The 171081-nt window shown below is 69.2% G+C and carries 162 protein-coding genes and 2 tRNA genes; 88 read left to right on the forward strand and 76 right to left on the reverse strand.

All coding sequences use genetic code 11. The features are described 5' to 3' along the window. Positions 1-60 precede the first annotated feature (60 nt). The 3 genes from G1H10_RS17255 (at position 61) to G1H10_RS17265 (ending at position 2682) form a co-directional block, all read left to right on the forward strand. Positions 61-447, forward strand: coding sequence for a DUF3054 domain-containing protein (locus tag G1H10_RS17255; RefSeq protein WP_163740040.1), 387 nt, complete (start codon positions 61-63; stop codon positions 445-447). 111 nt (positions 448-558) lie between these two features. Beyond that, positions 559-1245: a GAF and ANTAR domain-containing protein gene (locus tag G1H10_RS17260; protein WP_163740041.1), complete on the forward strand. Its 687-nt coding sequence runs from the start codon at positions 559-561 to the stop codon at positions 1243-1245. 93 nt (positions 1246-1338) lie between these two features. Continuing rightward, positions 1339-2682, forward strand: a complete 1344-nt coding sequence (locus G1H10_RS17265) for a cryptochrome/photolyase family protein (RefSeq protein ID WP_163740043.1) — start codon at positions 1339-1341, stop codon at positions 2680-2682. A 1-nt stretch (position 2683) separates the two neighbouring features. Here G1H10_RS17265 and G1H10_RS17270 read toward each other — a convergent pair whose 3' ends face one another. The 8 genes from G1H10_RS17270 to G1H10_RS17305 all read right to left on the reverse strand — a co-directional run bounded on the left by G1H10_RS17270 (position 2684) and on the right by G1H10_RS17305 (position 9758). Beyond that, complete coding sequence (locus G1H10_RS17270) at positions 2684-3184, reverse strand: hypothetical protein (protein ID WP_216853373.1); 501 nt, start codon at positions 3182-3184, stop codon at positions 2684-2686. A gap of 9 nt (positions 3185-3193) precedes the next feature. Continuing rightward, positions 3194-3652, reverse strand: coding sequence for an SRPBCC family protein (locus G1H10_RS17275; RefSeq protein WP_163740047.1), 459 nt, complete (start codon positions 3650-3652; stop codon positions 3194-3196). 69 nt (positions 3653-3721) lie between these two features. Then, positions 3722-4375, reverse strand: coding sequence for a response regulator (locus tag G1H10_RS17280; RefSeq protein WP_174264460.1), 654 nt, complete (start codon positions 4373-4375; stop codon positions 3722-3724). Further along, entirely contained in the window at positions 4375-5634 is a 1260-nt protein-coding gene (locus G1H10_RS17285) for a sensor histidine kinase (protein WP_163740050.1), read from the reverse strand. Before G1H10_RS17285 ends, G1H10_RS17280 begins: the two co-directional genes overlap by 1 nt. Positions 5635-5696: 62 nt before the next feature. After that, positions 5697-6494, reverse strand: coding sequence for an ABC transporter ATP-binding protein (locus G1H10_RS17290; RefSeq protein WP_163740052.1), 798 nt, complete (start codon positions 6492-6494; stop codon positions 5697-5699). A gap of 35 nt (positions 6495-6529) precedes the next feature. Then, complete coding sequence (locus tag G1H10_RS17295; RefSeq protein WP_163740054.1) at positions 6530-7633, reverse strand: FecCD family ABC transporter permease; 1104 nt, start codon at positions 7631-7633, stop codon at positions 6530-6532. Beyond that, positions 7630-8751, reverse strand: coding sequence for a FecCD family ABC transporter permease (locus G1H10_RS17300; protein ID WP_163740056.1), 1122 nt, complete (start codon positions 8749-8751; stop codon positions 7630-7632). Before G1H10_RS17300 ends, G1H10_RS17295 begins: the two co-directional genes overlap by 4 nt. Beyond that, positions 8748-9758 carry an ABC transporter substrate-binding protein gene (locus G1H10_RS17305; protein ID WP_163740058.1) on the reverse strand — a complete coding sequence of 337 codons (1011 nt, stop codon included), beginning with the start codon at positions 9756-9758 and terminating at the stop codon, positions 8748-8750. The genes G1H10_RS17300 and G1H10_RS17305 overlap by 4 nt, the downstream gene beginning before the upstream one ends. Before the next feature lie 128 nt (positions 9759-9886). On the opposite strand from G1H10_RS17305, the gene G1H10_RS17310 reads away from it, so the two are divergent. Together G1H10_RS17310 and G1H10_RS17315 are read left to right on the forward strand one after the other, a co-directional pair. After that, on the forward strand, positions 9887-11665 hold the full coding sequence (locus G1H10_RS17310) for an ABC transporter ATP-binding protein/permease (RefSeq protein ID WP_163740060.1): 1779 nt from the start codon (positions 9887-9889) through the stop codon (positions 11663-11665). Continuing rightward, positions 11662-13584, forward strand: coding sequence for an ABC transporter ATP-binding protein (locus G1H10_RS17315; RefSeq protein WP_163740061.1), 1923 nt, complete (start codon positions 11662-11664; stop codon positions 13582-13584). The genes G1H10_RS17310 and G1H10_RS17315 overlap by 4 nt, the downstream gene beginning before the upstream one ends. Here G1H10_RS17315 and G1H10_RS17320 read toward each other — a convergent pair. After that, positions 13562-14491: a UbiA family prenyltransferase gene (locus G1H10_RS17320; protein ID WP_163740063.1), complete on the reverse strand. Its 930-nt coding sequence runs from the start codon at positions 14489-14491 to the stop codon at positions 13562-13564. The genes G1H10_RS17315 and G1H10_RS17320 overlap by 23 nt on opposite strands. A gap of 175 nt (positions 14492-14666) precedes the next feature. On the opposite strand from G1H10_RS17320, the gene G1H10_RS17325 reads away from it, so the two are divergent. Next, the gene (locus tag G1H10_RS17325; RefSeq protein WP_216853374.1) at positions 14667-15008 is read left to right on the forward strand and encodes an iron chaperone; all 342 of its coding nucleotides are present in this window, start codon (positions 14667-14669) and stop codon (positions 15006-15008) included. Between the two features lie 434 nt (positions 15009-15442). On the opposite strand, the gene G1H10_RS17330 is transcribed toward G1H10_RS17325, so the two are convergent. Beyond that, on the reverse strand, positions 15443-15949 hold the full coding sequence (locus G1H10_RS17330) for a GNAT family N-acetyltransferase (protein WP_163740066.1): 507 nt from the start codon (positions 15947-15949) through the stop codon (positions 15443-15445). A 92-nt stretch (positions 15950-16041) separates the two neighbouring features. Between G1H10_RS17330 and G1H10_RS17335 the strand changes: the two genes are divergently transcribed. Beyond that, positions 16042-16539, forward strand: coding sequence for a nucleoside deaminase (locus G1H10_RS17335; protein WP_163740069.1), 498 nt, complete (start codon positions 16042-16044; stop codon positions 16537-16539). Continuing rightward, a complete protein-coding gene (locus G1H10_RS17340) occupies positions 16536-17444 on the forward strand; it encodes a TIGR03619 family F420-dependent LLM class oxidoreductase (RefSeq protein WP_174264451.1) in 909 nt (302 codons plus the stop codon). The genes G1H10_RS17335 and G1H10_RS17340 overlap by 4 nt, the downstream gene beginning before the upstream one ends. 19 nt (positions 17445-17463) lie before the next feature. On the opposite strand, the gene G1H10_RS17345 is transcribed toward G1H10_RS17340, so the two are convergent. Continuing rightward, positions 17464-18210 (reverse strand): hypothetical protein, encoded by a 747-nt coding sequence (locus G1H10_RS17345; protein WP_163740070.1) that lies wholly within the window; start codon positions 18208-18210, stop codon positions 17464-17466. 25 nt (positions 18211-18235) lie between these two features. Beyond that, the gene (locus tag G1H10_RS17350) at positions 18236-18739 is read right to left on the reverse strand and encodes a SigE family RNA polymerase sigma factor (protein WP_216853375.1); all 504 of its coding nucleotides are present in this window, start codon (positions 18737-18739) and stop codon (positions 18236-18238) included. 249 nt (positions 18740-18988) lie between these two features. Between G1H10_RS17350 and G1H10_RS17355 the strand changes: the two genes are divergently transcribed. Next, positions 18989-20161 (forward strand): phosphotransferase enzyme family protein, encoded by a 1173-nt coding sequence (locus tag G1H10_RS17355; RefSeq protein ID WP_163740074.1) that lies wholly within the window; start codon positions 18989-18991, stop codon positions 20159-20161. 44 nt (positions 20162-20205) lie between these two features. Here the strand turns inward: G1H10_RS17355 and G1H10_RS17360 are convergent, their stop codons facing one another. After that, positions 20206-20628 (reverse strand): DUF4440 domain-containing protein, encoded by a 423-nt coding sequence (locus G1H10_RS17360; protein ID WP_163740076.1) that lies wholly within the window; start codon positions 20626-20628, stop codon positions 20206-20208. Further along, positions 20625-21554 (reverse strand): SDR family oxidoreductase, encoded by a 930-nt coding sequence (locus G1H10_RS17365; RefSeq protein WP_216853376.1) that lies wholly within the window; start codon positions 21552-21554, stop codon positions 20625-20627. The genes G1H10_RS17360 and G1H10_RS17365 overlap by 4 nt, the downstream gene beginning before the upstream one ends. Before the next feature lie 126 nt (positions 21555-21680). Between G1H10_RS17365 and G1H10_RS17370 the strand changes: the two genes are divergently transcribed. Continuing rightward, positions 21681-22658, forward strand: a complete 978-nt coding sequence (locus G1H10_RS17370; RefSeq protein ID WP_216853377.1) for an AraC family transcriptional regulator — start codon at positions 21681-21683, stop codon at positions 22656-22658. 44 nt (positions 22659-22702) lie between these two features. Here the strand turns inward: G1H10_RS17370 and G1H10_RS34025 are convergent, their stop codons facing one another. Beyond that, positions 22703-24679, reverse strand: coding sequence for a phosphatase PAP2 family protein (locus tag G1H10_RS34025; protein WP_281354290.1), 1977 nt, complete (start codon positions 24677-24679; stop codon positions 22703-22705). Between the two features lie 272 nt (positions 24680-24951). Between G1H10_RS34025 and G1H10_RS17380 the strand changes: the two genes are divergently transcribed. Next, a complete protein-coding gene (locus G1H10_RS17380) occupies positions 24952-25992 on the forward strand; it encodes a hypothetical protein (RefSeq protein WP_163740080.1) in 1041 nt (346 codons plus the stop codon). Between the two features lie 51 nt (positions 25993-26043). Here G1H10_RS17380 and G1H10_RS17385 read toward each other — a convergent pair whose 3' ends face one another. Continuing rightward, a complete protein-coding gene (locus tag G1H10_RS17385; RefSeq protein ID WP_163740082.1) occupies positions 26044-28563 on the reverse strand; it encodes an alkaline phosphatase D family protein in 2520 nt (839 codons plus the stop codon). A gap of 222 nt (positions 28564-28785) precedes the next feature. Continuing rightward, positions 28786-29436 (reverse strand): SDR family NAD(P)-dependent oxidoreductase, encoded by a 651-nt coding sequence (locus G1H10_RS17390; RefSeq protein WP_163740084.1) that lies wholly within the window; start codon positions 29434-29436, stop codon positions 28786-28788. 92 nt (positions 29437-29528) lie between these two features. Between G1H10_RS17390 and G1H10_RS17395 the strand changes: the two genes are divergently transcribed. From G1H10_RS17395 to G1H10_RS17405, 3 genes are read left to right on the forward strand one after another with little or no spacing between them, the layout of a single operon-like run. Next, entirely contained in the window at positions 29529-29897 is a 369-nt protein-coding gene (locus G1H10_RS17395) for a MerR family transcriptional regulator (RefSeq protein ID WP_163740087.1), read from the forward strand. A 12-nt stretch (positions 29898-29909) separates the two neighbouring features. After that, positions 29910-30065, forward strand: coding sequence for a hypothetical protein (locus G1H10_RS17400; protein ID WP_163740088.1), 156 nt, complete (start codon positions 29910-29912; stop codon positions 30063-30065). 46 nt (positions 30066-30111) lie between these two features. Further along, positions 30112-30501 (forward strand): hypothetical protein, encoded by a 390-nt coding sequence (locus G1H10_RS17405; RefSeq protein WP_163740090.1) that lies wholly within the window; start codon positions 30112-30114, stop codon positions 30499-30501. Positions 30502-30504: 3 nt separating this feature from the next. Here the strand turns inward: G1H10_RS17405 and G1H10_RS17410 are convergent, their stop codons facing one another. The 4 genes from G1H10_RS17410 to G1H10_RS17425 all read right to left on the reverse strand — a co-directional run bounded on the left by G1H10_RS17410 (position 30505) and on the right by G1H10_RS17425 (position 35962). Further along, the gene (locus tag G1H10_RS17410; RefSeq protein WP_163740092.1) at positions 30505-32823 is read right to left on the reverse strand and encodes a [protein-PII] uridylyltransferase; all 2319 of its coding nucleotides are present in this window, start codon (positions 32821-32823) and stop codon (positions 30505-30507) included. Between the two features lie 4 nt (positions 32824-32827). Further along, positions 32828-33166, reverse strand: a complete 339-nt coding sequence (locus G1H10_RS17415) for a P-II family nitrogen regulator (protein ID WP_163740094.1) — start codon at positions 33164-33166, stop codon at positions 32828-32830. Further along, entirely contained in the window at positions 33163-34470 is a 1308-nt protein-coding gene (locus tag G1H10_RS17420) for an ammonium transporter (RefSeq protein WP_163740095.1), read from the reverse strand. Before G1H10_RS17420 ends, G1H10_RS17415 begins: the two co-directional genes overlap by 4 nt. A 196-nt stretch (positions 34471-34666) precedes the next feature. Continuing rightward, positions 34667-35962, reverse strand: coding sequence for an ABC transporter ATP-binding protein (locus G1H10_RS17425; protein WP_163740097.1), 1296 nt, complete (start codon positions 35960-35962; stop codon positions 34667-34669). Positions 35963-36324: 362 nt separating this feature from the next. On the opposite strand from G1H10_RS17425, the gene G1H10_RS17430 reads away from it, so the two are divergent. After that, positions 36325-37485 carry an epoxide hydrolase family protein gene (locus G1H10_RS17430; RefSeq protein WP_216853378.1) on the forward strand — a complete coding sequence of 387 codons (1161 nt, stop codon included), beginning with the start codon at positions 36325-36327 and terminating at the stop codon, positions 37483-37485. Between the two features lie 91 nt (positions 37486-37576). On the opposite strand, the gene G1H10_RS17435 is transcribed toward G1H10_RS17430, so the two are convergent. Then, positions 37577-38458 (reverse strand): cation diffusion facilitator family transporter, encoded by an 882-nt coding sequence (locus G1H10_RS17435; RefSeq protein ID WP_216853379.1) that lies wholly within the window; start codon positions 38456-38458, stop codon positions 37577-37579. 236 nt (positions 38459-38694) lie between these two features. Here G1H10_RS17435 and G1H10_RS17440 point away from each other — a divergent pair, with 236 nt between their 5' ends. Beyond that, positions 38695-39060, forward strand: a complete 366-nt coding sequence (locus tag G1H10_RS17440) for an ArsR/SmtB family transcription factor (protein WP_163740101.1) — start codon at positions 38695-38697, stop codon at positions 39058-39060. 30 nt (positions 39061-39090) lie between these two features. Here the strand turns inward: G1H10_RS17440 and G1H10_RS17445 are convergent, their stop codons facing one another. After that, a complete protein-coding gene (locus G1H10_RS17445; RefSeq protein WP_216853380.1) occupies positions 39091-40119 on the reverse strand; it encodes a LacI family DNA-binding transcriptional regulator in 1029 nt (342 codons plus the stop codon). A gap of 292 nt (positions 40120-40411) precedes the next feature. Here G1H10_RS17445 and G1H10_RS17450 point away from each other — a divergent pair, with 292 nt between their 5' ends. Then, positions 40412-41221, forward strand: coding sequence for a ThuA domain-containing protein (locus tag G1H10_RS17450; RefSeq protein WP_163740103.1), 810 nt, complete (start codon positions 40412-40414; stop codon positions 41219-41221). A 238-nt stretch (positions 41222-41459) separates the two neighbouring features. Continuing rightward, positions 41460-42623, forward strand: coding sequence for a Gfo/Idh/MocA family protein (locus G1H10_RS17455; protein WP_163740104.1), 1164 nt, complete (start codon positions 41460-41462; stop codon positions 42621-42623). On the opposite strand, the gene G1H10_RS17460 is transcribed toward G1H10_RS17455, so the two are convergent. The 3 genes from G1H10_RS17460 to G1H10_RS17470 form a co-directional block, all read right to left on the reverse strand. Further along, positions 42620-42844, reverse strand: a complete 225-nt coding sequence (locus G1H10_RS17460; RefSeq protein ID WP_163740106.1) for a hypothetical protein — start codon at positions 42842-42844, stop codon at positions 42620-42622. The two genes, G1H10_RS17455 and G1H10_RS17460, sit on opposite strands and share 4 nt — an antisense overlap. Before the next feature lie 45 nt (positions 42845-42889). Next, positions 42890-45913, reverse strand: coding sequence for a glycine--tRNA ligase (locus G1H10_RS17465; RefSeq protein WP_163740337.1), 3024 nt, complete (start codon positions 45911-45913; stop codon positions 42890-42892). A gap of 244 nt (positions 45914-46157) precedes the next feature. Further along, the gene (locus G1H10_RS17470; RefSeq protein WP_163740108.1) at positions 46158-46517 is read right to left on the reverse strand and encodes a cupin domain-containing protein; all 360 of its coding nucleotides are present in this window, start codon (positions 46515-46517) and stop codon (positions 46158-46160) included. Positions 46518-46604: 87 nt separating this feature from the next. On the opposite strand from G1H10_RS17470, the gene yaaA reads away from it, so the two are divergent. Continuing rightward, positions 46605-47402 carry a peroxide stress protein YaaA gene (gene yaaA / locus G1H10_RS17475; protein ID WP_163740110.1) on the forward strand — a complete coding sequence of 266 codons (798 nt, stop codon included), beginning with the start codon at positions 46605-46607 and terminating at the stop codon, positions 47400-47402. 55 nt (positions 47403-47457) lie between these two features. On the opposite strand, the gene G1H10_RS17480 is transcribed toward yaaA, so the two are convergent. The 5 genes from G1H10_RS17480 to G1H10_RS17500 form a co-directional block, all read right to left on the reverse strand. Further along, positions 47458-48885: an MFS transporter gene (locus tag G1H10_RS17480; protein WP_163740112.1), complete on the reverse strand. Its 1428-nt coding sequence runs from the start codon at positions 48883-48885 to the stop codon at positions 47458-47460. A gap of 269 nt (positions 48886-49154) precedes the next feature. Beyond that, on the reverse strand, positions 49155-49373 hold the full coding sequence (locus G1H10_RS17485; protein ID WP_163740114.1) for a YHS domain-containing protein: 219 nt from the start codon (positions 49371-49373) through the stop codon (positions 49155-49157). 67 nt (positions 49374-49440) lie between these two features. Beyond that, positions 49441-51768, reverse strand: coding sequence for a heavy metal translocating P-type ATPase (locus G1H10_RS17490; protein WP_216853394.1), 2328 nt, complete (start codon positions 51766-51768; stop codon positions 49441-49443). Positions 51769-51807: 39 nt separating this feature from the next. After that, positions 51808-52848, reverse strand: coding sequence for a DUF8832 domain-containing protein (locus tag G1H10_RS17495; RefSeq protein ID WP_163740117.1), 1041 nt, complete (start codon positions 52846-52848; stop codon positions 51808-51810). Between the two features lie 243 nt (positions 52849-53091). Further along, a complete protein-coding gene (locus G1H10_RS17500) occupies positions 53092-53580 on the reverse strand; it encodes an Lrp/AsnC family transcriptional regulator (protein ID WP_163740119.1) in 489 nt (162 codons plus the stop codon). Between the two features lie 70 nt (positions 53581-53650). Between G1H10_RS17500 and G1H10_RS17505 the strand changes: the two genes are divergently transcribed. Beyond that, positions 53651-54622, forward strand: a complete 972-nt coding sequence (locus G1H10_RS17505; protein WP_163740121.1) for a threonine ammonia-lyase — start codon at positions 53651-53653, stop codon at positions 54620-54622. A gap of 391 nt (positions 54623-55013) precedes the next feature. After that, entirely contained in the window at positions 55014-55538 is a 525-nt protein-coding gene (locus G1H10_RS17510; protein WP_163740122.1) for a hypothetical protein, read from the forward strand. 13 nt (positions 55539-55551) lie between these two features. Here the strand turns inward: G1H10_RS17510 and ligD are convergent, their stop codons facing one another. Next, positions 55552-56520, reverse strand: coding sequence for a non-homologous end-joining DNA ligase (gene ligD, locus G1H10_RS17515; protein WP_216853382.1), 969 nt, complete (start codon positions 56518-56520; stop codon positions 55552-55554). Between the two features lie 76 nt (positions 56521-56596). After that, positions 56597-57388 (reverse strand): ArsR/SmtB family transcription factor, encoded by a 792-nt coding sequence (locus G1H10_RS17520; protein WP_163740124.1) that lies wholly within the window; start codon positions 57386-57388, stop codon positions 56597-56599. 300 nt (positions 57389-57688) lie between these two features. Here G1H10_RS17520 and G1H10_RS17525 point away from each other — a divergent pair, with 300 nt between their 5' ends. Beyond that, positions 57689-58399: a 4a-hydroxytetrahydrobiopterin dehydratase gene (locus tag G1H10_RS17525; protein ID WP_163740126.1), complete on the forward strand. Its 711-nt coding sequence runs from the start codon at positions 57689-57691 to the stop codon at positions 58397-58399. A 96-nt stretch (positions 58400-58495) separates the two neighbouring features. Here the strand turns inward: G1H10_RS17525 and G1H10_RS17530 are convergent, their stop codons facing one another. Then, positions 58496-58798, reverse strand: a complete 303-nt coding sequence (locus G1H10_RS17530) for a hypothetical protein (protein WP_163740127.1) — start codon at positions 58796-58798, stop codon at positions 58496-58498. A 126-nt stretch (positions 58799-58924) separates the two neighbouring features. Between G1H10_RS17530 and G1H10_RS17535 the strand changes: the two genes are divergently transcribed. Then, the gene (locus G1H10_RS17535) at positions 58925-59701 is read left to right on the forward strand and encodes a hypothetical protein (RefSeq protein WP_163740129.1); all 777 of its coding nucleotides are present in this window, start codon (positions 58925-58927) and stop codon (positions 59699-59701) included. Positions 59702-59838: 137 nt separating this feature from the next. Here G1H10_RS17535 and G1H10_RS17540 read toward each other — a convergent pair whose 3' ends face one another. The 4 genes from G1H10_RS17540 to G1H10_RS17555 all read right to left on the reverse strand — a co-directional run bounded on the left by G1H10_RS17540 (position 59839) and on the right by G1H10_RS17555 (position 63832). After that, positions 59839-60627 (reverse strand): class I SAM-dependent methyltransferase, encoded by a 789-nt coding sequence (locus tag G1H10_RS17540; protein WP_163740131.1) that lies wholly within the window; start codon positions 60625-60627, stop codon positions 59839-59841. 229 nt (positions 60628-60856) lie between these two features. Then, positions 60857-61033 carry a hypothetical protein gene (locus G1H10_RS17545; RefSeq protein WP_163740133.1) on the reverse strand — a complete coding sequence of 59 codons (177 nt, stop codon included), beginning with the start codon at positions 61031-61033 and terminating at the stop codon, positions 60857-60859. A gap of 101 nt (positions 61034-61134) precedes the next feature. Then, on the reverse strand, positions 61135-63282 hold the full coding sequence (locus G1H10_RS17550) for an alpha-amylase family protein (protein ID WP_163740134.1): 2148 nt from the start codon (positions 63280-63282) through the stop codon (positions 61135-61137). Between the two features lie 64 nt (positions 63283-63346). Next, a complete protein-coding gene (locus G1H10_RS17555) occupies positions 63347-63832 on the reverse strand; it encodes a GNAT family N-acetyltransferase (protein ID WP_163740136.1) in 486 nt (161 codons plus the stop codon). A 139-nt stretch (positions 63833-63971) separates the two neighbouring features. Between G1H10_RS17555 and G1H10_RS17560 the strand changes: the two genes are divergently transcribed. Beyond that, complete coding sequence (locus G1H10_RS17560) at positions 63972-65042, forward strand: ABC transporter ATP-binding protein (RefSeq protein ID WP_163740138.1); 1071 nt, start codon at positions 63972-63974, stop codon at positions 65040-65042. Positions 65043-65100: 58 nt separating this feature from the next. On the opposite strand, the gene G1H10_RS17565 is transcribed toward G1H10_RS17560, so the two are convergent. Then, complete coding sequence (locus G1H10_RS17565) at positions 65101-65337, reverse strand: hypothetical protein (RefSeq protein WP_163740140.1); 237 nt, start codon at positions 65335-65337, stop codon at positions 65101-65103. A gap of 124 nt (positions 65338-65461) precedes the next feature. After that, positions 65462-66979: a glycoside hydrolase family 76 protein gene (locus tag G1H10_RS17570; RefSeq protein ID WP_163740142.1), complete on the reverse strand. Its 1518-nt coding sequence runs from the start codon at positions 66977-66979 to the stop codon at positions 65462-65464. A 285-nt stretch (positions 66980-67264) separates the two neighbouring features. On the opposite strand from G1H10_RS17570, the gene G1H10_RS17575 reads away from it, so the two are divergent. From G1H10_RS17575 to G1H10_RS17595, 5 genes are all read left to right on the forward strand, one after another. Continuing rightward, positions 67265-68575, forward strand: a complete 1311-nt coding sequence (locus G1H10_RS17575; protein ID WP_163740144.1) for a glycoside hydrolase family 125 protein — start codon at positions 67265-67267, stop codon at positions 68573-68575. Further along, positions 68572-69546: a carbohydrate ABC transporter permease gene (locus tag G1H10_RS17580; protein WP_163740146.1), complete on the forward strand. Its 975-nt coding sequence runs from the start codon at positions 68572-68574 to the stop codon at positions 69544-69546. The genes G1H10_RS17575 and G1H10_RS17580 overlap by 4 nt, the downstream gene beginning before the upstream one ends. After that, positions 69543-70481 carry a carbohydrate ABC transporter permease gene (locus G1H10_RS17585; protein ID WP_163740148.1) on the forward strand — a complete coding sequence of 313 codons (939 nt, stop codon included), beginning with the start codon at positions 69543-69545 and terminating at the stop codon, positions 70479-70481. The genes G1H10_RS17580 and G1H10_RS17585 overlap by 4 nt, the downstream gene beginning before the upstream one ends. Before the next feature lie 46 nt (positions 70482-70527). Then, positions 70528-71775 carry an ABC transporter substrate-binding protein gene (locus G1H10_RS17590; RefSeq protein ID WP_163740150.1) on the forward strand — a complete coding sequence of 416 codons (1248 nt, stop codon included), beginning with the start codon at positions 70528-70530 and terminating at the stop codon, positions 71773-71775. Between the two features lie 84 nt (positions 71776-71859). Beyond that, positions 71860-72894 (forward strand): glycoside hydrolase family 76 protein, encoded by a 1035-nt coding sequence (locus G1H10_RS17595; RefSeq protein ID WP_163740152.1) that lies wholly within the window; start codon positions 71860-71862, stop codon positions 72892-72894. Here G1H10_RS17595 and G1H10_RS17600 read toward each other — a convergent pair. The 11 genes from G1H10_RS17600 to G1H10_RS17650 all read right to left on the reverse strand — a co-directional run bounded on the left by G1H10_RS17600 (position 72891) and on the right by G1H10_RS17650 (position 86123). Beyond that, a complete protein-coding gene (locus G1H10_RS17600) occupies positions 72891-74003 on the reverse strand; it encodes a GntR family transcriptional regulator (RefSeq protein WP_163740154.1) in 1113 nt (370 codons plus the stop codon). The genes G1H10_RS17595 and G1H10_RS17600 overlap by 4 nt on opposite strands. Before the next feature lie 70 nt (positions 74004-74073). Next, positions 74074-78348, reverse strand: coding sequence for a cation-translocating P-type ATPase (locus tag G1H10_RS17605; RefSeq protein WP_163740156.1), 4275 nt, complete (start codon positions 78346-78348; stop codon positions 74074-74076). Positions 78349-78512: 164 nt separating this feature from the next. Continuing rightward, a complete protein-coding gene (locus G1H10_RS17610) occupies positions 78513-79784 on the reverse strand; it encodes a bifunctional RNase H/acid phosphatase (RefSeq protein ID WP_163740341.1) in 1272 nt (423 codons plus the stop codon). Between the two features lie 5 nt (positions 79785-79789). Then, positions 79790-80494 (reverse strand): zinc ribbon domain-containing protein, encoded by a 705-nt coding sequence (locus tag G1H10_RS17615; RefSeq protein WP_216853384.1) that lies wholly within the window; start codon positions 80492-80494, stop codon positions 79790-79792. Between the two features lie 28 nt (positions 80495-80522). Beyond that, positions 80523-81704, reverse strand: coding sequence for a Nif3-like dinuclear metal center hexameric protein (locus G1H10_RS17620; protein ID WP_163740158.1), 1182 nt, complete (start codon positions 81702-81704; stop codon positions 80523-80525). After that, complete coding sequence (locus tag G1H10_RS17625) at positions 81680-82465, reverse strand: class I SAM-dependent methyltransferase (protein ID WP_163740160.1); 786 nt, start codon at positions 82463-82465, stop codon at positions 81680-81682. The genes G1H10_RS17620 and G1H10_RS17625 overlap by 25 nt, the downstream gene beginning before the upstream one ends. 190 nt (positions 82466-82655) lie before the next feature. After that, the gene (locus tag G1H10_RS17630) at positions 82656-83363 is read right to left on the reverse strand and encodes a putative N-acetylmannosamine-6-phosphate 2-epimerase (protein ID WP_163740162.1); all 708 of its coding nucleotides are present in this window, start codon (positions 83361-83363) and stop codon (positions 82656-82658) included. Next, positions 83360-84265, reverse strand: coding sequence for an ROK family protein (locus G1H10_RS17635; RefSeq protein ID WP_163740164.1), 906 nt, complete (start codon positions 84263-84265; stop codon positions 83360-83362). The genes G1H10_RS17630 and G1H10_RS17635 overlap by 4 nt, the downstream gene beginning before the upstream one ends. 54 nt (positions 84266-84319) lie before the next feature. Continuing rightward, a complete protein-coding gene (locus tag G1H10_RS17640; RefSeq protein WP_163740165.1) occupies positions 84320-84499 on the reverse strand; it encodes a hypothetical protein in 180 nt (59 codons plus the stop codon). Between the two features lie 2 nt (positions 84500-84501). Further along, positions 84502-85158: a DsbA family oxidoreductase gene (locus tag G1H10_RS17645; protein WP_163740167.1), complete on the reverse strand. Its 657-nt coding sequence runs from the start codon at positions 85156-85158 to the stop codon at positions 84502-84504. A gap of 71 nt (positions 85159-85229) precedes the next feature. Further along, complete coding sequence (locus G1H10_RS17650) at positions 85230-86123, reverse strand: TIGR03564 family F420-dependent LLM class oxidoreductase (RefSeq protein ID WP_163740169.1); 894 nt, start codon at positions 86121-86123, stop codon at positions 85230-85232. 115 nt (positions 86124-86238) lie between these two features. On the opposite strand from G1H10_RS17650, the gene G1H10_RS17655 reads away from it, so the two are divergent. Beyond that, complete coding sequence (locus G1H10_RS17655) at positions 86239-87192, forward strand: LysR family transcriptional regulator (RefSeq protein WP_163740171.1); 954 nt, start codon at positions 86239-86241, stop codon at positions 87190-87192. Between the two features lie 103 nt (positions 87193-87295). Here the strand turns inward: G1H10_RS17655 and G1H10_RS17660 are convergent, their stop codons facing one another. The 3 genes from G1H10_RS17660 to G1H10_RS17670 form a co-directional block, all read right to left on the reverse strand. Continuing rightward, positions 87296-87874, reverse strand: a complete 579-nt coding sequence (locus tag G1H10_RS17660; protein WP_163740173.1) for a putative endonuclease domain-containing protein — start codon at positions 87872-87874, stop codon at positions 87296-87298. A gap of 299 nt (positions 87875-88173) precedes the next feature. After that, complete coding sequence (locus tag G1H10_RS17665) at positions 88174-88506, reverse strand: hypothetical protein (protein WP_163740175.1); 333 nt, start codon at positions 88504-88506, stop codon at positions 88174-88176. Beyond that, positions 88503-89192 carry a hypothetical protein gene (locus G1H10_RS17670; protein WP_216853385.1) on the reverse strand — a complete coding sequence of 230 codons (690 nt, stop codon included), beginning with the start codon at positions 89190-89192 and terminating at the stop codon, positions 88503-88505. The genes G1H10_RS17665 and G1H10_RS17670 overlap by 4 nt, the downstream gene beginning before the upstream one ends. A gap of 176 nt (positions 89193-89368) precedes the next feature. Here G1H10_RS17670 and mbhE point away from each other — a divergent pair, with 176 nt between their 5' ends. The 7 genes from mbhE to mnhG are packed head-to-tail and all read left to right on the forward strand — an operon-like array spanning position 89369 to position 95362. Next, positions 89369-91744, forward strand: a complete 2376-nt coding sequence (gene mbhE / locus G1H10_RS17675; protein ID WP_163740176.1) for a hydrogen gas-evolving membrane-bound hydrogenase subunit E — start codon at positions 89369-89371, stop codon at positions 91742-91744. Continuing rightward, positions 91741-92301, forward strand: a complete 561-nt coding sequence (locus tag G1H10_RS17680) for an MnhB domain-containing protein (protein WP_163740178.1) — start codon at positions 91741-91743, stop codon at positions 92299-92301. The genes mbhE and G1H10_RS17680 overlap by 4 nt, the downstream gene beginning before the upstream one ends. Further along, positions 92298-92663 (forward strand): NADH-quinone oxidoreductase subunit K, encoded by a 366-nt coding sequence (locus tag G1H10_RS17685; RefSeq protein ID WP_163740181.1) that lies wholly within the window; start codon positions 92298-92300, stop codon positions 92661-92663. The genes G1H10_RS17680 and G1H10_RS17685 overlap by 4 nt, the downstream gene beginning before the upstream one ends. Beyond that, entirely contained in the window at positions 92660-94195 is a 1536-nt protein-coding gene (locus G1H10_RS17690; RefSeq protein WP_163740183.1) for a proton-conducting transporter transmembrane domain-containing protein, read from the forward strand. Before G1H10_RS17685 ends, G1H10_RS17690 begins: the two co-directional genes overlap by 4 nt. Further along, entirely contained in the window at positions 94195-94728 is a 534-nt protein-coding gene (locus G1H10_RS17695; RefSeq protein ID WP_163740185.1) for a Na+/H+ antiporter subunit E, read from the forward strand. The genes G1H10_RS17690 and G1H10_RS17695 overlap by 1 nt, the downstream gene beginning before the upstream one ends. A 2-nt stretch (positions 94729-94730) precedes the next feature. Then, positions 94731-94994, forward strand: a complete 264-nt coding sequence (locus G1H10_RS17700; protein ID WP_163740186.1) for an MrpF/PhaF family protein — start codon at positions 94731-94733, stop codon at positions 94992-94994. Beyond that, positions 94991-95362 (forward strand): monovalent cation/H(+) antiporter subunit G, encoded by a 372-nt coding sequence (gene mnhG / locus G1H10_RS17705; protein WP_163740189.1) that lies wholly within the window; start codon positions 94991-94993, stop codon positions 95360-95362. The genes G1H10_RS17700 and mnhG overlap by 4 nt, the downstream gene beginning before the upstream one ends. A gap of 65 nt (positions 95363-95427) precedes the next feature. Here the strand turns inward: mnhG and G1H10_RS17710 are convergent, their stop codons facing one another. Genes G1H10_RS17710 through ccsA form a run of 6 tightly spaced genes read right to left on the reverse strand, consistent with a single transcriptional unit; the run spans position 95428 to position 100510 of the window. Further along, a complete protein-coding gene (locus tag G1H10_RS17710) occupies positions 95428-95844 on the reverse strand; it encodes a cupredoxin domain-containing protein (protein WP_163740190.1) in 417 nt (138 codons plus the stop codon). Then, positions 95841-96743, reverse strand: a complete 903-nt coding sequence (locus G1H10_RS17715) for a cytochrome c-type biogenesis protein CcmH (RefSeq protein ID WP_163740192.1) — start codon at positions 96741-96743, stop codon at positions 95841-95843. Before G1H10_RS17715 ends, G1H10_RS17710 begins: the two co-directional genes overlap by 4 nt. Then, complete coding sequence (locus G1H10_RS17720; protein ID WP_163740194.1) at positions 96743-97270, reverse strand: TlpA family protein disulfide reductase; 528 nt, start codon at positions 97268-97270, stop codon at positions 96743-96745. Before G1H10_RS17720 ends, G1H10_RS17715 begins: the two co-directional genes overlap by 1 nt. Beyond that, positions 97267-99279: a heme lyase CcmF/NrfE family subunit gene (locus G1H10_RS17725; protein WP_163740196.1), complete on the reverse strand. Its 2013-nt coding sequence runs from the start codon at positions 99277-99279 to the stop codon at positions 97267-97269. Before G1H10_RS17725 ends, G1H10_RS17720 begins: the two co-directional genes overlap by 4 nt. Continuing rightward, positions 99276-99671 (reverse strand): cytochrome c maturation protein CcmE, encoded by a 396-nt coding sequence (locus G1H10_RS17730; protein WP_163740198.1) that lies wholly within the window; start codon positions 99669-99671, stop codon positions 99276-99278. The genes G1H10_RS17725 and G1H10_RS17730 overlap by 4 nt, the downstream gene beginning before the upstream one ends. Beyond that, complete coding sequence (gene ccsA / locus G1H10_RS17735) at positions 99668-100510, reverse strand: cytochrome c biogenesis protein CcsA (RefSeq protein ID WP_281354291.1); 843 nt, start codon at positions 100508-100510, stop codon at positions 99668-99670. Before ccsA ends, G1H10_RS17730 begins: the two co-directional genes overlap by 4 nt. A 246-nt stretch (positions 100511-100756) precedes the next feature. On the opposite strand from ccsA, the gene coxB reads away from it, so the two are divergent. Genes coxB through G1H10_RS17790 form a run of 11 tightly spaced genes read left to right on the forward strand, consistent with a single transcriptional unit; the run spans position 100757 to position 110778 of the window. Then, positions 100757-101812 carry a cytochrome c oxidase subunit II gene (gene coxB, locus G1H10_RS17740; protein WP_216853386.1) on the forward strand — a complete coding sequence of 352 codons (1056 nt, stop codon included), beginning with the start codon at positions 100757-100759 and terminating at the stop codon, positions 101810-101812. Beyond that, positions 101809-103773, forward strand: coding sequence for a cytochrome c oxidase subunit I (gene ctaD, locus G1H10_RS17745; protein WP_163740202.1), 1965 nt, complete (start codon positions 101809-101811; stop codon positions 103771-103773). The genes coxB and ctaD overlap by 4 nt, the downstream gene beginning before the upstream one ends. After that, positions 103770-104399: a cytochrome c oxidase subunit 3 gene (locus G1H10_RS17750; RefSeq protein WP_163740204.1), complete on the forward strand. Its 630-nt coding sequence runs from the start codon at positions 103770-103772 to the stop codon at positions 104397-104399. The genes ctaD and G1H10_RS17750 overlap by 4 nt, the downstream gene beginning before the upstream one ends. Before the next feature lie 11 nt (positions 104400-104410). Beyond that, the gene (locus G1H10_RS17755; RefSeq protein ID WP_163740205.1) at positions 104411-104854 is read left to right on the forward strand and encodes a hypothetical protein; all 444 of its coding nucleotides are present in this window, start codon (positions 104411-104413) and stop codon (positions 104852-104854) included. After that, entirely contained in the window at positions 104845-105852 is a 1008-nt protein-coding gene (locus G1H10_RS17760; RefSeq protein ID WP_163740207.1) for a cytochrome c oxidase assembly protein, read from the forward strand. Before G1H10_RS17755 ends, G1H10_RS17760 begins: the two co-directional genes overlap by 10 nt. Further along, complete coding sequence (locus G1H10_RS17765; RefSeq protein WP_163740209.1) at positions 105839-106399, forward strand: c-type cytochrome; 561 nt, start codon at positions 105839-105841, stop codon at positions 106397-106399. The genes G1H10_RS17760 and G1H10_RS17765 overlap by 14 nt, the downstream gene beginning before the upstream one ends. 5 nt (positions 106400-106404) lie before the next feature. Further along, positions 106405-107262, forward strand: a complete 858-nt coding sequence (qcrC, locus tag G1H10_RS17770) for a cytochrome bc1 complex diheme cytochrome c subunit (protein ID WP_163740211.1) — start codon at positions 106405-106407, stop codon at positions 107260-107262. Next, positions 107259-108113, forward strand: coding sequence for a QcrA and Rieske domain-containing protein (locus tag G1H10_RS17775; protein ID WP_163740213.1), 855 nt, complete (start codon positions 107259-107261; stop codon positions 108111-108113). The genes qcrC and G1H10_RS17775 overlap by 4 nt, the downstream gene beginning before the upstream one ends. Then, a complete protein-coding gene (qcrB, locus tag G1H10_RS17780; RefSeq protein ID WP_163740215.1) occupies positions 108110-109504 on the forward strand; it encodes a cytochrome bc1 complex cytochrome b subunit in 1395 nt (464 codons plus the stop codon). Before G1H10_RS17775 ends, qcrB begins: the two co-directional genes overlap by 4 nt. After that, the gene (locus G1H10_RS17785; protein WP_163740217.1) at positions 109501-109893 is read left to right on the forward strand and encodes a hypothetical protein; all 393 of its coding nucleotides are present in this window, start codon (positions 109501-109503) and stop codon (positions 109891-109893) included. The genes qcrB and G1H10_RS17785 overlap by 4 nt, the downstream gene beginning before the upstream one ends. 9 nt (positions 109894-109902) lie before the next feature. Further along, complete coding sequence (locus tag G1H10_RS17790; RefSeq protein ID WP_216853387.1) at positions 109903-110778, forward strand: polysaccharide pyruvyl transferase family protein; 876 nt, start codon at positions 109903-109905, stop codon at positions 110776-110778. Positions 110779-110885: 107 nt separating this feature from the next. Here G1H10_RS17790 and G1H10_RS17795 read toward each other — a convergent pair whose 3' ends face one another. Further along, positions 110886-113900 (reverse strand): HNH endonuclease signature motif containing protein, encoded by a 3015-nt coding sequence (locus tag G1H10_RS17795; protein ID WP_163740221.1) that lies wholly within the window; start codon positions 113898-113900, stop codon positions 110886-110888. A 451-nt stretch (positions 113901-114351) separates the two neighbouring features. Between G1H10_RS17795 and G1H10_RS17800 the strand changes: the two genes are divergently transcribed. Further along, positions 114352-114588 (forward strand): DUF6158 family protein, encoded by a 237-nt coding sequence (locus G1H10_RS17800; RefSeq protein WP_163740222.1) that lies wholly within the window; start codon positions 114352-114354, stop codon positions 114586-114588. A 20-nt stretch (positions 114589-114608) separates the two neighbouring features. Next, positions 114609-115022, forward strand: coding sequence for a PPC domain-containing DNA-binding protein (locus tag G1H10_RS17805; protein ID WP_216853388.1), 414 nt, complete (start codon positions 114609-114611; stop codon positions 115020-115022). On the opposite strand, the gene G1H10_RS17810 is transcribed toward G1H10_RS17805, so the two are convergent. Continuing rightward, entirely contained in the window at positions 115006-115167 is a 162-nt protein-coding gene (locus G1H10_RS17810) for a hypothetical protein (protein WP_163740227.1), read from the reverse strand. The genes G1H10_RS17805 and G1H10_RS17810 overlap by 17 nt on opposite strands. Between G1H10_RS17810 and G1H10_RS17815 the strand changes: the two genes are divergently transcribed. The 16 genes from G1H10_RS17815 (at position 115166) to G1H10_RS17895 (ending at position 135064) form a co-directional block, all read left to right on the forward strand. Continuing rightward, on the forward strand, positions 115166-116953 hold the full coding sequence (locus tag G1H10_RS17815; protein ID WP_163740228.1) for a thiamine pyrophosphate-requiring protein: 1788 nt from the start codon (positions 115166-115168) through the stop codon (positions 116951-116953). The genes G1H10_RS17810 and G1H10_RS17815 overlap by 2 nt on opposite strands. 1 nt (position 116954) lies before the next feature. After that, complete coding sequence (locus tag G1H10_RS17820) at positions 116955-118058, forward strand: enolase C-terminal domain-like protein (RefSeq protein ID WP_163740230.1); 1104 nt, start codon at positions 116955-116957, stop codon at positions 118056-118058. Between the two features lie 208 nt (positions 118059-118266). Beyond that, positions 118267-119343 (forward strand): SDR family oxidoreductase, encoded by a 1077-nt coding sequence (locus G1H10_RS17825; RefSeq protein ID WP_163740232.1) that lies wholly within the window; start codon positions 118267-118269, stop codon positions 119341-119343. Positions 119344-119452: 109 nt separating this feature from the next. Then, entirely contained in the window at positions 119453-119782 is a 330-nt protein-coding gene (locus G1H10_RS17830) for an NADH-quinone oxidoreductase subunit A (protein ID WP_376778633.1), read from the forward strand. Further along, positions 119773-121146, forward strand: coding sequence for a hypothetical protein (locus G1H10_RS17835; protein ID WP_163740235.1), 1374 nt, complete (start codon positions 119773-119775; stop codon positions 121144-121146). Before G1H10_RS17830 ends, G1H10_RS17835 begins: the two co-directional genes overlap by 10 nt. Before the next feature lie 5 nt (positions 121147-121151). Continuing rightward, positions 121152-122054, forward strand: coding sequence for an NADH-quinone oxidoreductase subunit H (locus G1H10_RS17840; protein WP_163740236.1), 903 nt, complete (start codon positions 121152-121154; stop codon positions 122052-122054). A 16-nt stretch (positions 122055-122070) separates the two neighbouring features. Further along, entirely contained in the window at positions 122071-122634 is a 564-nt protein-coding gene (locus G1H10_RS17845) for an NADH-quinone oxidoreductase subunit J (protein WP_163740238.1), read from the forward strand. Next, complete coding sequence (locus tag G1H10_RS17850) at positions 122631-122936, forward strand: NADH-quinone oxidoreductase subunit NuoK (protein ID WP_163740240.1); 306 nt, start codon at positions 122631-122633, stop codon at positions 122934-122936. The genes G1H10_RS17845 and G1H10_RS17850 overlap by 4 nt, the downstream gene beginning before the upstream one ends. Positions 122937-122945: 9 nt before the next feature. After that, positions 122946-124880 (forward strand): proton-conducting transporter transmembrane domain-containing protein, encoded by a 1935-nt coding sequence (locus G1H10_RS17855; protein WP_163740242.1) that lies wholly within the window; start codon positions 122946-122948, stop codon positions 124878-124880. Between the two features lie 33 nt (positions 124881-124913). Then, complete coding sequence (locus tag G1H10_RS17860) at positions 124914-126506, forward strand: complex I subunit 4 family protein (RefSeq protein ID WP_163740243.1); 1593 nt, start codon at positions 124914-124916, stop codon at positions 126504-126506. Next, complete coding sequence (locus tag G1H10_RS17865; RefSeq protein WP_216853389.1) at positions 126503-127957, forward strand: NADH-quinone oxidoreductase subunit N; 1455 nt, start codon at positions 126503-126505, stop codon at positions 127955-127957. The genes G1H10_RS17860 and G1H10_RS17865 overlap by 4 nt, the downstream gene beginning before the upstream one ends. A 378-nt stretch (positions 127958-128335) precedes the next feature. Continuing rightward, the gene (gene fdh / locus G1H10_RS17875; RefSeq protein WP_312856601.1) at positions 128336-131647 is read left to right on the forward strand and encodes a formate dehydrogenase; all 3312 of its coding nucleotides are present in this window, start codon (positions 128336-128338) and stop codon (positions 131645-131647) included. Then, positions 131644-132576 carry a 4Fe-4S dicluster domain-containing protein gene (locus G1H10_RS17880; RefSeq protein ID WP_163740247.1) on the forward strand — a complete coding sequence of 311 codons (933 nt, stop codon included), beginning with the start codon at positions 131644-131646 and terminating at the stop codon, positions 132574-132576. Before fdh ends, G1H10_RS17880 begins: the two co-directional genes overlap by 4 nt. 36 nt (positions 132577-132612) lie before the next feature. Beyond that, the gene (nrfD, locus tag G1H10_RS17885) at positions 132613-133545 is read left to right on the forward strand and encodes an NrfD/PsrC family molybdoenzyme membrane anchor subunit (protein ID WP_216853391.1); all 933 of its coding nucleotides are present in this window, start codon (positions 132613-132615) and stop codon (positions 133543-133545) included. Positions 133546-133649: 104 nt separating this feature from the next. After that, a complete protein-coding gene (locus G1H10_RS17890; protein ID WP_281354293.1) occupies positions 133650-134138 on the forward strand; it encodes a permease in 489 nt (162 codons plus the stop codon). 197 nt (positions 134139-134335) lie between these two features. Continuing rightward, positions 134336-135064 (forward strand): acetate uptake transporter, encoded by a 729-nt coding sequence (locus tag G1H10_RS17895; RefSeq protein ID WP_163740250.1) that lies wholly within the window; start codon positions 134336-134338, stop codon positions 135062-135064. A gap of 100 nt (positions 135065-135164) precedes the next feature. Here G1H10_RS17895 and selB read toward each other — a convergent pair whose 3' ends face one another. From selB to G1H10_RS17910, 3 genes are all read right to left on the reverse strand, one after another. Further along, positions 135165-136958 (reverse strand): selenocysteine-specific translation elongation factor, encoded by a 1794-nt coding sequence (selB, locus tag G1H10_RS17900; protein ID WP_163740252.1) that lies wholly within the window; start codon positions 136956-136958, stop codon positions 135165-135167. Continuing rightward, positions 136958-138280, reverse strand: a complete 1323-nt coding sequence (gene selA, locus G1H10_RS17905) for an L-seryl-tRNA(Sec) selenium transferase (protein WP_163740254.1) — start codon at positions 138278-138280, stop codon at positions 136958-136960. The genes selB and selA overlap by 1 nt, the downstream gene beginning before the upstream one ends. 40 nt (positions 138281-138320) lie before the next feature. After that, positions 138321-138416: transfer RNA gene (locus tag G1H10_RS17910), tRNA-Sec, on the reverse strand. Between the two features lie 63 nt (positions 138417-138479). On the opposite strand from G1H10_RS17910, the gene selD reads away from it, so the two are divergent. The 4 genes from selD to G1H10_RS17930 all read left to right on the forward strand — a co-directional run bounded on the left by selD (position 138480) and on the right by G1H10_RS17930 (position 141790). Next, the gene (selD, locus tag G1H10_RS17915) at positions 138480-139505 is read left to right on the forward strand and encodes a selenide, water dikinase SelD (RefSeq protein ID WP_163740255.1); all 1026 of its coding nucleotides are present in this window, start codon (positions 138480-138482) and stop codon (positions 139503-139505) included. Positions 139506-139650: 145 nt separating this feature from the next. Then, positions 139651-140376 (forward strand): ABC transporter ATP-binding protein, encoded by a 726-nt coding sequence (locus tag G1H10_RS17920; RefSeq protein ID WP_163740257.1) that lies wholly within the window; start codon positions 139651-139653, stop codon positions 140374-140376. Then, positions 140376-141113: an ABC transporter permease gene (locus G1H10_RS17925; RefSeq protein ID WP_163740259.1), complete on the forward strand. Its 738-nt coding sequence runs from the start codon at positions 140376-140378 to the stop codon at positions 141111-141113. Before G1H10_RS17920 ends, G1H10_RS17925 begins: the two co-directional genes overlap by 1 nt. 167 nt (positions 141114-141280) lie before the next feature. Beyond that, the gene (locus tag G1H10_RS17930; protein ID WP_163740261.1) at positions 141281-141790 is read left to right on the forward strand and encodes a helix-turn-helix domain-containing protein; all 510 of its coding nucleotides are present in this window, start codon (positions 141281-141283) and stop codon (positions 141788-141790) included. An 89-nt stretch (positions 141791-141879) separates the two neighbouring features. Here G1H10_RS17930 and G1H10_RS17935 read toward each other — a convergent pair whose 3' ends face one another. Further along, positions 141880-142500: a ClpP family protease gene (locus tag G1H10_RS17935; protein WP_163740263.1), complete on the reverse strand. Its 621-nt coding sequence runs from the start codon at positions 142498-142500 to the stop codon at positions 141880-141882. 5 nt (positions 142501-142505) lie between these two features. After that, the gene (locus G1H10_RS17940) at positions 142506-143126 is read right to left on the reverse strand and encodes a ClpP family protease (RefSeq protein WP_163740264.1); all 621 of its coding nucleotides are present in this window, start codon (positions 143124-143126) and stop codon (positions 142506-142508) included. Positions 143127-143508: 382 nt separating this feature from the next. Here G1H10_RS17940 and G1H10_RS17945 point away from each other — a divergent pair, with 382 nt between their 5' ends. The 3 genes from G1H10_RS17945 (at position 143509) to G1H10_RS17955 (ending at position 148244) form a co-directional block, all read left to right on the forward strand. After that, a complete protein-coding gene (locus G1H10_RS17945) occupies positions 143509-144405 on the forward strand; it encodes a phosphatidylinositol-specific phospholipase C/glycerophosphodiester phosphodiesterase family protein (RefSeq protein ID WP_174264455.1) in 897 nt (298 codons plus the stop codon). 208 nt (positions 144406-144613) lie between these two features. After that, positions 144614-145690, forward strand: coding sequence for a potassium channel family protein (locus G1H10_RS17950; protein ID WP_163740268.1), 1077 nt, complete (start codon positions 144614-144616; stop codon positions 145688-145690). 775 nt (positions 145691-146465) lie between these two features. Beyond that, on the forward strand, positions 146466-148244 hold the full coding sequence (locus G1H10_RS17955; RefSeq protein ID WP_163740271.1) for a DUF262 domain-containing protein: 1779 nt from the start codon (positions 146466-146468) through the stop codon (positions 148242-148244). 94 nt (positions 148245-148338) lie between these two features. Here the strand turns inward: G1H10_RS17955 and G1H10_RS17960 are convergent, their stop codons facing one another. From G1H10_RS17960 to G1H10_RS17970, 3 genes are all read right to left on the reverse strand, one after another. Then, the gene (locus G1H10_RS17960) at positions 148339-148899 is read right to left on the reverse strand and encodes a flavoprotein (RefSeq protein ID WP_163740272.1); all 561 of its coding nucleotides are present in this window, start codon (positions 148897-148899) and stop codon (positions 148339-148341) included. Beyond that, on the reverse strand, positions 148896-150110 hold the full coding sequence (locus G1H10_RS17965) for a helix-turn-helix domain-containing protein (RefSeq protein WP_163740274.1): 1215 nt from the start codon (positions 150108-150110) through the stop codon (positions 148896-148898). Before G1H10_RS17965 ends, G1H10_RS17960 begins: the two co-directional genes overlap by 4 nt. 134 nt (positions 150111-150244) lie before the next feature. After that, positions 150245-150598 (reverse strand): GntR family transcriptional regulator, encoded by a 354-nt coding sequence (locus G1H10_RS17970; protein WP_163740276.1) that lies wholly within the window; start codon positions 150596-150598, stop codon positions 150245-150247. A 132-nt stretch (positions 150599-150730) separates the two neighbouring features. On the opposite strand from G1H10_RS17970, the gene G1H10_RS17975 reads away from it, so the two are divergent. From G1H10_RS17975 to G1H10_RS18005, 7 genes are all read left to right on the forward strand, one after another. Further along, complete coding sequence (locus G1H10_RS17975) at positions 150731-151165, forward strand: plasmid replication, integration and excision activator (RefSeq protein ID WP_163740278.1); 435 nt, start codon at positions 150731-150733, stop codon at positions 151163-151165. An 82-nt stretch (positions 151166-151247) separates the two neighbouring features. Then, positions 151248-151481 (forward strand): hypothetical protein, encoded by a 234-nt coding sequence (locus G1H10_RS17980; protein WP_163740280.1) that lies wholly within the window; start codon positions 151248-151250, stop codon positions 151479-151481. Next, on the forward strand, positions 151481-152914 hold the full coding sequence (locus G1H10_RS17985; protein WP_163740282.1) for an FtsK/SpoIIIE domain-containing protein: 1434 nt from the start codon (positions 151481-151483) through the stop codon (positions 152912-152914). Before G1H10_RS17980 ends, G1H10_RS17985 begins: the two co-directional genes overlap by 1 nt. Further along, positions 152911-153204: a hypothetical protein gene (locus G1H10_RS17990; protein WP_163740284.1), complete on the forward strand. Its 294-nt coding sequence runs from the start codon at positions 152911-152913 to the stop codon at positions 153202-153204. Before G1H10_RS17985 ends, G1H10_RS17990 begins: the two co-directional genes overlap by 4 nt. Further along, complete coding sequence (locus G1H10_RS17995) at positions 153201-154604, forward strand: replication initiator (RefSeq protein WP_163740286.1); 1404 nt, start codon at positions 153201-153203, stop codon at positions 154602-154604. The genes G1H10_RS17990 and G1H10_RS17995 overlap by 4 nt, the downstream gene beginning before the upstream one ends. Before the next feature lie 45 nt (positions 154605-154649). After that, the gene (locus tag G1H10_RS18000; RefSeq protein ID WP_163740287.1) at positions 154650-154841 is read left to right on the forward strand and encodes a helix-turn-helix transcriptional regulator; all 192 of its coding nucleotides are present in this window, start codon (positions 154650-154652) and stop codon (positions 154839-154841) included. Then, complete coding sequence (locus G1H10_RS18005; RefSeq protein ID WP_163740289.1) at positions 154838-155965, forward strand: tyrosine-type recombinase/integrase; 1128 nt, start codon at positions 154838-154840, stop codon at positions 155963-155965. The genes G1H10_RS18000 and G1H10_RS18005 overlap by 4 nt, the downstream gene beginning before the upstream one ends. Positions 155966-155982: 17 nt before the next feature. Here the strand turns inward: G1H10_RS18005 and G1H10_RS18010 are convergent. From G1H10_RS18010 to G1H10_RS18025, 4 genes are all read right to left on the reverse strand, one after another. Next, positions 155983-156054, reverse strand: a tRNA-Val gene (locus G1H10_RS18010). A gap of 123 nt (positions 156055-156177) precedes the next feature. Further along, the gene (locus tag G1H10_RS18015) at positions 156178-156669 is read right to left on the reverse strand and encodes a hypothetical protein (RefSeq protein WP_163740290.1); all 492 of its coding nucleotides are present in this window, start codon (positions 156667-156669) and stop codon (positions 156178-156180) included. 90 nt (positions 156670-156759) lie between these two features. Then, positions 156760-157221, reverse strand: coding sequence for a peroxiredoxin (locus G1H10_RS18020; protein ID WP_163740292.1), 462 nt, complete (start codon positions 157219-157221; stop codon positions 156760-156762). A gap of 10 nt (positions 157222-157231) precedes the next feature. Further along, the gene (locus G1H10_RS18025; protein ID WP_312856602.1) at positions 157232-157654 is read right to left on the reverse strand and encodes a DUF3052 domain-containing protein; all 423 of its coding nucleotides are present in this window, start codon (positions 157652-157654) and stop codon (positions 157232-157234) included. Positions 157655-157972: 318 nt separating this feature from the next. On the opposite strand from G1H10_RS18025, the gene aceE reads away from it, so the two are divergent. Beyond that, on the forward strand, positions 157973-160720 hold the full coding sequence (gene aceE / locus G1H10_RS18030) for a pyruvate dehydrogenase (acetyl-transferring), homodimeric type (RefSeq protein WP_163740294.1): 2748 nt from the start codon (positions 157973-157975) through the stop codon (positions 160718-160720). An 885-nt stretch (positions 160721-161605) separates the two neighbouring features. Here the strand turns inward: aceE and G1H10_RS18035 are convergent. After that, positions 161606-162358, reverse strand: a complete 753-nt coding sequence (locus G1H10_RS18035; protein ID WP_216853392.1) for a pirin family protein — start codon at positions 162356-162358, stop codon at positions 161606-161608. 105 nt (positions 162359-162463) lie between these two features. Between G1H10_RS18035 and G1H10_RS18040 the strand changes: the two genes are divergently transcribed. The 7 genes from G1H10_RS18040 to G1H10_RS18070 all read left to right on the forward strand — a co-directional run bounded on the left by G1H10_RS18040 (position 162464) and on the right by G1H10_RS18070 (position 169942). Continuing rightward, complete coding sequence (locus tag G1H10_RS18040; protein WP_163740297.1) at positions 162464-163639, forward strand: PucR family transcriptional regulator; 1176 nt, start codon at positions 162464-162466, stop codon at positions 163637-163639. Positions 163640-163752: 113 nt separating this feature from the next. Next, a complete protein-coding gene (locus G1H10_RS18045) occupies positions 163753-164541 on the forward strand; it encodes an IclR family transcriptional regulator (RefSeq protein ID WP_163740299.1) in 789 nt (262 codons plus the stop codon). A 143-nt stretch (positions 164542-164684) separates the two neighbouring features. Further along, positions 164685-165866: an acyltransferase domain-containing protein gene (locus tag G1H10_RS18050; RefSeq protein ID WP_163740301.1), complete on the forward strand. Its 1182-nt coding sequence runs from the start codon at positions 164685-164687 to the stop codon at positions 165864-165866. After that, complete coding sequence (locus G1H10_RS18055; protein WP_163740302.1) at positions 165866-166882, forward strand: beta-ketoacyl-ACP synthase III; 1017 nt, start codon at positions 165866-165868, stop codon at positions 166880-166882. The genes G1H10_RS18050 and G1H10_RS18055 overlap by 1 nt, the downstream gene beginning before the upstream one ends. Positions 166883-166979: 97 nt before the next feature. Beyond that, on the forward strand, positions 166980-167225 hold the full coding sequence (locus G1H10_RS18060) for an acyl carrier protein (RefSeq protein WP_163740304.1): 246 nt from the start codon (positions 166980-166982) through the stop codon (positions 167223-167225). Between the two features lie 5 nt (positions 167226-167230). Continuing rightward, the gene (locus G1H10_RS18065; RefSeq protein ID WP_163740306.1) at positions 167231-168496 is read left to right on the forward strand and encodes a beta-ketoacyl-[acyl-carrier-protein] synthase family protein; all 1266 of its coding nucleotides are present in this window, start codon (positions 167231-167233) and stop codon (positions 168494-168496) included. Beyond that, on the forward strand, positions 168497-169942 hold the full coding sequence (locus tag G1H10_RS18070; RefSeq protein ID WP_163740308.1) for an acyl-CoA carboxylase subunit beta: 1446 nt from the start codon (positions 168497-168499) through the stop codon (positions 169940-169942). Positions 169943-170052: 110 nt separating this feature from the next. Here the strand turns inward: G1H10_RS18070 and G1H10_RS18075 are convergent, their stop codons facing one another. Next, the gene (locus tag G1H10_RS18075; RefSeq protein WP_163740310.1) at positions 170053-170346 is read right to left on the reverse strand and encodes a GYD domain-containing protein; all 294 of its coding nucleotides are present in this window, start codon (positions 170344-170346) and stop codon (positions 170053-170055) included. Between the last annotated feature and the right edge of the window lie 735 nt (positions 170347-171081).

The raw sequence follows: 171081 nt of genomic DNA on the forward strand, positions 1-171081 counted from the left end.
TGATCCACGGCGGAGCCGGATGCGACAACTGGCCGCGGAAGGTGCGTTAGCGTTGGCGTGATGACACCCTCCGGCGACCTCTCTCGTTCCGTGTGGGGCGCCGGCGTGGTCGACCTCGTGCTCATCGGCGTGTTCGCCGTTGCCGGCCGAAGCAGCCACGATCGCGCCGTCCTCGCACTCGGTTACTTCACGACGCTGTGGACTTTCGCGGTCGGCGCCGCGGTGGGCTGGCTGCTGACACGCGCCTGGCGGCGTCCACTCGCCCCGGTACCGACCGGCGTCGGGGTCTGGCTGTCGACCGTGACCGTCGGCGTCGCGTTGCGGGCCGTCTCCGGGCAGGGCACGGCGATTCCCTTCGTCATCGTCGCCACCGCCACACTGGCGCTGTGCCTGGTCGGCTGGCGGTTGGTCGCCACCTGTGCGGTTCGCGTTCGCGCCGCGCGCTAACGCCCGCCGCGGCCACGTACCGCATTCTTCCCCTGGCCGGTGGGTATCCCTGTTGAATGACATCGATATGTGGCGGCCCTGAACCGCAACCGAACGGTCCGGAGGTCGACCATGCCCGACCCTGCTGATTCCAACGAGTTCGCCGGCTTCGCCGTGGAGTTGCACAGCGAGCCGGACACCGAGCACACGTTGCAACGCGTCGTCGAATACGCACAGGAAGCGACCGGTTGCGACGACGTCGGCGTACTGCTCCGCCGGGAACGTGGCCGGCTGGAGAGCGCACTGACGACCAGTCCCCGGGTCAACGAGTCCGATCGGCTGCAGAGTGAACTCGGCGAGGGACCCTGCATCGAGGCGATCTGGAACGACGACTCGTTCCTCGTGCCGGACACCACCACGGATGAGCGCTGGCCCAAATGGGGCAAGAGAGTGGCCGAGTTGGGCATCCGCAGCGCCATCGGCCTGCGCCTGTCCACTCTGAGGCGGACCATCGGGGCGCTCAATCTGTACGCGAACGAGCCGGAGTATTTCACCGACGACGACCTCGAGGTCGCGGACCTCTTCGCGCAGCACGCGGCGCTGGCGCTGGCCGCCGCAAACGAAGAAGATGGATTGAAACGAGCCATCGGCACGCGGCAGCTGATCGGCCAAGCTCAGGGCATCCTGATGGAGCGCTACAGCCTCGACGCGGATCGCGCGTTCGCACTGATGAGGCGACACTCGCAGCAGCACAACATCAAGCTCAACCGCGTGGCGGAGCAGATCATCGAGACTCGGCGACTCCCCGGGAAAGAATAGGCTCGGCCGCAGGACACATCGTCACGTCCGCGACGACGCGCCTGACCACAACGGCGCCGAGCGTCGCCGGAACGGGTAAAGTCCGTCAAGACGATGACCACCACCACTGTCGCCGTGTTCACCCGCGATCTGCGCGTACACGACAATCCCATGCTCGCGGCGGCCGCCCGCGCCGACCACGTCGTGCCGCTGTTCGTCCGTGATCGCCGCGTCGAGAACGGCACGTTCGCCGCTGGACGTGCACGGTTCCTGGACCAATGCCTCACGGATCTCGACGCTGGTCTGCGCGAGCTCGGTGGGCGGCTCGTCGTGCGCAGCGGAGACCCGGTCGAAGAGATCTGCCGCCTCGCCGCCGAGGTCGACGCCGAGCGGGTTCACCTCTCTCGGGACGTGTCGGCCTACGCAGGCTCCCGAGAGCGCAGCCTGGTCGCAGCGCTCGGCCGTCGTGTGCTCCACGTGCACGACGACGTGCACACGGTGGTGCCGCCGGGCCGGATCCTGCCCCAGGGCAACGATCACTTCGCCGTCTTCACCCCGTATCACCGACGGTGGATCGCGACCCGGTGGCGCGATCCCGTCCCGGCACCGAGACACCTCTCGTTGCCGCCCGGAGCCGGGCGAACCGACACCAACCCGGACGGACCAACGGCCGACGTGGAGCGGCGGGGCGAGACCGCCGGCGTCGCCCGGACTCGTTCCTGGCTGGATACCGGGATCGACGCGTACGAGCAGCGACACGACGATCTCGCCGCCGACGGCACGTCGCGCCTGTCGCCGTACCTGCACCTGGGGTGCGTGTCACCACTGCTGCTGGCGCGGCGCGCCGCCGCGGCCGGGACGGACGGCGCCGCGGCGTTCGCTCGACAGCTCGCCTGGCGCGACTTCCACCATCAGGTGCTCGCGGCCCGGCCGGACACCGCGCACGCCGATTACCGGCCACGCGCAGATCGCTGGAACGATGACGCCGACGGGCTGGACGCCTGGCGAGAGGGGCAGACCGGGATCCCGATCGTCGACGCCGGGATGCGTCAACTCCGCGCCGAGGGCTGGATGCACAATCGTGCCCGGCTGATCACCGGCAGCTTCCTGACGAAGACGCTATACATCGACTGGCGGGCAGGCGCACGGCATTTCTTCACCTGGTTGCTCGACGGCGACATCGCCAACAACTGCCTCAATTGGCAATGGGTCGCCGGAACGGGCACGGATACCCGCCCGAACCGGGTGCTCAACCCGATCCGCCAGGCCCAGCGCTACGACCCCGACGGAGCGTACGTGCGCCGCTACGTGCCCGAACTGGCGCACCTGAGCACTGCGGACGTCCACCAGCCGTGGCGGCTACCCGAGCGTGAACGCCGTGGCTACCCGGCGCCGATCGTGGATCTGGCCGAGGCACGCACCCGCTTCCTCGCCGCCCGCCACGGCGGAGCCGGATAGGTCACGCCGCGAAGGTCTCGGCGGCCACCCGCCGCCGTAGCTCCTCTACCCGTCTGGCCTGATCTTCGGCCCGCTGCGTCAGGTGATCGATCTGTTCGACCGAGAGCCGGCCGTCCCGCTCGGCGACGCTGCGCAGGCTGCGCCAGCCGGACGCCTTGCCCTCGATGCCGAGCTTGAGCAGCTCCAGCTCTTCAAGTGTGCTCAGCGGCGAACGCTGCAGCACGCGACCGTTGGGTTTCAGCCGTCCGGCCAGTTCGGCCGCGACGGCGACTCCGGTCTTATAGCGACGCAACGGAATGCCCAGCGTGCGCATGATGGACATCAACTCGGCCCGGTCGTCGGCGATGTCCGCCGCAAGCCCGGACACGCTCGAGCCCAGTGACGCATCGATGTCGGCTTCGGCCAGGTAACGGGCGCGCCTGGCGCCGAGCGTCGCACCGGCCAGGTGATCGTTGAGGTAGATCGCCAGCAGCCGGTCGCCACGCGGCGACGTGCGCGGCACGCCCACCTCTCAGCCCTCGCGCGGGACTTCGCCGCGCCAGGCCCCGGTCTCGGTACCGCGCGACTCGATGAACTCCTTGAAGTTCTTCATGTCCCGCTCGACGACGCGGGACACCATGCCGGTCTTCTCACCGACCGTTTCCACGGCGCCGGACGGCTCCATCTCCATCTGCAGCGTCACCCGGGTGGTGGTGTCGTCGATCTTGTGGAAGGTCACCACGCCGGACTGATCCGTGCCGCCGGTAGAACGCCAGGCGATCCGCTCCTCCGGATGCTGCTCGGTGATCTCGGCATCGAACACCCGCTCCATGCCGCCGACCTCCACCACCCAGTGCAGATGCCGGTCGTCGACCTGCGTGACGGACTCCACGTCGGCCATGAACTCGGGGAAGTCCTCGAACTGGGTCCACTGGTTGTACGCCGTACTGATCGGGACGTTCACGTCCACGGACTTCTCGGCTGTCGTCATCGTTCCTCCATCCGGCTCGGACGCTCTCGTCATGCGGATACCCTGCAGCCGGGAGCGGTAACGTCCGGATCAGCGCGCCGGGACGATGAACCCTGATTCGTAGGCCGCGATCACCGCCTGCGTACGGTCCCGCGCTCCGAGCTTGGCCAGCACGTTGCCGACATGAGTCTTCACCGTCTCCTGCCCGAGGACCAGCTTCTCCGCGATCTCGGCGTTGGACAGACCGGTCGCCATCAGGCGCAGCACCTCCTCCTCACGTTCGGTGAGGCCGGCGTCCGCCAAGGCGCGCCGGTCCGGGCGGCCGCCGCCGTGCGTCTGGACCAGCCGCTGAAGTGCCGCCGGGAAGAGGATGGAGTCGCCCCGCGCCACCACGCGTACGGCCTCCGCGACCTCGGCCGGGCGGGCGCGCTTGAGCAGGAAGCCGCCGGCCCCGGCCCGCAGCGCCTCGTAGACGTAGTCGTCGTTCTCGAACGTGGTCACGACCAGCACCGCCGGCGGCGCGTCCATGGTGGAGCGCAGGTGCCGGGTGGCCTGGATACCGTCGACGGCGGGCATGCGCACGTCCATCAGTACGACGTCGGGCCGCAGCCGCCGCACCAGCGGTACCGCCTCCGCACCGTCGGCGGCCTCACCGACGACCTCCAGGTCCGGCTGCGCGTCGATGATGGCCCGCAGGCCGGTGCGCACCAGCTCCTCGTCGTCGACGATCGCGACAGTGATCATCACGCGCCGCTCCGCCCGCGCCTGCCACCCAGGGGCAACCGCACCGAGACCTTCCACATGCCGTCATTCTGCCCGGCGCTCATCCGCCCGCCCAACAGCGCCACCCGCTCGCGCATGCCCGCCAGCCCGCGCCCGCCTTGCCGAGGCGTCCCGGGCCCGGCCGAGGCGTCACCGCGGACCGGGTTCACGACGTCGATGGCAAGCGTCGTGCTGCCGACCTCCACGTGCACCGACACCGGCGCGCCGCCCGCATGCCGCGTCGCGTTGGTCAGCCCTTCCTGCACGATGCGGAACCCCTCCCGGGACACCACCGCCGGCATCTGAGCGACGGGACCCGTCACGTCCGCGGCGACGTCCGTCCCACCGGCCCGGACGTCGTCGATCAGCCGGTCGAGATCCGTCAGCTTCCGCGCCTGCGCGGTGTCCGCCCGTCCGTCCTCGCGGAGCAGGCCGAGCACATGGTCGAGGTCGGCCATCGCGGCGCGGCCGGTCTCCTCCACCGCGCTCAGCGCTCGCCGGACGAACTCCGGGTCGGAGTCGAGCAGTTCGCGCGCGGCGGCCGCCTGCAGCGTCGTCACGGTGAGCGCATGGCCGACGGAGTCGTGCAGCTCACGCGCGAGGCGGTTGCGCTCCGCCAGCTGGTCCGCCTCGGCTTCGAGCGCCGCGATCCGCTCGTCCGGCGACGGCCCCATCAGCACCGGCGCCATCATGGCGGCCAGCGCTCCGAGTCCGGCCACCACGTAGCCGAGCGCGACCAGCATGGCCAGCCCCAGCAGGGACAGCCACACCGTGTCATCGCCGTCCAACGGCCCCACCTGGAAGCCGTCCAGTGTCTCCTCACCGATACCGAGCTGCGCGAGGATGAAGACGAAGGCGAGCGGCATCGCGATGAGCAGCGCCAGCATGACGCCACCGCCGGCCACCAGGTGGACGGCGAACCAGAGCGCTCCGCGCAGCCGGGTCTCCGGAGCGATCCGCTCCCCCGGTACATCGGGCACATCGACGCCGAGCAGCAGGCGCGCGGCGGCGATCTCCAGCGTGCGGGTCGCGCGCAGGAATGCGGGGGCACCCGCGATCACCGCCGCCACCGCCAGCAGGAGCGCGATGACCACGAGCGACGACCCGTTCCGGTACATCTGCACGAACGCGAGGGCCAGCAGCACGTACGGCAACGCCACCACTCCGCCGAGCAGCAGATGCACCCCGCGCCGATAGGTGGATCCGCTCGTCAGCGGCGCGAGCAGAGTACGCATGGCCATGACGACGATTGTCTCAACCACACGGAACGCGCGGGACGGATCGGAATGACCGCGGCTCGACGTCACCGCACGGCGGCGTACGGCAAGCAGACGACCGACCCGGTCACCGGGTCCGCCGTCACGGTCGCCCGCACCCCGAACCGTTCGGCCAGGAAGTCTTCGGTCACCACGTCCGCCGGCGCGCCGTCGGCGACCACCCGGCCGTCGGACAGGGCGATGATCCGGTCGCAGTAGTGCGCCGCCTGGTTGAGATCGTGCAGCACCAGCACCACGGTGAGCCGCCGGTCCCGCCGCAACCGCGCGACCAGGTCGAGAACCTCGAGCTGATGCCCCATGTCGAGGAACGTGGTCGGCTCGTCGAGCAGCAGCACCGGCGTCTCCTGCGCGATCGTCAGCGCGATCCACGCGCGTTGCCGTTCGCCACCGGAGAGCCGGTCGACGTAACGCTCGGCATACGCGCTCAGGCCGGTCAGCTCCAGCGCCTCGTCCACGGCGCGGCGGTCGTCGGCGGTGACCCGCGCCAGCGCGCTTCGATGCGGGAACCGGCCATGTTCCACCAGCTCGCGCACCGTGACACCACCCGGAGGGACCGGCCCCTGTGGCAGCACGGCCAACCGCCTCGCCACCTCGACCGTCGGCAGGCGGGCGATGTCCGCGCCGTCCAGCAGCACCGTGCCCGCGTCGGCGTCCAGCAACCTGGCCAGGGCGCGCAGCAGCGTCGATTTCCCGGAACCGTTCGGCCCCACCAGCGCGAGCATCTCGCCCCGCCCCACGTCGGCCGCCAGACCGTCGAGCACGGTCCGGGGCCCGTACCGCACGCGCAGGTCACGCGCGGCGAGGACGTCATGGTCGATGGTCATCTCTTCTCTCCCTGGCCTGAAGTACACATGCCCGCTCACGTTCGTCGCCGGGCCAGCAACGCCACCAGCACCGGCCCGCCGAGCATCGCGGTCACCGCTCCGGCAGGCAGCGACGGCCGGTTCTGCACCCCGTCCTCCGGCCAGAGCGCCGTGAGCAGCTCGGCCAACAGGTCGGCGCTGACCAGAAGACCGGCCCCGACGACGCACGCCAGCGGCAACACCCGGCGTGGATGCGAGCCGACCAGCAGCCGGGCGATGTGCGACGACAACAACCCGACGAACCCGACCGCGCCGACGGCGGCGACGGCTCCGGCGGTCAGCACGGTGGCGGTGGCCAGGACGGCCAGCCGCGCTCGTCCGACCCGCAGCCCGGTGGCGGCGGCGACGTCGTCGCCCAGCCACAGCGCGGCAGCCTGCCGGCTCATCAGTAGCCCGGCCGGCACCGCTACCAGCGCCCACGGCCACAGCACCGCCCAGTCCTGCCAGACCCGCCCGTTGAGCGTGCCCACCACCCAGCGCAGCACCGCCGAGAACAGCGAGCCGTCCAGCAGCAGGAGCACCGACACCAGGCTGGACAACACCGCCGAGACGAGTACGCCGTCCAGCACGAGCCGGACCGCTCCGACCCGCCGCGACCAGCTGAGCACATACGCCAGCCCGCCCGCCGCGAACGCGCCGGCGAGCGCGATCGCTCCGCTCCACAGACCGGGCAGCGTGTCCCACCCGGTCATGGTCAGCACCGCGACGATGGCCAGCACCGCACCCCCGGAGACGCCGAGCAGCGACGGCTCCGCCAGGTCGTTGCGGGTGGCTGCCTGCAGCAGTGCGCCGGCCAGCCCGAGCATGCATCCCGCGACGGCGGCGATGAGCACCCGCGGCAGCCGCAGCCCGAGCACGATGTGGTCGTGATACTCGACGGCGGGTTCACCGCGCAGCGCGGCCAGCACGTCGGCCGGAGAGATGGCCACGTGCCCGACGCCGAGCGAGACCACCATCAGCGCGCCGACGAGGATCCCGCCGGCCAGCAGCACCGTGCCATACCGCCGGGCGCCCCACGGCAGGTCGGAGGCGTGGCGCTCGTTCGGCAGGTCCGCGCGCATCGACGCGGGTTCCGGTGGGCGGGGACGGGTCGCCCTCACGGTTCGCCTCGCCGTGTCCGCGACCGCAGAAGCACGAACAGTACCGGTGCGCCGAACAGCACGGTCCAGACCCCGGCCGCCACCTCGCGCGGATGCGTGAAGGTCCGGCCCAGCTGATCGGCGACGAGGAGCAGCACACCGCCGACGGCGGCCGAGGCGATCGTCACCACCCAGGCATTGGTGGTGCGGGTGGCGCGGCGCACGATGTGAGGCGCGATCAACGCGACGAAGCCGATGGGCCCGCTGACCGCCACCACCGCCGCGGTGAGGCCGCACGCGGCGACCAGGACCAGCCGCCGCGTGGCCAGCACGTCGACACCCAGCGACGCGGCGACGTCGTCGCCCAGGCGGAGAACGTTCAGGCGACGGCTGAGCGCGATGCCCAGCGGAAGGCAGACCGCGGCCCACGGGAGGATGGTGCGCACCTCGTCCCACGACCGGTTGGCCAGGCTACCGAGCAGATACTGATAGAACAGGCCGACGTCGCTGGGCGCCCCGAGGGTGAGCACCGCCACCACGCAGCCGGTCAGGAACGTGGAACAGGCCAGACCGGTGAGCACCAGCACCGCCGGGTCGGAACGGCGTCGCCCGACCAGGATCACACCGAGCCCGATCCCCAGCCCGCCGAGTGTGGCCGCCACCGGCAGGATGCCCCTGCCGATCGGCAGCCCGAGCACGGCCACCGAGGCGACCACCAGCGCGCATCCGCCGCTGACGCCCAGCAGCTCCGGCGCGGCCAGCGGATTGCGCAGCGAGTCCTGCAGCAGCGCGCCGGCGACCCCGAGACTCGCCCCGGCGAGGAGAGCGAGCACGATGCGCGGCGTGCGTAGGTCGACCACGACGACGTGCACGGGATCGTCCGCCGGTGCCCGCCAGGCCTCCACCACGCCGGTGAGGTCAAGACGTGGGTTTCCGACCAGCAGCCCCAAGGCGGCTCCGCTGACCAGCAGCAGGAGGCACGCCGCGGCCAACCACCCCACCCGGCGGCTCACCCGGCCGGGGCGCGCGCCGGACTGCCGGCCGGCGACCGTGCCGACTGTATTCGGCGTGCCGGCCGTATGCGGCGTGCCGGCCGTATTCGGCGTGCTAGGCGCGTTCGGTGTCCTGGGAGTACTCAAGGCGCGGCGATACCGAGCGGCTCCGGGAACTCGTCCGGGTAGACGGTGGGCATGACTACGTCGAGGTAGAGCTGCTCACCGCGGGTTCCCGACGTCGTTCCCCACCAGGCGTTGTCGACCACGTGCACGGTGCCGTTCCGCACCGCCTGCAGCGTGCCCCAGATCGGCTCGTCCTCCAGCTGCTCCACCAGCGCGGGCGCGTCCGGGTCGAAGGCGAAATCGAGGACGAAGATGTGCTCCGGGTCGACGGCGACGATGTCTTCCAGGCCGATCTCCAGAAATCCGCTCTCGCCTTCCTGCGCGGCCGGCCACGGGTAATCGGTGTATCGCGCCAGCAGCCGACCGATGCCGGAGTCGAGCGCGTCGATGCCGATGTCGTTGGTGGCGCCCCCGTACATCGACAGCACCGAGGTCGCCCGCGCGCCGGGCTGGTAGTCGGCCAGCGTGCTCCGGTAGCGCTCGACAGCGGTCTCGGCTTCGTCTTGCCGGTCGGTGAGGACGGCCAAGCGCTGCAGGTTGTCCTCGGCGTCGCCGTCATCGCTCAGCTCCACGCCGAAGAACGGGATGTCTCCCAGGGCATCCTGCAGCTCGCCGTGTACGGCGGCGGAACCGACCACCAGGTCCGGCTCGGCAGCGACGATGCCCTCGATGCTGGGTTCGAAGAACGTCCCGTCGAGCGCCTGAGTGGCGGCGTCCGGACCGAAGAAGTAGGGATGCTGCACCTGGTCGATCTGCAACGACGCGACCGGCTCGACCCCGAGCTCGGCAAGCGCGTCGATGCAGGTGCCGTCGAGGCACACCACCCGCTCGGCGGGCTGCTCCAGGGTGACAGTCTTTCCGGTCCAATCCTCGGCTTCGACCGCACCCGTACCGCCGTCGCTCGCATCCGGAGCATCGGAACCGGCGACTTCCGCCTCATTGTCGGCGTCCTGCCCGCAGGCGGCGAGAGCGAGCGTGAACACGGTGGCAGCCGCCACCGGGATGGCTGTGCGAGATCGGCCGGGCACTGACTCTCCTCTGTCGAGTTCGGGCACACCGGGTGGCCCCGGCATGTTGCCGCCACAGCATACCGTACGATGATAGTCGTTCTCATTAGTACTGCTATGCTGCAGGTCCGCGACTGAGAAAGAGACTCATGCTGATCAACCGCACCGTGCTCCGATTCGTCACCTCGGCTCGCGGTCACCTGGCCCTCACCGTGCTCCTCGGGCTCGCGGCATCGGCCGCGGCGGTCGGGACCGCCTTCGCGCTCGCCGAGGTGGTGGCCAGGGTCCTGTCGGCGTCGGCGGCCGGCTCCGATGCCGGACGGGAGCTCGGCGACGCGCTGGCACCCCTGGCCGTCGCCGCCGCGCTGACGCTCACCCGCGCCGGGCTGCTGTGGTGGCGGGACCAGTGTGCGGTCCGGGCGGCGATCGACGTCAAGCACCGGGTGCGTGCGCGGCTGGTCCGGCACCTGTTCGCGCTCGGTCCCGCGCACGCGCGCCGAACGCGCAGCGGCGGCGTCCAGGCCACCTTGGTAGACGGCGTCGAACACCTGCAGGCCTACGTCGGCTTCTACCTGCCCCAGGTGGTGGTGTCGCTGGTAGTGCCGGCCACGCTCGTCGGGATCCTGGCCACCCGCGACGTCGCCGTCGCCGTGCTGGTGGCCGTCGGCGTGCTGAGCGTGCCGATCGCCCAGCGGCTGTGGAAGCGACTGCTCGGCGAGCGTGCCGACGTCCATTGGAAGGCCTTCGAGTCCTACGCCGCCCGCATCGCCGACACGCTCGCCGGGATCGTCACGCTGATCTCGCTCGGCGCCACCAGGCGGGCCGGGCAGCGCCTGGCCGAGCAGGCCGAACAGCTGCGCGCGGCGACCTCGGCCAACCTGCGCGCGTCGCTCGGCGTGTACATCGTGACCGCCACCGCGATGAGCGCGGGCACCGCGGGCGCCACCGTGCTGGCCGCGGTGCACGCCGCGCAGGGCAGCCTGCGGCCGTCCGACGTCCTGCTGGTATTGTTCCTGGCGGCGGAGTGCTTCCGACCGTTGCAGGACCTGCAGACCTACTGGCATGAAGGGTTCTACGGACTCTCGGCCGCGCGCGGCATCGCGCAGCTCCTGGACACCCCGCCGGTCGTCGCCGAGCGGCCGGACGCCGCCCCGGCGAGCCTGCGCACTCCCCCGGCCCTGAGCGTCGACGACGTGACCTACCGCTATCCGGGCGCCACGCAGCCCGCACTGCGAGAGGTCAGCCTCCAGATCCCCGCCGGAAGCACCGTCGCCGTCGTGGGACCGTCCGGAGCCGGCAAGTCCACGCTCGTCCAGCTGCTCCTGCGCGATCTGGACCCCGACTCCGGAACCGTCGCCATCGACGGGCACGACCTCCGCGATCTGCCGCTGAACCAACTGCGCCGGACCACCGCCCTGGTGGCGCAGGACGTGGTCCTGCTCGACGGCAGCGTCTGGGACAACATCCGGCTCGCCGCGCCGGACGCCGACGACGCGCAGATCATGGCGGCCGTCCGGGCCGCCCGGGTGGACGAGCTCGCGGACTCGCTGCCGAACGGCCTCGACACGCCCGTCGGCGAACGCGGCGGCACACTCTCCGGCGGGCAACGTCAACGCGTCGCGCTGGCCCGCGCGCTGGTCGCGCGCGCACCGGTGCTCGTACTCGACGAGGCGACGTCGGCGCTCGACGCGGAGAACGAGGCGCTGGTCACCGAAGCCCTGCACGGACCTGGCGCGGACGCCCGCACCACCATCGTCGTCGCGCACCGCCTGTCCACCGTCGCCCGTTCCGACCTGATCGTGGTGCTCGACGCGGGCCGCGTCGTCGAGGCGGGCCCGCCCGCCGAGCTGGCCCGCATGGGCGGCGCATGGGCCCGGATGCTGCAGATTCAACGGGCGTCACTGCAGACCGCGGGAGCCGTGCGATGAGCCACCCACCCGCGACCGGCGTATCCCACCCACCCGCCACCGGCGTATCGAACCCATCCGCCACCGGAGCGTCGAACCCGCCTGCGACCGGCACGCCCCTGCTCAGCTTCGACGGGTTGCGCGTCGCCCTCGGCCCGTCGCAACCGTTGTTCGCCGTCTGCGTTCTGCTCAATCTGGTCAGCGCCGTCGCGGGTGCCGCCGCCGCGGCGCTGGGCGCCTGGGCGGTCTCCCGGGCCATCCTGGGCGCACCGGCCGACGACCTCTGGCTGCCCGCTGTGCTGGTGGCCGGATGCGTCGTCGTGCGTACCATCGCCGTCTGGCTGGAGGCCTGGCTCAGCCATGCGGTGAGCTTCCAGATGATGGCCCGGGTACGCGGCTGGATCTTCGCCTCGCTCGCGCGTATCGCCCCCGCCGGGCTGGCCCGCAGGCGTGCCGGCGACGTCGCCACCACAACCCTCACCGACTCCGAGGCGCTGGAGATCTTCTACGCGCACACCTCGATCTACATCGCGTCCTCCGTCGTCACGACGCCGGTGCTGCTCGCCGGGCTGGCCGTCATCGACCCGGCCGTAGCCGTCGCCGTCGCGCCCGTGCTGGTGCTCGCCTGCGTCGCGCCGCTGCTGCTGCGGCGCGCCGCGATCCGGCACGGCCAAGCCATCCGGGAGACGCTGGCCGAGCTCGGCGCCGAGGTCACCGAGAACGTCGGCGCGGTACGCGAGATCGTCGGCTACGGGCTCACCGCGCGGCGTGAGGAGCGGATTCGTCACCTGGACGAGAAGCTCGGCCGGCTGCAGGTGGCCAACACCCGGCGGGCCGGGCTGGAGACCGGCGTGGCCGGCGTCGTCGCCACCCTCGGCGTGGTCGTCGCCGGAGCCGTCGGCGGGTGGAAGGTGGGCGACGGATCGCTCGCCCCGGAGCTGCTGGCGCCGGCGATGACGCTGGCCGGCTACGCCCCGTCAGCGCTGCTTCAGCTCATCGGCGTCAGCCGGCACTCCGGCACCACCCGGCAGGCCGCCGAGCGCATCGCGGCGCTGCTGTACGCGCCGACCCCGGTGGACCGCAGCGGTACCGGCACGGTGCCGGACGGCGACACCGTCGGGCTGGCCGCGGAGCGGGTCAGCTTCACCTGGCCGCGCGCCGCGAATGCGATGCGGGACGATGCGCAGGATGCGGCTCAGGCGGACACCCACGCCGGTCCGGGGCCTGACGCCCCCACTCTGCAGGAGATCGACCTCCGTATCGATGCGGGCGAGAACGTCGCCATCGCCGGCCGCTCCGGCGCCGGCAAGTCGACGTTCGCCGCCCTGCTGGCCCGGCTGGCCGATCCCGACGACGGAGCGGTGCTCGCCGCCGACGTCGACCTGCGCGAGCTGAGCGCCGAGTCGATGGCGGCGGCCGTCGGCCTCGTCCCGCAGGACGTGTTCCTCTTCCATGACACGATCCGGTCGAATCTGCTGCTCGCGCTGACGGACGAGACCCCGCCGGAGGACGAGACGCTCTGGCGCGCGCTGGAGACCGCGCAGATCGACTCGCTCGTGCGTTCGTTGCCGGCCGGACTCGACACGGTGGTCGGGGAACGCGGAGCCACCCTCTCCGGCGGGGAACGCCAGCGGCTGGCGCTGGCCCGGGCGATCCTGAGCGGGACCCGCGCCCTGGTGCTGGACGAAACGGTCAGCCAGCTGGACGTCGCCAACGAGCGCGGCGTCCGGGACGCGCTCGCCGCCGACACGTCCGAACGCACCACCGTCGTGATCGCGCACCGGCTGTCGACGCTGCTCGGCGCGGAGCGGATCGTCGTTCTGGACCGGGGGCGCGTCGTCGGCGATGGCACGCACGACCAGCTGCTCGACTCCTGCGCCACCTACCGCGATCTGGTCGAACCGCAGCTGGCCGCGCTCAGATCGAGTCCACGTATGTGATGACGAACGCGGCGCACGGCACCAGGTAAGCACCGGCCACCACGGTGATCGCGGCGAACGACGGCCGACCGGTCAGCAGGCGCCGATACAGCACCAGCAGGATCGGCATGATCACCAGGTGCAGCGGCACGAGCGACGGGCTGACGACCACGTCGGCCACCGCGCACGCCAAGGCGAGGACGGCGCTGGCCAGCCATAGAGCGAATCCGAGTTCTAACGTGACCCGACTGCCCAGAACGACCGCGGTGGTGCGGATGCCCACGGCGGCGTCCGCGTCCCGGTCGGCGATCGTCGTCGGGAGGTAGAGGGCGGCCGCGGCCAACAGCCCGATCACGGCGATCGGCCACGGAAACCCGTCCGTGGACCCGCGCATCGCGACCCAGCCACCCAGCGGTCCGACGACACCCACGGCCGCCGCGTTCACCAGGACGTCAGCACCGGCTCGCGCCTTCAGCCGCAGCGGCGGCGCGCTGTAGGCCCATGCCAGTAGCAGGGTCGCGGCGACCCCGGAGGCGAACAACGCCCCGAGGGGCACGGCGACCAGGACCGCCAGCAGGCTTGCCGCTAGCCCGATCCGCGTTGCCTGACGGGGCATGAGCCGCCCCTGCACCAGCGGGGAGCGTGCCTTGCGCGGATTGAGCCGGTCGCTGTCCAGGTCGTGCGCGTCGTTGAAGGCCAGCACGGCCAACCAGAGCAGCGGCCCGGCGACCAGCGCCACGTGGGCCATCGTGAGGAACTCGTCCCCGCGGGGCAGGACCCGGCGCGTCGCGAGGACGAAACCCACATGCACCGCCACCGCCGAGGCTAGCCAGAACCGTGGCCGGGACATGACCAGGATGTCCCGAGCGCGGATCCGATCGATGTGGCCGCGGATGTCGTGGGCCGACGGGCTCGTGGCGACGGTCATGGCTGCTCCGTTCAGTGGGCCGGCTTGCGATGGCCGGCGAACTCAGCATCCGCCTTCGCCACCGCCCGGCGGATCACGACGGCGGGTGAACCCGCTCCCCCGCGAGAGTGAGTCCGGCGCGCACGATGAATCAGTCCGCCGCGTACGGTCTACACGAGTGAGGAGAGGAGAGATGATGAGCAGCTCGACCATCGACGAGTACATCGGCTCGTTTCCGGACGACGTTCAGGACGTCCTCCGCGAGGTCCGATCGACCATCCGCACAGCGTTGCCCGACGCCGCCGAGAAGATCAGCTATCAGATTCCGACCTTCACGCTGAACGGCAGGAATGTGGTGCACTTCGCGGCGTGGACACACCACATCAGCGTCTACCCGCTCCCGGCCGGTGACGAGGCGTTCCAGCGAGAGCTCGCACCCTACGTGGCGGGGAAGGGAACGGCGAAGTTTCCCCTCGACAAGCCGATCCCGTACGACCTCATCGGCCGGCTTGCGGCCCACCTGGCCACGCGAAAGTAGGTTGAGCGCGTCGGCGCACGCAGACGGGCATCAACCAAGCCATTGAACGGGCAGAACATGGATCTCTCGTGGCTCATCGATCACGAGATACACGACCTCATGAGCTCACTATGGTGCGCTCATACTCACCATAGTGAGCTTGACGGCTTCAACCCAAGCTGCCGACGACCAAGGAGCGGCGTGGGTCACACTCATGGAGCTCCCGCCCGGTGCTCGGCAGCGGCATCCCACGCAAGTGCGGTCATTGAGCGGCGACTCCGAGCTCTGGTGCGGAGAGCCGGAATCGGCCCGCTGCTGCTCCCGGACCAGACACGTCCCTGTACTGGCACGTCACCACCGATGAATCCCGTGACCGCGCCCACGTCTCTCGACATTGACGAGGCCATGGCCTAGCCGATGTCGACAGATTCGCCACTCGATCTGTTGCGAGCCGGTCAGGGCAGCTCGCGGAACATGGCGACGCGCGGCCACATGTCCAGGCCCCTGACAGCCTCGTCTTTGCGGATGGTGCGCAACCCCTCGGCCAGCTCGTCGTCGGCCAGGATCCGGAAGCCGAGGCGCTGGTAGTACGGCGCGTTCCACGGGACGTCGGCATAGGTGGTCAGCGTCAGCCCACGCAGGCCACGTCCCCGCGCCCAGTCGTCGACCGCGTCGATCAGCTCGCGGCCACGTCCCTGCCGCGCGTGGTCCGGGCGGACCGAGACCTGTTCGATGTGCGCGCACCCGTCGACGACGTCGGCCAGCAGGTACGCGACCGGCCGGTCACGGTCGTCGACGTGCACCCAGGCACGGCCGGCACGCTGGAATTCGGCCAGTTCGGAGATCGACGGCGGATCGTCGTCGGCGATCAGGTCCATACCGACCTCGCGGAAGGGTGCACCCGCAGCCCGCTCCACCTCTTGCAGGATCTCCAGCTCGTCACCCCGCGCACGGCGAATCATGCAAGGACGGTACCGCAGGGTTGTCGGCGACGCTGCTCCATTCCGCGGCACGATTGAACTTGACACCAATGTCAAGGTCTACCGTTCATGACATGGACCGCGCAGATACCCACCCGAACGATGCGACGCTGCTGGCCCGCGCCGTGCAGCTGGCGAACGACAACGGTGACGCCGGTCAGCTGCCCTTCGGCGCGCTTGTCGTGCGTGCCGGCGCTGTCCTCGCCACCGGCGTCAACACCGCGCTGAAAGATCACGACCCGACCGCCCATGCAGAGGTCGCCGCGGTGCGGCACGCATGCCGCGCGCTCGGCGTCCTCCATCTCACCGGGGCGATCATCGTCTCGAGCTGCGAACCCTGCGCCGTCTGCCATGCCGTCGCCGCGTCGGCCGGCATCGAGCGGATCGTCTATGCCGCGGGGAAGGAGATCATCCCGGATCTGCACTACCCGGCCCCGGGCGACAACGCCGAGCTGATGAGCGGCATGCAGGCCGCACTCCGCACCCTCGCACCGGAGCAGATCGCCTACGTCCCCACGCCGGGAGCCGACGAACCGTTCCGTCGTTATCTCGCCGCACGGAGCCTCACATGATCAAGTTAGGCCTGAACATCCGCAACTACGGACCTACCGCCACCCCCGACAACCTGCGTGCGTGGACGCGGTTCGCCGAAGACTCCGGTTTCACGCTCGGTGTCGTCTCGGACCACGTCGCGCCGACGCCGGAGGTGAACGAGCTCTATCCGTCGCCGTTCTACGACCCGCTGACGGCCCTGTCCTGGTTCGCGGGGATCACCGAACGGCTCGAGCTCGGCACGTCGGTGCTGATCGCCCCGTACCGGCATCCGCTACTGACCGCGCGGCTTGCCGCCAGCATCGACCGGCTCAGCGACGGGCGCCTCATCCTCGGCGTCGGAGCCGGCTGGTCCGAGCAGGAGTTCGCCGCGCTCGGCCTGCCGTTCCGGCGACGCGGCCGGATGACCGACGAGTACCTGGCGGCCATCAGCGCCGCGTGGAGCCAGGATCGCGTGTCTCTGGACGGCGAGTTCGTGCACTACGACGACGTGCACACCGGCCCTGGACTGGTCGGCTCCCGACGCCCGCCGATATGGGTCGGCGGCACCAGCCCGGGCGCGCTCCGTCGCGCCGCGCGGTTCGGCGACGCCTGGCATCCGAACAACGCCGAGCTGGACTGGATCCGCGACGTGGGGCTGCCGTCGCTACGGGAAGCCGCCGAGTCGTTCGGCCGTCCCGTGCCGGCGTTGAGTCCACGCATGCGTGCGCACGTGAGCGAACGGCCCATCCCCGACGACGAGCGCCGGCCCGGCTCGGGCTCGCCCGACCAGATCGTCGCCGACGTCGAGACCCTGGTGGAACTGGGCGCCGACTACGTCGTGCTGGACACCAACCCGGACCACCCCCGGGACGAGCGTCCGCTCAGCGACGACTGGCGCGACCTGGAGGCGATCGCGACCCGCGTGTTCAAGCGGCTCCTGTGAGCGTCGCTCCGCCGCGCATTCACGGCTGCCGCCATCGATCGCTCGTGACGATGGCCGTCAACTGGTCGAGCGTGAGCGGCGGCTCGGGGCGCGAAATGTCCGAACCCTTCTCCGTCGGCGCGTTCATCTCGCCCAGATTGATCCGCAGGCCGTCCGGCCTGGACACGTGCACGCTCCAGAGCAGTCGCTCCGGCTCCCGGTCCGCTTGCGGATAGTACGGCCCGGCCATCCGCATCAGCTTGGTCCCGTCCGCAAGAACGTCCATCTCGCACTCGCCGCCGTTGACGATGACCGGACAACTGAACGCCTCCGATTCCCCGGCACTCACGCTGCCTTGGATCACGCTTGCACCCGCTCCGTCGTCGTAGACGAACTCGAACCACACCTGCCCTTCCGAGCCCACACCGCTGCGCACCTCCGACACGTCTCCGGCGGGAAGCAAGTCGAGCACCACCTCGACAATCACTGCCTCGTCCAACGAATCATCACCCGTGTCCTCGCCGGATGATTCATCTCTGAGATCGACGGAGACGTCGTCGGCGCCCGGAGCGACCTCGGGGCGGCCCATGACTTCCGGCACGGCGACGAGCGCGACGGCTGTCGCCAACGCCGTCACCAGTCCGCCGCCGGCCACGGCCCATACACGCCGGCGACGCATCCGCTCACCGCGAGCGATACCGCCGGAGACCAGATCGTCCACCGGCGGTGTCTCCGGCACGGCCACCCGCCGCATCGCGTGCACGAGCCGTTCGTCGATGTCCTGCATGCCTTGTCCTCTCTCCCCGTGCACATCAATCGAGAACCGACAGGTCTTCCACGCCGTCGCCGAGCACGACACGCAGACGCTTCAGCGCATGGAAGCTGCGTGACTTGACGGCTCCGGTCGACATACCGAGCTCGGTGGCGGTCTCTTCGAGACTGCGATCTTCCCAGTAGCGCAACACCAGAACCGCCCGATCCTTCGCACTCAGGCGGGCCAACGCCTCGAGGAGCGCCAGCCGCAGTGCAGCATCGTCATCGTGGACCGATCGATCCGGGAGCTCGCCCGTCGGCACCTCCGACGAGCTGCGCCGTCGCCGATGCGACACGTACGTCCGCACCAACACGGTCCGGGCGTAGCCGGCGGGATTGTCTATCCCGTCCGGGCCTCGCCACCGCCGGTACACCTTGCCCAAAGTCTCCTGCACCAGGTCCTCGGCCAGATGCCAATCGCCGGTCAACCACCACGCGGTGCGGAACAATGAACCACCGCGGGCGGCAGCGAAGTCCCTGAAGCCCTCCACATTGCGCGCCAACTCGCCTCCCCTGCTGTCCTCAACCGCATTGACGCTCCGAGTGCACCACGAGGTTTCACATCGATGGCGAGAAATCAGATTTCCTTGACAGGCACCGGCGACCATCGGCTAGCGTGCTCTTCAGCGCTTGGGGAACGCGCCGAGACTCGCCGGAAGGCTTGAAGCCATCCCCTCGGTTACGGTAGTCGAGCGACGGATACCACGCTCTGTTGCGCCCGTGCGAGTCCGGGCGACGAGCGAGGTGCTCCGATGAAGACGCTCCCCGACAACCCGAACCTCGACCATCTGCGGCGCCAAGCCAAGGACCTCCTGGCCGGTCTCAGAGATTCGCACCCCGACGTATCGCTTGCCGATGCGCAGGCGTCGCTCGCCAGGCAGTACGGCTTCCGCACATGGACGGATCTGAAGGCCGAGGTCGACCGCCTTCGAGGCCAGGCCGACATCGCGGACAGCGCATTGACGAGGTCGGTCGCCGAAGGGTTCGGCCTAGGAGAGCCTATGTGGCCGATGCGGTCGATGGGCTGGGACAACGTCGGCCGGTTGTGGTCACTCGAGACCCGGCGCGGCCGCTGGGTGGCGCGGACGATGGACACCTGGATTCCGATCGTCGACGCCGAGACCGACGTCGCACTGCAGCTGGCCGCCGCCGACCACGGTATCCGGCTTCCGATCCCGGTGCGGAGCGCATCCGGCGCCATCGTCGAGTCGATCGAGGGGCACAGCTGGCGGGTCTACCGGTGGCTGCACTCGGAACCGCCGCTGACCGCGCCAGTCGGCGCCGAAACGGCCCGCGCTGCGGGCCGGATCCTGGGTACCATCCACCGGCTGGCGCTGCCGGTCGACCGGATCAGCCCGTGGCATGCCGCCCGCCTGACCGGCGTGCGGTGGCCCGACGTGGCGGCCACGACACAGGCCACCGCCGCACCATGGGCGCCCGCGCTGGTCGAGGCCGTCCCCACCCTCACCGATCTAGAGACGGTCGCCCACGACGTGGCGCCGCCCGACCCTGTGCTGTGCCACAACAACTTCACTCCGGGCAACGCGCGGTTGGCCGGCGACGGCACTCTCATCGTCGTCGGCTGGGAGCAGGCCGGCGGCCAACCGCCGAGTTGGGAACTCGGCGACGCGCTGTGGCACTGGGCGGTCGACCCGGACGGCGGCGTCAACAGCTCCGCCGTCCGGGCTCTGACCGACGGCTACCGCTCGACGGCGGGATCGCTCCCGGCGCTGGACATGGGGATGTTCCGGGGCACCGTGATCGGGCTCGGCAACTACGTGTACGAGCAGATCGAGTGGGCCCTGACCTCCCGCGAGGACGAGGACCGGCGGCACGCCGACCGCAGTGTCAGTCATCTGCTGTCGCATCTGCCGACCCGGGCCACGTTCGAGCGCATCCTCGGCGAAGTCCGTGGCCGGCCATGATCATCGAGGAAATGCGGGACCATCACGCCTTCGATCCTCGATGATCATGGAACGGTAGCCCAGGTCTCGTGCAAGTGCCTCCAGCGCAACCCGTGTGGGGTGTCGCCGTCACGCGTGAACACGGCGGTGGCGAGGCGCTCGATATGCTCGGCAGCCGTGCCACGGTGCTCCTCGCGGTACGTGGCCACCACCACATCCGCGTCGGCGGCGACGACAGTCACATCGTGGATCCGGATCTCGATCGCCGGCTCGACGCCGTGCGCCGCACGAACCATCTCCAGCACGTCTTCGCGGTGCAGCGTCCGTCCCTCAGGCATGACGAGCGTGAACCCGGCACCCTGGGCGGCACAGAACGCGTCGAAATCCGGATCGTCCGGCGTGGCGCGCCCGGAGAGCCACCGTTGGATGATCCGGTGCAGCCGGACGACCTCGTCCTGGACGGCCTGCTCGTCCGTCATGACCGTCATACCGTCACCTCCGCCCACCCGTGCCACGGCCGGGCGCGAACCCAGTCGTGCAGCGGCGTCAGCGTGATGCCGGCGTGTTTCCCGACCAGGGCTGAGCACGCGTCGCCTCGCCAATCGCCGCACGAGCGGGCACCATCGTCGGTGGCGAGCCAGCGGTACGTCGACGCGACACCCGCAGCGGCGTCGGCACCGACCGCGTAGGCGAGGCCGCGCTCGAACTCGTCGACGTCCTGTTCGACGTACGTCACGTCACGCCCCAGCACGGCGCCGATCTCGTCCGCCAGCTCGGCGCCGGTCACCACATCCGGGCCGCCCACGCGCACCGTGCCGCCCTCGACGCCGTCCGAGGTGAGCGCGGCGACGGTCGCCGCTGCCAGATCGTCGTGGCTGAGCCACGCCACCGGCAGGCCGGCCGGCAGTGGGTAACGCAGCACGCCCTCGCGCACGACAGGCCCGGCCACCCACGGCGCGGCGAGGTTCTCCAGGTAGACCAGCGGAGCGAGGACGACGGTGGCGACGCCCGAGGCCTGCAGCGCTGCGGCAGCGGCGCGTCGCGTCTCGAACGCGGGCACGTCGGTCGCCGTGTCCGGCACGCCGGTTCCGGTATTGAACACCATGCGCTGTACGCCCGCCGCGGCCGCCGCCTCGGCGATGTTGTCGACATACGATGCGACGACGTCGGCGTCGAAGACCATCGGAAGCGTCACCGACACGTGGGTCACGCCCTCGAAGGCGACCATGAGCTGATCCGCATCGGCCAGGTCTCCCACGGCCGGCTGCACGCCGTCCGGTAGCGCGGCGGTGCCCCGTTCGGATCTCCCGCGGGTCAGGCCGCGGACGCGGTGCCCGGCGCGGAGCAAACCGCGGGCGACCGCACCGCCCTGCGCGCCGGACGCGCCGATGATAAGAAAGAGTTGCTGGTCCATGGATGGCATTTCAGAGGGCTCCGTTCATCGGGCGGTGTCTCGATCGGAACCCAGTCTGGTCGCCGCTGGTGTTCCTATCGATAAAGTGGAGTCCTCGATTCTTCATCGATCGTCCAGAGGTGTGGGATGATCGGGACGCGACGGGCGAGGTTCATGGCATCCGGAGACAGCGACCTGCTCAGCGAGCTACTCGCGCCGCTGCGCCTGCACGGCGTCTTCCACAGCCGCTGGTCGATGCGCGCGCCATGGGGCATCGCCGGCGAAGGCGAGGATTGCGCCCTCATCCACTACGTGCACGAGGGCAGATGCATCGTCGAGATGCCCGGCGCCGCCGAGCCGATCGAACTCGAGCCGGGCGATCTTGCGGTCTTCCCGCACGGCACGGCGCACCGGCTGGGTGACCGCCCCGGCCGGAGCACCGTACCCCTGGTCAGCCTTCTTCCGGACCGGCCACCAGGAGACGCCCGTAGTGTCCAGCTCGACGGGCCGGGTCCGGTCACCACCATGCTCTGCGGCGGACTGCACTATGACGTCGCGGCGGTGGCCCCGCTCTATCGGGCGCTGCCGACCGTGTTCGTGCTCGACGCGGATGCGCTGAAGGGGCAACCGCTGCTCGGCGACACCATGGCCCGGCTCGCCGACAATTGGACCGACGACGAGCCGGGCGCCCAGCTCGTCGCGCTGCGGGCCTTCGAGCTGGCGTTCGTGCTGGCGTTACGGACGGCCCTGAGCACACTCGCCGACGACGAGCCGGTGTGGCGTGCGCTCAACCATCCGGCCGTCAGCCCGGCACTGCTCGCCGTCCAAACCCGGTTCAACGAGCCGTGGACACTGGAGAAGCTGGCCGCCGAAGCCGGACTGTCGCGCTCGAGCTTCGCCGCGACCTTCCGGCGGCTCGTCGGGCAGACCCCGATGGAACACCTGGCCGCCCGCCGGCTCCAGGAGGCCGCGCGGCTGCTCATCGAGACGACGCAGCCGCATGAGCGGATCGCCGAGCGGGTCGGCTACCGCTCCGGCGTCGGCTTCCACCTGGCCTTCCGGAACCGCTACGGCCAGACCCCCGGCGAGTACCGTCGCACCCGACGCCCCACCTCTCCCTCATGATCATCGAGGATCGGCGGTGTGATGGTCCCGCAGATCCTCGATGATCATGGGGTGGGCTCCAGGCGGACCGAGACGCCGTTCGCCGAGTACTCGGCAACGGCCTCATAGCCCTCCACCTCGACATCGAGGTTGACGGTCTGGAACTTCCCACGCACCCGGCGCCCGCGGATCACCGGCACGGCCACGCCCGCGGCCGGTGGATGCGCCAGGTCCAGGTGGACATCCAGAACACTGCCCTCCTCCAACGTCACCGGCCGCAGCACGTCCAGCACCGGCTCACCGGCGTCGCTCAGGGTCACCTCGAGCACGGTCCCCGACGCCTGCGTGTACGCACCGCGCACCTCCGCCCGGCCGGCGTCCGGGGCGATGCGCAGGGTGCCGCCCGCGACGTGGACGCCGCCCCTGCCCAACGCGGTGGGCGACCCGGCCACCAGCGTGCCGTCATGCACCTCCGTGCCACCAGTGAAGCCGTTGTCGCCGGTCAGGGTCAGCGTCCCGGTTCCTCGTTTGACCAGACCACCAGGGCCGTCGATGTCGTTGCGCCACGTGTCCGCGGCGCTGAACCCGCCGTCGGCGGCGTTCATCTCGACGGTCACATCGTCGCGGAGGGCGCCGTACCCGTCGGCGGCGGCGAAGAGGTTCAGCCTGCCCCACCCCTCCGGGCCGTCCAGGATCGGATAACCCGCCGGGAGCGCCGTGGTCTGCAGCACCGCCCGTCGTTGCTCGGCGTCGAGGTACGGCAACCGCGTCTCCAGCAGCACCTCCGCACCCTTGGGCACCGCCAGCTCGGTATCGCGGCCCTGCCGCTGCAGGACGTACGTGAGACGTTCGGTGAACGTCGCCCGGTTGGCCTCGTAGTCGGCGTGGCGATCGGTGTCGATCCCGGCCGAGTGCGCGTGCGCGTGCAGCGTGTCCGCCGTCGCTCCGGTCTGTGCCTGGAAATACTCCGCGGCCTGACGTCGGGCGGCCGCCTTCAGCTCGGCGTACTGCGGGTCGTACAGCACGGCCGCCGCCAGCGCGGTCGCAAGGACGCGACCGCCGATCACGTCGACCGGCGAGTGCATACCGCTCTCGATCCTACTGTGGCCGACGTCCGACGCCCGCGTCAGCAGCTCCTGGAACCGCTCCGGGATGGCGTAAGCCAGGGCCAGTGCGGCGAGGTAGGCGGCGTTCGTGTGCCCGCTGGGGTAGCCGCCGTCCCGTTCTGGCGTGTCGCTGCGCTGCCGCAGCAGCTGCGGCGCCACCGCCACGTCGCAGTCGTAGACCGGGAAACCCATGACGGGGATGCCATCGGTCTCGACAACCTCGCTGTCCAGGGTCATCCGCCATGGACGCGGATACTGGAAGGTGTACTTGCTCGGGTTGCTCGACGCGTGCGGTCCACGGATGGTGTTCACCAGCTCGACGACGAGGCCCAGCTCGGAGTCTGGCGAACCCGCACCCGTGGCCGAGCCCTCGGGCGCGTCGTCCGGCACGCCGTCACTGACCTTCTCTGGCGGGGTGCCGTCCGGCGCGGCCGTGATGCTGGTGACGGCCTTGGCGCCCGTCCGGTACACATCCGTCAGCGGCCCCAGCCCTCCGGTGGCGCTGTAGCTCTGGTGCTGCCGGTCATCGATGAAGGACTGTTTGGCCTCGGCGTCGGTGCGCTCGGCCGTCGTGTCGATGACGAAACGGATGTTCTCGCGCAGCTGATCCCGGTCGAGGACCACGCCGTCGTCCCAGGAGCCGCCGGTCTTCCACAGCTCCTCCATCCCGGACAGGATCCGGACGGCCGCGTTCGTCTCCTTGCTGAGGTTGTCCGTGGAGTTGGTGAGGTAGTCGTCGACGAACGCCTTCCCCGCTACAGCCGACGTGAGCGGTTGGCCGAAGGCGCCGGTCGCGGCCGGCACGGCTGGGGCCGCCGCCGACTGCGAACCTGCCACGAAGGTCACCGCCGACGAACCGGCGACCAGCCCGGCGGAGACACCCGCCGAACCTCGCAGGAAACTCCGCCGGTCCATCGTCCTTCGCCTGGTCTTCATCCTCTTCCTCCAGTCGCGAGACCCGGTGATCATCAACGGTGAGACCCGGCATGATGCGGGAGCCGGTCGATGATCACGGGGGTTGGTAAGCGCTTTCTGAACCATGCCATAGCAGTAGATGTCTGTAAATACTTTTGTCCTTACATGCTGACCTTGTCGGAGCCCGCCCGCGTCGTCGCGCCAAGCGTCGGAGAGTTCTTGTCGCTCTGGCAGTAAAACTCTTCCGACGCTCGGCACGCACGTCACGCGCGCATCGGCGCCACGATGGCGACATGGCCATGATGCGCAGTGCGCCCGCCGAGCGCGGCACCACCACCGTCACCGGCGGAACCGGCTGGCGTGGTGGTCGAGTGGCCCTGAGCGCTCTGATCTGGACTACCAGCTACAGTGCGCTGCGGGTGTATTGGCAGGTCACCGGAGAACCCGGCGAGATGTCGCCGATCGGAGACGACCTCGTCGCCTTCACCGGCTGGGGCGCGGTCATCCTCTGCGGGCTGGCTGCCATCACCGCCGGCGGCCTGGCCTGGGCGGGTAGGGCCTGCTCGGGCATCACCGGCCCGGTACGACGCATGCTGCTCGCCGCGGGATGGACCACCAGCCTGGGCCTCGTCGCCTCCGGGGCGATGCTGCTGCTGGACATCGTGGGCGGCGTGTTGCCCGGCCTCGGCGTCGAGTTCTATCCCCGGGGCGCGCTGAGCCGGGTGACGTGCGTCGGCGGCGGAGCGATGCTGGCCGTGGCTACCTGGTCTCTGCAGGGTCGCACCGGCGCCCGATGCCGGGACTGCGGACGGAGCTGGGCGGCCATGCGTGCGCTCCCGCGGACACCTCGGTGGGCATTCGGCATGGCCTATGTCGCCGTACTGGGTTTCCTCGTCCGACTCGTCGCGCAACTCGTCGTCGGACTGAACGAGTCGCCACTGACGACCGGCATGTCCCTGCTGCTCTTCGAGTTCGGGTTCGTGCTTGCCGGCACGCTGCTGCCGCTCGCGCTTGTTCATCGGTGGGGCCGGATCTGGCCGCGGTGGGCCGTCGGGTTGGCCGGCCGGCGGGTACCTCGGTGGCTGGTTCTGGGCCCGGCAGCCGGCATCGCGGGTGGACTCGTCATCTATTTCGGTCTGCTGCTCGGCCAGATGACCGTGGCACGGCTCAACGGGCGGAACCCGTTTCCACCGTCGGGCGGCCTCGACCTGCCCGAGGCGTTCTTCTGGTTCGCCGTCCCCGCGTACCTGGTATGGGGGATCGGGGTGGCCGCCGCCGCGCTGGCGTACTTCCGCCGCACCCGACGGCCATGCCCGACCTGCACATCCCCATGATCATCAACCGCTGGTCGCACCATGACCGGTCCCACCGTTGATGATCATCGGTCAGAGGGCGGCGAGGACCGCCCACGGGTCGGCGGCACCGCCGTTGTCGACGGCCGCCATCCGGCGCCGCAGTGTCCACGACTCCCCCGCTCCCAGCGTCACCTGGTACTGACTCTGGATCCAGTTGCCGGTGCCGTACGCGGTGAAGCCGGCCTCGTCGTAGAGCAGCGCGTAGGTCTGCCCGTCCGTGCCGGTCATGCCGATCCAGGCGTCGTCCGGCGGGAACTCACCCGGGCTCCCGTACGGCGTGGTGATGGTCCCGTGGCCTGGCACGCCGCTGCGTTGGCCCGGCCCGTCGTGGTCGATGACGTCGCCGGCCGACACGGTCACCGGCGCCGAACCGGTGTTGGTGAACGTCGACTCCGCGACGATCCACGGCTGCCCGGGCTCGACGGCGAACGTCGTCACCACCGTGACGTCCGGGACGGACAGAGCACTGCCGGACACCCGGACGACGGCGCGCTCCGGGGTGGCCGTCTCCACCTCGACCGACGTCGAGTTCACCAAACCCTGCTGCCAGCCCTCCGTGCCGGACGGCGCACTCGTCGCCACGTAGGGCAGGTTGAACCAGTCGATCTGGTCCAGATGCCCGGCCGCCGCCATGTCGATCGGCTTCCCCGGCGTCGCGTTCGGCAGCTGCCCGTCGTTGGTCACCTTCGATACCGTCATCGCCAACAGCTCGTTGCCGAGCACGACGTCGCCCGGGGCACCCTCCGTGTTCGGGCCTGGAACCCGCCGGCCGGTTCCCGCGTAAGCTCCGGCGACGCGAGCCAGCGCGAAATCGCCGCGCGGCGGCGTCCCCTCCTCCACCACGACGTTCTGCGTCTGCGACTCGTATCCGACGGCGTGCGCCTCCAGCTGATATGCCCCTGGCGGCAGGAAGGACAGGTACTCGCCGTTCGCGTCGGTCCACACGCGCAGGGCCACCGATCCGTCCTGGCGCCGAACCATGACCTCGGCGTTGCGCAGCGGCTCGTCGTCGGAGGCGCGCACCACGGTGCCGGTGAATCCGTCGCCTTCGTCGAGCCGTCGCGCGCCCGGTTCGCCATCGCGCACCTCGTACGCGGCGATCGTGTATGCCGGCGACGACGCGCTGCGCGGGTCGGTGACGATCCGCAGCGTCGACTGCCAGCGCTCCGGCGTCACCTCGCAGTGGATGTACCCGCGGTAGCTGCCGTTGTAGAACTTCACGTGCGGGTTGGCCGGCAGCCCCTGTCGCACCGCGTTGTCCCAGCCGATGCCGGACGAGATCGACGTACCCACGAACTCCGACGCCAGCACCGGCGACGACGGGTCGCTGAAGTTGGCCAGGATGTCGTTGACCCAGTGCGAGTGCCAGTCACCGGAGATCACGATCGGGTTCGACGGCTCGTGCTCGATGATCGCGTCCAGCAGCCGTTGCCGGGCCGCCGGGTAGCCGTCCCATTGGTCGAGGTTGTACGCGAGCCCGGGCCCGACGTCGTAGTCGAAAGAGGCGAGGATGGTCTGCTGCGCCAGCACGTTCCACCGTGCCCCGGACTTGCGCAGCCGCTCGATGAGCCACTGTTCCTGTTCCGGCCCGGTCATGGTGCGGTCCTCGTCGTACACGTCGTCGCACGGCGGCTTGTTCATGCCGTCGCCGCAGGCCTGCTCGTCGCGATACTGCCGGGTGTCCAGTACGGAGAACTCGGCCAGCTTGCCCCACCGGAAGCCGCGATAGATCGCATAGTCCGGCCCGTCCGGCATCGCGCGCATCGGCAGGTGCTCGTAGTACGCCTGGAAGCCGTTGGCGCGTCGGTCGATGAACGGCCGGCCGTCGGGTGACCGCTCGTCCTCGCGGTGCCAGTTGTTCAGCACCTCATGGTCGTCCCAGGTGGTGACGAAGGGGAAGCGGGCGTGCGCCTCGCGCAGGTCCGGCGAGGTCTTGTAGAGCGCGTGCAGCCGGCGGAACTCGTCCAGGCTGCCGTCCTGCGTCTCGTAGATGTAATCGCCCAGATGGATCACCAGGTCGAGGTCGTGCTCGGCCATGTCCCGGTAGGCCGGATACGGACCGCCCGCCCAGTTCTGGCAGGACGCGAAGGCGAAGCGCAGGCGGTCCGGACTGACGCCGGGCGCGGGCAGGGTGCGGGTACGTCCCACGCGGCTGTACTCGCCGTCGACCGCGAACCGGTACCAGTACCAGCGGCCCGGTGCGAGCCGGTCGGCGATCGCGTGCACCGAGTGCGCCAGCTCCGGCCGAGCGGTAGCCTCGCCGCGGCGCATCACGTGCCGGAAATTCTCGTCCAGCGCGATCTCCCAGCGGACCTGGACGGGCCGGTCCGGCATCCCGCCACCGTTCGCCGGATCGGGCGCGAGCCGGGTCCAGAGCACCACGCTGGAATGGTCCGGGTCGCCGGATGCGACGCCGAGGGTGAACGGCGCGGGGTCGAGTTCGTCGGCGGTCGCGGACTGCTGCCAGAGCGCGTTCACCCCCAGCGCCGACGCGGCTACGCCGCCGGTGAGCACGAGGAACCGTCGGCGGTCGAGCAGGTTCTCAGACATCGTCGCCCTCCCTGATCGCGACCGCACGGCCGCGCTGGTTGGAAGGGCCGGCCACGGGGAGGGACCGGCCCTCGGTCGGTGAAGGACATGGACAACTCGGCCATATGGAGAACTCGGCCATATGGACAACTCGGTCATTGAGCCAATCCGACACGCGTGGCATCCAAGCGACGGGAACTTGAACGTCGTCGGAAGCTACGGCTACGCGCACCCGGGCCTGCGCTATGGCGCGAGCGTGACCTCGTGCTGCCACGCGTGCGCGGGTTGAGTGTGCAGCCGCCAGTACTGCTCGGCGATGGTGTCCGGGTCGAGCGTCGTGCCTCGCGCGACGGGACCGTCCACGGTCACCGTCGCGACATGCACGCCGGCCGTCCCATACGCGGCATCAAGCATGGCCAGCAACGTCCGGAGTCCGGCCTTGCCCAGCGAGAGGCTCACGTACTCCGGTTTCGGCGCCGGCATTCCGCCGGTCACGATGAAGGTCCCCGATCCGCGCTCCGCCATCGACGGCACGACGTGCGCCGCCGTGGTGATCGCGCCGACGACGTTCACCGCCCACGCGTCGAGGTGACCGCGCGCGGTGAGATCGCCGAGGGCGTCGGGCTGGATCAGAGCAGCGTTATAGACGACGACGTCCGGGTCGCCGTGATTCTGTCGCGCCGCGTCCAATGCGGAACGCAGCGCCGTCTCGTCCGTGGCGTCCGCGGTCAACGGGATCGCAGGTACGCCGATCTCGTGCACGGCGCCCGCGACGTCGCCCGCCGTACGATCGGTGCGGGCGACGACGGCGACCGGCAGGCCTTCCCGCGCGAACCGGACGGCGACGGATCGCCCTATGCCCGGCCCCGCGCCGACGATGATCGCTCCAGCCATCTGATGCTCCTTCGTTCACGATGCAATGGCATGGCGACGCTAGACGTTCACATCAATGGCAAGGTCAAACCCTGGAGCCAGACGGAGGCGGTATGCGGATCGGGGCGTTGGCCCGCAAGACGGGCGTCAACCAGCGACTGTTGCGGTACTACGAGGAGCAGGGACTTCTCCACCCGGCGCGCGACGCCAACGGCTACCGGATGTATACCGACGCCGACGTCGTCTCGGTTCGGCACATCCGCCATCTATTGGCGGCCGGGCTGCCGACGGCCGTCATCGGCGAGCTCCTCGAGTGCGTGCACGACGACGGCGAGCGACCCACGCCCTCGCTCTGCCCGGCCATGCTGAAGCAGCTCACACGGCAGTACGCTCGCGCCTCGGAAGAGATCGAGCGGCTACAGCAGTCCAAGGAGATCATCGCGTCCCTGTTGAACGCCCAGCCGACGAACGCGGACCGTTGACTGACCGATCGCATGACGAAAGCGCAGCTGCCGGGGCACGGTTCCCGCAACGGCCCGGTCGAGACCGGCACGCCGGTGCAGCTCAAACCTGGCGGTGATGCCGGCACCGACGTGTTCCACTCGCCGGTCGACAAGCTGTATGGATCCGCGCTCACTCCTGCCTGTTGACCCCGCTCGCTGTGCGTCGCCACCGTGATCGTCTACTGTGCCCACCATGGCTCTGGTCGACATACGACGCCTGGCGGCGGTCGACATGCATGGCTCGGCAGGTACCCGCCTGCGTCGTTCGATCATTCTGGCCGAGTTCGTGCTCGGCGCCGTCGCGGGCAGTGCCCTCGGGTGGTGGGTGTTCCGCAGCACCGACAGCACCGGCTGGCAACTGTTCGGGCTGTACATCCTGGGAGTCTGCCTCAATTATGTGCCGCTGGCGCTGCATGCCGTCTCGCTGTTCGACGCCGACAAGCTCCGCGGCGAACTGCGCGGCGCCGACATCCCGGCCGCACTCCGCCACTACACGGCCGCCCAGCTCTGGGTCTTCGTGCCGCTGCTCTTCCTGATCCTGGCGCCGTGGCAGGCCGTCACGTCCCGCCGCCGTGACCGATGAACCCTATCTCGCCAGCGCCGACCGCACCCCGGAGAGCACCCGCGTGATCTCCGTCCGGGACAGCGCCGCGCCCGCCTGGTTGACGAGGTAGAACACGTCGATCGCTTCCGAACCCAGCGTCTCCGCCACGGCTGATCGGATCACCACGCCGCATCCGGTGACCACCGTGGCCAGCCGGTGCAGCAGGCCCGGCTCGTCATGAGCCCGCACCTCCAGGACGGTCGCATCGGAGGACGCGTCGGCGAGCACACCCGCCTGCGGTTCGGCATGCGGGATCACCCGGGTCCGTCGCTCGGCCGTCCGCGCCGCCAGGCGCGTGCCCACGTCGTTCGACTCACCCGCCGCGCGGACCAGCTCCTCGCGCAGGCGCGCCACGTTCGGCGCATCTCGATGCCGTGCGACGACGTCCCACACCATGACGACGGACTCGCCGACGGTGTGCGTGTCGGCCGCGCGCACGTCGAGCCGGTTCAGCGCCAGCACTCCGGCGACCGTCGCCAGCGCCGTCCGGCTCGGCGGAACGGCGACGGTGACCCGGTAGGCACCGTCCCACCGGCCATCGTCCACCCGCACCGCCGGCAGTGTCCCGTTCGTCAGTGCTTCCTGCGCCGGCTCCAGTTGCCGCGGATGCGGCGCCGGCGCGCCGTCCAAGGCGCCGCGCGCACGAGCGACGAGATCGCCGACCAGCCTCGCCCGCATCGGTGACCAGGCAAGCGGCCCAGCGGCCGTAGCATCCGCCTCGGTCAGCGCGTACAGCAGCTCCAGGAACTCCCGGTCACCGACCGCTTCGACGACGGTCGCCAGGGTCTTGGGATCATCGGGGTCGCGCCGGGTCGCAACCTCCGGAAGCAGCAGGTGATGCCGGACCAGCCGTCCGAGGATCGCGCAGTCCTCCGCCGGGAGTCCCAACCGGTGGCCCAGATCGCGCACGATCTTCGCACCGGTCTTGCTGTGATCGCCCGGCAGACCCTTGCCCAAGTCGTGGAAGAGCGCCGCCAGCAGCAGCAGGTCCGGCCGTGTCACGCGCCGCACCAGCCCAGCCGCCACGGCGGCGGTCTCCACCAGATGCCGGTCGACGGTGTGCCGGTGCACCGGCGTGCGGGTGGCGAGATACCGGATGCGTGCCCACTCGGGAATCCAGCGCACAACCAGGCCGGCGGCGTCCAGCGAGTCCCAGACCGGCACCGCACCATGCCCCGCTCCCAGCAGGCTCACCAGCGCGTTCCGCGCCGCCTCCGGCCACGGATCCGGCAGCTGCGGGCACTCGGCGGCCAGCCGCCGGACGGTCTGCGGCCCCACGGTCACTCCTGCCTGGGCGGCGGCCGCGGCGGCCCGCAACGGGAAGACCGCGTCTCGATCCGGGCGCGCGTCGCGTGCCAGAACCGCTTCGCCGTCGTGTTCCACCACGCCCTCCGCGAGCGGCCGCCGCAACGGCCGCCGCCGCCAGCCGCGCCGTTTGCGGGAGGCCAGCGTCCGGTCCACCTCCCGCCACGTCACATCGGATGCGTAGGCGATGTGACGCCCGGCTTCCGCGACGCGGCGTAACAACGTATCCGGATCCGGAAGCAGCAGCCGCTCGGCGATGTCCGCCTGGTCTTCGAACAGCAGCCGGTCGCTACGCCGGCCGGCGGCGCGGTGCATCGCGTCCCGCACGGTGAGCAGCCAGTTCCGCGCCTCTTCCACCGGCGCACCATGCGGCCGGTCGGCCACCCACGTCGCCGCCACCGCGCGCAGGATCAGGCTGTCCCGCAGCCCGCCGTAGGCCTGCACCAGGTCCGGCTCCAGCAGGTGAGACAGCTCGCCGTGCTGCTCTGCTCGTTCCCGGCACGCCTGGGCCAGCAGCGGCAACCGCCGCCCCGCGGCACGTCGCCAGTCGGCACGCACCTCGGCGACGAGTGTCTCGGTCAGCGCAGCGTCTCCGGCGACCTGCCGAGCGTCGATCAGGCCGAGCGCCACCTTGAGGTCGCCGCGGGCCATGTCGAGGGCTTCGCCGACGGTCCGCACCGAGTGGTCGAGCGGCACGCCGGCGTCCCACACCGGGTAGAAGAGCTGTTCGGCGACGGGCGCGGGGTCGTCCACACCGTCGCCGAGCAGCAGGAGAACGTCCAGGTCGCTTCCGGGCAGCAGCTCCTGCCGGCCGTAGCCGCCGACGGCCACCACGGCCACGTCGCGGCGGGCCGCATCCGGGAGCAGGTCGAAGAACCGGGCCAGCCACGCGTCGGCCAGCCCGGACAGGGTCGAACGTCGCCGGGCCGCGCCGAGCCGGTCGTCGTCGATGACCGCTCGGCGCAGCGCGGCGAACCGTGCCGCCTCTGGGCTCATCGGGTCACAGCGCGTCCGCGCCGCCTTCCCCGGTCCGTACCCGGACGACGGTGTCGACCGACGTGACCCAGACCTTGCCGTCACCGATCTTGCCCGTCTTGGCGGCGTCCACGATGACGTTGACCACACCGTCGGCGACGTCGTCGGCCACGACGATGTCGAGACGGACCTTCGGTACCAGGTCGACGGTGTACTCGGCGCCTCGGTACACCTCGGTGTGGCCCTTCTGCCGGCCGTAACCGCTGGCGTCGGTGACGGTCATACCGGCGACGCCGAAGGCCTCCAGCGCCTGCCGGACGTCTTCCAGCTTGAACGGTTTGATCACAGCGGTGATGAGCTTCACTGGTTCACGCTCCCGGGCTCCTGGGTCGTCGAGGCTGACGCGACCGCGTGCCCCCGGCTGGGGCCGGTCGCCGGCGTCAGCTCATATCCGGCTTCAAGGTGCTGCTCCAGGTCGATCCCGGTCACCTCGGTCTCTTCGCTGACCCGGAACCCGACGGTGCGCTGGATCAGCAGGCCGAGAGCGTAGGCCACGACGAACGAGAACACGATCACCACGGCTGCCGCCAGCGCCTGCTTGCCGAGCAGCTCCAGCCCGCCGCCGTAGAACAGCCCTTCCAGCTCCGGGTCACCGGTGAAGCTCTCGGTGGCCAGGAAACCGATCATCAGCGTTCCGACGATGCCGCCCACCAGGTGCACGGCGACCACGTCGAGCGAGTCGTCGTAATTCCAGCGGTACTTCAGGCTCACACACAGGGCGCAGACCGCGCCGGCCACCAAGCCGATGATGATCGCGCCGATCGGGCTGACGAACGCACAAGCCGGGGTGATGGCCACGAGGCCGGAGATGGCTCCGGAGGCGGCACCCAGCGTCGTCGAGTGGCCGTTCTTGACGACGTCGACGAGCAGCCAGCCGAGGATGGCGGCCGAGGTGGCGACCAGCGTGTTGACCCACACGGCGGACGCGATGCCGTCCGCGGCGACCGCGGATCCGGCGTTGAAGCCGAACCAGCCGAACCACAGCAGGCCCGCACCGAGCATCACGAACGGCAGGTTGTGCGGCCGCATCGGCGTCTTCGGCCAGCCGACACGCTTGCCGAGCACCAGGGCGAGCGCGAGCCCGGCGGCACCGGCGTTGATATGGACCACCGTCCCGCCGGCGAAGTCGATGGCGCCGAGCTCGGCGATCCAGCCGCCGCCCCACACCCAGTTGGCCACCGGGAAGTACGCGATGGTCGCCCAGAGGACGATGAAGATGGACCACCCGAGGAAGGTGGCGCGTTCCGCGATGGCCCCGCTGATCAGGGCGACGGTGATGATGGCGAAGACGGCCTGGAAGGCCACGAACGCGAAGTCGGGGACGTTACCGAGAACGTCGGCCGACTCGACCCCGATGCCGTCGAGACCGATCATTCCGAGGCCGCCGACGATGCCTCCGTTGCTGCCGTCGAAGGCCAGGCTGTAGCCCCATAGGACCCAGACCACCGGCACGATCGCCAGGCTGAGGAAGGACATCATGAGCATGTTGAGCACGGCCTTGGAACGGACCATGCCGCCGTAGAAGAAGGCCAGGCCGGGCGTCATGAGCAGGACGAGAGCCGCACTTGTGAGTACCCAGGCGGTATCGCCCGCGCTGAGATCGGGCATCGATGACTCCTAGTCCGAACGGAGCGTCGGCGCCGGTTCCGCGGGCGTCTGTTGACCGCATACCAGGGCCGACCAGGTCGCAAGCGATCCTGGTCAGTCAACTTTGCGGCAGAGTTTCACTACGTAAGAAGGAGATGAAATCGCTCCAGTAATGTTTCGGCCCGGTGAACTCCCCCTGCGCATGTGCGGTGCACCGTTAGCGCCATCCGACGTCGATCCGCGGGCCACGCGGGTTGAAGAAGTGCAGCGACTCCATGTCCACCGCCACGGACAGCGGCGTGCCGTTCCGCAGTTGCGGATACGGGGTCAGCCGTACGGCCAGCTCGGCCGACCGACGGTGATGCCGGCCCGGCACGGGCTTGAGATCGTTGAGGGTGTCGTACATCTCCTCGTCCGCGGGGGACGTCCCGTCGACGATCCGGGACACTGTCCGGCGCAACGAGTTCCACATCCCCTTCTTCGGCACCCTCGCCACGTCGGCGGACCGGTTGTCGTCCACGGCGGCCGCGGTCGCGCCCACGTCGATGAACGCGAGCGTCTCGTGGCCGTGATGCTCCATGGTGCGGACATGTCCGGCGAGCACATTGCCGGGTGCTCCGGGAGCCACCGGCGTGAGTGCCTCCGCCCGCAGGCCGACGACGATCTGCTCGCCGCGATACCGGGACAGGATCCGGCGACGCGGATCGTGCCACGGGAGTTGTAGCCTCTGGTCTCCGAGCACAAGGTTGAGGTGGCTGTCCTCCCATACCTCGACCTTCGCCTCCATCAGGCCCATCCGCGGGCTGCCGAGGAACGCGGCGACGTACATGGTCCCGGGCCGGTTGTACACGGCGTCGGGCGTGCCGACATCCTGCAACTCTCCCTTGCGCAGGATCGCGACCTTGTCCGCCATGGTCAGGGCCTCGGTCTGATCGTGCGTGACGTAGATGACCGTCACCCCGAGCTGCTGCGCCAAGCCGGAGATCTCCGTGCGCAGCTCGGCACGCTGCCCGGCGTCGATATTGGACAGCGGCTCGTCCATGAGGAAGAGCGCAGGCTCACGGACGATCGCTCGCCCCATCGCCACCCGTTGCCGCTGACCGCCCGACAGCCGCGCGATCCGCCGGGTGAGCAGGTCCGGGATTCCGAGGGCGGACGCCGCATCGACCGTGCGTCGCTGGCGTTCATCAAGATCCACGCCGGCCTGTTTCAACGGGAATCCGATGTTGTCATTGACGTTCATATGCGGATATAGCGCATAATCCTGAAACACCATGGCCACGCCCCGCTCGCGTGGGGGAAGATCGTCCGCGGGTTCGCCGTCCATGAGCACGCTTCCGGCGGTCGGTTCCTCTAATCCGGCGATGATCCGGAGCAGAGTCGATTTGCCGCATCCCGACGGGCCGAGCAGGACCATGAATTCGCCGTCAGCCACATCCAGGCTGACCTTGTCCAGGGCGACGGTTCCACCCGGGAACACCTTTGTGACATCTTTCAGCGCCACGCTGCTCAACGCGTCACCTCCTTGGGGTCGCGATGCCCTAAGGGAGCACACGACCATAAAAGGGGCAAAACCGCAACGTTGGTACCGAGCTATGGACGCCAATCGCGCCCGCACGAGGCGGAGATTTTCGTTCTTCCGCGCACTGAAGCGTTGATCAAACCGGACCGGGTTTGGATTCCGCCATCAAGGCACCGACGAGTTCGCCACGGCTCGAAACACCGACTTTCTCGAAGATCGCTTTTGATGTGATCTCGGATCGTGTGAGCAGAAGATGAGGGATCGTCCGCGAACCCGGCGACGTGACGAGCAGGGCACGGTCTGTGAAGCCGTCATGCCCACCGTCGCTGGGCGTGACGATCTACGGTTGAGGAATGCCCGAGACCATGGAGCCATATCGGATCGAGATCTCCGACGAGGATCTGCGGGACCTGCACGAGCGCCTGCACCGGACCCGCTGGCCGGAGCGGGAGACCGTCGACGACTGGTCTCAGGGCGTGCCGCTGGCGTACCTGCAGGAGCTCTGCGGCTACTGGGCCGGCGGGTACGACTGGCGCGCAACCGAGCGCCGGCTGAACGCGCTGCCCCAGTTCCGCACCGAGATCGACGGGGTCGGTATCCACGTCGTGCACGTCCGTTCGCCACATTCCCATGCGCTCCCGCTGCTGCTCACCAATGGCTGGCCGGGCTCGATCGTGGAGTACCTTAAGGTGATCGGGCCGCTGACCGATCCGGCTGCACATGGCGGCGACGCGGCGGATGCCTTCCACGTGGTCTGTCCGACGCTGCCGGGCTACGGGTTCAGCGACAAGCCGGCGGGGCCGGGGTGGGGCGTCGACCGGATCGCCGGCGCCTGGGCCGAGCTGATGTCCCGCCTTGGTTACGACCGCTACGCGGCCGCCGGCAGCGATTGGGGGACCAGCGTCACGACCCGGTTGGGCCTGCGGGCGCCGGAGTCCGTCGTCGGGATCCATCTCATGCCGCCCCTCGCCCCGCCCGACCCGGCGACGTTCGGTAACCTCACCGACTCCGAGCGGGCTGCGCTCGAATCGCTGCGGGAAGCCGACGAGTGGGGATCCGGATACTCCATGCAGCAGTCGACCCGTCCGCAGACCGTGGGTTACGGCCTGGTGGACTCCCCCGTCGCCCTCTGCGCGTGGATCGTGGAGAAGTTCTGGGCATGGACCGACTGGGACACTCATCTGGACGAGATCGTCACGCGTGACGAGTTGCTCGCCAACGTGACGCTGTACTGGCTGAGCCGTACCGGCGCGTCGTCAGCACGGCTGTACTGGGAGAGCATCCGGCAGGTCAACGAGTGGATCGCCGGTTCGGCCGGAGAACCCGTCACCGTTCCGACCGGCTGCACGATCTTCCCGAAGGAGCTGCAACGCCCGTCCCGCCGCTGGGCGGAGAAGAGGTTCCCGAACATCCTTCACTGGGGTGAGACTGCCCGTGGCGGCCACTTCGCCGCGCTCGAGCAGCCCGAACTCTTTGTGGACGAGCTCCGGTCCTTCTTCCGCCTGGTGCGCTGATTTCACGCGCATGGTGCGCTCAATCCACGCTGATCCGGCCGGGAACACGCTTGCCAACGGGGCCTCAGCGCACCATGCCGACGCCCGCGTCTCAATTGGGGTGGACGTGGACGACAACGTGGTCGAGGTGGCGGACGCCGTGGCGTAGCTCCTCGTTCACCCGCCGCGCGATCAGATGGCCGTCGGCGACCGTGGCGGCCGCGTCGACCGTGATGGTGATGTCGCCCTCGAGCCGATGCCCAGCCCACCTGGCGCGCACCCGGCCGACGTCGCGCACTCCGTCGACACCACCTGCGACGGACTCGATGCGCTCCACGGTCCCGTCGTCGACGCCGTCCATCAACCGGCGGAAGATCGTCCGGCAGGAGTTGACGAGGATCCACACGACCGCCACCGCGACCAGCAACCCGGCCGCCGCGTCGGCCCGCGGGAATCCCAGCCAGACGCCGATGACGGCTGCGACGACCACCAGCGACGTCAGCCCGTCGGCACGCGCGTGGTTCCCCTCGGCGATCAGCGCCGCCGAGCCGATGCGCCTGCCCACCCGGATCCGGTAGATAGCCACAAGCTCGTTGCCGGCCGCGCCGATCAGACCTGCCGCGAACACCCACCCGAGGTTGGTCAGCTGGCGCGGTTCGATCAGTGCGGTCACCGCCTCGACGATGATCCACACCGCGGATGCGGCGACGACGACGGCGATCAGCACGCCGGCGACGTCCTCCGCCCGGCGGAAACCGTAGGGGTAGCGCCGCGTGGGTGGGCGCCTGCCGAGCCGGAACGCGATCAGCAGCGGGATGGTGGTGACCGCATGGCCGAGGTTGTGAATGGTGTCCGCGAACAGGCTGATCGATCCGCTGATCGCAACGATCGCCAACTGCAGCCCCGCGGTGGCCATCATGCCGGCAAGGCCGATCCACGCCGCCCTGATTCCCGCCTCACGCGCCTCTTCAGCGGTCTCGATCGAGTCGGTCACGTCATGCGCGTGCGGCTTCAAGGCGTGAACGAGCTTCGCCCACCGCCCCGCATGCGGGTGGTCATGCCCATGTCCATGCCCGTGTCCATGCCCGTGTCCGTGGCCGTGTTGGTGTCCGTGGCCGTGTCCGCGTTCAGACCGGTCGTCGCGGGACCTCGCGTCGTTCTTCATGACTTCAATATATACGTATCTGCGTGTCTACGAAGATACGTACCTGGACATAGTAGGCTGGAGGCATGCACCAGAGCATCGCGGACTTTCAGATGCCGACGGCCGACCAGGTCGACGGCGCGGCCCGCGCGCTACGGATGCTCGCGGACCCCACGCGCATCAAGATCATGTGGGCGCTACTGCAGGGCGAATCGTCCGTGAACTGTCTCGCCGAGTTGGTCGAGTCGGCGCCGAGCACGGTCAGTCAACATCTCGCCAAGCTCCGGCTCGCCGGGTTGGTGGAGAGCCGCCGGGACGGCACGTTCATCTACTACCACGCGGCCGACACGCACGTCCGCCAGCTTCTCGAGCAGGCGCTCTTCCACGCCGATCACGCCAAGGGCGAGCACCCGCAGGAGCACGACCCGCACCACGTCCACACCCTCGGCTGAGCACCTGCGAGGCCTGGCTGCGGCTGCCGACTACCGGCCCGGCGCGGGCGCGGTCGACTCACCTGGCTCCAGCACGCAGGGCAGCAGCCGCGGCTCAGGCATCGGCTCGCCCTCCAGCTGCCCGATCAGCAGGTCGACTCCCAGGGTGCCCAGCTCCTCCCCTGGTGAACGCATGATGCTGAGCACGGGATCGGCCATCGCACCCATATCGCGTGTGGTCACGATCGACAGCAGCGACATGTCGTCCGGGACGCGCACACCGGATCGGATCGCCCCCGAGAGCACACCCGACGCGGCGTGTTCGTTCATGATCATGATCGCCGTCGTGCCTGGGTGCCGGGCCAGAATCTCCCGGGCAGTCTCGCGCCCGGCCGCGGCGTGCTGTTCGCACTCCACCATCAGCGCCTCGAGGCCCCGCTCGGCACAGCCCCGCTCGAACGCCCGCTCAGCCCGCACCTTTGGGCCGTAGAGCCGGAACGTCGCACGGGGTTCGCCCTCGGTGACGAACGCGACCTCGCGATGGCCCAGCTGGTGCAGGTACGTCAGCGCGTCCTCGACCGTGACATCGAAGTCGATGTCGACATGCGGCAATCCCGCGGGGTTCTCCGTGCGGCCGATCATGGCGAACGGCAGCCGACTCGCCACCAGCGCGTCCACGCGGGCGTCCCGGAGCAACACCTCCATCAGCACCACGCCGTCCACCAGGCCCTGCCCGACCAGGTCGCTCAACTCCGCCGCATCGTTGCCCACCGGCCACACCACCAGGTGGTACCCGCGCTCCGCCGCTCGCCTGGCGGCGCTGGTCACAAAGCCCATGCCTGCGGCACCCAACCGGTGCTCCAAGGCGGGGTACGCCATCGCCAGGATGCGGGTCCGCCTGCTGGCGAGCGCCCGTGCGACGACGTTGCGCTGGAACCCGAGCTCGGCCATCGCCGCCTCGATCCGCTCGCGCGTCGCCGCGGAAACCGGCTTGGTGTTGTTCACCACGAACGAAACGGTCGCGATCGACACCCCGGCGCGCTCGGCCACATCCCGCATCGTCGCCATCGCTCGACTCACGATCCCTTCATCCAGCCGTCACGCTGGGCCCCGCCGTCGCCGAACGGCCGATACCCACTTAAAGAAGCATGCATTGAGGTCGTGATCATAACCACGTTGTCGTTCGCTTCCGGCGCTCAACCTGCGTCTCCTCCGGACACGTCAGTGTGTGCACGTAGGCTAGCGGTTAAGCGGTTTGCTACCCACCCTTGACATCGTCCGATGTGGCAGCCAAGAATCGCAACCGTTGGTTAAACGCTTTGACACATTGCCCTTCCCGGATCGCACCGCACCAGAAAGAAACGGATCACCGATGACACACGCGACGCAGCCACACCTGATCGGGGCCGACACCATCCGAGTCGTCGTCTGGGGCGAGAACCGGCACGAGCAGCTCGAGCCGGAGGTCGCCGAGATCTACCCGCAGGGCATGCACACCACCATCAAGGAGGGCATCGAGGAGAACCTGAAGGATCACGCCTCAGTCACCACGGTCACCCTCGACGATCCCGAGCACGGGCTCACCGAGGAACTGCTGGGCAACACCGACGTGCTCGTGTGGTGGGGACACGCCGCGCACGAGGAGGTCACGGACCACGTGGTCGAGCGGGTGCACCAGCACGTTCTGTCCGGCATGGGCCTGGTGGTCCTCCACTCCGGCCACTGGTCGAAGATCTTCCGCAAACTGATGGGCACCAGCTGCACTCTGCGTTGGCGCAGCGAGAACGACCGCGAGCTGATCTGGACCGTGAACCCGACACACCCGATCGCGCAAGGCGTGCCGCACCCGATGATCGTCGAGGCACAGGAGATGTACGGTGAGCACTTCGACATCCCCACGCCGGACGAACTCATCTTCATCAGCTCCTTCAGCGGCGGCGAGGTGTTCCGCAGCGGGTGCACGTTCCGGCGCGGCCACGGCAAGATCTTCTACTTCTCCCCCGGCGATCAGGAGTATCCCGTCTATCACCACAGCGACATCCGGCGCGTCATCGCCAACGGGGTGCAGTGGGCCCGGTCGGATCTGCCCACGCGGGCGGCTCCCACCCTGCTCCGGTACGAGACCGGCGAGTTCTTCAACGGTCACGACTACGACGGGCCGCTGAAGACCTCCGGGCAATGACCCTGCCGGGGCACTGCCCATGGCGCCGCCGAAACTCGACGGCCGGTGAAACGTTGAGTTCTGTGGCGTGGACAGGTCACAATGTCGAGCACGACGACGTCCCATACGTCTTTCCCGTGCATTGTCCGTCCAGGGCTCGGCCGTTCGCGCTGAGAAGCGGCCGCACCATGTCGTCTGATCGCGCCGGAACCGGCGTCCTGACCTGCCTCAACCCGTTTCGAGCACGAGAGGGCCGCACATGACCGTTACACCGCTGCATCGGCCGGTACGACTGATCCAGGTGGGCGCCGGCGCGATGGGGCAGGCCTGGCTGCGGACCGTGCTCGCCTCCGACGACGCCCAGCTGGTGGGCCTGGTCGACCTCGACCAGGACGCGGCCCGGCGAGGCGCCGAGGCGGCCGGCCTACCGGATCTGCCGATCGGCACATCGGTCACGCAGCTCGCCCGCGAGGTCGACGCCGACGCGGTGCTCAACGTCACCGTTCCGGTGGCGCACCACCCGGTGAGCCTGGAGGCGATGTTCGCCGGTTTCCCGGTGCTGTGCGAGAAGCCGGTGGCGCCCACCGTGGCCCAGGCGCTGTCGATGGTGGCCGCGTCAGAGGTCACCGGCCAGCTGCTGATGATCAGCCAGTCCCGCCGCTACTTCCGCTCGCTCCGCCGATTCCGGCGGCTGGTGCGGGAACTGGGTGAGATCGGCACGATCGGCTGCGAGTTCTTCAAGGCCCCGCATTTCGGCGGGTTCCGCGAGCAGATGGACCATCCACTGCTGGTGGACATGGCCATTCACCACTTCGACGCCGCCCGCTACCTGATCGGCGCCGAGCCCGTCTCCGTGTACTGCGACGCCTACAACCCGGGCTGGAGCTGGTACGCCGGCGACGCGGCGGCGGTGGCGACATTCGAGTTCACCGACGGAGCCCGGTTCGTCTACAACGGCAGCTGGTGTGCGCCCGGAGCGGAGACGTCGTGGAACGGGCGCTGGCGAGTCAGCTCGGAACGCGGGACGGCGATGTGGGACGGCGACCATGACCCCACCACTGACGTGCCAGACAACGGCGACGCCATTGGAGATGTCGACGTCGCCGCGCAGCCCGACGCCGCGCAGGCCGACGACGACATGCAGCGTGACAACGAGCCGGAGGAGATCGCTGGATCGCTGGCCGAGTTCATCCACGTCCTGCGAACCGGGGCCACGCCCTCCGGCGAGGTACACGGAAACGTGCTCAGCCTCAGCATGGTGGAGGCAGCCGTCCAGTCCGCCTCCACCCGGCAACGCATCGCGCTCTCCGACGTGCTCGCTGCCTCTCACACCGAGGCCATCCAGGCGGAGCAGCGTGACGACGTCCGGGCCACCCTGGAGAAATGGAAGGACGTCCGGGAGACCGTGGGCCTCGTCTTCTAACGCTCCTGGCCGCGCTCGGGGCGGACCTTGGCTGCCCGCCGCCGGAGATTCGCTCTCTCGAGCGCGTAGTAGATCGCGTCATACACCGCGATCCCGATGCTGAACAGGCCCAGGATGCCGGCGATCACCGCGACCGGCGCAACACTCAGCACGATGCCGATGACCGATACCGCGATGAGCCCTAGGCCGACCCAGGAGCTCCACCGGCCGACGCTGCTCAATTCCGACCCCCTGCTCTGGCCTTTGCTGGATCCGCGTTTCGCCGCTTACTGGCCTAGCGCCGTATCCAGCGCAGCCCAGTCGATGGTCTGCGGGCTGCGCGCCAGGATCGTCGCCAGCAGACCCAGCCGGGCCGCGCGCACCTCTGGGTCCTCGGCCATGACGAGGATCTCGTCGAAGAACGCGTTCACCGGATCGACGATCATCGCGCCCGCATCGGCGAACGCACTCACCGAACCCTTCGACCAGTCGCCCAGGGCGTGCACCGCCTCGGCCAGCCGCGTCTCGGCCGGCTCGGACAGGCGGGCCGGGTCGAACTCCGCGGCGGTGCCGTCCGGGACGATCCTCGCGATCCGCTGCAATGCGGTCACCAGCTCGCGGAACTTGCCGTCGTCGGCCCGCTCGCGCAGCACTCGCAGCTCGTCCGCGGCCCGGCCCGGCGCGGAGGCCCCAGGCAGCACTGCCTCGACGAAGTCCACCGGCACGCCTTCATCCCGCAACTGCTGGGAGAACCGGGCCACGATGAACTCGCGGGCCGAGGCCACGGCGTCGTCGGAGACCTCGACACCCTGCGCGCGCAGCCGCTCGGCCGCCACCGACAACCCGCGTTCGACGGTCACCACCGCCAGTTCCGGTCGGTCCCGCAGGATCCGGACGATACCGAGCGACGCCCGTCGCAGACCGAACGGGTCCGAGCTGCCGGTCGGCTTCGCGCCGAGCGCGAACATGGCGGTGACCAGATCGAACCGGTCGGCCAGCGCGAGCAGCGCGCCAGGCAGCGTCTGCGGCAGCGCATCAGCGGTGTGGCGGGGCAGCTCCATCTCGAACAGCGCCTGCGCCACACCTTCGCTCTCCCCGGCCCGCCGTGCGTACTCGCGTGCCATCACCCCGGCCAGGCTGGACAGCTCGACCACCATCTGGGAGGCCAGGTCGAACTTCGCCAGTGCCGCGGCCCGGGTCAGCGTCGTCGCGTCGTCGTCGCTCACCGCTCCGTCGCCGCTGAGCGCGACGTCACCGCTGAGCACCGTGGCGACCGCGCCGATCCGGTCCGCCCGCTCGGCCATCGAGCCGATCCGCTCTTCGAAGGTCAGCTGGGTCAGCCGGGACCGGAACGTCTCCGGTGCCACCTGCAGGTCGGCGCGCCAGAAGAAGGCCGCGTCCTCGTAGCGGGCACGCAGCACCCCCTCGTTGCCGGCCCGGACCACGGCCGCATCGCATGCGCCGTTGGCCACCGCGACGAAGTTCGGCACCAGCGCCCCCGTGCTGCCCCGCACCGGAAGGTACCGCTGGTGCTTGCGCATCACAGTGGTGAGGATCTGCTCCGGCAGCTCCAGGTACTTCGGGTCGAAATTGCCTAGGAGCGAGTTGGGCTGTTCCACCAGGTTGGTGATCTCGTCGATCAGGCCGGCCTCGCCCTCGATGTCGACCTCACCGCCGACGCGTTCGGCCAGCGCCCGGGCGTCGTCGACGATCTCGGTGCGCCGCTGGACGGCGTCGGCGATGATGCCGTGCCCGGCCAGGAAGTCCAGGTAGCCGGCGGCCGACGGCACGTTCACCACCGGCTCGTCCGCGGTCCGATGCACCCGGGTGGTGCGACCGCTGGTCAGGCCGGACACGCGCACCGGCACCACGGCTTCACCGAGCAGCGCGGTCAGCCAGCGGATCGGCCGGGTGAACGACAGGGACGGGTCGCTCCAGCGCATGTTCTTGTCCGAACGCAGCCCGGAGACCACCTCGGACAACAGCGTCGACAGCACGTCCGGCGCCGTTCGCCCGGTGTCGGTGACCGTCACCACCACGTGTTCGTTCCCACCGAACTCCGCCGTGGACACCTGGTCGATCTCCACGCCCTGGCCTCGGGCGAATCCCTGCAGCGCCTTGGTGGGCCGGCCCTCGTCGTCATAGGCGGCGCTCACCCGCGGGCCTTTGACGGTGCGACGGGCGTCCGGTTCGCGCGGCTCGACGTCCGCGACGGTGACGACGATCCGGCGCGGCGTGCCGTAGACGGCGATCTCACCGTGGTCCAGCCGGGTGGCGGCGAGCTTCTCGGTGACCGACGCACGGACCGCCTCGACCGTCTTGGTCACCTCGGCCGGCGGCATCTCCTCGGTCCCGATCTCGAACAGCAGCGGCGCGGACCCTTCGGGCGCCGGCGGCGGCGCGTCGGACACTTCGGGCAGCAGCAGCGGCTCCGCGGGCGCCGACGGCGCACCCGTGCCGAGCGGGTGTCCCAACTCCTCGCGTCGCGCCATCCACAGCGCCGCGACCTCGCGGGCCAGGCCGCGCATCTTGGCGAACGCCTGCGCGCGCTCGGTGGTACTGATGGCGCCACGTGCGTCCAGCACGTTGAACACGTGCGAGCACTTCAGCACGTAGGTATGCGCGGGCACCGGCAGCCGCAACTCGATCAGCCGCTGCGCCTCGGTCGCGTAGGTGTCGAACAGCGCACGGTTGGCGTCGACGTCGGCGTCGTCCAGGTAGTACCGGGACATCTCGTATTCGGACTGGCCGAAGACCTCGCCGTAGGAGACGCCCGGCGCGTAGGCGATGTCCTTGAAGTGGGTGACGCCCTGCAACGCCATCAGGATGCGCTCGATGCCGTAGGTGATCTCCACCGAGACCGGGTCCAGGCTGATCCCGCCGGCCTGCTGGAAATAGGTGAACTGGGTGATCTCCAGACCGTCCAGCCAGACCTCCCAGCCCAGCCCCCACGCGCCCAGCGCGGGCGATGCCCAGTTGTCCTCGACGAACCGGATATCGTGTGCGTGCACGTCGATACCCAGCGCCTCCAGGCTGGACAGGTAGATCTCCTGCGGGTTACCCGGGTCGGGTTTGAGGATGACCTGGAACTGCGTGTGCGTCTGCAGCCGGTTCGGGTTCTCCCCGTACCGGGCGTCGTCCGGACGGACACTCGGCTCGACGTAAGCGACCCTCCAGGGCTCAGGCCCCAGGACACGGAGAATCGTGGCCGGGTTCATCGTCCCGGCGCCGACTTCGGTGTTGAACGGCTGCGCGATCATGCAGCCCCGGTCGGTCCAGTATTTCGTCAGCGCCAGCAGCGCGTCCTGCATCGTCACCACAGCGGCTTAGCCTATTGCCGATCGCCACCTCAACACGAATCGAATAGACAGATCGGTCGGCGCCCGTCCGCAATCCGGACGTAACACCGGCGCGTCGGCCGTGCGGCCAGTGCCACGGCGGGCGCACATCGGGTGCCGCGGCAGCCGTCGTGGCGGGTAGTTGCGTTCTTGCCCGTTCTGGGCGGCCGGAGCGCAACTCTGGGCCACGACCCTTCGGCGCCGCGAGCAGACCGCCCTATGTGTCGTCCTTTCGATGCGCCAGGTCCGGGCCGAACGCGGGGACACAGACGGCCACGTATTCCGCGCCCTCCGGCCCGGCCGAGTAGCGCACCGTCGTCCCGGCCGGGGTCAGGATCGCCTCGCCGGCGGACACCTCGGTCGTGGCGTCGCCGTGCTCGACGATGACGCGGCCGGCCAGCACCAGCGTGACCTCGTCGAACTCCGGCGTCTGGGGCGGCTCGTCCCACCCGGCGGGCGCCTTCATCCGCGCCACCGAAACGCCGTCGGTGCCTGTGGCGACCCGGCCGACGAACTCCTCGATGATCTTGCCGCCCGGAACGGGTATCCGCTGCGGTTCCGTGATGTGTGTGACCATGCGGCGATGGTACGTGTCCAAGCCCGGACCTCGGGCCCGACCACCCACGTCACGCGGGATCGGTCGGGGTTACGTAAGGTGCCACACGTGCTGATCCTGCTGCCGCCGTCCGAAGGGAAGACCGCACCGCCCCGGGGTGCACCGGCGAATCCGGCCAAGCTCTCTTTCCCGGAGCTCACCGACACCCGCCAGAGCATCCTCTCCGCGCTGGTGCGGCTCTGCCGGGACGACCCGGGCTCCGCGGCGACCGTTCTCGGCCTCGGCCCCACACAGGCCGACGAAGTCGTACGCAACGCCGGGCTGATCGACGCACCCGCCGCGCCGGCGCGCAACGTGTACACCGGCGTCCTGTACGACGCGTTGGGGTTGCGCACCCTGGAGGGCGCTGCAGCCCGACGCGCCACCCGCAGCATCGCCATCACCAGCGGGCTCTGGGGACTGCTCCGGCCGACCGACCGCATACCCGCGTACCGGCTGGGTGGCGGGGTCTCCCTCCCAGGCGTGGGATCCCTGGCGGCGCATTGGCAGACGACGCTCGGTGACGTCGTACCGGCGATCGCCGGTCGTCGGGGCGCCATCATCGACCTGCGGTCCACGACGTACGAGGCGTTCTGGCGGCCGGACGCGGCCCTCGCACCGCGCACCGCCAAGGTGCGTGTCCTGCACGAGCAGAACGGAACACGCAGTGTGGTCAGCCACCACAGCAAGGCGACCAAGGGACATGTCGTGCGCGACCTGCTCTGCTCGGCGGCCGCGCCCGGCACACCCGCGGAACTCGCCGATGTGCTGAACGAACTCGGTTGGAAAGCGGAGCTCCGGGAGCCGGAGCGGGCGGCGCGTCCATGGGGCATCGACGTGGTGGTGACGCACGTCCCCACCCGATGACGACGACGCCCCGGTACGCGAACCGCCCGCTCACGGCGATGGAACACGGCGCCGTCTAGCGCGCCCCCGCCGACAACGAGCCCCGTCGCCAGGTCAGCACCGCTAGACCCGCCCCTGCCACGGCCGTGGCCGCCGCACCGAGGAACGCCGCCGAGAAACCGTCGGTCAGCGCCACCAGATCACCGATCCTGCCGGCACCCTGGGACGTCGCGATCGCCGTCATGATGGCCAAGCCCAGGGCCGACCCGACCTGGTAGTTGGTGTTGACGATGCCCGACGCCAGGCCACCTTCCTCCGGCCGGGCGCTGGACACCGCGGTCATCAACGACGGTATGAACGCCAGCGACATCCCTGCGGCAGCCACCAGCGAGGCGGGCAGCACGTCGGCCCAGAAAGTGCCGGTGGAGCGGATCTGGGCCAGCCAGAGCATGCCGGCGGCAAGAAGGATCAGACCGGTGACGGCCACCACCTTCGGCCCATAGCGGGCGATGAGCCTCGGCGCCACCGCGATCATTCCGACCATGATCAGCAGCGTCATGGGCAGCAGTGCGGAGCCGCTGGCGAACGGCCCGAGGTCCAGCACCTGCTGCAGGTAGAGGTTGAGAAAGAACCACATCGGGATCCACGCCGCGCCGAGCAGCAGTTGCACGCCGTTCGCCGCGGCCAGGTTCGGGGCCCGGAAGATACTCAGCCTCATCAGGGGTTCGCGCCGGCTGGCTTGGAGCACGACGAACAAGGTCAGCAGGACGGCGGCGGCCGCGAACGCGACCAGGGTCGACGTGGCTCCCCACCCCACTTCTGGTGCCTCGACGATGGCGTACACGGCGGAAGCCAATCCGGCCGTGGCGACGAGCGCCCCGAGCAGATCGACCGAGCCTCGCTGCGCGTTCGACGCCGGCATCAACGGCCGTACGGCGAGCAGCGCGGCGATCGCGATCGGGATGTTGATGTAGAACACCCAGGGCCAGCTGATGAACTCGGTGATCGCTCCGCCGAGGAAGACCCCGGCGGTGCCACCTGCGGGTGCCGCCGCCGCGTAGAGTGCCATGGCCCTGGTGAGTTCCTTCGGCTCGGAGCCGAAGAGCATCATGAGCAAGGTCAGTGCCGACGGCGCGATCAGCGCAGCGCCCACACCCTGGACGGCGCGGCCGGAGATCTCCGTGGCGACGTTCTCCGCCAGCCCGGCCAGCAACGAGCCTGCGCCCAGCACGGCCCACCCGGTGGCGAACACGCGCCGGGCGCCGAGCAGGTCGGCCAGCTTCCCGCCGAGAAGCAGCAGTCCGCCGAACGCCACGACGTAGGCGTTGAACACCCACGACAGGTTCTCCTGGGTGAATCCGAGGTCATCTTGCATCCGCGGGAGCGCGACGCCGATGATCGACGTGTCCATGATCACGACAAACTGTGCCATCGCGATCACGGCGAGGGCCCAGCCCTTCCTCGATGTACGTGCGGTCCCCCGCACGCTGTTCTGCACGGCCATGTTCTTACTCCTTACGGGTAGGGGGTATATGCGAGCCGCAACTGCTCCCCTGGTTCTGATATTTCCGGGTTGCCGCTTCGAGTGTGCGGCGAGAATCACATGACGATCGCCCGCACCGATACCGGATGAACCACCCGGCCGCAGGGTAAGGCCGGGGTCAACTCCGAGAGCGGCGCGGCCGATCGGATGTCCGCCGGGCCCGAGGCCACCCGACGGACCACACGCACGAGCGCGTGGACGCGTCGTGTGATGAGCGGACGAATCAGCGCCTATGCGGCGGCGTATCGCTCAGGGTCGGCGTCCCACAACGGGCCGCAGGAATCGCAGCAGAAGTAGTACCGCCGGCCGTTGTAATCCCGGTACAGGCCGTCTTCCTCCGCCTCGGCCTTCACCACCGTGCTGCCCGGCATCACCGGGCATTCGGCGAGCTCACTCTCGTCGTGCTGGTCATGGACAGAGTCGTGGCCATGTCCGTGGCAGTGTGCCATGACGTGTATCTCCTCTCTGGTGATCCGGCAGCCGGATGCGGCCACCGGGTGATTTCCGGCTGTCGGGTCAGACCGTCGAGTCTGCGTTCGACGACCTGAACCGCTGCAGCCGTAGGCTGTTACCGACGACGCTGACGCTGGAGAACGCCATCGCCGCACCGGCGAGCATCGGGTTCAGCAGCCCGGCTGCCGCGATCGGAATCGCCAACGTGTTGTAGCCGAACGCCCAGACCAGGTTGGTCTTGATCGTCGACAGGGTCCGGCGGGACAGCCTGATCGCGTCCGCCGCGGCCCGCAGGTCCCCGCGGACCAGGGTCAGGTCGCTGGCTTCGATGGCCACGTCGGTCCCGGTGCCCATCGCCAGGCCGAGGTCGGCCTGGGCGAGCGCCGCGGCGTCGTTCACGCCGTCGCCCACCATGGCGACCACCCGGCCCTCTTCCTGCAATCGGCGGACGACCTCCACCTTGTCCTTCGGCAGGACCTCGGCGATGACCGAGCCGTTCCCGCCGTCGGCGTCGATACCGACCTCGGCGGCGACCGAGCGGGCCACCGTCTCGTTGTCCCCGGTCAGCAAGATCGGCCGCAAGCCGAGTTCACGGAGCTGCCGGATCGCGTCCTTGCTGGTCGGCTTGATGGCGTCGGCGACCACCAGCACCGCGCGAGCCACGCCGTCCCAGCCGACCGCGACGGCGGTCTTGCCCGCGCGCTCGGCCGCCAGTTTGGCCTCCTTCAGCTCCGGGCCGAGGTACTGCGCCCAATCGGCCAGCAGGCTCTCCCGGCCGGCCACGACGGCATGCCCGTCGACGATGCCCTGCACGCCCATGCCCTCGACGTTCTCGAACGACTCCACGGCCGGCAGATCGCCCACCATCTCGCCGGCACCACGCGCGATCGCCCGCGCGATCGGGTGTTCGGAGGCACCTTCCAGCGCACCCGCCAGCCGGAGCGTCTGCTCCTTCGTCTCGCCCTCGCCGACGACGACGTCGACGAGCGTCATCTGCCCGGTGGTGACGGTGCCGGTCTTGTCCAGCACGACCGTGTCGACCTTCCGGGTGGACTCCAGCGTCTCGGGGCCTTTGATCAGCACGCCCACCTGCGCTCCGCGGCCGGTGCCCACCATAAGTGCCAGCGGCGTCGCCAGGCCCAACGCGCACGGGCACGCGATGATCAGGACCGCGACCGCGGCGGTGAAGGCGGCCGCCGGCGGGTCGCCGGTGCCGAGCCAGAATCCGAGCGAGACCACGGCGATCCCGATCGCGATCGGCACGAACACCCCGGCGATCCGGTCGGCCAGGCGCTGGACCGCGGCCTTGCCGGTCTGCGCCTCCTCCACCAGCTTGGCCATCTGTGCGAGCTGGGTGTCGCCGCCGACCCGGGTCGCCCGCACGACCAGCCGTCCGCCCGCGTTGACGGTCGCGCCGACGACGCGGTCCCCAGGCCCGACCTCGACCGGCACCGACTCGCCGGTGAGCATGCTCTCGTCGACCGCGGACGACCCCTCAACGACGACGCCGTCCGTGGCGACCTTCTCGCCGGGCCGGACGATGAAGACGTCGTCGACCGCCAGCTCTGTCGCCGGGACCCGCACCTCTCGACCGTCGCGCAGCAGCGAGACCTCCTTGGCGCCGAGCTCCAGCAGGGCACGCAGGGCCGCGCCGGCCCGGCGCTTGGACTTCGCCTCGAAGTAGCGTCCCAGCAGGATGAACGTGATGACGCCGGTGGCGACCTCGAGATAGATGTTCGACGTCCCGTCCACGCGGGCGATGGTCAACTCGAACGGGTGCGTCATCCCAGGCTCGCCCGCGGACCCGAAGAACAGCGCGTACAACGACCACAGCATGGCCGCGCTCGTCCCCATCGAGATCAAGGTGTCCATCGTGGCCGAGCCGTGCTTCAGGTTCGCCCAGGCCGCGCGGTGGAACGGCAGGCCGGCCCAGACCACCACCGGCGCGGCCAGCGTGAGACTGAGCCACTGCCAGTAGTCGAACTGCCACGCCGACACCATCGCCAGCACCACCACGGGCGTGGAGAGGATCGCGCTGATGAGAACCCGGGATCGCAGCGAACGCAGTTCGCGGGTGTGATCGTCTTCGGGCTCCCCGGCGCCCGGCTCCCCGGCCGGTCTCCCGTCTGCTGTCTCCGGCTCCGGAGGGAGGCTGGCCTGGTATCCGACCTGCTCCACAACTGCGATCAGGTCCTCCGGTGTGAGGTCACCGGCGTACTCGACCTTCGCCTTCTCGGTGGCGAAGTTCACCGACGCGGTGACGCCGTCGACCTTATTCAGCTTCTTCTCGATCCTCGCCGCGCAGGAGGCGCAGGTCATGCCGCCGATCGACAGTTCGACGCGGGCGGCCGGCTCGGCCGCGACGGTCGCCCCGACCGCTTCGTTCTCCATGCTTGTCGTCATCGCTGTCTCCCGTAGTCGATCGATCGATCAGTGGCCGTGGCCGGCGTCGCTGTCGGCGTCGGCGTCGCTGTCGGCGTCGCTGTCGGCGCCGCCTTGGCCCGAGTCATCAGCGGCGTCGCCAGCGGTCAGCGTGAACTCGGCCGTGCGGACCTGCCCGTCCACCTGGAAGTCCAGGAACAGCCGGTAGGTTCCGGCAGTCGGTGTCTCCACGACGAATCGCACGTCCGGACCCGATTCAGTCACTCCGTCACCGGGTTCGCCGTCGGGATGTACGTGGAGATACGCGAGGTCGCCGGTGCGCAGGGCGACCAGGTGACCATAAGCGCCCAGGTACGGTTCCAGATCCGTCACCGGCTCGCCGTCCCGCTCGACCGAGGCGGTGAGTTCCGCGCTCTTCCCGGCGATGAGCTCTCCGGCGAGGGTGACCGTGTAGCCGTCGACCTCGGCGACGTTCGAGTCCGCCGGCGGCGCTTCCGGTACGAACGCCCCGCCCACCTCCACTGTGCGCGCGAGCGTCAGACCTTCCCCTAGCGCCGTCGGCTCGAAGTCGGCGAACACCTTGTAGGTGCCGCCGCTCGCCCACTCCCAGTCGATCGACCAGGTGCCGTCGCTCTCCAGGGTCGGATGGACGTGCCGGTAACCGACGGTGTCGGTCCGGACGACGATCAGGTGGAGCTCCTGCTCATGCGCCTCGGTGAACTCGACCACCGGTGCCCCGTCCGGTCCGGTGATGCTGAAGCTCAGCGTTCCCTCCTCCCCTGCCGACCGGGGCGCGGTGATCGCCGAGAGGGTATAACCCGCCTCGGACACCTGCAGGCCGGCAGGAAGGTGGTTCGCGGACTCGGCGCCGGCGTGCCCCTCGGCGCCGTGTGCCTCGGGTTCATCGGACTCGCGCGCCCCAGGCTCATCGGCACCACGCGTACTGAGGTCGTCCGTCGTGTGCTCGTCCGTCGCATGTTCGTCCGGCCGGTCGACCGGGCTTCCGGTCAGGCTGCCGATGCCGAGTGCACCGGTGAAGGCGGCGGCCAGGACGCCTACGTAGACGGTGATCTTGATCGGTGTGTTCATCGTCTGGACTCCCCACTCTGCGGCTGGTCGGTACTGGGCATCACGGCGCTCCACCTACAGGCAGTGAACCCATACCTGGCAGGGGTATCTCTCATGACGCATGACCATACCCCCTAGGGGTAATTCGCGCAACAGGCGGTGGACCGCGGCATGTGCCACGGGTAGGGAGGTCATCTCCCAGAGACGGGCTCCCGGCCCTGGACGGGCATGGTGACCACCTAGCCGGGGAATGACGTTCGGCCGCTACCGCCCAGGGCCTTCCCCGAGCGGTACCGTCAAGCCGGCCTTGACCGTCTCGAACGCGGGCAACGTCTCGTACCGGGCGACAGCGCCGCCGTCGACGAACAGCCTGTACGAGAGCTCGCGGTTCTCCTCGATACCCCGGGTCAGCACAACCACGACGTAATCCCACTGGCCGACGATGGTGTAGCACTGCTGCACCGCCGGCTCGTCCTGCATGCGCCGGCGGAACGAGGCGTGATGGTCAGGGTCGTCATCGGTCAAGGCGACCAGCACCACGGCGAGCAGGTCTGCTCCGACGGCACGCGGCTCCACCACGGCCACGGTGGAGCGGATCACGCCCGCCTCGGTCAGTCGCGTCAGCCGTCGCTGCACCGCGCTCGGCGACAGCCCGACCTCGTCACCGAGCTCATGCAGAGGACGCTTGGCATCGCGCTGCACCAGATCGAGCAGCCTGTAGTCGAGCTCATCCAGTGGGACGGATCGCTTCACGCAAGAATCTTGCGCTGAACCGGGAGAACTTTTCAATCGGCGCCCGGCCGTTTCACTCTACGGTTTCAGCATGGACACACCCCCTGTCGAGGCGGACATCGATATCGACCTGGACCGCATCACCGAGGCCGCGACCGTCATCGATCCGGCCTTCCTGAACACGCCGCAATACGTGGACGAGCAGCTCTCCGCACGACTCGGGCGACGGTTGATGGTCAAGGTCGAGACGCTGAATCCACTGCGCAGTTTCAAGGGGCGCGGTGCGACGTTCCACGTCCGGCAGCTCCCGGTGGGAAGCACCGCGGTCTGTGCCTCCGGTGGCGGCAACTTCGGTCAGGCCATCGCCTACGCCGCGGCCGGGCGTGGCCTGAATGCAGCCGTGTTCGTCCCGGCCACGATGTCGCGCGTGAAGGTGGAGCGGATGGAGTCGTTCGGAGCGCGGGTGCACGTCGTCGACGGTGATCACCAGCAGGCGGCGCGGACGTTCGCCGACTCGGCCCCAGAGCGCGTCATGGTCGAGGATGGCCGTGACGTCCGGGTCGCCGAGGGTGCCGGCACCATCGGCCTGGAGCTGACGCGCGAGGGCGGATTCGACACGCTGGTCCTTCCCGTCGGGGACGGCGCACTGATCACCGGCGTTGCCCGCTGGGTCAAGGCACACGAGCCGGACGTCCGGGTGGTCGGTGTCGGCGCGGCCGCCGCGCCCGCGCTGGTGGAGAGCTGGCGCGCGGGCGAGGTGATGCGCATCGAGCCTCGCAATGCGTTCGCCGCCGGGATCTCCATCGGCCGGCCCTACCCCGAGGCCGTGCTCCGGACGCGAGCGCTCGTCGACGACATGGTGCTGGTCGAGGACGACGAGCTGGTGGCCGCCATGCACCTCGCCGCCACTACGCTCGGCGTTCTCCCCGAGCCGGCCGGTGCGGCCGGCATCGCCGCCGTCGCCGGGAACCATGTCTCCGGCGAGCGGATCGCGACGGTCATCACCGGCGCCAACGCTGACCTGGAGCTCTACGCCGACGCCTGGCCGCGTTCACACGCCTGATGCCTGCCGCGCCCGCACCCCAAGGCGGGCTGCTCCGCCGCTGTATGACCCTGGACACGCCGAGGCTTTGAGATGAGGGCGACATGCGCGTCGCCCGAGTCATCACGGTCGCCTCACTGGAGTTGAATTAACTCAACACTAGGAGTAGGCTGACCGTGCCGAAACATCCCAACAAAGAGATCCGCGCTGTCATTGCCGAGTTCGAAGCGGCGGGCTGGCGGATCGAGCCGAGCCCAGGGCACCCGTGGGGCCGCGGCTATTGCCCAGGCGGACCGGAGTATTGTCCGCCTCGGTCGATCTGGTCGACGCCACGAGGATCCGAACGCTTCGCCAAGCGGCTCCGCCACTATCTGAACGAGTGTCCATATGGCGACTGGAAGGACGAGCATTGATGCCTTTCTACGTTTTCGAACTGGAACTCGTCGGCAATATTGACGAGTCGCTCGACGCCCTCTACGAGGCCGGCTATGACGACGCGGTCGTCGGGGGCGACGAACGTGGCGGCTCCGCTGGATTCGATCGCGAGGCCGGGAGCGCGATCGAGGCCATCATGTCCGCCATCGACCAGGCCGAAGCCTGCGGGCTCGAGGTCGTCGGTGTCACCGAGGACTTGGTCACCTTGGGCGAGATCGCCGAGCGTGCAGGCAGGACGCTTGCGGCGGTGGAGAACTGGGTGAAGGGGCGCCGCGGACCGGGCGGCTTTCCCGAGCCCAGGGTTCCTCGTCCACGCGCGGCTCTCTACAGCTGGGCGGACGTCTCCACATGGCTCTCCGCAGGGGGCGTCGTCGAGATCAACCCCGTCGTTCTCGAGACGGCGCACGCGTGCTCGGTGATCGACGCCGCCATCCGAACTCGGCGCGGACTGCGTGATCTCCCGGACGAAGACCGCGCCAAGGTCGTCCAGCTCGTCGCCTGACAGGCGGCGGGGCTCAGGACGGCTCGTCGGCGGCTGCCCGGGCGGCGCGGGCGCGCCGTTTACCCTCGTGCATCGCCTGCACCCGCGCCACCGGAATGGTGTGCCCCTCCTCGATCAGGTCGACGGGTAGCCGCTGTGCGTGCGGCATCTGCTCGGCCCATGGATCGCCGTCGCGGATCAACCCCGCAACGGTGCGCACGGTGAAGTCGCGTGGATGGACGTCGTCCAGGTGCTCCCAGTCGACCGGCCAGGACACGGGCGCGCCGGGCCGGACACGCGGGCTGTAGGCGGCCACCACGGTCGCTCCCCCGGCGCGCGTCGAGTCGAGGAACACCTTGCCGTTCCGGTCCTCCCGGATGTACGCCGTCGTCGCGAGCGCCGGATCGAGACGTTCGGCACGCGCCGCCACCGCGCGCGTCGCCGCGGCGACGTCCTCGATCGGCACCGGCCCCTGCACGGGCACGAAGATGTGCATCCCCTTCGCGCCGCTGGTCTTGACCGCACCGGACAGCCCGGAGTCCGCTAGTGCCTGCCGGATCAGGCGAGCCGCGCCGACCACCGTGTCGAATCGGTCACCCTCCGGCGGGTCGATGTCCAGCACCATATGCGTCTGCTGGTCCGGATGCTCCGCCGTCACCAGCGTCACGTGATACTCGATCGCTCGCTGGTTGGCGAACCAGAGCAAGGTACGACGATCGTTGCAGATCGCGTATGCCACCTCGCGCCGGGACGCCTCGGCCCACATCGATACCGACTCGATCCATGACGGGGCGTACTTCGGGAGGTTCTTCTGCATGAACGGCGCCTGTCCGCGGACCGTGCGGACCACGGACAGCGGCCGCCCTCGAAGCTGCGGGAGAATGCGATCACGGACGGCGTCCAGATAGTCGACCAGGTCGCGCTTGGTGGCATCCGCCTCCTCGAACAGCGGCTGGTCGAGGTTGGTCAGCGACACACCGTCGCGTGTCTCGTCGCTGCTCATCAGTTCACCGTCCCGGTCGTCTGCTCTCCTGAGTATCTACTCTTCACCGAGAACAGACCACCGGGCGACGCGGAACTCATCGCTGCGACGGCAACGGCTCCCCGGTCTCCAGCAGCGTCTTCAGGCTGGACAGCAGCTCCGGCCAGCCCTGGCTGACCATCTCCAGCATGGTGCTGTCCGGTTCGAAGCCGTCATGCACGACGGTCAACTTGACCATGTCCCCGTGCGGTTCGATCTCGAAGGTCACCTTCGAACGACGCTCCCCGCGAAGCTTCTCGGCCGTCTCGTCGTCGAGGTCGACCGCCTTCGCGAACTCGGGCGTCACCGTGTGCCAGGTGAAGGAGAGCCGGCGATACGGCTCCGATTCCAGGACCACCTGCTCGGGGTCCGCCATCGCGACATCACCCATGTTCCAGACCATCGTCGAACCGGTCTGCCAGTCGGTGTCGAAGGTGACGTGCCAGTAGCGGCGGGTGAACGCCGGGTCGGTCAGGGCTCGCCAGAGCTTCTCCGGCGTGGTGTTGATATACGTGGCGTAGACGAACTCGGGCTTGTCCATCGGGTTCTCCTCCAGCGCTCTCTTCAGGTCGGCGAGTGCATGCACGCGCTCGCGGTGGTACCGGTTGATCCAGCGGTCGGAGATGGCGTTGATCGGTTCGGCGTTCAGGTAGTGCAGCTTCTCCCGGCCCCGCCACACGGTGGTGACCAGGTTCGCCGCCTCCAGCACGGCCAGGTGCTTGCTGACCGACTGCCGGGCCATGGCCAGTTCGGCACACAGCTCTCGCAGCGTCTGGCCATCGCGAGCATTCAGGCTGTCCAACAACCGACGACGACTGGCATCAGCGAGCGCCTTGAACACCTCATCCATCACCAGACCATCCTCCAACATGCAGCCTCGCGGCTGCATATCACAATAGGCAGCTACTTGGCTGCATGTCAAACACGAGCACCTGGACCCACACGTAAGCCTTTGCAATGCACACATATACGCACCGCCCGCGTATATGTGTGCATTGCAAAGGGAGCGGCAAGTGCTCCCGTCGGAGATGTCCGCGGCCGGCATCAGCGTCCACGGGGACGCCCCGCGAACGGTCCGCGCTGGAGAAGGATCCGCAGGCATCGCCCGTCCTGCGCGCGCAGCCGTCGCTCCGGTGCCATGATGGGGTTGATGGACGATCAGGCATTCGGCGCGGACCGGAAGCTGACCCGGCAAGAGGCATCCGACGCCGTCATGGAGCTGGGCTGGCGCTACGTCCTGGGCGCCTTACAGTCCGGTGTGGCGATCAGCAGGCTCAGCCAGGCCGCTGACATCGCCGCGCTCGCCACGGACGTCGCCGGCGCGCACGCCGACCGTCACCTGCGCATCGACCTCCGACGCGACCGCGTCACGCTGACCTTGCAGACGCTCGAGGTGGCCGCGGTCACGGCGCGCGACGTCGATCTCGCCGAACGCATCTCGGCGGCCATCGACGACCTCGAGCTCACCACCTCAGCCGAGGTCGGAGGTGCGCAGCGCTCGGTCCAGACCATCGAGATCGCCATCGACGCCATGGATATCGCGGCTATCCGGCCGTTCTGGAAGGCGGTCCTGGGTTACACCGACGAGGCTGGTCGCGCCGGCCCGAGCGATCCGCTCGTCGATCCGTTCGGCCAAGGACCCGCCGTATGGTTCCAGCAGATGGATGTGCCGCGGCTCGATCGCAACCGCATCCATCTGGACATCTCGGTACCGCACGACGAGGCCCAACGTCGGCTCCAGGCCGCCCTCGACGCCGGCGGCACGCTCGTCTCCAACGACCGCGCACCTGCGTTCTGGGTGCTCGCCGATGCCGAGAGCAACGAGGCGTGCATCACCACCTGGCAAGGTCGCGAGGGCTGACCGGACCAGACACCGAGAACTACCGGACCGCATCGCTCACCACGGTCGGCACGGCGGTTGCCGTTTGTCCCCGGCACGGCATCGTGACATGTCGGCCTATCGGCTCTGTCGGCGGATCTTCGCGTACCGGGACCATTTCCCGATCGCGCGGAAGAGCGCGAAGACGCTGAATGCTGCGCTCAGGATGACGAAGATCCAAGGGAAGCGGTCGCCTGCTTCGAAGCCGCGGAAGTTGTCCTCGTATCCCCCCGCCTGCGCGACGGCCCAGCCGCCCCAGGACAGCCCGAGGGCAACCAAGCCCGCACCGACGAAGCCGGTCCACGCAATGGCGATCCGGCGCGCGCCGTCCGGCGTGTCCGGGTCGACCTTGCGCCGGTCCGGAGTAGGGGACGGTCGCACGCGGCCAGGATAGTCGATGTTCAGGCCGCACTCGGGTGACGATGGCGTATCCGCTGAAACACATCCACCGGGGCACAGGACACCGGCACCGGAGCCACTGGTTAGATGCAGACATGAGATGCAGACGTGAGCACAGTGTCTGACGACACTCGTGCGGCGCAATTCGCCGTCCGCAGCCGCAAGGTCGTCATCGTGGCCGGGGTGGCACTCATGACGGGAGGGGCCTGGGCCCTCGTGAGCGGGCGTACGGCGCTCGGCATCGTCCTGATCGTGGTCGCCGGGCTCGCGGTCCTCGCCCGCGGCATGTGGACGGTGCGACGCGGGATGAAAGCGATCTCCACGCATGAGAAGCCGCAGATTCCGGAGACCGCCGTCCGCACCCAAGCCGACCCGGCGCCAATCGACCGGGTGGTCGCCGAACTCGTAGGGATGAACAGCGACGGACTCCCGTACCTCATCGCCGCGTCGCACACGGCGGCCGGCGTTCGCGTAGAGGTGCGCTGGAAGGTCGAGGAGATGCGCTGGCGGACCTTGTTCGTGCGGGGGAAACAAGCCTATGCGTGGCGCATGGAGGTCGACCTCGACCCCGCCAAGGCGCAGTACACGTTCGCCGAGTACTCCGGATCGGCATCGGTCCGCTCTGCCCTCAGCCCGGGCGGCGCGTTCGTGCACGCCGACTGGAAGTGGAGCCGCGGCAAGACCGCAGGGAAAAGGTCCGCGACGTTCGCCGAGGGGTCGGACGGTCAGGTCACCGTGCAAGGCGGGTTCGGACCCCGGACTTCCTGGGAGGGTGCAGTCGGGATCCGCCCGGCCGACGCTAAGATCCCGGTGTTCACCGTGCTGCGGAACAACGGCTGGCGCCCGCGCCTCGACTGGTTCGGCGCACGGCTCTTCGAGAAGTAGCGGCACTCCGACGTGACGTGCACGCCGATGCTGACGGCGACGAGGCGTGCACGCCACCCCGGTCAGGCCGCGACGACCGGTCATTCGGAGCCGGCCGGCCCACTGGGTATTTCTGTCGCGTCCATCCTTCGAACCGCTCAGGGCTTCCGCGCCTGAACGAGGAACCGGTGGTTGTGCACGGTGAAGCCACCGTCGGCGCGGATGTGGGCGTCGATCGCCCGCAGCTGCCGGTCGAAGGCGTCGACGTCGAACCCGGGCACCTGCCAAGGCACGGCGCGCAACTGGAAGACCACCGCCCCGACGTCGAGGAACCGGCAAGCCGGGAACTCTTCCTCCGCACGGTCGACCACCAGCCCTTCGGACCGCAGCGCCGCAACCATCGCGTCCCGCGTGTGCGCGCCGGCGTCGTCGCCCGCAGCGCTGACACCCAGACCCTGATTGAACTCCAGGTCGTTCCGGCTGCCGACCTGCTGTGTGAGGAACATCCCGCCCGGACGCAGCACGCGCGCGACCTCAGCCGCGTCGAACGCGCCGTGCCGGTTGAGCACCAGATCGACGTCGCCGTCCGAGAGCGGCAGCGCCGACGCGTCGCCGTATCGCACCTCCACACCCAAGGGCTCCAGCCGCGCTCTCGCGACGGGCACGTTCGGCGGGTACGGTTCGGTGGCGATCGCCGACGGCAACGGGGCGAGGCTCGCCAGCATCTCCCCGCCGCCGGTGTCGACGTCGAGCAGCGCCGTCGCCGCATCGATCGCCCGCCGGGCCAGCGACGGGTAGTGCCAGGACAGTTCTTCGCTGACGACGCGGCCCGACAACCAGGAGAAGTCCCAACCTTCGAGCCGCGCGCCGTCGGCCTCGGCGACCTGCTCCTCGTACGAGCGGTCGCCACCGTAGACCCATCGATGGTCGGGAGCATAGTTCGGCATAAAGTTCCTCATGCGGAGATGGAAATAGAACCACTGAACGTGCGGCCGAGCTGCACCCTTCGCGTCGCCAGGGACACATCCCGGGCGTCACCAGACGTGAGGCGGACCGCAGAAGCGGCTAGTTATCTCGCATGTGCAGCAGCATAACGGCCGTACCCCATCGCCACGAGCAAATTCAGGACGGCGGCTCAGCTCTGGTCGTCCGTGATGTCGATGAAACGGCCGGCGGTCAGGAGCGGACGCACGCGCTGGAATCGAGTTCGGCCGCCACTTCCACGTCCTCGGCGAACGCCGCCACCGCCAGTGCACGGCCACGGCAGCAGCCCATCAGCAACTCCACGAGCCGAGGACTGATACCGAGAAACGTCGCCGCCGCCACCTGCGCCTCGGGACCAAGGCCAGTCACCGCACGTTCCGCTGGCCCGCGAACACTCGCCAGCACCCCACAGGTCTTCCACCGCCGCACGTAAAGAGCCGTCACACCACGTGCCCCCGGCCGCGATCATGTCAGGATGTCGAGTCCTCCGCGTAGGTCGCAGCAATCATCACGATCTCCGAAAAATCTTGCAGAGTACACTCCAGCGAGCCGTCGCTATGGATCTCGAACGGAATGTCCCCTCTCGACGGCAGTTCCTGAAGGGATACGAAGCTGGCTCCATACGGACACGTCACCCCCAGCCTGGTGCGCCCGACGTGGCGAGCCCGACTATTGAGCAGTACCAGCCGAATCATAGAATCATCGACGTGGTGAAAGGCAGAAACGCTCACGCTTGGATGTGCTTCACACCAGAATGATCGCTCGCGCACAAGAAGAGACTGGACGATCCCCGCAAACATCCGATCGTTTATCTCCGCCTCGTCGGTCTCGACATCAAAGGCGCTGTAAATGACGGTCCCAAGCCCGGCCTGGTTCTTGACTATGACAAGGGCATCAGTATCCGAGTACGGAGGGAAAGAGTGCATCGATGACCATTGGCGATCCTCGGCGTTCCCGATCTTTGGGTGAGCGTAGGGCAGCGTGAGGTGCGCCAACACGGTCGAACTATCATCCTCTTTCAGCCACAACAGGCCACCAGAAAGTGAGCTCTCGCTGGGATCCACACCCAAATAGCGCTGTGGACTCACCCAAGATCTGGCCTCGTCAGTGGCCGGCCGAGCATAGACCATACCGGTCTCGTCTTCACTCAGCAACTCAATACCAAAGAGGTCCGACAAGCTAAAGTTGGCGAACGCGAATCCAGACGTGTCGACCAGAGATGTGTACTTACTGGCGTAGAGATGTCCACCATTGTGCACGTACGCACGCAGAGCGTCGATCTCCACCGCATCCATACGCTCTACGTTAGGGAGGACGGTTACCTTGAATTTATCGAGCTCATCCAACCGCTGACGAGTGACCACGCCGAAGGGAATATGGCCCCGCTGCAGTGCCCTGCACGCGCCACGCACAGCACGAAAGTGTGGAGATTGCTTGATCATCGAAAATGATCTGTCGGACAAGCTCATACCATTCTCATCGAAATCCGTTTTCGAGTCGCTTGACATGTATACGCCGACATCCTCCAGCGCTTCACCGCCAAGAAACTGGTCATACTTCGAGAGGCCCGAAAATATCTTCGCCACGCGATCATACGTGCCCGGGTTCGCGGTGCCTATTGGATCGATGGCGTCAATAAAGGTCATCGCCGTTGACTCAGCCGCAGCAGTCAGCGCTTGCATACGCATGTGTTCTTCATACTTCAGCTGAACATGCTCGCCCGCGCTGTTCGTGCAGAAGGCCATAAACTCTACAGGACGAGACTTCGACAGGTTCCTCATCAGCTTGATGACCATCAGCTGCTCAATTTGATCACCGTACAAATCCCCACCGAGGAAGGCACTCGCTTCGGTGACCGCGAAAGGGACGGCAAAGGTCCAGTCAAAGAGGGCGGTGGCGAAGTTGTGGTAGAACGGCATTCCCGGTCGCGCTTCTTGAGCGGCATCGGCGACAAGGTGCTGGAATTCGATGATCCACCTTTCCCGCGCCGCTTGAAAGCAACACCACTCCGTGGAAAGCCAGTCGATCGTGCGCGGAATCTCTCGCCCAGTCTCATTCTGATAGCGATCGCGACAGTGCTGACACACGCAGACACCCGGCCAAAATGACATATCGCAGAAGCCACAATCAACATCGTAGTTCGAAAAAAGTTCGGTCACCTGGGCAATCACGTACTCCCGATAGCCGGGGTTATTGGGGCAGCATGACGCGTGCCGGTCCCATGGCGACGGCGATCTGGGCGCTTCCACTATCCTCGTTCGCCAATCAGGCCGGTTCTCAGCCGCCCAACTGTCGAACACCATCGAGGTGTATGCGCATGTGGCGATACCCCGCTCCCGCAAGGCACTGAGAGTCTCGGCTACAACGTCTCGCCGGCCGATTCCTGGATGCTTTCGGCCCACTTCTGTCGGCCAGAAGGACAGGCCCGTCATAGCCTTGCATGAGAACATGACCGAGCTGAGGCCAGCCCTCTTGTACAGGTCCGCCATGCTTGCGGGATCGAATTCGCGAAGAAAGGCGGGATCCCAGCTCGGAATCTCCATGTCGACCAGCATCCGTCGCCAACCCTGTTGGTACGCGTGCGCGGCGAGTGTCGAGGATGTCGATTCCCGCGTCATGTAGACCTCCTTTGCGGCTCGTCAGGTATAGCCCCTAGCTTCCAGGGAAGTACCCCGCGCCCCGTCAGAGGTATCGGTGCATGACGTGCAGGCCGACGCGGCCCTGCGTCGCGTGGTCGAACGCCTCAGGCACCGTACCGATGATCTGGAACCCGAGCGACTTCCATAGCCGGACTGCGGCATGGTTGCACTCGACCACGGCGTTGAACTGCATGGCGGCATACCCGTTCGCGCGTGCCCAGTCGACGACGTACTCGCCGAGTGACCGGCCGACGCCCCGGCCCCGCGCGTGTTCGGAGACCATGAAGCTCGCCGTGGCGACATGAGATCCGCGCCCGGGGCGGTTCGGGCCCATCTTCGCCGTGCCCAGCATGTCCGTTCCATCGGTCGCCACCACAGTGTGTCCCGGAGGCGACTCGACCCAGACCGACATGGCGTGCGCGGAATCCCAGGCCGGATCATAGGCGTAGGTCTCCCCGGCGAGCACCACCTGCCGGAATATCGGCCAGACGGCATCCCAGTCGGGATCGGCGAAGTCGCGGATGTGCATGCCTCGCACGCTAACAACGCCGACGGCGACAATCGATCGAATATCTCAGCGTCCGGTACTGGGTCCGGCTCCGGCCACTGTTGACTCAACCTTCCCGAGGAGCAAAACTAGTATTTCGACGCATCACTCCGGAGGTGTCATGGCGACGACGACGTCGATCGAGATCACGCACGATGCTGCCGCCTCCGGCAGGGAGCCCGCCGAGCCGCTGATAGCCGTGCGCGACCTGTCGGTCAGCATCGACGGCAATGAGATCGTCACCATCGACCAGCTGGACATCCCGCACGGCGCCCGCCTGGGCCTGATCGGCGAGTCCGGCGCCGGCAAGACCATCACCGCCCTGAGCCTGCTCGACCTGCAGCCCCGGCACGCCACCCGAACCGGCTCCGTCCGCCTCGAAGGGCGAGAGCTGGTCGGTCTCACCGATCGAGAACTCAGCCGGATCCGCGGGGCGGACGTCGGCGTGGTCCTGCAGGATCCGGCCAGCGCGCTCAACCCGCTCACCAAGGTCGGCCGTCAGGTCGACGAAGCGCTACGCCTACATACCTCCATGTCAAGGCGCGAGCGCAAGGAGCGCGTCATCGAGCTCATGTCGCAGGTTCAGCTCCCTGACCCGAACCGCCTCCGCCGCCGCTACCCGCACCAGCTCTCAGGCGGCCAGCGCCAGCGCATCATGATCGCCATCGGGATCGCGAACAGCCCGAAGCTCCTCATCGCCGACGAGCCCAGCTCGTCCCTCGACGTCAACGTCCAGGCCGAGATCCTCGATCTGCTGGTCCGCCTCGGTGAGGAGCAGCAGATGGGGATCCTGTTCATCAGCCACAACCTCGGCGTCGTCCGCACCATCTGCGACCGGGTCGCCGTGCTCTACGGCGGCACGATCGTCGAACAGGGCCCGGTCGACACGGTCCTCGGACATCCGCGGCACTGGTACACCGAGGCCCTGATCGCCGCCAATCCGGAGCAGCTCGCCTCGGACGGGGTCGAGGGATCGCTCAACCAACCGCTGTGGCCTATCCCTGGCGAGACGCCGTCGCCCGGGCACTTTCCGAGCGGCTGCCGGTTCAGCAACCGATGCCCGCACGCCACCGACGCATGTGCGGCAGCGCCACCGATCACCCGCAGCGCCGACGACACGTCGTTCACCTGCTGGAACCCCGCGGATCCTCAGCCGACGACGCCTACCCCGGCCAGCGGCACGCCCCGGTAGCGGGCCGGGCACGTCAGCCGTGAGGTGCCGTGCCCGGCCCTACGGTCAGTTCCGACGGCTACTTACCCGAGGGGTTGCACAGGCTGAAACCCTGATGCGAACCGGGCTTGTGCTCCTGGCCGATGATCCCGTCGTGGGCACCCGGGACGATGTGGTGCTCGGCGTACTCCCGGCCGCTGAACTCCCCGTCGCCGTCCGAGTCGTTGCACGGACCGGCTTGGTGAGCCGAGGCCACGCCGGCGCCACCGAACAGCAGCGCGGCCGTGACGAACGCCGTCGAGACGAGCTTCTTCATGGCGGTACCCCTTCTTTCGTGTACGTGCCGATGGGTCACCCCTCTATACGACGGCCGGGCGAAAAGGGATTGCGCATTCTGGCATCCATCGATGTCCGGCGAGTATCGAGTGCCGCGGAACGGCTCACAAGGCGAGCACGAGACGGTCGATGTTCACATAGTCAGTGCTGCCGGCAGCGGCGTCGAATCGCAGCACAATCGTGTTGTGGCCGCTCTCCAGCGGCACCGACGCAGAGACGGTGGACCACTGGTCCCAGCCGCCGGTCCGGGGAAACGACACCGAGGCTGCGCTCGCGCCGTTGACCTCCAGTGAGCGGACGGCGTCTCCGGCGCCCGCGGCGAACCGCAGCTGCATCGGATAGGTGCCGGCGTCGACGACGTTGACGTGGAAGGTGACGCTGGTGCCGTCGGCGTTCCAGCCGGCCAGGTAGCCGCGGCCGGTGAAGCCGGCGGCGCTGCTCTCCGAGTCGATACCGTCCCGCACGGCGTTCTCCGCCTCGTAGACCCCCGAACCTTCGATCACACCGGTGTACCCGTCCGGCGTCGCCTGCTGCATCACGGCGACGCCGGCCGCCGCCGCGAGGCTCTGCATAGGCACGGTGTCCAGCTCGGCAGTGGGCGCCGCCCAGTTGTATCCGCCGATGCCGGACGAGTTCAGATGGTTCGCCGCCTGCGTGGCGTTGTCGGTGAGCAACTGCTCGTACTGGGTCTGGCCGGCCTTGTCGATCAGAGCGCGGATGTTGCGGGTCAGAATGGCCTTGAATCCGCCGGCGTCGTCGACGCCCTCGTACAGGAACGTCTCAGACGATGTCAGGTTCTGAGCCGCCCAGTCCACCGCGGACGTCGCGTCCGCGAGATACGCGGCATCCCCGCTGTGCAGGTACATCTCCAGTGCCGCACCGGCGAAGTTGCCCTGGTTGTACGTCCAGTCCCAGTCGGTGTACTCGCCGTCGCCGGCGACATGGTCGCGCAGGTGCCCGTCCTGGTTGAAGTTGGCATCGAGCCAGGCATAGATCCGCTCCGCCGTATCCAGGTACGCCCGGTCCCCGGTCGCCGCGTACAGACGCATCGCGGTGTAGACGGCGGTGGCGTTCGTGGCGACGTTCTTCTCGTTCCTGGTGCCGTCGCCGACGTCGACGTTCTTCCACCAGATGCCGCCGCCGTAGGTGGTGTCCTCGTAGGCGGCGATGAAATCGAACATGGCCTGCGCGGCGTTCAGGTACTCCGGATCTCCGGTGATCTCGTAGGCACGGATGCTGCCGCGCGCCCACCACCCGATGTCGTCGTTCCAGTCGTTCTCGCTGAAGTCGGGATACGCGGCCCGGAAACCGTCGTAGACGTCGTCGATCAGCTGACGCGAGTCCGTGCTGCCGGTGCGTTCGTAGGTGTCCATCACCATCTCCCACAGCTGCGCCTCCCACCAGTAGTCCGTGTAGAGGCCGCCTTCCGGTCCGTGCGCATGCTCGGGGTGGATCTCATGGTCGCTATAGGTGAAGAAGTAGTCGGCCTCGTCGTCCCAGTAGACGTCGACGAAGGCATCGAAGGCATCCTCCGCCTGATCCGGCGTCAGGCCCGTAGCGACCGGGGACGTGAACACGGTCATGATGCCGGCGGCTGCGATGGCGAGTGGCGCGATCCTCACTGATCCTCCTAAGCTTACCAATATATTGAATCTTGAACCTAACCGCAGTGCCGCCAGCCGTCAATGTTTCGATGAGCGCGAGAGTCACATCCGCGCCGAGAACGTCGTCGATCATCGCCCCCCGGCATACGCGCTGATCAGGCCTGCTCCCGGCCACCCCCGGCTCCACCGCCGCGCGGAACGACATCATCACGAAATAAACATATTCAAAGGTTTCAATAGATTCTTTGGGCTTGCTGGTCTACACTCGCTACGATCCAGCGCCGACGCCGAGGAGGATGCACTGTGGCTCATTGGACCGACGGCCTCGTCCGGGAGGTCACCGGCGATGTCCGGGCAGAACTCGGAACGTCGGTGGCACGCGTCTTCGAGCGCTGCTACGCGGACACCCTGGGCTCGACCCTCACCGAGCTCCCGGACGGCACCGTGTTCATGCTCACCGGCGACATCCCCGCGATGTGGCTGCGCGACTCCACCGCCCAGCTCGCGCCGTACCTGCACGTCGCCGCCCGCCACCGCGGCGTCGCCGACCTGCTCGCCGCGGTCTCGCGCCGGCAGATCGACTACATCGCCGTCGACCCCTATGCCAACGCGTTCAACTCCGCACCGAACGGCCACGGTCACCATGCCGACCTGACCGAGATGTCGCCATGGGTCTGGGAGCGCAAGTACGAGATCGACTCGTTGTGCTTCCCCGTCCAACTCGCCTACGACCTCTGGACCGCCACCGGACGGACCGACCATCTGGGCGAGCCCTTCCGCTCCGCCGCCCGCACCATCATCGGGCTCTGGCGCACCGAGCAGGACCACGAGAACCGCTCCCGCTATCGGCTCCAGCGGCTCGACGGCCCGGCCAGCGACACCCTCACCCGCGAAGGCCGCGGACCCGAGACCGCCCTCACCGGCATGACCTGGGCCGGGTTCCGCCCGAGTGACGACGCGTGTACCTACGGGTACAACGTGCCCGGCAATATATTCGCGATCGTCGCGCTGGGATATATCGCGCAGCTGGCCGACGAGGTGCTCGACGATGCCGTACTCGCCGCCGACGCTCGGTCCCTGGGCGACGAACTCGAGGCCGGCGTCGCCCGGTACGGCACCGTCGTCCATCCGGAGTTCGGCGAGATCTACGCCTACGAGGTGGACGGCCTGGGAAACGCCGTGCTCCTCGACGACGCCAATATGCCCAGTCTGCTCTCGCTGCCGTACATCGGCTGGTGCGCACCCGACGATCCGATCTACAGCGCCACCCGCTCGTTCGTGTTCAGTGAGCACAACCCGACCTTCACCGTCGGCACCGCCGCCCGCGGGTTGAGCAGTCCGCATACGCCGCCGCGGCACATCTGGCCGATCGCGCTCGCCGTCGAAGGGCTCACCACCGACGACGCGGCCGAGAAAGAACGCCTCCTGCAGACCCTGCTGGCCACCGACGCGGGCACGTCGCTGATGCACGAGTCCTTCCACGCCGACGACCCGAGCACGTTCACGCGTGCGTGGTTCTCCTGGGCGAACGCGATGTTCTGCGAGCTCGTGCTGGACATCGCCGGACTCCGCACCGTCGAGCGGCAGCGTGCCGTGAGGTCGACCAGGCCATGACCGCGTCCCGGATTCCACCCGCCGACGGCACCGTCGCCGTCGTGACCGACCCCGCGCGGCCGCCTGGCCGGGCGCGGCCGGCGCGGACCACCGCGAAGCAGATACGCCGCAGCGCCTGGCTCTTCCTGCTCGCGCCATGCGCGTTGTTCCTGATCTTCGTGCTGCTGCCGAACGTGATCGCCGCCGTGCTCAGCTTCACCGACTACGCCATCGTCGGCGACACGGCGTGGGTCGGGCTGGAGAACTACGCCCGCATCGTCGACGATCCGTACTTCTGGATCGCGCTGCGGAACACGGCGTACTACACGGCGCTCTTCGTGCCGATGGGGTTCGCCATCGCACTCGGCGCGGCTCTGTTGCTCAACCGCAGCCGCCGGGCGGTCCGCCTGTTCCGGACGCTGTTCTATGTCCCGGTCGTCTCCTCCACGGTGGCCACCGCAACGATCTGGTACTGGCTGCTCAACCCGCAACGAGGCCTGCTCAACGTCGTCCTCGGCTGGTTCGGCATCGACGGCCCGGCCTGGCTCTACGACTCCGAATGGGCGATGTTCGCGATCGTGCTGATGTCGGTCTGGGCCACATTCGGCACCAACATGATCATCTTTCTCGGCGGCCTGCAGGGCGTGCCGCGTGACCTGTATGAGGCCGCGAGGCTGGACGGAGCCAACGCCTGGCAGCAGTTCCGCTACGTCACGCTGCCGTCGCTCTCCCGGACCAGCTTCCTGGTGTCGACGCTGCTGATCATCGCCGCGTTCCAGGTCTTCGACCAGGCCTACGTGCTGACCAAGGGCGGCCCGGGCAACTCCACGATCACGATGGTCTACTACATCTACGACAAGGGCTTCGGAGCGCTGGAGATGGGTTACGCCTCCGCGCTGTCCTTCGTCCTCTTCCTCATCATCATGATCTTCTCCATCGCCAACGCGTGGATCTCCCATCCCCGTGAGAAGCGGAAGGCGGCGCCACGATGACCACCATCTCGCGACCGGGCGTCGACGACCGGGTGCGGTCGCATTCCGCACCGGCCCGCCGCAACACGAAGCCGCGCCGCGCGGGCGTCACCACCGCGTGCTGGTACGTCGCCGTCGTCGCGCTCAGCGTGGTGACCGTCGCCCCGCTCGTCTGGACACTGTCCACCGCGCTCAAGCCGGCAGGCGAGATTCTCGGCGGTGCGCTCAACCTGATCCCGGAGAACCCGACACTGCAGAACTTCCGGGAGGCCTTCACGGCGGTGCCGTTCGCCCGGTACCTGCTGAATTCGCTGATCATCGGCGTCGGCGGCGCCGTCACCAACGTCTTCTTCGGCGGCCTCGGCGGCTATGCCCTGGCGAAGTTGAACTTCCGCGGGCGCAAGGCGCTGTTCGCCCTGTTCCTCTCTTCGCTGATGATCCCGGGGATCGTGACGATGATCCCCTCCTTCCTCATCCTGCGGTACTTCCCGCTCGCCGGAGGCAACGATCTGCTCGGTCAGGGCGGCCTGGGGTTGATCAACACCTATTGGGCCGTTCTTCTCCCGGGAGCCGCCGGCGCGTTCGCGGTGTTCTTCATGAAGCAGTTCTTCGAAACCCTTCCGGACGAGCTCGGCGAGGCCGCCCGGATCGACGGGGCGAGCGAGTTCCGCATCTTCGCGCAGATCTACTTCCCGCTCGCGAAGGCCGGGCTCGCGGTGCTGGCCATCCTCACCTTCCAAGCGGGGTGGAACAACTTCCTCTGGCCGCTCATCGTCTTGAACAACCAGGAGATGATGACGGTCCAGGTGGGTCTGGCCTCATTCGTCAACAACTACGAGACCAACTTCGGTCCGCTGATGGCCGGCACGGTACTCGCCAGCCTGCCGGTGCTGGCGGTCTTCATCGTCGCACAGCGCTACATCATCGAGGGCGTCGCGCACGTCGGAAGCCGATGAGCCGCCGCCCGTCCACACCCACGCACACCACCACCTGGAGGATTCGATGAAGAAGCCCACCACCCTGCTCACGACGGCGTTCGCCGCACTGCTCGCCGTGGCCGGCTGCTCGTCGGGCGACGACGGCGGCGCCACATCCGAGGGGCGCGAAGACGTGGTGATGTGGGGGTCCTGGTCCGGGGAACAGGTCGACCAGCTCGAGGAGCAGGCGGCCGCGTTCAACGAGTCGCAGGACCAGTACGAGGTCAGCTATGTCTCTCAAGAACTCGTGGAGGAGAAACTGCTGACCGGCTTCGCCAGCGGCGACGTGCCTGACGTCGTGCTGTGGGACCGCTATCAGACGTCGCTGTACGCCCCGAAGGGCGCACTCGCACCGATCGACGACTACGTCTCCTCCGACGGCGTCGACACGGGCATGTTCTACGAGCCGGCGGTGGAGGAGATGACCGTGGACGGGACCCTGTACGGTCTCCCGCTGCTGGTCGACAACCGGTCACTGTTCTACAACACGACGCTGCTGGACGAGGCGGGCGTCGATGTGCCGGACACATGGAGCGGGCTGAAGGACGCGGCCGAAGCGCTGACCGTGCGCGACGGTGGCACCCTCACGCAGGCCGGGTTCGACCTCGGCGATCCGGGGCTGTTCAACATGTGGCTCGCGCAGGCCGGCGGGCATCTGGTCACCGAGGACGAGACGGCCACCGCGTTCAACAGCCCCGAAGGACTCGACGTGCTCCGGTTCTGGCAGGAGCTACTCGACGCGGGCGTGTACGAACAGGGCTTCGGGGATGGCATCGACGCGTTCGCCGAAGGCTCGACGGCCATGAAGCTCGACGGCCCGTGGGCGCTGACCTCGCTCGACGCCGTCGACGGGCTGGAGTACGGCGTCGCCGAACCGCCGCGAGGTCCAAACGGCGACACCGGCGCCTACATGGGCGGGTTCGGCCTGGTCATCCCCGAGGGCGCCACGAACGCCGACGGCGCCTGGGAGTTCATCAAGTGGTGGACGACCCAGCCGGAGAACGGGGTCGACTTCGGCAGGATCTCCGGCTGGATCCCGGCGAACGTCGAAGCCGCCAACGATCCGTACTTCACCGACGACGAGCGGTACGCGGCCTTCATCGAGACCATGAACTACGCCCAGGTCCGGCCCAGTGTCGAGGGCTACTCCGACGTGGAAGGCAAGGCGCTCGTCCCGGCCCTGGAGCAGTTCCTCTCCGGCGAGCTCTCCGCCGAACAGGCGCTCAACCAGGCCCAAGAGCAGGGTGACCGCATCCTGGCCGACGCCCGCTGAGCAGCCACGGCACCCGCACGACCAGCCGACGCCACGCGGCACGGCACGACAACACGACACGGCAACACGACACGAATGGTGCGCATGAACAGCGAGATCCCGACATGGCCGGAACGGGCCGACATCGCCCAGCGAAGCCTCGACCACTACTTCGGCACTGACCGGCCCCAGTTTCTGGAGAACTACCACCCGGCCGGAGCCGGCGACAGCACCACGTTCAACTACTGGTGGCTGGCGCACGTGATCGATGCGCGGATCGACGCCTGGGAGCGCAGCGGCGACGGCCACTGGCTCGACCTGGCGCGTCGTACCCACCAGAACATCCTGGAGCGCAACGGGGGTTCGCTGTTCAACGACTACTTCGACGACATGCTGTGGCTCGGCCTGGCGCTGCTCCGGCTGGCCGGGGCGACCGGCGACGAGCGCTACCGCCGCGACACCGTGGCGATCTGGGAGCACGTGGTGGCAGAAGGGTGGAACGACACCTTCGGGCCGAGCCTCGCATGGCGGAAGCCGCAGCTGGACTACAAGAACACCCCGGCCAACGGACCGCTGGTGATCCTCTCGGCCCGGCTCGCGGACAGCGAGTACCTGCGGTACGCGCATGCCGCGTTCGACTGGCTGACCCACACGCTCGTCGGCGACGACGGGTTCGTCGAGGACGGCATCAACCGGGAACGCGACGGCCGCATCGACCGGCACTGGCAGTTCACCTACAACCAGGGCCTTTACGTCGGCGCGGCGGTCGAGCTGTACCGGCGGACCGGCGACGCCGAGTACCTGAAGCGCGCCACCCGCACCGCCCTCACCGCCGTGGATCGGCTCAGCGATGGCACAGTCTTCCGCGGCGAGGGCAGCGGCGGCGACGAAGGACTGTTCAAGGGTGTCTACTATCGCTATCTCGGCCTGCTGCTACCGCTGCTGTCCGCCGACGATCCGGACCGAGCGAGGCTCGAGCGATTCGTCCGGGACAGCACGGACGCCCTGTGGCGCACGTGCTACCACGACTGTCACCTCCGCGCCGGCAACGACTGGTCCGCCCCGTCCGCGGAACCGATCCCCTACTCCACGCAGCTCAGCGCGATCATGGCGATCGAGCAGCGGTGCCGCCTCGGCTAGTCCGCGCGGGGCGGCGCCGTCGAGTCTCCCTCGATCAGCTCCGTCGGCAGCACCACCTTCTCGACCTGGCGGCGGTCGTGAATCTGGGCCTGGACCCGCTCGATCGCCGTCCGGCCGAGCTGACGCTGCTGCTGGCGGACGTGGGTGAACCGGAACAGTCCGTCGTCGAAGTGCGCCTCGGGGTGGTCGAAGCAGACGATCGAGATGTCGTCCGGGACCGCGAGGCCGATCCGGCGGCACGCCTCACGCAGCAGCAGCGCGATGTTGTACTCGGCGGCGAGGTAGCCGGTGATGGCCGGATGGTCGCGGACGAACGCCGTCAGGGCCTCGATGTCGGCTTCCTTGTCCGTAGTGCTGCCGGGGATGGTCGAGGCCAGCGTGCGCAGCTCGGCACTGTTCTCCAACGGGATGTGGAAGGTGGCGTGCGCGTGCACGTAGCCGTTGCGCCGGTCGTCGCTGGTGGAGACGTGACTGGCGGAGCTGACGAAGCCGACCGTGCGGTGTCCGAGCTTGAGCAGGTGCTCGGTGGCGTTCCGCGCCCCGCCGAGATTGTCCGAGCACACCGCGGAGACCGGGATGCCCTCGAAGATTCGGTCCAGGATCACGATCGGGAACTGCTGGGTGACCAGTTCGAGCGCCGCAGGTGGGATGTACTCCGACGAGCTCGGCAGCAGCACCAGCCCGGCGACGCCGGCGTCGATGAGCGAGCGGATGTGCTCGTCCTCCTGGTCGACGTCACCCATCGACCTGGTCACGATCAGGTGCGCGTCGGTACCGGCCGCCGCCATCATTCCCTCGATCACGTGAGTGCCGAAGGTGTCGTCGAAGTTGGTCAGCACCATGCCGATCAGCGGCGTCCCTGCTGCGGAGTCCCCGCCCGTGCGCTGCGGCGCCGGCGTCGAGCTGGTCACAAAGGTGCCGAGACGCGGGCGCCGCACGATGAGCCCGTCAGATCGAAGCAGCTCGAATGCGCGCTTGACGGTGATCGCACTGACCGAGAAGGTCCTCGACAGCTCGGCCTCGGACGGTAACTTCGTTCCGACCGGGTACGTCCCGTCGAGGATCCCCCGACGCAGCGCCTCGTAGACGCGCTTGTACAGAACGGCCATGGCTCTCCAAAGTAGAATGAATATATTCAATCTACAGGATGCCGGGTGCCACGCGCGATGCGGCGCGCCGTCAGCGCGCTTCTATGCTGCCCCGCCGCGCGGCCTTGGCTGCCACCACCGTCCCGACGACGGCGGCCCCCAGCACGATGGTCCACGCCACCGGGCCCAGCGGCGTGCACCCGAGGAACTGACTCAATCCCGGCGTCTGCACCGCGGCGATCAGCGCCAGCACCGACGCCGCCGACGTACCCACCACCAGCTTGCTGTCCCGTCCGATCAGCAGGGTCTGCCCCAGCTGGGTCAAGACCAGCGCCGCCAGGCCCATGGTGCCGGCGCGCTGCCGCCGACCGGTCCAGCGGCCGGCGGTCCAGGCCAGAGTCGCACCCAGTGCGGTGGCGCCGCCGCGCACGGCCACCGCCCTGGTCAGAGACGAGCCGAGCAGGGAACCGACCGGCTCGTCGTCGTCCGCATCGTCGTTGCGTCCGCCCGCGACCGCGATCGCCAGCGCGGGGAACATGTCGGTGAGCATGTTGACCAGCAGCATCTGCCGCGTGTTGATCGGCGCCTGTCCGGCCAGCGTGGTCCCCAGCACCATGAAGGCGACCTCGCCCGCGTTGCCTCCCACCAGGATCGAGACCGCGTCCCGCACCCGTCGCCACAACGCGCGCCCCTCCAGCAGCGCATCATGCACCTGCCGCATGTCCGCGCCGCTCAACACCAGATCGGCGGCGGACTGCGCCGAGGCCGACCGACGCGCTCGCACGCCGATACCCACGTCGGCCATCCGGATCGCCGCGGCATCGTTGATGCCGTCGCCGATCATCGCCACCACCCGTCCGGACTTCTGCAGTGCGGCGACGATCTGCGTCTTCTGTTCCGGGGTCACCCGCGCGAAGACCGTGCACTCCGCCACCCGGCGGATCCGTTCCCGCTCCGGCATCCGCTCCAGGTCGGCGCCGGTCAGCACCTCGCCGTTGGCGATGCCGGTCTTCGCCGCCGTCGCCCGTGCGGTCTCCGGGTGGTCTCCGGTGACCATGATGGGGCGCACACCCGCGTCTGAAAGCCGGCGCACACCCTCCGAGGCGTCCGCACGAGGCGTGTCGGCTATGCCGACGAAGCCGAGCAGGGTCAACTCCCCCACCAGCGGCTCGACGTCGTCGGTCTCCTCCGGCAGGTCGTGCCGTCGCTCCGCCACGGCCAGCACCCGCAGCCCGTCGGAGGCCAGCTCCTCGGCCATCGCCGACGACGGTGCGTCGCGGCACATCGGCAGCACCGACTCCGGTGCTCCCTTGACGGCCAAGACCATGCCGTCGTCGTCCAGCCGGCCCAGCGTCGCCGAGTAGCCGCGCTGGGTCTGGAACGGCAGCTCGGTCACCGACTTCCAGCCGTTCCGGTGCACCTGCCCGGCCACGTCGGCATGCTCTAGCACGGCCCGGTCGGTGGCATGCGGCACGGACCCGACACGGTCCGGCGGCACATCCGGGCTGGCGTGTGCGGCGGCCGCGAGCAGCGACCGTCCCTCCGCGCCGTCCGGGTCCAGGTCCGCGTCGGCGGACGCCAGCCGGCTGACCCGAAGCCTGCCCTCGGTGAGCGTGCCCGTCTTGTCGAAACACACCACGTCCACCCGGCCGAGCGCCTCCAGTGCACGCGACGCCCGCACCAGGGTCCCCTGCCGCGACAGCCGCCGCGCTCCACCGGCCTGCGCCACCGTGGCCACCAGCGGGAGCCCTTCCGGAACCGCCGCCACCGCCACCGAGACGCCGGCCGCCACCGCGTCCCGGAGTGGCATGCCGCGCAGCATCCCGATACCGGTGACCGCGGCACCGCCGATCGCCGTCGCCGGTAGCGCCTTCTTGGTCACCTCGTGCAGTCTCGCCTGCACACCGGCGGGCCGAGGGGCGCTCCGCGCCGTCCGGGTGGCACGGCCGGCCTCCGTGGCCTGCCCCGTCGCCACGACGACGGCGTAGGCCGACCCGGTCAGCACGCTTGTCCCGTCGAACACCATGCCGCTGCGTTCCGCCACCGCCGCGCCCGGCGTCGCCTCCGTGTCCTTCGGCACCGGCATCGACTCGCCGGTGAGCGACGACTCGTCGACCTCCATCTCCTCCGCCGTCAGCAGCCGGGCGTCGGCCGGCACCAGGTCGGACCCGCGCAGCTCGATCACGTCGCCCGGCATCAGCCGGCGCGCCGGAACCTTCTCCACCTTCGCGTCGGCGAGCCGGTCCAGATCCTCGACGACGACGCGACGCGCCACCACCTCCTGCTCTGCCGTCAGTTCCCGCAGGGCGCGCTCCGCGCGCAGCCGCTGCACCCCGCTGAGCATCGCGTTCCCGGTCATGACCGAACCGACCAGAATGCCGTCGACCCCGGATCCGACGACGGCCGAGGCGACCGCCCCGACCGCCAGCACCGGTGTCAGCGGGTCACTGAGCTCGTCCCGGACGGACCGGAGCATGCCGAGCGCGTCCCGGCTCTGCTCACCGATGACGCCCACACCGGGAACGGTGAGCTCCAGCACAGGGCGCAAGGCGCGCATCGGCCACGACCCGTCCGCGCCGTTCGGCGACGGCATCGACGCACGCCGCTGCAGCCGGTGGTAGACCTCGTGCGGGTCCAGCTCATGCCAGGCCACGTGCTCGACGCGTCGCGGCTCACCGAGCCGGGTGGCTCGCAGCCCGGCGGCCGTCCCGCGGGCCAGTGCCAGCAGCGCCGCGACCTGCACCGGAGCCAGCCCGAAGGAGGACAGCCGGGTGCGTGCGGCCACCAGGGCATGCAGCGCGCCGAGCGCGGAGCCGGCCTGCGCCAGGTGGACCGAACTCTCACTCACCGCGCAGGCGACCGCCGCCGCGCGCAGCACGCGCCAGACGTCGGCCAATCCGTTCTCGCTCGCGACCAGGTCCGCGGACCACCAGGCCGCCGTGTTCGTCCCTGGGAGGGCGACGCCGACGTCGGCGGCGACCAGTGCCTCCTCGTCGTCCGCGGACACCACCAGCACGCCATGCCCCTCGCCCTGCAGCCGCCGGACGTGGTCGGTCAGCGTCCCGTCGTCGATCGTCTCGTCCACCCGGGCCAGCAAATCCTGCGCCGCCGGATGCGTGCTCATCAGTACCGTCGACCCACCACTGCCGGCGGCGTCGAGTACCGCGTCCGCGAGCGGGTCCGGTTCCCCGTCATCGGAGACCAGCACGCCGGCGTCGATCACCACCGCGGAGACCCGGTCCAGCCGGCGGTACGCCCCGGCGTTCATCGTCACCACGCCGCGCCGGGACATCTCCCTGCCGACCGCGGTGGCGAATCCCTCGCGGCCGTACCGGGCCGCCCTAGGCACCGCCGCCTGCAGCGCATCGGCGGCCCGGCCCGCGTCGCGGGTGAGTGCCAGTACCGTTCCGGCCACACCGGGAGCCAGCGGCGCCAGCCGATCGTTCCATCGCTCGATCGGGCCCTTCGGTCGCGGCCCGGGCCGCGGCGGCGGGTGCGGCGCCGACCGCGGAACGGATTCCGCCCGGCCGGCCAGCTCCGGCTCCCGCCGCTGCCACGTCCGGCGGCGGCTCACCACATCCGCGAGCAGCGACGTCCGATACAGGCTGTCGACGGCCGGCGTCGCGATGCCTTGGGACAGCCCGTGCACGGCGGCATTCGCCAGCGTGAGCACGAAATCTGTCTCGATCGGTCCGATCCGGCGCTTCAACCCCCGCCGCAGGTCACGCTCCACCTCCAGCAGCGCCAGCGCGCTGCGGAGCCGCCGCGGCAGCGGAGAGATCCGGAAGAAGGTCTGGAACGCCGCCGCGCCGGTGGCCACGCAGTCGGCGGCCAGCTCGGTCGCCACCGCGGCGATCGGCGTCGCGTCGCCCGGATGGGTCGGCTGCCGCCAGGAGAAGTCATCACTCCGGGTGCCGTGCTCCCGCTCCACGTCACGGACCGTGTCCAGCAGGGTCGACAGGTCCACCCGGCCCTCGTCGAACGCGACCAGCACCTGCCCGGTCACCGCGTTCACCTGGGCCCAGCGCACACCCTTCAGGCCACGCAGCGCCCGCGGCACGCTCTGGGCCAACCGGCTACGCCGGCCGGTGTCCGCCGCCGTCATGCCGCGGACGTCGATGTGTGCGGTACCGTCACCGGACCAGACCCGGCGCTGCTGCCGTCGCGGATGCGTATCGGTGAGCGCACGGGTCGCCGCCAGCGCTTCCCGCGCCGGTTCGTTCGGCAGCATCTCGGCGGCCGCCCGCGGGAGCGCGGACGCCGCCTTCGGTACTGAGGACAGGGCTTGCGTGGCAGCCTGCGGCAGCACCTTCGCCGTGCCCTTCGCCACGCCTACCGTGTAGGCGGCACCAGACACTCCGGCCATCACCGCACGCGCTCCTAGCCGCGCCACGCCAGCACCCAGCATGCCGCTTCTGTTACCCGGAGAACAGCGTCCTAAAAGAGGGCCGCCCCGCAAGCGAACGACATCCCGGTCGCTCCGACGACCCCGATGTCTGCTTGTCCCTGCGGTCGTCGGGCGTTGCCAGGTCAGCGGCGGTGGTTGAACCCGGCCAGGGCAGCGGTGCCGTCGCTGAAATGCTGGATCTCGGTGACCGAGCCCGGCATGGGCTGCATCCGGAACATCGCCGTCGGCGGCGCCTCGAGCGTCAGCCGGACCAGCGAGCGGATCGGCAGCGAGTGGGTCACCACGACCACGGTCTGGCCCGGATGGTCGCGGACGATCCGGTCTTGTGCGGCCACCACCCGTGCGGCGACCTCATCCAGCGATTCGCCGCCAGGCGGCCGTGCCGAGGTGGAGCCGAACCATTCAGCCAGCTCGTCCGGGTAACGCTCGCTGATCTGCGCGAGGGTGAGCCCTTCCCAGGCGCCGAACTCGCATTCCCGCCACTCGGGCTCGATCACGATGTCGGCGGCACCGAGCCGGGCGGCGACCGCCTCCGCGGTCTGCTTGGTCCGCACCATCGGGGACGCCACCACCAGCGGCGGTTCGATCCCGGGCATCAGTCCGGAAGCGGCGGTGGCGTCCGTGGCCGCGCTGGTCTCCGCCTGTCCCGCCGGGACCCTGCCGTTGGCCGCCGGCAGCCGCAGGATCGCCTCGGAGCCCGTCAACAGCTCGGCCGCCCGTTTGGCCTGCCCGTGTCCGACCTCATCCAGCGGAGGTCCGTCGACGCTGCCACCGCTGAACACGTGTCCGCGGGTCATCGCGGTCTGGCCGTGCCGGACCAGGACGAGGGTCGTCGGCGGCGCCATGTCGGCCGACCACGGCGCCGGTGTGACGGCGGCCTCGCCGCTCCTCGTCGTGACCGGCGGCGTCGAACCGGCGTCCGTGACCGCTGACTCCGCACCGGCACCGGTCTCGCCTCGCGCGAGTTGTTCGGCCGTCGGCTGCGGCGTCGGCGTGCCGTCCAGGGCATCGTTGAGCAGCCGGTCCGCGTGCGCGTTCTGGGCGCGGGGCACCCAGGTGTACGTCACCGCGTCGGGCGGGAAGATCCGCTGCGCCCGCAGCGCCAGCGGCCGCATGTCCGGGTGCTTGATCTTCCACCGGCCGGACATCTGCTCGACCACCAGCTTCGAGTCCAGCCGCGCCTCCACCTCGGCGTGCGGATCGATCGCGTACGCCATTTCCAGGCCCGCGATCAGCCCTCGATACTCGGCGACGTTGTTGGTCGCCACGCCGATGCTCTCGCCGGCCTCGGCCAGCACGGCTCCGGACTCGGCGGCACGCACCAGCGCACCGAAGGCCGCTGGACCAGGATTGCCACGCGATCCGCCGTCGGCCTCGACGATCAGCCGCGACATGTCGCTCACAGACCGGAGTCGGGGACGCGAACCAGGATGCGCCGGCACTCGTCGTGCCGGATGACCACCTCGGGCGCGAAGCTGGCGATCCGTTTCACCTCCGCCGGGTCGAGCTGCATCTGGCAGCCCTCGCACATGCGACGCCGCAACGCCGCCGCACCGATGCCGCCCGACGAGGCACGGATCTTCTCGTACAGCGCGAGGAGTTCATCGGGAAGCTGCCCCGCCAGTTCGGCGCGCTGCGCGCGGGCCTCCTCGGCCTCCTGGTCGATCTCGGCCCACTTGGCATCCCGGTTCTGCTGCACCTCGCGGACCCGTTGCTCCGTCGTCTGACGCTGAGCGGTCAGCGCGTCGACCTCACCCTGGGCCTGCTCGAGCCGCTCCATGATCTCCAGCTCGGCGTCTTCCAGCTCGGACTGGCGCCGGTTGAGCGACTCGACCTCCCGCTGCAGACTCTCCAGCTCCTTCGGCGAGGAGACCTGCCCGGAGTCCAGCCGTTTCTGGTCGCGTGCCTTGCGCGTGCGCACCTGCTCCACGTCGGCGTCGGCACGCTTCTGTTCACGTTCCAGATCGCCCACCGTCGTCTGCGCCACGACCAGGGCGTCGCCCAGCCGGGTGTGCTCGGCGGCGATGCTCTGCACCTCGGCCACCTCCGGCAGCGTGGCGCGCCGGTGTGCCAACTGATCAAGCTTCAGGTCCAGCTTCTGCACGTCGAGGAGGCGGAGCTGGACTTCCGGGTCAACGTTCAGCAGTAGTCCCTTCCTCGGGCACGGCCGCCCCGGTGGGCCGGGACGGCTCGTGCAGCGTCCATGGATCTGTCGGTACCACGGATACGTGGGTCTCCACCCTAGTACCTTCCCCGGAGAGATCGGCTCGCAGCCGGTTGGCCGCGCGGACCAGCCACGGCCACTCCCCTGCCCAGTGCGCCACGTCGACGAGTGCGGGCCCTCCGTCGTCCATCGCCTCGGAGACCGGATGGTGCCGCAAGTCCCCGGTGACGTAGGCGTCCACGCCGGCTCGACGCGCGGCCTGGAGAAACGAGTCGCCGGCTCCGCCGCAGATCGCGACCTGGCGGATCTCCGCGTCCGGGTCCCCGGCCGCCCGCACTCCGGCGACCGTCGACGGCAGCGCACCGGCCACCCGCCGGACGAACTCGCGAAGCGTCTCCGGCTGCTCGAGCGTGCCGATCCGGCCCAGGCCAGTCGACGCGGGCAGCGCCGCCAGCTCGTAGATGTCGTAGGCCGGCTCCTCGTACGGATGCGCCGCGGTCAAGGCATCGACGACGGCGGCCCGAAGCCGGCGCGGTAACACCATCTCCAGCCGGAACTCCGCGACCTCTTCGATGTCGCCGACCCGCCCGATGGTCGGGTTCGCTCCGGCGCCGGGGCGGAACGTGCCGGTGCCCGAGGTCGTCCAGGCGCAGCGCTCGTAATTGCCGATCACACCGGCACCGGCCGCAGTCAGCGCGTCCAGCACTCGCCCGGCATCCGGCTCAGGCACGAAGACGATCAGCTTGTCCTGCTGCTCACCGGGATGCGGACTGAGAGGACGCAGATCCCGCAGGCCGATCGCGGCGGCGAGCGCGTCGTTCACCCCGTCGGCCGCGCTGTCCGCATTGGTGTGTGCGACGTACAGGGCGATGCCGTTGGAGATCAGGCGATGGACCAGGCGTCCCTTGGGCGTCGTCGCGGCCACCCCGTGCACCGGGCGCAGGAAGAGCGGGTGGTGTGTGACGATCAGGTCAGCGCCCCAGTCGATGGCCTCGTCGGCGACCACCGCCACCGGGTCGACGGCGAACAGCACGCGCCGCACCTCGGCGTCGGGATCGCCGCAGACCAGCCCGACGGCGTCCCATGACTCCGCCGTCGCGGGCGGGTAGTGCTGCTCCAACACGTTCAGAACATCCGCGAGCTTCGCCACAGCCGCCACCTTAGTTCAGGAGCCTCGACCCTCGACCGTGGGTCGATTGGCGAGCACGGCAAGCACACTCGGAAGCGTGGCGCGGTCTTCCCGGGGCTCGGTTGAGCCGGGCCCGGATGACTCATCCCCCATGCGTCCCGGTCCGGCTCGGCGACGCGGGCGATGCTCAGGCGGGCGGCGATGATGGCGTTGACGAGGTCCGCCAACGGCACGTGGCGCATGCCGACCCGATCACGGATGCCGCCGCCGTTCCACCATGGAGCGCGTTCGTGCCAGCCGGCGCGACGATACGTCGGGTGGATGATGCGCCGCTCGTCGTCGGCCCATTCGACGAACGGGCCGTTGAAGCACGGGTGCACGCCGTAGAAAAGGAACAGACCGCCGGGCACCAGGACCCGAGCCACCTCACCGACGGTGCCGCGGAAGTCGTCGACGTCGGTGGACACCCACGTCGCCACCACAGTCTCGAATGTGCCGTCGGCGAAGGGAAGCCGTGCGGCGTCCCCCCGGATCAGTGCGCGTGTCCGGCGCCGCGCGACGCGCAACTGGTCCGCCGAGATGTCGATACCGACGACGGTCCGCCCAGTAGACCGGAGAACATCGAGATACCGACCGGTGCCACATCCGAGATCCAGACAACGCCCCGTGCCCGGCCCCAGCAAGGCGCTCACGATGCGGCCGTGCTGTGACGCCGCCTCGGAGCTCCACTCGTCATACCACTCGGCGTGGCCGTCGTAGCGCGGGCGGTCGAGAACCGGCATTTCCCACCTCCGCGGAGGGCGATCACTGTGATCCACTGTAGCGGCGGGAGATTCCCGAACCGGCTGCCTTCTCTCTCAGCGAATCCGCGCGAGGCCGGTCCAGAGCAGTTGGAATGTCTCCGCCGGATCGTCGACCTTGACGATGCCGTGCGCCGCCAGCCGTGTCAGGCAGCGCTCCTGCTGCAAGACATCACGCGCCCGGCGCGCTCCCGCCCGCACCCGCACGAACAGCCCGCGTGATGCTCCGTGTGATCCACAGGGGCGAGGTGATCGCGTTTCCCACCACGACGGCATGCGCGCCCGCGCTCAACGCCCGGGTGACGTCCTCGGCGCAGCGGTACCGCCCTTCGGCCATCACCGGCACCGATGACCGGGCCACCAGCTGAGCGAGCAGGTCCAGGTCGGGACCATCGGTGGTGGACCCCGAACCCGTGAAGCCGGACAGCGTCGTCGCGATCGCATCCGCGCCGGCGTCGGCCGCGGCGAGCCCTTCGTCGACCGTGGCCACATCGGCCATCACCATCGCGGACGTCCGCGCGTGGACCGCCTTCGCCGCCTCGGCGAACGTGCTGCCGTCCGGGCGCGGCCGATCCGTCGCGTCGATCGCCACCACCGTCGCTCCCGCCTCCGCGGCCGCCACGGCATGCGCCACCGTCGGGGTGATCACCACCGGGCCCGGGCCGTCCTTGACCAGGCCGATGATCGGGACGTCCACAACGGCGGCGACCGCGACGATGTCGTCCACGCCGTTGACCCGGACGCCGACCGCGCCACCCCGCACAACGCCTGCGGCGACGCGCGCCTGCACGTACGCATCGCGCATGGGATCGTCCGGCTCGTCCGGCAGCGGCTGGCAGGACACCACCAGGCCACCACGTATCCGGTCCAGCGCGTTCACGCATCCTCCAAAGCCATCCGGGCCGCCCCGATCGCGACCGCGTGCGGACCAAGCTCTCCCGGCACCAGCCGGCATCGCGCATACGGCGCCAGCCGCTCCGCTTCGAAGGCCGTCGACGCGTGCACCATGAGGGACTCTGCCGCCCCGCCGGCCAGGACCACCACATCCGGATCCAGCAAGCCGACAACTCCGGCCACTGTCCGCCCGAGCACGTTTCCCGCCCGTTCGAGCACCCGGCGCGCGACCTCATCACCCTGCTGAGCACGACGCGCGACGTCCGCTCCGGACGCATCGATGCCGGTCGCCTCCGCGTAGGCCCGGCCGAGCGCGGTGCCGGAAGCCACGGCTTCGAGGTGGCCGGTCCGCCCGCAGCCACACGGATCCTTGGCGTCGGTGGCGACGACGTGTCCGATATCCAGCCCCGCGCCGCCACGTCCACGGCTGACGACACCCGCGTCGACCAACCCGCCGCCCACACCTGTGCCTACGGCGGCGAGCAGCACTGTCGAGCAGGCGCGACCGGCACCGACCCACCACTCGCCCAGCGCGGCAGCGTTCACATCGTTGTCCACCACGGTTCGGCGACCCGTACGGCCGGCAAGCTCGTCGCGTAGCCGCGTTCCCGCCCATCCCGGGAGGCTGGCGGTGGCATAACGAACGACGCCGGTCGACGGGTCGATCGTGCCCGCACTGCCCACCCCGAGCGGGGCATCCGGGGCAACGTCGAGCTCGGCCACCAGGCGTGCCGCATCGTCCAGCACCGACCGCGGACCCGACCGCGCGGGCGTGGGAGCTCGCCGCTCGGCGACGACCGTGCCATCGCCGGCGACGAGAGCCGCCAGCAGTTTCGTGCCACCGATGTCCAGGCCGATGACCGGACGAGACGCGAGGTCAGTAGACATGACCGTCATCGTCTCAAGGGCCGGTCGGCACTCGCGTCCCGGTATCGCCGCGCATCAGGCGGATGGCTGCCGCTCCGAGCCGTCGCTGTCCAGGTCGACGTCCCGCTCGTCGTCGGCCCGCAGGTCGTGCCGTTCGGCGGTGCTCGCGCCCGGGACCGCACACACACCATCGACGCATACACCCGCGGTCTCGTCGCCGACGACCACAAGTCCGGAGTACTTCTCATCCGGCATGATCACAGCTCCTTCGAGGCGACACGTTCGAGCACGTCGGTGAAGACGTCGGACGGCTGCGCACCGGAGACTCCGACGCGCTCATCGAACACGTAGAACGGCACACCCCGGATGCCCATCGCGTGCGCCTGAGCGATGTCGGCGGCGACGTCGTCCGCGTACTTCCCCGACTCCAGCGCATCCCGGGCGGCCGCCAGATCCATCCCGATCTCCTCCGCCAGCGCCACCAGCTCGTCAACCCGGCCCACGTGCCTGCCCTGCTCGAAGTAGGCCTTGAGCAGCCGCTCCTTCAGGTCGGCTTGCCGGCCCAGGGTCTTGGCATGGTGGAGGAGTTCGTGCGCCTTGAGCGTCTTGGTGTGTTGGAGGGCGTCGTAGTCGAACGCCAGCCCTTCCTCGGCGGCGAGGGCGGTCATCTGGGTGAGCATCTGCTCGACCTGCGCGTGCGGCATGCCCTTATGCCGGGCCAGGAAGTCCACCTCGGAGCCGGAGAAGTCCACCGGCGTGTCCGGAGCCAGCTCGAACGAGTGGAACTCGATCACCGCCTCCCCGTCGAAGCTCTGCAGCGCTCGCTCCAGCCGGCGCTTGCCGACGTAACACCACGGGCAGGCCACATCGGACCAGATATCGATCTTGATCGGCGAGTCGGCGGAAGAGTTCATATGGATACTCAACCGCCGTACCGGACGCCGCATTCCGCGCCGGCGAGCGGACGGGCGGTGCGCGCTTGTCCTCACGTGGCGAGCACGGCCAGCGTGCGGTCCTTCTCCTCCGCCGACCCGACCGGGGTCGCGAGGAACTCGGTGACTCCGACATCTGCGAACCGCTGGATCGCACGCCGCACGGTGGCCTCGTCACCGGCGATGACGGTGTCGCCCGGACCTGCCATGCCTTGCAGCTCGAAGATCGCACGGTAGCTGGGTAGCTCTCCCGCCGCCTTCAGCTCGTCGCTCACGCGCGCACGGACGCCGTCGGGATCGTCGGTCACGCACACCGGCGCCTGCGCCACGACCTCCGGCGACGCGCGACCGGCCCGCTCGGCGGCCCGCAGCAGCGAAGGCAGCAGCCGCTCCCCCAGCGCACGCGGACCCGCCCATGTGGTGATGACGCCGTCGGCCAGCTCTCCGGTCAGCTCCAACATCCGCGGGCCCAAGGCGGACACCAGCACCGTCGGCGGCTGTGCACCCGGCAGGTCCAGCTGACCGGCGGCGGTCCAATGCTCGCCGCGGTAGTCCACCGGTTCGCCACGAAGCAACGGCATCAGCGCGGACAGGTACTCGCGCATGTTCCGTGCCGGTGCGGTGAACGGCCGGCCGTACTGACCCTCGATGATGGGCGCGTGGCTCGGACCGAGCCCCAACGCCAGGCGCCCGCCGCTTGCCGCCTGAATGGTGAGCGCCTGCGCCGCCAAGGCCAGCGGGTGCCGCGGGTACGTCCGCACGATCGCGGTACCGAGCCGCACCTCGGGCACCTCTCGCGCGATGACAGCGAGCACCGTCAGCGGATCCCAGGTACCCACCTCCCCGAACCACAACGTCGCATATCCCGTTTTCCCGGCGCTTCGCGCCGCCGTCGTGATCTCCGGCATGCTCAGTCCCGAGATGTCCAGCCAGGTTCCAATCCGCACCGCTGTCCTCCGTGTCCTCGATCCCTTACGTGTCACTCGCTAGTGAAGCGGACGGAATGCGGCGCACCAAGATTCAGTTGTCCCGTGCAGCGATAACGGATCATGATCGTCTGACGTGAGAGGGGGCCCAGGCGTGGAACTGCGCCAGTTGCGGTACTTCGTGACGGTCGCCGAGGAACTGCACTTCGGCCGGGCTGCGGAACGCCTGCATATCGTCCAGCCCGCCGTCAGCCAACAGGTTCGGCGTCTGGAGCGGGAGCTCGGAGTGACGCTGCTGGACCGGTCACCGCGGCAGGTACGACTCACCCGCCATGGTGAGCGGCTGCTCCCTGAGGCCCGTGCCGCGATCGCCGCCGCGGACCGAGTCTCCGCCGTCGCGGCCGGGCTATCCACCGCCGGCCGCTGCGTCCTGAAGATCGGCACGGGTCCCGGCCTGAGCGGGCGGCTGGTCCGAGGCCTGGAAGCACTGCGCCGGCTGGTACCGGAGACCGAAGTCGAGATCGACAGTCGTCCGGTCGCCGAGCAGCTCGAGGCAGTGCGCACCGGCGAACTCGACGTCGCTCTCGTCCGTGCCGGCGACGACAGCCCCCTGGTGGACGCGCAGACGCTACGTTCGACACCGCTGTGGCGGGAACCGGTCCAGGTCGCCATCACAGCCGCACATCCGCTGGCGAACGGCGTCTCGGTACGGCTCGACCAGCTGGCAGCCGTGCCGGCCCGGATGCCGCGTGACACGTGCGATCCGCTCATCCGCGGATTCTTCCTGGACGCCTGCCGCCGCGCCGGTTTCGAACCGCGGGTAGGCCGCCCCGCAGGCGCACTGCACGACACGCTGCTGGAGCTCGGCGCCGGATCACCCGCGTGGACGTTCGTCTACGGCGACGCCGCGGGCCTGGCCGGCACCGATCGAGTCGCGGTCCTCCCGGTCGAGCCGGTGCCGACGATCACCGGCTCGCTGATCACCTCCGCCACCAGGTCGACCGCGTGCGTCGAGGTCTTGCGGCACGCCTTCTCCACCGGTCAGCCCGCGCTTCCGGCCCCCGCGCTTACGGCCCCCGTGGTCTCGTAGCCGAGCTCGATGAAGACGAGTTTGTGGCGTCAGAACCCACCAATCTCGTCTTCACCAAACGGCGCGGCCGTGGTTGACCTAGCCGAGGGCGGCGAGGTCGGACCTAACCGAGTTCTGCCGCACGGTAGGCGGCCTCGATCTCGGCCAGTAGGCCGGCAGGGTCCTCCCGGATCCGCTGTGGCGTCACCGGCAGCACGCGCCATCCGAGCCTGGCGTACTCGGCGCGGCGACGCTCGGTCCGGCCGGGCGCGTCGCCGAACCCGTGGAAGGACCGTGAGTCGACCTCGATGACGAGCCTTACCTCGGGCCAGCACGCGTCGGGATAGATGCCGCGCGCACCGGGCAGCGGACGATTCCAGCGCGGCTCCGGCAGGAGCGAACTGGAAGCGATCAGATCCCGCAACTCGCACTCGGGCGCCGAACGACACCCAGCCCGCAGGTCCTGCAGGACGCGGCGCGGGAGCGCCGTATGCCGGCGACCTGCCTCGTCGAGCGCCTTCACCAGGTCATCGAGAGAACAGGCGTGGCGTTGCACCGCTTCGCACATCAGCGCGCGCACGTTCCGGAGCGCCTGCGCCTCGTGCGAGCGACCGTTCCGGCACGCCGGGCATCCGTGCTGTTGTGCGCATGTCGGTGTCCAATCGGCGGGCAAGATCCGCGGCTTGGTGATGGTGTCGATCACCGCATGCGCCGTCGGTGCTACCGGGATCACTCAAGGTGATCGCCCAGCGCGACCTCGCCGCCTGAGCGACCTCGCCCCGCATGAGCGACGGCGCCACCAGCTACGGTTCCGACGCCACCAGCCATGACGGCGCCACCGGCCATGGCGTCGGAACGCGTCCACTCGGTCGAGGCGCGGCGCGTCCGGCGATAGCCCTCGGGGTAGCGAGTCGCTCATACGCGCGCCGACAGCCGCTCCGCGACGCCGAGCCCATCAGAACAGAAGATCCAGCCTGTGGTACTAGGCGCCCGCCCAGGTGCTCAGACGGAGAGCAGCCGATCGAAGAACGTCCGATAGCGCTGCAACGCCTGGCGCAAGTCCTCGGTCGAAGGCTCACGGCCAGCGGACCACTCCCCTTCGAGCCGTTCCCTTTCCTCGTCGAAGGTACTCCTGAGCCGGTCCAGCACGTCCTCGACCAGCTCACGCGCTTCTTGCACCGCCCGCCGGGGGTCATCGACGAACGCCGACTGGGCGTCGTGCCAGCGTCGATGCAACTCGTCCACGCCGTCGACGAGGCCGGGTCCTTCTCCGGTCTCGCTCTCCGCCACCGCTTCGACCGGCGAGGTGGCCGGGTAGTCGTCTTCCGGTCTCATCGCGGGCGGTCCCCTCGGTGCAATCCGTGCGACTGTTCCCGGGTCTCGCCGTCCCGCGAGCGCCCTTCCGCTTCCGTGGTGCGGTTCCCGGCGTCCGACGCCGTCCGATCGCCGGTGTCCGACGCCGTCCGGCCGGAGGCATCGCGGTCGGTGTCCGAACGGTCGTCATGGATCATCTTGTCGAACAGGGCGCGATAATGGACGAACGCCTCGCGCAGTTCCTCGGTCGTCGCCTGCGGACCCATGCGCCGCACGGCGTTGGCCTTCCGATAATGGTCGACGATCTCCGGGTAGTCGGCCGAGACCATGTCCGCCCGCTCGACGAAGTCGTCCACCGGGTAGCCACGCTCGGCCATCACGGTGACGATCAGATCGTCGGCGGCGGCCACGGCCGGCCCCGGTTCGTCGACGAACTGGCCCTGGATCACCTCCCAATCCGCCGCGTACCGGCGCTGCGAGTCCGGGGAGAGCGGCACCACCTCGACCCGGTCCCGACGGTCCGCGATGTCATCCAACTCGGCTTCGGCGTCCCGGCGATCACGTGTGCCTTCGACCGCCCGGTCATACTCCGGGCCGAACCGCTTCTTCAGCTGGGCGGAACGCCGACGGGTCACGATCACATACGTGACCGCCGCGACGACGAGCACGACCAGCACCAGCAGGACGATCCACATCCACGTGTCCATGGCTTCCTTTCTTGTGAGCCGCCTCCGGCCCACCGCCGGAGCGCATACCCCGCCAGACCCGAACAAAACCGCCCACATCGCCCAAGGCAGGTGAATGCCGCGGCCGCACCGGCCGCAGGCCGAGCACGGTTGCCGTTCCGTTTGGCGAGAACGGTTGCGGGTATGGCCGCTTCTACATGGTCGCGCTGCTCGCCCTGCACCTCCTTGCGGCCGTGGCGGTCTGGCGACTGTCACGGCACATCGGCGCCCGTTCAGCTCTGATCGGGGCCATCGCCCCCGCCGTGACATTGGGCTGGCTGCTCTACCAGGCGCCGGATGTGCTCGACGGGCGGCCCACGGCAACCACCATGACCTGGGCACCCGAACTGGGGTTGAGCCTGCCGCTCCGGCTCGACGGCCTCGCACTCCTGACCGCCATGGTCATCGCCGCCGTCGGAATGCTGGTGCTGCAGTACTCCCGCCACTATCTGGCCGGTCGGCACGACGGCCTGGCCAGGCTGCTGGTGGTGCTCGTCCTCTTCGCCGGGTCGATGCTCGGGCTGGTCCTCGCCGACCACGTGCTCGCGCTGTACGTGTTCTGGGAACTGACCACTGTCTGCTCGTTCCTGCTGATCGGCGCCGCGGACCGGGAGAGCCGCCGGGCCGCGATGCAGGCCCTGGTGGTCACCAGCGGCGGTGGCTTCGCGATGCTGCTGGGACTGCTCATGCTCGGCGAGCAGGCCGGCGACTACCGGATATCCGCCATCCTGGCCGCGCCTCCGTCCGGCCCGTGGGTGGAGGCCGCACTGGTCCTGATCCTGGTCAGCGCCGTCGCCAAATCCGCTCAGGTCCCGCTGACCGGCTGGCTCTCCGCCGCGATGGTGGCGCCCACCCCGGTCAGCGCGTACCTGCACGCCGCGGCGATGGTGAAGGCCGGCGTCTACCTGGTGGCCCGGTTCGCACCGGCATTCGAGGCGACGGCCGCCTGGCGGCCGATCGTGATCGTCGTCGGTCTGACCACGCTGATCGGCTCCGGCTGGTGGGCGCTGACCCAGCACGATCTCAAACGGCTGCTCGCCTTCGGCACCGCCAGCCAGCTCGGCCTGATGTTCGTGCTGCTCGGGGCGGGAACCCGTACCGCCGCTCTGGCCGGAGCGACGATGCTGCTCGCGCACGCGGCGTTCAAGTCCACGCTGTTCCTGGTGGTCGGCGCGATCGAGCATGAGGCCGGCACCCGCGACCGGCGTGATCTGTCCGGTGTGCGACACACCGCGCCGGCTCTGGTCGCCGTCGCCGCAGTGGCGTGCGTCTCGATGGCAGGGCTGCCGCCGACCCTCGGCTATCTGGGCAAGGAAGCCGCCTACGAGGCGTTCGTCGAGCCCTACCCGGCCGGCGAGTGGATCCTCGCGGGCATGGTCGCCGGGTCGGCGCTGACCGTCGCCTACACCCTGCGGTTCCTCGCCTCGCTGCTGGTGGACCGGGACGCCGACAGATTTCCGGCGCGGGCTCCCGGACCGGGCTTCACCGCCGCGCCCGCCGTGCTCAGCGGCGCCGGTCTGGCCCTGGGCCTGGCACCGCCGGTGGCCGACGACCTCGCCCGGCTGCACGCCCGCGCCTACAGCGCCACCGCCGACACCCACTACGAGCTGGCGCTCTGGCATGGTTTCACGCCGGCGCTGGCGCTCTCCGTCGTCACGGTCGCGCTCGGCGTCGCGGTGTTCATGGCGACGCACGTCCTCGTCCCGCGTGCCCGCTCCTTCGGCGGCACGGTAGCGGTCTCCGACCGGGCGTCGACGGCGAGCGCAGCCCTGGCCTCGGCGATCCGCACGGCGATCACCCGCACGCACACCGGTTCGCTGCCCCGCTACACGGCGATCGTGCTCCTCAGCGTCCTCGTCGTGCCCACCGCGGCGATGCTCGCCGACGACGTCTCACTCGCCTCCATCCGGCTGTGGGACCGGACCTCGCAAGGCCTGGTGGGCGCCGCCACCATCGCCGCCTGCATCGCCGCGGCCGCGATTCGGCACCGGATCACCGCGATCCTGCTGGTCTCCGCCGTCGGATACCTGGTGGCCGTGCTGTTCGCCATCCACGGCGCGCCCGAGCTGGCCCTCACCCAGGTGCTCGTGGAGACCCTCACGGTACTGGTGATCCTGCTCGTCCTCCGCCGGAGCTCGGAACGTGCCGCCGCGTCGCCGCCGCTGCGCCAGAGCGGCCGGGCCGCGGTGGCCTTGGCGGTCGGCGCGGCCATGACGGTCGTCGCGCTGGCCGTCACCTCCAACCACACCCCGTCGCGGGTGGTGGACGACTTCTTCACCGCCACCGAGGAGGCCGGCGCCTCGAACGTGGTGAACACCGTGCTCACCGACGTCCGTGCGCTGGACACCATCGGCGAGGTCACCGTCTTGACGGTCACCGCCACCGGCGTCGTCAGCCTCGTGCTGGTCCGGCGCCGGACCGGAGGACCTCCCCGGCCCACCGACACCAGACACAACGACACCAGACACAGCGGCACCAGACACAGCGGCACCAGACACAGCGACGACGACGCGACATCCGCCGAGGAACGATGACGACCGACCGAACACCCCACGGCCAGAGCGACAAGCCGCAGCCGGGACGGCAGGAGCCCCGGCAACGGTTGCTGCCCGCCGCGCACCACGAGCCACCGACTCGCCGCTCGGTGCTGCTCGAGGTGGTCACCCGGGTCCTCTACCCGAGCGTGCTGGTCGTGGCTGCCTACATGGTGGTGGCCGGCGAGCACCGCACCGGCGGCGGGTTCCCGGCCGGGCTGGTGGTCGGGGCCGGCCTGTCGCTGCGTTTCCTCGCCGGTGGGCCGCACGAGTTCGGCTCCGCCATGCCGATCAATCCGGCCAGCCTGCTCGGTACCGGACTCGCCGTGATGGCGGGCTACGGACTGGTGGGCGAACTGGCCGGCGACGGAGCGCTGTCCAGCACCACCTGGTCGGTGGACCTGCCGGTCTTCGGCCACCTCGAGGGATCCACGGCGATGATCTTCGACGCCGGCGTGGCCATCCTCGTCGTCGGCCTGGTGGTGGACGTGCTGCGCGTCATGGGGCCGGGCGTCGCTCCCGATGATCAAGAACCGGAGGAGGAGGACCAGCCGTGAACGCCACGAATCTTTCCCTGGCGCTGACGATCGGCGTTCTCTACGCGTGCGGCAGCTACCTTTTGATGCAGCGTGCGCTGCTGCGCGTCGTGCTCGGCTTCGTCCTCTTCGGGCACGGCGCGAACCTGCTCCTGCTGCTCGCCGGAGGCGAGGCCCGGCCCGTGCCGCACGCCGGGACCACGGCACCCGGGGAAGCATCCGACCCGCTGCCACAGGCGATGGCGATCACCGCGGTGGTAATCACCTTCGGTACCACCGCGCTGCTGCTGGCGCTGGTCCACCGCGCGATCGTGTTGCACGGTGATGACCTGCACGCCAGCCACACGCTGCCGCCGCCGGCCGGCAAGGGTGATCAACCGTGAACGGCGCCGTACCTCTGCTGGTGCTGGGCCCGCTGCTCGGCTCGGCGGTATCGCTGCTGCTGGGTCCGTGGCCGCGGCTCCAGCGCGCGCTGGGCGCGGTGGTGCTGACCGGATCGCTCGCGGTGGCGGCGAGCCTGCTGGTGGCCGCGGACGACACCGGTCCGGTGGTGGCCCGGCTGAGCGGCTGGGACGCTCCCGCCGGCATCACCCTGGTGGCCGACCGGCTGTCCGCGCTGGTGCTGACGATCGCATTGGCCATCTGTCTGGCGATCTTCGGCTACGCCATCGGGCAGGGTTCCGCGGAGGACCGCGTCGAACACGTGCCGTCCGTGTTCCATCCGACGTATCTCGCCCTCGTGGCCGGGATCAACATGGCACTGCTCAGCGGTGATCTGTTCAACCTCTTCGTCGGGCTCGAGGTGATGCTGGCGTCGTCCTACGTGCTCATCACCCTCGGCGCCACATCCGAGCGGGTCCGGCTCGGGGCGATGTACATCGTGATCAGTCTGGGCGCCTCCATCGGGCTGCTCACCACGGTGGCACTGTTCTACGCCACCACCGGCACGGTCAACCTGGCCGACCTCTCCACCGTGCTCTCGGACGTGCCTCCCCCGGTGCGGACGGCCCTGCAGCTGATGCTGCTCCTGACGCTGGCCACCAAGGCCGCCGTGGTGCCGCTGCACATGTGGCTGCCGGACAGTTATCCGAGCGCGCCCGCGCCGATCACCGCGCTGTTCGCCGCATTACTCACCAAGATCGCGGTGTATGCCCTGATCCGCACCCAGACGTTGCTGTTCCCGCGCGAGGAGCCGTGGCTGCTGCTCCTGGTCCTCGCCGGCGCCACCATGCTGGTCGGCGTCGTCGGCGGGCTGGTGCAGGACGACGCCAACCGGCTGCTGAGCTTCCTGCTCGTCGGCCATATCGGCTACATGCTGTTCGGGCTCGCCCTCGCCTCCGCGGAGGGCCTGCGCGGCAGCATCATCTATCTCGTCCACCACATGACCGCGCAGGCCGCCCTCTTCCTCGTCATCGACCTCGCACAGCGACGACGCGGCAGCACGTCACTGAGCGAACTGGGCCGAGCGACCGCCGCCGCGCCGGCGCTGTCCGGGCTCATCCTGATCGCGGCGCTGAACTTCGGCAGCGTTCCGCCGCTGGCCGGCTTCGTCGCGAAGCTCGCGCTGCTCCAGGCCGCCGTCACGGACGGGACCGCCGCCGTGATGGCGGTCGCGGCCGTCGCCGTTCTCGCGGCTCTGCTGACGCTTGCCGTGATGGGCCGGATCTTCGTCCAGCTCTACTGGGGTGCGCCGCCGGCCGAGCTGTCCGAACCGGACGGTGACGCCATCGACGTGCATAGCCGGACCTCGATGCGACTGATGCGCGGCTCGACCACAGTGGTGGTGTCCGCCGGGATCGTGCTCGCGGCGGCCGCGGGGCCGCTGGCCGCCGTCACCGGCCGAGCCGCCGAGGACCTGACCGTGCGCACGCCGTACCAGGAGGCCGTCCTGGGTGACCTCGGAGGGCTGCCGTGATGACGCGCCGGATCGGAGACCGCATCCTGCTCGGAACGTGGTTGCTCGTGCTGTGGTGCCTGCTCTGGGGCCGGCTGAGCGCCGCCGTGGTCGCCTCCGGAGTGGTGGTCGCGGCGCTGGCCCTGGCCGCCGCCCGGCTTCCGGTGCTACCCGTCGCGTTGCGACCACGCTGGCACCGGCTGCCGGGCGCACTGGTCAGCCTGCTCGTCGACGTCGCCAGGTCCAGCGTCGAGGTCGCCGCCGCCGCGCTCTCCCGCCGGACCCCGCGCGCCGCCGTCATCAAGGTCACCTTGTCGCAGATCACCGACGTCCAGGCGACGATCGTCGCCAACCGGATCTCACTGGTGCCCGGCACGCTCGTCATCGACCTCGATCTGGACCTGGAGCGGGACGAGGACACGCTGTACGTCTACGTGGTTCCGGTGCGGGACGCCGACGACGCGCGGAACAAGGAACGACACGCGGTACAGATGGCCGAGCAGACCATCCAACTGTTCAGCGCCGCGAACCCCCAGCCGAGGAACGGAGGCTGACCATGGCCGTGGTCTTCGTCATCACCGGCACGTTGCTGATGATCGCCGCGCTGCTCACGCTGGTCCGGATGGTCGCGGGCCCGACCACGTGGGACCGGGTGGTGGCGCTGGACGGATTCGTCTTCGTGACGGTGGGTGGCATCGCCGTGCTGGATGCGGTGCGCGGCGAGGGGTCAGCGATCATGTTGCTGGTCGTGGTCTCTCTGCTCGGCTTCGTCGGCAGCCTGATGGCGGTCCGGCTCTGGGGTGAGGAGGAGCGGCCATGACCGTCGCGGAGATCCTCGCGTCTGTCTTCCTGCTCAGCGGGGCGTTGCTGTCCGCCTTCGGGGCGCTCGGGCTGGTACGCATGCCGGACGTCGGCGGCCGGCTGCAGGCGGCGACCAAACTCCAGGTTCCCGGGCTGCTACTGATCCTGGCCGGTGTCGGGGTGCTCCTCGCCGGAAGCGCGGAGGTGTACCAGCTGGTGATCGTGGCGCTCTTCCAACTCGTCACCGCGCCGGTGATCGCGCAGCTGGTGGGACGCGCCAGCTACCGGTCCGGCGACATCCGCGCCGATCTGATGGTGGTGGACGACCTGAAGCAGCACCGGGTCACGGGACGAGGGGAGGCGTCACCCGAGGAGGAATCCGACTAGCCCGTCTCCCCGGGCGCGCTCTGACGTCGAGCAGGGCACACGCGCCATTCCTGCACCCATGCGACTCATTCCGCGACGTCGAGGGTGCCGTGCATCCCGTTCTCGTGGTGCCCCGGCACCGAGCAGTCCAGCACCAGCTGTTCCCCGGCCGCGGCTTCGATCACCAACGTCTCCCGGCCACCCGGCTCGATCATGGGGGTGCGCCACGTTCCCTGCTCTCCCTCGACGACGAGGTCGTGCACGGTGCCGCCCGCGTTGGTGACCACCAGCTCCACCTCACCCGGTCGCGCGATCGCACCACCGGTGTGGATCGACCACTCGGTCAGCCCGATCCGGATATCCGAGCTGGGTGTGCTGCTCTGTTGGCTGGGCGCGGCGGGTGCCTCGTCCTGGGCGGCCCCGCACCCCGATCCGGTCCATCCCGCCAGTACGCAGACCAGCACCGCCACCACCAGCCGTCCCGGCCGTCCCAGCCGTCTCATCCGCGCTCATCTCCGTTCACCATCGATTCGGCCTGGTCCGCGGCGGGATGGTCCGGAGCGACCTCCAGGAAGCGCCGCAGTAGCTCGTCACCGGCCGGGTCGCCCTGCTGATGCCGGATGGTGCCGAGGAGCAACAGTCCCTCGGCATGCTCCGGAGCCACGTCCAGCAGCCGCTCCAGCAGCGGCTCCGCGTCCGCCTGCCGGTCGGCCCGCGCCAGCGAGAACGCCGTCAGATACAGCGCGGACGGATTCCGCGGCTCGAGCCGGGTGGCGGCCTGCAAGTGCTCGGCGGCCTCGACGTGCCGTCCGCTGTCGCCTAGGGCACGGCCCAACGCGAGCCTCAACTCGACATCACCCGGTGTCTCCTCGACCGCCCGTCCCAGTGCGCCGACGGGATCCGCCACCGGTGCCGCGGCGGCCGCCCGGTCGGCCCCCCACTGATCGTGCTCGAAGGCGAACCACGCCCCGACGACGATCGTGCACGCCGCCCCGCCGGCCAACCACCTCGCCGGACGCCCGCCACCACGCGCCCGGACCACCAGCCAGGCCGTGGCCGGTGCCACCACGAGCGGAAGCAACCAGAGCGCCAGACCGATCCCGTGCTGCGGCGGCTGGAGCAGGACCTGCTGGCCGTAGCGTTCGACGAACCATGCCCGGATCTCGTCGGGGCTCTCTCCCGCGGCCAGTTTCTCTTCCACGGTGGTCCGCATACTGGTGGCCATCGGTGCGGTCGAGTCGGCCACGCTCTCCGCCGTGCAGGTCGGGCAGCGCAACGTCGTGGCGACGGAACGGACGTCGTCCGCGGGCGTCGTCCGCTGCGCCGCCGCGGCAGACCAGAGTCCGAACACCGCGAAGGCGATCGCGGCCAGCATTCCAGCCCAGGCAAGCCACCGCCGCATCACGACGACACCAACCCGTCGAGCGTCTCGTTCAGCCACTCTCTCGTCACCGGACCCTTGTGCCGGGCGAGCACCTTCCCGTCCGCGTCGACGACGAACGTCTCCGGCAGCCCGACGACGCCCCAATCCACCGCAATGTGACCGTCGCCGTCGAACACGTTGCGGTAACCGTCGGCGCCCCACTCCTCAGCGGCCCGCTGGGCGTTCCCACGCTCGTCCTGGCTGTTCACGCCGAGCACGGCGAGTTGGTCGTCGGGGTAGCGCCGCTCCGCCTCGAGCAGCACGTCCACCTCCTGCTCGCAGGGAGGGCACCAGGACGCCCAGAAATTGACCAGGACCACATCCGCGGTGACTTCCGTCAAGTCCAAGGGCTCGCCGTCGAGGCCTTCACCGCGCAGCGTCGGTGCCGTCTCGCCGGAGGCGGCGTTGGTCGGCTCGTTGACCGCGGCTACCACGTATCCGGCGACCGCCAGCACGGCGACCAGCACGGCCACGGGGATGAAGGTGCGCCACCCGCCCGCGGTCATCGGGACAGCTCCTGGACCACGGCCTGTTCCGGCGCCTGTTCCGGTGTCTTCTCCGGCGCCCTCTCCGGCGTCTTCTCCGGCCGCGGAGCTCTCTCCCCCTGCGACGCCGGCACCGCCGGCCGGCTTCCGCGCCGCCTGGGTCCCGGCATCGCGGCGATCACGCCGCCGGCGGCGATGACCGCCGCACCGACCCACAGCCACACCAGCATGGGCGTCACGGTCAGCCGGAGGGTGGCCGTCCCACGCTCCGGGTCGACCTCCAGCACAGCGACCTGGAGATCCTGACCGATGCCGGAGACGTTGGCCGGTGCGGCGGTGACGGTGGACTGGCCCGGAAAGAGGCGCAGCTCTGGTTCCACCGTCGCCACCGGCTCTCCACCGTCGGAGAGCAGCACCCGGGCCGACGCCCGGGCTCCACCCTCGCCGTCGGCGAAGCTGCCGACCCCGAGCAGCGTGGCGGAGGCCGACCCGGAGGTCACCGACTCGCCGGCTGCGACGGTCGTCTGCTGACTAGAGCCGTTCCCGCTCGCGACGATCGCCAGGGCGGTCAAGGCCACACCCGCGTGGGCGATGAACGCACCGATCCGCCGTCGGCTCGCCGAGGCCCCGACCTCCTGCGCAAGGCTCACGACGACGAAGACGGCGACGCCGGCCGTCATCGGTATCAAAACGCCCTCCGCGCCGCTCACGCCCGCCAGACCGATCGCCGGCAACGCCGCTGCGGCCGGCCAGCGAAACCGGGGCGCGACTCCCCCGACGCTGTCGCGCCCCCAGCTGGTGAGCGGGCCCACCGCCATGAGCAGCAGGAGGGCGAGGGCCGGCGGCCCGGTGGTGAGGTTGAACCACGGCGCACCGATGGAGAGCCGGTCGCCGCTGATCAATTCAGTGATGACCGGCGCGACCGTGCCCGCGAAGATGACCGCCGTGATCAGCGCGAGGAGGGCCATCTGGCCGTACAACGCGCTCTCCCGGGAGAGCAGGCCCGACACCGCCTCCGCGTCGGCGCCCAGCCGGTTCCGGCGCGCGGCGAGCAGGGCCACCCACCCCACGGACGCGACCACGAACACCATCAGCAGCGGCACGCCGAGCGGCGAGTCACTGAAGCTGTGCACGCTGAGCAGCGCACCGGACCGGGTCAGCAACGTTCCCAGGATGACCAGCAGGAAGGCCGCACCGGCCAGGGTGACCGCACCCGCCGCCCATCCCCTGGTGTGCCTCGGCACCCGCAGCAGGTGGAGCAACGCCGTCGCCAGCAGCCACGGCATGAGCGAGACGTTCTCTACCGGGTCCCACGCCCAGTATCCGCCCCAGCCGAGCACGGCGTAGGACCACCACGCGCCCAGGGCCACCCCGGCCGTCAGGAAGATCCACGCGGCCAGGGTCCACGGCCGGACCGCGCGCGCCCAGCGGCCATCCACCCGGCCACCGGTCAGCGCCCCGACGGCCAGCGCGAACGGCACCGCCAGCCCGGCGAACCCGGCGTACAGCATGGGCGGGTGGATCCCCATCGCCGGGTGGTCTCGGAGCAGTGGGTTCGGCCCCGGACCGTCGTCCGGCACAGCGTCCACCGCGTCGAACGGCGCCATCCCGAACTGGGTCAGCACCGCGAAGACGCCGACCAACCCGGTCAGCACGGCCATCGCCACGGCATGCGGCACCGCACCGGCCGACCGTCCCCACCGCCCCACGGCGACCGTGAACGTCGAGAGCACGAGCAGCCATAGGATCAGCGATCCGCCCGCGCCCGCCCAGAGTGCGGTCACCGCGTAGTAGACAGGGAGGTCGCTGCGGCCGGTCTCGGCCACGAACGCGACGCTCACATCGTTGCTCAGCAGCGCCCATTCCATCAGCAGCACCGCCGCCAATGCCGCCAGCCACGCCCCCGCGGTGCACCACCGCGCCGTGCGCCGGGCCACCGACCGTCGTGACACCCGCACCCACATGCCGGCGGCGACGACCCCGAAGAACCCGGCAGCCGTCAGCGCCGCCGTCCCCAGCGCTGGGGTCATGACTCGCTCTCGGCCGGACGGTACTCGTTCGAGTGCCGGAGCAGCACGGTGTCGGCGTGGAAGACGCCATCGCCCGCCAGCCGTCCTTCGACGACCGCCCCCTCACCCGGCTGGATCGAGGCCGGCAGCCGGCCCTCATACTCCACCGTCACGTCGACGGCACCGTCAGTGAGCAGCAACGACGACGCGTAGTCGGACCGGTCGACCGAGCCGTCCACCACCAGCCCGGACAACCGCATCCGTTCGTCGCCCGGTTCCACCCCCGCGATCTCGCTCGGCGTGCGGTAGTACACCGTACTCTCGTCGGCGAACCGAGCACCGAGCACGGCGAGGGCCACCACGACGACGCCGAGCACGGCGATCGCCGACGTCCGGCGGGTGCGCCGGCTCATGGCGCCTCGACGGCCGCCGCAGCGTGCAGGGCCGCATTGCGGCGCCGGATCACCCAGGCGGACACCAGCATGACCGCCGTCACGGCGGCCGCCAGGGCGACGGCCATCATGGTGTCGATCGGCGGGCTGGTGCTCGGTCCGAGGATGGTCGGCGGTTGGTGCAACGTCCGCCACCACAACACGGAGAAATGCACGATCGGGACCATCACGAATCCGCCGATGCCCGCGATCGCGGCCCAGCGCGCGCCCCGGTGAGCGTCGGAGGCGGCCTGCCGCAGCGACAACTGTCCGACGTAGACCAACAGCAGCCCGGCCGTGCTGACCAGCCGGGCATCCCACGTCCACCAGGTTCCCCACGTCACCTGCCCCCAGATCCCGCCGGTCACCAGGGTCAGCGCCGTGAGCACCACGCCCACCTCGGCGCACGCACGCGAGCCGAGATCCCAGCGGTGGTGCCTGGTGTGCAGGTAGGCGAGGCCGCAGAACAGCACGGCGGCGAAGCACAGGTAGGCGGTCCAGGCCACGGGCACGTGGATGTACATGAGCCGCTGCGCGTCGCCTTGCACCCGATCCTGCGGTGCCGCGAAGGCCAGTACGACAGCCAACGCGACCGCAGCGGCTGGGACGAGGGTCCACCGGTCGGGCCGATGCCGAGGGGCGAATCGGCGCCAAGAGTCACGCCGAGGGGCCAGTTCGCGTCGGGAATCGAACTCGTGCCCAGGATCGAACCCGCGCCCAGGATCGAGCCTGCGCCCAGGATCGAACCGAACCCGATGCCGGCCCCGGCGGTCAGGATGGGCGCGCTCCGTGGGTCGACGGTCTGTCGTCCGCAGGGCCATCGATCGGCACCTCCGTCAGCTCGAGAATTGCGACCGACCGGCGCCGGACCGTCCGGCCCCGGGCACCGCTGGGGCAGCCCCTACCCGTTGACCGGCAAAGCATGCACCGGCGCACAGGCGCGATGCGCGACGGCTTCTCTATGGGTTGTTTGTCTCCGCCACGACGGGGTACGTCCGGCGCAAGGGCCGGCCAGTGGTCCGGCTCTGTAACAGCGGACCCGAGGCGGCGAGGGAGGGCGCTGACGCGTGGTGGCGCGGCAGCACGGGAGGACACGCATCCAGCGACGGCCAGGTGGCGATGACGAGCCGCCTCGGCCGTCGTTCGTCCGGCTCGTCGTCACGGCAGCCTGTGCGCTCACCATCGCGGCCTGCGACTCCTCGGCACCGTCGACGCTGTCGCCGGCAGGTCCGGCGGCTCGCCAGATCACCGGGTTGTGGTGGCTGCTGTTCTGGATCTCGGCGGTCGTCTCCGTGGTCGTCTTCGTGCTGCTCGGCCGGGCCGTGCTGCGCGGACGGCGCGCCGGGGAGCGGGTGAACACGCGCTCCGGTAACCGCTTCGTCCTGATCATGGGCGTCGCCCTGCCGGTGCTCGTGCTTGCCGGCGTCTACGTCGTCGGATTGCGCGACATGCGCGCCCTGCAGCACGACGGCGAGCCAGCCGCCTACACCGTCGAGGTAGTCGGCCACAAGTGGTGGTGGGAGGTGCGTTATCCCGACGACGGCGCGGTCACCGCCAACGAGATCCACATCCCGGCGGGCGAGCCGGTCGATCTGGAGCTCACCACCGAGGACGTCAACCACAGCCTCTGGGTGCCGGAGCTGGCGCCGAAGGTGGATCTCATCGCCGGGCGTACCAACACGCTGCGGCTGGAGGCCGACGAACCCGGCGAATACCGCGGGCAGTGCGCCGAGTTCTGCGGCCTGCAGCACGCGAACATGGCGTTCATCGTCGTCGCGCATCCGCCCGAGGAGTTCCGCTCCTGGCTGGCCAACGAGAGCGAGCCGGCCCCGGAGCCCGACACCCAGCCGGCCGCGGAAGGGCTCGAGGTGCTCGAGAGCAGTTCCTGCGCGACCTGCCACACCGTGCGCGGCACCGAGGCGGGCGGCACGCTCGGGCCCGACCTGACCCACCTCGCCGGCCGTCGCTATCTCGGCGCCGGCGCGGTACCGAACAACCCCGGGCACCTTGCCGGATGGATCTCGGACGCGCAATCCATCAAACCCGGGAACGAGATGCCGCCGCAGCCACTTCCGTCCGAGGACCTGCAGGCGTTGCTCGCCTACCTGGAGACATTGGAGTGACGGTGAAGCCGGACACCACAACGGCCGCGAGCGCCCCGCGTGCGGCGGATGATGCCGTCGGCGAACGGCTGTCCGAGACCTGGCCGGAGGAACACGGACTGTGGGCCTGGTTCACCACGGTCGATCACAAGAAGATCGGCCGCCGCTATATGGTCACCGCCGCCGCGTACTTCGTCCTCGCCGGTGTCGCCGCGCTGGTGATGCGCACCCAGCTGGCCGGGCCGAACGGGGACGTCGTCGACCCGGAGCTGTTCGACCAGCTGTTCTCGCTGCACGGCACGGCGATGATCTTCCTGTTCGCCACGCCGATGCTGTTCGGGTTCGGGAACTTCCTGGTGCCGCTGATGCTGGGCACCCGGGACATGGCTTTTCCGCGGCTGAACGCGTTCGGGTACTGGGTGTTCGCGGCCGCCGGTATCCTCATGTTCGGCAGCCTGCTGTTCGAGGCGGCACCGAACGCCGGCTGGTTCGCCTACGTGCCGCTCTCCGGCTCGGACCATTCCCCCGGCTACAACCTCGACGTGTACACGCTGGGACTGCTCTTCCTCGGGGTATCGACGACGGCCGGCGCCATCAACTTCATCGTCACGGCGCTGAAGCTGCGGGCACCGGGGATGAGCCTGAACCGGGTGCCGGTGTTCGTGTGGGCGATCGTCGTCACCTCGTTCATGGTCATCTTCGCTCTACCGCCGCTGAACGTGGCGAACGCGATGTTGTTCCTGGATCGCCGGTTCGGCACCAACTTCTTCGATACCGCGGAAGGCGGCGACGCCGTCCTGTGGCAGCACCTGTTCTGGCTCTTCGGGCACCCGGACGTGTACATCATCGTGCTCCCAGCGCTCGGGATCGTCTCCGCGATCGTGCCGACGTTCTCCCGGCGCGCCATCGCCGCCTACCCGCTGATCGTGCTGGCGACGGTGGCGACGGGGATCATCAGCTTCGGCGTGTGGGTGCACCACATGTTCGCCGTCGGCCTCCCCGACCTCTCGCTCACCTTCTTCTCCGCCGCCAGCCTGATCATCACCGTCCCGGCCGGCATCCAGGTCTTCTGCTGGCTGGGCACCATGCTGATGGGTCGCCTGGTGCTCAACGTGGCGATGCTGTGGGTGCTCGGGTTCATCGTGCTGTTCGTGCTCGGCGGCGTCACCGGGGTGATGTTCGCCATCGTCCCGTTCGACCAGCAGACCACCGACTCCTACTTCGTGGTCGCGCATTTCCATTACGTGCTCTTCGGCGGAGCGGTGTTCCCGATCATCGCCGGGCTGTTCTACTGGTGGCCCAAGTTCACCGGACGGATGACCAGCCGCCGTGGTGGACTGTGGTCGTTCTGGCTCACGTTCGCCGGGTTCAACCTGGCGTTCTTCCCGATGCATATCTCCGGGCTGCTCGGCATGCCGCGGCGGATCTACGTCTATCCAGGTGACACCGGATGGACCGTGTGGAACCTGTTGTCCACGCTCGGCGCATATCTGCTGACCGTCGGGTTGCTCGTCACGCTCGGCACCCTCGTGCACAGCCTGCGCCGCGGTGAGCGGGCCACCGACGATCCGTGGGGCGGGGAGACGCTGGAGTGGGCCGCCACGTCGCCGCCGAAGGTGTACAACCTGCCGGTCATTCCCACGGCACACAGCCTCACGCCGATGTGGGACGAGCGCAGCCTCGCCTCGTTCACCGATGGGATCGCCGACGACGAACGTGTGCTGGCGCACCAGCACGCCGTGCTGCGTACCTCCGAACTGGACGGCCGGCTGGAACATCCGCCGCTGGAGATGCCCGAGGACTCCCCATTGCCGCTCGTGGTGGCGGCGTCGCTGTTCGCCGGCACACTCGCGCTGCTGCTCGGCTGGTACGAGGGCACGCTGGTGCTCCTCGTCGCCGTCGCGGCGCTCTGCTGGTGGCTGTGGCCGCACCGCTCGCCGATTCCGGAGGACGGCGCCGACGGAGGAGGTGGTCAAACGTGAATGCGGTGGACATGCGGAGCGTCAGCCGGGCCACCGAGCCGGAGGCGCTGGCCACCGAACGGCCACGGGGCCGCACTCCGGCGTGGTGGGGCATGGTGCTGCTGATCACCACCGAGGTGGTCCTGTTCGCTGTCCTGCTGGCGAGCTACTTCTTCGTGCAGTTCACTACCGAGGGGCCGTGGCCGCCCGGCGGGATCCGAACGCCCGAGCTGCGCCTGCCGCTGATCATGACCGTGCTTCTGCTGTCCAGCAGCGCCCCGATGGCGTGGGCGGACCGGGCCATCCGGCGCGGGTACCAGGGCCAGCTGGCCGCCGGGCTGGCGCTGGCCTTGCTGCTCGGCGCCGCCTTCCTGACCCTGCAGGGCATCGAGTACGACACCAAACTGGCCGAGTTCACCTGGACGTCGTACGCGTACGGCTCCCTGTTCTACGCCATCACCGGATTCCACGGTTTCCACGTGGCGGCCGGCCTGTTCATGATCGGATTCACGCTCGTGGGCACCCTGCGTGGACGGTACACCTACGAGCGGCACGAACGGGTCCGGCAGGTGGCCTTCTACTGGCACGCCATCGACGGGCTGTGGATCTTGATCCTTTCGTCGCTCTACCTGAGCCCGCACGTGTGAGGAGCCAGCGCATGCCTGCGCCTCGATCATCGCAGCGCCGGCTCCCGGCCGGCGCCCGCCGGCTCGGTGCCGGATTGATGTGGTTCGCCGTGCTGGGCGGCATCACCGCCTGGGCGATCCACCTCGTGCTGGCCTGGGGAACCGTCGAGCTCGCCTGCACGCGTGCCGAAACCGGCCCGGGTGGCGAGGTCACCGTCCTGGGCATGTCGCTGCGTGGGTTCGTCGCCGCGGTCGCGACGGCCATCCCGCTTGCAGTCGCGATCGCCTCACTGATCGCGTCGTGGCGGTTCCGATCGCGCCAGCTCGCCGGTGAGCATCGCGAGACGGCGGGCGACGAGCCGCGGCTGGATCGCGCGGTGCTCATGGTCCAGCTGGGCCTCGGCCTGAATGTCTTCTCCGTCCTGATGATCGCCTTCGGCGGTCTGGCCGTCCTGTGGTTCTCGCCATGCACATGACGGTCCTCGCCCACGCCACCACCGAGCAGCCCGCTTGGTGGAACACCGCGGCGACCGCCGGCGGCCTCGGCGCGTTCGTCGCCGCGTACGCGGGCGGACTGCGCGTACTCGGGCGGCGAGGACGCTCTGAGAAACTGGTCCCGGAGCACGCGTCGGAACAGGCCCCGGGTCAGGCCCCGAACCAGGTTTCGGATCCGGCCCCAGATCAGGCCGCGGAGCATGCGTCGGCGCTGTGGCGCGGCGTCGAACGCCACGGCCACCTGCGCGTACTCGCCTTCGCCGCCGCGCTCGCGGCACTCGCCGTCGCGCTGCTGTCGCCGCTGGAGACGGCGGCCGAGACCTACTTCTCCGCGCACATGGTCCAGCACATGCTGCTGATCGCGGTGGCGGCACCACTGCTGGCGGTGGGAGCGCCGGGACTGCCGCTGCTGCTGTCCCTGCCGCCCCGGCTGCGGCGCGCGGTGGGCGGCCGATTGGTCCGCTGGCGACGCCGTCCGCCCGGCCGCGCGTTCGCCCACGCGCTCGCCCACCCCGTGACCGCATGGTTCCTGCACATCGGCGTGCTGTGGGCCTGGCACATGCCGGCCGCATACGATGCCACGCTGCACTCCGAGGCGGTCCATGTCATCGAGCACCTGAGCTTCGTGCTGACCAGCTGGCTGCTCTGGTGGCATGTGGCGACCCCGGGTCGCGCACGTATGCGCGGACCGGTGGCCGCGATGTACCTGTTCACCGTCTTGCTACCGAGCGCGGCCCTGGGTGCGGTGCTGACGCTGGCACCCGCACCCCTGTATGCCGAACAAGCAGCGCGGACCGAGCACGCCGGTGCCGACGCCCTGGCCGACCAGCAGCTGGCGGGCCTGGTGATGTGGGTGCCCGCCGATGTGCTCTACCTGCTGGCGATCGTGGGGCTGGTCTTCGCCTGGGTTTCCGGCCACCGGACTGCTACCCCGTTGACGGCGACCCCGCCGGAGGTGATCCACGATGCTTCGCCATAGCGACCGCAGCCGGACCGGAGGGCTTGGCCGGCTACGAGCGGATGGCCGGCTAGGAGCGGAAGGCCGGCTAGGAGCGGAAGGCCGGCTAGGAGCGGAAGGCCGGCTAGGAGCGGAAGGCCGGCTAGGAGCGGATAGCCGGTTACGAGCGCGTGGCCGGCTAGGAGCGCGTGTCCCGTTCGCCGCACCGCTGGCGCTGTGCGCCGCGGCCGCGCTCGCCCTCGGCGGCTGTGCGGACGACGACACCGAGTCGCCCGCTCGGGTGCCCGGCGGCGATCCGGACCGTGGCCGGGAGCTCGCGGCGGAGTACGGATGTGCATCGTGTCACGTCATTCCTGGTGTCGACGGTGCCGACGGCACGGTCGGCCCGCCGCTGACCGACTTCGGCTTGCGCAGTTACGTCGCGGGCGTGTTGCCGAACAGCGGAGAGAACCTGCAGCGCTGGATCCGCGACCCGCAAGACGTCATCCCCGGGAACGCGATGCCGGACATGGGCGTGACCGCCGAGGACGCGCGTGACCTTGCCGCCTACCTGCTGACGTTGAGATGAGCACCATGGACCGACCGCAATCGGGCAGCCGGCACCGGCTCCGACGCGCCGCCGTGGCGGTGCTGGCCCTGGCGACCGCGGGGCTGCTCGGCTTCGGCGTGCCGGGCACCGGGTCGGCCGGCCACGGCAACGTATCCGACCACGGGATCGCCGGCGACGACGGCATCGCCGGCGAGGCCGCAACGCCCGGGCCCGTCACCACAGACGACCCGGCCCTGGACGACAGCGAAGCCGTGCGCCGCGGCCGCGAGCTCTACGGGCAGAGCTGTGCATCCTGTCACGGCCAACAAGGGGAAGGCACCCACCGCGGGCCGTCGCTGGAAGGCGTGGGCGCGGCGAGCGCCGACTTCTACCTCTCCACCGGCCGGATGCCGATCGACCACCCGGACGAGGATCCCCGGCGTCGCGAACCGGCGCTGAACGAGGACGAGATCCACGCGCTGGTCAGCTACGTAGCCTCACTCGGTGATGGCCCACCGATCCCGACCGTCGAGGAAGGCGACGCGTCGCAGGGACGCCACCTGTACCTCGGCAGTTGTGCATCCTGTCACTCGCCCTCCACCACCGGCGGCGCGATGCCGCACGGCGAGGTCTCCCCCTCGCTCGTCCCGAGCGCCCCGACCCAGATCGCGGAGGCGATCCGGCTGGGCCCCGGGACGATGCCGCCGTTCTCCGAACACGCGTTGAGCGACGAGGAGATGAACGACCTGATCGCCTATGTGATCGCGCTGCGCGAGCCCCGGGACCATGGTGGCAACCCGCTCGGCACGTACGGCCCTGCGGTCGAAGGGCTGGTCGGCTGGGTGGTCGGGCTGGGGCTGCTGCTCGTCGTCGCCCGGATGCTGGGGAAGCGAGCGCCATGACCGGAAGCCGCGACCGCCAGGGATACGGCGCCATCACCGCCGCGTTCGGCATCACCGCACTGGCTGGCGCGGGGTTCGCCGTCGTCTACGCGCTCGATGCAGGCGTGCGGCTGCAGGGACTCACCCTGCTGGTGGCCTTCGGCAGCCTTGCGATCGGGTTCGGCCTCTGGTCCCGCCGGCACATGCCGGAAGGGATGTTCGTGGAGGAACACCCGGTGACGGTGTCCTCTCCGGACGAACGTCGCGCGTTGTACTCCGCCGTCGACCGCGCGCACGCGCCGCTGATCACCACGCCGTGGCCCCGGCGCATGCTCTTGACCGGGCTCGGCACCCTGGGTGCCGCGCTGCTCTTCCCTATCCGGTCGATGTTCACCGGGCCAGAGCCGAACAGCTCGCTCAGTTCGACCCCCTGGCGCGCCGGAGCCCTCGTGGTGCGCGAGGACGGCAGCCCGGTCCGCCCCGGGGACCTCGATGTCGACTCGATGCTGACGGTGTACCCGGAGGGCTACACCCATGCCGGCGACACCGCTGTCGCACTGGTGCGGTTGCGCCCGGAGCAGCTCGCCCTGGATGCCGCCGCACTCGCCGGGACCGTGAACGGCGTGGTGGCGTACTCCAAGCTGTGCACGCACGCCGGCTGCCCGGTCGGGCAGTTCGTCCCGACCACCGCACAGCTGATGTGCCCGTGCCACCAGTCCCTGTTCGACGTGCCGGACGGCGCCGTTCCGGTGGCCGGCCCGGCCGCGCGTCCGCTTCCCCAGCTTCCGATCGGCGTCGACGACGCGGGGATGCTCATCGCTCTGGACGGGTTCTCCGAGCCGGTGGGCCCGGGCTACTGGACGACGACATGATCGGCCGTCGCGTCGTACGGTTCGCCGACGAGCGACTACGTCTCGCGCAGATCGTCCGCAAGGGGATGGCCAAGGTCTTCCCAGACCACTGGTCGTTCATGCTCGGCGAGATCGCGCTCTACAGCTTCCTGGTCCTCGTCCTCACCGGCGTGTATCTGTCGCTCTTCTTCGAGCCCAGCACCGGCGAGCGGCTGTACACCGGAAGCTTCGAACCGCTCAACGGGGAGATGCTATCCGCGGCCTTCGCCTCCACAGTGGAGCTGAGCTGGGATGTACGCGGCGGGTTGCTGATGCGGCAGGCGCACCATTGGGCCGCGCTGATCTTCGTCGCCGCCATCGTCGCCCATCTGTCCCGTATCTTCTTCACCGGCGCGTTCCGCAAGCCGCGCGACATCAACTGGGTGGTCGGCACCACCTTGCTCCTGCTCGCCGTCTTCAACGGTTTCGCCGGTTACTCGCTTCCGGACGACTTGCTGTCCGGGAGCGGGCTACGTATTGCTTCGGCGATCGTGCTGTCCGTACCGGTGATCGGTAGCTGGATGCAGTTCGTCCTCTTCGGCGGCGAGTTCCCCGGCAACGACGTCATCGAGCGGCTCTACGCTGCACATATCCTGCTGGTGCCCGGGGCGATCGCGCTGCTGATCGGCGTCCACCTGACGATCCTCATCCGGCAGAAACACAGCCAGTTCCGCGGCCCCGGCCGCGGTGAGCGCAACGTCGTGGGATCGCGGATGTGGCCGGATTACGCCTTCCGATCCATCGCGCTGCTGTGCGCGGTGGCGGCCGTCGTCTTCGGGCTGGGAGGGTTCGCCCAGATCAATCCGGTGTGGTTGTGGGGACCGTTCGAACCCAGCCACGTGACGACGCCGGCCCAGCCGGACTGGTACGTCGGCTGGGTGGAAGGAGCGCTCCGGCTGTTCCCACCGGTGGAGTTCACCGTCTTCGGGCATCTGGTGCCGGCGCCGTTCATTCCAGGTGTGCTGATTCCGGCTGTGACCTTCCTGGTGATCTATTGCTGGCCCTGGCTGGAGCGACGGTTCACCAAGGACGCCGTCCATCACCATCAGCTCGACCGGCCGCGTGAGCACCCGTTCCGCATCGCCGTCGGTGTCTGGGCGCTGTGGTTCTACGGTCTGCTCCTGATCGCCGCCGCCGACGACATTATCGCCGCGGAACTGCGGATACCTGTCTTCGACCTCGTCCGGCTACTGCAGGTGGCGGTGCTGATCCTTCCGCTGCTGGCCGCCTTCATCGCGTACGTGCTCGCCCGCGCATTGCGCGCACATCCGGAACACAGGCTCACCACTATGCGCTGGCAACACCTCGGCGCCGGGCTGCCCCGGCGACGTCGCCGACACGCGTCGGCGTCCGTACGCAGGAGCACCGAATGACCGATCAGGAGGACCGCGTTTACCTGTGGCGACAGCCGGACGGATACTGGCGGTGGCAATACGCCCTATCCGGCCAGGATGGCGTAGGTGACACCCGGCTGCTCAGCCACACCGCGTTCGCCAGCCGTGAGGAGGCGCGGGCAGCTGCGGGTACCGCCTACCCGGACGTGTCGATCGACGATCTCACGGCACGGCGGCGGCGCCGGTGGCTGACGTTCGGCTGCATGCTGAGTGCATTGGGGGCATTGGGGGCGCTGGCGGTGGTGGCCGTCGCGGCCCGGCGCCACCACCACTCTGCACAACCGACGGCCGCGCGGCAGCGCGGCAGTACGGCAGTACGGCAGTACGGAGTCCGCTGCGCTCGAATGACCGCGCACAACCTCGGGTAATCGCACGGCATGCGAATCATGGTGACGGGATGGTTCTCGTTCGAGCACGGTGAGGCGACCGCTGGTGACCTGGCGGCAGCGGAATGGGTACACGAGTGGCTGGATAGGGCCGACGTCGCACACGACATCGCCTACTCGTCGGCGTTCAACCCGGAGATACACCTTGACGCTGTCGATCCGGGTGATTACAGCCACGTCGTCTTCGTCTGTGGCCCGGCAGCGGGTCGGCAGATCGAGGACCTGCTGACGCGGTTCAGCCATTGCGCCAAGATCGCGGTGGGGGTCTCGGTCGTCGACGGTACGGCCGAGGCGTTCGACACCGTCCTCCCCCGTGACGACGACGAGACCGTGACTCCTGATCTCGCCCTCGGCGCCCCGGAACGTCACCTTCCGCCAGTGGTGGCATTGGTGCGCGCACACGCCCAGCCCGAGTACCCGACGGCGCGGCCCGATGACGTCCACAACCGGATCGAGGGCTTGCTCGCCCAGCGAGACGTGGCGGTCGTTCCGCTGGATACGCGCGTCGACCCAAGAGAGCTCGTCAACCGCGACACCACTCACGTCGAAGCCGTTCTGGCCCGGGCAGACGCCGTGGTGACTACCCGGTTGCACGGGCTCGTCCTGGCGCTGCGCCACGGCGTGCCGGCCGTGGCCATCGATCCCGTCTCCGGCGGTGGCAAGGTGATCCGACAGGTATCCGTGCTGGACTGGCCGCTGGCATCGACGGTCGATCAGCTCACCGACGAGGAGTTCCACAGGTTGCTCGACGAATGCCTCAGACCATCATCCAGAGCCGCCGCCGACCGGTCCGCGAAACGTGGCCGCAGCGGTCTGGAAGGCCTCGGTGAAGATCTGCTCGCCGTGCTGAATCAGGCCGCGATGTAAGGCGACGCCGGCAACACAGGCTTCTCCAGCGGTGTAGCAGCCTGCGGCGCACCCCGAATCGACGGTGACTCAGCCGTGGCTACCCGGTCTCCGCTACCGGTCTGCCGTCAGAAGGGCGGGATTTCGTCGTCTTCGGGACGGACGCTGAGTCGTTGTTCGCTGGGACTTGTCGTCGTGTTCTCCTCTGCGGTGCCACACCTCATGTCATCGGGTCCTGTGCTGTTGCCGGGCTCCGTCGTCTCTCCCGTGTGATCGCCGCTGTGGGTGTGGCGATCACGCTGGTCCGCGGCCGCGGAGGTGGTGGCGTGGCGGATGCGGCGTAGTTTCTCGGCCACACGCGCCTTACTGCCGTGCCCGCCGTCGCCGGCATCGTCACTGTCGTCGTTGGTGTGGTGGTCGTTCCTGGTGGTTGCGGGGTGGGGGTTGGGCAGGGTGGGGATGATCGCTGGGGCGCGGTTGGTGTAGCGGTGTCCGAGCGGGCTGTGCCAGATGGTGGTGCCGGTGTCGGGGCGGTGGGCTTTCCAGCCGCCGTCGTGGCGTAGGCGGTGGTCGTGGCGGCATAGGCAGGCCAGGTTGCCCGCGACGGTGAGCCCGCCGAGGCAGAATTCGTGTTCGTGGTCTTGGTCGGTGCGTACGGCGGGCATGCGACACGTCGGGTGTGTGCAGCAGCGGTCCCGGATCTGGATGTGCCGGCGCAGCCCCGCCCCGGCGCGACGCCGACGCACGCCCGCGTCCGCGTCGTCATCCGAGCCTGTCCCCGCGCCGGACCCGGAGCGTGAACCCGCCCCCGCGCCGGAGCCCATCTCGGTGCCGGTGCCGGTGGTGGTCTCGCCGGCGGTGGCGGTGGTGTGTTGGTGGGCGAGGTCGGTGATGACCGCCGCCCAGTCGGTGATGGCCGCGGCCCAGCGGGCACACTCCTGCACCGGTATCTGGGCGTGGGCAGGCTCGTCCGCCACCCGGGCGTCCGCGTCCACGTTCGCGTCCGTGTGGACGAGGGTGGCCAGGCGGGCCAGCATCGAGATGGTGACATGCAGCTCGAGGATCCCGCCACGGCGGGCATCCCGACGCACCACTTGCCCATCCGGTGAGCGGGGCCGGGCAGTGGTGATCCCGGTCTGGATCAACTGCCCGTCGTCGTTGCAGATGGCGAACCGCCACTGCGCGGAGTGCATTCGTGCGGCGATCTGGCGGGCCACGGCGGCGGGAACGAAGTCCCAGGCGGGTATCTCACCGGGGTGCTCGTCCACACCGAGCAGGCTCGCCAACCCGATACGCAACTCCGGCACCGACCAACCACCCACACCAGGGCGCGACGATGACGCACCCGCAGCACCAGCCGCATCAGCCGAGGCTGTGTTGTCGCCGGCAGGGCCAGTCGTGCCCGCGTCATCGTGAGGACCGGACATGTTCGTGCTGGTCGGAGGAGTGCTGGAGGGGCCACCCTTGTCGCCGCGCTGGCCGGAGTCACGGCTCGCCGGGCCGCCGCCAGAGCCAGGGCCACCGTCGCCGGCGCCGTCGTCACCGGAGCCATCGTCACCGGAGCCGTCGTCACCGGGGCTGTCGTCGTCGGGAGCGTCAGGCCCGCTACCGCCACCCGGAGCGTCGGAACCGCCGGAGCGGTCACCAGGACCGCCGTCGTCGTCGGAACCGCCCGAACCGTCAGGGTCGCTACCGTCGTCGGAACCGCCCGAACCGTCAGGGTCGCTGCCGTCGCCCTGGTCGTCGGAACCACCAGGACCGTCGCCGCCGTCGTCGTCGCCGTCGGGGTCGCTGCCGTTGCCCTGGTCGTCGGAACCACCGGGGCTGTCGTCGGGACCGTCATTATCGTCGGGGTCGTCACCGTGGCTGTGGTCGTCGTCGGTGCCGTTGTCGGGGTCGTTGCTGGGGCAGTCGTTGCCGTTGCTGGTGGCGGTGCCATCGCCGCTGGGACGGCCGGTTCCGCCGCTGGTGTTGGTGGTGGTGTCGTCGGTGAAGGGGTGGTTGAGGATGTGGGTGATGATCTGGTCTTCGTCGAGATCTTCCAGACTCCCGTCGAGCATGCCCAGGAACAGATCGACCCGGATGTGGTCGATCTTGCGGGTATCACCGGCCTTCTTACACGCCCGCGCCAACACATCGATACGCTCACACGCAGCAGCGGCACGATCGATGGGCAGATCGTAACCGGCCACGTTCGCGCTGCCGTCAGGGTTACGCGAACCCACCACCCGCCGACCCCGGATCGCTTTGCGGTACTTCTTCTCCGCGAACTCCGGATCGATCGCGATCGCGGCTTTCTTGATCGCATCGATCAACTCCGCCACCGTCAACCCCGGCGCATCCGGGAGCAGGAAGGCGCAGATGTAACCGGCCTGATCATCATCGAGGCCGTCGGTCCAAGACACGAACGCCTGCGCGCGGGGCTCGTCCAACACCCCGGCCAGCATCGCCTGACCCAGCATCGGCAGCCGATGATGGATGTCGTAGGCGAAACCGAACACCCGCCCGGCGCGTGAACGCGACCACACCAACGCCGCGCGGGCCTCCTCCGGGGCAAACTCCCCCGGCACCTGTACCCGCTGCAGCGTGTCCGCCGAACCGGGTACCCGCATCCCGGTCTCCAGCAGACACAACAAGAACAACGCCCGATCCCGGGTGGCCTGCCGGTAGGCCGCCTTCATCACCTCGACCGTGTCACGACCGGACACTCCCGCGATCGGGATGTCCTCCAACATCGCCACCAACTCCGCACCCGCCGGCACCGCATCCAGGCCCTGCGGAACCGGCCACGGCCCACCACCACCACCGCCAGAGTCCTCGCCGCCACCGCCGACGCCGTGGCTAGCGTGGCCGGGCTGGTCGGCGCGGCGGCGGGACGCGGCATCACCACCACGCCGCACCGGCACGTCGCGGTCGTTATCGCGGTGCTGACCGTCGCTGAGGCCCTCGTCATCGGTGTGGGGACGCTCGTCGGCGCCGTCATCGTCGTTGCGGCGCTCCCCGCCGTCGCCATTACTACGGCGGGGCTCGCCGTCGCCGTCGCGGCGCTGACTGTCGCCGCGGCGCGTGTCGTGGTGGGCACGCTCGTCGCCGCTACCGCGGGGCACGGCGTCGTCGTCGCTGGGATGGGGTTGAACGGACATGGCGGCCGGCCTCCAAAAGGCACAACGGTCAACGGACCGGGCCGGCCGCACCCGCCGAACCCACACCAACCACCACAGAACTCAAACACACCGAGCGGAAATCAGAAACAGCACCGCTCCAACACTGATAAACACACTCTATATCGAACACACATACGAACGCAAGGCGGATCGCTGATGTCACCGGTCCCCGCGGACTGCGATCGTCCGCGCCGCCCAGACCAGAGGCATTTCAACCATCTTCAGGCATCCCGGCCAGCCCGTCCCCCTCCCGTGGCGTCCACCATCCACAGGCGGTTTTCCGATCGTGCAGCGGGGTAGTCCATCGGACATCGGCGATCGTCTGTCGCCATTCATCCATCTCAACACTGTCTGGGAGGCACGATGCCGCAGAACGGAAAGACTGTCATCGATCTCATCAGTCGCGACGCTTGACGGGTAATGACGCACCATGGCACTTCGACCTCATGGCATCCCGCCCGCGAATCTGTCCGACGACGATCTGCGGCGCGAGATCGCACATCTGCACCAGACCCGGCACGATACGTTGCTCGGCGGCACCGAGTCCGCGCTACACGCGCACACCGAGCGCATGTTGGCGCTCGAGGCCGAGTTTCTACGGCGGTTCCCTAAGGAGAGCGCGCCCGATCCGGAACGCACCCGGGCAGGAAAGCGGCAGCACAGCTGATGCGTAGCAAGAAGCTGGGCGTGAGCACTCCACAGACATACGCGGTGGTGCTCGACACAGGCGAGCCCGTGCTGGACAAACTGCGCGAGTTCGCCTCGGCTGAGGGCATCAGCACGTCACATTTCACCGCCATCGGGGCCTTCGAGTCGGTCACCCTCGGCTACTTCGACCTGGATCAGACCCGCTACCTGGAGATCCCGGTCGAGGAACAAGTCGAGGTGCTGACGATGGCCGGCGACATGGTGGGCTCCGGGGAGGACCGACGGATCCACGCACACGTGGTGGTCGGCCGACGAGACGGGACCACGCGCGGCGGACACCTGTTGCACGCCGTCACCCGTCCGACGCTCGAGGTGATGGTCACCGAGTCTCCCGCCGAACTCGCCCGCCGCTACGACGAGACCACGGGGCTGACGCTCATCGACCCCGGCTGAACGCGCGCGCCGCCAGCACCGCCGTGCCGAACGCCGCCTCCGGCGATCGCAGCACGGTGAGCCCGCCCCGCTCCCTGCTACGGCGGTTGATCCGGTAGCCATCGGGTACCTCCTCGAGGTGCCCCGGTAAGCGAGGAGGAAACATGGCCAAGACCATCGGCGATTACGTCTTGCAACGACTTCGTGAATGGGACGTCGACCACGTGTTCGGCTACCCCGGTGACGGTATCAACGGCATCCTCGCGGCGTTCGGACGGGCCGATAACGAGCCACGGTTCGTTCAGTCCAGGCACGAGGAGATGTCGGCCTTCCAGGCGGTCGGTTACGCCAAGTTCAGCGGCAAAGTGGGCGTCTGCATGGCCACCTCCGGTCCGGGAGCGATCCACCTGCTCAACGGCCTCTACGACGCCAAGCTGGACCATGTCCCCGTCGTCGCCATCGTCGGCCAGACCGCGCGCAGCGCGATGGGCGGGCACTACCAGCAGGAGGTCGACCTGCAGTCGCTGTTCAAGGATGTCGCGTCCGACTACATCGTCGAGGTGAACGTCTCCACGCAACTTCCGAACGCGCTGGACCGAGCGATCCGAACCGCCGAGGCCCGGCGGTCCCCTACCGCGGTGATCATCCCGTCGGACCTGCAAGAGCAGGAGTATGAGCCGCCCGAGCACGAGTTCAAGCAGGTGCCGTCCAGCCCGCCGAGCGTCTCGCATTCGGTGGTGATCCCACCCGACGACGAGATCGCCGCGGCCGCCGAGGTCCTCAACGCCGGCGAGAAGGTGGCCATCCTCATCGGCCAGGGCGCTCGCAACGCCGCCGAGGAGGTACGTCAGGTGGCCGAAGCGACGGGCGCCGGCGTGGCGAAGGCATTGCTCGGCAAGGACGTGCTGCCGGACGACCTCTCATACGTGACCGGGGCGATCGGACTGCTCGGCACCCGCCCGAGCTACGAGATGATGCGCGACTGCGACACGCTGCTGATCGTCGGTTCCAACCTGCCGTACGCGCAGTTCCTCCCCGAGTTCGGCCAGGCCCGCGCCGTCCAGATCGACCTCGACGGCACCTTGATCGGGATGCGCTACCCCACCGAGGTGAACCTCGTGGGTGAGGCCAAGGCGACGCTGCGCGCGATGCTGTCGCAGCTGGAGCCGAAGGCGGACCGGAGCTGGCGCGAGACGATCGAGAGCAACGTCGCCTCCTGGTGGGAGACGATGGAGCAGCAAGCGATGGTCGAGGCACACCTGGTCAACCCGATCCGGGTGGTGCACGAGCTCTCGGCGCGGATCCCCGACGACGCGATCGTCACCGCGGACTCGGGTTCCTCCACCAACTGGTACGCGCGCAACCTGAAGTTCCGCGGCCGGATGCGCGGGTCGCTCTCCGGCACTCTCGCCACCATGGGTCCTGGCGTCCCGTACGCGATCGGCGCCAAGTTCGCCCATCCGGAGCGGCCGGTCATCGCGCTCGAGGGTGACGGCTCGATGCAGATGAACGGCATGGCCGAGCTGCTCACCATCGCCAGGTACCAGGATCTCTGGGAGGACCGGCGGCTCGTCGTCTGTGTCTTCCACAACAACGATCTCAACCAGGTCACCTGGGAGCTGCGGGCCATGGGCGGCGCGCCGAAGTTCGAGGAGTCGCAGACCATCCCGGACTTCTCCTATGCCGAGATGGCGCGGATGGCCGGCCTGGAAGGGATCAGGGTCGAGTCTCCGGACGAGCTCGGCGCGGCATGGGATCGCGCGTTGGCGGCCGACCGTCCTGTGGTGCTGGACGTCGTCTGCGACCCGGAGATCCCGCCGATCCCGCCGCATGCCACGTTCGACCAGATCAAATCCACTACTGAGGCGCTGTTGAAGGGAGATCCGAACGCCTGGCGGATCATGGTGCAGGGGGCGAAGACCAAGCTCCAGGAAGCCATGCCCGGCCGCTGAGATGCCCGACCCGGCCATCGACGGGCTCGACGCCACGGTGCTGCTGATACCGACGCCGGTGCCGGAGGCCGACGGAACCCTGGAATGGGACAGCACCACCGTGATCATGGTGCACGTGCGGGCAGGCGACGTGACCGGGCTCGGGTACACCTACGCGGACCGTGCATGCGTGCCGATCATCCACGGCTCGCTGGCCGACGTGGTGCTGGGACGGCCGCTGCTGGACGTGCCGGGCTGTTGGCTGGCCATGCAGCACCGGATCCGCAACGACGGCCGGCCGGGACTGGTCTCCTGCGCGATGTCCGCCGTGGACATCGCGCTGTGGGACGCTGCCGCGAAGACCGTCGGGGTCCCGGTCAGCCGGTTGCTCGGCCGCGTCCACAACCGGGTACCGGTGTATGCGAGCGGAGGCTTCACCACCTACGACGACGCCCGGCTCACCGAGGAACTGGAGCAGTGGGTGCACGAGCGGGCGGTTCCGAGGTTCAAGCTCAAGATCGCCGAAGCCTGGGGCGGCAACGTCGCTCGTGACCTGACCCGGGTGGCTCTTGCCCGCCGGGTGGCCGGACCGGACGCCGAGCTCTACGTCGACGCGAACGGCGGCTATACCGTCGGCCAAGCCGTCCGTGTCGGCCAGCGGTTGGCTGAGCACGGCGTCACGTGGTTCGAGGAGCCTGTCTCCAGCGATGACCTGGACGGGCTGCGGCGCGTCCGGGGGGCGGTGGCGGCCGACGTCACGGCCGGCGAGTACGGCTATCACCTGCAGTACTTCACCCGGATGATCGACGCGCGTGCGTTGGACTGTGTGCAGGTAGACGTGACCCGGTGCGGCGGCTACACCGAGTGGCTGCGGATCGCGGCTCTTGCCGCTGCACACGGCCTGGAGATCTCCGCGCACTCCGCCCCCAACGTCTCCGCACACGCCGCCGTCGCCACACAGAACTTCCGGCACATCGAGTGGTTCTCCGATCATCACCGGATCGAGTCGATGCTGTTCGAAGAGGTGTTGGATCCGCGCGGCGGGAGTGTGCGACCTTCCAGGTCGGAGCCCGGGCACGGCCTGGCCCTGAACCGGCGCATCCACGACCAGTACTGGGTGGGATGACATCGTGAGGCGACGTGGTGGAGCGACGTGGTGCGCTGACGTGAGGCACTGACGTGGAGCGACGTGGTGCGCTGACGTGGTGTGCTGACGTGAGGCACTGACGTGGAGCGACGTGGTGCGCTGACGTGGTGTGCTGAGGAGAGCATGCGGTGAGGCGGCGACGTACGGCGGGCGAATCTCGTCCGCTGCACGGGGTACTCGGTGGAACATGGCTGAGATCCGCGAACGCGCCTCGGCGGCGCTGCGACGGAGGTTGTCCGGGGATGCGCGCCGGCCGAAGACCGTGGTGGTGACCGGGGCCAGCGCCGGGATCGGCCGGGCCGCCGCCATCCTGTTCGGTTCCCGAGGCGACCGGGTGGGTCTGCTGGCACGCGGCGCGGAAGGCCTGAGCAACGCCGCGGACGAGGTCACACGGGCAGGCGGCAGCGCCATGCCGGTCGAGGCCGACGTGGCCGACTACGATCAGGTGGAACTCGCCGCACAGCGCGTCGAGTCGGCGCTGGGCCCGATCGACATCTGGGTCAACAATGCGTTCACGACCATCTTCGCGCCGTTCACCGAGATCGAGCCGGCCGAGTACCGGCGCGTCACCGATGTCACGTATCACGGGTTCGTGCACGGCACCCGCGCCGCGCTGGATCGGATGCTCCCCCGCGATCACGGCACCATCGTCCAGGTCGGTTCCGCTCTCGCCTACCGAGGCATCCCCCTGCAGACGGCATACTGCGGAGCGAAGCACGCCATTCAGGGTTTCACCGAGGCGCTGCGCAGCGAGCTTCTGCACGACGGCAGCGACGTGCACATCACCATGGTGCAGCTGCCGGCCGTCAACACACCGCAGTTCGAGTGGGCCTTGTCCCGGCTGGACCGACAGCCGCAACCCGTGCCGCCGATCTTCCAGCCCAGCGTCGCCGCTCGGGCCATTCTGTACGCGGCCGATCATCCGCGACGGCGTGAGTACGACGCGTCGTTCAACGCCGCCGCCACGATCGCCGCCAACAAGCTCGCTCCAGGTCTGCTCGACCGGTATCTGGCGCGCACCGGGTTCGGCGCGCAGCAGACCGACACTCCGGTGCGCGCGCCCCGGCCGGGGAACCTCTGGAAACCCGCCGACGGCGTCGGCGGTACCGATTACGGGGTGCATGGGCCGTTCTCCGCGGACGCCCGCGGAAGGAGCACCCGGATGTGGCTGTCCCGGCACCGAGCTGCCCTGACCGGCCTGGCGGCCACGGCCTTGGCAGCCGCCGGCGCCGCGGCGGCCACCCGGTCGGTGATGCGCCGCTAGCGACGACAGCCACGACGGCCACGGCAGCCGGCAGACGCGACGGCGACGACGATGGCGACGACGGCACGGCGACAGACGTGGCCGGACGAGAGGAGGGTTCGTGCAGACCGTGTGGCTGTTGGTGCTGGCCGGCACCGTTGTGCTGGCTCTCTACGGAACGTCGCTGGCGCTGCGGGCGGCCCGCCGTCCGCTGCATGCCCTGCCGTATGAGTCCGGCGCCGTTCCCCAGCAGCATGCACTGTCCCGGTACCACGCACGCTGGTACGCGGTGACCGTCGTGTTCCTCGCCTTCGACATGGAGATGGTCTTCATGTATCCGTGGGCGGTCATCGTGGCCGAGAAGGGTGGCTCCGCCGTCGTCGAGATGTTCGGGTTTCTGGCGGTGCTGATGGTCGGGGTGGTCTACGCGTGGCGTGAGGGTGCCCTGCGATGGAGCTGAGGGGTCGGCTCGACCACCTGGCCCGGCGCGTCGTCGGCTGGGCGTTCGCACGGCCGACGGTCCTCGTCGCCGACTCCCCCGGGACCACCGTGTTGCGCTGGCAGCTGGAGGCGGAGCTCGACCGGCGTCGATGGCCGATCGCCCGCTCTCCTGCCGACGCCGACCTCCTGCTGGTGCTCGGTGAGCCGGGGCCGAATCTGCAGGCCGCCTTGGATGTGGTGTGGTCGCAGGTGCCGGCGCCGCGGCAGCGATGGGACATCCAGCCTGGTGCAGACATCAGTACGGCGCTCGACCGCTCGCACGCCGCGCTTCTCGACATGGCGCGGCAGCCGGAGCCCCGCACCGACGACCCCGGTGAGTTCCTGCCACAGAACCGTTCCCACGACGAGCACCACCACGACGACGATCATGACGACGGCGGCAACGACGGCGATCACGACGACGGTGGCGACGGCCACCATCACGATCAGCAGGGCCATGAACACGGCGGACACGACGCGGCGGGCCTGCCGATGGCCGGCACCGCGCCGGATCGAGACGGGCTCGAGCTGGACTCGCTGCACGTGCGCCTCGGACCTGTCCTGCCGTCTTGGCCGACCGGTCTGGTGATCGAGGGGCGCATGCAGGGCGACGTGCTCACCGGCGTGCACGCATCGTGGATCGATCGGCCCGCTCCGCGCAGACCGGGAGACCCGGGCGACCCTGACGATCCGGGAGGCTTGAGCGGCTTGCGCGACGCGGGCGGCGCGAGCGGCTTGCGCGACGCGGGCGGCGCGAGCGGCTTGAGCGACCCGGCCGGCGTGAGCGGCTTGAGCGACCCAGGCGGCGTGAGCGGCTTGGGTGCCTGGAGCGACCTAAGCGCGGAGGACGTGACGCTGCTGGACTGGCTGGACCGACTGGCCCGGTTCCTCGACGTCGCAGGCTGGCCCGCCGCCGCCACACGGACCCGGCGCGTCCGTCATGACGTGCTCCGTGGCGGCACCGTCAACGACGCACGTGCAGACGGCTCCGCTCGGCGTACTGTCCGCCGGATCCGGCGTTCCGCCACGTTGCGGTGGTCCGTCGGCGGCATCGACGCTGTGCTGGACCGGGTGCACCAGTGGTGCGACCACGTCCTGGACGGTGTCGCGAACTCTCGCGGCACGACTGGCTCTGAAGGCGACGCGGCGGGCCCTCCCGGCGGCGCGGCAGGTTCCCCGCGCACGTGGACCGACGTCGAAGCACTCGTCGACGGGCAAGACCTGGCGGCGATCCGACTGATCGTGGCCAGCCTCGAGATCGACACCGACGGCGGGTCCGGCGCATCGACCCAGCCGACACCATCCACCGCCGGCCAGACACAGATGGGCGGGGCAGATGAGTGAGGCATATGGGTGAGGCAGCGCTCGTCCTGCTCGTCGGGCTCGGCCTCGGCGCTGTGTTCGCCGCCACCGACCACGCGGTGCTCACAGCGGACGCGCACGGGATCGGTGTCCCCATCCGGCGTGCCACGCGCCTGCTACTCACCCAGCGCCGCACCACTCTGGCACCGGATCGGCTGCTGTGGCGCATCGGCTGCGTAGCAGTGCCGCTGCTGGCGTTCGGTTCGCTCGCGGTCGTGCCGATCACCGGGTCCAGCCTGCTCTCCACCACCGCGGATCTGGTCTGGTTCAACACGATGGAGGTGCTGCTCTGGGGCGCCGTGTGGCTGGCCGGCTGGGGCCCGAACGCCGTGCATGCGCTCACCGGCGGCTATCGGTTCCTCGCCCAGGGCCTGGCCTACGAACTGCCGCTGATGTTCGCCATCATCACCGCCGGTCTCGGCGCCGGCTCGCTGAATGCCGAATCCGTGGTCGCGGCGCAGGACGGCATGTGGTTCGTCGTCACCATGCCGGTGGCGTTCGCCGCGTTCCTGCTGGGTGCCGCCGGGTTCGCGTTCTGGGGCCCGCTCTCCGCGCCGGCCGGCGCCGACATCGCCGGCGGGGTGATGTCGGAACTGTCCGGCGTGGACCGGCTGTCGGTGGAGGCCGGCCGGGCCGTGTTCCTGGGTTCGGCGGCGGCCATGGCGGCGACGCTGTTCCTCGGTGGCGGACACGGGCCCTGGCTACCCGGCACGGCATGGCTGCTCATCAAGACACTGCTGGTGATCGGCGCGATGATACTGGCCGGCCGGCGGATGCCGGTGGTGCGGCCCGAGAGGTTCATGGACGTGGCCTGGATCGTGCTGATACCGGCGACGCTGGTGCAGGCGCTGGCGGTGGCTCTACTCGTTATCTCCGGGTACTACGGCTGACACGGGAGGAGGCCCGATGCTGACCGACGTCACCCTGGCGGTCCTGGGCGTGCTCGCCGTCGCGGCGGGCGGAGCCGTGTTCACCGTCGACTCGATGGCGCGCGCCACGTATGCGCTGCTTGCCTCGTTTCTGGCGGTGGCCGGGATCGTCCTGACGCTCGACCTCACCTATCTGGCCGTCGTCACGGCGCTGATGATGACGATGGAGATGGCCATCATGGGCGTGTTCATGGTCATGTTCATGATGAACCCGGGCGGGCTGATGCCGATGACCATGATGCACAACACCCGGGGCGCGGCCGCCGTCGGCGTCGCGGTCTTCGCCCTGCTCACCACCGGCATCTGGACCATCGACTGGCCCGACGCCCGAGGCCGTCCCAGCCGGGACAGCACGCATCAGCTGGCCGAGGCGCTCATGGGTAGCCACATGCTGGTGATGGTGGTGGTCGCAGCCGCACTGTTCGCCACCATCATCGCCGGAACCGTGCTGGCCACGCACCGCGGCCGCTACGACCGGTTCGGCCCGAACCTCGACGCACGTCCGCCGCGCGATCCCATCCCCGGAGGGCTGCCGCGATGATGCTCGAGATCCTGCTGACGTTCGCCGCCGCCTTGATCGGTGTCGGCCTGTTCGGCGCCTTGTCCCAGCAGTCCATCGTCATGATCATGATGGGTCTCGAACTCGCGGTGAACGGCGTGATCGTGGCGGCCGCCTCGGCATGGTATTTCCTCACCCCGGCGGCGCCGGACGCTCAGGTGCTCGTCGTTCTCGCGCTGGTCGTGATGGCGGTGGAGATGGCGATGGGGTTCGCCGCGACGGTGGCGATCTACCGGGCACGGCAGGTCGACACCGTCGACGACGCCAAGGACCTGCGCGGATGAGGCCGCACCATGCCCGCCGCTGAATCGTCCGTGCTGGCGATGCTGGTGCTGCTCCCCGCGGCGGCCGGCACTGCGCTCCTGGTGGCCGGCCGGCATGCCGACCGGGCGGCCGGGTCGGTCGCGGCCGCCGCCACGATCACCGTCACCGGGCTCGCCGTCGTCGCGGCGGACATCCGCCCGGCGGTGTCCGCTCCGTTCGTGCGGACGGTCGATTCGGGTGCGTTCGCCCTGGCAGTCGACGGCCTTTCCGCGGCGATGCTGGTGATGCTCGGGTTGACCAGCCTGGCTGTCGTCGCGTTCGGCACCGTCGACCTTCCGGCGGACGCCGCTCGCGCACGCTTCTTCGGTTTCCTGCTGCTGTTCGTCGCCGCGATGTCGGTCACGGTGACCGCGACGACCCTCCCGGCACTACTGCTGGGGTGGGAGGTGATGGGCGCCATGTCCTACGCGCTCATCGGCTTCCACTGGCGGACGCCCGGCACGGTGCGGGCCGGGACGACCGCGTTCGTCACCACGCGCAGCGCCGACACCGGACTGTACATCGCGGCCGGCGCCGTGCTGGCCGGTTCCGGCACCCTCGGTCTCGACGCCCTGTCCGGCATGGACAACGGATGGCGGCACGTCGCGGCCGCCGGCATCCTGGTGGCCGCCTTCGGCAAGTCCGCGCAGCTGCCGTTCTCGGGGTGGCTGTCCGCCGCGATGCAGGGTCCCAGCCCGGTCAGCGCGCTGCTGCACTCGGCCACCATGGTGGCCGCGGGAGGTTATCTCCTGTTGCGGGCCCTGCCGCTGCTGGAGATCACCGCCTGGGCGGCGACCACCACGGCCTGGGTAGGAGCGGTCACCGCACTGGTCCTCGGTGCCGTGGCCTGCGCGCAGTCCGATCTGAAACAGGCGCTGGCGGCAAGCACCGCCGCCCAGATCGGTTTCGTCGTCCTGGCCGCCGGGGCAGGCGCGAGCGCCGGCGGCCTCGGACACCTGCTCGCCCATGCCGGCGTCAAGGCGGGACTGTTCGTGGCGGTCGGCGCCTGGCTGACCGCCCTCGGCACCAGCGGCTCAGCCGGGCAGCGCGGGGCCGGCCGGCGCTACCCCGCCATGGGCACGGCCGCTGCGCTCGGCTGCGCGGTCCTGGCCGGTGTGCCGCCGCTGGGTCTCTGGGCCACCAAAGACGAGGTGCTGGCCGGCGTGGACGGCGCGGCGTTGCACATCACCGCACTCGCCGCCGGCGTGCTGGCCGCCGTGTACGCCGGCCGGATTCTGGCGACGGTGCTCGGCCCGCCGTCGCCCGCCGGAGCGCTGCACACGGAGGAGCCGGGGACGCTCCGGGTACCGGGTGGCGCCGTCGCCGTCGCGACCGGCCTGATCGTCGGGGCGGGAGGACTGGGCGTGGTGGCCGTTCCGGCCGTCGCAGACGCCGTCAAGGACCTCCTCGATGCGCCGGGTGAGCCGGCCCCGTCGGCGTCGATGATGGTGCTGTCCGGCGCCCTCGCCGTCGGCGCGCTCACGGCGACGCTGGCCCGTCCACGGAGGATCACCGAGCTCGATCGGACCGTACTGGCACGTTGGGCCGCGCTCCCCCGGCTGCTCTCCGCCCGGCCGGTCGCGGCGGTGGCGCGGTTCGCCGCCGCGGTCGACGACCACGGCATCGATCGCGCCGCACGGCGTGTGGGGGCCGGCGTCCGACGGCTCGCCGGACGCATCGGCGCCGCCGACGGGGCAGCCGACCGGCTGGTGCACGACGTGGCCGGAAGTGTCCAGCTGGCCGCCACCACCGCGGCGACCGGCGACGTCACCAGGGTCGACCGCGTCGTCCGCGGTGTGGCGTCGACGTTGCGAGCCATCGGCGAGTCCGCGCGCCGACCACAGAGCGGGCTGCTGCACCAGTACTACGCCACGGCCGCCGCCGGTCTCGGGGCCTTGTTCCTGCTGCTGCTCGTGGTGCGTTGAGCGATGTCATCCATGGCGATGAGGTGAACACGGATGCTGACGGTCGTCGTCTTCCTGCCCGCCGCGGTGGCGGTTCTGCTGCTGGCGATACCCCGGATCCCGGACCGGCTGTGCCCGCACGTCTGGGTGGCGGCGGCGGCGCTCGACGTCGTCCTCGTCGGCTGGCTCTGGTGGCGCTACGCCGACGAGGAAGCCGGCGGAGGTATCGCGTTCGAGGCCAGACTCGACTGGATCCCCACGGTGGAGGCGGGTTACCACGTCGGCGTGGACGGGGTCTCGCTGCCGCTGATCGCGATGTCCGCCGTGCTCTTCCTCGCCTGTGCCGTCTGGTCGGTACGTGAACGGCAGCGGCCCCGCACCTACGCGGCGCTCTTCCTCTTCCTGCAGACCGTCTGCCTGGGCGCGTTCGCCGCACTCGACCTGATCCTGTTCTTCGTCTTCTTCGATCTGAGCATCGTCGCGATGTACTTCGTCATCGCCGGCTGGGGCCACGGCGACCGGCGGCGCAGCGCGCTGAAATTCTTCCTCTACACCTTCCTGGGTTCGCTCGCGTTGCTGGTCGGTTTCATCGGTCTCTTCCTGGGCGCCGACGAGCGGACGTTCGACATGGTGGCGCTCGCCGCCGACCCGCCGCTGCGGGACTCGCCGCTGGCCGCCGGCCTGGTGCTGCTGGCGATCGGCCTGGGGCTGGCGATCAAGACCCCCGTGTTCCCGTTCCATACCTGGCTGCCCGACGCGCACACGGACGCTCCCGCGCCCGGATCGGCGATCCTCGCCGGCGTGCTGCTGAAGCTCGGCACGTACGGGTTCGCGCGGATCGCGATGCCGATGCTGCCGGAGGCGTGGGAGCGATGGGCCATGGTGGTGGTGATCGTCGGCGTGGTCAGCGCCATCTGGGGTGCGCTGGTGGCACTTGCGCAGACCGACGCGAAGCGGATGATCGCCTACACGTCGGTCAACCACATGGGATATGTGCTGCTCGCTCTCGGTGCCGTCGGGTTGGCCGGGCAGGCCGACACCGACGCGGGTGCGGTCGCAGCCGTCGGCGCGATCGTCCAGATGGTCAGCCACGGCTTGCTCACCGGCGCGCTCTTCCTGCTCTCCGGGGTGCTGTGGACGCGCGGGCGCACGCACGAGTTCAGCCAGTGGGGCGGTCTCGCCCGGCCCGCGCCCGTCTTCGCCGCGTGCCTGGCCGTCGCCGCGTTCGGGGCACTCGGGCTGCCCGGACTGTCCGGTTTCATCGCTGAGTTCCAGATCTTCGCGGGAGCCATCCAGGCCGCGCCGGTGCCCGCGATCATCGCCGTCAGCGGCATCGTGATCACCGCCGGTCTGTTCCTGCTCGCGCTGCAACGCCTGCTCACCGGAGACACCGCGATACCGGCGCGAGTTCCGGTTCGCGCCGGAGCCGGAGCACGACGGTTCGATGACGGCGACGGCGACGATGGCGGCGAGGACCGTGGCCGCAGCGAGAACAGAACCGGCCCCATGCCGGACTTGAGCCGCTGGGAGGTCGGCGCCGTCGTCCCGCTACTCGCGCTGTCCGTGCTGATCGGGGTGGCGCCGCGGGCGCTGCTGAACGTGGTCGAGCCGGCGGCCACGACGCTGGCATCAGTGTTCGGCGGGTGAGCGGCAGCATGGTCGACCCGTTGGTTCTTCTGCCGGAGTTCCTGCTGCTGGCCGGCGCCCTGGCCGCATTGCTCCTGGGCCTGTGGACACCGCGTGACCGGCAGCGGCGCGCCGCCGTCATCGCCGTCGTCGCGTGCGTCGCCAGCGCCGTCGCGACGGCGGGAGCGTTGCCGGGTGGCACCGAGACGGCGTTCCACCACACGTGGATCGTCGACGGCACCACGGGCGTCACCCGCCTCGTCGTCGCGGCCGCCCTGATCGCGGCGGTCGTCCTCTGCCGGTCCGCGTTCGCCCACCATGACCGCGAGACTGAGGCGTACGTGCTGGTCCTGCTGGCCGGCATCGGCGCCATCGCGCTCAGCGCCAGCGCCGACCTTCTCGTGCTGCTCGCGTCCTATCTGCTCGCCAGCATCCCGCTGTATGCGCTGGTGGGCTTCGCCAAGGATGCACGCGGCGTCGAAGCGACCCTGAAGTACTACCTGATGAGCGCACTGGTCGGAGTACTGATGCTGCTGGGTGCGGCGACGCTGATGCTGGCCGCCGGACAGACCCGCTACGACACCCTCGAGGCGAGCCTGCCGCAGGCGCCGACCGGCGTGGTCGCTCTCGGCGCCCTCGCCGTGCTCGCCGGCATGGCGTTCAAGGCGGGCGCGGTGCCGATGCACTTCTGGCTGCCGGACGCCGCCGCGGGCGCCAGTCCGGCCGCAGCCGCGGTGATCACCACCGTGCCCAAGGTCGGTGCGCTCGCCGCCGCCTTCCGCCTGGTGGACATGCCGTTCGCAGATGTGGACGCGAACGTGCCGGTGCTCGTCGCGGCGATCGCGGCGGCCAGCATGACGCTCGGGAATCTCGCCGCCTTCGGGCAGACCGAGGTGCTGCGGCTGCTCGCCTACTCCAGCATCAGCCAGGTCGGATACGTGCTGATGGCGGTGGCGGTCGCGGCCCGCAGTGATCTGGCCGACGCAGGGCTGGCGGTCTACCTGGCCGCCTACGCCGTCGCCAACGTAGGTGCGTTCGCCGCTGCCGCCGTCGCGCCGCGGGCCCGCACCATCTCCGAGTGGGCCGCGTCCGCCGCCCGCAGCCGATGGCTGGTGCTGAGCCTGACGGTGTGCCTGCTCAGCCTGGTGGGCACGCCGCCGACCGGCGTCTTCGTCGGAAAGCTGGCCGTCTTCACTGCCGCAGGCGACGGCGGATTCGGCTGGCTCGTCGTGCTGGCAGCCGTCAACACGGTGGCGAGCCTGTTCTACTACCTGCGCTGGATCGCGCCCGCGTTCACCCAGCACACGGCGTCGGCGGCGAGCAGCGCAGCCGACGTCACCCCCGCCGACGTCACCCCCGCCAACGTCACCCCAGCCCAGAGCGCTCCCGCCGCCGTCGTGCACGTTACGGCGGCCGGCTCTGTCGTGCTGGGCGTGCTGTCCGGTCTGTGGCTCGCCACCACAGTCGGTTAGCAAAGCAAAGACGCAGGACCGTGATCCGCCCACAGAGTCACCGCTGATCCCTCCCGCCGACGCTCTCGTCATGGTTCCGAGTCAGCGTGGTGCACCTCGGCCGTTGCCCCAAGGAAGCTCATTTCCGCCACGGCGACCACGTGGAACCTTGGTGCTTCAGCAACGCTGACGCTCCAAGGAAGCTCGGTGTTGCTGTTGCGACCACACGGAGGCTCGGTGCCACGACGACGCGGGTTCGAGGAAGATTGGCGCGGCGACGCGGGGGCGGCCAGCCCGGCGAACAGAGAAAGACGTATAGAACGCGCGGTGCGGGGTACGGCACCGAGCACGAAGCCGGAACCGGTCTCGACGCACGATCGCACGCGGAGGTGACATGCCGTGGGCCTCAAAACGTGGCTGGATCATTGGCCCGTGTATCGCCAGCTCACCGGGACGGATCCGCTGGGCCGCGGAGCCGCCAGCAAGTCCCGGCGCAGGGCCGAGCTGACTCCGCGCACAGCCACCGCCGAACGCGTGGTCAAGTCCGTCTGTCCGTACTGCGCCGTCGGCTGCGGGCAGAACGTCTACGTCGACGACGGCACGGTCACCCAGATCGAGGGCGACCCGGACAGCCCCATCTCCCGTGGACGGCTCTGTCCCAAGGGCGCGGCCAGTGAGCAGCTGGTGAACTCCCCGACGCGGGAGACCAAGGTCCGCTACCGCCGGCCGTACGGCACCGAGTGGGAAGACCTGGATCTGGACACCGCGCTCGACATGATCGCGGACCGGGTGATCCAGACCCGTCGGCGGACCTGGCAGGACACCGACGAGCACGGCCGGTATCTCAACCGGACGATGGGCATCTCGCACCTGGGCGGCGCGACGCTGGACAACGAGGAGAACTACCTCATCAAGAAGCTCTACACGGCGCTCGGGGCGATCCAGATCGAGAATCAGGCGCGCATTTGACACTCCTCCACCGTCCCCGGTCTGGGGACCTCGTTCGGGCGCGGCGGCGCCACCACCTTCCAGCAGGACCTGCAGAACTCTGACTGCATCGTCATCCAGGGCTCGAACATGGCCGAGTGCCACCCGGTCGGGTTCCAGTGGGTGATGGAGGCGAAGCGGCGCGGCGCCACGGTGATCCATGTCGATCCCCGGTTCACCCGCACCAGCGCCCTCGCCGACGCGCATGTGCCGCTGCGCGCCGGCTCCGACATCGCGTTCCTCGGCGGCCTGATCAACTACGTCCTCACCAATGAGCTGGACTTCCGCGAGTACGTGGTCGAGTACACCAACGCCGCGGCGATCGTCGACCAAGAGTTCCAGGACACCGAGGACCTGGACGGGTTGTTCTCCGGGTTCGACCAGGAGAGCATGACGTACAACCCGCTGAGCTGGGCCTATGAAGGCGCACGCGCCACCGCGGCGGCGGGGCACCGGGACATGCCCAAACCGGAGGCGGGCGCTGCGGCGGCGGAGGAGGAAGCCGGTGCCGGCGCCGGCGAGGAAGCGGGCTCGGGGGGACCTCCCGTTCCCGGCAAGCCCGAGCGCGACCCGACCCTGCAGCACCCGCGGTGCGTCTACCAGATCCTCAAGCGGCACTTCTCGCGCTATACGCCGGACGTCGTCGAGCAGATCTGCGGCGTGCCCAAGGATCAGTTCCTGCAGGTCGCGCATGCGGTGACGCGCAGCTCCGGGCGGGACAAGACGACGGCGTGGGTGTACTCCGTCGGCTGGACCCAGCACACCGTCGGCGTCCAGTACATCCGCACCGCGGCCATTCTTCAGCTGCTGCTGGGGAACATCGGCCGGCCCGGTGGCGGGATCCTGGCCCTGCGCGGCCACGCGTCGATCCAGGGGTCCACCGACATCCCGACGCTGTTCAATCTGCTCCCCGGCTACATCCCGATGCCGCACGCGCACCACGACGAGACGCTGGAGGAGTTCGTCGAGTCCGACGCCGGCAGCACCGGATTCTGGGGCAACATGCGCGCGTACGCGGTCAGCCTGCTCAAGGCCTGGTGGGGACCGCACGCCACGGAGGACAACGACTACTGCTTCGGATACCTGCCCCGGCTCACCGGCGACCACGGCACGTACCGCACCGTGCTCGACCAGATCGCCGGCAAGGTGCAGGGGTACTTCGTGATCGGCGAGAATCCCGCCGTCGGGTCGTCGAACGCCAAGCTGCAGCGGCTCGGATTGGCCAACCTGGAGTGGCTCGTCGTCCGTGACCTGCAGATGATCGAGACCGCGACATTCTGGCAGAACGCCCCAGAGCTGGAGACCGGCGAGCTGGAGACGGAGCGGATCGGCACCGAGGTGTTCTTCCTGCCGGCCGCGTCGCACACCGAGAAGGACGGGACGTTCACCAACACCCAGCGGCTGCTGCAGTGGCACCACAAGGCGGTCGAGCCGGCCGGAGACCGCCGCAGCGACCTGTGGTTCTACTACCACCTCGGCCGGCGCATCCGGCAGAAGCTGGCCACCTCCACCGATCCGCGCGACCGGCCGGTGCTGGAACTGACCTGGCAGTACCCGACGGAGGGCGACCACGATGAGCCGAGCGCGGACGCGGTGCTCCGCGAGATCAGCGGCGTCGACGCGGACGGCAACCCGCTGCCCGGCTACACCCAGCTCAGCGATGACGGCTCGACGGCCTGCGGATGCTGGATCTACTGCGGCTGCTACGCCGACGGGGTGAACCAGACGGCGCGCCGCAAGCCCGGGAGCGAGCAATCCTGGGTGGCGCCGGAGTGGGCGTGGGCCTGGCCGGACAATCGCCGCATCATCTACAACCGGGCATCCGCCGATCCGGACGGGCGGCCGTGGAGTGAGCGGAAGGCCTACGTCTGGTGGGATCGGGAGCAAGGACGGTGGACCGGGCACGACACACCGGATTTCGAGGCCACCAAGCCGCCCGATTTCGAACCGGAGCCCGGCGCGCACGCACAGCACGCGCTGGCCGGCACCGACGCGTTCATCATGCAGACCGACGGCAAGGCATGGCTGTACGTGCCCACCGGGCTGCTGGACGGCCCGTTGCCGACGCACTACGAGCCGGAGGAATCACCGGTGGACAACCTCCTCTACGGCCAGCGTGCCAACCCGGCCCGGCGGCTCTACCGGCACCCGGCCAACCCCTACCAGCCCCGCGGCGGCGACACGTTCCCGTACGTGTTCACCACCTACCGGCTCACCGAGCACCACACGGCCGGCGGGATGAGCAGGTTCCTGCCCTACCTGTCCGAGCTGCAGCCGGAGTTCTTCTGCGAGGTCTCGCCCGAGTTGGCGGCCGAGCGCGACCTGGAGCACGGCGGCTGGGCGACGATCGTCACCGCACGGACGGCGGTCGAGGCCCGGGTGCTGGTCACGGAACGGATGCGGCCGCTGCGGGTGCAGGACCGCGTCGTGCACCAGGTCGGAGTGCCGTACCACTGGGGACCGAACGGCATCTCCACCGGCGACGCCGGGAACGAGCTGCTGCCCGCGGTGCTGGATCCGAACGTCAACATCCAGGAGTCCAAGGCGTCGACGTGCGACGTCGTCCCCGGGCGCCGGCCTAGAGGACCGGACCTGCAGCGGCTCGTCGCCGATTACCGGACACGCGCGGGGATGAGCGGGAGTACGGACACGGCGACGAACGGCGCGACGACGGACAGCACGACGACGGACGGCGCGGTGATGAACAGGAGGACGGGCGCATGACGAACCAGCTGTACGGCCCGGTCGACGATGTGGCGGCGCAGGCCGGCCACGCCGACGATCACCCGCCACGTGTCGGATTCCTCACCGACACCAGCGTCTGTATCGGCTGCAAGGCGTGCGAGGTCGCGTGCAAGGAGTGGAACCTGGTCCCCGAGGACGGCATGGACCTGCTCGGCTCGTCGTACGACAACACCGGCGACCTCGGCGCCAACACCTGGCGGCACGTCGCCTTCATCGAGCAGGCGGCGCCACGCCGGGAGCTGGTCGACCTCGGGATGCCCGGCAAGGGCCCGCCCGGGCACGTCGCCGAAGGCCTGCCGGACGCACCACCCGGCGGTCAGCAGACCGAGCAGTCCGACCGGGACGTGCGCTGGTTGATGATGTCCGATGTCTGCAAGCACTGCACCCACGCGGCCTGCCTGGACGTGTGCCCCACCGGGTCGCTGTTCCGCACCGAGTTCGGCACCGTGGTGGTGCAGGAGGACATCTGCAACGGCTGCGGCTACTGCGTGCCGGCGTGCCCGTACGGAGTCCTCGATGTGCGCCCGGAAGACGGGCGGGTGTGGAAGTGCACGCTCTGCTACGACCGGCTTTCCGATGGGATGGAACCGGCCTGTGCCAAGGCCTGCCCGACCGATTCGATCCAGTTCGGCCCGCTGGACGAACTCCGCGAACGCGGCGCGCAGCGCGTGCGGGAACTGCATGAGGCCGGTGTCGAGGAGGCCCGGCTGTACGGCGAGGATCCGAACGACGGCGTCGGCGGTGACGGCGCGTTCTTCCTGCTGCTCGACGAGCCCGAGGTGTACGGGCTGCCGCCGGATCCGGTCGTCACCACCCGCGATCTGCCGTCCATGTGGAAACACGCAGCAGCCGCAGGAGCGACGGCGGCTGCGGCAGTGATCGCGGCGTTTGTGGGTACAAGGCGGTAGCCAAGGGGCGACAGGGCAGATCGAAGGGAGACGCGCGTGCCAGCCAAGCCGACCCGGCGCGGCGGCGAGCAGTCGATGGTGCCGCGGGCCGAGTTCCAGTCCTACTACGGCCGTCCGGTGATCAAGCCCCCGACATGGAAGACGCCGGACGTCCCCGCCTACTTCTTTCTCGGCGGCTTGGCCGGAGCGTCGTCGGCGATGGCCACGTTGGCGGAGATCGGCGGCCGTCCCCGGCTGGTCCGTATCGGGACGCTGGCGGCGGGACTGGGCGCAGCCGGGGGCACGGCCGCACTCATCCATGATCTCGGCCGGCCAGAGCGCTTCCTCAACATGCTGCGGGTGTTCAAGCCAACGTCGCCGCTGAGCATGGGATCGTGGCTGCTGGCGTCGTTCGGCACGCTCTCCGGAGCGGCGGCCGCCTCCACGGTGACCGGGCTGCTGCCGCGCGCCGGCACCGCCGCACGCGCCGGGGCCGCCGTGCTCAGTCCCGTGATGATGACGTACACCGCCGTGCTGGTGGCGGACACGGCGGTGCCGATCTGGCACGACGGCCACCGCGAGCTGCCGTTCGTCTTCGCCGGCGGCTCGCTGACCAGTGGCGGTGGCCTCGGCATGGTGTGCGCGCCGCCGAAGGACAGCGGCCCGGCGCGGGCGATGGCCGTGGCCGGGGCCGGTTTGGAGCTCGTCGCCGAGCAACGGATGAGCTCCCGGCTGGGGATGGTGGCCGAGCCCTACCACCGGGGCCGGAGCGGCCGCTGGATGCGCGCCGGGAAACTGCTCACCGCCGCCGGGGCGCTCGGCACGCTGGCCGCACGGCGCAGTCGCGTCGCCTCCGTGGCGTCCGGCGCGGCGCTGCTGGCGGGCGCGCTCTGTACGCGCTTTGGAGTGTTCGACGCTGGCATGGTCTCCGCGAAGGATCCGAAGTACACGGTCGTACCACAGCGCCACTCCCATGATCATGAACACTAACCGTTCACATAGCACGGAAAGTGTTCATGATCATGGAATCGTGCGGATGCTTATCGTCGCGGCGCTTGCAGTGGCGATGCTGACGTGGGCTAAGTGGAGCCCGTATGCGCATAAGGTCGCGGATCTGTGGGAAGGAAGCGCCTGGACGGGCGCGGCCATTGTCGACCCTTCGAAATCCGGCGGCACACGGCCGAGTCTGCGCAACGGCTGGACGTTCACCGTGGACTTACTTCCAGGCCGTGTGGGTGGCGCTGGTGGCAGCGCTGATCGTCTCGGCGGCGGTCAGCGCGCTGCTGCCCGGCTCCACACTGCGCCGCCCACTGGATCGATCCTCCCGGACGGGTAGCGCGCTGGCCGGAGGCGCAATGGCGATGCCCAGCATGATGTGCACATGCTGCACCGCACGGATCACCCGCACACCGCGCGGCCAGGGCGCCTCCGCGGCGGCGACGGTCGCGTACTGGCTGGGCAACCCGGCGATCAACCCGGCCGTGCTGGTGTTCCTGATCATGGTCGCGCCGTGGCAATGGGCCGCGACCCAGGTGGCCGCCGGCGTCGTGCTGGTCGTCGGGGTCAGCGTGCTGGTGGCTTGACTGATGGTGGGCCGAGCCCTGAGCTGGCGGGTGACCGTGACGACGGCCGGCGGGGTGGCGTTCGCGGGCATCGTTGCGGCCGGGTTACCGGCGGCCATCAGTTGATGAATTCATCCCGCCCGACCCTGCCGTCGGCTGAATCGGGCCCGTGCACGTGGGTAGCGAGGAAGGAAGATCGATAAGGAGGTGATCTTCAAGTGAGCACGGCAGAGACATCCCGGCGACCGTCGGGCAACGGCGACCTCCAGTACTGGCGAGATCATACGCAGGTTGCGCTGCAGCCCGTCGCGGCCCCGTCCATCCTGGGGCTGTTCGCTTTCGCCGGTGCGACCTTCATCGTCACCGCGCACATGGCCGGGTGGTACGGGGACAGCACAAGTCCGCAGTTCCTCTTCCCCTTCGCCGCCATGTTCGGCGGGGTAGCCCAGCTTCTCGCGGGAATGTGGTCATACCGGGCACGTGATGCCCTTGCCACCGCAATGCACGGGACGTGGGGATCGTTCTGGATCGGTTACGGCATCCTGTACACGTTGGTGGCCACCGGTGTGCTGACCGAGCCCGCGACGTTCGTGGAGCTCGGCTACTGGTTCATCGCGTTAGCCGCGATCACGTGGGTCGGCGCCATCGCGGCGCTGGCGGAGAACATCTCGCTCTTCCTCACACTGGGCGCGCTGGCTGCCGGCGCGACTCTCGCGGCGATCGCGTTCATCGGAGGCAACTCCACCGTGGAGACGACTGCCGGCTGGGTCTTCCTGGCATCGGCGGCACTCGCGTTCTACACGGCGAGCTCGATGCTGCTGGAGGCCACGTACAAGCGGGTCATTCTCCCGCTGGGCCGGCTCTCCGGCGCGAACAAGCCCGGGCAGCCTCCGCGCGAGGTGATCCAGTTCGAGCATGGAGAGCCGGGCGTCAAGGTCGGGCAGTAACCGGCCGGTACAACATCGACCTGAAAGCCTGTCCGCCCACTCAGGCATGGCACGCCGGGCGCCTCCACACATGGAACATATCGCCCATGTCTACGGTCACTCAGCGTGCCATGCCGACGTCTGCAGAGGACATGCGCACGGTCCGACGATCGTCCGGGAGCCGGCGCGTCACCGCCTGCCGATCGAGGTATTCGAGCAACGGCACCGCGACCCGGCGCGTCGTGCCCAGCGTCTTCCGCGCCTCGCTCACCGTGAACGGCTGCGGAAGTGCGCGCAGCCGACGGGTCGCCTCCCTGACACAGCCCGGAAGCAGCACCACGCCGTCGGCGAGGCGGACCACCGCCCCAGCGCGTTCGGCGGCGGCCAGCTCCCGGCGTCCCAGACCGAGCTCAGCCAGCCGGGAAGCGTCCGGGGCGGCGAACGGCTGGTCGGCGAGATCCGCGCGCAGCGTCTCGATCGCCTCGATCAACCTCGTAGGCAGCTGCCCGGCGGCGCCGTCGTCTTCGGCGGTGACCACGCGCCCTGATCGCACCTCGAGCGGCGCAGCCACCAGTGCATGCACCAGCGCCCGATCGGGCAGACCGAGCGCCCGGCGGACCACCTCGATCGGTGGGCCGGGTTCCAGCGGATTCCGGCGGCGGGCCTCCGCGACCGTCTCCCGCAGCCGGGTGCGCAGCCTCCCCCAGAGGTCATCATCGACGAGCCACCCGGCGCCGACCGGAGTGCCCGTCACCTGCACACCCATTCGCTCCAGGTCCTCGCGCCGGGCGAACCCGCGCCTGCGCAGCTCTGAACCCTCGTCAGGGCGGCCGTCCAGGTCGGTCAGCGCCTTCGCCCGGGCGGCCGCGGCGCCGCGCCGCCGCAACGCCGGCGGCGCGACATCCAGGACGGTCAACCCGCCGGCGATCCGGTGCGATCCGGGGTCACGCAGGAGCCCGTGGTCACCGATCCGCAGCGGCACCGGCCGCGCCAGGGTCAGCCGGGCGGTATCGGCACCGAGCGGCCGTACCCGCGCCGGAATCGCCGCGGAGCCGGTGTGCATCATCACCTGCCGCGGCAACGACGTCACCTCGTCCCCGTGCACCCGCACGTCCACCATGTCCGTCGGCCGGAACCGTCCGGGCGTCAGCAGGGCGTCGCCGCGGCGCACGTCGTCGGTGGAGACGCCGCGCAGGTTCAGCGCCACCCGGGCCACCGCCGTCGCCTCGGCCACCGGCTCGGCGAGGCAGTGCAGTCCGCGGACACGCGCCGTGCGGCCGAGCGCGGCGATCTCCAGCTCGTCCCCGACGCGCAGCCGCCCCGCCGGCAGCGTCCCGGTCACCACGGTGCCGCTGCCGGTGATGGAGAAGGACCGGTCCACCCAGAGCCGCACCGCGTCGTCGGTGTCCGGCGCGGGCAACGTCGCCACCAGCCGGTCCAGTGACCGGCGCAGAGCTTCCAGGCCCGTACCGTCGATACCGCTCACCGACACCACATCGACGTCGCCCAGCGACGTCGACTCCATCTCCTCGCGTGCCCGCTGCGCGGCCGGGCCCGGATCCGCCAGGTCGCTCCGGGTGACGGCGACCACGGCATGCTGGACGCCCAGCGCGTGCAGCGCGTCGAGGTGTTCGGCCGACTGCGGCATCCATCCCTCGTCGGCCGCTACGACGAACAGCGCGGCCGGCACCGGCCCGACGCCGGCGAGCATGTTCGGCACGAACCGCTCATGGCCGGGCACGTCCACGAACGCGGCGGTGGCCCCGGACGGCAACGTCGTCCATGCGAATCCCAGGTCGATGGTGAGCCCGCGCCGGCGCTCCTCCGCCCACCGGTCGGGTTCCATCCCGGTCAGCGCTTTGACCAGAGTGGACTTGCCGTGGTCGACGTGACCGGCGGTGGCGAGCACATGCATCAGGCGCCTGGATGCCCGGTCGCGGCCGCGACGACGGCCGAGCGCAGCGCGTCGTCCAGATCCTCAGGTACGCAGCGCAGGTCGAGCAGGAGCCGGTCGCGTTCCACCCGGCCGACGACGGCGGGGTCCTGCCGGCGCAGCGGAGCCGCCAGGTCGGCGTCGAGCGCGACGGCCCACGAGGAAAGCTCGACTCCGGGGGCGCCGCCACCGCCCACCACGCTGACCGTCTCCGCCACGTCGGCCGCCACTCCGGCCTGTCGCAGCGCATCCCGGATGCCCTCGGCACGCGCGTGCAGTTCGGAGGCGCTGCGCCGCAGCGCGTCCCAGGTCGGCGTCATCGACGCGCGCACGGTCGCCTCCAACGCGGCCAAGGTGAGTTTGTCCACCCGGAGCGCACGCGCCAGCGGGTGGCTGCGCAGCCGCTCGACGATGTCCGCACGGCCCAGCAGCAGCCCGGACTGCGGCCCGCCGAGCAGCTTGTCGCCACTGGCCGTGACCAGGTCCGCGCCTGCCGCCAGCGAGGTGCTGGCGTCCGGCTCGTCCGGTAGCAACGGGTCCGGCGCGAGCATGCCGGAGCCGAGATCCATCACCACCGGCAGGCCGAGGCCGGCCAGGTCCTCGAGGGCGACCGAGGAGACGAACCCCTGCATGGTGAAGTTCGACGGATGCACCTTGAGGATGAACGCCGTGTCCGGACCGATCACCGCCTCGTAATCCGACACCGTGGTGCGGTTGGTGGTGCCGACCTCCCGGATCGCCGCCCCCGTCGACTCGAGCAGGTCGGGCAGCCGGAAGCCGTCGCCGATCTCGACCAGTTCTCCCCTGCTGACGACGATCTCACGCCCGGCGGCCAGCGCCGTCGCGACCAGCACGAGCGCCGCGGCGCCGTTGTTCACCACGTGTGCGGCCTCGGCGGCGGGAACGGCACGCAGCAGGGCCTCGGCGGCACCCTGGCCGCGCCGGGTCCGGTTGCCGGTCTCGATGTCGAACTCCACGTCGGTGTGGCCCGCCGCCGCCAGCACCGCCTCTACCGCCGCGTCCGATAGCGGCGCACGGCCGAGGTTGGTGTGCAGCACCACACCGGTGGCGTTGATGACGGGACGGAGCGCGGCGGCGCGGCGGGGCAACGACTCCGCCGCCGCGTCGGCGACCGCGTCCGGGGACAGCTCACCTCGCCTCGCGCGCTCCTGCGCCTGTGCGACGGCTTCTTTCACGGTCTCTCGCCCCAGCGACGACGAGGCCGACGCCAGCCGGGCGTCGGTCAACACGGTGTCGGTCCGAGGTACCTGCCGACGCTGGTCCCCTGATTCACGGAGCCGCATGGTCCGCACCTCCCACCCGCTCAGATGTTGTCGTCGTACCTGGCGGAGGCGGACGGGAATCGAACCCGCCTGACCCGGCTGCCGGGCCACACCGGTTTTGAAGACCGGGAGGGACACCAGTCACCTGAACGCCTCCGTCCGGTACCGATAACCTCGTACCACCGTGTTAAACGGTGCGCTTTGGGCACAAGGTGAGGACATGACCACCTTTGCGGCTCCTGCGACGTCGGCGGTACGACTCACCCAGTACGCCCGCGGCGGCGGGTGCGCGTGCAAGATCCCGCCGGGCGAGCTCGAGACGGCGGTGGCCGGGCTGATCGGCGGCGAGCCGTCCGGCGCACCGGGCGAGCTGATGGTCGGCCTCGACACCGGCGACGACGCGGCCGCCGTGCGGCTACAGGACGGGACCGCCGTCCTGGCCACCACCGACTTCTTCTCCCCCGTCGTCGACGACGCCTACGACTGGGGTCGCATCGCCGCCGCCAACGCGCTGTCCGACATCTACGCGATGGGCGGTTCTCCGCTGGTCGCGCTGAACCTGCTCGGCTGGCCGCGCACCGAGCTGGCCTTCGACATCGCCGCCGAGGTGCTCCGCGGCGGCATCGACGTGGCCCACCGCGCGGGCTGCCATGTGGCGGGCGGGCACAGCGTGGACGATCCGGAGCCGAAGTACGGCATGGCCGTCACCGGGGTGGCCGATCCGGACCGGCTGCTGCGCAACGACGCGGGGCGGCCCGGCGTACCGCTGACGCTGACCAAGCCGCTCGGCATCGGGGTGCTCAACAACCGGCACAAGGCCACCGGTGAGGTGTTCCCGCACGCCGTCGACACCATGACGGAGCTGAACCGGGAACCGGCCCGGACGGCGGTGGAACTCGGCGTGCGCTGCGCCACCGACGTGACCGGATTCGGGCTGCTCGGGCACCTGCACAAGCTCGCCCGCGCGAGCGGCGTCGGCGCTGTGGTGGACGCGGGCCGGGTCCCGTATCTGGACGGCGCCCGGGAGGCGCTCGCCGACGGCTATGTCAGCGGCGGCACCAGGCGGAACCTGGCGTGGGTCACACCGCATCTGGACCCGGGTCGTGCCGACGACGCCGAACTCCTGCTCCTGGCCGACGCGCAGACCTCCGGCGGCTTGCTCGTGGCCGGGGAGGTGCCGGGCCATCCGGTGATCGGAGAGCTGGTGCCGCGCCGCCCGGACGGCGTCACCGTCACCGTGCGATGACGTTGCGCCCCAAGCCTGTGACAGCTGCGCAGGGATGGGGCGAGCCGTCGTCGTCGACACCACCACGCGGGCGACCAGGGTCTTGCCCTATGGCGTGCGCTTGACCTAGCGTTGATTTCAACGAGAGTTGAAATATGGAGGCGCTATGGAAGCCGCCATCACCATCACCGGCCTCACCGTCGACCGTGGCAAGAAGGAAGTGCTGCACGAGATCAGCACCGAGGTCGATCGAGGCGTCATCACCGGACTCCTCGGGCCGAGCGGCAGCGGAAAGACCACGCTGATGCGTGCCATCGTCGGCGTGCAGCTGGTCAAAGCCGGCTCCGTCACCGTCTTGGGCCGACCGGCGGGCTCGGCGTCGTTGCGGCAGTCGGTGGGTTATCTCACCCAATCGCCGAGCATCTATCAGGATCTGACCGTGTGGGAGAACGTCCGGCACTTCGCCTCGCTGTACGGCCTGGGTGACGAGGAGGCCGAGCAGACGATCAGCGACGTGGGGCTCGGCGAGCAGTCGGGCCAGCTGGCCCGCGACCTCTCCGGCGGCCAGAGCAGCCGCGCGTCGCTGGCGTGTGCGCTAGTGGGAAGGCCAGAGGTGCTGATCCTCGACGAGCCGACGGTCGGTCAGGACCCGGTGCTCCGCGACGACCTTTGGCGACGGTTCCGCAAGTTCGCGGACGAGGGGGTCACCCTGATGGTGTCCAGCCACGTCATGGACGAGGCCAACCGGTGCGACCGGCTGCTCCTGATCCGGGACGGGCGGATCATCGCCGACGACACGCCGGCCGCGGTCAAGGAGGCCGCCGGCACCAACGACCTCGACCAGGCATTCCTCACACTGGTCCGGGAGCGCGACGAGGGGGAGGCGGCGTGATGTCGGGGACGATTCTGGCCAGCACCACCGGGCGCATCCTCCGCCAGCTCCGCCACGACCGGCCCACCGTGGCCCTGGTGCTGCTGATGCCGGTCCTCCTGCTGACCCTGATCTACTACATGTTCGAGCACCAGGAGCAGACGTTCCACCGCGTCGCGCTGATCATGCTGGGCATATTCCCCTTCATCATCATGTTTCTGATCACCAGTATCGCGATGCTGCGCGAGCGGAGATCCGGCACCCTGGAACGGCTGTTCACCACACCCGTGGGCAAACTCGACCTGTTGTTCGGCTACGGACTCGCCTTCGGGCTGGCCGCTACCGTTCAGGGTGTGGTGGCCACCGGGGTCGCCTTCTGGGTGCTCGGCCTGGACACCGCGGGCACCATGGTCTGGGTCATCCTCATCGCCGTGGCCAACGCCGTGCTCGGGGTATCGCTCGGCCTGCTGTGCAGCGCTTTCGCGCGGACCGAGTTCCAGGCGGTGCAGTTTCTGCCGCTGGTGGCGACCCCGCAGATCCTGCTCTGCGGCCTGTTCGTGCCGCGGGAACAGATGGCCGGGTGGCTGGAGGGCATCAGCAACGTTCTGCCGCTGACGTACTCTGTCGAGGCGTTGATGGAGGTCGGCGCGAACCCGGATCCCACCGGCACCATGTGGCGCGATCTGGGCATCGTCGTGGGCGTCGTGGTGGTCGCGTTGGCTTTGGGCGCGGCGACGCTGCGGCGCCGTACCCCGTGATGCGAAGGGCCCGCTCGCTTCGCACCACCCGGCTCAGGCCGCAGCGAGATCCGTCTCATCACGCGTCAGCCCGCAGCGAAATCTGTGTGTATGGCGCGCGGCAGGCCGATAGGTTGAAGCCACCGGTGTTCGGTAGGTGATGATCACCAGTGCGGAGGTTGTCGGCGATGTCGGATGTGCCTGTCATCGACCCCGAGGGACGTGGCGAGGGCCGACGCGGCCAGCGCGAGCGCGATCAGCCCGAACGTGAACAGCTCGGACGTGGCCGGCCCGAGCATAGCCAGCGCGGACATGATCAGCGCGGACGTGATCAGGACGAACGCGGCCGACGGCCCCGGCCGCTGCTGCGTACCAGCCTCGGCCAGGTCCTGCGCCGCGCCCGGCTGAAGCAGGGCAGGACGCTCGCCGATGTGGCGCGCGCGGCCCAGGTGTCGATGCCGTACCTCTCCGAGATCGAGCGCGGTCGCAAGGAGGCCTCGTCCGAGGTGCTGGCGGCCGTCTGTGATTCTCTCCGGATCGAGCTGCCCGACGTGCTCGCCCAGGTCCGCAGCGACCTGGAGGCGGCGCGCCCCCGCCGGGCCCAGGTACTGCAGCTGGAGTCCTTCCGTGCCCGGCAGGCTCAGGCGCGGCCGCAGCGTCCGTCCTCCGGTGACGTCACGATGCTCGCCGCCGCTTGACCACCCCGCTTCGGCCGTCATCACCAGCCGTTGTCGTCGCCACCACGCCGTCGCCACCATGCCGCCGCCATACCGACACGGGGTCGCCGTCACCAGGCAGCGGCGGCGCGTGCGACAGGCACGGGCCGGCTGGTGATGACCTGGTCGGCGAGACCGTAGTCCACCGCCTCGGCGGCGGTGAAGGTCTTGTTCCGGTCCGTGTCCGCCGTGATCTTCTCCGCCGGATGGCCCGTGTGGCGGCTGAGGATCTCGTTCATCTCCGCGCGCACCTTGATGACCTCTTTGGCCTCCACGGCCAGGTCCGGCAGTGTGCCCCTGGCCTGGCTCGACGGCTGATGCAGTTGCACCTTGGCGTGGCGCAGCACCGAACGCTTGCCCGGCGCCCCGGCAGCCAGCAGCACGGCCGCAGCCGACGACGCCTGGCCCATGCAGAAGGTGGCGACGTCCGGCTGGATGAACTGCATCGTGTCGTAGATCGCCGTCAGCGCACTGAACGAACCACCGGGCGAGTTGATATACAGGCCGATCTCCACGTCCGGGCTGGCCGACTCCAAGTGGAGCAGCTGTGCCATCACCACGTTGGCGACGCCGTCGTCGATCTCGGTGCCGATGAAGACGATGCGCTCGGAGAGCAGCCGGGAGAAGATATCGGAGACGCGCTCGCCGCCGGCGGTCTTCTCCACCACGGTCGGGATCGTGTACTGGCTCATCGTCGTCACACCCCCATCCGGTGCCGCGCGGAGGCGGGGCGGACGTCGTCGACGCGCTCCACGATGTGGTCGATGAATCCGTAGGCGAGCGCCTCCTCGGCGTTGAACCAGCGGTCACGCTGGCTGTCCCGCTCGATGACCTCTTCGGGCTGACCGGTGTGCTGCGCGGTCAGCTTCGTCATCAGTGCTCCGGTGCGCTCCAGCTGCTCGGCGTAGATCTCGACGTCGGCGGCCGTACCGCCGAAGCCGGCCGATCCCTGATGCATCAGCACCTGGGCATGCGGAAGGCTGAACCGCTTGCCCGCCGTCCCGGCGCAGAGCAGGAACTGGCCCATGCTGGCGGCGAAGCCCATCGCCAGCGTGCTGACATCGTTGGGGATCATCCGCATCGTGTCGTAGATCGCCAGGCCGGCGCTGACCGAGCCGCCCGGCGAGTTGATGTAGAGGCTGATGTCGCCGCGCGGATCCTCCGCGGACAACAGCAGCAGTTCCGCGCACAACCGGTTGGCCACCGCGTCGTCGACCTCGCTACCGAGGACGACGATCCGCTGGTGCAGCAGCCGTGTTGCCAGTTGGTCGTCGAGGGTGCCCGCGGTCGTCGCGGGCGCTGCGGCAGACGTCGCCATCGTCTTCTCTCCCTGTGGTGATCGATCGACCCGGAATCCCGGGCCACACGATCAACCATGAACGTCGCCGGTCTGACCGGCCAAGACAATCTGCCCACAGCAGAGAAGCCGGGCCGGCACCGCGTACCGCGGACGCGTCCGACGCCGACGCCGACACGTCCGAGGCGGTCCGGCCTTAGGCGCACCCGTCGTGTGCGATCAGCGGCCGAACACGTGGCCCCGCCGGACGTCCACACATTTCACGCACTCGCCGCAGGCCCGACGGATCTCTGCAACGCGGCGTTGACCTGCGCGGATAGTCATGACTGGCATTCGTTTGCCGGACGTCGATCTTTCCCCGGCACGACACGGCGTCGTTGGATCGCACCGTGATCGTGTCGCCATGACCACACTCAGCTTGGCCGCTCGTACCGGCCGCATCGCCGCGGCGCTGCCCGTCGCGGCCGCCATCGCCGTCACCGCTACCGTCACAGCCGACGCCACCGTCACGGCCGACACCACCGTCACAGCCGACGCGACCGGCGTCGAGCCCCTGGACCACGCCCACGCCCACAACGACTACGAGCACGACCGCCCGCTGCTCGATGCGCTCGACCACGGGTTCACCAGCGTCGAGGCCGACGTATGGCTGGTCGACGGCGAACTGCTCGTCGCACACGACAGCTGGGAACTCGATCCGGAACGGACACTGGAATCGCTCTACCTCGACCCGCTGCGCGACATCGTCCACGCCAACGGCGGTTCGGTGTACCCGGAATGGGACGGCTCGCTGCAGCTACTGATCGACATCAAGAACACCGGGGAGGCCACGTACGCCGAGATCCACAACACGCTGCGCCGGTACGCCGACATCATGACCCGGATTACGCCGGGTCACGCTCGCGAAGGCGCCGTGACCGCGGTGATCAGCGGTGACCGTCCGCTCCAGACGATGCTGTCCCAGCGCGTCAGGTTCGCCGGATACGACGGGCGGCTGTCCGACCTGGACGGCGGCCTCCCGGCTGACTTCATGCCGCTGGTCAGCGACAACTGGACGCGGCATTTCACTTGGGATGGCACGGGGACGATGCCCGCGGCGGAGCGAGCGCGACTGCAGTCCATCGTCGAACGGGCGCACTCCGCCGGCTACCGGGTCCGGTTCTGGGCCACGCCCGACCAGCCGTCTGCACAGCGTGAGGCGATCTGGTCGGAGCTGGTGGCGGCGGGTGTCGACCACCTCAACACCGACGACCTGCCCGGCCTGCGAGACTTCCTGCTCTCTCTGGCGGCGAGCCGGTAGCACACCGTCGCGGCGTGCTCATGGTGCCGTGCTTCTTGGCTGTGGCACTCGCGCTGTGGCATTCGCGCTGTGCCTCTCGCGCCGGTCGGCGCGAGAGGCACAGCCGGACCGAACAGCCTGGTGATCACCCGGTGAAATCCGACCGCCGACGTTGCCCCGCCCGCAAGGTGGGTACATCGTCAAGGCGTCGTCGACCCCGAGGAGCCGAATGGAGATCTGGCACGTCGCCATCGCCGCGGCCGGCACCGCACTGATGATCATGGTGCTGATCGATGTGGCCCTGACCGCGATCCATCCGGACCTTGAAGGGGTGTTGGCCAAGCAGACCCAGCGAGGCGTCTGGGCCGTCGCCGTTCGTGTCCCGGCCGGCGCCATGCGCCGGCGAGTGCAGGCGCTCGCCGGTCCAGCCATGATCGCGGCGACGTTCATCATGTGGGTCTTCGCCTTCATCCTCGGCTTCGCCCTCGTGGTGTATCCCTTCATCGACGACGCCTACCGTGCCGAGCCGGAGCTCTCCGATCTCGGTTTCCTGCAGGCGTTGTACTACAGCGGCGTCACGGTCACCGTCCTCGGATACGGTGACATCACGCCCGTCACCTGGCCCCTGCAGCTCGCGACCTTCGCCGCGTCGGCGACCGGTTTCGTCCTGCTGACCGGCATCGTCACCTACGTCATTCAGGTGGTCACGGCGCTCAACGAGCGGGTGCATCTCGCCTTGCGGCTCGACGACGACACCGGCGGCTCCGCTGACGGCACCGAGCTGATTCTCAACGCCTTGACCGAAGAAGGCATCGTGGACACCCGGAGGAGGCTCGAGGAGCTCGGCGACATGATCCGCGATATCGACGATCGTCTCCACCGGCTGCCCATGGTGGCTCTGTGTTACCGCTTCGCCGACCCGCGACGAGACCCGGAACCGGCGTTCGAAGCCGCGTTCGAGGCTGCCGTCGCCGCCAGACTCGTATCAACGGGCGCGCCCTACGGCCGGCTGGCGCCCGCCGCGCGCTCCCTGCACCGCGCCTCTCATCGGCTCATTATGGACGTCTCCGGGCAGCACCTGAACAAGTCCGCCAGGGACGAGCTCGAGGCAGGACCTGACGACGATGCCCGAGCGGAACTCGAGATGATCCGGGACCGGATCGCCACCCGTACCCGCGTCGCCATCCACGACGACGCTCTCAGCGACGATCTGGCCGATTTCGTCTACCGCAGCCGGCGGTTCCTCCACCGACTCGACATGCTGACCCGCTGGCGAGGACCCGCCTCCATGCGGAACCGCCCGTAGCGGGAACCGTCGCAGGAACCCGTCGCGGCTGCCACGAGGCGCGGCGCTCGTGCATGCTCGGCTGATACCCCTGCGTGTCTCCCGAGCCTTCCCGGGGACAGGCCACTCATCTCATCCGTGGGCGCAGTTGGTTTCGAACCAACGACCTCCGGTTTGTAAGGAACGCGCCGACCATGATCGGCCCTGGGAGGTTGGCGTTCACCTGGGCAAATAGCACTCATCGTTTCGCGTTGACGCGCAGGTACTCGGCACTTCGTGTGGCCAGACTGTGGCCACCGGTGTCCGGCGCGCCATTCTGAGACGTCATCCTCATAGCTGCCCGTTCGTAGGCTGGAGCGGAGCGGGTCAACGGTCGGCGGAGCCGATCACGTAGTGACGCGAGCTTGCGAGCGCCGTTGATGCGCGCAGTGGAGGCCGGAGACTGGCCTATGAGGGTGGCGTCGGTAAGTGAGTAGACGTCCCCCGGCAGCACGCGTAGATCGTCGCCTCGCAGCGCCCGGCGAGCCCGGAACGGCCCCCAGGCCGCACGCCCGGCATCGCCGGGCGCTGCGGCGTGCGGCGAGCGCAGCGAGCCGCCTTGACGGAGTACAGAAAGTTCTCACCGCCCGGCGAGGGGTGACTCCACCCAAGGAGCCGGGCTCTACGGACTTGATTCGCCGCGAGTCGGTGCTGCCAGTACAGTTGTGGTTGGCTTCTTCGGGGATGATCACCGACGAAGCGACAGAGACGGCCAGTCTGGGATCGACCGAGACAGGTAGCGACTATTCGAGGTGTCATGGCGGAGTTCAGCACCAGTCTCATCGTTCGCGGCGAATCAGTCCAGTCGCTCTACACGCAGTTCAGGAGTGGGCGCCTCGCAGTCAACCGGCGATATCAGCGCAAGCTAGTGTGGACAGAGGACGAGAAGAAGGCCTTTATCGACTCCTTGGTCCAAGACATGCCTGTTCCGCTTATCCTCGTTGCCGAGGTCGTTGAGGACGGTCAAGAGCGCCTAGAAGTAATCGATGGACTCCAGCGGCTAAACGCGGTGTTTAGCTTTATGGAGAATGAATACGGCATCATTAACGGCTATTTCGACCTGAACTCATTGGCAGAGACGAAGCAACTTCTAGACGAGGGCGCCCTCATTCAGAATTCACCGGTCTTGGACCGGTCGCTATGCGTCGATATTGCTGGCTACACTCTTCCAGTCTCAGCCTACCGAACAAGCTCGAACGAAAAAGTCGATGAGGTATTTAGACGAATCAATTCGAATGGTCGCCACCTGAGTCGACAGGAGATTCGTCAGGCAGGATGCCTCTCGATATATGCGGACACCGTGAGAAAGATCTCGGCCGCAATCCGCGGCGACTATTCCGTGTCAGATATGCTCGACCTGAAGGCAATGCCCGCAATCAGCATCTCATCAAGCCCTGAACGACCAGGCGTTTTCGTTGACGAGATCTTCTGGGTTCGGCACCGCATTCTGGATAGAGAGCAAGTCCGTACCTCTCGGGACGAGGAGATCGTCGCCGATCTGCTTGTTACGATGCTCTCGGAACCAACCCCTCCATACGATTCGCGAGTCCTCGACGAATTCTATGGATTAACGCCTAGTACAGAATCTCGTGCGGACAAGATCGAGACCGCAATTCTCAGGTACTCTCCCGAGGAAGTCCAGAGTCGCTTCGACGACACGATTGCCGCATTCAATACTGTCTTCGATCGTGGTCACGTTTTCTCTACGCACTTTTTCTCGGCTCCTCGGCAACGAGTCCCCCGATATTTCGAAGTAGTTTTCCTGGCGCTTGACACAATCCTCCACAAGGAGGGATTGAGCGTTCTTGATTACGACGCGATTCGCGCAGATTTGAAGGATTTTGGATCGAAACACATAGACATACCCGGAGGCGGCGGCCGGTGGACAGCGAACTCCAAGAAACAGAACATCGACGTCGTCGCTGGCATCCTTCGCCGTAACGCTATTGCCGGCAGCGTCTCTACCGGTCCCTTCGAGACGAAAAACGCTCTCGTGGTCGAGCGATTACTCAAGGCATCATTGGTAGAAACGTCAACATTGGAACTCAAGCAGGGCTTCTCGATTCTTTCGGGAACTCCATCGTTGAGCGGCGATATTGTTAACGAAGTTGCCCGCACGTCCGGCGCGATCGCCAATGGCGGAAAAGGGTTCGAAGGATACATACTTGTTGGAATAGCAGATAAGTCCGCTGACGCGTCCCGCGTAACGAAACTCTCGGGAAGGGATTGTCCCGAGATCGAGGGCAGGTACGTTACGGGAATTGAGATTGACGTAGACCAGCTTGGGAGCATAGATGACGTGCTCCTTTGGTTCACTGAGAAGTACAAGTCCTGCCTCGTAGATAGTCGCTTAGAGGCACAGGTGCTCCGTGACATGCGAGTTGCGCGAATCGCAGAGCGAACGGTTCTCATCCTTAAGGTAGTGGACGTCGGTGAACCGGTGGCCGTGTCCAACTCGTTCTATACGCGGTCGGGCTCACAGACACTGGAGGTTGCCGCCGCGGACGTGGGCAGGCTTTTCGCCAGGTTCGCGTAACCAACCGAGATGTCTCACGCGGAGGCCAGTCCGCGCTGAACGTAACCTAGCGCACGATCATTCCGTCAGGGCAATGGGAATAGCAATCGACGGCTTAGTTGTCGTGCGCGCGGGTAGTGGTGTCAATTGCCCTTCGAATTGCGTTCCATGGCAGCGCTCGGCCGGGTGCGCTCCGGGGCGTATGGAGTGGCCACACATCGTCGCCGTAGATCAGATGTGCCCCAGCCCTGCGGAGCGCGTCGATATGGTCGAGCCAGGCTGGTTGTCCGGCATGGGCGGCGTTGATGCGCGGGAAGATCACTACAGGTGGCCGACGGTTGCCGAGTGCTTCGCACACGGATGTGAGCGCCTGATTGTCGGCGATGCCTAGTGCGAGCTTGGCGACGGTGCTCGCGGTAGCTGGCACGACGGCGTAGCAGTCGACTGGTGGATGTGGGCTGGTCTCGGTTGGTAGCCGAGGCTCGACGCGCACAGGAAGGCCGGTGACTGCTTCGATCTTGTCGTACTCCCCCGATGCTCGCAGCCAGGTCGCGGCCGTTGGCGTTACCGTGACGGCAACGGTCCAACCGTCGCTCTGCATGGGCTCGATGAGCTGCGTCCTGATGTCTTCGAGGCCGCCCGCTGCGCAGCCGACGAGGCCGAGTACTCGGGTCATACTGCCCGGCACCGTTCCGCAAGCTGCATGACGTCGGAGTTGCGTCCGCCCATGGTGACGGGCGAGCGGCGGTGAATGGCGCGCACGGTTTCGCGGACCATGACGCTGTGTCGGACGAATTGCGGTGCTCGTTGTTCCGCGTCGAGCAGGGTTTCTATGGCGGCTTCGTCCTGGGCGAGGTCACTGTATGCCCGTGCGACGTTGATGTGGTGGCATATCTGCCGCTCGACGGGTAGTGGCGCGGGATCGACGCGGGGGCCGTGTTCGGCTACGTACGTTGAGTCTCCGAGATCGAGCGCAGCGGAGATCTGGTGCAAGGCGACGTTGGTCGGGCCGAAGGCCGTCTGCCAGTGGTTGGCGTCTTCGCCGAGCTGTCCGGCGGCTGATTCGGCCCGGTGCAGAAGTCGCGTCGCGGTAGGCCGATCTTGTCGACGTGCCGCCGCGATGGCCATGCGGAGATCGAGCATGCCCAGCAAGCTCAACGCTTCGGCGTCGCCTTCTCGGAGTCGGCTTGCGAGCCAGGAACGCGCCGTCTCGCCAAGGCTCAATGCATCGTCGTAGCGTCCCACTGAGAGCAGAGCGTGTGTGCCGGCACGTGCCGCCGACGCCAGTACCAGCGGGTCGTCAGATTGATCGGCCGCGCCCATGGCTCGCTCGGCGGCGATCCATGCCAGATCGGCTTCGCCGACCTTGCTCAACGCTGTCGCCGCCAGGTGGTGCACCCGCGCCGACACGCGCCATCCGTCGCGGACACGCTCGTTCTCCAGCGCTTGCGCCGCCTTGATGAGCTGCGGCAGGACGGCGATAGCCTTGCCCAACTGTCCGTCCTGGTAATTGCTCCATGCCGTACTCGTCAGCTGCTCGACCTGACTCACCTCAGGCAAGTGCGACTCGTCACGCGAGAACAGCACGCGGGACAGCCGTTGCGGATTCATCAGAGCATCGCGCACGGCTGGTACGTCGTCGTTGTTCTGTTCGTCCTCGACCAGCACGGGCTGGCCGATGAGATCACCCAGGGTTACACGAAGTGCGCGAGCAACCTCGGCGAGAACGTCGAGCCGCCATATCTGGCGTTCACCACGCTCAATCTTGCTCAGCCAGTCTTCTGAGCGGCCCACGAGATTCGCGAGGACAGCTTGCGTCAGGCCGCGCCGTACGCGGTAGAACGCGATGCGTTCCCCGATGCTCAGATGCTCGTCTGCTCCACGCATGCGTCAACGATACGCAACGAGATCGATTACAGACCCGGACAGTTTGTCCGGGTGAACCTGTCGCGCCGGTAGTTCTCTGGTCATGTCACCGTCCCCGATCACACAAGGGAGCTGTCGCAATTGTCAATCAGCACTCAACCGCGGTCGGCTTTGCCGAGTCTCGCATCCAGGGAGTCCACTCGCTCGGTGAGTCCTCGCACTGCCTGTTCTAGCCACGCGATCCGCGCCGCTGTATCGGTGGAGTCTTCCGGGCCGGCGTCGGCAATGAAGTTGCCGCGACCCTGCCAGCTCACCACCCGGCCTTCGGAGCGCAGCAGCTGCATCGCACGCTGGACGGTCATACTCGCGACGCCGTACCGCGTCGAAAGCTCACGCCCGGAAGGCAGCTTCTCCCCCGCTTTCAGCGCTCCCGCGTCTATCTGGGCACGGATGTCGTCAGCGATCTGAACGTACGGCGGTCGCGGGTCATCAGTGGTGATCTCGACCATTCATCCATACTAGCGCGCCCTAGCACACATCAGAACAATATTGACTGTACTAAGCCTTACTAGTACAGTCTAGATATCCACGGTAACCTAGCTCAGTTCTAGGCAACCCGGCCACTACCTACGGAGGCGAACATGGCCATCAACGGAGCGATCCCGGTGGAGTTCGATGCGGTATTTCCGCACGGTGCGTATGTGATCGGTGAGGTCACGCCGGAAGCGGATTTCGAGCAGTCCACACGAGAGAACCGGGTCCAGAAGAAGGACAAGACCACTGGGTTGCCGGTGTGGCAGGTCCCGGTGATGGACGCGGACCCGGACGCGCGAAAGGGGCAGCGGGAACTGACGGTGAAGATCGCGGCAGAGGTGCAGCCCGTGCCTCCGGAACAACTCGCGGGCACGCCGTTTCGGCCGGTGGAGTTCACCGGGTTGAGCGTGACGCCGTATGTGGACACCAACGGGGCGCGACCGAAGCAGGCTTATTCGCTGCGCGCGACGGAGATGCGCAAGCCGTCCGGCGGCAAGGCAGGCAACAACGGCAGCGGGTCGCAGACGAAGGATGCGGCCTGACAGATAGACCGGCGCGGGGATCGGACCGGCTACCAACCTTTGATCCCCGCGCCTTCCAAACCCACTGTTAGGAGGGCTCAGCATGTCCAACTCTAGTAGTGATCACTCGCCGTTGGAGACCGAGCCGCTGTTCGAGGGCGGCGTCCGTGCACGCGGTGTCGTGGCCGCACTGCGGTTTCGCTGCGGCATGTGCAACCACCTGGTCGTCGACGAGCCCGGCGCGGTGTGCGAGGACTGCCGTTCCCCTGTGACGTCCCGCCGCCCGGTGCGCCGCAAGCCGATCTCGGCGCGCTCCAAGAGCGGGGGTGCAGCCTGATGCGGGTCAAATGGGCTGCTGATCAGGTGGCCGGAGACGAGTACGACGTTCCCCGCCGTCCCGGCGATGACGACTCGCTCGTCGTGTCCTTGGGGAAGGGCCTGGGCCTGCTGTTGCTGCTCGTCCCCTGGTACGGGCTGCGTCACCCCGGCACCACGGTCGTACTGGTCGCCACGGTATGGCTGTGGGCCTCGCACGGGCTCGCCGCGCTGCTGGCGGCGTATGCGGCGCTGACGATCGCGCTGGCCGCGTGGTCGTTCTGGCACCGGTCCTCGTTCACCCGGTTCGTTGCTAATCCGTTCCGCTCGAGGGTGCGCGGCGCGTGGGTGTATCGGCGCCGTTGGCGTTCGGCGATGCACCTGTGTGAGCTGTCCAAGGGCTGGGGTGCCGAGCGATACGCCCCGCACGTGATCCGGGTCCGCTGCGATGCGTTTGCCGACCGGGTGCGGGTCAAACTCCTACCGGGGCAGTGCCCGTCCGACCTGGACGGTAAGACCGAGGCCCTGGCCTCCACCTTCGGCGCGCTCGGCTGCCGGGTCCAGGTCGACAAGCCGGGGGTGGTGTGGCTGGTCTTCACCCGCCGCGACCCCTTGGTCGACGTGGTACCGGCGCTGGAACCGGCCGCGAGCGTAGACCTCACCGGCGTCGCTGTCGGTACTCGTGACGATGGCCAGCCCTGGAGCGTGGGTCTGCAGAGCACGCATGTCCTGGTGGCCGGGGAGACCGGGGCCGGGAAGGGTTCAGTGGTCTGGTCGGTGCTGCGCGGGGTGGCTCCGGCGATCCGCGACGGGTACGTCCAAGCTTGGGTCGCTGATCCCAAGGGCGGCATGGAACTGGCCCCGGGCCGGGCGCTGTTCAGCCGGTTCACCCACGAACCCGAGCCAATGGTGGCCCTGGTCGAGCAGGCCGCAGAGCTGGTCACCGAGCGGGCGAATCGGCTGCGCGGCATCGCCCGGCAACACACCCCCACTCCAGTAGAGCCGTTTGTGCTGCTGGTCGTGGACGAGCTGGCCTACCTGACCGCGTACCTGCCGGAGCGTGACCTGTCCAAACGCCTCGCCTCGGCGCTGTCGGTGGTGCTCTCGCAGGGCCGCGCCGTGGGGGTTTCGGTGCTGGCGGCGGTGCAGGACCCGCGCAAGGACATCGTGGCCATGCGGGATCTCTTTCCGGTCCGGATCGCGCTGCGGCTGACTGAGGCATCCCAGGTCGGCATGGTCCTCGGCGACGGTGCCCGTGACCGGGGCGCGCGCTGTGACCAGATCCCGGCGTCGATGCCGGGCACCGGTTACGTGCTCATCGACGGGCAGCGCGAACCGGTACGGGTGCGTGCGGCCTACGTCTCCGACGACGACATCGCCGCCACTTGCCGCACCTACCCTGCCCCCGCCACCGGTCTGGGCGCCTCGATGGTCGAAGGTGAGGTCTTGCCGTGACACTGACGATCACCGCCGACACGATCACCAGCGACGAGACCCGCCACACCGCGCGGCGGCTGCCGATCGGGCGCGGCGTGTGGGAAATCTCCTGGCTGCCGGGCCAGCTGCTCGACCGCAACCACGCCATCACCGCGATGACGCTTGCCGAGATCGTCACCAGCATCGTTGATGCCGGTGGGCTCGACTGCACCGATCGGCGCTGGGAGAGCATCGACGCGTTCGCCGCTGAACTCGGGCTCGACGGCCCCGACGCTCTGGTCCGCATCACCGACCCGGACCAGCTGTGAACACCACGCCCGCGCCGAGCCGTGCCGAACTGCTCACCATGCTCGGCAGCCTCGCCGTCACCGATGCGGAGAACCGCGCCCGGGGCTGCTCCAACCCGATCCGGCTTCGCGGCACGAGCATCCACGTGGACGCGGCCACCGGGCAGGTCGTGCACACCTACTCCTCGGCCGACGAACGCGACGGCTACACCTACGCCCGCTGCGGGGACCGCCGCGCTGCCGTGTGCCCTTCCTGCTCGCACGAGTACAAGGGAGACGCGTGGCATCTGCTCATGTGCGGTCTCTCCGGCGGCAAGGGCGTGCCGGGCACCGTGACCGAGCATCCTGCCACGTTCGTCACCCTCACCGCGCCGTCGTTCGGTCCCGTACACCGCTACACCCCGCCCCGCCCCGGCGGGCGCACCCCCGCCTGCCGTGCCCGTCGCGACCGGCCTGTCTGCCCGCACGGGCGCCCTCTGTCATGCCCGCGTCGTCACGACGCCGACGACCCCCAGGTCGGACAACCCCTATGCGGGCAGTGCTACGACTACCCCGCCCATGTGCTCTGGCAGTGGCACGCTCCCGAACTCTGGCGGCGGTTCACTATCGCGCTACGCCGCAACCTCGCTCGCCGCGTCGGGATCACCGTCAAGACGCTGACCCAGCTCGCCCGCGTCTCCTACACCAAGGTGGTCGAGTTCCAGGCACGCGGCGCCATTCACATCCACGCCGTGATCCGCCTGGACGGACCCACCGGCCCAGACAGTCCACCCGCCGCGTTGCTGGACGCCAGCGACCTCGAACACGCCGTGCATGCCGCCGCCGGCCACGTCACCCTCGACGTGCCCAGCCTCGACGGGCACGCGTTGCGGCTGCGCTGGGGCGAACAAGTCGACACCCGCACCATCACCACCGGCGCCGGACGCGACACCCGCACCGGACCGGCGCACCCCGAGCAAGTCGCCGCATACCTGGCCAAGTACCTCACGAAATCCACTGAGGACTTCGGCCTGCCCGTCCGCGTGCGCTCCGCCGCATCAGCCGCCGCTGCCGGAGCCACCCCGCACGTGGTGCGCATCATCGACACCGCCGCCCGTCTCGCAGCCACACACGAGGACTACCGGCCTATCCTGCGCCGACTGGCCACTCTCGGCTACCGGGGCCATCCCATCACCAAAAGCCGCGCCTACTCCGTCACCTTCGGCTCGCTGCGCTCCGCCCGGCGTGAATGGCGACACGAGCGCCCCGCCCTCGACCCGGACGCACCCGTGCGCGAGGTCCTCGACGCCGACATCAACGATCTCACCCACGCCCACACCGTCATCGTGCTCAGCGAATGGACCTACGCCGGACGCGGCTACCTCGACAACCCCAGCGCCGCCCTCGCCATCCACTCAGCCGTCCAGGCCCGCACACGATGACGCGTCCATGTACAGGTTCGGATCTGATCGTTGGAGGAGAGCAGCATGTCGAATCGTGAAAACCGAACGTGGACGCCGGAAGACGTGGCCGAATACCTCGGCGTGCCCATCTCGACCCTGTATCGGTGGCGGTACATCGGCTACGGTCCGAGGGCAGCTCGCGTCGGGCGTCACCTGCGCTATCTGCCAGAGGACGTCCGTGCATGGCTGCACGAACAGCAGGAACCGGTCGTATGAGCATCGAGAAACGGGGTACCTCGTGGCGCGCACGATACCGAGGGCCGGACGGTCGCGAGCGGAACAAGTCGTTCGGGCGCAAGATCGATGCTCAGCGCTGGCAGCACGAGCAGCAATCCCGCATTAACCGTGGCGAGTGGGTCGATCCATCCGTGTCCCGGACGCCGTTCGGTGTTGTCGCTGATGAGTGGCTGGCGACGATCCATCATCTTAAGCCGACCACCCGCTACAGCTACGAGTTCGTGTTGCGGCGGCGGGTGCTCCCGACTTGGGCGAGGGTACCGCTGTCGAAGATCACTCATGACGGGCTCGTTCAGTGGGTCACGGCACTCGTGGAATCCGGCCTCTCGGCGTCGCAGGTTCACCAGGCCGCGTACGTGTTGTCGTCGGTCTGCAAGTACGCGATCCGTACTGCACGCCTGACTCGCAACCCCATGGCCGACGTGCGACTGCCTCGGCTGCGTTCCGAGCGCGAACGCCGGTTTCTCACGCACGACGAGGTGGCCAAGCTTGCGGCGGCTGCCGGGACGTATGCGTCGTTGATCCGGTTGCTCGCCTATACGGGCCTACGCTGGGGCGAGGCCGCTGCGCTGCGGGTCGGCGACATCGACCTCGTTCGGCGTCGGCTTGATGTGGTGCGCGCGTTCACTGATGTGCGCGGCCGGATGATCGAGGGATCACCGAAGTCGCATCAGTCCCGGACGGTGCCGCTGCACCGTTGGCTGTGTTCGGAGCTCGCTCCGTACGTGGAGGGACGGGATCGTGATGCCCTGGTCTTCACTGCACCAGGCGGCGGGCCACTACGTAAGAGCAACTTCCGGCATCGTGTGTGGTATCCGGCGGTCCGTGCTGCGGGCCTGGACGGTTTGACACCGCACGAGCTGCGCCACACGGCCGCATCGCTGTACATCGCAGCTGGGACGCCACCGAAGGTCGTCCAGCGGATTCTGGGGCATGCGTCGATCACAATCACGCTCGACCTGTACGGCCATCTGTACCCCGACGAGATGGACCAATGGGCGGATCGACTCGGTGAGATCGCGGCCACCGTGTGGCCAGAACGTGGCCAAATCCGCGATACAGGCGACGACGAACCGCCGTCCGAAGCAGGCGCGAAACCATGACCAGCGTGTTCGGACAGTGGGCGCAGTTGGTTTCGAACCAACGACCTCCGGTTTGTAAGACCGGCGCTCTACCCCTGAGCTATGCGCCCGCACGCAGCTGAGCCAACCATACAGCCGGTCTAGGTTACCCAGAGCACATCAGGAATGCCCAATCGGCACGGAGGACATTCATGCGTTCGGGCGACCGTACGACGGAGCCCGCGACCGAGCGTCTAGCGGCGTCGACCGCGTCCGAACCGGCCGGCTCGGCCCGGGCGGTGGTGATCGCCAGCTGTCTCCGGTCCTGACGCGCCGTCTGAGTGCGGCGGGTCGTGAGTTCCCGGTACGGATGCCTCACCTGCGGCGGAACCACCGGTCCCAACGGTCCCACCGCTCGCGTGGCCTGTATCACCGTCATCGGAGGGCCGGCGGGCATGTTTGCCGAGCACCCGGTCGATGGCGCTGGCCACCTCATTGGTCAGATCCCGGCCATCGTCAGGACGGCGGTGGCGGCCGCCCAGGTTGACGGCGATGCCGCGGTCTGTGGTGCTCTCCACGGCGAGGAACTCCGCCGTCGCCGACGACTCGCAGGTGCGGCAGACGGTCTGCCCGAGCCGGCGCACCAGATTCGTTCCACCGCAGGTCGGGCAGTGGTCCACCTCAGCGGACCAATCGCTGCTCTGCTGGCACTCGGGACACACCAGCACCTGGCTGTCGGCCTGCACCGCCCGCACCCACAAGCGCGAGCCGCGGGCAGGGTCCGCTTCCCGGGCGCCACATCGATAGCACGGCATGTCTCTACCTTCCCGCCGCCGTCACCCGGCTACGAGCTCGCCCAGAGCCCGCCGGTAGTCCGAGATGTCACGCGCGTGCGGAATCGCGTTGACCACACTCCACCGCACCACGCCGTCGCGATCGATGAGGAACGTCCCCCGGATCGCACAGCCGCGTTCAGGATCGAAGACGCCGTAGGCCGACGCCACCTCGCCGTGCGGCCAGAAGTCCGACAGCAGGGGTATGTTCAGCCCTTGCTGCTCGGCGAAGACGCGCAGAGCGAACTTCGTGTCACACGAGATCGCCAGCAACTGCGTCTCCGCCGGCAACGACGGCGCCAGCTCGTCACGGATCGCGCACAGCTCGCCGGTGCACACGCCGGTGAAGGCGTACGGATAGAACACCACCATGACGTTCTGCCCACGCAGCGCGGACAGCCGCCAGGCCACCCCGTGGTGGTCGGAGAGCTCGAAGTCCGGAGCCGGCGTGCCGATCAAGTCCATCGAGGAAACACTAACTCCTTGGTGCGACAAGTTTCGTGCCCGACCAGTCCTCGGCCACCGACACCGTGGTCGTGGTGGACAGGCCGGCGGTCAGCGCCGCGTCCGCGATGTCACTCGGATCGACCTGGCCTTCACGCCCCACCTTGGGTGTGAGCAACCACACCACTCCGCCGGGAGCGAGTTCGGTGATCGCGTCGACCAACGCGTCGGTCAGATCGCCGTCATCGTCTCTCCACCACTGCAGGACAACGTCCGCAACCTCCCCACTGCCCTGGTCGATGAGCTCGTTACCCGTGGTGTCCTCGATGTCGATCCGCAGATCATCGTCGCAGTCCTCGTCCCACCCGAGCTCTTGAACCACTTGTCCCGGACGGAATCCAAGCTTCATGGCCGGCCCATCGTCTGCTGCCGAGTGGCCCGCGGTCTGGCCCACCGATTGTCCTCCTTGCTTCCCGTGATCCGCCCATTGCGAACCACCTACCGCCCGTAGTCCACCCAACCACGCGAGATTACGCAAGTGAACCCGCCGGATAAGTTCCGTCGCCGGCGGATGAGGCAGGTGACTGAGGGGACGGATACAGGGTGGCACGGCGGATGCCCGCTCGGATACCCCGGTCGCTGAGAAATCGGACCCCCATGATGACGAAAAAGCACAGAGCGAGGAGGATAGGAGGTGACACAGTGACCCTGGAACCTCCTGGGGACCGGACCAACACCAATGCCGGTGCCCACCGACCACGAAGGGATCGTCGTGGCTGCAGACCGCTCCCCGATCATCATCAACGGGCTCCCCAGCCAGCTTCCCGATGCTGACGCTGAGGAGACCCAGGAGTGGCTTGAATCGCTGGACGCCGCGATCGAGCACGGCGGAAAGCACCGGGCCCGATATCTCATGCTGCGGATGCTGGAACGGGCTCAGGAACGGCAAGTCGGAGTCCCGAGCCTGCGCAACACCGACTACATCAACAGCATCCCACCCGAGTCCGAGCCGGCCTTCCCGGGCGACGAGTACGTCGAGCGCCGGATCCGGGCCTACATCCGCTGGAATGCGGCCATGATGGTGCAGCGGGCGCAACGTCCCGGCGTCGGCGTCGGCGGGCACATCTCCACCTATGCGTCGTCGGCGAGCCTCTACGAAGTCGGCTTCAACCACTTCTTCCGCGGCAAGGACCACCCGGGTGGCGGCGACCAGATCTACTTCCAGGGACACGCCTCGCCCGGCATGTACGCGCGTGCGTATCTCGAGGGCCGCCTGAGCGATCATCAGCTGGATGGTTTCCGCCAGGAGCTCTCGCACAACGGGTTCGGCGGCGGGCTGCCGTCCTATCCGCACCCGCGCCTGATGCCGGACTTCTGGGAGTTCCCGACCGTCTCCATGGGTCTCGGGCCGATCAACGCGATCTACCAGGCCCGGTTCAACCGCTACCTGCAGAACCGCGGCATCCGGGACACGTCGCAGCAGCATGTCTGGGCGTTCCTCGGCGACGGTGAGATGGACGAGCCGGAGACCATCGGCGCGATCGGTGTCGCCGCCCGCGAGGAGCTGGACAACCTCACCTTCGTCGTCAACTGCAACCTGCAGCGCCTGGACGGCCCGGTACGCGGCAACGGCAAGATCATCCAGGAGATGGAGGCGCTGTTCCGCGGCGCCGGCTGGAACGTGATCAAGGTCATCTGGGGCCGCGAGTGGGATCCGCTGCTGGCCGCGGACACCGACGGCGCGCTGGTCAACCTGATGAACGCGACGCCGGACGGGGATTACCAGACGTACAAGGCCGAGTCCGGAGCCTACGTGCGCGAACACTTCTTCGGACGGGACCCGCGCACCGCCAAGATGGTGGAGCATCTCAGCGACGACGAGATCTGGGGCCTCAAGCGCGGCGGCCACGACTACCAGAAGCTGTATGCCGCGTACCGGGCCGCCACCGAGCACACCGGACAGCCCACCGTCATCCTGGCGAAGACGATCAAGGGCTGGACACTCGGCTCGCACTTCGAGGCGCGCAACGCCACACACCAGATGAAGAAGCTGACCGGGGATGACCTCAAGCAGTTCCGGGACCGGCTGTACATGGAGATCCCGGACTCGGCGTTGGAGGATGTCTACAATCCGCCGTACTTCCATCCGGGCAAGGACTCGGACGAGCACGCCTACATGATGGAGCGCCGCTCGAAGCTGGGCGGTTTCCTCCCAGAGCGGCGGACGGCGGCGAAGCCGCTGGTCCTGCCCGGGGACAAGGTCTACGAGGTCGCCAAGCGCGGCTCCGGAAAGCAGCCGGTCGCCACCACGATGGCGTTCGTCCGGCTGGTCAAGGACCTGCTCAAGGACTCCGAGGTCGGCCACCGGATCGTGCCGATCATCCCGGATGAAGCTCGCACGTTCGGCATGGATTCGCTTTTCCCGACGCTGAAGATCTACTCGCCGCACGGGCAGAACTACACGTCGGTGGACCGCGAGCTGTTCCTGTCGTACAAGGAGGCCACTGACGGCCAGATCCTGCACGAGGGGATCAACGAGGCCGGTTCGGTGGCGTCGTGGACGGCCGTCGCCACGTCGTATGCGACGCATGCCGAGCCGATGATCCCGATCTACATCTTCTACTCGATGTTCGGCTTCCAGCGCACCGGCGACGGCCTGTGGGCGGCCGGCGACCAGATGGCTCGCGGCTTCGTCCTCGGCGCCACGGCCGGGCGGACCACGCTGAACGGTGAAGGTCTGCAGCATGAGGACGGACACTCGGTGCTGCTGGCCTCGACTAACCCGGCGGTCGTGCACTACGACCCGGCGTGGGCGTTCGAGGTGGGACACATCGTCAAGGACGGTCTGCGCCGCATGTACGGCGAGAACGCGGAGAACATCTTCTACTACCTGACGGTGTACAACGAACCGTACGTGCAGCCGGCCGAGCCGGAGAACCTGGACGTGGATGGCCTGCTCAAGGGCATGTACCTGTACAAGCCGATGGAGGTGGCGCCGGGCGACAAGGTTCCGCACGCCCAGATCCTCGCCTCCGGCGTCGCCATGAACTGGGCGCTGGAAGCCCAGCAGCGGCTGGCCGACGAGTGGGAGGTCGCCGCGGACGTATGGTCGGTGACCTCGTGGAACGAACTGCGCCGCGAGGCGGTGGCGACCGACGAATGGAACCTCATGCATCCGGACTCGGAGCCGCAGGTGCCGTATGTCACCGGACGCCTCCAGGAGACCCAGGGGCCCGTGGTCGCGGTCAGCGATTACATGCGCGCCGTTCAGGACCAGATCGCGCCGTACGTACCCGGCGACTGGGCCTCCCTTGGCACGGACGGGTTCGGCCTGTCCGACACCCGGGCCGCCCTGCGCCGCCACTTCAAGGTGGACGCGCAGTCGATCGTCGTCAATGTGCTCACCTTGCTCGCCCGGCGCGGCGAGGTCTCCTGGGATCTCGTCCGCAAGGCGCACGAGCAGTACCGGCTCGACGACGTCAACGCCACCACCGCCGAAGAGGCCGGCGGCGAGTCCTGAGCGGGCGGTTTCGACCCAGCAGGTTCGGAACTCAGCGGACATCCCATCCACTGGGTTCCGAACCGAGCGGGTTTCGTCCAGCGGACTCGTGACCAAGCGGGTTTGCGATCCAGCAGGTTCCGAACCCACTCGGTCGTGGTCAACGCACGAAACGTATCCGCCCCGGGCCATGCATCACGTAAGTCGTCCTTCTGCCCGGCTGACCGTTGCCGAGCAGGGACCGACTCTCCCCTGCCTCGCCTGGGAGCAGCGCCAGCCACCTCGGTCCTTCGCGACGCCGCATCTTTGGCTGCCGCCGACCACGCTTCACCACGTAAGGAATCCTGGTTCTCGGCCTGGCATGGGGCCAGCCGTGTGAATCCTGGCCGCCAGGAGTAGGTCGTGCGGATTGTTGTGTGAAACTCGCCGGTTGATGGTGTCGTGGGAGTCATCGTGTGAACGCCAACCGCTTCGTACCCTGTCGTGACACCAGTCGGGTGACTGAGAGCCGCATGCCGCGTGTCGTGCCGGTGGTCGTGTGAGCCCCGGCCGCAAAATCGCCCCATCGAGCGCCCGTGGGAGCTGTCGTGGGAGGAATCGCCGCCATACGCGGCCAGAATCAACACGACTCAGCGCACGACCCCAGCACTACGGCCAGAATCAACACGACTGAGTGCACAACCTCGATGCTGGCCGCCGGAATCTACACAGCTCGCCACAAGGGCGCCCGCCTGCGGCCAGAATCAACACGACCGAGCACACCGCTTGGTTGAATCCGGTCAGAGTCAGCACGATCGATCCCTCGACCCACGCCCTTCCTCGCCCTCCCTCCCCTTGCAATGCACACATATGCGCATCGGCACGTCTCCACGCCGACCGTTGCGTATGTGTGTGCATTGCAAAGGCTCACGCGGGGCGCAGGTCGGCGTGCATCTCCCAGGAGATGATCTCCGCAAACCCGGCAGCCGGTCCCGGCTCGGCAGCGTCCGAATCCGATGGCGCTGCGGTGACCCGACGGCCGCCTTCATCGATGATGCGCACGGCGTCGCCCTCGCCAAGGCGCCCCACCCCCTCGACATCCGCGGTCCCCCGCGCAACGTAAAGGTGGAGGAACGGCGCCGTGGGCAGAGTCACCGAGTGCGCCCGAGCATCACCGCCGCCCCGTTCCACCGGCGCCGGTTGACGGCTCAGCCGGGCGACGTGCATGGCGGCGGCGCGTTGACCGAGGGTGATGGCCGTGGAGCCCGAATATCGGGGCATGCCGCTGGCCACGGTGACCAGGCCACCGGAATCCAGGTCTTCGGAGACGTCCTGACAGCCGTACGACGGGTCCGCACCAGCGCTGTCCGGAGGCACCCACATCTGGACGAATCGCAACGGCGACGGCCGGTGATCGTTGAACTCCGAGTGCCGCACCCCGCGGCCCGCGCTCAACCGCTGTGCCAGACCCGGATGGATCACACCGCCCGCTCCGGTCGTGTCGCGATGGACGAGCGCCCCGTCCAGCACCCAGGTCACGATCTCCACATCCCGGTGGGGGTGTGTCGGGTATCCGTGCCCCGGCTCCACGACGTCGTCGTTGTTCATGATCAGCAGACCGAAACCGACGTTCTCCGGGTCGTAATGGCGCCCGAACGAGAACGAGTGCCGAGACGTCACACCCGGCTCTGAACTGGTGAAGCGGTCAGAAGCGCGTCTGATCACGATGTTTGTCACACCCCCAGTCTCACCCACCGGGCTGCGCGACCGCGTACCCTGCCGGATATGTCTCCGGTACGCGACTCCGATCGCCATGAGCGGACCGTGCATCTCCTGGAGCATGCGACGGGCACCCTGGCGACGGCCGCCATCAGCACGATGGAGGAACGGCTCGCCTGGTACCGGAGCATGCCCCCGGAGCAGCGCTCGTGGGTGGGGCTGGTGATCCAGGCGGGCATCGCCGCATTCGTCGACTGGTACCGGAACCCGGGCGACGCACGCCCGACGCCTACCGCCGACGTCTTCGGCACCGCCCCCCGCGAGCTCATCCGCTCGATCAGCCTGCAACAGGCGGTCGAGGTCGTCCGGGTCGCGATCGAGGTCGTCGAGGACAACGTCGCCGATGTGGTCGGCGAGGAGGACGCTCCCGCCGTGCTCGAGGGTGTGCTGCGGTACTCCCGCGAGGTGGCGTTCTCCGCGGCGCACGTCTACGCCCGGTACGCGGAAGCACGCGGCTCCTGGGACGCCCGGCTGGAGGCGACCGTCGTCGACTCGCTGCTCCGCGGCGAGGTGGACGAGGATGTGCGCTCGCGGGCATCGGCACTTGGCTGGACCGACCAGAACGGGGTCGCCGTGCTGATCGGCCGGCCGCCATCGGCGAGCGACGGCACGGTCGACGCGATACGGCGCAGCGCGCGCAAGGCCGGCTACGACGTCCTCACCGGAGTTCAGGGCGACCGGCTGGTCGCCGTCCTCGGACACGTCGAGGACCCGGTCAAGGCGGCCGACTGCCTGGTGACTCATTTCGGCGACGGCCCGGTCATCGTCGGCCCGCTGGTGCCTGACCTCGTGTCCGCCAATATCTCCGCCCGGGCCGCCGTCTCGGCGTTTCTGGCCGCGGGCGGCTGGCCGGATGCGCCCCGACCGGTGTCGTCCTCGGCGTTGCTGCCCGAGCGTGCACTCTCCGGAGACGAGGAGGCGGTGCGGGAACTCATCAACGAGGTCTTCCTCCCCGTCTCGGAGGCCGGCCCCGTGGTTCTGGAGACCCTCGCCGCCTACCTGGAGACCGGCGCGTCGGTCGAGGCCGCGGCTCGGCTGCTGTTCGTGCATCCGAACACCGTGCGGTACCGGCTGCGGCGGGTCGCCGACGTCGCCGGCCTGATGCCCACTGATCCTCGCGACTCGTACACGCTGCGCATCGCCCTCAGCCTGGGACGTCTCAATCCGCCGTCGTACGACTGATCGCCCGGCTAAATCGCTTTGCAGGCAGTACAGACACGTCGATAGGCTGTATCCGGGATGTCGATCATCGTCTGATATTTCAGACTTCCTGGCCGAGAGTGGGAGGTGACGTGATGGCGCAGGGGCGGACCGTGCCGGCAGTGGATCGCGCGGTGAAGATCCTCAACGTGTTCCTCGACGGTCAGGGGCCGCGCACGGTGCCGGAGATCACGGCGCATGTAGACCTTCCCCGCAGCACGACGTACGAGCTGGTGCAGACGCTCGTCGCCAACAATTACCTGCGCGCCGTCGACGGTTACGGCAACCGCTTCGACCTCGGTATCCGGCTGCTCGAGCTCGGCAGCACCTTCTCGGCCGGGATCGACCTTGCCGAGCAGGGACGCGTCGTCGCCGACACCATCATGGCCCGGTGCAACGAAACCGTCCACATCGCCACCCGGGACGGACGTGACGTCATCTACCTGGTCAAGGCCGACAGCCCGCACGCCGTGCGGATGGTGTCCGGGGTCGGGCGCCGCCTGCCGGCGCACTGCACCGCCGTCGGCAAGGCCATGCTCGCCGACCTCTCCGACGACGAGCTCGCCGAGCTGTATCGGGACGTGACCGATTGGCCGGCGATGACGCCGAAGACCATCACCACGTTCGACGAACTCCTCGACCAGCTGCACACGGTGCGCGGCCGCGGGCTGGCGTACGACGACTGCGAGTCGAACCCGGACGTCAAGTGCGTCGCCGCTGCCGTCCGCGACCTCAGCGGTGCGGTGGTGGCCGGGATCAGCATCTCGGTCCCCGTGCATCGCGCTGACCACCGGCTCGACGACGAGCTCACCCATCACGTCGCCGAGGGCGCACGCGACCTGTCCGCACGCCTGGGATACACGCCCAGACCCGGCCAGGCCTGACCCCGCGCACGCCCCAGCCGGCCAACAGGTGGCCGTCACGGCGCCGTGCGGTGCGGCTTTGTAGGAACCACCCAAACATACTTGGAAGACCTTGTTAACCGCCCCGACCCCTCCTACGGACCGGTAGGCAGGAAGGTGGAAGGGTGTTGGTCATCGTCGCGCCCGGTCAGGGTTCCCAGTCCCCAGGCTTCCTCGAGCCGTGGCTCGAGCTGCCGACGTTCGCGAACCGGCTGGAGTGGCTCTCGGCCGTCGCCGGCTTGAACCTGGCGCACTACGGAACCGAGGCGGACGCCGAGACCATTCGCGACACCGCCGTCGCCCAACCGCTGTTGGTAGCCTCCGGTCTGCTCGCCGCTCTGGAACTGTTCCCGCACCCGGCGGATGCCTACGCCTCGGTCGCCGCCGTGGCCGGGCACAGCGTCGGCGAGATCACCGCGGCCGCCGGCGCACGCGTCATCACCGCCGAGCAGGCGATGGTGTTCGTCCGGGAACGTGGCCGTGGCATGGCCGAAGCATCCGCGACGGTGCCGACGGGGATGACCGCCGTACTCGGCGGAGACCCGGACGACGTGCTCGCGGTGCTGGAGAAGCACGGGCTGACCCCGGCGAACATCAACGGCGCCGGCCAGGTGGTGGCCGCGGGCACCTATGAGCAGTTGGACGCGCTCAACGACAACCCACCGGAAGGCGCGCGCCTCCGCCCGCTCTCCGTGGCCGGCGCGTTCCATACCCAGCACATGGCCTCGGCCGTGGAGCGTCTACGCAGGTACGCCGGGGCGATCAGCACTCATGACCCGCGCACCCGGCTGTTGTCCAACAAGGACGGCCACGTGGTGCACGACGGCCGCGAGGTGCTCAGCCGGATCGTCGATCAGGTCGCCAGCCCGGTGCGCTGGGACCTGTGCCAGTCCACCATGGCCGACCTCGGCGTCACCGGCGTTCTCGAGGTACCGCCCGCCGGCACGCTCGCCGGCCTCGCCCGTCGCGCCATTCCAGGCGTGCAGACGTTCGCCCTGAAGACCCCGGACCAGCTGGACGACGCGCGCCGGTTCGTCCAGGAGCACGGGGAACCGAGCCCGATCACGGACAGCCCCAGCTGGCGGCTGGTCGTGGCGCCGATCAAGGGTTCGTTCAGCGCCGAGCGGATCGACACCGGCGCGCGGCTCGCCAAGGGCGACGTCGTCGGCCGGGTGTCATCGCTGCGCGATTCGCTTGAGGTACGTGCCACACACGGAGGAACCGTGCTGGAATGGCTGGTAGAGGACGGTGACCCGGTGGCACCGGGCCAACCGTTGATCCGGTTGCACCCCGAGGCGGTGGAATGATGAGTGGCTCGATCACCGTACCGGCTTCGTCCAGACCCACCAGGGTTCTCGGCATCGGTGCGTATCGTCCGTCCCGGGTGATCAGCAACGAGGAGATCATCAAGAACATCGACTCGTCGGACGAGTGGATCCGGACCCGGTCCGGGATCGAAAGCCGGCGGTGGGCCACCGACGACGAGACGGTCATCTCGATGAGCGTCTCGGCAGCCCAGAAGGCGCTCGCCGACGCGGGAGTCCAGCCCGAACAGGTGGGCTGCGTCATCGTCGCCACGGTCACGCACCTGTATCAGACGCCGGCCGCGGCCGTGCAGATCGCACACAAGCTCGGAGCCGGCACCGCGGCCGCATTCGACATCTCCGCGGCCTGTGCCGGCTTCTGTTACGGACTGTCGCTCGCCTCGGACATGGTGCGCGCGGGGACGGCCGAACACGTACTGGTCATCGGCGTGGAACGGCTGTCCGACCTGACCGACATCCATGACCGGTCGACTGCCTTCATCTTCGCCGACGGCGCCGGGGCCGCCGTCGTCGGGGCCGGCGACAACGACGACGAGCAGGGCATCGGCCCGGTCGTCTGGGGCTCCGACGGCGAGCACCTGGACCTGATCAGGCAGCGCGAGGAGTGGCGCGAGGCGCTTTTCGGGGAGGGCGGACCCCGGATGCCGCACCTGGTCATGGATGGCAACCCGGTCTTCCGGTGGGCGTCGTACGAGATGGCGAAGGTGGCCCAGCAGGCGGTCGACGCCGCGGGGATCACCATCGATGAACTCGACCTGTTCGTTCCGCATCAGGCGAACATGCGCATCACCGATGCGATGGCCCGCTCGCTCAAGCTTCCCGAGAAGGTCGCGATCGCGCGCGACATCGCCCAGCAGGGCAACACATCCGCCGCGTCCATCCCGCTCGCACTGGAGCGGATGCTGGAAACCGGAGAGGCCACCAGCGGTGACCTTGCTCTCATCATCGGTTTCGGCGCGGGCCTGGTCTATGCCGGCCAGGTGATACGCATACCCTAAAGGTCGCCTCACGGCCTCTCGACGGTCGCCACGACGAGGTGCGGAATCGCTCGGGAAGCCCGAACAGCATCAACCCATTGAAGGAGAGACAGACCCGATGGCCAGTACAGAAGAGATCCGCAGCGGACTCGCCGAGATCGTCAACGAGATCACCGGCGTTCCCGCGGACGACGTCCAGCTCGAGAAGTCGTTCACCGACGACCTCGACATCGACTCGCTGTCCATGATCGAGGTGGTCGTCGCGGCCGAGGAGAAGTTCGGGGTCAAGATCCCCGAGGACGAGGTCAAGAACCTCGCCACCGTCGGTGACGCCGTCTCCTACATCGAGAAGGGTCAGGCCTGAACACCATGGCACGTTCCCAGGTTTCCGTCGTCGTCACCGGGCTCGGCGCGAGCACGCCTGTCGGAGGCGATGTCGCGTCGACCTGGGATTCGCTCCTCGCCGGCCGTTCCGGTGCGCGGTCGCTGACCGAGGACTGGGTCACGGAGCTCGACATGCCGGTGCGCTTCGGCGCACCGGCAGCCGTCGATCCGGCGGAGGTACTCCCCCGGGTCAAGGCGCGCCGCCTCGACCGGTCCGCGCAGTTCGCCGTCGTCGCGGCACAGCAGGCCTGGGCCGACGCAGGGTTCGAGGGCAAGGCGTCGGACGCCGGCCTCGACCCGGACCGCGTCGCCGTGGTCTGCGCGTCCGGCATCGGCGGCCTGCACACCCTGCTCGGCAACTACGACCTGCTCGTGCAGCAGGGGCACCGCAAGGTGTCGCCGCTGGCGATCCCGATGCTGATGCCGAACAGCCCGGCCGCCAACGTCAGCCTCGAGCTGCAGGCACGCGCCGGCGCGCACGCACCGGTGAGCGCGTGCTCGTCCAGCGCCGAGGCGCTCGCCTACGGGCTGGACATGATCCGGTCCGGCCGGGCCGACATCGTCGTGGCCGGCGGCAGCGAAGCGGTGATCCACCCGCTGCCGATCGCCGCGTTCGGCAACATGATGGCGCTGTCGAAGCGGAATGACGAGCCCGAACGCGCCAGCCGCCCGTTCGACCGGGACCGCGACGGCTTCGTCCTCGGTGAGGGCGGCGCGCTGTTCGTCCTGGAGTCCGCCGAGCACGCCGCGGCGCGCGGCGCCCGGGTCTACGCCGAGCTGGCGGGTGCCGGCATGAGCGCCGACGCGCACCACATCGCGCAGTCGGAGCCCGGTGGACAGGGCATCATCGCCGCGACCCGCAAGGCGCTCACCGACGCCGACCTGGGTGTCGAGGACGTCGGCCACGTGAACTGCCACGCCACGTCGACGCCGGTCGGTGACGCCGCCGAGTCGGTGGCGCTGCGCAAGGTCTTCGGCGACGCGGTGGCGAACATCCCGGTCACCGCACCGAAGTCCATGATCGGTCACCTGCTGGGCGGCGCCGGAGCCGTCGAAGCGATGACGACGGTGCTGTCGCTGCACCACGGCCTGGTTCCGCCGACCATCAACGTCGACAACCTCGACGAAGAGATCGAGCTCGACGTCGTCCGCGACGCACCGCGGAAACTCGACGACGACCGGCCCGCCGCACTGAACAACGCGTTCGGTTTCGGCGGCCACAACGTCGTTCTCGCCTTCAGGAGGCACTAGATGACCGCCGTCGCCAGCCGGCCGGTTCCCGCGCAGGCCACGGGCAGACCGGAGAAGCCATCCCGGGACGAGGATCCGCGCAACCCGAACCATCGGCTCGCGGCGCTGCTCGACGCGGGCTCACTCGAGCTGATCAGCCCGGACGACCGCAGCGGCATGCTGGCGGCCGTGGGCACCGTCCACGGCACCCCCGTGGTGGCGTTCTGTTCGGACGCGACCGTCATGGGCGGCGCGATGGGACACGACGGCTGCCGGGTAGTGGTGGACGCCTACGAGCGGGCGCTGGCCGACGGTGTGCCGATCATCGGACTGTGGCACTCGGGTGGTGCCCGGTTGCCCGAGGGCGTGCTGTCGTTGCATGCGGTGGGGCAGATCTTCGAGGTCATGACCCGCGCCTCCGGTGTGATCCCGCAGATCTCGGTCGTGCTCGGTCCGGCCGCCGGCGGTGCCGCCTACGGCCCGGCTCTGACCGACCTGGTCATTCTCGGGCCGGAGGGCCGGGTCTTCGTCACCGGCCCGGACGTGGTGAAGTCCGTCACCGGCGAGGACGTCGACATGCTGCGCCTCGGTGGACCGGAGCCGCACGGTCGCCGCTCGGGCGTCGTACACGTCGTCAGCAGCACCGAGCGAGAGGCGCTGGACCGCGCGCGACACCTCGCGTCGCTGCTGGGCAACCAGGGTGAGACCGCGGTTGACCAGATGCGCGACGTCGACCTCGGCGCGCACCTGCCGGAGTCCGCCAAGCGCGCCTACGACGTGCACCCCATCGTCGACGATCTACTCGACGACGAGACGGCGCTGGAGTTGCATCCGCGCTGGGCGCCGAACATCACCACGACGCTGGGCCGCCTGGGTGGGCGGACCGTCGGCGTCATCGCCAACAATCCGCTGCGTCTGGGCGGCTGCCTCGATTCCACGTCGGCGGAGAAGGCGGCCCGGTTCGTCCGCATGTGCGACTCCCTGGGGGTGCCTCTCGTCGTCATCGTGGACGTTCCGGGCTACCTGCCGGGCGTGGGGCAGGAGTGGGACGGCGTCGTTCGCCGCGGTGCGAAGTTGCTGCACGCGTTCGCCGAGGCGACCGTCCCGCGGGTGACGCTGGTGACGCGCAAGGCGTACGGCGGGGCGTACATCGCGATGAACTCGCGGGCGCTCGGCGCCACCCGGGTGTTCGCCTGGCCGACGGCCGAGGTGGCCGTGATGGGCGCCGTGGCCGCCGTGCGGATCCTGCACCGGCGCAAGCTCGCCGAGGTCGACCCGGAGGTGCGCCCCCAGGTCGAGGCCGGACTCGCCGAGGAGCACGAGCGCATCGCCGGTGGTCTGGACCGCGCGCGGGAGATCGGCGTCGTCGACGAGGTCGTCGAGCCTGCCGTGACCCGCTCCGCCCTGGCCCGCGCCATCGCCGACGCCCCGGCCCGCCGCGGCAAGCACGGCAACATCCCGCTGTAGGCACGGTCGGCACCTGGCGACGTCCCGCGCGGCCGGCGTCAACGCGAGCGAGCAATCATCCTGCGTCGTCGACGTCCGACCAGCTGCGGGCTGTGACCTCGAGGGCTCGGTCAGCCGAGCTTGCCCAGAATCCCGGTCATCTGCTCCGCGTTGAAAGCCCGAAGCGTGGAGGTCCGGATGTTGCCCTGGGAACCGAGGGCCAACAGGAAAGCGGTCCCGGTTTCGTCGTCCGGAAACTCGGCGATCGACACGATGTCGTACTCGCCGACGGTCCAGTAGACGTCCCTCAGGGTGCCACCCATGCGCTCGGCAAGATCGGTGGCTGCCTGTGCGCGCTCGACGGTCTCCTTGGTGTTCCGGACACCCTGATCCGTCCAGTTGATCAAGCTGATGTACGTGGGCATCATCCTCACCCCCCGCGAGGTTGTTCCACACCGACATCGTCGTTTCTGCCAACGACGATGCTTCAAAGCTACGCCCAGTTGGCCGCGTTGGGAACGCTGTGCGCTGTCGAAATCCGACGATGTGCCTCGTCGCCTGTTCTGGCTACCGGCCGCTGGGCCTGCGTGGACCATGCGACGTGGTGACCGCCTCGGTTCTTCGAGCTATTCGACCTCGCCGTACGGTGCTGTGTGATGAGCCGTGAGAGTTTCGCCGGTTTAGGTGGGTCGTGTACCGGGTCGTGCATGTTTCGACCGCCGGCAGCGGGCAGGACGCGCACGACCAGGTACACGACTCCTCACACACGGCTCTGAGCGGCTTTCATTCACACGGCAGCTCTCACGACCGGGCCTGGAACGGACGGAGTGCACACAGCCGCCCACACGACGCGGTTGTGGGCAGCGCCGTGTGAAAAGAACCCGGTCGCCACCCGACCGTGCGGTCCGCCGTGTGAGGTGGGCCGGTCGACGGTCCGGCGGTGCCCTGTCACAGGGCCTGCGAGCATGCCGGCGCGGACGCCCGCAACGCACGGGCGTCTGCGCTCAGCGCGATGTCGGGTCACACGGAAGCGAGGAAGCTTACGCCCCCGCCGAGCGGGGGACGTCCGTGCGTTTCGTCGTTGTGCGTACCGCGCGCCATGTAGCCGCTACATTGAATCCTGATGAGACTCGTCCTCAAGCTTCACGAGGACCTCTTGC

It is taken from the genome of Phytoactinopolyspora halotolerans, from assembly GCF_010550675.1.
GTDB lineage: Bacteria > Actinomycetota > Actinomycetes > Jiangellales > Jiangellaceae > Phytoactinopolyspora > Phytoactinopolyspora halotolerans.

Coding starts and splice junctions, on each gene's coding strand:
- G1H10_RS17845 (WP_163740238.1), top strand. CDS start 122,071: ATGCTGACCGACGTCACCCTGGCGGTCCTGGGCGTGCTCGCCGTCGCG.
- G1H10_RS17370 (WP_216853377.1), top strand. CDS start 21,681: ATGATCGGGACGCGACGGGCGAGGTTCATGGCATCCGGAGACAGCGAC.
- mbhE (WP_163740176.1), top strand. CDS start 89,369: ATGGTCGCGCTGCTCGCCCTGCACCTCCTTGCGGCCGTGGCGGTCTGG.
- G1H10_RS17825 (WP_163740232.1), top strand. CDS start 118,267: ATGGCTGAGATCCGCGAACGCGCCTCGGCGGCGCTGCGACGGAGGTTG.
- G1H10_RS18040 (WP_163740297.1), top strand. CDS start 162,464: ATGTCTCCGGTACGCGACTCCGATCGCCATGAGCGGACCGTGCATCTC.
- G1H10_RS18075 (WP_163740310.1), bottom strand. CDS start 170,346: ATGCCCACGTACATCAGCTTGATCAACTGGACGGATCAGGGTGTCCGG.
- G1H10_RS17960 (WP_163740272.1), bottom strand. CDS start 148,899: ATGACCCGAGTACTCGGCCTCGTCGGCTGCGCAGCGGGCGGCCTCGAA.
- G1H10_RS17715 (WP_163740192.1), bottom strand. CDS start 96,743: ATGCGGCGGTGGCTTGCCTGGGCTGGAATGCTGGCCGCGATCGCCTTC.
- G1H10_RS18070 (WP_163740308.1), top strand. CDS start 168,497: ATGACCGCCGTCGCCAGCCGGCCGGTTCCCGCGCAGGCCACGGGCAGA.
- G1H10_RS17985 (WP_163740282.1), top strand. CDS start 151,481: ATGCGGGTCAAATGGGCTGCTGATCAGGTGGCCGGAGACGAGTACGAC.
- G1H10_RS17395 (WP_163740087.1), top strand. CDS start 29,529: ATGCGGATCGGGGCGTTGGCCCGCAAGACGGGCGTCAACCAGCGACTG.
- G1H10_RS17365 (WP_216853376.1), bottom strand. CDS start 21,554: ATGGACCAGCAACTCTTTCTTATCATCGGCGCGTCCGGCGCGCAGGGC.
- G1H10_RS17560 (WP_163740138.1), top strand. CDS start 63,972: ATGGCGACGACGACGTCGATCGAGATCACGCACGATGCTGCCGCCTCC.
- G1H10_RS17640 (WP_163740165.1), bottom strand. CDS start 84,499: ATGCCGGATGAGAAGTACTCCGGACTTGTGGTCGTCGGCGACGAGACC.
- G1H10_RS17610 (WP_163740341.1), bottom strand. CDS start 79,784: ATGTCGCGGCTGATCGTCGAGGCCGACGGCGGATCGCGTGGCAATCCT.
- G1H10_RS17490 (WP_216853394.1), bottom strand. CDS start 51,768: ATGGAGAACGAAGCGGTCGGGGCGACCGTCGCGGCCGAGCCGGCCGCC.
- G1H10_RS17405 (WP_163740090.1), top strand. CDS start 30,112: ATGGCTCTGGTCGACATACGACGCCTGGCGGCGGTCGACATGCATGGC.
- G1H10_RS17510 (WP_163740122.1), top strand. CDS start 55,014: ATGCCTTTCTACGTTTTCGAACTGGAACTCGTCGGCAATATTGACGAG.
- G1H10_RS17550 (WP_163740134.1), bottom strand. CDS start 63,282: ATGACGCGGGAATCGACATCCTCGACACTCGCCGCGCACGCGTACCAA.
- G1H10_RS17470 (WP_163740108.1), bottom strand. CDS start 46,517: ATGGTCACACACATCACGGAACCGCAGCGGATACCCGTTCCGGGCGGC.
- G1H10_RS17820 (WP_163740230.1), top strand. CDS start 116,955: ATGCCCGACCCGGCCATCGACGGGCTCGACGCCACGGTGCTGCTGATA.
- ligD (WP_216853382.1), bottom strand. CDS start 56,520: ATGAGCAGCGACGAGACACGCGACGGTGTGTCGCTGACCAACCTCGAC.
- G1H10_RS17890 (WP_281354293.1), top strand. CDS start 133,650: ATGCGCATAAGGTCGCGGATCTGTGGGAAGGAAGCGCCTGGACGGGCG.
- G1H10_RS17290 (WP_163740052.1), bottom strand. CDS start 6,494: ATGACCATCGACCATGACGTCCTCGCCGCGCGTGACCTGCGCGTGCGG.
- G1H10_RS17385 (WP_163740082.1), bottom strand. CDS start 28,563: ATGTCTGAGAACCTGCTCGACCGCCGACGGTTCCTCGTGCTCACCGGC.
- G1H10_RS17950 (WP_163740268.1), top strand. CDS start 144,614: ATGGAGATCTGGCACGTCGCCATCGCCGCGGCCGGCACCGCACTGATG.
- G1H10_RS17980 (WP_163740280.1), top strand. CDS start 151,248: ATGTCCAACTCTAGTAGTGATCACTCGCCGTTGGAGACCGAGCCGCTG.
- G1H10_RS17465 (WP_163740337.1), bottom strand. CDS start 45,913: ATGCAGGACGCGCTGCTGGCGCTGACGAAATACTGGACCGACCGGGGC.
- ccsA (WP_281354291.1), bottom strand. CDS start 100,510: ATGGCCCTGCGGACGACAGACCGTCGACCCACGGAGCGCGCCCATCCT.
- G1H10_RS17720 (WP_163740194.1), bottom strand. CDS start 97,270: ATGACCGCGGGCGGGTGGCGCACCTTCATCCCCGTGGCCGTGCTGGTC.
- selA (WP_163740254.1), bottom strand. CDS start 138,280: ATGCGGCTCCGTGAATCAGGGGACCAGCGTCGGCAGGTACCTCGGACC.
- G1H10_RS17765 (WP_163740209.1), top strand. CDS start 105,839: ATGCTTCGCCATAGCGACCGCAGCCGGACCGGAGGGCTTGGCCGGCTA.
- G1H10_RS17555 (WP_163740136.1), bottom strand. CDS start 63,832: ATGCACATCCGCGACTTCGCCGATCCCGACTGGGATGCCGTCTGGCCG.
- G1H10_RS17665 (WP_163740175.1), bottom strand. CDS start 88,506: ATGAGACCGGAAGACGACTACCCGGCCACCTCGCCGGTCGAAGCGGTG.
- G1H10_RS17730 (WP_163740198.1), bottom strand. CDS start 99,671: ATGAGCCGGCGCACCCGCCGGACGTCGGCGATCGCCGTGCTCGGCGTC.
- G1H10_RS17330 (WP_163740066.1), bottom strand. CDS start 15,949: ATGATTCGCCGTGCGCGGGGTGACGAGCTGGAGATCCTGCAAGAGGTG.
- G1H10_RS17760 (WP_163740207.1), top strand. CDS start 104,845: ATGCACATGACGGTCCTCGCCCACGCCACCACCGAGCAGCCCGCTTGG.
- G1H10_RS17855 (WP_163740242.1), top strand. CDS start 122,946: ATGCCCGCCGCTGAATCGTCCGTGCTGGCGATGCTGGTGCTGCTCCCC.
- G1H10_RS18005 (WP_163740289.1), top strand. CDS start 154,838: ATGAGCATCGAGAAACGGGGTACCTCGTGGCGCGCACGATACCGAGGG.
- G1H10_RS17810 (WP_163740227.1), bottom strand. CDS start 115,167: ATGTTTCCTCCTCGCTTACCGGGGCACCTCGAGGAGGTACCCGATGGC.
- G1H10_RS17710 (WP_163740190.1), bottom strand. CDS start 95,844: ATGAGACGGCTGGGACGGCCGGGACGGCTGGTGGTGGCGGTGCTGGTC.
- mnhG (WP_163740189.1), top strand. CDS start 94,991: ATGACCGTCGCGGAGATCCTCGCGTCTGTCTTCCTGCTCAGCGGGGCG.
- G1H10_RS17450 (WP_163740103.1), top strand. CDS start 40,412: ATGACACACGCGACGCAGCCACACCTGATCGGGGCCGACACCATCCGA.
- G1H10_RS17430 (WP_216853378.1), top strand. CDS start 36,325: ATGCCCGAGACCATGGAGCCATATCGGATCGAGATCTCCGACGAGGAT.
- G1H10_RS17410 (WP_163740092.1), bottom strand. CDS start 32,823: ATGAGCCCAGAGGCGGCACGGTTCGCCGCGCTGCGCCGAGCGGTCATC.
- G1H10_RS17595 (WP_163740152.1), top strand. CDS start 71,860: ATGAACAGCGAGATCCCGACATGGCCGGAACGGGCCGACATCGCCCAG.
- G1H10_RS17260 (WP_163740041.1), top strand. CDS start 559: ATGCCCGACCCTGCTGATTCCAACGAGTTCGCCGGCTTCGCCGTGGAG.
- G1H10_RS17785 (WP_163740217.1), top strand. CDS start 109,501: ATGACCGATCAGGAGGACCGCGTTTACCTGTGGCGACAGCCGGACGGA.
- G1H10_RS17725 (WP_163740196.1), bottom strand. CDS start 99,279: ATGACCCCAGCGCTGGGGACGGCGGCGCTGACGGCTGCCGGGTTCTTC.
- G1H10_RS17400 (WP_163740088.1), top strand. CDS start 29,910: ATGACGAAAGCGCAGCTGCCGGGGCACGGTTCCCGCAACGGCCCGGTC.
- G1H10_RS17275 (WP_163740047.1), bottom strand. CDS start 3,652: ATGACGACAGCCGAGAAGTCCGTGGACGTGAACGTCCCGATCAGTACG.
- G1H10_RS18020 (WP_163740292.1), bottom strand. CDS start 157,221: ATGGACTTGATCGGCACGCCGGCTCCGGACTTCGAGCTCTCCGACCAC.
- G1H10_RS17975 (WP_163740278.1), top strand. CDS start 150,731: ATGGCCATCAACGGAGCGATCCCGGTGGAGTTCGATGCGGTATTTCCG.
- G1H10_RS17525 (WP_163740126.1), top strand. CDS start 57,689: ATGGACGATCAGGCATTCGGCGCGGACCGGAAGCTGACCCGGCAAGAG.
- G1H10_RS17955 (WP_163740271.1), top strand. CDS start 146,466: ATGGCGGAGTTCAGCACCAGTCTCATCGTTCGCGGCGAATCAGTCCAG.
- G1H10_RS17755 (WP_163740205.1), top strand. CDS start 104,411: ATGCCTGCGCCTCGATCATCGCAGCGCCGGCTCCCGGCCGGCGCCCGC.
- G1H10_RS17440 (WP_163740101.1), top strand. CDS start 38,695: ATGCACCAGAGCATCGCGGACTTTCAGATGCCGACGGCCGACCAGGTC.
- G1H10_RS17800 (WP_163740222.1), top strand. CDS start 114,352: ATGGCACTTCGACCTCATGGCATCCCGCCCGCGAATCTGTCCGACGAC.
- G1H10_RS17485 (WP_163740114.1), bottom strand. CDS start 49,373: ATGGCACACTGCCACGGACATGGCCACGACTCTGTCCATGACCAGCAC.
- G1H10_RS17315 (WP_163740061.1), top strand. CDS start 11,662: ATGAGCCACCCACCCGCGACCGGCGTATCCCACCCACCCGCCACCGGC.
- G1H10_RS18060 (WP_163740304.1), top strand. CDS start 166,980: ATGGCCAGTACAGAAGAGATCCGCAGCGGACTCGCCGAGATCGTCAAC.
- G1H10_RS34025 (WP_281354290.1), bottom strand. CDS start 24,679: ATGAAGACCAGGCGAAGGACGATGGACCGGCGGAGTTTCCTGCGAGGT.
- G1H10_RS17850 (WP_163740240.1), top strand. CDS start 122,631: ATGATGCTCGAGATCCTGCTGACGTTCGCCGCCGCCTTGATCGGTGTC.
- G1H10_RS17920 (WP_163740257.1), top strand. CDS start 139,651: ATGGAAGCCGCCATCACCATCACCGGCCTCACCGTCGACCGTGGCAAG.
- G1H10_RS17390 (WP_163740084.1), bottom strand. CDS start 29,436: ATGGCTGGAGCGATCATCGTCGGCGCGGGGCCGGGCATAGGGCGATCC.
- G1H10_RS17345 (WP_163740070.1), bottom strand. CDS start 18,210: ATGCAGGACATCGACGAACGGCTCGTGCACGCGATGCGGCGGGTGGCC.
- G1H10_RS17645 (WP_163740167.1), bottom strand. CDS start 85,158: ATGAACTCTTCCGCCGACTCGCCGATCAAGATCGATATCTGGTCCGAT.
- G1H10_RS17355 (WP_163740074.1), top strand. CDS start 18,989: ATGAAGACGCTCCCCGACAACCCGAACCTCGACCATCTGCGGCGCCAA.
- G1H10_RS17930 (WP_163740261.1), top strand. CDS start 141,281: ATGTCGGATGTGCCTGTCATCGACCCCGAGGGACGTGGCGAGGGCCGA.
- qcrB (WP_163740215.1), top strand. CDS start 108,110: ATGATCGGCCGTCGCGTCGTACGGTTCGCCGACGAGCGACTACGTCTC.
- G1H10_RS17480 (WP_163740112.1), bottom strand. CDS start 48,885: ATGGCCGTGCAGAACAGCGTGCGGGGGACCGCACGTACATCGAGGAAG.
- G1H10_RS17320 (WP_163740063.1), bottom strand. CDS start 14,491: ATGACCGTCGCCACGAGCCCGTCGGCCCACGACATCCGCGGCCACATC.
- G1H10_RS17925 (WP_163740259.1), top strand. CDS start 140,376: ATGTCGGGGACGATTCTGGCCAGCACCACCGGGCGCATCCTCCGCCAG.
- G1H10_RS17605 (WP_163740156.1), bottom strand. CDS start 78,348: ATGGCCGGAGTGTCTGGTGCCGCCTACACGGTAGGCGTGGCGAAGGGC.
- G1H10_RS17360 (WP_163740076.1), bottom strand. CDS start 20,628: ATGACGGTCATGACGGACGAGCAGGCCGTCCAGGACGAGGTCGTCCGG.
- G1H10_RS17585 (WP_163740148.1), top strand. CDS start 69,543: ATGACCACCATCTCGCGACCGGGCGTCGACGACCGGGTGCGGTCGCAT.
- G1H10_RS17280 (WP_174264460.1), bottom strand. CDS start 4,375: ATGATCACTGTCGCGATCGTCGACGACGAGGAGCTGGTGCGCACCGGC.
- G1H10_RS17255 (WP_163740040.1), top strand. CDS start 61: ATGACACCCTCCGGCGACCTCTCTCGTTCCGTGTGGGGCGCCGGCGTG.
- G1H10_RS17970 (WP_163740276.1), bottom strand. CDS start 150,598: ATGGTCGAGATCACCACTGATGACCCGCGACCGCCGTACGTTCAGATC.
- G1H10_RS17775 (WP_163740213.1), top strand. CDS start 107,259: ATGACCGGAAGCCGCGACCGCCAGGGATACGGCGCCATCACCGCCGCG.
- G1H10_RS17380 (WP_163740080.1), top strand. CDS start 24,952: ATGGCCATGATGCGCAGTGCGCCCGCCGAGCGCGGCACCACCACCGTC.
- G1H10_RS17815 (WP_163740228.1), top strand. CDS start 115,166: ATGGCCAAGACCATCGGCGATTACGTCTTGCAACGACTTCGTGAATGG.
- qcrC (WP_163740211.1), top strand. CDS start 106,405: ATGGACCGACCGCAATCGGGCAGCCGGCACCGGCTCCGACGCGCCGCC.
- G1H10_RS17700 (WP_163740186.1), top strand. CDS start 94,731: ATGGCCGTGGTCTTCGTCATCACCGGCACGTTGCTGATGATCGCCGCG.
- G1H10_RS17860 (WP_163740243.1), top strand. CDS start 124,914: ATGCTGACGGTCGTCGTCTTCCTGCCCGCCGCGGTGGCGGTTCTGCTG.
- G1H10_RS17285 (WP_163740050.1), bottom strand. CDS start 5,634: ATGGCCATGCGTACTCTGCTCGCGCCGCTGACGAGCGGATCCACCTAT.
- G1H10_RS17795 (WP_163740221.1), bottom strand. CDS start 113,900: ATGTCCGTTCAACCCCATCCCAGCGACGACGACGCCGTGCCCCGCGGT.
- G1H10_RS17540 (WP_163740131.1), bottom strand. CDS start 60,627: ATGCCGAACTATGCTCCCGACCATCGATGGGTCTACGGTGGCGACCGC.
- G1H10_RS17505 (WP_163740121.1), top strand. CDS start 53,651: ATGGACACACCCCCTGTCGAGGCGGACATCGATATCGACCTGGACCGC.
- G1H10_RS17670 (WP_216853385.1), bottom strand. CDS start 89,192: ATGGACACGTGGATGTGGATCGTCCTGCTGGTGCTGGTCGTGCTCGTC.
- G1H10_RS17835 (WP_163740235.1), top strand. CDS start 119,773: ATGGAGCTGAGGGGTCGGCTCGACCACCTGGCCCGGCGCGTCGTCGGC.
- G1H10_RS17880 (WP_163740247.1), top strand. CDS start 131,644: ATGACGAACCAGCTGTACGGCCCGGTCGACGATGTGGCGGCGCAGGCC.
- G1H10_RS17325 (WP_216853374.1), top strand. CDS start 14,667: ATGAGCAGCTCGACCATCGACGAGTACATCGGCTCGTTTCCGGACGAC.
- G1H10_RS17695 (WP_163740185.1), top strand. CDS start 94,195: ATGACGCGCCGGATCGGAGACCGCATCCTGCTCGGAACGTGGTTGCTC.
- G1H10_RS17590 (WP_163740150.1), top strand. CDS start 70,528: ATGAAGAAGCCCACCACCCTGCTCACGACGGCGTTCGCCGCACTGCTC.
- G1H10_RS18045 (WP_163740299.1), top strand. CDS start 163,753: ATGGCGCAGGGGCGGACCGTGCCGGCAGTGGATCGCGCGGTGAAGATC.
- G1H10_RS17680 (WP_163740178.1), top strand. CDS start 91,741: ATGACGACCGACCGAACACCCCACGGCCAGAGCGACAAGCCGCAGCCG.
- G1H10_RS17265 (WP_163740043.1), top strand. CDS start 1,339: ATGACCACCACCACTGTCGCCGTGTTCACCCGCGATCTGCGCGTACAC.
- G1H10_RS17580 (WP_163740146.1), top strand. CDS start 68,572: ATGACCGCGTCCCGGATTCCACCCGCCGACGGCACCGTCGCCGTCGTG.
- selB (WP_163740252.1), bottom strand. CDS start 136,958: ATGCATGTGCTCGCCACCGCCGGTCACGTCGACCACGGCAAGTCCACT.
- G1H10_RS17455 (WP_163740104.1), top strand. CDS start 41,460: ATGACCGTTACACCGCTGCATCGGCCGGTACGACTGATCCAGGTGGGC.
- G1H10_RS17945 (WP_174264455.1), top strand. CDS start 143,509: ATGACCACACTCAGCTTGGCCGCTCGTACCGGCCGCATCGCCGCGGCG.
- G1H10_RS17790 (WP_216853387.1), top strand. CDS start 109,903: ATGCGAATCATGGTGACGGGATGGTTCTCGTTCGAGCACGGTGAGGCG.
- G1H10_RS17600 (WP_163740154.1), bottom strand. CDS start 74,003: ATGGCCGTTCTGTACAAGCGCGTCTACGAGGCGCTGCGTCGGGGGATC.
- G1H10_RS18000 (WP_163740287.1), top strand. CDS start 154,650: ATGTCGAATCGTGAAAACCGAACGTGGACGCCGGAAGACGTGGCCGAA.
- G1H10_RS17935 (WP_163740263.1), bottom strand. CDS start 142,500: ATGAGCCAGTACACGATCCCGACCGTGGTGGAGAAGACCGCCGGCGGC.
- G1H10_RS17965 (WP_163740274.1), bottom strand. CDS start 150,110: ATGCGTGGAGCAGACGAGCATCTGAGCATCGGGGAACGCATCGCGTTC.
- G1H10_RS17520 (WP_163740124.1), bottom strand. CDS start 57,388: ATGGATGAGGTGTTCAAGGCGCTCGCTGATGCCAGTCGTCGTCGGTTG.
- G1H10_RS18065 (WP_163740306.1), top strand. CDS start 167,231: ATGGCACGTTCCCAGGTTTCCGTCGTCGTCACCGGGCTCGGCGCGAGC.
- G1H10_RS18055 (WP_163740302.1), top strand. CDS start 165,866: ATGAGTGGCTCGATCACCGTACCGGCTTCGTCCAGACCCACCAGGGTT.
- G1H10_RS17565 (WP_163740140.1), bottom strand. CDS start 65,337: ATGAAGAAGCTCGTCTCGACGGCGTTCGTCACGGCCGCGCTGCTGTTC.
- G1H10_RS17335 (WP_163740069.1), top strand. CDS start 16,042: ATGGACCGCGCAGATACCCACCCGAACGATGCGACGCTGCTGGCCCGC.
- G1H10_RS17340 (WP_174264451.1), top strand. CDS start 16,536: ATGATCAAGTTAGGCCTGAACATCCGCAACTACGGACCTACCGCCACC.
- G1H10_RS17635 (WP_163740164.1), bottom strand. CDS start 84,265: ATGTCTACTGACCTCGCGTCTCGTCCGGTCATCGGCCTGGACATCGGT.
- G1H10_RS17420 (WP_163740095.1), bottom strand. CDS start 34,470: ATGCCCGATCTCAGCGCGGGCGATACCGCCTGGGTACTCACAAGTGCG.
- G1H10_RS17625 (WP_163740160.1), bottom strand. CDS start 82,465: ATGCCGGTTCTCGACCGCCCGCGCTACGACGGCCACGCCGAGTGGTAT.
- G1H10_RS17495 (WP_163740117.1), bottom strand. CDS start 52,848: ATGAACACACCGATCAAGATCACCGTCTACGTAGGCGTCCTGGCCGCC.
- G1H10_RS17840 (WP_163740236.1), top strand. CDS start 121,152: ATGGGTGAGGCAGCGCTCGTCCTGCTCGTCGGGCTCGGCCTCGGCGCT.
- G1H10_RS17310 (WP_163740060.1), top strand. CDS start 9,887: ATGCTGATCAACCGCACCGTGCTCCGATTCGTCACCTCGGCTCGCGGT.
- G1H10_RS17940 (WP_163740264.1), bottom strand. CDS start 143,126: ATGGCGACGTCTGCCGCAGCGCCCGCGACGACCGCGGGCACCCTCGAC.
- selD (WP_163740255.1), top strand. CDS start 138,480: ATGACCACCTTTGCGGCTCCTGCGACGTCGGCGGTACGACTCACCCAG.